Origin of the sequence: Acetatifactor muris (assembly GCF_024623325.1) — a bacterium.
Lineage (GTDB): Bacteria > Bacillota > Clostridia > Lachnospirales > Lachnospiraceae > Acetatifactor > Acetatifactor muris.
In genome coordinates this window covers 1-220,150 of the sequence record NZ_JANJZD010000007.1, presented here as the reverse complement: position 1 = coordinate 220,150, position 220,150 = coordinate 1, and the positions used below count along the sequence as shown (strand labels likewise).

General features: G+C 48.6%; 185 protein-coding genes and 1 pseudogene. 162 read left to right on the top strand and 24 right to left on the bottom strand.

From position 1 onward, the window contains the following. Positions 1 to 103: 103 nt before the first annotated feature. The 16 genes and pseudogenes from NSB25_RS29180 to NSB25_RS08865 all read left to right on the top strand — a co-directional run. A pseudogene (locus tag NSB25_RS29180) lies at positions 104 to 199 on the top strand (Maff2 family mobile element protein); the annotation flags it as partial. A 19-nt stretch (positions 200 to 218) separates the two neighbouring features. Continuing rightward, the gene (locus tag NSB25_RS08935; RefSeq protein WP_103239306.1) at positions 219 to 1,088 is read left to right on the top strand and encodes a VirB6/TrbL-like conjugal transfer protein, CD1112 family; all 870 of its coding nucleotides are present in this window, start codon (positions 219 to 221) and stop codon (positions 1,086 to 1,088) included. Between the two features lie 176 nt (positions 1,089 to 1,264). Then, the gene (locus tag NSB25_RS08930) at positions 1,265 to 1,801 is read left to right on the top strand and encodes an MT-A70 family methyltransferase (RefSeq protein ID WP_103239305.1); all 537 of its coding nucleotides are present in this window, start codon (positions 1,265 to 1,267) and stop codon (positions 1,799 to 1,801) included. Between the two features lie 19 nt (positions 1,802 to 1,820). Then, positions 1,821 to 2,225: a PrgI family protein gene (locus NSB25_RS08925; RefSeq protein ID WP_072853262.1), complete on the top strand. Its 405-nt coding sequence runs from the start codon at positions 1,821 to 1,823 to the stop codon at positions 2,223 to 2,225. Beyond that, entirely contained in the window at positions 2,173 to 4,596 is a 2,424-nt protein-coding gene (locus NSB25_RS08920) for a VirB4-like conjugal transfer ATPase, CD1110 family (protein ID WP_103239304.1), read from the top strand. The genes NSB25_RS08925 and NSB25_RS08920 overlap by 53 nt, the downstream gene beginning before the upstream one ends. A gap of 100 nt (positions 4,597 to 4,696) precedes the next feature. Next, the gene (locus NSB25_RS08915; RefSeq protein ID WP_103239333.1) at positions 4,697 to 6,775 is read left to right on the top strand and encodes a CHAP domain-containing protein; all 2,079 of its coding nucleotides are present in this window, start codon (positions 4,697 to 4,699) and stop codon (positions 6,773 to 6,775) included. 34 nt (positions 6,776 to 6,809) lie between these two features. Next, positions 6,810 to 7,079, top strand: a complete 270-nt coding sequence (locus NSB25_RS08910) for a DUF4315 family protein (protein ID WP_103239303.1) — start codon at positions 6,810 to 6,812, stop codon at positions 7,077 to 7,079. Next, the gene (locus NSB25_RS08905) at positions 7,069 to 7,782 is read left to right on the top strand and encodes a DUF4366 domain-containing protein (RefSeq protein WP_103239302.1); all 714 of its coding nucleotides are present in this window, start codon (positions 7,069 to 7,071) and stop codon (positions 7,780 to 7,782) included. Before NSB25_RS08910 ends, NSB25_RS08905 begins: the two co-directional genes overlap by 11 nt. Beyond that, entirely contained in the window at positions 7,779 to 7,964 is a 186-nt protein-coding gene (locus NSB25_RS08900) for a hypothetical protein (RefSeq protein WP_016220889.1), read from the top strand. The genes NSB25_RS08905 and NSB25_RS08900 overlap by 4 nt, the downstream gene beginning before the upstream one ends. Before the next feature lie 15 nt (positions 7,965 to 7,979). Next, a complete protein-coding gene (locus NSB25_RS08895; protein WP_103239301.1) occupies positions 7,980 to 10,067 on the top strand; it encodes a DNA topoisomerase 3 in 2,088 nt (695 codons plus the stop codon). A 208-nt stretch (positions 10,068 to 10,275) separates the two neighbouring features. Further along, entirely contained in the window at positions 10,276 to 15,666 is a 5,391-nt protein-coding gene (locus NSB25_RS08890) for a YodL domain-containing protein (RefSeq protein ID WP_103239300.1), read from the top strand. A gap of 4 nt (positions 15,667 to 15,670) precedes the next feature. Next, positions 15,671 to 16,624, top strand: a complete 954-nt coding sequence (locus NSB25_RS08885) for a hypothetical protein (RefSeq protein ID WP_103239299.1) — start codon at positions 15,671 to 15,673, stop codon at positions 16,622 to 16,624. A 2-nt stretch (positions 16,625 to 16,626) separates the two neighbouring features. Next, on the top strand, positions 16,627 to 16,842 hold the full coding sequence (locus NSB25_RS08880; protein WP_016292368.1) for a transposon-transfer assisting family protein: 216 nt from the start codon (positions 16,627 to 16,629) through the stop codon (positions 16,840 to 16,842). Next, a complete protein-coding gene (locus NSB25_RS08875) occupies positions 16,839 to 17,204 on the top strand; it encodes a cysteine-rich VLP domain-containing protein (RefSeq protein WP_103239298.1) in 366 nt (121 codons plus the stop codon). The genes NSB25_RS08880 and NSB25_RS08875 overlap by 4 nt, the downstream gene beginning before the upstream one ends. Positions 17,205 to 17,553: 349 nt before the next feature. Beyond that, positions 17,554 to 17,901 (top strand): helix-turn-helix domain-containing protein, encoded by a 348-nt coding sequence (locus NSB25_RS08870; protein ID WP_103239297.1) that lies wholly within the window; start codon positions 17,554 to 17,556, stop codon positions 17,899 to 17,901. A 15-nt stretch (positions 17,902 to 17,916) separates the two neighbouring features. After that, positions 17,917 to 18,165: a hypothetical protein gene (locus NSB25_RS08865; protein WP_242982378.1), complete on the top strand. Its 249-nt coding sequence runs from the start codon at positions 17,917 to 17,919 to the stop codon at positions 18,163 to 18,165. Positions 18,166 to 18,379: 214 nt separating this feature from the next. Here the strand turns inward: NSB25_RS08865 and NSB25_RS08860 are convergent, their stop codons facing one another. The 3 genes from NSB25_RS08860 to NSB25_RS08850 form a co-directional block, all read right to left on the bottom strand. Further along, positions 18,380 to 19,732: a relaxase/mobilization nuclease domain-containing protein gene (locus NSB25_RS08860; RefSeq protein WP_103239296.1), complete on the bottom strand. Its 1,353-nt coding sequence runs from the start codon at positions 19,730 to 19,732 to the stop codon at positions 18,380 to 18,382. After that, entirely contained in the window at positions 19,693 to 20,022 is a 330-nt protein-coding gene (locus NSB25_RS08855) for a plasmid mobilization protein (RefSeq protein ID WP_103239295.1), read from the bottom strand. Before NSB25_RS08855 ends, NSB25_RS08860 begins: the two co-directional genes overlap by 40 nt. Positions 20,023 to 20,267: 245 nt before the next feature. Next, positions 20,268 to 20,621, bottom strand: a complete 354-nt coding sequence (locus NSB25_RS08850; RefSeq protein ID WP_103239294.1) for a helix-turn-helix transcriptional regulator — start codon at positions 20,619 to 20,621, stop codon at positions 20,268 to 20,270. A 162-nt stretch (positions 20,622 to 20,783) separates the two neighbouring features. On the opposite strand from NSB25_RS08850, the gene NSB25_RS08845 reads away from it, so the two are divergent. The 32 genes from NSB25_RS08845 to NSB25_RS08690 all read left to right on the top strand — a co-directional run bounded on the left by NSB25_RS08845 (position 20,784) and on the right by NSB25_RS08690 (position 59,797). Further along, on the top strand, positions 20,784 to 20,972 hold the full coding sequence (locus NSB25_RS08845) for a helix-turn-helix domain-containing protein (protein ID WP_334293787.1): 189 nt from the start codon (positions 20,784 to 20,786) through the stop codon (positions 20,970 to 20,972). 44 nt (positions 20,973 to 21,016) lie between these two features. After that, a complete protein-coding gene (locus tag NSB25_RS08840) occupies positions 21,017 to 21,688 on the top strand; it encodes a response regulator transcription factor (RefSeq protein WP_103239292.1) in 672 nt (223 codons plus the stop codon). Beyond that, the gene (locus tag NSB25_RS08835) at positions 21,672 to 23,075 is read left to right on the top strand and encodes a sensor histidine kinase (RefSeq protein ID WP_103239291.1); all 1,404 of its coding nucleotides are present in this window, start codon (positions 21,672 to 21,674) and stop codon (positions 23,073 to 23,075) included. The genes NSB25_RS08840 and NSB25_RS08835 overlap by 17 nt, the downstream gene beginning before the upstream one ends. A gap of 146 nt (positions 23,076 to 23,221) precedes the next feature. Next, positions 23,222 to 24,568, top strand: a complete 1,347-nt coding sequence (locus tag NSB25_RS08830; protein ID WP_146040015.1) for a hypothetical protein — start codon at positions 23,222 to 23,224, stop codon at positions 24,566 to 24,568. Positions 24,569 to 25,082: 514 nt separating this feature from the next. Next, positions 25,083 to 25,532 (top strand): RNA polymerase sigma factor, encoded by a 450-nt coding sequence (locus tag NSB25_RS08825; protein WP_103239289.1) that lies wholly within the window; start codon positions 25,083 to 25,085, stop codon positions 25,530 to 25,532. Then, on the top strand, positions 25,507 to 25,758 hold the full coding sequence (locus NSB25_RS08820) for a helix-turn-helix domain-containing protein (protein ID WP_016289982.1): 252 nt from the start codon (positions 25,507 to 25,509) through the stop codon (positions 25,756 to 25,758). The genes NSB25_RS08825 and NSB25_RS08820 overlap by 26 nt, the downstream gene beginning before the upstream one ends. Positions 25,759 to 26,201: 443 nt before the next feature. Next, the gene (locus tag NSB25_RS08815) at positions 26,202 to 26,405 is read left to right on the top strand and encodes an excisionase (protein WP_016292356.1); all 204 of its coding nucleotides are present in this window, start codon (positions 26,202 to 26,204) and stop codon (positions 26,403 to 26,405) included. Between the two features lie 89 nt (positions 26,406 to 26,494). Further along, complete coding sequence (locus NSB25_RS08810; protein WP_103239288.1) at positions 26,495 to 27,691, top strand: tyrosine-type recombinase/integrase; 1,197 nt, start codon at positions 26,495 to 26,497, stop codon at positions 27,689 to 27,691. Between the two features lie 234 nt (positions 27,692 to 27,925). Then, positions 27,926 to 29,296, top strand: a complete 1,371-nt coding sequence (locus NSB25_RS08805; RefSeq protein ID WP_146040014.1) for a hypothetical protein — start codon at positions 27,926 to 27,928, stop codon at positions 29,294 to 29,296. A gap of 138 nt (positions 29,297 to 29,434) precedes the next feature. After that, on the top strand, positions 29,435 to 31,099 hold the full coding sequence (locus NSB25_RS08800) for a hypothetical protein (RefSeq protein ID WP_146040013.1): 1,665 nt from the start codon (positions 29,435 to 29,437) through the stop codon (positions 31,097 to 31,099). Between the two features lie 141 nt (positions 31,100 to 31,240). After that, positions 31,241 to 33,028 carry a hypothetical protein gene (locus NSB25_RS08795; protein ID WP_103239285.1) on the top strand — a complete coding sequence of 596 codons (1,788 nt, stop codon included), beginning with the start codon at positions 31,241 to 31,243 and terminating at the stop codon, positions 33,026 to 33,028. A 33-nt stretch (positions 33,029 to 33,061) separates the two neighbouring features. Then, on the top strand, positions 33,062 to 34,102 hold the full coding sequence (locus NSB25_RS08790; protein ID WP_103239284.1) for an acyltransferase: 1,041 nt from the start codon (positions 33,062 to 33,064) through the stop codon (positions 34,100 to 34,102). Between the two features lie 71 nt (positions 34,103 to 34,173). Further along, positions 34,174 to 36,471 carry a glycosyltransferase family protein gene (locus NSB25_RS08785; protein ID WP_146040012.1) on the top strand — a complete coding sequence of 766 codons (2,298 nt, stop codon included), beginning with the start codon at positions 34,174 to 34,176 and terminating at the stop codon, positions 36,469 to 36,471. Next, complete coding sequence (locus NSB25_RS08780) at positions 36,461 to 37,969, top strand: hypothetical protein (protein WP_103239282.1); 1,509 nt, start codon at positions 36,461 to 36,463, stop codon at positions 37,967 to 37,969. The genes NSB25_RS08785 and NSB25_RS08780 overlap by 11 nt, the downstream gene beginning before the upstream one ends. Further along, entirely contained in the window at positions 37,953 to 40,217 is a 2,265-nt protein-coding gene (locus tag NSB25_RS08775; protein WP_103239281.1) for a hypothetical protein, read from the top strand. The genes NSB25_RS08780 and NSB25_RS08775 overlap by 17 nt, the downstream gene beginning before the upstream one ends. A gap of 133 nt (positions 40,218 to 40,350) precedes the next feature. After that, positions 40,351 to 41,451 carry a glycosyltransferase family 52 gene (locus NSB25_RS08770; protein WP_103239280.1) on the top strand — a complete coding sequence of 367 codons (1,101 nt, stop codon included), beginning with the start codon at positions 40,351 to 40,353 and terminating at the stop codon, positions 41,449 to 41,451. Positions 41,452 to 41,476: 25 nt separating this feature from the next. Then, a complete protein-coding gene (locus NSB25_RS08765; protein WP_103239279.1) occupies positions 41,477 to 43,237 on the top strand; it encodes an ABC transporter ATP-binding protein in 1,761 nt (586 codons plus the stop codon). Next, positions 43,238 to 44,314, top strand: coding sequence for a glycosyltransferase family 2 protein (locus NSB25_RS08760; protein WP_242982377.1), 1,077 nt, complete (start codon positions 43,238 to 43,240; stop codon positions 44,312 to 44,314). 107 nt (positions 44,315 to 44,421) lie between these two features. After that, positions 44,422 to 45,126 carry a pseudaminic acid cytidylyltransferase gene (gene pseF / locus NSB25_RS08755; RefSeq protein WP_103239278.1) on the top strand — a complete coding sequence of 235 codons (705 nt, stop codon included), beginning with the start codon at positions 44,422 to 44,424 and terminating at the stop codon, positions 45,124 to 45,126. A gap of 85 nt (positions 45,127 to 45,211) precedes the next feature. Beyond that, entirely contained in the window at positions 45,212 to 46,888 is a 1,677-nt protein-coding gene (locus NSB25_RS08750) for an HAD-IIIC family phosphatase (RefSeq protein WP_103239277.1), read from the top strand. 63 nt (positions 46,889 to 46,951) lie between these two features. Further along, positions 46,952 to 47,227: an acyl carrier protein gene (locus NSB25_RS08745; RefSeq protein ID WP_207656150.1), complete on the top strand. Its 276-nt coding sequence runs from the start codon at positions 46,952 to 46,954 to the stop codon at positions 47,225 to 47,227. Between the two features lie 117 nt (positions 47,228 to 47,344). After that, positions 47,345 to 47,917: a GNAT family N-acetyltransferase gene (locus NSB25_RS08740; protein WP_103239276.1), complete on the top strand. Its 573-nt coding sequence runs from the start codon at positions 47,345 to 47,347 to the stop codon at positions 47,915 to 47,917. Next, positions 47,901 to 48,974 (top strand): pseudaminic acid synthase, encoded by a 1,074-nt coding sequence (gene pseI, locus NSB25_RS08735; protein WP_103239275.1) that lies wholly within the window; start codon positions 47,901 to 47,903, stop codon positions 48,972 to 48,974. The genes NSB25_RS08740 and pseI overlap by 17 nt, the downstream gene beginning before the upstream one ends. A gap of 59 nt (positions 48,975 to 49,033) precedes the next feature. Continuing rightward, entirely contained in the window at positions 49,034 to 50,185 is a 1,152-nt protein-coding gene (gene pseG / locus NSB25_RS08730) for a UDP-2,4-diacetamido-2,4,6-trideoxy-beta-L-altropyranose hydrolase (protein ID WP_103239274.1), read from the top strand. Continuing rightward, positions 50,158 to 51,009 (top strand): SGNH/GDSL hydrolase family protein, encoded by an 852-nt coding sequence (locus tag NSB25_RS08725; protein ID WP_103239273.1) that lies wholly within the window; start codon positions 50,158 to 50,160, stop codon positions 51,007 to 51,009. Before pseG ends, NSB25_RS08725 begins: the two co-directional genes overlap by 28 nt. 5 nt (positions 51,010 to 51,014) lie before the next feature. Then, the gene (locus NSB25_RS08720) at positions 51,015 to 52,577 is read left to right on the top strand and encodes a glucosyltransferase domain-containing protein (protein WP_172455049.1); all 1,563 of its coding nucleotides are present in this window, start codon (positions 51,015 to 51,017) and stop codon (positions 52,575 to 52,577) included. A 51-nt stretch (positions 52,578 to 52,628) separates the two neighbouring features. Further along, positions 52,629 to 53,552, top strand: coding sequence for a glycosyltransferase family 2 protein (locus NSB25_RS08715; RefSeq protein ID WP_103239271.1), 924 nt, complete (start codon positions 52,629 to 52,631; stop codon positions 53,550 to 53,552). 25 nt (positions 53,553 to 53,577) lie between these two features. After that, positions 53,578 to 54,714, top strand: coding sequence for a dTDP-4-amino-4,6-dideoxygalactose transaminase (gene rffA, locus NSB25_RS08710; RefSeq protein WP_103239270.1), 1,137 nt, complete (start codon positions 53,578 to 53,580; stop codon positions 54,712 to 54,714). Further along, on the top strand, positions 54,711 to 56,009 hold the full coding sequence (locus tag NSB25_RS08705) for a hypothetical protein (RefSeq protein WP_103239269.1): 1,299 nt from the start codon (positions 54,711 to 54,713) through the stop codon (positions 56,007 to 56,009). Before rffA ends, NSB25_RS08705 begins: the two co-directional genes overlap by 4 nt. Continuing rightward, on the top strand, positions 56,009 to 57,796 hold the full coding sequence (locus NSB25_RS08700) for a DUF6044 family protein (protein WP_103239268.1): 1,788 nt from the start codon (positions 56,009 to 56,011) through the stop codon (positions 57,794 to 57,796). The genes NSB25_RS08705 and NSB25_RS08700 overlap by 1 nt, the downstream gene beginning before the upstream one ends. Positions 57,797 to 57,852: 56 nt before the next feature. Beyond that, positions 57,853 to 58,917, top strand: a complete 1,065-nt coding sequence (locus tag NSB25_RS08695; RefSeq protein WP_103239267.1) for a DUF6077 domain-containing protein — start codon at positions 57,853 to 57,855, stop codon at positions 58,915 to 58,917. Between the two features lie 79 nt (positions 58,918 to 58,996). Then, a complete protein-coding gene (locus tag NSB25_RS08690; protein WP_103239266.1) occupies positions 58,997 to 59,797 on the top strand; it encodes a hypothetical protein in 801 nt (266 codons plus the stop codon). On the opposite strand, the gene NSB25_RS08685 is transcribed toward NSB25_RS08690, so the two are convergent. Further along, the gene (locus tag NSB25_RS08685; protein ID WP_146040011.1) at positions 59,755 to 60,930 is read right to left on the bottom strand and encodes an SGNH/GDSL hydrolase family protein; all 1,176 of its coding nucleotides are present in this window, start codon (positions 60,928 to 60,930) and stop codon (positions 59,755 to 59,757) included. The two genes, NSB25_RS08690 and NSB25_RS08685, sit on opposite strands and share 43 nt — an antisense overlap. Before the next feature lie 246 nt (positions 60,931 to 61,176). On the opposite strand from NSB25_RS08685, the gene NSB25_RS08680 reads away from it, so the two are divergent. The 27 genes from NSB25_RS08680 to NSB25_RS08550 all read left to right on the top strand — a co-directional run bounded on the left by NSB25_RS08680 (position 61,177) and on the right by NSB25_RS08550 (position 102,641). After that, complete coding sequence (locus tag NSB25_RS08680; protein ID WP_257479241.1) at positions 61,177 to 64,545, top strand: GH25 family lysozyme; 3,369 nt, start codon at positions 61,177 to 61,179, stop codon at positions 64,543 to 64,545. A 124-nt stretch (positions 64,546 to 64,669) separates the two neighbouring features. Next, a complete protein-coding gene (gene rfbB / locus NSB25_RS08675) occupies positions 64,670 to 65,752 on the top strand; it encodes a dTDP-glucose 4,6-dehydratase (RefSeq protein ID WP_103239263.1) in 1,083 nt (360 codons plus the stop codon). Between the two features lie 63 nt (positions 65,753 to 65,815). Then, positions 65,816 to 66,685, top strand: coding sequence for a glucose-1-phosphate thymidylyltransferase RfbA (rfbA, locus tag NSB25_RS08670; protein WP_103239262.1), 870 nt, complete (start codon positions 65,816 to 65,818; stop codon positions 66,683 to 66,685). After that, positions 66,675 to 67,952 carry a GH25 family lysozyme gene (locus NSB25_RS08665; protein WP_103239261.1) on the top strand — a complete coding sequence of 426 codons (1,278 nt, stop codon included), beginning with the start codon at positions 66,675 to 66,677 and terminating at the stop codon, positions 67,950 to 67,952. Before rfbA ends, NSB25_RS08665 begins: the two co-directional genes overlap by 11 nt. Before the next feature lie 65 nt (positions 67,953 to 68,017). Continuing rightward, positions 68,018 to 68,569 carry a dTDP-4-dehydrorhamnose 3,5-epimerase gene (gene rfbC, locus NSB25_RS08660; RefSeq protein WP_103239260.1) on the top strand — a complete coding sequence of 184 codons (552 nt, stop codon included), beginning with the start codon at positions 68,018 to 68,020 and terminating at the stop codon, positions 68,567 to 68,569. Between the two features lie 4 nt (positions 68,570 to 68,573). Continuing rightward, positions 68,574 to 69,557, top strand: a complete 984-nt coding sequence (locus tag NSB25_RS08655; RefSeq protein ID WP_103239259.1) for an ABC transporter permease — start codon at positions 68,574 to 68,576, stop codon at positions 69,555 to 69,557. A 12-nt stretch (positions 69,558 to 69,569) separates the two neighbouring features. Continuing rightward, positions 69,570 to 70,892: an ABC transporter ATP-binding protein gene (locus tag NSB25_RS08650; protein WP_103239258.1), complete on the top strand. Its 1,323-nt coding sequence runs from the start codon at positions 69,570 to 69,572 to the stop codon at positions 70,890 to 70,892. A 102-nt stretch (positions 70,893 to 70,994) separates the two neighbouring features. Next, complete coding sequence (locus tag NSB25_RS08645; RefSeq protein ID WP_146040010.1) at positions 70,995 to 73,061, top strand: class I SAM-dependent methyltransferase; 2,067 nt, start codon at positions 70,995 to 70,997, stop codon at positions 73,059 to 73,061. A gap of 60 nt (positions 73,062 to 73,121) precedes the next feature. After that, on the top strand, positions 73,122 to 75,179 hold the full coding sequence (locus NSB25_RS08640; RefSeq protein ID WP_146040009.1) for a glycosyltransferase family 2 protein: 2,058 nt from the start codon (positions 73,122 to 73,124) through the stop codon (positions 75,177 to 75,179). Next, positions 75,176 to 77,224, top strand: coding sequence for a glycosyltransferase family 2 protein (locus NSB25_RS08635; RefSeq protein ID WP_103239256.1), 2,049 nt, complete (start codon positions 75,176 to 75,178; stop codon positions 77,222 to 77,224). Before NSB25_RS08640 ends, NSB25_RS08635 begins: the two co-directional genes overlap by 4 nt. A gap of 66 nt (positions 77,225 to 77,290) precedes the next feature. Further along, positions 77,291 to 80,458 carry a hybrid sensor histidine kinase/response regulator gene (locus NSB25_RS08630; RefSeq protein WP_103239255.1) on the top strand — a complete coding sequence of 1,056 codons (3,168 nt, stop codon included), beginning with the start codon at positions 77,291 to 77,293 and terminating at the stop codon, positions 80,456 to 80,458. A gap of 187 nt (positions 80,459 to 80,645) precedes the next feature. Then, entirely contained in the window at positions 80,646 to 82,367 is a 1,722-nt protein-coding gene (locus NSB25_RS08625) for a phospho-sugar mutase (protein WP_103239254.1), read from the top strand. 124 nt (positions 82,368 to 82,491) lie between these two features. Beyond that, positions 82,492 to 83,868 (top strand): glycosyltransferase, encoded by a 1,377-nt coding sequence (locus NSB25_RS08620; RefSeq protein ID WP_172455048.1) that lies wholly within the window; start codon positions 82,492 to 82,494, stop codon positions 83,866 to 83,868. Then, positions 83,856 to 84,833 (top strand): glycosyltransferase family 2 protein, encoded by a 978-nt coding sequence (locus tag NSB25_RS08615; protein WP_103239252.1) that lies wholly within the window; start codon positions 83,856 to 83,858, stop codon positions 84,831 to 84,833. The genes NSB25_RS08620 and NSB25_RS08615 overlap by 13 nt, the downstream gene beginning before the upstream one ends. A 71-nt stretch (positions 84,834 to 84,904) precedes the next feature. Next, positions 84,905 to 86,311: an undecaprenyl-phosphate glucose phosphotransferase gene (locus NSB25_RS08610; RefSeq protein ID WP_103239251.1), complete on the top strand. Its 1,407-nt coding sequence runs from the start codon at positions 84,905 to 84,907 to the stop codon at positions 86,309 to 86,311. A 27-nt stretch (positions 86,312 to 86,338) separates the two neighbouring features. Continuing rightward, entirely contained in the window at positions 86,339 to 87,427 is a 1,089-nt protein-coding gene (locus NSB25_RS08605) for an LCP family protein (RefSeq protein ID WP_103239250.1), read from the top strand. Between the two features lie 66 nt (positions 87,428 to 87,493). Then, positions 87,494 to 88,426 carry a glycosyltransferase family 2 protein gene (locus NSB25_RS08600; RefSeq protein WP_103239249.1) on the top strand — a complete coding sequence of 311 codons (933 nt, stop codon included), beginning with the start codon at positions 87,494 to 87,496 and terminating at the stop codon, positions 88,424 to 88,426. A gap of 49 nt (positions 88,427 to 88,475) precedes the next feature. Continuing rightward, entirely contained in the window at positions 88,476 to 90,314 is a 1,839-nt protein-coding gene (gene glmS, locus NSB25_RS08595) for a glutamine--fructose-6-phosphate transaminase (isomerizing) (RefSeq protein ID WP_103239248.1), read from the top strand. A gap of 176 nt (positions 90,315 to 90,490) precedes the next feature. Continuing rightward, on the top strand, positions 90,491 to 91,831 hold the full coding sequence (locus NSB25_RS08590; protein WP_103239247.1) for a S1C family serine protease: 1,341 nt from the start codon (positions 90,491 to 90,493) through the stop codon (positions 91,829 to 91,831). Positions 91,832 to 91,856: 25 nt separating this feature from the next. Further along, entirely contained in the window at positions 91,857 to 92,552 is a 696-nt protein-coding gene (locus tag NSB25_RS08585) for a LytR/AlgR family response regulator transcription factor (protein WP_103239246.1), read from the top strand. A 93-nt stretch (positions 92,553 to 92,645) separates the two neighbouring features. Then, the gene (locus NSB25_RS08580; RefSeq protein ID WP_103239329.1) at positions 92,646 to 93,320 is read left to right on the top strand and encodes a sensor histidine kinase; all 675 of its coding nucleotides are present in this window, start codon (positions 92,646 to 92,648) and stop codon (positions 93,318 to 93,320) included. Positions 93,321 to 93,431: 111 nt separating this feature from the next. Next, on the top strand, positions 93,432 to 95,285 hold the full coding sequence (locus NSB25_RS08575; protein WP_103239245.1) for an ABC transporter ATP-binding protein: 1,854 nt from the start codon (positions 93,432 to 93,434) through the stop codon (positions 95,283 to 95,285). A 35-nt stretch (positions 95,286 to 95,320) separates the two neighbouring features. Further along, positions 95,321 to 97,315 carry an ABC transporter ATP-binding protein gene (locus tag NSB25_RS08570; RefSeq protein WP_103239244.1) on the top strand — a complete coding sequence of 665 codons (1,995 nt, stop codon included), beginning with the start codon at positions 95,321 to 95,323 and terminating at the stop codon, positions 97,313 to 97,315. 29 nt (positions 97,316 to 97,344) lie between these two features. Continuing rightward, positions 97,345 to 98,532: a carboxynorspermidine decarboxylase gene (nspC, locus tag NSB25_RS08565; protein WP_103239243.1), complete on the top strand. Its 1,188-nt coding sequence runs from the start codon at positions 97,345 to 97,347 to the stop codon at positions 98,530 to 98,532. A 457-nt stretch (positions 98,533 to 98,989) separates the two neighbouring features. Then, positions 98,990 to 100,099, top strand: a complete 1,110-nt coding sequence (gene aguA / locus NSB25_RS08560; RefSeq protein WP_103239328.1) for an agmatine deiminase — start codon at positions 98,990 to 98,992, stop codon at positions 100,097 to 100,099. Between the two features lie 13 nt (positions 100,100 to 100,112). Next, positions 100,113 to 101,027 carry an N-carbamoylputrescine amidase gene (aguB, locus tag NSB25_RS08555; RefSeq protein WP_103239327.1) on the top strand — a complete coding sequence of 305 codons (915 nt, stop codon included), beginning with the start codon at positions 100,113 to 100,115 and terminating at the stop codon, positions 101,025 to 101,027. 15 nt (positions 101,028 to 101,042) lie between these two features. Further along, positions 101,043 to 102,641, top strand: coding sequence for a glycosyltransferase family protein (locus tag NSB25_RS08550; RefSeq protein ID WP_103239242.1), 1,599 nt, complete (start codon positions 101,043 to 101,045; stop codon positions 102,639 to 102,641). Here the strand turns inward: NSB25_RS08550 and NSB25_RS08545 are convergent. Continuing rightward, positions 102,565 to 103,908, bottom strand: a complete 1,344-nt coding sequence (locus NSB25_RS08545; protein WP_103239241.1) for a putative ABC transporter permease — start codon at positions 103,906 to 103,908, stop codon at positions 102,565 to 102,567. The genes NSB25_RS08550 and NSB25_RS08545 overlap by 77 nt on opposite strands. Before the next feature lie 105 nt (positions 103,909 to 104,013). Between NSB25_RS08545 and NSB25_RS08540 the strand changes: the two genes are divergently transcribed. The 5 genes from NSB25_RS08540 (at position 104,014) to NSB25_RS08520 (ending at position 109,803) form a co-directional block, all read left to right on the top strand. Beyond that, the gene (locus tag NSB25_RS08540; protein ID WP_103239240.1) at positions 104,014 to 104,841 is read left to right on the top strand and encodes a radical SAM protein; all 828 of its coding nucleotides are present in this window, start codon (positions 104,014 to 104,016) and stop codon (positions 104,839 to 104,841) included. Between the two features lie 104 nt (positions 104,842 to 104,945). After that, positions 104,946 to 105,440: a MarR family winged helix-turn-helix transcriptional regulator gene (locus NSB25_RS08535; protein WP_103239239.1), complete on the top strand. Its 495-nt coding sequence runs from the start codon at positions 104,946 to 104,948 to the stop codon at positions 105,438 to 105,440. A gap of 2 nt (positions 105,441 to 105,442) precedes the next feature. Next, positions 105,443 to 107,332 (top strand): ABC transporter ATP-binding protein, encoded by a 1,890-nt coding sequence (locus tag NSB25_RS08530; RefSeq protein ID WP_146040008.1) that lies wholly within the window; start codon positions 105,443 to 105,445, stop codon positions 107,330 to 107,332. 46 nt (positions 107,333 to 107,378) lie between these two features. Then, positions 107,379 to 109,148: an ABC transporter ATP-binding protein gene (locus tag NSB25_RS08525; RefSeq protein ID WP_103239237.1), complete on the top strand. Its 1,770-nt coding sequence runs from the start codon at positions 107,379 to 107,381 to the stop codon at positions 109,146 to 109,148. Between the two features lie 31 nt (positions 109,149 to 109,179). Beyond that, complete coding sequence (locus NSB25_RS08520) at positions 109,180 to 109,803, top strand: non-canonical purine NTP pyrophosphatase (protein ID WP_242982376.1); 624 nt, start codon at positions 109,180 to 109,182, stop codon at positions 109,801 to 109,803. 175 nt (positions 109,804 to 109,978) lie between these two features. On the opposite strand, the gene NSB25_RS08515 is transcribed toward NSB25_RS08520, so the two are convergent. Beyond that, complete coding sequence (locus NSB25_RS08515) at positions 109,979 to 110,806, bottom strand: glycerophosphodiester phosphodiesterase family protein (protein WP_172455046.1); 828 nt, start codon at positions 110,804 to 110,806, stop codon at positions 109,979 to 109,981. A gap of 108 nt (positions 110,807 to 110,914) precedes the next feature. Then, positions 110,915 to 112,258 carry an MFS transporter gene (locus NSB25_RS08510; protein ID WP_103239235.1) on the bottom strand — a complete coding sequence of 448 codons (1,344 nt, stop codon included), beginning with the start codon at positions 112,256 to 112,258 and terminating at the stop codon, positions 110,915 to 110,917. Between the two features lie 324 nt (positions 112,259 to 112,582). On the opposite strand from NSB25_RS08510, the gene NSB25_RS08505 reads away from it, so the two are divergent. Beyond that, positions 112,583 to 113,596: a tyrosine-type recombinase/integrase gene (locus NSB25_RS08505; RefSeq protein ID WP_103239234.1), complete on the top strand. Its 1,014-nt coding sequence runs from the start codon at positions 112,583 to 112,585 to the stop codon at positions 113,594 to 113,596. Between the two features lie 182 nt (positions 113,597 to 113,778). Next, entirely contained in the window at positions 113,779 to 113,997 is a 219-nt protein-coding gene (locus NSB25_RS08500; RefSeq protein WP_103239325.1) for a helix-turn-helix domain-containing protein, read from the top strand. A 196-nt stretch (positions 113,998 to 114,193) separates the two neighbouring features. Here the strand turns inward: NSB25_RS08500 and NSB25_RS08495 are convergent, their stop codons facing one another. After that, entirely contained in the window at positions 114,194 to 115,216 is a 1,023-nt protein-coding gene (locus NSB25_RS08495; RefSeq protein WP_172455045.1) for an Rpn family recombination-promoting nuclease/putative transposase, read from the bottom strand. 659 nt (positions 115,217 to 115,875) lie between these two features. Next, positions 115,876 to 117,273: a family 4 glycosyl hydrolase gene (locus tag NSB25_RS08490; protein ID WP_103239232.1), complete on the bottom strand. Its 1,398-nt coding sequence runs from the start codon at positions 117,271 to 117,273 to the stop codon at positions 115,876 to 115,878. 125 nt (positions 117,274 to 117,398) lie between these two features. On the opposite strand from NSB25_RS08490, the gene NSB25_RS08485 reads away from it, so the two are divergent. The 8 genes from NSB25_RS08485 (at position 117,399) to NSB25_RS08450 (ending at position 123,381) form a co-directional block, all read left to right on the top strand. After that, positions 117,399 to 117,614, top strand: coding sequence for a hypothetical protein (locus NSB25_RS08485; protein WP_172455044.1), 216 nt, complete (start codon positions 117,399 to 117,401; stop codon positions 117,612 to 117,614). Continuing rightward, on the top strand, positions 117,544 to 118,401 hold the full coding sequence (locus NSB25_RS08480) for an AraC family transcriptional regulator (RefSeq protein WP_103239231.1): 858 nt from the start codon (positions 117,544 to 117,546) through the stop codon (positions 118,399 to 118,401). The genes NSB25_RS08485 and NSB25_RS08480 overlap by 71 nt, the downstream gene beginning before the upstream one ends. A 93-nt stretch (positions 118,402 to 118,494) precedes the next feature. Continuing rightward, on the top strand, positions 118,495 to 118,698 hold the full coding sequence (locus tag NSB25_RS08475; RefSeq protein ID WP_103239230.1) for a hypothetical protein: 204 nt from the start codon (positions 118,495 to 118,497) through the stop codon (positions 118,696 to 118,698). A gap of 35 nt (positions 118,699 to 118,733) precedes the next feature. Further along, positions 118,734 to 119,597 (top strand): SPL family radical SAM protein, encoded by an 864-nt coding sequence (locus tag NSB25_RS08470; RefSeq protein ID WP_103239229.1) that lies wholly within the window; start codon positions 118,734 to 118,736, stop codon positions 119,595 to 119,597. A gap of 138 nt (positions 119,598 to 119,735) precedes the next feature. Then, on the top strand, positions 119,736 to 120,446 hold the full coding sequence (locus NSB25_RS08465; RefSeq protein WP_172455043.1) for an adaptor protein MecA: 711 nt from the start codon (positions 119,736 to 119,738) through the stop codon (positions 120,444 to 120,446). A gap of 276 nt (positions 120,447 to 120,722) precedes the next feature. Then, positions 120,723 to 120,872 carry a hypothetical protein gene (locus NSB25_RS08460; protein ID WP_172455041.1) on the top strand — a complete coding sequence of 50 codons (150 nt, stop codon included), beginning with the start codon at positions 120,723 to 120,725 and terminating at the stop codon, positions 120,870 to 120,872. 2 nt (positions 120,873 to 120,874) lie between these two features. Then, complete coding sequence (gene proS / locus NSB25_RS08455) at positions 120,875 to 122,308, top strand: proline--tRNA ligase (protein ID WP_103239226.1); 1,434 nt, start codon at positions 120,875 to 120,877, stop codon at positions 122,306 to 122,308. 104 nt (positions 122,309 to 122,412) lie between these two features. Next, positions 122,413 to 123,381, top strand: coding sequence for a 3'-5' exonuclease (locus NSB25_RS08450; protein WP_103239225.1), 969 nt, complete (start codon positions 122,413 to 122,415; stop codon positions 123,379 to 123,381). Here the strand turns inward: NSB25_RS08450 and NSB25_RS08445 are convergent. Beyond that, positions 123,363 to 124,847, bottom strand: coding sequence for a D-alanyl-D-alanine carboxypeptidase family protein (locus tag NSB25_RS08445; RefSeq protein WP_103239224.1), 1,485 nt, complete (start codon positions 124,845 to 124,847; stop codon positions 123,363 to 123,365). The two genes, NSB25_RS08450 and NSB25_RS08445, sit on opposite strands and share 19 nt — an antisense overlap. Before the next feature lie 221 nt (positions 124,848 to 125,068). On the opposite strand from NSB25_RS08445, the gene trmB reads away from it, so the two are divergent. The 3 genes from trmB to NSB25_RS08430 are packed head-to-tail and all read left to right on the top strand — an operon-like array spanning position 125,069 to position 126,949. Next, positions 125,069 to 125,737, top strand: coding sequence for a tRNA (guanosine(46)-N7)-methyltransferase TrmB (trmB, locus tag NSB25_RS08440; RefSeq protein ID WP_103239324.1), 669 nt, complete (start codon positions 125,069 to 125,071; stop codon positions 125,735 to 125,737). 14 nt (positions 125,738 to 125,751) lie between these two features. Continuing rightward, the gene (gene trxA, locus NSB25_RS08435; protein WP_103239223.1) at positions 125,752 to 126,072 is read left to right on the top strand and encodes a thioredoxin; all 321 of its coding nucleotides are present in this window, start codon (positions 125,752 to 125,754) and stop codon (positions 126,070 to 126,072) included. 1 nt (position 126,073) lies between these two features. Further along, positions 126,074 to 126,949: a YitT family protein gene (locus NSB25_RS08430; RefSeq protein WP_103239222.1), complete on the top strand. Its 876-nt coding sequence runs from the start codon at positions 126,074 to 126,076 to the stop codon at positions 126,947 to 126,949. A 110-nt stretch (positions 126,950 to 127,059) separates the two neighbouring features. Here the strand turns inward: NSB25_RS08430 and NSB25_RS08425 are convergent, their stop codons facing one another. Further along, positions 127,060 to 128,127, bottom strand: coding sequence for an undecaprenyldiphospho-muramoylpentapeptide beta-N-acetylglucosaminyltransferase (locus NSB25_RS08425; protein WP_103239221.1), 1,068 nt, complete (start codon positions 128,125 to 128,127; stop codon positions 127,060 to 127,062). Between the two features lie 19 nt (positions 128,128 to 128,146). Further along, entirely contained in the window at positions 128,147 to 128,383 is a 237-nt protein-coding gene (locus tag NSB25_RS08420; protein ID WP_207656151.1) for a TIGR03905 family TSCPD domain-containing protein, read from the bottom strand. Positions 128,384 to 128,677: 294 nt separating this feature from the next. On the opposite strand from NSB25_RS08420, the gene NSB25_RS08415 reads away from it, so the two are divergent. The 3 genes from NSB25_RS08415 (at position 128,678) to NSB25_RS08405 (ending at position 131,206) form a co-directional block, all read left to right on the top strand. Beyond that, a complete protein-coding gene (locus NSB25_RS08415; RefSeq protein ID WP_103239219.1) occupies positions 128,678 to 129,562 on the top strand; it encodes a hypothetical protein in 885 nt (294 codons plus the stop codon). Between the two features lie 214 nt (positions 129,563 to 129,776). Continuing rightward, positions 129,777 to 130,775 carry a D-2-hydroxyacid dehydrogenase gene (locus tag NSB25_RS08410; RefSeq protein WP_103239323.1) on the top strand — a complete coding sequence of 333 codons (999 nt, stop codon included), beginning with the start codon at positions 129,777 to 129,779 and terminating at the stop codon, positions 130,773 to 130,775. Positions 130,776 to 130,780: 5 nt separating this feature from the next. Continuing rightward, positions 130,781 to 131,206 (top strand): GtrA family protein, encoded by a 426-nt coding sequence (locus NSB25_RS08405; protein WP_103239218.1) that lies wholly within the window; start codon positions 130,781 to 130,783, stop codon positions 131,204 to 131,206. Between the two features lie 29 nt (positions 131,207 to 131,235). Here NSB25_RS08405 and NSB25_RS08400 read toward each other — a convergent pair whose 3' ends face one another. Both NSB25_RS08400 and NSB25_RS08395 read right to left on the bottom strand, forming a co-directional pair. Continuing rightward, positions 131,236 to 131,934 (bottom strand): 5'-methylthioadenosine/adenosylhomocysteine nucleosidase, encoded by a 699-nt coding sequence (locus tag NSB25_RS08400; protein WP_103239217.1) that lies wholly within the window; start codon positions 131,932 to 131,934, stop codon positions 131,236 to 131,238. Between the two features lie 80 nt (positions 131,935 to 132,014). Further along, positions 132,015 to 132,494: an S-ribosylhomocysteine lyase gene (locus tag NSB25_RS08395; protein WP_103239216.1), complete on the bottom strand. Its 480-nt coding sequence runs from the start codon at positions 132,492 to 132,494 to the stop codon at positions 132,015 to 132,017. Between the two features lie 178 nt (positions 132,495 to 132,672). Between NSB25_RS08395 and NSB25_RS08390 the strand changes: the two genes are divergently transcribed. The 7 genes from NSB25_RS08390 (at position 132,673) to NSB25_RS08360 (ending at position 141,909) form a co-directional block, all read left to right on the top strand. Next, positions 132,673 to 134,589 carry a hypothetical protein gene (locus NSB25_RS08390; protein ID WP_172455040.1) on the top strand — a complete coding sequence of 639 codons (1,917 nt, stop codon included), beginning with the start codon at positions 132,673 to 132,675 and terminating at the stop codon, positions 134,587 to 134,589. 71 nt (positions 134,590 to 134,660) lie between these two features. Further along, entirely contained in the window at positions 134,661 to 135,059 is a 399-nt protein-coding gene (locus NSB25_RS08385; protein ID WP_146040006.1) for a hypothetical protein, read from the top strand. 149 nt (positions 135,060 to 135,208) lie between these two features. Next, on the top strand, positions 135,209 to 136,372 hold the full coding sequence (locus NSB25_RS08380; RefSeq protein WP_103239214.1) for a galactokinase: 1,164 nt from the start codon (positions 135,209 to 135,211) through the stop codon (positions 136,370 to 136,372). 173 nt (positions 136,373 to 136,545) lie between these two features. Further along, complete coding sequence (galT, locus tag NSB25_RS08375) at positions 136,546 to 138,048, top strand: UDP-glucose--hexose-1-phosphate uridylyltransferase (RefSeq protein WP_103239321.1); 1,503 nt, start codon at positions 136,546 to 136,548, stop codon at positions 138,046 to 138,048. Positions 138,049 to 138,075: 27 nt separating this feature from the next. Beyond that, complete coding sequence (locus NSB25_RS08370; protein ID WP_103239213.1) at positions 138,076 to 138,930, top strand: metallophosphoesterase family protein; 855 nt, start codon at positions 138,076 to 138,078, stop codon at positions 138,928 to 138,930. Continuing rightward, the gene (locus NSB25_RS08365) at positions 138,927 to 140,813 is read left to right on the top strand and encodes a B12-binding domain-containing radical SAM protein (protein WP_103239212.1); all 1,887 of its coding nucleotides are present in this window, start codon (positions 138,927 to 138,929) and stop codon (positions 140,811 to 140,813) included. Before NSB25_RS08370 ends, NSB25_RS08365 begins: the two co-directional genes overlap by 4 nt. Positions 140,814 to 140,847: 34 nt before the next feature. Beyond that, entirely contained in the window at positions 140,848 to 141,909 is a 1,062-nt protein-coding gene (locus tag NSB25_RS08360; RefSeq protein ID WP_172455039.1) for a PepSY domain-containing protein, read from the top strand. Between the two features lie 102 nt (positions 141,910 to 142,011). Here the strand turns inward: NSB25_RS08360 and NSB25_RS08355 are convergent, their stop codons facing one another. Further along, on the bottom strand, positions 142,012 to 142,641 hold the full coding sequence (locus tag NSB25_RS08355) for a hypothetical protein (protein WP_103239210.1): 630 nt from the start codon (positions 142,639 to 142,641) through the stop codon (positions 142,012 to 142,014). Between the two features lie 327 nt (positions 142,642 to 142,968). Here NSB25_RS08355 and NSB25_RS08350 point away from each other — a divergent pair, with 327 nt between their 5' ends. The 10 genes from NSB25_RS08350 to NSB25_RS08305 all read left to right on the top strand — a co-directional run bounded on the left by NSB25_RS08350 (position 142,969) and on the right by NSB25_RS08305 (position 152,998). Beyond that, positions 142,969 to 144,459 carry a VanW family protein gene (locus tag NSB25_RS08350; RefSeq protein WP_103239209.1) on the top strand — a complete coding sequence of 497 codons (1,491 nt, stop codon included), beginning with the start codon at positions 142,969 to 142,971 and terminating at the stop codon, positions 144,457 to 144,459. Between the two features lie 32 nt (positions 144,460 to 144,491). Further along, positions 144,492 to 145,529 carry an AIR synthase-related protein gene (locus NSB25_RS08345; protein ID WP_103239208.1) on the top strand — a complete coding sequence of 346 codons (1,038 nt, stop codon included), beginning with the start codon at positions 144,492 to 144,494 and terminating at the stop codon, positions 145,527 to 145,529. Between the two features lie 72 nt (positions 145,530 to 145,601). After that, on the top strand, positions 145,602 to 146,084 hold the full coding sequence (locus NSB25_RS08340; RefSeq protein ID WP_103239207.1) for an Lrp/AsnC family transcriptional regulator: 483 nt from the start codon (positions 145,602 to 145,604) through the stop codon (positions 146,082 to 146,084). Then, positions 146,081 to 147,259 (top strand): aminotransferase class I/II-fold pyridoxal phosphate-dependent enzyme, encoded by a 1,179-nt coding sequence (locus NSB25_RS08335; protein ID WP_103239206.1) that lies wholly within the window; start codon positions 146,081 to 146,083, stop codon positions 147,257 to 147,259. The genes NSB25_RS08340 and NSB25_RS08335 overlap by 4 nt, the downstream gene beginning before the upstream one ends. 36 nt (positions 147,260 to 147,295) lie before the next feature. Beyond that, entirely contained in the window at positions 147,296 to 148,015 is a 720-nt protein-coding gene (locus NSB25_RS08330; RefSeq protein ID WP_103239205.1) for a hypothetical protein, read from the top strand. Positions 148,016 to 148,026: 11 nt separating this feature from the next. Next, entirely contained in the window at positions 148,027 to 148,521 is a 495-nt protein-coding gene (locus NSB25_RS08325; protein WP_103239320.1) for a tRNA (cytidine(34)-2'-O)-methyltransferase, read from the top strand. Positions 148,522 to 148,675: 154 nt separating this feature from the next. After that, a complete protein-coding gene (clpX, locus tag NSB25_RS08320; RefSeq protein ID WP_416385567.1) occupies positions 148,676 to 150,289 on the top strand; it encodes an ATP-dependent Clp protease ATP-binding subunit ClpX in 1,614 nt (537 codons plus the stop codon). Positions 150,290 to 150,351: 62 nt separating this feature from the next. Next, positions 150,352 to 150,579: a hypothetical protein gene (locus NSB25_RS08315; protein ID WP_172455038.1), complete on the top strand. Its 228-nt coding sequence runs from the start codon at positions 150,352 to 150,354 to the stop codon at positions 150,577 to 150,579. After that, complete coding sequence (locus NSB25_RS08310; protein ID WP_103239204.1) at positions 150,576 to 152,147, top strand: glycosyltransferase family 39 protein; 1,572 nt, start codon at positions 150,576 to 150,578, stop codon at positions 152,145 to 152,147. Before NSB25_RS08315 ends, NSB25_RS08310 begins: the two co-directional genes overlap by 4 nt. After that, positions 152,114 to 152,998 carry an AAA family ATPase gene (locus tag NSB25_RS08305; RefSeq protein WP_330406089.1) on the top strand — a complete coding sequence of 295 codons (885 nt, stop codon included), beginning with the start codon at positions 152,114 to 152,116 and terminating at the stop codon, positions 152,996 to 152,998. Before NSB25_RS08310 ends, NSB25_RS08305 begins: the two co-directional genes overlap by 34 nt. Before the next feature lie 103 nt (positions 152,999 to 153,101). On the opposite strand, the gene rd is transcribed toward NSB25_RS08305, so the two are convergent. The 4 genes from rd to vanG all read right to left on the bottom strand — a co-directional run bounded on the left by rd (position 153,102) and on the right by vanG (position 158,241). After that, positions 153,102 to 153,275 (bottom strand): rubredoxin, encoded by a 174-nt coding sequence (gene rd / locus NSB25_RS08300; protein ID WP_103239203.1) that lies wholly within the window; start codon positions 153,273 to 153,275, stop codon positions 153,102 to 153,104. Between the two features lie 103 nt (positions 153,276 to 153,378). Next, on the bottom strand, positions 153,379 to 153,921 hold the full coding sequence (locus NSB25_RS08295) for an NADH peroxidase (RefSeq protein WP_103239202.1): 543 nt from the start codon (positions 153,919 to 153,921) through the stop codon (positions 153,379 to 153,381). Positions 153,922 to 154,098: 177 nt separating this feature from the next. Next, positions 154,099 to 157,107 (bottom strand): alanine racemase, encoded by a 3,009-nt coding sequence (gene alr, locus NSB25_RS08290; RefSeq protein WP_103239201.1) that lies wholly within the window; start codon positions 157,105 to 157,107, stop codon positions 154,099 to 154,101. Positions 157,108 to 157,176: 69 nt separating this feature from the next. After that, positions 157,177 to 158,241: a D-alanine--D-serine ligase VanG gene (gene vanG / locus NSB25_RS08285; RefSeq protein ID WP_103239200.1), complete on the bottom strand. Its 1,065-nt coding sequence runs from the start codon at positions 158,239 to 158,241 to the stop codon at positions 157,177 to 157,179. A 259-nt stretch (positions 158,242 to 158,500) separates the two neighbouring features. Between vanG and NSB25_RS08280 the strand changes: the two genes are divergently transcribed. From NSB25_RS08280 to NSB25_RS08220, 13 genes are all read left to right on the top strand, one after another. Next, positions 158,501 to 159,994, top strand: coding sequence for a sensor histidine kinase (locus NSB25_RS08280; protein ID WP_103239316.1), 1,494 nt, complete (start codon positions 158,501 to 158,503; stop codon positions 159,992 to 159,994). A gap of 95 nt (positions 159,995 to 160,089) precedes the next feature. After that, entirely contained in the window at positions 160,090 to 160,782 is a 693-nt protein-coding gene (locus NSB25_RS08275; RefSeq protein ID WP_103239199.1) for a response regulator transcription factor, read from the top strand. Positions 160,783 to 160,848: 66 nt separating this feature from the next. Continuing rightward, positions 160,849 to 162,498 (top strand): RsmB/NOP family class I SAM-dependent RNA methyltransferase, encoded by a 1,650-nt coding sequence (locus NSB25_RS08270; RefSeq protein WP_242982382.1) that lies wholly within the window; start codon positions 160,849 to 160,851, stop codon positions 162,496 to 162,498. Positions 162,499 to 162,524: 26 nt separating this feature from the next. Then, positions 162,525 to 162,743 carry a hypothetical protein gene (locus NSB25_RS08265; protein WP_103239198.1) on the top strand — a complete coding sequence of 73 codons (219 nt, stop codon included), beginning with the start codon at positions 162,525 to 162,527 and terminating at the stop codon, positions 162,741 to 162,743. A gap of 77 nt (positions 162,744 to 162,820) precedes the next feature. Next, the gene (locus tag NSB25_RS08260) at positions 162,821 to 163,690 is read left to right on the top strand and encodes a hypothetical protein (RefSeq protein WP_465220368.1); all 870 of its coding nucleotides are present in this window, start codon (positions 162,821 to 162,823) and stop codon (positions 163,688 to 163,690) included. Then, positions 163,684 to 164,553, top strand: a complete 870-nt coding sequence (locus NSB25_RS08255) for a hypothetical protein (protein ID WP_103239196.1) — start codon at positions 163,684 to 163,686, stop codon at positions 164,551 to 164,553. Before NSB25_RS08260 ends, NSB25_RS08255 begins: the two co-directional genes overlap by 7 nt. Before the next feature lie 14 nt (positions 164,554 to 164,567). After that, complete coding sequence (locus NSB25_RS08250) at positions 164,568 to 165,299, top strand: RluA family pseudouridine synthase (protein ID WP_172455037.1); 732 nt, start codon at positions 164,568 to 164,570, stop codon at positions 165,297 to 165,299. A gap of 57 nt (positions 165,300 to 165,356) precedes the next feature. Further along, on the top strand, positions 165,357 to 166,409 hold the full coding sequence (locus NSB25_RS08245) for an AI-2E family transporter (RefSeq protein ID WP_103239194.1): 1,053 nt from the start codon (positions 165,357 to 165,359) through the stop codon (positions 166,407 to 166,409). Positions 166,410 to 166,474: 65 nt separating this feature from the next. Next, complete coding sequence (locus NSB25_RS08240) at positions 166,475 to 168,079, top strand: glycosyltransferase family 39 protein (protein WP_103239193.1); 1,605 nt, start codon at positions 166,475 to 166,477, stop codon at positions 168,077 to 168,079. A gap of 139 nt (positions 168,080 to 168,218) precedes the next feature. Next, on the top strand, positions 168,219 to 168,830 hold the full coding sequence (locus NSB25_RS08235) for an RNA polymerase sigma factor (protein WP_103239192.1): 612 nt from the start codon (positions 168,219 to 168,221) through the stop codon (positions 168,828 to 168,830). Then, positions 168,827 to 169,609: a hypothetical protein gene (locus tag NSB25_RS08230; RefSeq protein ID WP_103239191.1), complete on the top strand. Its 783-nt coding sequence runs from the start codon at positions 168,827 to 168,829 to the stop codon at positions 169,607 to 169,609. Before NSB25_RS08235 ends, NSB25_RS08230 begins: the two co-directional genes overlap by 4 nt. Further along, entirely contained in the window at positions 169,600 to 170,475 is an 876-nt protein-coding gene (locus tag NSB25_RS08225; protein WP_103239315.1) for an ABC transporter ATP-binding protein, read from the top strand. Before NSB25_RS08230 ends, NSB25_RS08225 begins: the two co-directional genes overlap by 10 nt. Beyond that, positions 170,468 to 171,601, top strand: coding sequence for a hypothetical protein (locus NSB25_RS08220; protein WP_103239190.1), 1,134 nt, complete (start codon positions 170,468 to 170,470; stop codon positions 171,599 to 171,601). Before NSB25_RS08225 ends, NSB25_RS08220 begins: the two co-directional genes overlap by 8 nt. Here NSB25_RS08220 and NSB25_RS08215 read toward each other — a convergent pair. Next, on the bottom strand, positions 171,598 to 172,395 hold the full coding sequence (locus tag NSB25_RS08215; protein ID WP_103239189.1) for a helix-turn-helix transcriptional regulator: 798 nt from the start codon (positions 172,393 to 172,395) through the stop codon (positions 171,598 to 171,600). The two genes, NSB25_RS08220 and NSB25_RS08215, sit on opposite strands and share 4 nt — an antisense overlap. 232 nt (positions 172,396 to 172,627) lie before the next feature. Between NSB25_RS08215 and NSB25_RS08210 the strand changes: the two genes are divergently transcribed. The 3 genes from NSB25_RS08210 to NSB25_RS08200 all read left to right on the top strand — a co-directional run bounded on the left by NSB25_RS08210 (position 172,628) and on the right by NSB25_RS08200 (position 175,617). After that, positions 172,628 to 173,482 carry a sugar phosphate isomerase/epimerase family protein gene (locus NSB25_RS08210; protein ID WP_103239314.1) on the top strand — a complete coding sequence of 285 codons (855 nt, stop codon included), beginning with the start codon at positions 172,628 to 172,630 and terminating at the stop codon, positions 173,480 to 173,482. A 186-nt stretch (positions 173,483 to 173,668) separates the two neighbouring features. Beyond that, complete coding sequence (locus NSB25_RS08205) at positions 173,669 to 174,829, top strand: Gfo/Idh/MocA family protein (protein WP_103239313.1); 1,161 nt, start codon at positions 173,669 to 173,671, stop codon at positions 174,827 to 174,829. A 23-nt stretch (positions 174,830 to 174,852) separates the two neighbouring features. Further along, positions 174,853 to 175,617, top strand: a complete 765-nt coding sequence (locus tag NSB25_RS08200) for a sugar phosphate isomerase/epimerase family protein (RefSeq protein ID WP_103239188.1) — start codon at positions 174,853 to 174,855, stop codon at positions 175,615 to 175,617. Positions 175,618 to 175,704: 87 nt separating this feature from the next. On the opposite strand, the gene NSB25_RS08195 is transcribed toward NSB25_RS08200, so the two are convergent. Next, complete coding sequence (locus tag NSB25_RS08195) at positions 175,705 to 176,406, bottom strand: helix-turn-helix domain-containing protein (RefSeq protein WP_172455036.1); 702 nt, start codon at positions 176,404 to 176,406, stop codon at positions 175,705 to 175,707. A gap of 264 nt (positions 176,407 to 176,670) precedes the next feature. On the opposite strand from NSB25_RS08195, the gene NSB25_RS08190 reads away from it, so the two are divergent. The 8 genes from NSB25_RS08190 (at position 176,671) to NSB25_RS08155 (ending at position 185,751) form a co-directional block, all read left to right on the top strand. Continuing rightward, positions 176,671 to 176,892, top strand: coding sequence for a cation transporter (locus NSB25_RS08190; RefSeq protein ID WP_103239186.1), 222 nt, complete (start codon positions 176,671 to 176,673; stop codon positions 176,890 to 176,892). A 90-nt stretch (positions 176,893 to 176,982) separates the two neighbouring features. After that, on the top strand, positions 176,983 to 178,929 hold the full coding sequence (locus NSB25_RS08185; RefSeq protein WP_103239185.1) for a heavy metal translocating P-type ATPase: 1,947 nt from the start codon (positions 176,983 to 176,985) through the stop codon (positions 178,927 to 178,929). A gap of 188 nt (positions 178,930 to 179,117) precedes the next feature. Further along, positions 179,118 to 179,891: a ZIP family metal transporter gene (locus NSB25_RS08180; protein WP_103239184.1), complete on the top strand. Its 774-nt coding sequence runs from the start codon at positions 179,118 to 179,120 to the stop codon at positions 179,889 to 179,891. 108 nt (positions 179,892 to 179,999) lie between these two features. Beyond that, positions 180,000 to 180,734 carry a histidine phosphatase family protein gene (locus NSB25_RS08175; protein ID WP_103239312.1) on the top strand — a complete coding sequence of 245 codons (735 nt, stop codon included), beginning with the start codon at positions 180,000 to 180,002 and terminating at the stop codon, positions 180,732 to 180,734. A 543-nt stretch (positions 180,735 to 181,277) separates the two neighbouring features. Next, positions 181,278 to 182,942, top strand: coding sequence for a methyl-accepting chemotaxis protein (locus NSB25_RS08170; protein ID WP_103239311.1), 1,665 nt, complete (start codon positions 181,278 to 181,280; stop codon positions 182,940 to 182,942). Positions 182,943 to 183,130: 188 nt separating this feature from the next. Continuing rightward, positions 183,131 to 183,472, top strand: a complete 342-nt coding sequence (locus NSB25_RS08165) for a PadR family transcriptional regulator (RefSeq protein WP_242982374.1) — start codon at positions 183,131 to 183,133, stop codon at positions 183,470 to 183,472. A gap of 111 nt (positions 183,473 to 183,583) precedes the next feature. After that, positions 183,584 to 184,501 carry an ABC transporter ATP-binding protein gene (locus tag NSB25_RS08160; RefSeq protein ID WP_103239183.1) on the top strand — a complete coding sequence of 306 codons (918 nt, stop codon included), beginning with the start codon at positions 183,584 to 183,586 and terminating at the stop codon, positions 184,499 to 184,501. Beyond that, positions 184,498 to 185,751: an ABC transporter permease gene (locus tag NSB25_RS08155; protein ID WP_103239182.1), complete on the top strand. Its 1,254-nt coding sequence runs from the start codon at positions 184,498 to 184,500 to the stop codon at positions 185,749 to 185,751. The genes NSB25_RS08160 and NSB25_RS08155 overlap by 4 nt, the downstream gene beginning before the upstream one ends. Positions 185,752 to 185,847: 96 nt before the next feature. Here NSB25_RS08155 and NSB25_RS08150 read toward each other — a convergent pair whose 3' ends face one another. Continuing rightward, positions 185,848 to 187,443, bottom strand: a complete 1,596-nt coding sequence (locus NSB25_RS08150; protein WP_172455035.1) for a bifunctional diguanylate cyclase/phosphohydrolase — start codon at positions 187,441 to 187,443, stop codon at positions 185,848 to 185,850. A 236-nt stretch (positions 187,444 to 187,679) separates the two neighbouring features. On the opposite strand from NSB25_RS08150, the gene NSB25_RS08145 reads away from it, so the two are divergent. The 13 genes from NSB25_RS08145 (at position 187,680) to NSB25_RS08085 (ending at position 203,723) form a co-directional block, all read left to right on the top strand. Next, on the top strand, positions 187,680 to 188,771 hold the full coding sequence (locus NSB25_RS08145; RefSeq protein WP_103239180.1) for an HD-GYP domain-containing protein: 1,092 nt from the start codon (positions 187,680 to 187,682) through the stop codon (positions 188,769 to 188,771). Between the two features lie 81 nt (positions 188,772 to 188,852). Further along, positions 188,853 to 190,289, top strand: coding sequence for an ATP-binding protein (locus tag NSB25_RS08140; protein WP_103239179.1), 1,437 nt, complete (start codon positions 188,853 to 188,855; stop codon positions 190,287 to 190,289). A gap of 31 nt (positions 190,290 to 190,320) precedes the next feature. Beyond that, positions 190,321 to 191,373, top strand: a complete 1,053-nt coding sequence (locus tag NSB25_RS08135; protein WP_103239178.1) for a response regulator — start codon at positions 190,321 to 190,323, stop codon at positions 191,371 to 191,373. A gap of 38 nt (positions 191,374 to 191,411) precedes the next feature. Continuing rightward, positions 191,412 to 192,218 carry a CheR family methyltransferase gene (locus NSB25_RS08130; protein ID WP_306817576.1) on the top strand — a complete coding sequence of 269 codons (807 nt, stop codon included), beginning with the start codon at positions 191,412 to 191,414 and terminating at the stop codon, positions 192,216 to 192,218. Between the two features lie 18 nt (positions 192,219 to 192,236). Continuing rightward, positions 192,237 to 193,265: a protein-glutamate methylesterase/protein-glutamine glutaminase gene (locus NSB25_RS08125; protein ID WP_103239176.1), complete on the top strand. Its 1,029-nt coding sequence runs from the start codon at positions 192,237 to 192,239 to the stop codon at positions 193,263 to 193,265. Positions 193,266 to 193,277: 12 nt separating this feature from the next. Beyond that, complete coding sequence (locus tag NSB25_RS08120; protein ID WP_103239175.1) at positions 193,278 to 193,670, top strand: response regulator; 393 nt, start codon at positions 193,278 to 193,280, stop codon at positions 193,668 to 193,670. A gap of 28 nt (positions 193,671 to 193,698) precedes the next feature. After that, positions 193,699 to 195,855, top strand: a complete 2,157-nt coding sequence (locus NSB25_RS08115) for a chemotaxis protein CheA (protein WP_103239174.1) — start codon at positions 193,699 to 193,701, stop codon at positions 195,853 to 195,855. Positions 195,856 to 195,882: 27 nt separating this feature from the next. Then, positions 195,883 to 196,419: a chemotaxis protein CheW gene (locus NSB25_RS08110; RefSeq protein WP_103239173.1), complete on the top strand. Its 537-nt coding sequence runs from the start codon at positions 195,883 to 195,885 to the stop codon at positions 196,417 to 196,419. A gap of 12 nt (positions 196,420 to 196,431) precedes the next feature. After that, the gene (locus tag NSB25_RS08105) at positions 196,432 to 197,784 is read left to right on the top strand and encodes a methyl-accepting chemotaxis protein (RefSeq protein WP_103239172.1); all 1,353 of its coding nucleotides are present in this window, start codon (positions 196,432 to 196,434) and stop codon (positions 197,782 to 197,784) included. A 33-nt stretch (positions 197,785 to 197,817) separates the two neighbouring features. After that, complete coding sequence (locus tag NSB25_RS08100) at positions 197,818 to 198,171, top strand: hypothetical protein (RefSeq protein ID WP_103239171.1); 354 nt, start codon at positions 197,818 to 197,820, stop codon at positions 198,169 to 198,171. Between the two features lie 70 nt (positions 198,172 to 198,241). Next, positions 198,242 to 200,353, top strand: a complete 2,112-nt coding sequence (locus NSB25_RS08095; RefSeq protein ID WP_103239170.1) for a glycogen debranching protein — start codon at positions 198,242 to 198,244, stop codon at positions 200,351 to 200,353. Positions 200,354 to 200,461: 108 nt separating this feature from the next. Next, a complete protein-coding gene (locus NSB25_RS08090; protein ID WP_103239169.1) occupies positions 200,462 to 202,180 on the top strand; it encodes a S8 family peptidase in 1,719 nt (572 codons plus the stop codon). A 37-nt stretch (positions 202,181 to 202,217) separates the two neighbouring features. Then, positions 202,218 to 203,723, top strand: a complete 1,506-nt coding sequence (locus NSB25_RS08085; protein WP_103239168.1) for an alpha/beta hydrolase domain-containing protein — start codon at positions 202,218 to 202,220, stop codon at positions 203,721 to 203,723. Between the two features lie 73 nt (positions 203,724 to 203,796). On the opposite strand, the gene NSB25_RS08080 is transcribed toward NSB25_RS08085, so the two are convergent. Next, on the bottom strand, positions 203,797 to 205,476 hold the full coding sequence (locus tag NSB25_RS08080) for a CocE/NonD family hydrolase (protein ID WP_103239167.1): 1,680 nt from the start codon (positions 205,474 to 205,476) through the stop codon (positions 203,797 to 203,799). A gap of 318 nt (positions 205,477 to 205,794) precedes the next feature. Here NSB25_RS08080 and NSB25_RS08075 point away from each other — a divergent pair, with 318 nt between their 5' ends. Beyond that, positions 205,795 to 206,637: a polysaccharide deacetylase family protein gene (locus NSB25_RS08075; RefSeq protein ID WP_103239309.1), complete on the top strand. Its 843-nt coding sequence runs from the start codon at positions 205,795 to 205,797 to the stop codon at positions 206,635 to 206,637. A 115-nt stretch (positions 206,638 to 206,752) separates the two neighbouring features. Next, positions 206,753 to 208,297: a glutamine-hydrolyzing GMP synthase gene (gene guaA, locus NSB25_RS08070; RefSeq protein WP_103239308.1), complete on the top strand. Its 1,545-nt coding sequence runs from the start codon at positions 206,753 to 206,755 to the stop codon at positions 208,295 to 208,297. Between the two features lie 85 nt (positions 208,298 to 208,382). Here the strand turns inward: guaA and NSB25_RS08065 are convergent, their stop codons facing one another. After that, the gene (locus NSB25_RS08065) at positions 208,383 to 208,943 is read right to left on the bottom strand and encodes a helix-turn-helix domain-containing protein (RefSeq protein WP_103239166.1); all 561 of its coding nucleotides are present in this window, start codon (positions 208,941 to 208,943) and stop codon (positions 208,383 to 208,385) included. Positions 208,944 to 209,110: 167 nt separating this feature from the next. On the opposite strand from NSB25_RS08065, the gene NSB25_RS08060 reads away from it, so the two are divergent. From NSB25_RS08060 to NSB25_RS08015, 10 genes are all read left to right on the top strand, one after another. Then, positions 209,111 to 209,305, top strand: a complete 195-nt coding sequence (locus tag NSB25_RS08060; RefSeq protein ID WP_103239165.1) for an ICEBs1 excisionase — start codon at positions 209,111 to 209,113, stop codon at positions 209,303 to 209,305. Then, on the top strand, positions 209,302 to 209,961 hold the full coding sequence (locus NSB25_RS08055; RefSeq protein ID WP_172455034.1) for a tyrosine-type recombinase/integrase: 660 nt from the start codon (positions 209,302 to 209,304) through the stop codon (positions 209,959 to 209,961). The genes NSB25_RS08060 and NSB25_RS08055 overlap by 4 nt, the downstream gene beginning before the upstream one ends. Next, a complete protein-coding gene (locus NSB25_RS08050) occupies positions 209,933 to 211,183 on the top strand; it encodes a plasmid recombination protein (protein ID WP_172455033.1) in 1,251 nt (416 codons plus the stop codon). The genes NSB25_RS08055 and NSB25_RS08050 overlap by 29 nt, the downstream gene beginning before the upstream one ends. 170 nt (positions 211,184 to 211,353) lie before the next feature. After that, positions 211,354 to 211,557, top strand: coding sequence for a helix-turn-helix domain-containing protein (locus NSB25_RS08045; protein ID WP_103239159.1), 204 nt, complete (start codon positions 211,354 to 211,356; stop codon positions 211,555 to 211,557). A gap of 13 nt (positions 211,558 to 211,570) precedes the next feature. Continuing rightward, positions 211,571 to 213,142 (top strand): type I restriction-modification system subunit M, encoded by a 1,572-nt coding sequence (locus tag NSB25_RS08040; protein ID WP_330406084.1) that lies wholly within the window; start codon positions 211,571 to 211,573, stop codon positions 213,140 to 213,142. Continuing rightward, the gene (locus NSB25_RS08035; RefSeq protein ID WP_242982372.1) at positions 213,126 to 214,307 is read left to right on the top strand and encodes a restriction endonuclease subunit S; all 1,182 of its coding nucleotides are present in this window, start codon (positions 213,126 to 213,128) and stop codon (positions 214,305 to 214,307) included. Before NSB25_RS08040 ends, NSB25_RS08035 begins: the two co-directional genes overlap by 17 nt. Positions 214,308 to 214,338: 31 nt before the next feature. After that, positions 214,339 to 214,680, top strand: coding sequence for a hypothetical protein (locus NSB25_RS08030; RefSeq protein ID WP_103239157.1), 342 nt, complete (start codon positions 214,339 to 214,341; stop codon positions 214,678 to 214,680). Positions 214,681 to 214,700: 20 nt separating this feature from the next. After that, complete coding sequence (locus NSB25_RS08025; protein WP_306817575.1) at positions 214,701 to 217,841, top strand: type I restriction endonuclease subunit R; 3,141 nt, start codon at positions 214,701 to 214,703, stop codon at positions 217,839 to 217,841. Between the two features lie 179 nt (positions 217,842 to 218,020). Then, the gene (locus NSB25_RS08020) at positions 218,021 to 219,376 is read left to right on the top strand and encodes an ATP-binding protein (protein WP_103239153.1); all 1,356 of its coding nucleotides are present in this window, start codon (positions 218,021 to 218,023) and stop codon (positions 219,374 to 219,376) included. A 102-nt stretch (positions 219,377 to 219,478) separates the two neighbouring features. Continuing rightward, on the top strand, positions 219,479 to 219,709 hold the full coding sequence (locus NSB25_RS08015; RefSeq protein ID WP_103239152.1) for a hypothetical protein: 231 nt from the start codon (positions 219,479 to 219,481) through the stop codon (positions 219,707 to 219,709). Positions 219,710 to 220,150 lie beyond the last annotated feature (441 nt).

The following is a 220,150-nucleotide window of genomic DNA, read 5'->3' as shown; positions in this document are numbered from 1 at the left end:
GGCAAGGTAGAATTGCCCGACTAAAGCCCGACCCGTCCGGCAGTCAGCCGGACAGGGAACGGCAAAATTTTTTACACTTCTTTTACTTCTTTATCTCACATGAGCAAAATCACAGGGCATGAAACAGCTTATGGCGGGCGGCGGCGTTGCCCTTATCGGCATGACCCTTGTACCCCTGCTTTCCGGGCTGTTCGGCTAAAAAGCGCGGGTAAGAGCCTATGCAGAGCATACTTGACGCGATCACGGAATGGATAAAGGAAATCCTCATAGGAGCCATTAACGGGAACCTGTCAACTATGTTCGGGGACGTAAACGAGAAAGTCGGCACTATCGCCGCCGAGGTAGGGCAGACCCCGCAGGGGTGGAACGCGGGCATTTTCAGCATGATACGCTCATTATCGGAAAATGTCATTGTCCCCATAGCGGGGCTTGTCATTACTTACGTCCTATGCGTGGAGCTAATCAGCATGGTAACGGAAAAGAACAATATGCACGACGTTGACACATTTATGTTTTTCAAGTGGTTTTTCAAGGCGTGGGTGGCGGTGTACCTTGTCACCCACACCTTTGATATTACTATGGCAGTCTTTGACGTTGCGCAGCACGTCGTTTCCGGCGCGGCGGGGGTGATAAGCGGCAGCACAGAAATTGACGTTGCCGCCGCCCTTGCTTCCATGCAGGAGGGGCTTGACGCAATGGAAATCCCCGAACTTTTATTGCTGGTTATGGAAACAAGCCTTGTGAGCCTTTGCATGAAAATCATGTCCGTACTGATAACCGTTGTCCTCTACGGCAGAATGATAGAAATTTACCTTTACTGTTCCGTGTCGCCTATCCCATTTGCAACAATGACAAATAAAGAGTGGGGGCAGATCGGCAACAACTACTTAAAAGCCCTGTTCGCTATCGGCTTTCAAGGCTTCCTCATTATGGTGTGCGTCGGCATTTACGCGGTGCTGGTGAACAACATAACAGTGGCAGACAACCTACACAGCGCGATATTTTCCCTTGCTGCCTATACGGTGATCCTCTGCTTTTCCCTGTTCAAGTCCGGCGCACTTGCAAAGTCAATCTTTTCAGCGCACTAAAGGCGTGTCAAGGGCAGGGTGGAGATTTTCAGAGCGAAGCGGCGAAAATACGACCCGACCTTGACGCGGGAGGAACCCATAGAATAGGGACAGGCAAAGGGCATAACTTGACCTTTGCCTTGATTACCCTTTATGGGGCTTAAAAGGAAGCACACGGAAAGGAGGGACGAAACACCATTGAAAAGAAATACGGCATAATCTACGCCGATCCCCCGTGGAAGTACGCACAGAAGCGGCTTTCCGGCGCGGCAGAACACCACTACCCGACCATGAGCATAGAGGAACTTTGCGCGCTTCCCGTGGCTGACCTTGCGGCAGAGGACAGCGCACTTTTCTTGTGGGCGACATTCCCACAGCTTCCCGAAGCCCTGCGGCTTATCAAGGCTTGGGGCTTTTCCTTTAAGACCGCCGCCTTTGTATGGCTGAAACTCAATAAAAAGTCCTACACATGGTTTTACGGCTTGGGATTTTGGACGCGGGGAAACGCGGAACTCTGCCTGTTTGCCACACGGGGACACCCAAAGAGAAAATCGGCGGGTATTCATCAATTCATTATCTCCCCCATAGAGCAGCACAGCAAAAAGCCGGACATAACGCGGGAAAAAATCATTGCCCTTATGGGCGACATTCCCCGGATAGAGCTTTTCGCAAGGCAGGAAACGGCGGGCTGGGACACATGGGGGAATGAAACAAAAAACAGCATAGAGCTTTGACGGAAAGGAGGTTTTCGGTATGGCGTATGTACCCGTACCAAAGGATTTATCAAAGATAAAAACAAAAGTCGCTTTCAACCTCACGAAGCGGCAGATCGTTTGTTTCGCGGCAGCACTCATTACAGGCTTGCCGCTTTTTTTCTTGCTAAAGGACAGCGCGGGAACCAGCGCGGCGGCATTTGTGATGATTGTCGTCATGCTGCCCTGCTTCCTCATGGCAATGTACGAGAAACACGGACAGCCCCTTGAAACCGTGGTGAAAAACATCATACAGACAAAATTTGTCCGACCAAAGGAGCGACCCTATCAGACACAGAATTTATACGCTGTCTTGGAAAGGCAGCGGAAACTGGAAAAGGAGGTATCAGCGATTGTCAAAGGAACCAACCAAAGGCGGCGCACCGGGAAAAAGCCCCGGAACTAAGGCGAAGCGGAAACTGACCCGCAGCGAGAAGAAACAGATCGCCGCCGCAATCAGACAGGCAAAGGGGGACGGAAAGGCGCACACCGCCCAGCAGACAATCCCCTACATCAACCTGTACCCGGACGGGATATGCCGGATAACGGAAAAGAAATACAGCAAGAGCATTGTCTACGAGGATATAAACTACCAGCTTGCACAGGCAGACGACAAGACCGCCATTTTTGAAAACTGGTGCGACTTCCTCAACTACTTTGACGCTTCTGTATCGGTGCAGCTCTCTTTCATCAATCAAGGGACACAGCGGGAGGAAGCGGAAAAAGCAATCAACATTCCGGCGCAGGACGACGCTTTCAACTCTATCCGCACCGAATACGGGGATATGTTAAAAAGCCAGCTTTCCAAAGGGAACAACGGGCTTGTGAAGCACAAATATATCACGTTCAGTATTGAAGCGGACAACATGAGCGCGGCAAAATCCCGGCTTTCCCGTATTGAAACGGACATACTGAACAATTTCAAGGTGCTGGGAGTATCTGCCCGACCGCAGACAGGCTATGAACGGTTACAGACCATGCACGGGGTATTCCACCCGGAGGGGGAGCCGTTCAACTTTGATTTCTCATGGCTTGCCCCGTCCGGGCTTACCACAAAGGACTTTATCGCCCCGCCCTCATTCCGTTTTGGCGAGGGGCGGTATTTCCGCATGGGGCGCAAGATCGGCGCGGTATCGTTCTTACAGATACTTGCGCCGGAGTTAAACGACCGCATTTTAGCGGATATGTTAGACCTTGAAACAGGCGTGATTGTCAACCTGCATATCCACAGTATCGACCAGACAGAAGCCATTAAGACGGTCAAGCGCAAAATCACCGACCTTGACAAAATGAAAATCGAGGAACAGAAGAAAGCCGTCCGCGCAGGGTACGACATGGATATAATCCCGTCCGACCTTGCCACGTTTGGCGGCGAAGCGAAAAATCTCTTGCAGGACTTACAGAGCCGCAATGAAAGAATGTTCCTCTTGACTTTCCTTGTGGTGAACATGGCAGACACAAAAAGAAAGCTGGAAAATGACATTTTCGCGGCGGCGGGGATTGCACAGAAATATAACTGCGCCCTCACCCGGCTTGACTACCAGCAGGAAGCGGGGTTTATGTCAAGCGTCCCTATCGGTGAGAACCTTATCCCCATTCAAAGGGGACTGACAACCAGCAGCACGGCAATCTTTATTCCCTTTATCACGCAGGAGCTTTTTCAGAGGGGCGCAAGCCTTTACTATGGGCTGAACGCTCTTTCCAACAACATGATACTTTGCGACCGCAAGCAGCTTAAAAATCCCAATGGCTTAATCTTGGGAACGCCGGGAAGCGGAAAATCCTTTGCGGCAAAGCGGGAAATGACAAACGCTTTCCTCATTACGGACGACGACATTATTATCTGCGACCCGGAAGCCGAGTATTACCCCCTTGTGCAAAGATTACAGGGACAGGTGATAAGGCTTTCTCCCACCAGCCCGCACTACGTCAACCCTATGGATATAAACCTCAACTATTCCGAGGACGACAACCCGCTTGCGCTGAAAAGCGATTTTATCCTCTCCCTTTGTGAGCTGATCGTCGGCGGCAAGGAGGGCTTGCAGCCCGTGGATAAGACTGTCATTGACCGCGCTGTTAGGAACGTGTACCGTCCTTTCCTTGCTTCCCCCGACCCGGCAAAAATGCCGATTTTGGGCGACCTTTACGACGAGCTTTTGAAGCAGCCGGAGCCGGAAGCGGCGCGTATCGCGGCGGCGTTGGAGCTTTACGTTTCCGGGAGCCTTAACGTCTTTAACCACAGGACAAATGTAGAGCTTAACAACCGCCTTGTCTGCTTTGATATTAAACAGCTTGGGAAGCAGCTCAAAAAGCTGGGTATGCTGATTGTTCAAGATCAAGTGTGGAACCGCGTCACCGTGAACCGGGCGGCGAAGAAGTCCACGCGGTATTTCATGGACGAATTTCACCTGTTACTGAAAGACGAGCAGACCGCCGCTTACAGCGTCGAAATCTGGAAGCGTTTCAGAAAATGGGGCGGCATACCCACCGCGATCACGCAGAACGTGAAAGACCTCTTGGCAAGCCGGGAAGTGGAAAATATCTTTGAGAACAGCGATTTTGTCCTCATGCTCAATCAAGCGGCGGGCGACCGGGCTATCCTTGCGAAGCAGCTCAACATCTCCCCGCAGCAAATGAGCTACGTCACCCATTCCGAAGCGGGCGAGGGGCTTTTATTTTATGGAAATGTCATTCTGCCCTTTGTAGACCGTTTCCCCAAAGATACCGAGCTGTACCGTGTTATGACGACGAAGCCGGAGGAAGTGGGCGGCGCGTAACCCGCAGATTATTTTATCAGCCTTGCGCCCTCTTGGGGGCGCAGTTTGGAGGTGAACCACCATGAAGCAGTACAAAGCCCGCGACAAGATCACGCAGAAAATGACCCGTGACGGGGCTATCGAGGTAAACGCGGCGACCGGGAAACAAAAGCGTATCAGCAAACGGGCGCGGGAAGCTACCTTACTGAAAACGCCGGAGCAACAGGCAGCACAGGACGCACAGGCAGCGCAGCCCATACCGGGCAATCCCGCGCCGGACATATCCCCCAATGCGCCGCCCCTGCCCCATGCGCCGGGGACGGAAGCCGCACAGGACACGGGAACCGCCGAGCGCGTCTTAGAGCATATCGACGGGGCGCACACCCGCAGAGCCAGCAAAAAGGCAGCACGGAAAGCACAGGCAGAAGCCGAAAGCCGCGCCCGCACTTCCCGGCTGCAATTCACCGAGGAAGAACGGGCAACGCCGGAGCTGCAACCCTATATCAAGAAATCCGACAAAGCCGCTGACAGGCTGGACGAAGCAAGGGCGAAAATCCCAAAGGAAAAGAAACTTGTAAGGGAACGCACCTTTGACGAAGCCACCGGGAAAGGCAAGACCCGCCTACGTTTCGAGGAACGGGAAAAGCCGCAGAACTACGGCAGCCCCCACAAGAACCCGCTTTCCCGCCCCACGCAGGAAGCGGGTATTTTCGTCCATAACAAGATACATTCCGTGGAAAAGGACAATTCCGGCGTGGAGGGTGCGCACAAATCCGAGGAAACCGCCGAAAAAGCCGCGAAGTACGGGGCGCGGAAAGTCAAGGAGGGCTACCGCAGCCATAAGCTCAAACCCTACCGGGCGGCGGCAAAGGCTGAAAAGGCGGCGCAGAAAGCAAACGCCAACTATCTCTACCAAAAGGCACTCCATGACAACCCGCAGATCGCCGCGTCAAATCCATTCTCCCGGTATATGCAGAAGCAGCGCATTAAAAAGCAGTATGCAAAGACCGTCAAGGCACAGGGCGCAAAGTCTGTCAAGAACGCAGCGGAGAACACAAGAAAAGCCGCCAAAAAGACCGCCGAGGGAACCAAAAAGGCAATCGCATTTGTCGGGCGACACCCGGCGGGTGTCTGTATCGCCATAGGTGCGCTGCTGCTTTTCATTATGATTTCTTCCGCATTATCTTCTTGTGGGGCTATGTTTTCCGGCATGATTAACGGCATTGTCGGGACTTCCTACACGTCGGAGGACGCGGATTTAGTCGCCGTGGAAAACAACTATGCGGCACTGGAAACGGACTTGCAGCGCAGGATTGACAATATCGAGCGCGACAACCCCGGCTATGACGAGTACCGCTATGACCTTGACAGTATCGGGCATAACCCCCATGAATTAGCGTCCTATCTGACCGCGCTTTTACAGACCTACACCCCGGCGACGGCACAGGCAGAAATACAGCGTATCTTTGAACTTCAATATACCCTCACTCTGACGGAGGAAGTGGAAATACGTTACCGCACAGAAACAAGCACAGACCCGGACACCGGGGAAACCACCACCGAGGAAGTCCCCTATGAGTATTTTATCCTCAATATTAAGCTGGAGAACAAACCCATATCCGAGCTTGCGCCGGGACTGCTTACCCCGGAGCAGCTTGAAATGTTCCGTGTCTATCTGGAAACCAGCGGAAACAAGCCCCTTATTTTCGGCGGCGGTTCCCCGGACGGGAACCCGTCGGAGGATTTAAGCGGGGTGCAGCTTGTAAACGGCACACGCCCCGGAAATACCGCCGTGGTAGACCGGGCAAAGTCACAGGTAGGCAATGTAGGGGGACAGCCCTATTGGAGCTGGTACGGCTTCAACAGCCGCGTGGAATGGTGCGCCTGTTTCGTTTCATGGTGTTACAATCAAGCCGGGAAAAGCGAGCCGCGCTTTGCCGCGTGCCAGTCACAGGGCGTACCGTGGTTCCAGTCACGGGGGCAATGGGGCGCAAGGGGCTATGAGAATATCGCCCCCGGCGACGCGATCTTTTTCGATTGGGACGGGGACGGGAGCGCAGACCATGTGGGGCTTGTAATCGGCACGGACGGGCAGCGCGTTTACACCGTCGAGGGCAATTCCGGCGACGCTTGCAAGATAAAAAGCTATCCCCTTGACTATGGCTGTATCAAAGGGTACGGCTTGATGAATTGGAACTGAACACATTTTTTGACTATGAAAGGAGTTTTACACTATGGCAGCAAACAAGATTGACCGTATCAACCGGGAGATTGAAAAGACCCGCGAGAAGATCACCGAGTATCAGAACAAGCTCAAAGGGCTGGAAGCGCAGAAAACCGAAGCGGAGAATTTGCAGATCGTCCAGCTTGTGCGCTCTATGCGGCTTTCCCCGCAGGAGCTTACCGCCATGCTGCAAAACGGGGCAATCCCCGGCATGACCCCCGCGCCCGCTTCTTACGGCGCAGATAATGACGAACAGGAGGAAAACGAAAATGAAGAATAAGAAAACCCTTAAAATGCTTTTGACCCTTTGCGCCGCCCTTATCCTCATGGGCGGCTTTTCCGTCACCGCCTACGCGCAGACCCCGGAGGGGCAGGACGACGCGACCGACGACAGCGGCGTTGTCTACGAGGAACCCGAAAAGGAAGAACCCCTCACCCCGGACGGGAACGCGACGCTGGTTGACGATTTCGGCGGCAACAAGCAGCTTATCACCGTGACGACAAAAAACGGAAATTACTTTTATATCCTCATTGACCGGGACGACGAGGGCGAGAACACCGTGCATTTCCTCAATCAAGTGGACGAAGCCGACCTTATGGCACTTATGGAGGACGGGAACACGAAAACAGAGCCGCCCGCCGTTTGCATTTGTACCGATAAATGCGAAGCCGGGAAAGTAAATGTAAGCTGCCCCGTTTGTAAGGACAACATGACCGCTTGCAGCGGCAAGGCAGCGGAGCCGGAACAAGGCGAGCCGGAGGAACCAAAGGAGAAGAAAACAGGCACGGGCGGGCTGCTGCTCTTTCTGATCGTCGCCATTGCCGGGGGCGGGGGCGCGTTCTACTACTTTAAGATTATGAAGCCCAAACAGGACGTAAAGGGCGGCACAGACCTTGACGATTTCGATTTTGACGATTACGACGAGCCGGAACCCGACGACGAAGCCGGGGACGACGGGGAAACGGAGGACGAGGAAGCATGACCCTGTTCACCGACAACCCCTTAGAAAGAATGATGATACAGAAACCGGGCGACGGGCGGCGTGGAAAATCGCCGCCCGCTTCCATTCCCCCGCGCTGCAAGGGCTGTCCCTACAACCGGGAGCCGCCTTGTGTGGGGTATTGTATCAAGAAGCTGACAGAGAAGAAAACCACGGGAAAATGAAAGGAGGATTTTTAAGTGCAGTTAGTCATTGCAGAAAAGCCCAGCGTCGCGGCAAGTATCGCCGCCGCGCTTGGCGTTAAGGAAAAGAAAGACGGATATATCGAGGGCGGGGGCTACCTCATTTCTTGGTGTGTCGGTCATTTGGTGGAGCTTGCGGAAGCTGCCGCCTATGGTGAGCAGTATAAAAAGTGGAGCTATGAGAGCTTACCCATTCTGCCGGAGGAATGGCAGTACACCGTCGCCGCCGATAAGGGGAAACAATTCAAAACCTTAAAGGAGCTTATGCACCGCGCCGACGTTTCCGAAGTGGTGAACGCCTGCGACGCTGGACGCGAGGGGGAATTGATTTTCCGCTTTGTGTATGGCGTGGCACAGTGTAACAAGCCTATGCGCCGCTTGTGGATTTCCTCAATGGAGAACGCAGCGATCAAGGCGGGCTTTGCAGACCTTAAAGACGGGCGGGACTATGACGCGCTCTATGCTTCCGCATTGTGCAGGGCAAAGGCTGACTGGATCATTGGTATCAACGCGACGCGCCTTTTCTCCTGCCTGTATCACAAGACCTTGAACGTGGGGCGGGTACAGACCCCCACACTGAAAATGCTGGTTGACCGGGGCGAAGCGATCTCCCATTTCAAGAAAGAAAAATACTACCATGTGCGCCTTGACTTATCCGGCGCGGAAGCAGCCAGCGAAAGGATTTCGGATAAACCGGGAGCCGACACACTGAAAGCGGCTTGTGAAGCGGAAACGGCGGTTTGTGTTTCCCTCACTAAAGAGAAAAAGACCGCCGCCCCGCCGAAGCTCTTTGACCTCACTTCCTTACAGCGGGAAGCCAATAAAATCTACGGCTACACGGCGAAGCAGACCCTTGACCTTGCGCAGACCTTGTATGAAAAACGGCTGCTTACCTACCCCCGGACAGACAGCGCATTTCTGACCGACGACATGGGGGACACGGCGGCAAAGACTGTTACCATGTTATCCGGGAAACTGCCTTTTATGGAGGGTGCAGAAATTACCCCGGACGTTTCCCGGACGCTTGACAGCAGCAAAGTTTCAGACCACCACGCCATTATCCCCACTATGGAGCTTGCAAAGACCGACCCTGCCGCCCTGCCGGAAAGTGAAAGGAATATCCTCACCCTTGCCGGGGCGCGTCTTATTTTCGCTGCCGCCGAGCCGCATATCTTTGAAGCGGTCACGGCGGTTTTCTCATGCGCCGGTACGGAGTTTACGGCGCGGGGAAAGACAGTGCTTGCGGGCGGCTGGAAAGAGCTTGAACGCCGCTACCGGGCAACCCTCAAAGGCAAGCCCGACCCGGAGGATATGGAGGAAGAAAACACCCTGCCGGAGCTTTCCGAGGGACAGAGCTTTGAACACCCCACGGCAAAGGTAACGGAGCATTTCACAACGCCGCCGAAGCCCCACAACGAAGCAACTTTGCTTTCGGCAATGGAACGCGCCGGGAACGGGGACACCGACCCGGACGCGGAACGCCGGGGGCTTGGCACACCCGCCACCCGCGCCGCCGTCATTGAAAAACTGGTGAAGTCCGGCTTTGCAGAGCGCAAGGGAAAGCAGCTTATCCCCACACAGAACGGAGCCGCCCTTGTGTCTGTCCTGCCGGATATGCTGACTTCCCCGCAGCTTACCGCCCAATGGGAAAACAATCTGACGCAGATCGCAAAGGGAGCCGCCGACGCTGGGGAGTTTATGCAGCGCATTGAAGCTATGGCGCGGGAGCTGGTAAAGGAAAACACCGCCGCCGACAAAGGCAAGGCGGCTTTCACGGGCGGGGAGGAAAAGCCCTCTGTCGGGAAATGCCCCCGGTGCGGTTCTCCCGTCCATGAGGGCAAGAAGAATTTCTACTGCTCTAACCGGGATTGCGCCTTTACCATGTGGAAAAACGACCGTTTCTTTGAGGAAAGGAAAGTTACCTTTACCCCGAAGATTGCCGCCGCCCTCTTAAAATCCGGCAAGGCGAATGTCAAGGGCTTATATTCCCCGAAAACAGGCAAAACCTATGACGGAAGCATTGTTTTAGCTGATACGGGCGGGAAGTATGTCAACTACAAGATAGAGATACCGAAGAAAAAATAAGTTCCGTAGCAAGCATAGGAAAAGAGTACCCTTTTCCGTAAATCCCCTTTCGACGCTAACGCGCCGGACGGGGATTTTGCTTGTTGGGAAGTGTCCCAAACCCTCTAAAAAAGCATTAAAAATCTTGGCAGGACGCACCGCCCGCCGTAGTACGGGGCGAACCAAAAAAGCGCGGCGGTGCGCCGCCATTTCAGAAAGGAGCGAATGAATGGAGAAGAAAAAAGGCTATTCCATGTTTGTCAAGGACAAGTTAGACCCGGCTGACAGTATGCGGATAGAGCGAAAAATTTATTTTGAGGAACAGACCGCCGACCTTTCCGGGCTTACCGCTTTGCCCTTAGAACAGTTACAGGCATTGCGGGAGGAATACGCGGCGGCTGAAAAGTCGGCGTTTGAAGCCTTGCAGGAACAGGCGGCGGCATGGGACGAACAGGCGGGAAAGACGCTTGCCATTGACAAAGCCATTGAATATGTGAGGACACCCGAAGTCAAGCATACCGCGAACCAGTGGGAAGCTACGGACTACGGGAAGCACATCAGCAACCGCGTCTACCAAATGCGCTACCACATATCCGAGAATACCCGGTATGACAGGGAAAAAGAGAAATCCATTCCCTACTCATGGACGCTTTCTTGGAGCATTTACACCAACAGCCCCCACAATTACGGACAGGCAAAGATCGCCGGACAGGAAAGGAAAGTTTTTGCGGACAAGGCGGCTATGGAAAAGTATCTGAATGGACGTATCAAGGCATACGCCCATTTATTTACCGAAATATCGCCCTCTATCCCGAAAGAGTACGCCGAGCAGTTCAAAGTAAACGGGCAGCTTTTACCCGGTTATTCCATTGAGGGGGAGGAACGGACGCAGCCCGGACAGGAAGCCGGAAAGACAGACCCAGCCCCCGCAGAACAGGCGGCGGAGCAGACCACCGGGCAGAGAAAGGAGCGTGACCCAATGAATGAGCAGTTTTCAATCCTTATCGACAGCCGCACCCGTTTTGAAACCGGGAAACCGGGCGGCGCGTGGCTTTCCATGCCGACCACCACGGAGCAGCTTCACGCCGCTATGAGAAGCGTCGGCATTACCGCAGACAACCCGCAGGACTTTTTCATCAACGGTTTTGCAAACACCGAGAAGCAGCCTTTTGACGTGCCGCTTTCCGTGATACAGGGCAGCACCATTGACGAGCTGAATTATTTAGGCAAGCTTTTAGAAATGCAAAGCGACGAGGACAAGGACAAATTCACGGCGGCGGTAACGCTGGGGGAACACGCCGGGAGCGTGAAAGACCTTATCAACCTTGCACAGAACCTTGACTGCTACTGGATATACCCTGCTGTCCGAACCGAAGCCGACTACGGCTATTACCTCATTGACGAGCTGGACGAATTGGAGCTGCCCGAAGAAGCAAAGAAGTATTTCAAGTACGAGGAATACGGGCGGGATGCGGTTCAGAAAGATAAAGGGCAGTTTACCAATCAAGGCTATATCTACAACAACGGCAACACCTTTTCACAGTGGTACAACGGGCGGGACAATGACATACCGAAAGAATACAAGGTTATGAGCTTCCCGGAGCCGGAACGCCCTACCCCGGAGAAATCGGATTTTGAAGCGGCAGCGGAACCCGTTTTTGAGCCGCGCCCGGTTGCCCCGATTATCCTTACTTCCAAAAATTCCACCGACAAAATGAAAGAAATCACAGACCGTTTGGAGCATGGAATTATGGGGGTATTTGAAAATGGGCGGTACACCGATTATCTGCAAACCTTATCAAAGTTCCATAATTACAGCTTTAACAACACCGTACTGATTGCCATGCAGGGCGGTACGTTTGTCAAAGGCTACCAGCAATGGAAAAAGGAATTTGACCGCCATGTAAAGCCCGACGAGAAATCTATCAAGATACTTGCACCGTCCCCCTACATAGTCAAGCGGGAGGTTGAAAAGATTGACCCGCAAACCCAAAAGCCCATAATCGGCAAAGACGGGAAGCCCGTCACGGAAACAAAGGAAATCCAAATCCCCGCCTTTAAGATAGTGTCTGTTTTTGACGTATCACAGACCGAGGGGAAAGAGATACCGGGCATTACGGATAACGAATTGACGGGCGACGTGGAGCAATACCGGGACTTTTTTACCGCCCTTGAAAGGACTTCCCCCTTTGCTATGGGCTTTGAAGCGTTGGAGGGTACAGTAAAGGGACGCTGCTTTTATGACGGGCAGCGCATAGCGATCAACGAGGGAATGAGCGAGCTTCAGAACGTAAAGACCGCTATCCATGAGATCGCCCACGCGACGCTGCACAACATAGACCGGGACGCGCCGGAACGCCCCGACCGAAGCACAAGGGAGGTACAGGCGGAAAGTATCGCTTACACCGTATGCCAGCACTACGGGCTTGACACGTCCGACTACTCTTTCAATTACATTGCCACATGGAGCAGCGGGCGGGAGCTTGCAGAGCTGAAAAAATCCCTTGCCACAATCCGCAGCACCGCCGCCGAGCTGATTAACACCATTGACGGGCATTTAGCGGAAATCAGAAAAGAACGGGAAGCGGAGAAAGCACAGGAAGCTGAAAAAGAGCCGACACCCGACCTTTCGGCAGAGCCAACGGTCACAATCCTTTGGAGTGAAAGCAGCCAGCTACGGGAGGGCGAAACAATCCCCCTGTCCCGTGCCGATACCCTGTTTGCGGTGCTGGACGAAGCCAGCCTTGATACGCCCCGTTATTTCAAGACGAGATTTCAGATTGATTATGTAATGAACGGAAAGCCCGACCATTACGAGGGGCAACAGGATTTTGGCGACGGGGACGGTTCCCTTATGGAGCATATCGAACAGCACCATACCTTTTATCTGAACGATAAAGAGTGGGAAAACTACCTTTTACAGCATGAGGGCAAGGAAGCACTGGAAGCCGACAAGGAACAGCGGGCAATGCTGCTGAATGAGTTTATCCCCTATCTGAAACTGCATTGCAGTTTATCCGAAATGGAGCGTATCGCCGGAGGAGCCTTGTTAGCCGGGGAGAGCCTTACCCCAACGGAAACCGCCTACCATACCGCCATGCAAGCCTACGTTGCCGAGTGCCGGGGGCTTATCAATCAAGGCGAATACCATTTGCCGCCCGTCCCACAGCTCAAAGATTTTGACGTGGAGCTTGCCGCCTACAAGGAACACGTCAAGGCAGAAATCGCACAGGAAGCGGCAGACGCGGGAATGACCGTGGAGGAATACGCCGCTAATGGGTATGAGCCTTACACCACGCCGGAGCCGGAAGCAACGCAGACCGCCGAACCGCAGGAGCCGGGAGAACCCAAAGCACAGGAAAAGCCGCAGGAGCCGGAAAGCACCGCTTCCGAAAAGGCAGACACACCGGAACAGGCAGAGCCAACCACCAGCGAAGCGGCGCAGACTTCTACCCCGGAGCCGACGGAAACAACGGTTACATACTACCCGATCAATGAGAACGCCGCCCGTCATGCGAATACGGTAAATAGTTTTTATGATTACAAGCCCGGAAGCGCAACGGCAGAATACCGCCGCTATGTAGACGAAGCCGCCGAGATTGCCGCAAGGCAGAAAAAGCGTGTTGACCCCTCTTTCCATGAACGGATTGACGGGCTGCTTGACGCTTACGCCCGGAAACTGGCGGCAAACATGAATAAGGGCTATGAAATCGCAGGGCGCGTCCCCTCTATCCTTATTGCCGGGGGAAGCAATTTCCCTGTCCGTAAAAAGGAGAAGCAGAACGCCGCCGCAGATAAGAACATGGAGGAATACCGGGAGATACAGGGCTTGCTTGACAAAATCCGCAGTACGGGCATGGGTGGTATCAGTGCTGACGACCCCAACGCCGTTTCTAAGCTGGAAAGCAAACTTGCAAAGTTGGAAGCCTTGCAGGAAACCATGAAAGCGGTCAACGCCTACTACCGCAAGCATAAGACCCTTGACGGCTGCCCCCATTTATCCCCGGAGCAGATCGAAAAGCTGAAAGCGTCCATGTCCGGCAGCTACCGGGCGAACCCGAAACCTTTTGAGAGCTACCAGCTATCCAACAACAACGCGGAAATCCACAGGCTGAAAAACCGCATTACCGCCCTTACCCGGAGGAAAGAGCTTGGATATGTGGGCTGGGAGTTTGACGGGGGACGTGTGGAAGCCAACACAGCCGATAACCGCTTGCAGATTTTCTTTGATGAAAAGCCGGATAAGGAGATACGGGAGGAACTCAAAGGGAACGGCTTCCGCTATGCGCCCAGCGCGGAAGCATGGCAGCGGCAGCTAAACGACAATGCGATCTACGCCGCCGACTGTATCAAGTGCATACAGCCCCTTACCGGGGAACGCCCCACCGAGTTACAGAAGCGGGCAAGGCAGGAAGCCGCCGCACAGAAAGAAGCCGCACAGGAGCAGCCGCAGGAGGAAGCACAGGGCGCGGAGCCGGGAACCACGGACACGCCGGAGAAACCTTTTGAGCCGGAACGCATTTATAAGGTGCGGCAGAACCCATACAGCGACAGCCCGGAAAACAGCTCTATCTTGCAGGAGTATGTGACACAGGAAAACGGCATGGCAAAGCTGGGGGACATTCTCTACACAGGAACGCCGGAGAAATGCCGGGAGCTTTTGGGGAAGCTGGAAGCCGGGGAGCTGACACAGGGCGAGGTGAAAGAACTTTATGCAAAGGCACAGGAAGCACAGCCCGCAGCCGAGCCGGGACAGGAAACGCCGGAGCCAACCGCCGCAGAGAAAGAGCCGGACAAGGACACCTTTTCTATTTACCAGCTAAAGCGCGGCGACGAAACAAGGGACTACCGCTTTGAACCTTACGACCGCTTACAGGCGGCGGGGCTTTCCGTGGAAGCGGCAAATTATGACCTTATCTATACCGCGCCACTTGCGCCGGATATGACGCTTGAAGATATTTCCGTCCGTTTCAATATCGACCACCCGAAAGATTTTAAGGGACACAGCCTTTCAACCTCTGACGTGGTAGTGCTTCATCAGAACGGACAGGACACCGCCCACTACGCAGACAGTTACGGTTATCGGGAAGTGCCGGAGTTTTTACAGGAGCAGACACCACAGCTTACCCCCGACACCCGAATAACCGGGGAGCAGATCAGAACGCCACGGGGGAGCTTTTCTGTAACCGACATGACCGCCGAGCAAATGCGGGAAGCCGGGTACGGGCTTCACCACACGTCGGAGGACGGGAAGTATCTCATTATGGGGAACGGGACACAGGCGTTTGCGATTGCCGCAGAGCAGCCGGAAAAGGCAAACCCCTTAAAGCACGTCGAGGACGCTATCGAGCAGAACGACAACAATTTTGACGGTATCATCAACAACACGCCCACCCCTACCGCCGACGAGCTGGAAGCAAAGGCGAGAAGCGGCGAGCAGATCTCCCTTGCCGAGTATGCCGCCGCGCTGAAAGCGGATAAGGAACAGGGCAAGAAAGCGGAGCCGGGGAAAAAGCCGGAAAAGAAGCCCTCTATCCGGGCGCAGCTTAAAGCCGACAAGGAACGGGCGGCGCAGAAGAAACAGGCAAGAAGTAAGTCGCAGGACTTGGAAAGGAGCTGACCCTATGGGGAAACGGAATAAATTTGAAAATGTGGACGTGCTGGCTTCCCTTGAAGCCATTCTGAAACAGAACACGGGATTTTATCAGAGCGATTTTGACATTGATAAACAGATCATTGCGGAAAAGGCGGCAAGCCCCAGCAAGGAGGATAAAACCCTCTTGTGGCTTTCCCGCCCGTCCGGGACGTACTGTTTCCGGGAGCGTGACGTTTTCATCAGCGACACCGCCCCGCACAATACATGGCGTTATTACAAGGAGCAGAGCCGCGACCCTATTCTTGCGTATGCCGTGGAACTGACAGGGACAGAGGGCGGGAAGATCAAGGGCAACCTGTATGAGCTGGACTATGAAAAGCACTATGAGCGCGTCAAGGACAATACTCTTGCCGCCGGGACGGTAACACTTGTTTATGAGCATGGGACGCGGGAGCAGCCCGCAGACCGACGCTTTGACGGTTATCCCGACCCCCAGCTTGGGAAGTTTGAACGCTTCGAGGTACAGCCCAAAGACCCGGAAGCCCTGCAATTCCTGTTGTGGGAGGAAAAGGAAAGCCGGGATAAACTGAAACCGGGGGATTTTAAGGAGCATATCGCCGCATTGCATGAGGGCATGATCGAACGGGAAGCGCGGCGCATTGTGGCGGACATGAAAAAGCTGTCTGCCCCCAACAGCCCGGATAAATCTCATTTCATGGTGGAGCTGTCCCCGTCCTTTATGCGGCTTGCTTCCACAAAGGACACGGAACGCCTTTTCTCCATGCTGCCCTATAAGACCCTTGCTTTCTCACAAATCAAGAACAGCTACGGCACATACGCGCTGATCGGCAAGGACGAGAACCGGGACAGGCAGATAAGGAAGCCCCGCCCCTCTGTCCGGGCGCAGCTTGCACAGGACAAAAAGAGAACCGCCCCGAAGAAAGCGGCGGCGAAAACAAAAAATCACGGATTGGAGGTATGAGCATGAACACATATAATAATTTTACGGTTGAGGAAACCAACCTTTTGAGTATCTACATGACAGGCAGCAAGGAGGGGCTTTTGGTGGCTATGAACGCCGCGCTGCCCTTTATGGAGGGGGAAATGCGGGACTTTGCCGCCCGTACCCTTGCCAAAGTAGGGCGCATGACCGAAGCGGAATTTGCGGGGCTTGCCCTTTACCCCGCCGACGAGGTATGAACGACATTAAGCGGCTAACGCCGCCCCAAAGCCGGAAAGTCAACGCCCTTGTGCGCCGGACGTGTTGCAATTATGATAGTGGAAACTGTATCTTGCTGGACGACGGGGACGAGTGCGTATGTCCGCAGCTTATTTCCTATTCCCTGCTCTGTAAATGGTTCCGTATCGCCGTACTGCCCGCAGATAAGGAGCTGTACGCCGAGTTGTACCATGCGGAGGATATGCGGCGGTGTAGCGTGTGCGGCTCACCTTTTGCGTCCAGCTCTAACCGGGCTATTTACTGCCCGGACTGCCGGAAGCGTATCACCCGCAGACAGACCGCCGAGCGCATGAGGAAGCTACGGGCGAATGTGACGCGATAGGGGCGAAATGAGCCTTGATTTATGCGGCTTTCCGGGTGGGAAAATAAGGCGGCAAGGGATTTATACCTTTACCCCCGGAAACGCCGTTCTATTGCGTCACAAACCAATCTCTGCACCCATGAGAAAACCGGGGCGCGGTGGCTATCTGATAGCTGCCGCGTCCCGGCTTTTCTTTTTCTAACACAATACTAATTTTCTTCAAAATATGTTATTATAAGTGCATTAGTCCCTAAAAAACACAACGCAACCTAAATTTTCGCAACCGCAACGGCTGGTTGACACAGATTAAATATGTGTTGGTGGTACGCAACCAGCAATATGTTGTATCTTTTTATTGGAGGTGATAAACATGAATATAGCAGAAAGACTTCAAGAACTGCGTAAAAAAGCAGGCTATTCACAAGAACAAGTTGCTGAAATGCTTGGAATTTCAAGGCAAGCTATTTCAAAATGGGAAAGTGGGCAAGGAAATCCAGAAATTGATAATGTAATTAAACTAACAGAGATTTATCATGTAAGTGCTGATTACATTTTGTTGGGACAAGAAAGCAATGCTATTGTTTCAACTCCCGAAAAAAAGCCGTTAAGTAAAGAAGCCCGGAAAGCAATAGGTATAATATCAATTATAGCAGCAACAGCGATTATTACAGTGCTATTCATTATAGCACTGGGGCTTATGGCAAAGTATGTGTTGTAAAAAAGGAGAATAATTATGGGACTAATAAAAAAAATTATGCTTGTCACTTCATTAGGTATGATAATGCTTACAATGGGAGGTTGCGTTTATTCTAACAATAAAGGGTGGAATGACATGACTTCGGAAGAAAAGCAAGATGTTCGACAAAGTTTTGAAGATATAGAAAGTGATTTAAGACAAGACTTTGCAAGTGATGATATGGGAGATAAATTTGCTTCATTTATTCTTGATACTGTCGAGCAAGCTATTGATAGCGCAGATTAGGCTGAAACAGAGAATAGAATGTGACGCGATAGGGGCGAAATAAGCCTTGATTTATGCGGCTTTCCGGGCTGGAAAATAAGGTGGCAAGGGATTTATACCTTTACCCCCGGAAATGCCGTTCTATTGCGTAACAATACAATCTCTGCACCCATAAGAAAACCGGGGCGCGGTGGCTACTGAAAAGCTGCCGCGTCCCGGCTCTTTTTTTGCGCTTTTATCCGCGCTCTGTCTGCCGTTCCCGTTCCGGCTGCTTCTCTGTCTGTAAAATGCTGTCTATGTTCCGCTTGATAACGTCATACTCCTGTACCTGTTTTTTCAGTTTGCTATAATCGGCATAAAGACTTTCTTTCTGTCCTTGCAGCTTTTCATATTCCGCTTGCAGGGCGGGAACGCTGGGGAGTTTGCCGCCGCTTTGCGCCGCCTTTAGTGCCTTTGCCGCCGCTTCATGGAGGATAATGCTGCGCTCATGCTCTGCCCGGTACTTTTCCTTGTTCCGGGCTTTGCGGTAGGCTTCATAGAGGGGCTTTGTCTTTTGGTAAGTAGTGACGTTCTTAATGAGCAATGCCATATCAGAAAGACGCTTTTCCACTTCCTTTAGGCTGTCCCCTGCCTGTTCGCTTGCCGTGGTGATTTCCTCTATCCGGGTGAGCAGATCGGTGTACTGTTCAATCTTGTTTTCGGTAAGAAAGTTCATAGTCTTTGCCGCCTGTTTCAGATTGTGGATTTTCGCCCACTGTTCATAGCCCCGGCTCTGCTGCGCCTTGATACTATTCTCAATGTCAATGAGAAGATTAACGCCCCTGCGCTCTGTCTTTGGAGCTTTGGCGGCGCGGGTGCGCTTGCCCGCTATCCGTTCCCTTATGGCTTCCTCTGTATAGTCCGCGCCGAGAGTTTTAAGGCGGGTAAAGCGTTCCTGCCCCGGTGCGCGGCACGACACATATTTTCCGGGCTTGATCTCATAGCCCGCCGCCTGTAACCGCTGCAATAGTTCCTCAAAGCTGGAAACTTGGGGAATGAGCGCGTCCACGGCGATCTTTAGCTTGCCTTTCCAGCTTGTCCCCGTTTTCTCCGCTTGGTACTCCGCATAGCTCTTTCCCTTGTTGCCCTTTCCGGGGACGACCACAGAAAGCCCGTTGTCCCGACACAGCTTGTCACTCATGTTCCGTATGCCGTAATACGTCCGTTTGTTGGAAACGTACTTGTGATGATCTACGAAGTTGACCGCGCAGAAAATAATGTGGTTATGGATATGCCCCTTGTCAATGTGCGTCGTTAATACATACTCATGCTGCCCCTTTGTTACCGCGTCGGCAAGCTGCCGCCCGATTTCATGGGCTTTCTGATAGTCCACTTCTCCCGGAGCAAAAGACTGTATCAAGTGAAAAGCTAAATTGTTGCCCTTATCCCGTGCTTGTGAGAGGGTATAGCCAAACTCAATATCTGCCGTTTCATAGCTGCACCCGAAAGAGGACACCAGCATTTTTCCGTCCGTCTTGTCCGGGTTTTCGATATAGTCAAGGGCTTTACTTAGAGTGCTTTTAATAGGCTTAATCTTTGTAACCGCCATATTTCCGCAAGCACCCCCTTGATTTCCTCTATATCCTCTTTATAGGCGTTCCCCGTCGCGTTTACGCGGCGTGCAATCTGATTGACATTCACCCCGATTTTCTGTATCTCCGCTGTCATTGCCTTTATGTCCGTATGGTCTACTTGGATAATGTACCCGTCAATAGCGATCTTGCGCAGATATGCCGCCATGTTGTTTGTGGGGACGAGCTTCATTTTTTCCTCAATCAAGCTCCGTTCTTCCTCTGTCACATAGAATTTGACTTGTACCGTTCTTTTCCGTCCGTTCATGGTTTTTCGCTCCTTTCCGTTCTTATAGAGGGTTTGGGACACTTCCCAACAAGCAATTTCTGACCGACAGGGCGGGCAGAAATACGGAAAAGGGTACTCTTTTCCTATGCTTGCTACGAAAGTTCTTCCTACTACCTACAACACCGAAAAAACCTAAAATGACGGACTTTCACAAAAGAAAAACGCTGCAACCGAAAAGAATTGCAACGCTTCCTAAATCCCTATGTAATTTTGCCGGACAGCAGTTATTCTCCCTCACACTCAACCTCTGCAATCTCCCGCGCCGTGGCGGTGACTATCCGTATTCCCGTATCGCTCATATCGTCCAGCAGCGCGTCAAGCTGCCGCCGCTGGGTATTCTTCCCGGCGGGCTGCTTCAAAAGGAATTGGTCTACCGAGATATTGTAACGCAGCATAAGCTCAAAGAATATCTGTAAGCTGGGGTGCTGCCCCTTATTCTCAATATTCGCAAGGTAGCGCGGAGATATATACATTTCGTCGCATACCTTTTTACGGCTCTCCTTGCGTCCTGTCCTTGCCGCCTTGATCGCCGCCCCAAAAGCCTTGAAATCGTATTGTGGTACTGGTCTTTTTGCCATAGTTATTCACCCTCTTACATTTTACTGTTCACCTTTCTTTTTGGATATGTCTACACAGTTCCATTGATTAGCTTGAATAATTCCCTATTTCTGACGTGGCACTATTGAATTTATTCGGCTAACCGTATATAATTATAGCGATAGAACTTATAGAAAGGGTGAATGAAAATGTTAGAGTATATTTCTGCCCCGGAAGCGGCGAAGAAATGGGGCATTTCAGAAAGACGGGTACAAAAGCTATGCGAGGAAAACCGCATACCCGGCGTGGCAAAATTCAGCCGTATGTGGCTGATACCAAAGGACGCGGAGAAACCGACCGACAAAAGACGAAAAAATTTCAAATCTACATAATAGATTCAAATTACCCTGTTACAATTACGGTTAGGAGGTGCGCTATGAGTAAAATCTTAATTGTTGAGGACGATTTATCTATACAGGCTTTGCTGCATGACTTTATACAGGAAGCCGGGTATAGTGTTGTACTGGCGGCTGACGGTGTGGAAGCCCTTGCGAAGTATTCCGAACAGAGCTTTGATTTAATACTGCTTGATATTATGCTTCCCAAAATTGACGGTTTTGGTGTCTGCGAAGTTATCCGGCAAAAATCAGATGTGCCTATTATCATGCTTACAGCATTAGACGACGAGGGAAACCAGCTAAAAGGCTTGGACTTGCAAGCTGACGATTATATCACAAAGCCGTTTTCTATGCCTGTATTGTTGCGGAAGATTGCCGCTGTCCTACGCCGTTCATCAAAGCAGAATGATATTCCGCAAACTATGAGCTATAAGGATTTGACACTGGATTTAGAGGGGTATAAGGTTTATACAAAGGAAGAAAGCATTGATTTAACGCCCCGCGAGTTTGAAATACTACGGGAACTGATGATACACAAAGGCAGAATTTTAACGCGGCAAAACCTGTTACAGACACTTTGGAAGTATGAGTTTTTCGGGGAAGAACGGATTGTTGACACGCACATAAAGAACTTACGGAAAAAACTTGGTGCTGCTGACTACATAGAAACGATTAGAGGGGTGGGATATAGAATTGATAAGGAAGATTAAAAGTAAATTGTCGGTAAAAGTTTTTTTGATTACATCAATGCTTATGGTGGCTTGCTGCTCTGTAACATATTTGTGTATAGCCCACTTTGCCCCATATATTTATTCCCATGATTTAGCGGAAGTGGAAGAATTGGCTGATATGCTATCAGAGGAATTATCTCATATTCCTAAAGAGGAAGTGCAATATTTCATTCAAGGGTATAATGATATTCTTACAAAGCAGTATGATGATGAGTTTGCTTTTCACCTGTTTCAAAACTCTGGCAATGAAATAGCCTTATCAGACTTAAATGAATTTACTGGCAATAAAATTGATGATTATAAAAGCACAGATACGACAAGAGAATATGAAATATCATTTGCGGACAGCACAGAAGCATATATTTTATTGCTTGCCAAAAACACCAATAAAGAAAGTCAAGTTGTTTTAGCACTTCAAAAGACGCTTCCTATTTTGAGTGTTGCTATTTTATTGGTATCTGTAATTGCAGCTTTTTTCTATACTTGGTATATGACAAAGCCAATTAAAAAAATAAGCAAATTATCAAAGCAAATGGCTGATATGGATTTTAGCGGTTTATGCCCTACTAACCGTACAGACGAAATAGGGGTGCTTTCTCATAGCTTAAATGACCTATCAAAGAAACTGGCGGCTGCTCTTTCAGAGTTACAGGAAGCCAACCAAAAGTTACAAGCTGATATTGACATGGAAAGGCGGCTTGAAAAACAACGGGTAGAATTTTTTGCAGCAGCTTCCCATGAATTAAAAACGCCTATCACCATTATCAAAGGGCAGCTTCAAGGTATGCTCTATCAAGTGGGACGCTATAAAGACCGGGAAACATATCTTGCACAGTCTTTGGAAATTACGGACACTTTGGGAAAAATGGTACAAGAGCTTTTAACAATATCCCGATTAGATACTCCGGGTTATACTTGCAAAAAAAGTAATCTTAATCTTAGCAATTTCATAATTGACCGCATTACAGTGTTTGAAGATTTATTCATGCAAAAGGATTTGACGGTTGAACAATCCATATCCCCGGAGATTTATATTTTAGGCGATATGCAGCTACTTCAAAAAGCATTGGATAATCTTTTAGGAAATGCGGCGGCGTATTCGGGAGCCGGAAATCAAATATTGATAAAGTTATGGAAAGAAACTGAAACGACCACCCTTACGATTGAGAATACAGGCGCACATATCCCCGACGAAGCTATTTCCAAACTGTTTGAACCATTTTATAGGGTAGACCAGTCAAGAAATAGGCAAACAGGCGGCACAGGATTAGGATTATATATTGTAAAAACGATTCTTGATTTGCATGGTGCGAAAATTGAAATTACTAATACTATTCAGGGTGTTATCGTTTCCGTACAGTTTTAGCACTTATATCTCAAAGGCGGCGAGCTTTTTCAGCTTGCCGCCTTTTCTATCTCCACATAAAAAACATATTCAATTCAAAATAGATTCAAGTTAGGGAAGTATTCTTTAACTGTACCCGGAAAGGGCAACAGAAAGGAGCTTCTACTATGAAAAAATATTTAACAATCATTCTTGCAACCCTTTTAACCTTGAGTGTGTTTACAGGGTGTGCAGGGCGAAGTAGTTCGCCGGAACAAAGCAACGTATCAACCACCAATTCCCCTATTGCTACTTCTGAACCGGGGGAAATGCCGGACAATTCCTTTAGTAAAGAGGAATATCAAAAATTGTTGGCTCTGCAATTAGACGGTTATGAGGATATGACTATTTCAGATTATCGGAGCCATATTGCAAAATTGACAGATACAACAGAATACAGAGATTTGTTGGAAAGGTTTTGGAAAAGTCAAATCCTCTACGGGGCAAAAGATACCGACACAACAGCTTCATTCTTGTTTTATGTGCTGCCACTTGCAGGAGATGAATGGAAAACCCAAAATTTCAGTGAGGAAGTGAGGACTTCAAATTCAGCAGATAGCGCAAGGTTGGAATATTCATTTTCCTTAACTATTTTAGACGCTGACACGCTTACTATCCGGGAATATAATACCGCCCGCTTAAATGTGATAAAGGGTATGCAGGATATATTAGGGGATAAGACAGCCCCGGAATTGCAGAATACTAATTCCATATTGGTTGACATTCAAAGCGATACGGATAATCTGATTGAACAATTAAAAACAGAAGAAATTGAAATCTCCATTGAATACGCATATTTTCCGGCTTCCGTACAGGGCATAGATAAAGAAAACGGTCAATCGCAAGGAAACAGCGAACAGGAAACCCGCGTATATTCCAATGGTACGGAAGAAGATTATCGTTCTCTATTCACTTTGAAAACGCCCGATTATCAGAATACGTCAATCAAGGATTTTAACACTTCTTTGTTGGCGTGGGCGAATGAAAATCGTGAAAGAATGGAAAGAATTGATGAAGATACTAAATTCAATGACTTTTCCGTTACTTTAACCGCCGAGGAACTTTCTTTTGTGAGGTTGACAGTATTTTTATCCGGCATGGAGAATGGAAAAGCGATTCAGAGCAGCTACACCGAAACAGAATTGAATCCTTACTATGGTGAATATCTGCCGGAAAAAATCACCAGTGGGAGCCTTGATGTGGCAAGGTGTAATTTATACTATCAATTTTCTTACCGCATTTCAGAAACAGTCACAGTCGGTGAACGTGACCGCCAAATTGAAAATATGATAAATGCGGTACAAACATTTTGGGGCGATATGGACGTTGAAAGTGCATTGAAAATGAGTGAAAGCGATATAGTGAAAAAACTGGAAGATATTGCAGCCACATATACCACAGACCATATAACAATCACTATTAACAAAGAGCAAATCCATTTTGAACGCATGGACGAAAGGGCATATAGAAATTAACAGATACAGCCCCTTTTAAGGGTGACAAACAACTACACTTTTTATTATCTGCCGCACGACGGCAAAAGAAAAAAAGCCGTCGTACAGCAGAGGTATTTACACACGCCTATTCTTACGCGGCGGCTTTTGAGAAATCAAAGCCGCCGTTTCTTTTTATTATCTACAGAAGTGACAGCCTATCCCTAAAGATACGGCGGCTAAAGGAGGTAGCCGCCATGCAATACAAGAGATACCGACAAGGTATGACGGTCTTTGACTTGTCAAAAAAATCCCGTCCACCACCGAGGAAAATTCTACCCATGAATATGAACTGTCTAATCAACTGAATACAGCTTACAATTCCAATACGCCTGTCTGCGTTTTTTGCAGACGGGCGTATTGTTTTTCCCCGAAAAATATTTTCAAAAATCTTGTAAAATCTCAATCATTTTTGGCTTGCGTGGTTTTGAGGGTTTACGAAAGGGGACATCAGAAAAAATCACCCGCTTTCGCGGCTGCGAAAGGAGGTGAGAACATGAATGAACCAATTCGTACCCAATGGGAAATCCGTTGTGCTTTTAATGGCTTTTGCAAACAGGCATTGAAGCGTGAAGCAATGAACGCCCACAGGGACACAAAGCGGCAGCAATCACGGGAAGTAACATTCTCCGACCTGTCACCGCAGGAAGAAAACCAGCTTTATACCTACGACAAGTATTTTGCAGATGATGAAGCTGAACAGTCTTTCTTTATCGCAGGAAAAGAGATAACCGCTAAGCTGCTTGCCGAAGCCCTGCGGAGCTTGCCGGAAGAAAAACGGGAAGCTGTCCTGCTGTATTATTTTTTCGATATGAACGAGAGCGAGATCGCAAAGCTCTGCAAGATTTCACGATCAGCAGTACAGTACCGCCGGACAAGCTCTTTCGAGCTATTAAAACGCTATTTGGAGGAACACGCCTATGACTGCACCGATTGGGAACAATGAAAATGCTGAACGCGGCTTATTACCCTACCCGGTAATCATAGCCGCAACAAAAGGCGACCCGGAAGCTATGGCGATTGTCGTCAAGCACTACGAAAGCTACATAGCGTCCCTGTCTATGCGCAAGCTCTACGACGAGCGGGGAAATGTATATTGGGGCATAGACGAGGACATACGCGACCGTTTACGGTCACGGCTTATGCGGGCTGTCCTTTCATTCGAGGTTTAAGCTGATTTAGGACAGGCAGCGAACCCCTTTCCGCTGTTCTGTCCCCGGCAGAACCTTTCCAGCACCTTGACAAAGAAAGCGGCGCAAGATAACGGCGGCGCAGCATAGGGCAGATCGGATACGTCCCTTTTGCGCCGAGCCATACGGCGGGTGCGCCATGACACTATCCCGGCGGGGTTTTCTTTCCCTGCCGGGACAGCCGAGCGATCAACACCGCACCGGGGAGCAAGTTTAGCAGCTTGCGGGCGACGACAGCGCAGGATATATAATGATACTCCCTTACCGCCACAGTCCGAGCGTTCAAAGCGTCGCAGGCAATGGGTAGGGCTGCATGAGAACCATGCAGGGGTGAAACTCCCGTGAGGTTACGCTGATAACCGTCCGATCACAGCCCCTTTTTCACCATTAACCATTTACCCATTTTTGAAAGGGGGATTTATAGAATGAGCAATGCTGATGTGCCTATTTGGGAAAAGTACACGCTTACCATTGAGGAAGCGTCAAAATATTTCCGCATTGGGGAAAACAAGCTGCGGAAACTTGCAGAGGAAAACCCCACGGCGGGCTGGATATTCTTGAACGGCAACCGTATTCAGATCAAGAGGAAACAGTTTGAAAAGATCATTGACACACTGGACGCAATTTAGCGAAAAAGATAGTGAAAAGGAGCCTTGAATGTGCTATAATAGATGTAGGCATATCAAGGCTCTTTCCGACACGGAAAGGAGCAAAAACAATGTCGGAGAAAAGACGTGATAATAGAAACCGCATTTTGCGTTCGGGAGAGAGCCAGAGAAAAGACGGGAGATATGCTTACAAATATACCGATACTTTTGGTAAAGTGCAATTTGTCTATGCGTGGAAGTTAGTGCCTACGGACAAGACCCCTGCCGGGAAGCGTGACGACATATCCCTTAGAGAAAAGGAAAAAGAGATACAGAAAGACCTTGACGACGGGATAGACACAATCGGAAAGAAAATGACTGTCTGCGAGCTTTACGCGAAGCAGAACCGCCACCGTGGGAACGTAAGGCACAACACCACAAAGGGGCGCGAACGGCTGATGAAGCTGTTGGAAGCGGATAAACTTGGTTCCTACCCCATTGACAGTGTGAAGCTGTCCGACGCGAAAGAATGGGCGTTGCGCATGAAAGAAAAGGGACTATCCTACAAGACCATAAGCAACGACAAGCGTTCTCTGAAAGCTGCTTTTTACACAGCGATACAGGACGACTGTATAAGGAAAAACCCCTTTGACTTCCAGCTAAACACCGTGATCGAGGACGACACAGAGCCGAAAGTACCCCTCACAGGAGAACAGGAAGAAAGCCTTTTATCCTTTATGCAAAGTGATAGCGTCTATCAGAAATACCGTGACGAAGTTATCATACTGCTGGGGACAGGGCTTAGGATTTCCGAACTCTGCGGGCTGACTGAAACCGACCTTGACTTTGAAAACCGGGTAATCAATGTAGACCACCAGCTTTTACGGAGCGCGGAAACAGGCTACTACATAGAGAAGCCCAAAACACAAAGCGGTATCAGACAAATTCCAATGAGTGAAAAAGTGTATGAAGCGTTGGGGCGCGTGTTGGAGAACCGCAAGGGAGCGAAGAAAATCACCATTGACGGTTACAGCAATTTCCTTTTTCTCAACCGGGACGGCTGCCCGAAAACGAATGTGAACTATGCGACCATGTTCCGGGGGCTTGCGAAAAAGTACAACAAGTGCCATGAGGAAGCCTTACCCAAAGTAATGACACCCCACACCCTGCGCCATACGTTCTGCACCAACTTAGCTAATGCGGGCATGAACCCGAAAGCGTTACAGTATATCATGGGACATTCCAACATCACCATGACGCTGAACTATTACGCACACGCAACATTCGCTTCCGCAAGAGCTGAAATGGAAAGGCTGATCGCAGCATAGCAGCAGACGGATTTACTACTTCTTTTACTACCATTGAGAGGGAAAACCTAAGAAGTTTTAAGGGTATATAAGAACTTCTCCCCATATCTAAAATGCCGGGAAAGCCCGAAAATACGGGCTATACCGACATATAAGAACTTCTAAAGAGATAATCTAAATTCACCATAAATTTTGATAAATAGTATATCATGGTTTTTCATCTTTGAAAGTATTTTGAGTTGTTTTCAGGGGAGAGTGGAACTTTCAGTTGGAGCCGGACTATGCGGAGGACTTTTCCTGATCAGTTTGTACACCACTGGTCTGATGCAATTTACGTCCACGGCGGCTTTGATGGCAACGGCGGGTTATGTTTGCATTATATTGCGGCAGGATAAGAAAGGGTTTTGGAGATTTGTATGTCTGGAATTTTTATCATTTTTGCTGAGAAGCGAAGCGATGCTTATGATACAGCCATTTGGAATATTTATTTTAATTGGGTTTCTGGCAGATAGTGTTCAATGGAAAAGTCCTGAAAAAAGAAAGCTGTTATATGGAGTCGGAATTGCGATTGCAGGTATTCTGGTAATTGGGTTTGCAGGTACCTGGATGGGATACCACGATAGGGAATGGCGGGAATATGACAAATATAATAAGGCACGGATAGCCCTTTTTGATTACTATGGAACACCTGAATATGAAGAAGTCAGAGATATTTTAGACAAATATCAGGTTACGGAAACAGAATATGAAGCATATCGTTCCTATGTAATAACTGGTGGAACTATCAATTCGGAATGTGTGGAACAACTTGTTTCCTTTATGAAAAATAAGCAAGGCGGTAAAGTGGAGGCGGGAAGCCTGCTGAAAGGTACACTGACAATTTTGTCGCAGGAAGATTCACTGTCCTGCAGAGGGCTGGTTAAGATGATGTGGGTATGTGCACTGATCGGGATCGTGATTTCCCGGAGATTTCGTTTTTTATATCCGATGCTTGGCCTTGGGATTGCACGCACAGGTGTGTGGTGTTATCTGCTTTTTAAAGGAAGAATTCTTAATCGTGTATCATATCCGTTGTTTTTTTGTGAGATTGTTTGTCTGCTGTTAATTATACTTTGTTCTTATCGTGAAAGTCAGAGAACATTATGGCAGAAAACAGGAATTTTGGTTATCAGTGTTATATTTGTTTTTACCGGATATAAAACGGGTCAGAGACAATATAGATATGTTTGCTCGATAAATGAGGGACAGACTATTTATATAGAGGGATTAAGAGAAGTCAGAAATTATTGTATGGATAATCCGGAGAAACACTTTTTGCTGGATAATACCTCATTTAGTTTTTACAAGGGTAGTGTATTGGAAACAGAGATATATAAACCGACAAATGCAATATATACCGGAGGATGGAACGGCAACTCTCCTGTGAACAGAGAATACAGCAGAAATTATTGCGGAGCGGATTGGAAAGACATTTATGTAATTGTTTATGATGATGGAAACCCGATTGATGTTCAGGCGACATATATTACGGTTCGCTATTTTTCTGAAAAGACAGGCAGAGACGCAGTTTTAGAGGATCGCTTCAGTGTATCCCATGGAGGTTCCTATATTGTATGGCATTTTTAAGGGGGGCAGAGCTTATAATGCAGCCTGTAAATCAAGTAGATCATATGTGCATGTGCGTGATGTTATAGAGGATGAGGTAAAGAAAGTTTGCGAGAGGTGAAGAAGGGCATATTTCATGTTGGAAAAAGAAAAGCAGGCATGATTTTAACAGGGATTCTTTTTCTGTTTTTCATTTTAATCTGGAAAAGTGTGGGCATTTATTTTGAGACCAATGATGATAAGTTTATTGCAGAGATATTATCAGGTGCTGTCACAGGCGAACCAGATGGGCATGTAGTGTACATGAATTATCTGTTGTCTTATCTACTGTCTCTGCTTTATCAGATATGGCCGGGAGTATCGTGGTATGGAGTTTTCCTTGTGCTGTGTCATTTCCTGATGTATTTGGCGTTGCTGCAGACTATCTACAATAGAAGTGAATGCTTTATGGAACAAATTATTATGGTGGGCCTTGTGGGATGCTATGGGCTGACTCATATTTATATGTTGATAGCAATACAATACACTTCCACTGCAGCACTGATGGCGACAATGGGATATATATGCCTGTTATTGATGAAGAATGACCGGAGGAAGCAAGTCTTCTTTTTTGGTTTTGAGTTAATTGCTTTTTTATTACGGCCACAGGCCATGCTGATGGTTCAGCCCATAGGTGCAATGGCATGGATGGGAACGTGCCTGGCTGAAAAAACAGGGAATATAAAGAAGAAGGGGAAAAGGGCCACAAGGATACTTCCAGCTATCGGAGTAATTTTGATAGTCGGATATGCAGGGACTTTGGCAGGCTATCATGGAGAAGAATGGAAGGAATATAAGGAGTTTAAGAATGCGCGTACATCGCTTTTTGACTATTATGGAAATCCGGATTATAATGAGGTAAAAGTTCTTTTGGACCAGCATAATGTGACAGAGAACGAATATGCAGCATTTTGCAATCAGGCAATGATAGATGGTGATATAAATATAGAATGTATAAAAATGCTTGCTGAATTTGCCGAAGAAAGACAGCGTCGAAGTATCAATGTGAGAGCCTTGCTGGAACAGATAGCGGAGAATTATTCTCAGACAGATTATATGGGACTGAAGCAAGTGGCAGGAATAGCGTGGTGGGCCGCTTTACTTTGGACTGTTTTATTGAGAAGATGGTACCTGGCTTTGCCTTTGACAGGAATGGCTTTGGGAAGAACGGTCATCTGGGGATATTTGCTTTATGGAGGACGACTGCCATTTCGGGTAACATTGCCGCTTTATAGCTGTGAGATTTTTATATTAGTATCATTATTGATATTGGACTATACAGAGAGCAAAAAACAGGCGGGCATGGAAAAGCCACTGGGGTTTCTTTTCTGTTTTGTCTTTCTGCTTTTTTGTATTTGGACCGGAAAAAAGCAATACTATGGTGGAAAAGAAGCGAAATTGTGGCAGAGCGCATATATGGAAGGGCTTGTGGAGGTGCAGGAGTATTGTAACAGAAATTTTGAAAAGCGGTATTTATTAGATACAATGTCCTTTTACTATTATACCGGAAGTGCTTTCGAAACACGTATTTATAAGAAGAATAATTATATGTATTCCGGTGGGTGGTTTACAAATACGCCGATAAGGCGCCGCTATCTGCAGGAATATTTTTCAGGGTACGAGGATGATTTTTATCTGATAGTCTATGATGATGGCAGCAGGGAAGAGTACTATGCGGTGAAATATTTTTCCGAAAAAGCTGGCGTGCCTCCAACGCTTGTAGATGAAATTACCGTTTCTCACGGAGGGGTATATCTTGTGTGGCATTTTGACGGTCAGCAGTAACAGTTCAGTGGCCTGTCTGAACTGCTGCAGTCAGTAAAAATTGTAGAAGCATAGTAACCTCGATACACTTGACAATGTATGGGTGTTCATTTATGATAGCCGGAGAAGCAGATGGGTAATAAAGGAAGTCAGAGTTGTTATATGAAGAATACTGAAAAAGGAAAAAAGCATATTGGCCAGCTGGCGGTTTTATTGTGCGTTTTGATAGTACTCTGTTGCTTTACGGCACAGAAAGAGGGGTATCATATGGATGAACTTCTGTCCTTTGAGCTGTCAAACGCAGAATTTAATCCATGGATTGTGCCGACGCAGCCGACAGGAAGGCTGGCGAAATTCATGCGGGAGGAAATATACGGGGATAACCTTGGACAGACTCTGTCCAATCTGGCGGATACGGTCCGGGATGTGGCGGCGAACAGGGGGAACAGCAAGCTTCTGCAATATAAGGCGGATGTGTATCCGGAACCGGTATGGATATCCAGACAGCAGTTCCATGAGTATCTGACGGTAAATTCAAAGGACTGTTTTAACTATTTTTCAGTGTATTTCAATGTAAAGGATGATAATCATCCACCCCTGCATTTTATGCTTCTGCATACGATGTCTTCTATGTTTCAGGGGGTGCTTGCACCATTTATGGGCTGTTTCATTAACATTGTAGCAGTGCTGGGATGCTGCATCTGTTTTTTTCGACTGGGGGAGCTTCTGGAAGAGAAAGCGGTAATTTCGGAGGGGTGTGGCGGACCTCTGGGCATTTGCGCCGCTCTGTTATATGGGCTTTCCGCGGGGGCGATTGCCACTACATTATTGATTCGCATGTATGGCCTGCTGACCTTTTTCTGTGTGGCATTATTTTATCTGCATGTGAAAAAGTGGCTGGCAGAGGGATTTGGAAGAAAAAACAAAGGCCTGGCGGCAGCTACTGTTCTGGGATTTTTAACGCAGTATTTTTTTCTGTTTTACTGCTTTGCGCTGGCGGCTGTGACAGCAGGATTGCTATGCGCAAAGAAGAGATATAAAGAATTGAAGAGCTATCTGCGGACCATGATTCTGTCAGCGGTGGTTGGTGTGGTGGTATTTCCTTTTTCCATACAGGATGTGCTGTCCAGTGGAAGAGGGGAGGAGGCTCTGCAGAATCTGAGTCGGGGATTTTCCGGCTATGGTACCAGGCTGCGGGCATTTGGCACCATTCTAATCAAAGGAAGCTTTGGAAGTCTGTTGGCCGGGTTGGTCATATTGGGATGCCTGGCGATTGGCGGTGTGTGTCTGATGATCAGAAAAAGGAAGGCGCTAAAAGCAGCGGAGGAGCACAAAAGCGGGAGAAGCAGAAAACCGGAAGGAGAGAGGCGGTCCTTGTGGCTTATGCTGCTTATTCCGTCAGCATGCTATTTCCTGCTGGCGGCAAGAATGTCGCCTTATCTGGTAGACCGCTATATTATGCCTCTTTTTCCTTTTGCGGCAATGCTGCTGGCGTTGGTACTGGGGAAATTGTGCAGGGTATTCGGGAAGAAAGGGAAATATCTGCTGCTGGTTCCGACAGGGGCGCTGTGCATTCTCAATGTGTGCCTCTATGACGGAGAATATCTGTTTCGCGGGTATAACAGGCAGCTGGAGGTGGCGGAGCGGTATGGGGAGCTGCCTTGTATCTGCCTGTATGACGGAACCGGATATTATTATAATCTGGAGGAGTTTACCCGGTATGAGAAGACGCTGCTGCTGAAGCTTCCGGAGCTGGAGCAGAGACAGAATACTTCCGACCTCACCTCCGCTGAACAGATCGTGGTGCTGAGGAAGAGCAATGTGGAGGAGGCAGGTGTTCTGGAAGCATTGAAAAAGTATGGATGGGAGGTTGAGGTTGTTTTGCTGGGAGAAAATGACAGTGTATATGAGGATACGTTATATCTGTGCGTCAGAAAATCGGACAGGTAATATGGGTATGCCTTGAAGGGCAGGAGATACGGAATGAACAGAAAAGAACCAAAGACTGTATATTTTGAGATACTGCGTTTGATTGCTATTTTCGGCGTGCTTTTTTGCCACACGGGGAGAAGCGGTATTCATCATTATCTGGAGACAGATAACAGGTTTAATTATTGGTTTGGTATTTTTGCTGTTTCGGTGGCACAATACTGTATTCCGTTATTTTTTATGATTACAGGTGCGTTGCTGTTGAAGAGGCAGGAGAGTATAAGCTATGTACTTAGACATCGAGTGCTGAGAATAGTTTGTGTGATTGTTCTCGCAGCTTTATTTCAGTATTTATGGAGGCTGCGGGGGCAACCAGGGCTGGGATTTGACAGGAAGTTGTATTTTCAGATGGTTTATGAGGGAAGCGCGGCGGGGCAACATTGGTTTCTTTATGCGTATCTTTCTTTTTTGCTGATTCTTCCTTTTTTACAGAGACTGGTGAAGGTTATCCCGGCAAGAAGCTGGTTTATTTATCTTTTTATTATATGGGAAATCATTTATGGTCTGTTTCCAATTATTGCATACTATCAGGAGTGGGGGAGCACCCCGCTGGAGCTTTCCATGTTTGGTGATGCTGTGCTTTACAGTATGCTGGGATATTTTGTAGAATGTTGTACAGAGGACTTCTTTTATAAAGGGAAAAATGTATTTTGGACTTTTATCATAGTATCGCTGCTGGTGGCAGGAACTATGTATATGAATCATACCACCCTGGATGGACATTATGCTGCCTATGGTTCGGCGCTTGCTCCGGTTTTTTCCTTTTTGATATATATAACAGTTCGTTATATTTGCTGTCATTGGAGATGTCCTGTTATATTGGAAAAAGGCTTCCTGTTTGCCGGCAGTGGCGTGTTTGGAGTTTATCTGATGGAAGGACCATTGAGAGAAACATTTTATTTTATATATCTTGTGCTCAATACCAGAATATATTCCTATCCGGCCACTTTTGTGTGGATATTTACCTGCATTGTGACGGGGATACTGATAACCAATCTGTTAAAAAAAGTACCGGTGATTGGAAAGCTGCTCTGAATTTATCATTATAAAAAAGGAGAGAGTAGGGCGGAAAAATGAACAGTTATGCCAGGATAAAAGCATTACAGATGGGGAAGAAAAAAATTTTCCGTATTCTGCTGATAATAGAATGTATTGCTTTGCTCATGGGAATTGCAGGATTATTCGGAAAAGATGCTGTGTATGAGTATGGTGCCGACGACATGACTATAAATTTTGGCTCCTATTCGGAGGAACATGGGGGTGCTCATACAGAAAATTCAGGTGAGCGGGACAGTATGGTGGATTTCCGGGGGATTGCATTGCCCAGAGGAACGTATCGGGTACAGGTACACTACACGGTGGATACAGATATGTTGACCTGGTGCGAAGTTACGGACGACACCATTGGGAGGAAAAATCTGCGTACCAACGGGGCGCTGTTTTTTTCGGGATTGGATCATTCGGATTTTGAAATGTGGCTTCTGCGGGATACTTCCGAACTGGCAGTACATGCCTGGTATGCCGGGGAAGGTTCTTATACCGTACATGGCCTGACGATTTGCCAGACCAATGCGGCAAATCGTGTTATTCTTTTTCTTATGCTGTGTCTGTTTACCGGGGTAAATATGGTCTGTGTGTATTGGCAGTATGATAAGAAATATGGAATTTCAGTGAAGAAGAAAGCAGTCATTTTTTGCCTGGGACTGACAATTCTGGCAGCTTCCACACCGCTTATGGTGGACTATATGCGGGGAGGCGGAGATTTGTTCTATCATTTGATGCGGGTGGAGGGAATCAGGGATGCTTTTCTGACAGGACAGTTTCCTGTCCGCATTTCGCCGGAGTGGCAGCAGGGATATGGATATGCGTCTCCGATTTTCTATGGAGAGACTGTGCTGTATCCTGCAGGTTTGCTTAGAATGATCGGGTTTACTGTGACAGATGCCTATCGGATATTTATGTTCGGCATCACTATGGCAACGGTTTTGATTGCCTATTTCAGCTTTAAAAAGGTATTTGGAGATGCGTATATCGGCGTGTTTTGCAGTATGTTGTATTCCTTGTCGATTTACCGTTTTTACAAAACATACCTGAGCGGTTCCTGGGGGGAATGCTTTGGTGTGATGATTCTGCCGATTCTTCTTTATGGCTTCTGGCGGGTTTTTACGCAGGATGTTCACGAAGAAAGCTACGGTAGAAGCTGGTTCCCACTTACAGTTGGATTTAGCCTGCTGGTGCAGTCTCATCTGCTGACCGGCGAAATGGCGGGTATTTTTACGATAGTGTTGTGTCTTGTCTTATGGAAAAAGGTTTTTCGCTGGCAGACTTTTGTGGTTCTGGCCAAAACGGTTATATATAGTATCCTGCTCAGTGCCTGGTTTCTGGTGCCATTTGCCGATTATATGCTTACTGGAGATTTTGTCATTCACCATGTATCCGGGAGGACGATTCAGGCAAGAGGGTTGTTTCCGGCACATTTATTTTTTACGTATTTCTCAAACGGAACCGAGGTTATTTTTGATGACAACGGCATGGCGAACACCGCGCCTGTGGGAGTGGGAATTGCACCAATGGTGGCACTTTTGATTTTGGTGTATCTGAATTTTACAGGTCAGTTGGGAAAAATGGAAAAAAGAGAAAGGGTACTGGGAGGAATTGCGGGATGGTTTGCAGCGGCAGCAATGCTTATGAGTCTGAGTCTGTTTCCCTGGGATAGAATCCAGGCAATGAACGGTGTGACAGCCACCCTGATCTCCAGCATACAGCACCCCAATCGTTTTCTGACCATTGCAAATGTGTGTCTGACGGCAGTAGCCGGCCTGACAGCAAAATATGTGATGGACAGTAAGAAGGAAGTGCTGAAGATAAGTTATTTTTGCGGAATGATTTTTTTACTGATAATCAGCAGCGTTCATTTGATGGACAATACAATGTTTACCTCTAACGTGCTCAGAGCCTATAATGGCGAAGGCGTGTCAACAGGATATATAGCCGGCGGAGAATATCTGCCTCACGGTGCGGATGCTTCCCGGTTTATGTACCATGATCCTGTATGTTCGGAAGGAATTGGGACAGGCAATTATACAAAGCTTCCCCTGGGGGCGGATGCACATTTTGAGAATAACAGTGGGCAGGAAGGAAAAGCAGCGTTTTCACTCCTTTATTATAAGGGATATCGCGCGTGGGATGCAGACAGTGGAGAGCTGCTTAACTGTTATGCAGGTGATAATTTTGAGGTGACAGTGGACATTCCGGCAGGGTATACCGGGGATGTCAGAGTCCGGTTCGTCAGTCCATGGTACTGGCGGGCAGGAGAAGTGGTTACGGTATTAACGGCAGCAGCCATAGCATTATATTATCAATGGAAGAAACGCGGAAGGAATGTTTTACCGGATGGACAGTGAGGAAGCCTTTTCGCTGAAAGGCAGGAGAATGGAGAATAGATATCATGCAGTAGCAAGGAAACAGAATAAAACAGCAGTAAAATGGAATGCCTTTTGCCTGTTGTTGATTGTAGGAGTGGTGTCTGTGCCGCTTATGACGAATTATCTTCTGGGGGGCAATGATTTAATGGTTTCACTGGGGAGAATCGAGGCGGTGAAACAGGGAATTGGCAATACATTTCCTATTCGTACAGGAGTGTGGCCCACGGCAGATTACGGATATGGAGCGGCTTCTTTTCAGGCAGACGTATTTTATCTGATACCGGCGCTGCTGCGGTTTCTGGGTGTGGGATTAGGGACAGCCTATAAACTGTCTCTGTTTTTGGCGAATCTGCTGACCGCGTTGATTGCATTCAGTTGTTTTAGAAAATGCTTCAGAAGAACAGACGTTGCAATGGCGGGAAGTATGCTTTATACCTGGTGTCCCTGCAGACTGGATGAAATGTATGTAAACGGAAATCTGGGAGAAACCGCAGCATGGATTTTCCTGCCCATTATCATATCGGGGCTGATCAGGCTGTATACCATGGAGCAGAAAGAGGAGGAATACAGCAGGTTATGGATTCCGTTTACTGTGGGATTCAGCCTGCTGGCACTTTCCTCCACATCCATGTTGGCTGTTACCTTGGGAATGACGCTTTTTATTTTGCTTTTAATGGGAAAACGTTCCCTGGGGGAGCAGATATTTCTGGTTCTGGGCAGGACAGGGGTGACATTTATGCTGATCAATGCATGGTTTCTGCTCCCCATGCTGCTCAGACTGCGGAATGTGGAAAACGTACAGACACTTCTTGCCGGAGACTTTCAGGCCATGGGAACTTATCCGGTGCAGTATCTGAGCGTCTTTCAATGGGGAGGCAGAGGAACTTCCTATTTTGAAAATGGTCTGGCCGGAGCCCGGGCCATGGTTCCCGGAGCGGCTGTAATAGCGCTGGTTTTGATTCGAATCTGGGGGATATATGCAGGAAAGTACAGGGAAAAGAACGGGCAGACGGTTTTGGGAAATCGTTTGCTTCTGGTATGTCTGGCGCTGATAGTTTTAAGCAGCTGCAGTTTTCCCTGGGATTTTTTTCAGGATAGAAATATGATATGTTCCATATTGCTTTCTTTTCTGCAGAGTCCCACAAAATGGGCCATTCCGGTATGCCTCAGCCTGGTGATGACTGCCGGCATCACTCTGGGCCAGACGGCGGGACAGGAAGGGGAAAAAAGATGTCGAATTCTGATTCTGGCAGTAACTGTAGTTTCGGTGGGGACTACACAGTTTTTCATCGGGAATGTATTGAAAACGGCAGCCTGTATCTGGCCTCAGGCAGGGGACTTGAATCCGGTGCCGATGCCCTTTGTGACAGAGGAATCCATGGTGTGGAGATTAAGTGAACTTATTTCCGCTGTCGCTGTTTGCGGATGTGTGGTGATGAGCATTGTGAGGGGACGAAATCGTGTTAAAGAAGTCTGAGTTTTTACAGAATGGGAAAATCAGAATATTGTTATGCATAGAACTGCTGCTGATTTTGGCAGGTGTGGCAGGACTGTTCGGTACAAAAGGAATTGTTGTGGGAACAGAGGAGACAGCACTGCTGATGGGAGAGGGCGTGTCGTTGCCGGCAGGGGTCTACACTGCCAGGCTGTATTATGATACCGGAGAAGATCAGGTCAGTGCTTTTGGCGTTACCGTAAAGGAGGGGCATTATAAGACGCTGCTGTGCAATTATGCAGCACTTTTTAAGGGCATTCATGTGAGAGAGTGCCAGTTTTATCTGTTGGATGATGTGGAAAATCTCCGGGTGGAAGTAGAGGACAATGGTGCGGAGAGTCTGAAAATTCAGGGCGCGGAGATTGTGACCGGTACAGAGAGAAGCAGAGTGTATCTTTTTTGGGTGATTCTTATCAGTCTGCTTTTAGATGTTGTGCTGATGCTGGCAATGCTGAACAGGAGGCAGCCGGTTTCGACAGAGAGGCAGCTTGCGATATTTGGTGTTCCCGCACTGGCACTGATGTCTTCTCTCCCGATAATGGTGGATTATAATATGTTTGGCGCCGACTTGATTTTTCATTTAATGCGTATCGAGGCGTTGGCAGAACATATTTTACGGGGAGAATGGTGGAGTAGAATTGAGTCCGCATGGCTGGCCGGACACGGATATGCCAATTCTATTTTTTACGGGGATGCCTTTTTGCTTGTTCCGGCCTTGTACCGTATTCTGGGTTTCAGTCCGGATGAGACATACAGGCTGTTTGTATTGACGGTAAATCTGGCGACGGCGTATATAGCCTATTTGAGCTTTCACAGGTGCTTTCACCACAGGAGCATCGGAATGTTCGGATGTGCGTTATATACGTTGCTTCCTTATCGCATTTACAATATCTATAATCGTGCGGCGGTGGGAGAATACACTGCCATGATATTTCTGCCTTTGCTGGCATGGGGATTTTACCGGATTTACACAGAAGAACCGGAGAGGAAAGGATATCTGTGGAATTGGGTGATTCCTGCGCTGGGTTTTACCGGCATTATACAGTCTCATGTGCTTACCTGTGAAATGGCAGGAGGCCTTATTGTATTTTTGTGTCTGTTCCTCTGGAAGAAAACGTTCCGTCTACGAACATTTGCTGTGCTGGCGCTTACTGTGGGTATGACAACCTTGATGAATGCCTGGTTTGTGGTTCCCTTTTTGGATTTGATGACGGCGGATCAGTATTATTTTGGACATAATGCCAATGTTCTGATTCAAAGCAGAGGAATTCTTCCCGCTCACCTGTTTTATACGTTGCAGGCCGGAGGGGCGTCTTCCAGATTTGCAGAGACCGGAATGGTAGATACGGAACCTATTGGGATTGGAATGGCGCTGCTGTTGTGTGTGATAATCTGGATTGGATTCTGTCTGAAATATTCCGGGAAAGAGCTGACAGAAGCACAGAAAAAGGAAAGGAAAGCGATGAATATACTGCTTTTTCTGGGCTGTGTTGTATTGTTTATGAGTACCTGCTATTTCCCCTGGGATGCGCTGAGTTCTTTCAATCGCCTATTTGCTGTATTGAACGGATCGCTGCAATTTCCCACAAGACTTATGGGAATCGCAAGTGTCTGTATGGTGATGGCAGCCTGCCTTGCAGGAATATGGATGCTTCGGGAAAAGTGGGCGTATCTGTCAGGAAAAGGAGTACTGCTTCTGGTTGTGGCGGTTTCTGTTATCTTTACCACATATCAATTGAATGATCTTCTGTTGACCAGAACAGAGTTTATTAAATTATATTCTTCTCAGGGAATAGGACATTCCGCAGTGCTGGGGGCGGAATATCTCCCTGAAGGGGCCGGTCTGGAGCATATGACTTATCATGAGCCGGTGCTTTCGGAAGGTGTGTGGATGGATTCTTATGAAAAGAAGGGATTACAGGCGGATGCGTATGTGGAGGCTGATTCCGGCTACATTGATTTTCCCATGCTGTATTATAAGGGATATATGGCTTATGATAAGAGGACCGGAGAAAAGCTCCCTGTGGTAAAGGGAGAGAATTCGGATGTGAGGGTGCTGTTCGGACAGGGATTTGCCGGCGAAATCAGAGTGCGTTATGCAGGTATGTGGTATTGGCATGTAGCAGAGGCTGTCAGTGCAGCGACGGTGTTGGGACTGTTGGGGGCGGCGATGTACAGGCGGTACAGAATAAAAGGGAACATTGGCAAGCCACGGAAAGGTAATGTGTAATAAATCGGGTTCAAAAACCAGGTCCTTTGTGTTAGAATAGGTTATAATGTAGTTGAAGCGAATGGATACAATGTAAGCAGACTGGCGATATAGTGAATAGAAACAGAAGAAATCCGGGAAAAGGGCAGGATAGATGAAAAAGGGAAAAGTTTCAGATAATGAGTCAAGGATCTATGTATGTCATACTTATTATCATGTATATATTACGTTTCTGAAGGAGCTGAAGCTTCGCGGGGAAGGGAAAGCTGCTGTAAAGGCAGACCTGGTGCTCTCGAAGATGTCCAACAATTTTGAAGATCTGAAGAGCCGTGTGGAGAAGACAGGACTGTTCGGCCGGGTGATTGAATTTGACGAGAAGAGGGAGGATTTCTTCCCGGAGCTGGCCAGATGGAGAAAGGGTGGCCGGGGATTTCTGGGGAATCTGTATAATCGGATTCAGTTTACCAGAAGATATGCCCGGCTGGAGGCGCCTTATGTGCCGGTAGATTTTCGGAAATACAAGGATGTGTATGTCTATTGTGATTCCGACCCTATAGGCTATTATCTGAATCAGAACAGGATTTATTATCATGCGCTGGAAGACGGGCTGAATTGTCTGAAAAATTTTGACGCGGCCAGGTATGACAACAGAGGGAACTTCAGGCTGAAAGCATTTCTCTCCATGTATCTGAACCTGATTTTTGTGCAGAACGGATATGGCAGGTATTGTCTGGATATGGAAGTAAACGATATCTCAGCCATTCGATATCCCTGCCCCAGGTATATCCAGCAGCCCAGGCAGGAGCTGGTGGACAGGCTGACGGAAGCGGACAGGGAACTGATTCTGCAGGCATTCATCCGGGACAAGGCGGCTCTGGAGCGGCAGATTGCGGAAAGCGATAAGGTGGGGGATAAGATTCTGATTCTGACAGACCCTCTGTGTACGCTGGATGTGAGAGAGCAGATTTTCCGGGATATTATTGAGCGTTATCAGACGGAGGGAACGATTTTTCTGAAACCTCATCCCAGGGATGTGCTGGATTATCGAAAGCTTTTTCCGGAGTATCCCCAGTTTGATGCCACCATTCCCATGGAGATGCTGAACTTTTTCCCGGGGCTTCGATTTAAAAAGGTGGTTGCCGTGCTCACGGAGATCAGAGCCATACAGTTTGCGGACGAGGTGGTACGGCTGGGAGAGGACTTTATGGATGCCTATGAGGATCCGCTGATTCACAGGCAGAACGAGCAGATTTGAGATTTATGAGACAGGAGGGCGCCAGGTGCTGGAGATATTGAAAAAACTCCGTCTGTTGTTGGACGGAAAGCAAAAACGGGCCATGGGGGGTCTGGTGGTGATGATGATTATCGGTGCTTTTCTGCAGACTGCCGGCGTGGGCCTGCTGGTGCAGGTGGTCAGTGTGGTTATCGATCCTCAGGCCATGGAGAAAAGTGCTCTGGTGAGAGCTTTCTATGATTTTCTGGGGTGCCGGGATTTTCAGCAGTTTTCTGTAACGGTGATGGTGCTGCTGATTGTGGTTTTTGTGGTGAAGAATCTGTTTCTCTTTTTACAGCAGAAACTGATGCTGGCTTTTGTGTATACCAATCAGTTCAGGACTTCCGAGCGGATGATGCGCAATTATCTGCGCAGAGGATATGAATTTTTCCTGAATGCGGATACTGCAGTGGTGCAGAGGAGTATCACTTCCGATGTGAATAATATGTATGCATTGATTCTGGCGCTGCTTCAGCTGTTTTCGGACGGTGTGATGACTCTGTTTGTGGCGGGATACTGTCTGATGAGTAACGGCATTATGACGATACTGCTGGCGGTGGTTCTGCTGATTCTGATGGTGCTGATCAAGAAAGTTCTGGAACCGGTGGTGTACCGGGCCGGGGAGGACAACAGGAATTACTACAGCAGTCTGTTCAAATGGATTTCACAGACAGTGCAGGGAATCAAAGAAGTCAAGATTCACTGCAGGGAGCAGTATTTTGTGGACGAGTACTGTAAATGCGGCAGAGGGTATGTGAGCGCGGTACAGCGATACAGCCTCTATAATAATATGCCGAAGCTGTTCATTGAGACAGCCTGTATAGCGGTGATGGTGGGATACATGATTGCGTTGACCGCGGCGGGGACTTCGACGGAGAATATGCTGGAGATGCTTTCCACTCTGGGGGCGGCGGCTTTTGTGCTGCTTCCGGCGGTGAACCGCATCAATAATCAGATTCTTGCCATTACTTACTGTAAGCCGCCTTTTATGGGAGTCAGTGACAATCTGCAGGAGGAGATCCGGGATAATAAGGTGGACATGTCTTTTGCAGCCGATGTGGAGGAGAAGCTTCCGCTGGAGCGTGCCGTGGAACTGAGAGATATCGTGTATGCGTACCCGAACACAGACAGGTTAATTTTTGATCATGCCGATCTGACTATCCCCAAGGGTTCGTCTGTGGGAATCGTGGGCACTTCGGGAGCGGGAAAAAGTACTATAGTGGACATTCTGCTGGGGCTTCTGGAGGTGAAGAGCGGAAGGATTTATGCGGACGGCAGAGAAGTGAAGACGGAATATCGGCGATTTCTGAAAAATATCGGCTATATTCCCCAGATGATTTTTATGCTGGATGATACCATCCGCAGGAATGTGGCCTTTGGGGTACCTGAGGAGAAGATAGACGAGGCGAGAGTCTGGGAGGTTCTCAGGGAAGCCAGGCTGGACGAATTCGTCAGGACGCTGCCAGAGGGACTGGATACCGGCATCGGAGAGCGGGGCATCCGACTTTCGGGGGGCCAGAGACAGCGTATCGGTATTGCGAGAGCACTTTATCACGATCCGGAGATACTGATTCTGGATGAGGCTACATCCGCGCTGGACAATGACACGGAGGCGGCGATTATGGAGTCGATTAACAGGCTTCACGGCAGGAAGACGCTGGTCATAATTGCGCACAGACTGCAGACCATCGAAAAATGTGACCTGGTGTATCGGGTGGAGGATGGAAAGGCTGTCATAGAGCGAGGGCAGTTGAACAAGGAAGCATAGATGGGGGGGCGGGAAAGCAGAATGCGGCTCAGTATCATTGTGCCTGTCTACAATATGGCGGGGGAGGGAAAACTGAATTACTGTATGGATTCTCTGGTTGCACAGACGGTGACGGACTATGAAATTATCGCGGTGAATGACGCTTCCACAGACAATTCTCTGGAAATCCTGCGGGGATATGAGCGCAGCTATCCGGATAAGGTGAAGGTAATCACTTATGCGGTGAATAAACGCCAGGGGGGAGCCAAAAACGAAGGGCTGAAGGCTGCGTCGGGAGAGTGGATTGGCTTCATTGACAGCGACGACTGGGTGACGCCGGATTACTATGAAAAGCTGCTGAAAAGAGCGGCGGAGACAGGGGCGGACATGGTGGGCTGCGATTATTGTCTGGTGCGGGAGCATGTGCCTCTGGAAAAATGTATGGTGTCCCCGGCCTCTGTGGGGAAAGTGGTACAGAACAATTTCGTGGGACAGACAGGGGAGCTGGATGAGGAGAAGCATAAAAAGCTTTTTCTGCGGCCGGGAAGCATGGTAATCAAAGTGTATAAAGCCTGTGTGATTCGGGAGAACGGGCTTGATTTCCCGGAGGGGATTTTTTATGAGGATAATTGTGCCGGTTCTGTGTGGTCTCTGTATTTCAGACATTTTGAGAAGGTGGAAGAACCGCTTTATTTCTATTATCAGCACGAACAGTCTACCGTGCATTTTATTACGGAAGAGAAATGCAGAGACCGGATGAAGGCAATGGAAATTCTCTATGAGGAGTGCCTGAAGAGAGGATTTCTTGAGCGCTGTCACCAGGAGCTGGAGTATCGCTTTGCAGAGCTCTACTATGTGGTTACCCTTTTTTCCTATATGCAGGGAGTAAAACGGCCCCGGCTTTCCTTTGTCAGGGAACTGCGGGAGGGCGTGGAGGAGAAATTCCCGGAATTCAGGAAGAATGTATATTACAGACAGTATACAGGGCAGGAGGAGGAGCGGCTGATTGCCTTACAGGGGCAGTCTGACGGGAAATTTTATCGGCAGTATCGGCTGAAGCTTTGGGTGCGGCGGCTGAGAAAACGACTGGGGAAGTAGTGGAACTGACTGTGCGGTCAAGCGTCTGAACACTTCAGGGCATTGGCAGCCGAAAGCGGAAGATGTGTCAACTGCGGAGCGTGAAAGAGCGGAAAGGATACAGTAAAATGAAAAAAGCGGCGATTATTACGGCAAGAGGAGGCAGCAAGCGGATTCCCAGGAAGAATATAAAGGAATTCTGCGGGAAACCGATTCTGGCCTATTCCATAGAAGCGGCGGTGGAAGCGGGGATATTTGACAGAGTGATGGTGTCCACCGATGACGAAGAGATTGCACAGATTGCAGTACAGTATGGTGCGGAGGTTCCTTTTTACCGCAGTGAGAAGACGGCCAATGATTATGCAACCACCAATGATGTGCTGCTGGAAGTGCTGGATGAATATGAAAAACGGGGAGAGCATTTTGATGTGGGATGTTGTATCTATCCCACGGCACCTTTTGTGACTGCGGGAAAGCTGGAAAGTGCCGTAAATCAGTTTCTTGACAGCGATGCGGATACGCTGATTCCCGTGGTGGCTTTCTCCTATCCGCCCCAGCGGGCCATGATTGTGAAGGAGGGAAGGCTGGTATTCGAGTATCCGCAGTTCCTGGACAGCCGGTCTCAGGATCTGGAGCCCCATTACCATGATGCGGGGCAGTTTTACGTGTTCCGGACGAAAGCGTTCCGGGAGAACAAAAGGCTGATGGTGGGGAATATTCTGCCCATGGTGATTCCGGAGACAGAGGTGCAGGATATCGATGACTGGACGGACTGGGAGATTGCGCAGATCAAATACCGGCTGATGCGGGGGGAGCAGGGCTGCGATTCCTGACTGGGCGGGCTGTGAATGAAAAGCTGACGGTGAGCTGTATGGAAAAGGTGTGAATTTACGACAGCGCAGAGGAGAATTTCAGACTATGGACGGGAACAGGAAAAGGGGGCAGAAGCTTGCGCTTCTGTCCAATGTCAATATGAATCTGGTAATCCGAATGCTGCAGAAGCAGGTGGAGGTATATGAAACGGAAGGGTATGGGAATGAGCTGGGAATCCTGATGAACCCTTCCTCGTCCTATCATGCCTTTGGACCGGACATTACTTTTCTGGCGGAAGACTTAATGGAATTGCTGGAGCATGATCTGGACCCGGAGGCCGCAGGGGAGCGGATTGACGGATGGTTTGCCCGGCTGGAAGAAGCGCTGGTGTCGGCGCAGATATATTATATTGCGGATGCCTATCTCCAGGGGGCGGAGCTGGCGGCAGCTGACAGGGGAAGAAAGGCGGCGCTGGAAGGACTTTGGCAGAGACGGCTGGAAGAATTCTGTAAAATCCATGCCAATGTGCGGATTCTGCCCTATCACAGACTGGTGGAGACATTGGGAGAGGAGAATGCTTTTTCCCTTAAAATGTGGTACATGGGCAGAATCCTGCTGAGCAATGAAGCCCAGAAGCGGTTGTGTGCGCTGATTCTGGACAGGGTAAGAGTCGAGTCCGGAATTCCGAAGAAGGTGTTGCTGCTGGATCTGGATAACACTTTATGGGGAGGCCTGGCAGGGGAACATGACCGGACGCCGGTAGTGCTGTCGGAGGAACATGCCGGGCTGGCGTATAAGAATCTTCAGAGACTCCTTCTCGAGATGCAGAAGCAGGGGGTGCTGCTGGGGATTGTATCAAAAAATAATGAGCAGGATGCCATGGAGATCCTGAAGAAGCATCCGCATATGGTGCTGCGGCCGGAGGCCTTTGCGGCAAAGCGTATCAACTGGACGCCGAAGCATGAAAATATCAGAGAAATTGCCCGGGAGCTGAATCTGGGGCTGGATTCCTTTGTATTCTGGGACGACAGCCCGGCGGAACGACAGCTGGTGAAGGAGATGCTGCCCCAGGTGGAAGTGCCTGATTTCCCTGATAAGCCGGAGGAGCTTGCCCCGGCCATGGCGGAAATTTTCCGGGAATATTTTGAGAAAGCTTTTATTACGGAGGAAGACCGGAAAAAAACTGCACAATATACGGCGTTTTCCGAGAGAAACAGACTGAGGGAAGTGTCCGGAAGCTTCGAGGCGTATCTGAGAGACCTGGAGATTGCGGTCAGGAGAATGGACCCGAAGAGGCATGTGGAGCGGCTGCTGCAGCTGATGAACAAGACGAATCAGTTCAATCTGACAACCAGACGCTATACCCGGGCGCAGATAGCGGAGCTTCTGGAGGACGCGGACAGAGGTGTCTATCTGTATAATGTGGCAGACCGGTTTGGAGACAATGGGATAACGGCGGTTCTGATTGCGGACTGCAGCGGAGAAGTGCCCGTTTTGACGGATTTTGTCATGAGCTGCCGCATTATGGGAAGGAAGATAGAGGATGCCCTGGTGGAGGATGTTGAAAAGGATCTGCGGAGCCGGGGATGGGATCGCCTGAGAGGCATGTATCTTCCCACAGCGAAAAATGCGCCGGTGTCCGGACTGTATGAGCGGCTGGGCTATGTGGAGGTGGGAGCCGCGGGGGAAAAGGGGATCCTGTATGAGATAGGACTTGCGAAGACGCCTGAGAGAAGGTATGATGTAAGAATGGAGGAACAGGAGCCGGAGGCGGGAAAGTGAAGCCGGAAGCGGCAGATAAAATGCCTGTGCCATATAGTTGCGGAAGTGCGGAGAAAAGGGCGGATGCGGATCCGCCGGCAGGATAAAGGAGCAGATGGAAATATGGATGCCGGGAAGAAGAGAGAGATTATCGCGCTGATTGAAGAAGCGCTGAATGTGCCTACGGGTACTATAACGGAAGATACCATGATTGCGGATGTGGAGGAGTGGGATTCACTGGCTCACGTGATGATCATCGGGGAGCTGGAGGAGCGCCTGGGGATATCTGTGCCGCTGGAGGAAGCCGTAGAGCTGACTGGTGTGCGGGAGCTGTTGGAGAAATGTGTGGAGAATTTCTAAGGCGGCAGGAGGGACAGAGCTTCCTGATCCGAGAAAATCTAAAATCATTCCAGAAAGGGCGCCTGAGGTACCGGAGGAAGAAAAACGGCCGGAACAGGCAGCAGAGGGAGAGAAGAAATGAGCGTGACCTTGCGGAAAATCCGGGAAGAGGATCTGGAGAATATCATGCGCTGGCGGATGGACCGGGAAATCACCAGATACATGAATACCAATCCGAAGCTGACTCTGGAGGGCCAGCGGATATGGCTGGCGGGAATCCAGGCCAATCCGGATGTGGATTACTGGCTGATTTTGGTGGACGGGCAGCCGGCAGGGGTTATCAATCTCACAGGACTGGAGAATCCGGAAGGAAATCTGGGCTGGGCTTATTATGTGGGAGAGAAGCGGCTGCGGAGCCTGGGAACGGCACTTTCCCTGGAGATGAGCATGTATGATTATGCATTTGTGGTGCTGAAGAAGCAGGCAGTGTACAGCGATGTCTTCACGCTGAACAAAGGTGTCATTCAGCTGCATAAGTTCTGCGGATGCGAAGTGGTGGAGGAAAAGAAAAGTCATATATGTAAGGAAGGTATCTGGTACGATGTGACATTTATGCGGATGACTGCGGAGAACTGGTTTGAATTCCGACATGGGAAAAAATATGAAAAAATAGAATTTGCCGGGAGGAAAGAGGATGAACAGGGAAATTAAGATAGGAAATCATATCATCAGTGAAAATACCCCATGTTTTATTGTGGCGGAGATGTCCGCGAACCACAATATGGACTATGACAGAGCTGTGGCAATTATCCGGGCGGCGAAGGAGGCTGGAGCGGATGCCGTGAAGATTCAGACTTACACCGCGGATACCATTACGCTGAACTGTGACGACGACTGCTTTCAGATTACCCAGCAGACGCTCTGGGATGGGACTACCCTTCACAAGCTGTATGAGACTGCCTATACGCCCTGGGAATGGCAGGGAAAGCTGCGGGACGAGGCTCTGGACATGGGGCTGGAATTTTTCTCCTCCCCCTTTGACGGGAGCAGCGTGGATTTCCTGGAGGAACTGGGAATGCCGGCTTATAAGGTGGCCTCTTTTGAGATTACGGATATTCCTCTTATCAGAAAGATAGCAAAATTAGGGAAACCGATGATTCTTGCCACCGGTGTGGCCAGACTTTCGGATATTGATCTGGCGGTGCGCACCTGCAGAGAGGCGGGAAATGAGAATGTGATTCTGCTGAAATGTACTTCGGCTTATCCGACTCCTTACGAGGATGTGAACCTGAGGACAATTCCCTCCATGAGAGAAACCTTTGCCTGTCTGACGGGATTGTCGGACCACACCATGGGAAGTGCCGTGGCGGGGGCGGCTGTGGCGCTGGGGGCCAGAATGGTGGAGAAGCACCTCACGCTGAGCCGGGCGGATGGAGGCGCGGATTCCGCTTTTTCCATGGAACCTGCGGAATTTAAGGAAATGGTGGATAATATCCGTAAAATAGAGGCGGCGCTGGGAAGTGTTACCTATGAACTGACCCCGGGGCAGGAGCGTGAGAGAGAACATTCCCGGTCACTGTTCGTAGCCAGAGATATGAAGGCCGGAGAGGTGTTCACACCGGAGAATCTCCGAAGTGTGAGACCGGCAAACGGACTTCACACCATGTACTATGAGGAGGTACTGGGGAAAAGAATTACCAGAGATGCCGGACTGGGGACACCTTTGCGCTGGGAGCTGGTGGATTTCCGCTGTGAAAGCCCTGAATAAACCGGGGCGGCTGCAGGGGATGAGGAAGGCTGACGAAGCCGGACAAAAGGTGAGGAAACATGTTTTTGATACGTGCGGATGGGAACAGTAAAATTGGAGCCGGACATCTGATGCGTTGTCTGGCTGTGGCGGAAGCACTGGCATTGTCTGTGGGCAGGGAGCGCATCTGTTTTATCTGTGCCGACGAAGAATCCGGCGCATTGGCGGCAGAGCATGGCTTTGAAAGCAGGATTCTGGGAACCGATTACCAGGACATGGAGGCGGAATTGCCGGCCTGGGGGGCATTGGCAGAAGCTTTGGCAGAAAGGGAAGCCGGGCAGACGGAGTTCAACGTGATTCTGGCAGACAGCTATCAGGTGACGGATGCCTACCTGACGGCACTGGGGCGATACGGAAGGGTTGTATTGATGGAGGATTTCGGCACACACTGTTATCCTGTGGACTGTGTCATTAATTATAATGCCCCTGCGGAGCCGGAACAGTACAGGAAGCTGTATCAGGGAAAAAGGACCCGGCTGCTGATCGGAAGCCGTTATGTTCCCCTGAGAGGACAGTTTCTGAACCATCAGGTCTGTCAGGTCAGAGAAGCGGTCAGGAATGTGCTGATTACCACCGGAGGCGGGGACAGCGAGAACATAGCCGGCAGAATTCTGGAGAGGACATTGCGGGAGAATATATGCTTTCATGTGGTTACGGGACGGTTTCACCCTCATTTCCGAGAGCTGAAGGCATGGGAACAGCAATGTGACAATGTTCGAATTTACCATGATGTAAAGGATATGGCGGGGCTTATGGGGAAGTGCGATCTGGCGCTGACAGCGGGAGGCTCCACCATTTATGAGCTGTCGGCACTTGGCATTCCGTTCATCTGTTTTTCTTATGCGGAAAATCAGGAGGCGCTGACAGCTTATATAGGAGAGCAGAAGGTTGCCGGGTTCGCAGGGGCGTGGCATAAGGATGCCGCAGAGACACTGAACAGAATGGAAAAGCTGTTCGCAGAATTCGTGGGAAGCGCAGAACTACGCCGGGACTGCAGCACAAGGGAACGTGGGATGACCGACGGAGCGGGAAGCGGAAGAGTGGCACAGGCGCTGATGGAGCTGACCGGAAATGAGGGAGAAGCAATCTCCGGTTCCGGATGTCAGAGGAATAACTGCCATTTAAAATCAGCGGGAGAAGGCGTATGGATCGACTGCATAAAAAGAGGATAATCATATATGGAATAGCCGCCGCAGAGATATTCGCGGTACTTTTTTTCCTGACGTTTCGGGAGAGAAAGGCTGAACATATCTGGCATCCGGAGGTAGTCGCTTTTGGAGACAGCGTTTTCGGGGCGGTGAGGGATGAGACAGGTGTTCCGGAACAGCTGGCAGAGCTTCTGGGAACACCTGTGTACAATGCCGCTCTTGGGGGCACCTGTATGGCGAGACTTGAAAGCGGGCGCCGGAAGGATTACCCCAAAAATTCGCTGTCTCTGGCGGGACTGACAAAGTCGGTGGGGGCGGAAGATTTTGGCGTGCAGCAGACTGTGACAATGAGAACACGGGAGAATAATACGGAGTATTTTGCGGAGGTAGTCAACGGTCTGGAAGTGATTGACTTTTCCAGGGTGGAGATTGTGCTGCTGCAGCAGGGGGTCAATGACTATCACGCGGGAGTTCCCATTGAGAATCCGGAGGATCCCTATGATGAATATACTTTTCTGGGCGCCCTGCGCAGTTCTGTAGAGGCACTTCGGAGAGCGAATCCGGAGCTGAGGATTGTGCTGGTGACGCCTCTGTATACCTGGTATACCACAGGGCTGACCTGTGAGGAGGCGGACCAGGGGGGCGGTGTGCTGAAGGAATACGTGGAAGCGGAGCTGCGGGCGGCAGAGGAGCTGGATATTGAAGTCATTGATGTGTTCCATGATTTTTCACCCCATGAGAAATGGGAGGATAAGGATTTATATATGACGGACGGAATTCACCCCAATGAGGCAGGCAGAGAGAGATTGGCGCGGATAATTGCGGAAGAACTGAGCAGGGAGGGATGAAGGTCATGCAGTCACCCACACAGGCATTTCGAACGATATATGGTAAAATCAGAGGCGAGTGGAAGGTTGCTTTTCTGGCCTGCCTTATCACGGGACTTATAGTTCATATGCCTGTGCTTTTATCGGACATTCCCAATCATGACGGTTTGGACAGCATGTATTTTGATCAGAATATGATTACTTCGGGCAGATGGTTTCTCACGGTTGCCTGCGGGATTTCGTCTTATTATACGCTGCCCTGGGTTATCGGGCTCCTCGGTCTTCTGTATTTAAGCTGCGGGGCGGCTGTGATATGTGAGATCCTGGAGGTGCGGAAGAAATGGGCGGCAGGGGTCTGTGGCGGCCTGCTGGCGGCTTTTCCGGCGCTGGCATCCACTTTTGCCTATGTATTTACACTGGATGGCTATATGCTGGCATTGCTGCTGGCGGTATTGTCCGTACTTTTGACGAAAAAATATCGGACAGGGTTTCTGCCGGGGGCTCTCTGCCTGGCGTTCAGTATGGGCATCTATCAGGGGTATCTGTCTTTTGCCATGCTTTTGTCCATATTTGCTATTCTTATGCTGTTTGCTTCGAAGGAGGAAGCCGGAGGGGCGTTCGGGAAAATGAGGACTTCGCTGCGCTATCTCTGGATGGGGATTGTGGGGGCGGCTCTCTATTATGGGATTCTCCAGGTTCTGCTGAAGCTTCAGGGCAAGAAGCTGGCAGATTATCAGGGAATCGGGGAGATGACGTCGGGAGCGGCTTCTGTGGGGGGATTCTTTTCTACGATTAAGGAGATGTATCTGGATTTCTTTCGCTTTAGTTTGAAAGGAAATGTGTTGTTCCAGAACTTTTTCTCTGTGACAGCCTGCATTTTGCTGGCGATTACGGCGGGGCTGTCTGTGCTTTTTCTGTTCAGGAAGAGAAAGGACTGGAAGAATCCGTTATTTTTCGCTATAATAGGATTGGCGGTGGCTGTATTGCCTCTGCTGACCAATATTGTATTGTTGATTTCTCCGTCGGTCACGTACCATCTGCTGATGCGGTATCAGTGGATTCTGTATGTCATAGGAGCTGTGGCGCTGGTGAGCGGCAGCTGTGACGATTCGGACTTCTGTATCTGGATGGAATGGACTGCCTTTCTGGGTGCATTTGTACTGACTTTCTGCTATTGCATTACAGATAATATTGCCTATTCTAATCTTCAGAAGAGATATGAGAAGACATATGCCTACTGTATCAGGCTGCTGGACAGGATAGAGCAGACAGAAGGATATTATGCGGGCATTCCTGTGGCCATGGTGGGAGTGGTGGGAGACGAATCCTTTCCGGTCACAGATATTACTTTGCCTGTGACCTACAATATGATTGGGATGAATGGCGATGTTCTGCTGTATACTGGAAAGAATTATGAGATTTTTATCAGGAATTATCTGGGTGCGACGCTGAACATTCTGCCGCCGGAGGCGATGGAAGAGGTGTACTATTCTCAGGAATATATCGCCATGGACAGCTTCCCCGGGGAGAATTCCATACGTATCATTGATGATGTCATGTACGTCAAGACGGAAAATGTGAACCGCTGAATGGAAATCGGCGGAGCGGGAACAGCAATGGAACGGGAATAGGAGAGAGGTATGGCCCTTTTATCAATTGTTTTGCCGGCCTATAATGAAGAACAGAATATCGCCAACACATCTAAGGTACTGTCGGAATTGTTGGAAGAGCAGCATATAGAATATGAGCTGGTGTATGTCAGCGATGGCTCCAGGGATGGGACTTTTTCCGAGATACAGAAGGCGGCGGCCGGGAATCCCCGGATTCGCGGGGTTGAATTTTCCCGAAATTTCGGCAAGGAGGCAGCTATATTCGCGGGGCTGGAGCTGACAGTGGGAAATGCGGCGATTGTGATGGACTGTGACCTGCAGCATCCGCCCCAGGTGATTCCCCGGATGTGGGAATTGTGGAAAGACGGAGCCGAGGTAGTGGAGGGCATCAAGGAGAGCCGGGGGAAGGAAAGCCTGGCACACAGACTTTCAGCAGGCCTGTTCTATAAAGTCATGAGTGGCCTGATTAAGATGGATATGAATGCCTCCTCGGACTTTAAGCTTCTGGACAGGAAGGTAGTGGATGTGCTGCTGACGCTGCCGGAAAGGAATACTTTTTTCCGGGCGTTGAGCTTCTGGGTGGGATTCCGCACGGAGAAGGTGACTTATGAAGTACAGGAGCGGCAGTTCGGTGAGAGTAAGTGGTCTTTTTTCAGCCTGATGAAATACGCCGTCACGAATGCCACATCCTTCAGCACGCTTCCTCTGCAGCTGGTGACTGTGATGGGGATTGTGTCCATTCTGTTCAGTATTATACTGTTTATTCAGACATTGGTAAAATATCTGATGGGAACATCGGTGGAAGGATTCACCACGGTGATTCTTCTGATTCTGATTATCGGCGGGTTTCTGATGCTGAGTCTGGGAATCATCGGTCATTATATTGCCAGAATATATGAAGAAGTAAAAGGACGTCCCAAATATATTATCAGTAAACGGACGGACGAGCATTGAAAATGCGGAAAGGCACAGGGTTATTATGATTACTTTTAATGTACCGCCTTATGTGGATAAGGCAAAGGACTACATTCAGGAATGCGTTGCCAACCAGAAGATCTGTGGTGACGGCGTCTACACCGGAAAATGTAACGAATGGATTGAACAAAAGACCGGCACCGCCAAATGTCTGCTGACCACATCCTGTACACATGCCACCGAGCTGGCGGCGCTGCTTAGCGATATCAGGCCGGGGGACGAGGTGATTATGCCGTCGTATACTTTTGTGTCAACCGCCAATGCTTTTGTGCTCAGAGGAGCCGTGCCGGTGTTCGTGGATATCCGGCCGGATACTATGAACATTGATGAAAAACTGATAGAAAATGCAGTGACAGAGCGCACAAGGGCAATTGCGCCGGTTCATTATGCCGGCGTGGCCTGTGAGATGGACACAATCATGGCCATTGCGGAAAAGTATCATCTGGCAGTGATAGAGGATGCAGCACAGGGAATTATGTCCACCTACAAGGGCAGAGCCCTGGGGACCATCGGAAATTTCGGCTGTTTCAGCTTTCATGAGACGAAAAATTACAGTATGGGAGAGGGCGGCGCACTGTTGATCCGGGACAAGAAGGACGTGGAGGAAGCGGAGATTATCCGGGAAAAGGGAACAAACCGCAGTAAATATTACCGGGGACAGATTGACAAGTATACCTGGATGAATCATGGATCCTCCTACCTTCCCAGTGATATGAACGCAGCTTATCTGTACGCTCAGCTGGAGATTGCGGAAGAGATGAATGAAGCGAGGCTGGCGGTCTGGAGGCAATATTATGGGAATCTGAAGCCTCTGGCGGATGCCGGAAGAATTGAACTTCCTGTGGTTCCGGAAGGTTGTGTGCACAATGGCCATATGTTCTACATCAAGGCACAGGACATTCAGGAGAGGACGGAACTGATTGACTACCTGAAGGAAAATGGGATTCATTCGGTATTCCATTATATTCCGCTTCACTCTGCGCCTGCAGGGGAGAAGTTTGGCCGGTTCCACGGGGAGGACAGGTATACGACCAGAGAGAGTGAGCGGCTGACACGTTTGCCTATGTTTTATGGATTGAAGCCGGAGCAGGTGGATTATATCTGTGACAGAGTAAAAGCATTTTACGGGAAAAGGGATTGACGGCAGGAGATGTGAAGGGAGTGTTGAAAAAGGCGGTTTTGCACATAAGTGCAGTGATAAAGGGAATACTTTTTACAGGATTTTCCATCCAGATTCTTATGGGCATATACTGGATGGGCTGTCATTATCTGCAGGTGCAGGATTTTGCAGAGGCTGACTCCGTGTTGTACCTGTGGATATTCCGTCTGACCGGAGAGAATCCGCAGATAATGTTTCTGGTTCAGCTGCTTTTTGCCTTTTATGCGGCGTATCGCTTCGTGGATTTACTGTGTTTCCGGAGTGGCGGGAGCTGCCCCGGATATAGAAAGCTGTATGTCGTCTGGGGCAGTCTGGCGATTTTGACCTTTCCCTTTGCCATGCAGTGCCATCTGGCGCTTCAGCCTTTTTCGCTGATGGGTTCACTGTTTCTGCTGACGCTTTCTTTCTTTTATGAAATGATAGTCTGCCCCCAGGGCTTTCCCGGAGGAAAGAAAGGACTACGGCGGAAAGCCGGTTTTTTGACGGCGGCAGTTTTATGTGCGGGGTTTATGACAATACTGTCAGGTGTGGCGGACAGGCAGGAAGAGGAACCGGAGTGCAGTCTGGCATCAGCAATGGCAAGCCGCATGGCGTGGCCGGATTTATGGAGCGACTTCGAATACTGGCCGGAGGATCTGCGTGAAATTGCCGGAGATGTGGTCTGGCAGGCTTCGCTCAGCGCGGATAATATGAAGATATTGTTTGCCGCGCTGGAGGAGAGGGCAGGAAGGGAAGCGGCCGGGGAATACTGCAGGCAGATCGCGGAGATTGGCTGGAGGTACCATTCCTCTGACATTATTCACCGGATATGCTGGGATATGCTGGGATATACCATGACGCCGTTTGTGTTCCGACAGCAGATGGAGGGGGTGCTGTTTGACTCTTATACCGGCAGCAATTATGAAGCAATGCAGATGCATATGCCTGTGTATACGAAGCGCTATGTGGAGTATAGCTGCTGGTGGTTCGGCTGTTGTCTGGTTCTGGCTGTGGGTCTGGCAATCCTGCATATTTTCACGGTGAGAAGGCTGTCGGATAAGAGAAGTGTTCTGGCTGGCGGAGTCTGCATTCTGGCAGCGGGGGTTCTGGTGACGGCACTTGCCATGCGGGGAGCCGGCAGGATGGATTACAGATATACAATAGCTGTGAATGAACTGTGGCTGCTCTGGGCCTTGCGGCAGATGTGCGGTGGAGCCGGCATTTCCAGGGGGAAGGCGGAAAGTGCAGGTTCGGAACCGATTTGTGCGGCGGAAGCCGGCGGGCAGAGTGAGGTGTAATGACGAAGAAAAAGTTTCATTGGATAGGGTTCGGGATGGGGATTATGGCTGTGACATGTTCCATAATTCCCAATTTCATATTGGGGGAGGATTCCATTTTTACTGCACATGATCAGCTGGACGGGGAGATGATTGCCTATATTCTGCAGGCAGGGAATCTCTTCGGCGGGGAGTGGCTGCCGGAATTTATGGGAGGGATGTGGAAGACTGCTCTCACGCCGCCGGCGCCGGCCTGTGTGCTGCTGTTTTTAAGCGGAAATTATTTCGCCGCTTTGCTTATAATGCAGCTTATGGGCAGACTGGCAGGCTTTGCGGGAATGTACCTGCTGGTCAGGAAAAGCATGGGAACAGGGAACCGGTGGACAGCCGCAGCGGCAGGGCTGCTGTATGCTTTTTTGCCATTTTTGCCTGTGTATGGGCTTTCGCAGTACGGAATTCCGCTGCTGTTCTGGTGTGTGCTGGAGATCAGAGAGAAAAAGCATTTGCTGCTCTGCTATGGATATGTGGCGTTTTTTGCGCTGAACTCTTCACTGGTTCTGGCGGGCTTTGGGCTGCTGGGAATGGGGGGGCTGTACCTGGTGTGGGAGCTGCGGAGACAAGGACGGCTGAAAACGGAAGGAAAGCTGCGGCTGTTGGGGGCATGGCTGTTGCTGCTTGGCGTTTACCTTGTGGAAAATGTCCGGCTGCTGGCACAGATTCTGGGAATTGGGAGCGAAAGAGTTTCTCATAAGACGGAGTATGTGCTGAGAGCGGAAGCCTTCGGGAAAGCCTTTCTGCGGAATCTGCTGCAGGGAGGTCAGCACAGCGAAGGGTATCAGGAACTGCTGATACCAACGGTAGTGACACTGGTGTCAGTATGCCTGCTGCTGTTTCTGACAATCGGAAAGGCATATTCAGCTCCAGGGGAGGCAGTACGGTGGGAACAGATAGCGGGGAAGCTGCGGTGGATGGGAGTCTGCCTGGGGTGGAACATTTTTTTTGCACTGTTGGCTGCTTTCTGGACAGGCGCTGCAGGGGTGACGATCCGAGGCAGCCTGGGAATGCTGGGGGCATTTCAGCTGGACAGGGTGCTGTGGATATCACCCTGCCTGTGGTATCTGGCAGCCGCGGCCGGAGCAGAGATTCTGCTTGACCTTTGGAAGGAAAGCCGGGTGGGCGTGAGCAAAGCAGTATCAGGGATATGCCTGCTGCTTTTGGGGGCGATTACCGGTGTGACAGGAGTGAAGATTTTGCTGGCAGGCGATGTGAAATCCAATCTGCAGAAGCTGCGGAATCCCCAGTATGCTTTGCTCAGCTACAGCGACTATTACGCGCTGGGCGTGATGGAACAGGTGCGGGATTTTCTGACGGAACAGACAGGGAAGTCTCAGGAGGAATATCGTGTGGTAAGCCTGGGAATTGATCCGGCTGCGGCCCTGTACCATGGATTTTACTGTCTGGATGGATACTCTAACAATTATTCTCTGACATACAAGCATCGCTTCCGCAGAATCATCGCGCCGGAACTGGAAAAGAGTGAGTATCTTCAGACTTATTTTGATGACTGGGGAAATCGGTGCTATCTGTTCAGTGCGGAATGCCCGGGGTATTATACCATTGAAAAGGACGGTTTTTACTTTCAGAGCTATCAGCCGGACACGAAAGCGCTGCGGGAGATGGGGTGTGATTATCTGCTGTCCGCAGCCTATATTCAAAATGCTTCTGAAGAAGGGCTGAGACTGATGAATGAGGTTCCTTTTGAGACGGAGAACAGTTATTATCGCATTTATGTGTACGAAATAGACTGACAGTTCAGTGAATTGTGTGAACTGCTGTAAAATATGCGGCTGAGAGAGGAGAAGAGATGGTCGGTCAGTTGCTGATTTTATTACTGGTGCTGTTGCTGATTCCTTTTGTAATCGGCGGCTTGATCACAGAGGCAGAGGGGCATGACGGAAAGCTGCTGTTTCGCTGGGTGAGCGGCCAGTTCCTTTTGTGGGCAGGCTTTCAGCTGCTTTGTGTGCCGCTGATTCTGCGGGAAAGAAGCTTTGGAAGTCTGGTGGCGGCTTTCTGGGGATACATTGCAGCGCTGCTGCTTCTGGCGGCAGCAATGGAGATAAAGCGCTGGCCGAAGAAAAGAAAGTCTGCTGTCTGGTCCTTCCGAAACAGATTCAGAAAATTGCAGTTTATGGACCTGATACTCTGGGCGGCTTTCTGGAGCATTCTGCTTTTTCAGCTGGTGCAGGCTGTGCGTATGGCTTATGCGGATGGCGATGACGCATACTATGTGGCGGTTTCTTCCATAACCCAGAATTCCAATACGATGTACCGTATACTCGCCTATACCGGGGGAGGAACGGAACTGGACATCAGGCATGGGCTGGCGCCGTTTCCTGTGTGGATTTCCTTTTTGGGCAGAGCTTCCGGTATGTCGGCGGCGATGGTTGCCCATATAGCGCTGCCGCCTGTACTGATTGCCATGACATATGCCATTTTTTATCTGATTGGTCTGAGACTTTTTGAGGAAAAAGACGGACGTCTGCCTTTGTTTCTGCTTTTTACGGAGCTGCTGGTGCTGTTCGGAAACTATTCGATTTATACGCCGGAAAATTTTATGATTGCCAGAAGCAGACAGGGAAAAGCGGCTCTGGGGAGCATTGTCATTCCATTTGTGCTTCTGCTGTTCCTGATTTTGCTGAAAGAGCTTCGGGAGAAGAAGCGTATTTCACCGCCGCTGTATCTGCTTTTCTGTGCCGCCGCTGCCACGGGATGTCTGTGCAGTACATTGGGAGCGCTGCTGATCTGTATGACTGTGGGGATTACAGGGCTTCTGGGAAGCATCTGTTACAGACGGCCGGGGATACTTGTGCCGCTGGGAGTCTGCTGCATGCCCTGTGTGTTTTACGCGGTCATGTATCTGATTCTGTGATGACGGCGGGCCAGACCGGAAGAAACAGGAAGAATGCGTAAGCTGTGGGAATTTTGAAGGCTGTAGGAAAGGGAGCGCCATGTGGAAAGAGATTGTGGTATTGTTTCGGGAATATATGGGTACAGGGCTGATTGTCATCTGGTTTGTGATTTCTCTGCTTTACCTGTGGATAAATGAGAAGAGGAAAGAACTGAGAATCTTATTTCTGTATACGCCGGTGATTCTGCTGCTGCTGTATTTCAATCCTCTGTTTGCAAGACTGGTATACGGTGTGGTGGGAGAAGAAATTTATTATCGGATTCTATGGCTGCTTCCCGTCACGGTGGTGATTGCTTATACCTGTGTCAGCATTTACGGGCAGCTGGCTGCAAGACGTCAGATGCAGAAGAAAAAGGCGGGAGCGGCAGAGGTGCTCTGCGCCGTGTGTATGGCGGGAATACTTGCTGTATCCGGCAGCTATATTTATGCCAGCCCCACGTTTTCCCGGGCGGAAAATCTTTATCATGTGCCGGACAGCGTGATAAATATCTGCGATGCCATAAATGTACCGGGCAGAGAGGTTATGGCTTTATTTCCGCCGGAGCTGGTACAGTATGTGAGACAATATTCTCCCGTTACCTGTATGCCCTATGGAAGGGATGCAATAGTGGACAGGTGGAACTATTATCCTCCGATCTGTGCCGCAATGGATGCGGATGTGATTGACCTGGAACTGCTGGTTCCCCTGGCGCGGGAGGAAGGCTGTCACTACAGCATTCTGCCCACGGACAGGGAGATTCTGGGTAAGCCGGAAGATTACGGCTGGATATGGTTTGGAGAGACGGACGGCTATGTGATCTATCGGGATTCCTCTGTGGAGCTGGTGGCTCCGGAATCCTGAAAATAATTCAGCGCGTATACAAAACGCTCGGCTACTTTTTTCCGGCCCGCCACATTCAGATGGAGATGATCCACAAGATAATCGTCGGCGTTGTCCTCGTTGATGGTGCCATATAAATTGTCCACAAAAGTGACGCTTCTGGAGGCGCAGGAGGCGTACTGTTTGATGACATAGGTAGACAGTACATCCCAGCCATATCTCTGGATATCACTGCTGACATATTCTCCCTCTTCGTTGATTCCGTAAGCGTAAGTGGGAGAGAGAACAATAATCCGAATATCAGGGTAGTTCTGCTGGATCAATTCTATGCCCGCTTCCAGATTGCCGGTGAACTGTACAATGTCTGTGGCGTTCTGATCACTGTACATTTCGTGGCCGGCCAGATAGTCGCTGGCATCGTACATGATGGTGATGACATCTATTGTGTTCATATCCAGATTTTTTAAAGTATGATAGACTTCCATTGCTTCCGGAGGAGCATTGTCCCCCAGCACCTCCACACCGCGCCTGTAGGAGTCGTCCATATTCTCTCCTATGGCAAGGACGCAGAGCCAGTAGAAATTGAAAATATCCATGGGATATTCTTCCGGCTTCAGAGAAGGGGACAGAGCTGCCAGATAACTGCCGCTGACAGAGCAGTTATAGACAGTGCCGCCGGTCATCTCCTGAATCATATTGGCCAGATTGTCCTCGGAATCTCTGTCGTCGGCAAAAGGCGCATTGCCGAACATTAAGATGGAAGTATCTTCGCCATAATCCAGATAAACGGGTTGTCCCGCAGCATTTGTCAGGGGAAGGATGACGTCAAAGGTATCGTCATATTCTCCAGGTCCGTCCTTGAAAATTTCTTCCAGATCAACAAAAACTCCCCAGGTTTTGACTTTATAAACGATACCTACTATAAAAAGTACGGCCACAGCCAGAAGGACAATGTGAATATTGATGCGGGAAAGAATACCTTTTTTTGTTCCGCCTGCTTTTTTGGGAGAAGGGGACAAAAGTGCATCCTCCTTCTGAGGAGCATCAAAAGAAGAGTCGAGCTCATCGCTTTCCAGATCAATAATATCCAGATCCGGTATCTCGTGAATGTGTTCCTTTCTGGAACTGCTGTGGGAAGTATTTTTATCTTTCATCCGTGTCTCCATTTCCGGTTGACTGCTGGTTAAGGATTCCTGTCTCACTGTATGTAACTGTCCGAACAGGTATCTGAATGGTTCCTATTTTACTATTATGTGAGGGGAAAGTCCAGATTATTAATGCGAGTTTAAGAGATTTTAAGAAATTATGAAGAAATACAGTTCTCACTTGAAGAAGTGAAAAGGGGGTGTTATAATGTTACAAAATTGTTAAGGTTCTTGTTTTCAGAGAGGATAACCAGAATGGGTAAATTGTTTGGAAAAGCAAAAAAGGCACTGCGGCTTGAAGAAGAATACGATGAAAGAGAATATGATTGGGATAGTGATGAGGATTCCGGGGATGAAGGGTATGCTTCGGATGAAGATATGGCGATAGATGAGGACGATTTCCTGTATGGGGAGGAAGACGGCTTTGAGGAGGATACGGACAGAGATATTGAGTACTTTGAGCCGGCAGAGAGCGACAGTTATTATGAAGGGGAAGAAGACGGATACTATGAGTCCGGGGATACGTCGGAGGAAGGTATCGGTTATTATGAAGCGGAAGACGAGTTGACAGAAGAACCCGGCTGCCTCGAGGCGGACGAAGCGGAAGAAGACAGATACTTTGAGGCCGAAGAAGATACGGATGAGGCCTTCGGGTATTATGAGTCCGAAGACAGGGCGGAGGAAGCGGCGGAGTATTATGACCCGGAAGAAGAGACGGGAGAAGTCGGATATTATGAGACTGAGGAGAATATGGACGAAGCTCCCGGGTATTATGAGTCCGAAGGCGGCATGGAAGAACATGCCGAATATGTTGAGCCGGAAGAGATAGAGGGTATATATTACGGATCCGGTGAAGATGCGGAAGAGGCCGGATATACAGAGGATGCCGGATATACAGAAGAAGCCGGCTATATGGCTGAAGATGCCCTTTATTATGGAGAGGATTCCTCTGCGGAGAGCGAACCGGAAGACAGCGTGCGGCCGGCTTATGGGAGTACTTCCGCCCAGAGGGAGAGAGCGAAAGAAAGTCAGAAAAGGCAGCAGAGATCCGATAAGGAATCGGGAATTCTGGCCAGACTGAAGAGAAGCTTTTGCAAGATGGATATGATGGATAAAGTTATGCTTGTCACAGGAACAGGTGTGGTAATTCTGATGATAGTGACTGCAGGTGTCTTTATCAGTTCGCATATGGTGGAAAAGCAGGTGTCGGATTTTGCCAGCGTGGGAACGCAGCTGGAAGGGATCTCCACCATTGGGGAACAGGGACTGCTGGCTGTGGCAGATGCGGAGATGGCAAGACTTGCAGCCGCTTCCATTGTGAATGATGAGACTGAGGAACCGGAGAAGAAGGAGTATGACGAGACCGGTTTTGAAAAGGAAGTGACGGTAGCGCTTAACTTTACTTCCATACAGAAGGATCTGAAGATCAAGTTTATCAACAAAAAGACAGAAAAACTGGTGCCCAATGTGCCTTTTTCGGTGACGGTCGTAGGCCCTGACAATAAGTCTGTGATCTGGTCCGATGACGATATGGATGGGATTATCTATAAGAAAGACATTGCGCCCGGGACTTATAAGGTGACAATGGAAGCTCTGAGCGATGCCAGGTATTCCGATTATGTGATTCCCACGGAGACGCAGTCCGCGGAAGTACAGAAGGATATCGCATATAAAAAGGTAGATGTCACCAACGAAGTAAAGCAGGAAAAGGATGTAAATGTCAAAAAAGAAGACACCAAGAAAAATGAGACGGTTGTGGAGTCTACTCTGACAGATACGGTGACATGGGTGGAGAGTAAGGTGCTTACTTCCACGTATAATGAAGTGTCGAAAAGCGAGATTCCGGACCCGGCAACGCTGGTGAAAGCGGGAAATCTCTTACATATGGCAAATCTGTCTTTTGCCAGTGAAAGCAGTGAGCCGGGAGCCGGAGGGGAGAATCCGGGTGGAGAAGAGACGACGCCCGCGGAACCGGAAGGGACGGAGCCTGCTTCTCCGGAAAGCCCGGAACCATCGGAAACACCGGAGCCGCCTGCAACAGATAATCCACCGGAAACAACGCCATCGGAAAGCCCGGAACCGCCGGCGACAACGGAACCGCCGGCTACGACCCCGCCGGCAACGCCGACCCCGACCCCTACACCCAGCCCTACGCCGACTCCAACGCCCACCCCGACCCCTACACCCAGCCCGACCCCTACACCAACGCCCACCCCGACGCCCACCCCCACCCCTACGCCGCTGCCGGCAAAGGTGACAGTGGATAAGGCGGCGGTAAGTACAGCGGTGGGAGCTGCCGCAACGGTGACTGCCAGGACAGAAAATTTTACGGGAACCATAGCTTATTCCGTCGTGTCCAGCAACGCAGCGGTAGCAACGGCTTCTGTAGACGCCGCAGGTAAGGTCAGCATTCAGGGAGTGGCAGTGGGAACCGCCAGACTGACGGTTACGGCCACAGGAAGTTCTGCGCAGACGGCGACGGCAGTCATTGACGTGACTGTTACAGGAGCGAAGGCGCTGACTCTGAATAAGACTTCCATGAACATTCTGCCGAATACATCTTCAGCCATTACTGCCACACTCACCAATGTGACTGTGCAGGACCCGGCAGTTACCGCGGAGTCTTCCAATGCGGGTATTGTAAAGGTAAGTGTGGATAAACGCACTGTCACTGTCACTGGTGTGGCTGTGGGAGAAGCCACAGTCACTGTCAGATATGTGGAAAACGGTGAGGAAATCAAAGCGTCCTGCGTTGTCTATGTAAAGGACAGCACGGCGTCACTGCTGAAGGATAAGGAAGGCCGACAGGTTTATGTACAGGTTGACAATACCTATCGGGAAGCAACCTGGGCAGACTATTATACGGCAGGCAAATTTTTCATAAAAGGTGCGGAAAAATATACAGGCTGGCAGACCATTGACAATAAAGTATATTTCTTTACGGCAGACGGCAATAAGGTGACAGGAGAACAGGTGATTCAGGGGGCAAAATATAATTTTGCCAGCGATGGTTCTCTGGTTACAGGCAGCGGTGTCGTGGGAATTGACGTGTCCAAATGGAACGGCAGCATTGACTGGAAGGCCGTGAAGAATTCCGGAATCTCCTATGTAATTATCCGCTGCGGATACAGAGGTTCCGCGGAAGGGAAACTGATCGAGGATCCGAAATTTGCGGCGAATATAAAAGGAGCCACAGCGGCGGGCCTGAAAGTGGGAGTCTATTTCTTCTCTCAGGCTGTGGATGAGAGAGAAGCAGTGGAGGAAGCCTCCATGGTGCTGGATCTGATCAGAAACCATACGATTTCCTACCCGGTATTCCTGGATGTGGAAGCCAGCGGCGGACGGGGAGACAAGATTGACAAAGCCACCAGGACCGCGGTGTGCAAGGCATTCTGCCAGACAATTCAGAATGCAGGATATACGGCCGGCGTCTACTCCAATAAGGTATGGCTGGAGAACAAGATTGATGCGGGCAGCCTGAGCAGCTATAAAATCTGGCTGGCCCAGTATGCGGCAAACCCCACATACAAGGGAAAATACGAGATATGGCAGTACAGATCCACAGGCAGCGTCAGCGGTATCAGCGGAAATGTGGATATGAATATCAGTTACCTTGGCTATTGAGAGAAATGACGGAACGAAAACCTGTGAGATGTAAAGTTTTGTAACAGAATTGAATAAATTAAATGCATGTACACTGCTTTTTATGTTATACTAGGGGAAAACGCACGCATAGTTAGGAGAAAAAATGAGAACATATTTGGTAACGGGCGGTGCCGGCTTTATCGGCTCCAATTATATTCACTATATGTTTCGGAAATACGGAGATGAAATCCGTATTATCAACGTGGACCTGCTGACTTACGCCGGTAATCTGGAGAACCTGAAGGGCATCCAGGACAGAGCAAATTACACCTTTGTGAAGGCTGACATCTGCGATAAAGAGGCAATCTCCAGGATTTTTGCTGAAAATGATATCGACAGAGTCGTCCATTTTGCGGCTGAAAGTCATGTGGACAGAAGTATCCGCAACCCGGAAGTATTTGTGCAGACCAATGTGCTGGGGACTGCCGTGATGCTGAACTGTGCGAAGGAGGCCTGGGAGCTTTCGGATGGCAGCTTTAAGGAGGGGAAAAAATTCCTTCATGTGTCCACGGACGAAGTATATGGGTCGCTGCCGGATAACGGGGCCTCTTTCTTCTATGAGACCACGCCCTATGACCCTCACAGTCCCTATTCCGCCAGCAAGGCGGGAGCGGACATGCTGGTGAAGTCCTATATGGATACCTACCATTTCCCGGCCAACATCACCAACTGCTCCAACAATTACGGGCCTTATCAGTTCCCGGAGAAACTGATACCGCTGATTATCAACAATGCACTGCATGGCAGAAAGCTTCCGGTGTACGGAGACGGCAGAAATGTCAGAGACTGGCTTTTTGTGGAAGACCATGCGAAAGCCATTGATATGGTGCAGGAGCAGGGCAGGCTGTTTGAAACTTATAATATCGGCGGGCATAACGAGAAAAGGAATATTGAGATTATTCACATTATTCTGGAGACGCTTAAGGAGATGCTGCCGGATGATGATCCCAGAAAGGCGCTGGTTACTGCTGATCTGATTACCTATGTGGAGGACCGCAAGGGACATGACCGCAGATATGCCATCGCGCCGGATAAGATTAAGGCGGAGATCGGATGGTACCCGGAGACCATGTTCAAAGAAGGAATTCGGAAGACCATCCAGTGGTTCTTCGAAAACGAAGCATGGATGACGAATGTGACAAGTGGAGACTATCAGAAATATTACACGGAAATGTATGAAAAATGAGCATAAATGGGAACGGTTTTGGCCGTTCCCATTCGGCGTGAGGCAGGAAAGGATGGATGTTTTATGAAGGGAATTATATTGGCAGGCGGTTCCGGTACCAGGCTTTATCCTCTGACGAAGGCGATTTCGAAGCAGATTGTGCCGGTGTACGACAAACCGATGATTTATTACCCGCTGTCTACATTGATGCTGGCGGGTATCCGGGAGATTCTGATTATTTCCACACCCAGGGATTTATCCTTGTTTGAAGAGCTTCTGGGGGACGGCAGTCAGCTGGGGATGGAACTGTCCTATGCGGTGCAGGAGCATCCGGGTGGACTGGCGGAAGCTTTCCTGATTGGAGCGGATTTTGTGGGGAAGGACAGAGTGGCGCTGGTATTGGGAGATAATATTTTCTATGGGCAGAGCTTTTCCAGGGTGCTGAAAGAGGCTGCGGCAAGGGAAAAGGGAGCCACGATTTTCGGCTATTACGTGAGAGATCCCAGAGAGTACGGCGTGGTGGAATTTGACGGGAATGGCAAGGCGCTCTCCATCGAGGAGAAGCCGGCAAAGCCGAAGAGTAATTATGCGGTGCCCGGACTGTATTTTTATGACAATGATGTGCTGGAGATTGCGAAGACGATAAAACCTTCCGCCAGAGGAGAGCTGGAAATCACCAGTGTCAACAACGAATATCTGCGGAGAGGAACGCTTCATGTGGAGACGCTGGGCAGGGGATTTGCCTGGCTGGATACGGGCAATCATGATGCGCTGCTGGATGCCGCAGATTTTGTGGCTGCTTTCCAGAAGCGGCAGGGGCTGTACATTTCCTGTATAGAAGAGATTGCGTATAAGCGGGGATTTATCGATAAGGAGCAGCTGCTGAAACTGGCGGAGCCTCTGATGAAGACCAATTACGGAAAATATCTGGTAGAGGTAGCAAATGGACTCTAAACTGAGAAGAACAGCGATCCTTTCTTCCATGGCTTTGATTCTGCTGGTGTCTCTGTTTGTAGTATTCAGCAATCTGCCCCAACCCGGCCCGGGAAGGGAAGACAACACTCCGGCACAGACAACACCCCTGCCGGAACAGGAGGGCCAGACCGAAGCGCCGGAGGAGCAAAAAGAGGGCCAGATTGGAAATGACCTTTCCGCCTTTCTGCGTGATAATACTTTTTTTGACCAGGAGATCAGCCCCATATTGGAGGCGGCGAAAGAAAATGCCGCCAGACTGTCTCTGGTGGTAACTTCCGTGGAAAAGGACCTGCGTATTCAGATTGTGGATATGCAGGGGAATCCGGTTACCGGGGAAAGCTTTTATGTGAAGCTGGAAGGAGAGGGAGAATATAAGGATCTGGATAAGGACGGGATCATTTACATCGGCGATCTGGCTGCGGGAGAGTATTTCGTGGAGCTGCTGCCTGTGGAGGGGTACCGTGTGCCGAACAACGAGACAAAAGTACGGGTTAAGGATAAGGTGGAGTATGTGGCCATCAACGATATTTCGCTGTTGATTAAGACGGAAGAAGAGATTGTGGCCGAAGCGGAGGATACCGCCGTGGTGGATGCACTGGAAGATGCGGATAAGACCGAGATCAAAAAGTTCCAGAAGCCTACGGCCAATTCTCAGGTGGGAATTGATGTATCTAAATGGAACGGAGAGATTGACTGGGATAAGGTGAAGAACGCAGGAGTGGAATTTGCCATCATCCGTGCGGGGTATCGCGGTTCTGTGACGGGAAGTCTGGTAGTGGATCCGTATTTTACAGCGAATATGAGAGGAGCTGCCGTCAGCGGCGTTCCCGTGGGCGTGTATTTCTTCACCCAGGCGGTGAACGAGGTGGAGGCAGTGGAGGAAGCCTCGGCAGTGCTGGAGCTGATCAGAGAATATAATCTGGAATACCCTGTGTTTATTGACACGGAGGGAGCAGGAGGAAACGGAAGGGCGGACGGTCTTGACGTGGATACCAGAACGTTGGTGTGTGAAGCCTTCTGCCGAACCATAGCCAACGCAGGTTATACGGCAGGTGTCTATGGCAGTCGGAACTGGTATAACAATAATCTGCACGCGGAGCAGCTGGAGCAGTATTGCATCTGGCTGGCGGAATACCGCAGTGTTCCCCTTTACCAGGGATATTATCAGATGTGGCAGTATACTTCCAAAGGAAGTATTGACGGCATTGAGGGGAATGTGGATATGAATGTGAGCTATCTGAAATAACAGACAAAATTCAGCGCTGCAGATGCATATGGATTTATAGGAAAACGTAAAAGGAGAGGGGTACGATGGGTAAGATCAGTGTGGAGACATGCGGAATAGAAGGACTTAAGGTGATAACTCCCGCCGTGTTCGGCGACGAGAGAGGATATTTCTATGAGTCTTATCATTATGAGGCTTATAAGGAGGCGGGCATTCCGGAAATATTTGTGCAGGACAATCAGTCTTCCGGAAGGAGAGGTGTACTTCGAGGGCTTCATTTTCAGAAGCAGTTCCCGCAGGATAAGCTGGTGCGGGCTATCCGGGGAGAGGTATTTGACGTGGCGGTGGATCTGCGGGAAGGGTCTCCTACCTTCGGTCAGTGGTACGGTGTGGTACTTTCCGAGGAGAACAGAAAACAGTTTTTCATTCCGAAGAATTTTGCCCACGGGTATCTTGTTCTGTCTGAGTATGCGGAGTTTTGTTATAAATGCACGGATTTTTACCATCCCGGAGACGAGGGCGGGATTGCCTATGATGATCCTGCCATCGGCATTGAGTGGCCTGTTCCGGAGGATATGAAACTGATTATGATTGAGCGGGATCAGAACTGGGGCGGACTGGACAGCTATAAGAGGTAAGCGCATGAAGATTAGCAAAAAGGGCGGAGTCGCCATATTCTCGCTGCTGGGACTGCTGATGGCCGTGATCATTGTCGTGCACCAGAATCCCGGTCCCAGTGCGGATCCTCAGGAGGAGCTGCTGAAAAAGCTTCTCTCCTGCGCTATGATTCTGGTGGCCTGTGTGGTATTCGCAAAATGGTATGAGAAATTTACAACGCTTCCGGTGGAACTGTACCAGAGCAGGCATCTGATCTGGAAGCTGGCAAAAAACGATTTCAAAAAGCGTTATGCCGGCTCCTATCTGGGAGCGGTCTGGGCCATGATTCAGCCGGTGGTTACTGTAGCCATGTACTATATTGTATTTGACAAGATTATGGGAAACACAGGCAGGGGAACAGGAGATGTACCTTTTGTGCTGTTTCTCACGGCAGGGCTGGTTCCCTGGTTTTACTTTAATGAAGCGCTGAACAACGGGACCAATGCCATGCGGGAGTATGATTACCTGGTGAAAAAGGTGGTATTCAAAATCAGCATCCTGCCCATTATCAAAATCATAGCAGCCACCTTTATTCATGTGTTTTTTATAGGCGTGCTCCTGCTGGTGGCTGCACTTTACGGCTGTTATCCGACAATTTATACCATTCAGATTCTGTATTACAGCTTCTGCCTGTTTATCTTTGTGCTGGCACTTTGCTATACGACCTGTTCCATAGTGGTCTTTTTCAAGGATCTGGCCCAGATTATCAATATTGTTCTGCAGATTGGCCTGTGGGCGACGCCTATTCTGTGGGATATTCGCTCCATTCACGCAGACTGGGTTTTCGTGCTGAAGCTGAATCCGCTGGTGTATATTGTAAATGGTTATCGCAGTGCCATATATGAGAGGGAGTGGTTTTTCCAGGATTTTTTTTCCACAATGTACTTCTGGATTGTGACGGTGGTGCTTTTTGGTATCGGCGGAGCTGTGTTTAAGCGGCTGAAGGTGCATTTTGCAGATGTTTTGTAAAGGTGATGAGCGATGGTTGACGGGAAGAACAGTTCGCAGGAAACAGACGATATATCTGCGATAAAAATAAAAGATGTGGTGAAAATCTATAAGCTGTATGACAGGCCCAGAGACCGGGTGAAGGAAGCGCTGGGATTTGGCAGGAAGCAGACACATCAGCTGCATTATGCGCTGAACGGAGTCAGTCTGAATATCCGCAGAGGAGAGACAGTGGGCATCATCGGCACCAACGGTTCCGGTAAGTCTACAATATTGAAAATCATCACAGGGGTACTGAATCCCACGGCGGGTGAGGTCAGGGTGAACGGCCGGATATCTGCTCTGCTGGAGCTGGGAGCCGGCTTCAATATGGAATATAACGGCATTGAGAATGTGTATCTGAACGGTACGATGATGGGATTTTCAGATAAGGAAATCGGAGAAAAACTGCCGGGAATCCTGGAATTCGCGGATATCGGACCTTATGTGAACCAGCCGGTGAAGACCTACTCCAGCGGTATGTTTGTGCGGCTGGCTTTTGCGGTGGCTATCAACATAGAGCCGGAGATTCTCATTGTGGATGAGGCGCTCTCCGTGGGAGACGTATTTTTCCAGGCGAAATGTTATCATAAATTCGAAGAATTTAAGAAAAACGGGAAAACGATAGTATTCGTCAGTCATGACCTGAGCGCTGTCAGCAAATATTGTGACAGAGTATTTCTGCTGGACAGGGGAATCCTTCTGGGAGAGGGAACGCCGAAGGAAATGATTGACACCTACAAACGGGTGCTTGTGGGGCAGTACGAGCCTGCGGATAAGAGGGAGCATGCGGACTTTCTGGAGGATGTACGGCTGCGGCAGACGGAAAATGCACAGGGAGACGCTGCCGGGATCAATCCGGAAGCGCTGGAATACGGCACAGGGCAGGCGGAGATTCTGGAGTATTATCTGACGGATGACAGAGATGTCCGCACCACGGCTGTGATTAAGGGCAGTGTATTTACTCTGCACATGAAGGTGAAATTCCATGCCCATGTGCCCGGGCCGATTTTTGCCTTTACCATTAAAAATGCCATGGGGACGGAGATTACCGGCACCAATTCCATGATTGAGAAGGCCTGTCTGGAAAGCGGAGAGCCGGAACAGGTAAAAGAGATTACCTTTACCCAGAAAATGAGTCTCCAGGGCGGAGAGTATCTGCTGTCGCTGGGGGTTACCGGATACAATGTGGATACCTTTGAGGTCTATCACAGATTGTATGATGCATTGAATATTACCGTGGTTTCGGACAAGAATACAGTGGGATATTACGATATGAATTCAGAAGTGAAGGTGACGGATGTGACAGGACAATAATCCGTCGGGTTCAGAATGTGAGAGGATATTCTGGCCGCCGGAAGAATACTGATTGGACAGGATTGACGATAAGCCGTGTAAGGGACGGCGGAGAGGATATGGATGACAGAAGAAATCGGGAAAGTAAGGCTTGATTACAGCAAATATCCGGGAAAGGATTTCTACAGCGAAGGCGCGCTGGAGGATGAGCTGCTGGATATTGTGAAAAGTAAATCCGCGGCGGAGTACGGGGCTGTCATTGAGGAGCGGAAGAAATGGTCCATCCTGTATCATCTGTCCCCTTTGCGCGAGAATATTGTAGACTGGGTTCCCATGGATAAGGAGAGCAGGGTACTGGAGGTGGGCAGCGGGTGCGGCGCCATTACCGGTGCGCTTTCCAGAAAGGCAGGCACTGTGACTTGTGTGGAACTGTCAAAGAAGAGAAGCCTGATTAACGCACACAGGAACAGGGGCTGTGACAATGTCACTATTCATGTGGGAAATTTTAAGGATATTGAGCCGGATTTGCCGAAAGATTTCGATTATATCTGTCTGATTGGAGTCTTTGAATACGGGCAGAGCTATATCGGAGGAGATACGCCCTACGAGGATTTCCTGAAGCTTCTGCTGCCGCACCTGGCGGAGAACGGCAGAATTCTCATTGCCATAGAGAACAGGTACGGGCTGAAATATTTTGCGGGATGCAAGGAGGATCATCTGGGGACTTATTTCTCAGGCATTGAGCATTATGGAGCGGACTGCGGTGTGCGCACGTTTGGGCGAAATGGCCTGGAAGAGATTTTCAGAAAATGCGGTGTGGGGGAATACCGCTTTTATTATCCTTACCCGGACTATAAATTCATGACTATGCTGTATGGAGACGATTACCTTCCCGGAAAAGGAGAGCTTACAAACAACCTGCGGAATTTTGACAGAGACAGAATGCTGCTTTTTGACGAGAAAAGTGCTTTTGACGGGTTGACAGAGGAAGGCCTGTTTCCGCTGTTCTCCAATTCCTATATGGCAGTTATCGGGAAAACGTTCGATATAAAATATGTGAAGTACTCCAACGACCGGGCGCCGGAGTATGCGGTTCGAACGGAAATTGCACAGCATGACCGGGGACCTGTCTGTGTCCGCAAGTATCCCATGACTGGGGCGGCCCGGGAGCATGTGCGGGGGATGGCGGCTGCCTGTGAGAAGCTGGAGGAGAGATACAGAGGCGGGCGGCTGAAGATCAATCCGTGTCGGCTGGAGGAGGAAGGGGACAGAATCTGCGCGGAATTTGCATTTGAGCGGGGAACGGCCCTTTCAGAACTGATGGATCTCTGTCTGGAAAAGGATGACCTGGAAGGCTTTTACAGGTACTTTCAGGAGTACAGGGAGCGCATCGGCTATAACAGTGAGTATCCGGCGTCGGATTTTGATCCGATATTTTCCAATATTCTGGTGGACGGTGAGAAGTGGACGCTGATTGACTATGAATGGACCTTCGGAAAGCCTGTCGACACAAAGGAGCTGGCTTTCCGGGCGGTCTACTGCTATCTTCTGGAGGATGACAAACGGAAGAAGCTGGATCTGGAGCGGGCGATGAGAGAGCTTTCCGTGACGGAGAAGGAAGCGGAAACATTCCGGGAGGCAGAGAGGGAATTTCAGGATTTTGTGACGGGGAACAGGAAGGCCATGGCCACGCTGCGGGAAGAAATAGGCGGCAGAGTGATGCTTCCTCAGAACTGGATTGACAGATATGAAGATTCGGATAAAATCAACCGGGTTCAGATTTATGAAGACAGGGGGGAAGGCTGCTGCGAGGCGGAATCTTATTTTGTCAGAGATGCCTATCAGGGAGAGAATCTGATTGCATTTGATATAAAAGTGGAGGCAGGGGTGAAAAGGCTGCGGATTGACCCGGCGTTTGCCTCCTGTTCGGTGAAAATACAGGAGATGACACTGAATGGGGAAAGGGTGCCGCTGGAGAAGCGGAAAGTGCTTACTGCCAACGGACGGATTCTGAGTGCTGCCGGGAAGGGGGAGAATTATTGCCCCAGCATTGTGTTTCCGACCAGTGACCCCAATTTCTGCATTGGGTTGGACAGGCTGAAAATCGAGGCGGAAAACAGGCTGCATGTGCGGATGGAGATTGTGCGCCTGCCGATTTCCATGGCACAGGACATGGCAAATGGCCGCTGAGCGGGATACCGGAAGCAGTGGACTGGCCTTTGGCAAATCAGTTATGTCGGGAGAGGAGCAGTGGATTTGAAGATAAAGGAGCTGGCAAAGCGGATATTGACGGAGCGGGAAGACCGGCGTTACGAGGCTTTGCTGAGGAGCCGAAAAGGTACTTACGGGGATTGGCTGGCAGCCAGAGAGGTCCGGAGGGAGGATTCCGCAGAAATGACGGAGGAGCCGGGCAAGGAGGAAGCTTTCGTCATTGTCTGTACAGACACCGGGACCCCGGCTCCGGATGCCGAAGGCAGGATCAGGGAATATTTCAGGGCGCATCCGGAAGTGCAGCTGCTGTATGGAGATGAAGATATCAAAGGACAGTCTGCAGGCGGGGACTCCGGCGGTGCTTTTCCCTGGTTCAAGCCGGACTGGTCGCCGGACTTACTGGACAGCTTCTGCTATTTCGGCGGACTGGTGGCACTGCGGGAAGATCTGTTCCGACGGGCATGGGCGTGGATGCGGTCCTTTACAGAAGAGAATGGAAGCGCGACGGTACGATACAGGACAGGGGATATGGCCGTCTGGGAGAAATGGCTTCATGCATGTGCGGAGCTGGCCGGAGGATACCGGAAGGGAAGCTGCAGTATCGGCCATATTCCGGAGATTCTGTTTCATCAGGAGAGCCGGAAGGCGCAGAACGTATTTTTGCAGTATACTGATCTTCTGAAGCACTCCGAAGAAAGATTGCTGCAGGATTTCAGGGACAGCTGGATTATGCCGGGGAATCCGTCAGGAAGTAAGCCGGTGATATCGGTGGTGATTCCCTCAAAGGATCATCCGGAGGTGCTGGAGAACTGCCTGCGCGGATGTCTGTCAGGGAGAGAAGGCGCGTCCGCTTCGGAAGGGCGGAACCGGGAAGTGCCTGCATTGGAAATCATTGTGGTGGACAATGGGAGCAGCCATGAGAATCGAAGGATTGTGGAAGGGATGATCAGACGGCTGGCGGTACCGGAGGCCGGCCGGAATATCCGGTATCTTTATGAGCCCATGGAATTTCATTTCTCGAAAATGTGCAATCTGGGAGCAGCCGTGTCGGAGGGAGATTTTCTGCTCTTTTTGAACGATGATGTGGAGCTGAGCGGTGCGGACATTCTGACGCAGATGGCGGCGCTGGCCCACAGAGCATATACAGGTGCGGTGGGGCTGAAGCTGTATTATCCGGAATCAGCCCGGATTCAGCACGCCGGAATCACCAATCTGCCCATGGGACCCGTGCATAAGCTGCAGTTTATGGAGGACGACAGAGAATATTATTACGGCGCAAACCGGGGAAACCATAATGTGCTGGCAGTGACGGCGGCGTGTCTGATGGTGGAAAAGGAGAAATACCTGGAAGCCGGCGGCTTTTCGGAGGAATTGCCGGTGGCTTTTAATGATGTGGATTTCTGCTTCCGACTGTATGAGCTGGGGTACCGGAATGTGTGCATGAACAGCAGGTATGCCTGGCATTACGAGTCGCTGAGCAGGGGAGATGACGAAGCTCCGGAGAAGACGGAGCGTCTGCTTCGGGAGCGGGATAAGCTGTATGAGAGACATCCCGGACTGGCAGGGACAGATCCGTATTATTCTGTTCACCTGAATCGGAAAGGTCTGGATACGGGAATTCGTCCGGTTTATCTGTCCGCAGGGAATGAGACGCAGCGGAGCGGAGGAAATATCTTCAGATTCGACAGGAAAGGATACCGCAGTGACGCCTGCCTGATGGTGAGAGTGGAGGATTGCCGGGGAGGGAACGCACTGGGATACAGTATAGTGCTGGGAGACAATAACGCCTGCTGGGAGAAGCTGCTTTTGTTTGGAAAATGTGACAAAAAAATGACGGATGTGTCGGAATTGGAAACCATATATGCACTGAGAATAAAAGAGCAGTATCGCCCTGATCTGGAGGAAAACATGCCGGATCAGGTGAATGTGGCTCTCTGCGGATTTGATGTGGAGATAAAAGCAGAGGAGATTCCACCTGGAAAGTATCGGCTGGGAACGGCTGCCCGGAACAGAGTCAGCGGGCTGAAGCTGATGAACTGGAGCGGCCGGTTTATGCAGGTGGAAGGAGATACAGGGAAACAGGGAGACAGAATATGAAGGAAACGGATTACAGACAGGCTTATGAACAAGAACATCTGAAGTGTGCTGATCTGGCGGCCCGCATTGCCGATCTGGAGGCGAAAAACGAAGAGCTGGAGTGGAAGCTGGGACGGATCAAAAACAATCCGCTCTGGAAGGCGGCCAAACCTGTCCGAAACGGTATGCACTGGGCAATCCGCCAGAAGGACAGGATTCGGAATTGCGGAGGCCCCAGGGGCGTAATTCATAAAATAGGTTATAAAAAGAGAGAGCGGGAAGCCATGAAGCAGTTCGGCACTGCCAGCTTCCCTGCGCCGGAACAGGCGGCTGTGGAGCGCGGCACTGTCTTTCCCAGGATGGTGAAGATCAGTATTCTGGTGCCGCTGTGGAATAACCGGAGAGAATTTCAGATTGAAATGCTGGATTCTGTCATGAATCAAACCTATGGGAACTGGGAACTCTGTCTGGCTGACGGCTCCGATGAAGCACATTCCTATATAGGAGAAATCTGCAGGGAGTATGCGGCCAGAGCTGATGGCAGGATTGTCTACAGACATCTGGAGAAAAACGGCGGCATCGCAGGCAACACCAACGCCTGCCTGGAAATGGCCACCGGCGAATTCATCGGTCTGTTTGACCAGGATGACATTCTGCATCCCAGCGTTCTCTATGAATATGTGAAAGCGATCAACGAACAGAATGCAGACTATCTGTACTGCGATGAGACTACTTTCAGAAGCGGCAATATTGACCATATGCTGACCATGCATTTCAAGCCGGACTTTGCGCCGGACAATCTGCGGGCCAATAATTATATCTGTCATTTCAGTGTCTTTGCCAGAACGCTGCTGGACGGAAAGGAATTGTTCCGCACCAGATTCGACGGCAGTCAGGACCATGATATGATTTTACGGCTGACGGATAATGCACAGAAGATTGTTCATGTGCCCAGGCTGATGTATTACTGGAGAAGTCATCCGGGGTCAACGGCGTCTAATATCGAAGCGAAGCCTTATGCCATAGAGGCGGCAAAGGGGGCGGTGGCAGAGCACCTGCGCAAGCATGGATACGAGCATTTCAAGATTGAGTCCACCAGAGCTTTTGAAACCATTTTCCGCATTCGCTATCAGATTATCGGCACACCGAAGATTTCTGTCATCATTGCCAATAAGGACCATGCGGAAGACCTGTGTCGCTGTGTGACCTCTATTCTGGAGAAATCCACTTATGACAATTATGAGATTATCATTGTGGAGAACAACAGCAGCACAAAGGAAATTGAGGAATATTACAGCAGGGTTCTGGGATTCGAGTACAGACAGGCCCTGGAGAAATGCGGAAAGGAATCGGAACAGACCAGGGATACGGACCCGGTATTGCGCAGTGGGGACGGCAGAATCTCCATCGCAGTCTACCGGGGAGATTTCAATTATTCAGCGATAAATAATCTGGGGGTAAAGTATGCTTCCGGGGAGTATGTTCTGCTTCTGAACAACGATACGGAAGTGATCACTGTGAACTGGATGGAAGAGCTTCTGATGTATGCTCAGCGGGAGGACGTGGGTGCGGTAGGTGCAAAGCTTTATTATGGGGACAAGACCATTCAGCACGCAGGAGTGGTACTGGGGCTGGGAGCCCACAGAACGGCAGGGCATTCTCACTACAGACAGCATCGTCAGAATCTGGGGTATATGGGGCGTCTCTGCTATGCCCAGGATGTCAGTGCTGTGACGGGAGCCTGCCTGCTGGTCCGGAAGGAACGATACCTCTCTGTGGGCGGACTGGACAAAAGTTTCGCCGTGTCTCTGAATGATGTCGATTTCTGCCTGAAGCTCCGGGAAAAAGGGCTTCTCAATGTCTTTACTCCTTTTGCGGAGCTCTTCCACTATGAGTCCGCTTCCAGAGGGCTGGATGACAAAGGCGAGCGCGCACAGCGCTATAACAGGGAGTCAGAGAGATTTCGGGAGAAGTGGAAAAAGGTTCTGGAGGCGGGAGACCCTTATTACAATCTTAACTTTTCTCTGGACAGAAGTGATTTTTCGCTGAAAGTACAGAATTCTTGATTCCTGACTGTTTCCATGATAAAATAGAAGGAGTGTATCAAGGAATCGGAGCAGGGGAGAATCTTCATGGATATCAGAGATTACGAGAGAATTTTGGACGCCATACCGGCGACGGGAATCTATGTCGTCAGGGAGGATAATCACGAAATTCTGTATTTTAACAGTCAGGTACAGGAAATGGTGCCGGAAGTGCGCAGGGGGATGGTCTGTGACAAACTGTGGGTTAATTCCTGTGCTAACTGTCCTCTTCTGAATATTGGAGATAAAGCGGAAAACCGTTCGGTCAGCTGCGACAGTTCCATTGGCAGGGCAGTGGACATGGTGGCAAAAAGAATACTCTGGCAGGATGAAATCCCTGCCTTTGTGATTTCCGTGACCCCGCATATAGATGAGGTCAGCCATGTTTACCGCAAGATTCTGAGAGTTAATTTAAGCCGTAACAGTTACGATTTCGTAAAACCGGGCGCAGAAGACTGGGCGGCGGACAGGGAAGCGGATACTTTTTCCGGATGGCTCAGGCAGTTTACGGAGAACGGCATTATACATCCGGACGATGCGGACCGTTTTTTGAGCTTTACCCATCTGGAATATCTGAAAGGAGCACTGCGCACCGGAAGGAAGACTCTGACCTGCAGCTACCGGCGCAGTTCACCCAACGGTTTCCGCTGGAACCTGATGGAGGTAGTGCCGGATTCCGGATATACCGATCAGGAACAGATAGTGCTGATCTATATGAAGGATGTGCAGGACCTGCTGAAAGAGAGTCTGGAGCTGGATGAGGCCAGTGTCCGGCTCCAGGAGGTCACCCGCACGCTGGGAGAACAGAATTTCGGCGTGTATGCCATTGATTTAAATAACGGAAAGGTGAATCTGATCAGGGAGGAGGGCTATACCCAGGAGGGATGGACTTCTCAGACACTCATGTGGGATGTGGTGATGCATTCCCGTTTTGCCAGACAGATGCATCCTGAAAATCTGGAAAAATTCACACAGAAATTTTCTCTGGAGGGGCTGAGGCGTGCCAGAGATACAGGCATGCAGAAAACGGATATGCTCTGTCAGTGGAAGGGCGGGAGCGAGTACAGATATGTGGCGGTAATCGCCTATTTTGGAAGGAACCAGGGGACGAAGGATCACGCGGTGCTGGCGCTGCAGGATGTGGATAAGCGTGTGCGCCAGGAACAGGCGCTCTCTCAGAGAGATATGCAGATGGCGGCCATTCTGAAGTCCCGGTTTGACGTGATGACTACCATACATCTGGACACGGATCAGTGTGAACGAATCTGGTTTAATGAAAGTGCGGAGCCGCAGAACGCCGGTTCAGGAAGATATACCACCTATTACCGGAAGGCGCTGGAGCGTTCCGTGTGGCCGGAAGACATGGATAAATTCCGGGCGTGTATGAGCCCGGAACATGTGAGGGAACAGGCTGAAAACACGCAGGATTATTCCGAAGAGATCTGTCAGTATCGGCTGAACAGACCGGAAGAGCAGTGGCTGGAGCAGCACATTACTTATATACGCAGAGGCGGACAGGTACTGGTGAATATCCTGGGCCGGGATATTACCAGGGAAAAGCGTCAGGAAGAAATGCGATTGAAAAAGGCGCAGGAACAGGCCAATATTATCGGCAGCCTGAGCAGCATGTTTTTTGCTACTTATTATGGGGATCTGGAGCAGCAGCTGTTCCGCAGCGTGACGCAGCAGGGCGAAGTGGAAAAGCTTCTGGGCAACGAGGCGGATTATATGACAGCGCTGCGGACCTATGCGGAAAATTTCGTACACCCGGAGGACAGAGCGGACTATCTCTGTACCATGAGTATCCGGAATCTGAGACAGGTACTGGGACCGGAGCAGCCGTTTGTCACTTTTGCTTACCGCAAGCAGCCCGGAAAGGATGGCAGGGATTCGGAAAGCTACGGCTGGATACGGGCCACTGCGGTAATGACCCAGGCCGATAAGGAGGGGAGAGCCAGAGGAATTGTCTATGTGGCGCAGGATGTGACGGAGAGCAAGCAGAAGGAAATGCGGGAGCAGAGGGCAATCGAGGCGGCCTGCGCCGCGGCCAATCATGCCAATGCCTCCAAGAGCGAATTCCTGGCCCGGATGAGTCATAATATCCGCACTCCTATGAACGGGATCATCGGAATGACCAGAATTGCCTCGGAACATGTGGAAGACGGGGAACGAGTCAGAGACTGCCTTGGGAAGATTACGGCTTCCAGCAATAATCTGCTGTCCCAGGTCAACGAGATACTTGACCTGAGCGAAATTGAGTCGGGCAATGTGGACCTGGTGGCAGACGAGTGCTGCTTATCCGATCTGATACGGGATGTGGCTGACACAGTTCTTCCGGATGTTCAGGAAAAGGGGCTGCATCTGAGAATCAATCCCGTGCAGGTAAGGCATGAGCGTGTCGTTGGAGACCAGAGCCGGCTGAGACAGGTATTTCTGAATATACTGGGGAATTCTGTAAAGTATACCCCTGCAGGGGGAACACTGGAAGTATCTCTCATAGAACGGGATACCGCGAAATATGGCTGCAGTTCCTATGACTTTGTTTTTGAGGACAATGGCATCGGTATGGATGCGGCTTTTATACCGCATATTTTCGAGCCATTCAGCCGGGCGGAGAATTCGGAGGCAGAGCAAAACGCGGGCACCGGTCTGGGAATGACCATCGCGCAGAATATTGTGCGTATGATGGGCGGCGGTATCAGTGTGGAAAGTGCACCGGGCAAAGGCACGAGAGTTACGGTGACGCTGCTTTTGAAACGGCCGGGGGGCAAAGGGACAGAGGAAGAGCCGGAAGGACAGACGGAAAATGCTCCGTCAGGCGAACTTTTCCGGGGATATCGGATCCTGGTGGTGGAAGACAATGAGATCAATCGGGAAATTGCCATGGAAATCATCGGCGCTACCGGTGCCATGGTGGAATGTGCCTCGGACGGAATGGAAGGACTGCGGCGGTTTGAAATGATGCCGGAGGGATATTTCAATATGGTTTTCATGGATATTCAGATGCCGGTGATGAACGGTTACGAGGCAACCCGCGCCATTCGCAAGCTTCCCAGGAACGATGCGTTGTCCGTTCCCATTGTGGCTCTCTCCGCCAATACTTTTGCGGAGGATGTGGCTGCCAGCAGGGAGGCGGGCATGAACGGACATCTGAAGAAACCGCTGGATGTTTCGGAGCTGATTGCGGGCATGGGCCGCTGGCTGAGGCCTGTGTGACAGAGCAGACAGGTCACGGAGCCGCTGCAGGCCTGAGGTAACAGTTCAGACAGGGCGCTGAATGGTTACGGCCTGAGGTCGATTCTGCGCGGAAGACGAACTTTCTGTGGCATAATTAAGGGTTTTATGATAAAATGACTTCAAAAGACTGTCTGAAAACAGCGCGCGTAAAGAGAGGAGAAGGAAGATGAGTTTTATGGATGAATATCGTTTCTGGCTGGAAGACGATTACTTTGATCAGGGGACAAAGGATGAGCTGCAGGCCATTGGTGACAACCAGGGGGAAATCGAAGAAAGATTTTACAGGGAGCTGGAGTTCGGCACAGGGGGACTCAGAGGAATCATAGGAGCCGGCACCAACCGGATGAATATCTACACAGTCCGTAAGGCCACACAGGGGCTTGCCAATTTTATACTGAAGAAGGGAACGCAGGAAAAAGGCGTGGCAATTGCATATGATTCCAGACGCATGTCTCCTGAATTTGCGGATGTGGCGGCACTGTGTCTGGCGGCCAACGGCATCAGAGCATATGTGTTCGATGCGCTGAGACCCACACCGGAGCTTTCCTTTGCCCTGCGCACATTGGGCTGTACAGCGGGAATCGTTGTGACTGCAAGCCATAATCCGCCGGAGTACAACGGATACAAGGTGTACTGGGAGGATGGCGCTCAGGTCACCGCGCCCTTTGACAGAGAGATTATCGAGGAAGTAAAGAGTATCAGAGATTATCATACTGTGAAGACCATGGCGAAGGAGGAAGCGCTGGAGAAGGGACTTTACCAGGTTATCGGCAGAGAAATTGATGACGCCTATATGACAGAGCTGAAGAAGCAGATCATACATCCGGAAGTGATTGCGGAAGTGGCGGATGAGTTGAAGATTGTGTACACCCCTCTCTGCGGCACAGGCAATGTCCCTGCGAGACGGATTCTTTCGGAACTTGGTTTCAAACATGTCTATGTGGTTCCCGAGCAGGAGAATCCGGACCCCAACTTTACCACGCTGGATTATCCCAATCCCGAGGATCCGAAGGCATTTACCTATGCGCTTCGCCTTGCGAAGGAAAAGGATGCGGATATCGTTCTGGCAACGGACCCGGATGCAGACCGTCTGGGTGTGTACGCAAAGGACTCCAAAACCGGAGAATATGTTTCCTTTACCGGGAATATGTCCGGCATGCTGATAGCGGAATATATTCTGAGAGAGAGAACCGCCACAGGGACCATGCCTGAGAATCCCGCGCTGGTTACCACTATTGTCACCACCAATATGACCGGACCTATCACCAGTGCCTATGGGGTGAAAAAGATTGAGGTGCTCACGGGCTTTAAGTTTATCGGAGAGCAGATTAAGCTTTTTGAGCGCAGCGGAAGCAACCATTACGTGTTTGGTCTGGAGGAGAGCTATGGCTGTCTGGCCGGAACCCACGCCAGGGACAAGGACGCCATCGTCGCTGTGATGTGCCTATGTGAGGTTGCCGCTTTCTGTAAGAAGCAGGGCAAGACTCTGTGGGATATGATGCTGGATACTTATGAAAAGTACGGCTACTATAAGGAATCTCAGTATACCATCACGCTGAAGGGAATCGACGGTTCCAGGCAGATTGCGGAGATTATGGAGAGGCTGCGCCAGAATCCGCCGAAGGCTTTCGGAGACCGGAAAGTGCTGAAGTTCAGAGATTATGAGACAGACCGGGTGGTGGATATGGTTACAGGAGAGGAAGGCCAGACCGGCCTGCCGAAATCAAATGTGCTTTACTTCGAACTTCCGGACGATGCGTGGTGCTGTGCCCGTCCTTCCGGCACGGAGCCGAAGATTAAATTTTACATGGGCGTGAAGGGCACCAGCCTGGAGGACGCTCAGGCAAGGCTGGAGCAGCTTACCGAGGACCTGAAAGCGGAACTGTAAGTCACACTGTTGCCTGGCCAGCAGGAAAAGTGTCGTAAGAGATGATAAGAGAAGAAAAGGATTCCCTGCCTGATTTGCGTAAGGTGCAAGTTATGGCAGGGATTCGTGTGAAATGGAGGCGGCTTTGGGCAGAATCAATGCAGCTAACCTGAAGAAAACCATATATTATCTGAAGCGAAACGGGCTGCGGCAAACCTGGTACGCAGTCAGGGAGAGACTGGACGAAAGAAGGCAGCCTTCTTATTGCCGGACCCGGCTGTCAGAGGCGTCGCCGGAAGGGCAGAGAAGGACATGGGAACAGGGGGAATATCCTGTGAGCTTCAGCATTCTGGTACCCGCATACGGTACCAGAGAGAAGTATCTCAGGGAATTGCTGGAATCTCTGCGCCGCCAGACCTATCCTGGCTGGGAGCTGATTCTGGCGGATGCTACCGAAGATGACAGTGTGGAAAAGGTGGTCATGTCTGTAAAGGATTCCAGAATACGGTATATACGTCTGGAGGAGAACAGAGGAATTGCGGAGAACACCAACCAGGCCCTGAAGTATGTATCCGGGGAGTATGCAGGGCTGCTGGACCATGATGACATTCTGGAGGAAAATGCTCTGCATGAAATGGCTGTCCGGATTGAGGAAGGAAGACACCGGGGAATACAATTGGAAATGCTGTATTCCGACGAAGATAAATGTAACGGAGACAGAACGGAATATTATGAACCGAATCTGAAAGAAGACTTTAATCTGGATCTGTTGCTGAGCAATAATTATATCTGCCATTTTCTGGTGATGAAGCGGGAACTGATACAGGAGCTGAGATTCCGGCCGGAGTATGACGGCGCTCAGGACTATGATCTGGTGTTGCGGGCAGCGGCGAAAATCGGGCGGCAGGAAGACCGGATTGCCCATATAGCAAAAGTTTTATATCACTGGAGATGCCATACCGGTTCCACAGCGGAAAATCCTCAGAGCAAACGCTATGCCTATGAAGCGGGACGCAGAGCGGTGCAGGATTTTATCCGGGAAGCGGGATGGAAGGCAAGCGCGGAAGAGACTGCGCATGTGGGATTTTATGCACTTCACTATGAAGGCTCCATCTTCGACAGCAGGCAGGATGTGGCAGCTGTGGGCGGAGCTCTGGTGTATAAGAAGCGGATTGTCGGGGGAAGAATGACAGAAGAGGGAGAGGCGATTTATGCGGGCCTTCCTGTGGGGTACAGCGGTTATCTGCACCGTGCGGCACTGGCCCAGAATGCTTCCGCTGTGGATATCCGCAATGTCCGGGTGCGACAGGAATGCCGGGAGATTTTCCGGCAGGTGTTGGGGGTACATTATAAGGCAATTCCCGGTACGGAGGTGTTTGATGTGTCTCTGCTGCCGGAGGACAGTGACTGGACAGACCTGAGCCTGAGGCTGTGCAGAGCACTGAGGGAAGCCGGGTACAGGATTCTGTATCTGCCGGACTGCGCCATAAAGCTGAAGCGGGAGCGACTATGGAAAAAGTGACAGTGGTAATACCCAATTATAACGGGATGAAATTTATAGAAGGCTGCCTGAAGGCACTGCTGCGACAGGAGAAGGGGACGCCGGAATTCCGGGTGGTGATGGTAGATAATGGTTCCGTGGATGGAAGCCTGGAGCTTGTGAGGCAGCGTTTTCCGCAGGTGTCTGTAATTGCGTTGCCTTCCAACACGGGCTTCTGTCATGCGGTGAATGTGGGAATTCAGGCTTCGGAAGCTCCGTTTGTGATTCTGCTGAACAATGACACTGAAGTACGGCCGCACTTTGTCAAGTCGCTGACGGATGCCATGGAGGAAAAGCCGCATGCTTTTTCTGTCAGTGCGAAGATGCTTATGTGGGACGCCCCGGAGCGAATTGACGATGCCGGGGACCGATACTGTGTTCTGGGGTGGGCATATGCCCGGGGGAAGGGAAAATCTGCGAACGGATATCAGAGAGCGGCAGAGATATTTTCCTCCTGCGGAGGAGCGGCCATTTATCGCAGGAGCGTATTTGCGGAAATCGGCCTTTTTGACGAGGCACATTTTGCCTATCTGGAAGATCTGGATATGGGGTATCGAGCCAGAATCCACGGGTACAGGAATTACTATGAGCCATCGGCGGAGGTGATTCATTACGGCAGCGCTTCCAGCGGCTCCCGTTACAATAAATGGAAGACTTCACTGGCCGCTGCCAACAGTGTATATATCATTGCCAAAAACATGCCGCTTCTCCAGCGGATTATAAATTTTCCTTTTCTGATGATTGGTTTTTTGGTAAAATTCTTATTTTTTGTTAAAAAAAGGATGGGCTTCTTATATTTGAAGGGATTGGGAGAGGGACTTGAAAAATCGTTTTCAAAAGAGGGACGTTCCCGAAGAATCCCTTTTAAATGCCGTAATCTGAGGAATTATCTGTGTATTCAGTGGCAGCTGTATCTTAACACCATAAGAATTCTTAAGAAATATTAAGAAACGGCTTCATAAATTCCTAAGTTGTTCTTTTTATAATAATGTGGTAAGGTAACCTTCAGGTGGCGCTTATGATAAAAGATAATCAGAAAGTATTCAACCGGTTAATGGTAATTGCCGATGCTGCCATTACGGCGGCTTCGCTTATGCTGGCCTATTTCTTTAAATTTTACGTTTTAAATGACGGGCCGGGAATCGGGGTGCTTCCGGCCGGTGATTATTTTATGTTGTTGTTCTTTATTGTTCCCGCTTACATGTTCCTTTACTATTCCTGCAGTGTCTATGCACCGAAGCGGACAGTACGGCGGCGATTTGAAGTATTCGGAATTGTGAAGGCCAATACCATCGGAATTATGGCTCTGATCATTGTTCTGTACATGATTATCCGGGAGTTCAATTTTTCCCGTTCGGTGATGGCGCTTTTTTATTTTATTAATGTTTTTATCACTTCCTGCTTTCGGCTGACTCTGCGGAAGGGACTCCGAAAGATCCGCAGCAGAGGGTATAATCTGAAACACATTTTGCTGGTGGGATATTCCCGGGCGGCGGAAGCATATATTGACAGACTGACGGACAATCCCCAGTGGGGATATGTGGCCTGCGGGATTCTGGATGATCATATTCCTGCGGGAACCACGTACAAGGGCGTAAAGGTCCTGGGCAGGCTGGGGAATCTGGAAGTAATTCTGCCGGAGAACAGTCTGGATGAAATTGCCATTTCCCTCTCACTGCAGGATTACGATCATCTGGAGGATATCGTATCCATCTGTGAGAAATCGGGTGTCCATACGAAATTTATCCCGGATTACAACAGTCTGATTCCCAGCAAACCTTATACAGAGGATCTGATGGGGCTGCCGGTGATTAATATCAGGTATGTGCCCCTGACCAATACGGGAAATATCATGCTGAAGCGGATGATGGATATCTTCGGTGCGCTGGCAGGGATTGCACTGACTTCTCCGATTATGCTGCTTGTGATTCTGCTGATTAAACTTACCAGCCCCGGTCCTGTGATTTTCAGACAGGAGAGAGTGGGGCTTCACAATAAGTCATTTTATATGTATAAATTCCGCAGCATGGAGCAGCAGTCGCCCGCGGAGGAGAAGAAAGCATGGACGGTGCGGAATGACCCCAGGGTTACGCCGCTGGGCAGGTTCCTGCGTCGTACAAGCCTGGATGAACTGCCCCAGCTGTTCAATATCTTAAAAGGGGATATGAGTCTGGTAGGGCCCAGACCGGAACGCCCGCTTTTTGTGGTAAAGTTTAAGGAAGAAATCCCCAGGTATATGATTAAGCATCAGGTGCGGCCGGGTCTCACCGGATGGGCGCAGGTAAATGGACTTCGGGGGAATACTTCTATCCGAAAACGAATTGAATATGACATTTATTATATTGAGAACTGGACTATATGGTTTGACCTGAAAATAATCCTGATGACTTTTGTGACAGGATTTATTAATAAAAATGCTTATTAACAATTTTACTGACAAGGAGAAGGTTTTATGGCACCACAGGGAAAAATGAATGCAAGACAGCGGGCGGCAAGGCAGAAGAGGAAGATGGTCCTTTTTGCCGTGGAGATTCTGATTATTCTGATTATGATTGCGGTATTATATCTGGTTATGAATAAATCCGGGGAGGGTCCCAAAGTGACCTATCTGGATCCGGATAATCTGGCAATTCCCTCCCAGGTAATTGAGAGCAAGGAAGAGGGCGGGAAGATGCATGGATACATGAATATTGCGCTGTTTGGCGTGGACGCAACCTCGGATAAGCAGCTTTACAAGGGCAGCCGCAGCGACAGTATCATGATTGCCAATATCAATATGGATACGGGAGATATCAAGCTGGTCAGTATTTACCGGGATACTTATCTGAACATCGGCGACGAATTCAGAAAATGCAACGCGGCATATTCCTTCGGCGGTGCGGAGCAGGCAGTTAAGATGCTGAATATGAATCTGGACATGGATATCACCAATTTTGTGACTGTGGGCTACAGAGGGTTAAGCAAGGTAATCGACGGACTTGGCGGTATCTATATCGACGTGGACAGCGAAGAGCTGAAGCATATTAACAATTATCAGATTTCCATCTGTGAGGTGCTGAAGTGTGATTATACTCCGGTGACGGAGGCAGGATATCAGCTGCTGAACGGTCTGCAGGCCACAGCTTACTGCCGGATTCGCCATACAAAGGGGGATGATTTCCAGCGTGCAGCCCGTCAGAGAGAGGTGATTCAGGCCATTGAGGAGCAGGCGAAGAAGACAGACCTGGTGACACTGACCAATGTCTTTAACGACTGCATCGGGGATATTTATACCAGCCTGGATTCCAATGACATTCTGGAGCTGCTGGGAAATATTGCAAATTACAGAATTGTGGCGGAAGACGGATTTCCTCAGCCGGATATGCGTGGCAATGCCAATATGGGGGCCAAGGGGGCCTGTGTGATTCCCACAGACCTGGAGTCCAATGTGGTATGGCTGCATCAGTTCCTGTTCGGAGACGATGATTATACAGTCAGCGACAGTGTAATGGAATACAATGAGACGATTAAAGCGGATACCACACCGTTTCTGAAGGATTAACAGAGCAGACAAAAAGTTCCAAAGGAGGGCTTTCGGGCTCTCCTTTTGCGTGAAGGAGCAAAGAGCTTGAAGATAGATGTCATCATTCCCCTGTATAAGCCGGACAGCACACTTTTTCTCCTGTTGGACAGACTGGAAAATCAGACAGTGCCGGTGGGCCGGATTATTCTGATGAATACGGGGAAAAAATATTTTGAAGAACTGACGGCAGGAACGGACTTTCCGGAGAAATACGGGAATGTGCAGGTAGTTCATCTGGAAAAAGAAGAATTTGACCATGGAGGTACAAGACACAGAGGGGTGATGTACTCCCAGGCGGATATTTTTGTGGTATTAACACAGGACGCGATGCCTGCGGACGTTAGACTTCTGGAGAGGCTGACGGAGAATCTCTCGGGAAACGTGGCAGTGGCATATGCCAGGCAGCTTACCGGTCCCGCTTCGTCGATACTGGAAAAAGCATCAAGGCATTTTAACTATCCGGAAGTCTCCCGAATCAAAACGAAAGCTGATCTGGAGGAGCTGGGGATTAAGACCTATTTCTGCTCTAATGTATGTGCGGCTTATCGGAGGGATATTTATGAGGAATTGGGTGGTTTTATCCGACATACTATTTTTAATGAAGATATGATTTATGCGGCGGCAGCGATTGCGGCGGGATATGCCGTTTCCTATGAGGCTGAGGCTCAGGTGATTCATTCCCATAACTACACCAATTTTCAGCAGCTGAGGCGGAATTTTGACCTGGGTGTGTCGCAGGCTGATCATCCGGAGATCTTCGCGGAGGTGGCATCGGAATCCGAGGGGAAAAAGCTTGTGAAGGGGACCTGGAGATATCTGAAGCGGAGAAAACAGCTGTATCGTTTTCCGGGATTCTGCGTGCAATGCGGGTTCAAGTATGCGGGATATCTTCTGGGAAAACATTATAAAAAACTGCCCATGGGCTGGGTGCTGAAGCTGACCGCCAGCAGGGAATACTGGCGGCAGAAAGGAAATTGACGGGATAAAATCTGCCAATTTCTGAAAATAAACCGGAAGGAGAACAGTTATGTGCGGGATTGTAGGATATATCGGAAAGGAACAGGCGGCGCCCATTATTCTGGATGGTCTGGCCAGGCTGGAATACAGGGGATATGATTCGGCGGGGATGGCGGTGTATGAAGGGAATAAAATCAGCACACGGAAGGCTATCGGACGCCTGAAGGTACTGGAGAATATCACAAGAGGCGGAGAGAGTATGCCGGGACATTCAGGAATCGGTCATACCAGATGGGCCACACACGGGGCGCCCAGCGATAAAAACGCCCATCCCCACACCAATGAAGCCGGTACCATCGCGGTGGTACATAACGGCATTATTGAGAATTATATTCCGCTGAAAAAGAAGATGACAGACAGAGGGTGTCATTTTGTGTCGGAGACGGATACGGAAGTGCTGGCTCACATGCTGGACTATTATTATAAAGGAAATCCGCTGGAGACCATTATCAAGGTACTGCAGAGGGTGGAGGGCTCCTATGCGCTGGGGATCATGTTCGCAGACCATCCGGGTGAAATCTATGCCGCACGCAAGGACAGTCCTCTGATTGTAGGCCGGAATGAGTCGGGATGCTTTATAGCGTCGGATGTTCCTGCCATTCTGAAGTATACCAGGACGGTTTACTATCTGGATAATCAGGAGGTTGTGGTTCTTCGGGGAGATGACCTAAGCTTTTATTCCATGGATGAGGAGGAAGTGGAAAAGGAATCTGCCACCATAGACTGGGATGCAGATGCCGCGGAGAAAGCAGGATATGAACATTTCATGCTGAAAGAAATGTATGAGCAGCCGCGGACGATTGTGGATACCATTTCTCCCAGAGTCCGGGACAGGAACGGGGAGAGGGAGATTCACATCGAAGAGTTGAATATGACGGATGATGAACTCAGAGCCATTAAGAAGATTCACATTGTGGCCTGCGGTTCCGCCTATCATGCCGGTGTCACAGGCAAATATGTGCTGGAGGGACTGGCCAGAATTCCGGTGGAAGTGGACCTGGCCAGTGAGTTCCGCTATCGGAATCCCCTTCTGGAGGAGGGATGCATGGTGATTGTGATCAGCCAGTCCGGAGAGACCGCGGACACTCTGGCGGCGCTGCGGGAGTCCAGAGAAAAGGGATTTCAGGTGCTGGGCATTGTCAATGTAGTGGGAAGCTCCATCGCCAGAGAGGCGGATGCCTGTCTGTATACCTGGGCAGGGCCGGAGATTGCCGTTGCCACCACCAAAGCCTACAGCGCCCAGCTTGCCGCGCTGTATCTGCTGGCCATGAAGCTGGCGAAAGTCAGAGGGCTTATGTCTGACAGGGAATTCACGGCGCTTCTGGCGGATTTGAAATGTCTGCCGGACCAGATTGAACTTTTACTGGGACAGAAACAGAAGATACAGCGTTTCGCCAACCGTTACCTGGGTGCAAGAGATATCTTTTTCATCGGGCGGGGAATCGACTATGCCATTTCGCTGGAAGGTTCGCTGAAGCTGAAGGAGATTTCTTATGTACATTCGGAAGCCTATGCGGCGGGAGAATTGAAGCACGGAACCATCTCCCTGATAGAGGACGGGACGCTGGTGGTGGCGGTGTCCACCCAGCCTGAGCTCTACCAGAAGATGATAAGCAATATCGTGGAAGTAAAGGCCAGAGGGGCGTTTGTGATGGCCGTCACCAACGAGGAGAATAAGGCTGTGGAGAAGGCTTCCGATTATGTGGTCTACATTCCCCAGACCAATCCTTACTTCACGAATTCTCTGGCCATCATTCCTCTGCAGCTTTTCGCCTATTATGTGGCGGTGGGCAGAGGATGCGATGTGGATAAGCCCAGAAATCTGGCGAAATCTGTCACTGTGGAGTAGCTGATATTTTGCAGAATTTTTCACAATCACTTCATGAGGAAAACACACTTCCGTCACAATTGAAAGGTATACTTAAGTCCATAAAGTTAAGGACCACAAAATAAATTTTATAAAAAGGTGGCAGATGTGAATTGAAATTGTGATAAGTTCACATTTTGCAGAAAGGAAGGACTATTATGTACGAAAATGAAATTTATTCTGATTCCAATACGGGAAAGTATACCACTTATCAGACGGACGGGAACTTCTACACGGGAAATGCCGCCCCGGGCAGTGCAGGCGCTGCAGGACCTGCGGCAGAAGGAAAGAAGAAGAAAAAAGGTGTCTTCGGCAAATTCATGCTGAGTCTGAGTCTGGGGCTGGTGTTCGGGCTGTTTGCGGGGGCCGGGTTTTATGCGGTGCAGCTGGGGGCCGACAGGCTGATGCCACAGGAAAGCAGAAATGAAATATCTTCGGAGAACGGAACACAGACACCGGCGTCAGGCAATGCGATTTCCAATGTCAGCCAGGTTACCTATGTGAGCGATGACATTTCCGATGTGGTGGAAGAAGTGATGCCCGCCATGGTGTCCATCGTCAATACCTCCACCAGAACCGGATCCTTCTGGGGCTACACGTATACGGAGTCCGTACCGTCGGCCGGTTCGGGTATCATCGTGGAGGAGAGAGACAACGAGCTGCTGATCGTGACCAACAATCATGTGGTGGCAGGCGCGGACTCTCTGGAAGTTACCTTTATAGACGGCTCTGCCGCCCAGGCCAGCATTAAGGGACTGGATGCGGAGATGGACCTGGCTGTGATAGCGGTGGCTGTGGACAGCCTGTCTGCGGAGACCAGAAATGCCATTACCACGGCAACGCTGGGAGACAGCGACAGCTTAAAGCTGGGTATGCCTGTGATTGCCATCGGCAATGCGCTGGGCATCGGACAGTCTGTGACCAACGGCATTGTCAGTGCCCTGGACAGGGAAGTGACCAGTGAGGACGGCACCAAAGGTACTTTTATTCAGACCAATGCGGCCATCAACGGCGGGAATTCCGGCGGCGCGCTGCTGACCATTACCGGGGAAGTCATCGGCATCAACTCCGGCAAGATTAAGGAATACGGGGTGGAAGGCATGGGCTATGCCATTCCCATCAGTAAGGCCAGCCCTATTATTGCAGACCTGATGGAACGTCGGACCAGAACGGAGAAAGTAGCCGAAGAGGAAAAGGGTTATATGGGAATCTCTCCTCAGGAGGTTTCCGCGCAGATGGAACAGATCTATGGCATTCCTCAGGGCGTATATGTGGTCAGTGTGGAGGAAGGCTCACCGGCAGAGGCGGCGGGTATGAAGAATAAAGATGTCATCGTGAAATTCGACGGACAGAGGATCTCTTCCTATGCGGACCTGCAGGAGGCGCTGGAGTATTACAAAACAGGAGATACGGTGACTGTTACCGTAAAGCGCGCGGTGAACGGCGAATACGAGAGCTATGATCTGGAGCTTACGCTGGGCGTACGGACAGCAGAATAACTGAGAACAATAAGGAGATTGATTCATGTACAGACTGGCAATCTGTGACGACAATCAGACGGATGCCGCCTATCTGCAGACATTGCTGAAAAGGTGGGCGGCGTCCGCAGGAACTGCCCTGAATATAGAGAGCTTCCCTTCGGCGGAAGCTTTTCTTTTTCGTTATGAAGAGGACAGGTCTTTCGACCTTTTACTACTGGATATTGAGATGGGACAGATGAGCGGTGTGGATCTGGCAAGGAAAATCCGGCAGGAAAACCGCCTTGTACAGATTGTCTTTATCACGGGCTATATGGAATATATCTCGGAAGGATATGATGTGGAAGCGCTGCATTATCTGATCAAGCCGGTGACAGAAGAAAAATTACGGACGGTACTTGAGAGGGCTGTCCAAAGGCTTGACAGCAGGGAGAAGGCACTGTGCCTGTCGATGTCGGGAACCGTAATGCGGATTCCCCTCCGGGAGATCCATTATCTGGAGGTGCGGAGAAACTATGTGACGGTGTGCGGACAGGAAGCATGGACAGTGAAGAAGACGCTGAATGAGCTGGAGAAGGAACTGGACGGGAGCTTTTTCCGCACGGACCGGTCCCATATCGTAAATCTGCATTTTGTCAGGAAGATTACCAGGACACAGGTGATTCTGAAGGACGGAGGAGAGCTGCCTCTTTCGCGGAAGTTTTACGAGGAAATAAACCGGGCCATGATTCATTATTTTTGACGTGGCAGTCGGAACAATCGCAAAACGGTTACATTTAATGCAGCTTATATCGGGCGCTGCACTGTTGCCATATACAGAAAGAGAGAAATGAAAATGTCATTACTGAAACCGGCCTTCCGGGAAAAAAGAATCGACAGGCGGATTGCCGCTTATCAGAGTGATCTCCTTGCCACCCACTATGCCGAGGTGGAGAATATGTACCGGCAGATTCGAGGCTGGAGACATGACTACCGCAATCATATTCAGGTGCTGAAAAGCTATCTGGATATGGGGGATGTGCAGGCGGCCTCGTCGTATCTGGAGGCCCTCAGCGAGGATTTAAGCACAGTGGACCCGGCATTGAAGACAGGAAATAAAATGACGGATATCATTTTAAACAGCAAGATTTCCCTTGCCAGGTCCAAAAAGATTCAGGTGGAGGCGGACGCACATGTAGCGGTGGCTCTTTCCACAGCGGAGATTGACCTGTGTATCATTATCGGAAACCTTTTTGACAATGCCATTGAGGCCTGTATGGCGCTCCCGGAAGCGGAGCGGATGATCCGGGTGTATATGGTAATGAAAAATACTCAGCTTTATATGTCATTTACCAACACCACCGCCCTGAAGAAGCAGAAGAAAGTGAACGGCAGGTTCTTTTCCACCAAGGGAGCGGACCACGGTTACGGGCTGGTGCGCATTGATACCATCATTGACAGGTATCAGGGCTATATCAGCAGGAACAGCGAGGATGGTGCGTTTACCACGGAAGTTTTGCTGCCACAGTAAAAGATATTGCTTTTTATCCCCCTGACGATGCATTTCGTCCCTGAAATGTGCTGCCGGGGGGATTTTGTATTATAATATCCGAAAAGGGAAGAGCCAGACGGGCGAAGAAGGATGGAAAGGAGACTGTTCAGGAAGGTGAGACATGAGAAAACGAGGAACAATGTAAAATATGGGATGCTGAGTAACTCGCTTTTTATGGTGAAGGAGGCTCTGGGTACAAATTCTGTTGTGTTGGCAGTTACCCTGTTCCAGGCCCTGCTTGCAGTGGCGATATCGCTGATGGAGCTGTATGTGGCACCTACGATTCTGGGGAATCTGGAGCGGCACGATGCACTGGGAACGATGATTGGCAGTATCGGATTTTTTGCTTTGGGAATCATGGGGCTTCAGGGGCTTTCCGCTTATCTGGAAAACAATCAGATATTTATGAGAATACCCATACGGCTTTCCATCATTTCGAAAATGTGGCGAAAGGCGGGAACCTGTTCCTATCCGGTGCGGGAAAGCCAGGATTTCATCCGTTCCTTTACAAAGGCCACCGATGCATCCATAGGAAACGACTCGGCGGCGGAGTATATCTGGAGTACTTTTGCCGGGCTTCTCCAGAATCTTGTGGGATTTTGTATCTATTTATATCTGTTGACCCATGCTGACCCTGTGATCATCATCGTGACTCTGGCAGCGGCGGTTATAAGTTATCTGGCAAGTAGTTATTTCAATGGCTGGGGATACCGGCACAGGCAGGAGGAAGCGGAAATCAAAAACAGGTTCTTTTACTTCCGGGGCAGAGCAAGGGACCGACAGCTGGCAAAGGATGTGCGGATATTCGGAATCGGAGGCTGGCTTCGGGAGATGCAGGATAAAAACATGAGGATGCTGCAGGATTTCTATCTGAGAAGGGAGAGAGTCTGTCTGCTGGCCGACTTTACGGATGTGGCTCTTTCTTTTCTGAGAAACGGGATTGCCTATGCCTGGCTGCTCTATCTGGCTGTTCAGGGAAGTTTTAGCGCTTCGGAGTTTCTGTTTTATTTCACGGCTGTCAGTGGATTTACAGCCTGGATTACCGGGATTATGGACAGCGTTTCCAGACTGCGGAAGCAGAGCCTGGACTTATCCTGTATCAGGGAAATGCTGGATTACGAGGAACCTTTTTTATTTGAGAAGGGAAAGGCGCTTGAGGTGATGCCGGGAACAGAATATACCATTGAGCTGAAAGATGTGACATTCCGCTATCCGGGCGCGGAGAAGGAGACTTTCTTCCATCTGAATCTGACGCTTCATCCCGGGGAGAAGCTGGCGGTGGTAGGGGCAAACGGAGCCGGGAAGACCACACTGGTCAGGCTGCTCTGCGGCCTGTATGATCCGGATGAGGGAGAGGTGCTGCTGAACGGTGTGAATATAAAGGAATATAACCGCAGGGATTATTATCAGCTTTTTTCGGCTGTATTCCAGGAATTTTCCCTGTTGGCAGGTGAAATTGGAGAGAATGTGGCCTGCTTTGAACAGGAGACAGATTCGTACAGGATGCGGGATTGTATGGAAAAGGCAGGACTTGCCGGGAAGGTGGAAGCTCTTCCGGAGGGCTATGGCACCCATCTGGTAAAAGAGGTGTATGACGATGCGGTGGAGCTCTCCGGAGGAGAACAGCAGAGGCTGGTGATGGCCAGGCTTCTCTACAAAGACAGCCCTGTCATGATTCTGGATGAACCTACCGCGGCGCTGGATGCCATTGCGGAGAGCGATATTTACCGAAAATACCATGAACTGAGCCGGGGAAAGTCTTCTGTGTTCATCTCTCACAGACTGGCTTCCACCCGTTTCTGTGACCGTATCATTCTGCTGAGAGATGGGAAAGTGGCGGAAGAGGGAACCCATGAAGAGCTTATGACACTGGGAAAATCCTACGCGGAGCTTTTCAGGATTCAGAGCAGATATTATGTGGACAGACCGGGAGAAAATGAGTAAATACGCTGTAAAGCAGAGGGAGAGGGCATATTAAAATGAAGAGTAAAAAGAAGGAAAAAAAGAAAGAACTTTCCTGGAGGGAAGTATTTTCTCTGAATAAAAGGGCGGTTTTACTCTGGTGCAGGGAATGTCCCATGTTGTTTGTATCCGCCGCCTTACATTCAGTGCTTGAGGCTCTGGTTCCTTATCTGACGCTTTATTTTTCCGCCAGACTTCTGGATGAGCTGGCGGGTCTGAGGCGGCCGGAGCTGTTACAGAGATGGGTAATTGTATTGCTGACTGCGGATGCAGTGGCTTATCTGCTGAAGGCGCTGGTCGGCAGATGGAAGCAGGCGCTCGCTTCTGTCATGTATTATCAGGGAGAGGTACGGATTTCCCGGAAGCTGCTTACCATGGATTTCTGTGCGGCGGACGATGCGTCCACCCATGAGCTGCTGAGCCGAATTCATCAGCGGGAGATGTGGAGCGGCTGGGGGCTGGGTAAAATATATGAACATTTTGAATGTCTGATGAAGGAAATGTTCCGAATCGCCGGAGCAGCAGTTCTTACGGTTTCTCTGTTCAGACTGCCGGTGCCGGAACAGGCGGGATGGCTGACAGTACTGAACAGTCCTCTCTTTATCCTGTTGCTTGTGCTGGTAATGGCGGGGGTAACGATACTTTCACCGTGGCTGGCCACCATGGCGGAGATGCGTGTGATGAAGCATGATGAGACCCAGAAGCTCGGGAACCGGATTTATTTTTTCTGTATGGATTTGTTCCGGCAGGAGAGGCGGGCGTCGGATATGAGAATTTACAGACAGGATGTGTATGGGATTGAGAAAATTGAACAGGTGGCTGATTTCAAGAACGGAATAAACAGCGGTATGGCCCGGGATGCCAGGGGATGGATGGGATGCCTGTTTGCGCTGTCAGCGGCCGCATCCAGACTGTTCCTGGGGGTGGTATATCTGTTCGTGTGCCTGAAGGCCTGGGGCGGCGCCTTCGGGGTGGGCGCCGTGACGCAGTATATCGGCGGGATTACAGCTTTTTCCACAGGGTTTGCGGGTGTGCTGAAGGTAATCGGGGAGGCACGGGTCAACAGTGATACGTTAAAAATGATTTTTGAATTCCTGGATATTCCCAATGAGATGTACCAGGGTTCTCTGACGGTGGAAAAGCGCTCCGACAGAAAGTATGAGGTGGAATTTCGAAATGTGAGCTTTCGGTATCCGAATACAGAGAGCTGGGCCCTTAAGAATGTATCCCTGAAGTTCAAAGTGGGGGAGAGGCTGGCGGTGGTGGGACAGAACGGCTCGGGCAAGACTACCTTCATCAAGCTTCTGTGTCGTCTGTACGACCCCACGGAAGGAGAGATTCTTCTGAATGGAATCGATATCCGCAAGTACAATTATCAGGAATATCTCGGCGTGTTTTCCGTGGTCTTTCAGGATTTTCAGCTGCTTGCCGTAAGCCTTCTGGATAATGTGGCTGCCGGAAGCATTGCCGCAGACACAGGAGGAAGCGTCAGAAAAGGTGGAAGAGGCAGAAAAGCATCCTGGAACAGCCAGGATTATGACCGCGAGCGGGCTGTCCGGTGTGTGGAGAGAGCAGGGCTTTCTGACTGGCTTGCTGCCCGGCCGGAGGGGCTGGATACTATCCTTTTTAAGGAACTGGATGATAAGGGTGTACAGCTTTCCGGAGGCGAGGCCCAGAAAGTCGCCATTGCCAGGTCTCTGTACCATGACGCCCCTTTTATCATTCTGGATGAGCCCACAGCGGCTCTGGATCCGGTGGCAGAGTATGAGATTTACACGAAATTCAATGAGATTGTGGGAGACAGGACTGCTGTCTATATCAGCCACAGGCTGGCTTCCTGCCGGTTCTGCGATGAGATTGTGGTGTTCCATGAAGGGAGTATTCTGCAGAGAGGAAAACATGAGACACTTCTGGCTCAAGAGGGAGGAAAATACAGGGAGCTGTGGAATGCGCAGGCACAATATTATACGAAGGAGCAGCCGGACTTGCTTTTTCAGGGAAAGTGTGTATAGTAGAATTGAGTATAGATAAGGAGACTGTTATGAAATCAGCGCAATTACCCACACCCTGTTATGTGGTAGATGAGGCTTTGATTGAAAAGAATCTGGAGATTCTCGCAGGCGTGATGAATCGGACCGGAGCGAAGATTTTGCTGGCCCAGAAAGCCTTTTCTTTTTATACATTGTACCCGTTAATCGGGAGAGTTCTCTGCGGCGCCACGGCGAGCGGACTGTATGAAGCGAGACTGTGCGCGGAGGAGATGGCGGTGCCTCTGGCCCGGGAGGGAAAGAAAGTGGAAAATCACATCTTTTCTCCTGCCTATCGGGAAAAGGATTTCGAAGAGATCCTGCGGTATTGTGAGCACATTGTATTCAATTCCTGGAGGCAGGTGGAAAAGTTCGGCCTCCGGGCCAAAGGCGCCGGAAAAAGCATTGGGCTGCGCATCAATCCGGAGTGTTCCACCCAGGAGACCCATGCCATTTATGATCCCTGTGCACCCGGATCAAGGTTGGGGGTGACGGCGGAGAATTTCCGGGTCAGGCCGGATTCCGGGGAGGATGCTATATCTTCGGATATATTGTCTTGTCTGGATGGTCTGCATTTTCATACACTCTGTGAACAGAATTCCGACGACCTGGAGAAGACTCTGGATGCGGTGGAAGAGCAGTTCGGTGCATATCTGCCGGGGATGAAGTGGATAAACTTCGGTGGAGGACATCATATAACCAGAGCGGATTATGACATTCCCCGTCTTGAGCGGTGTATCAGAAGGATGCAGGAGAAGTACGGACTGACAGTATATCTGGAGCCCGGGGAGGCGGTGGCGCTGAACGCGGGCTTTTTGGTGACCACGGTATTGGAGACCCTGCACAATGGGACTGACATTGCCATACTGGACACATCCGCCGCCTGCCATATGCCGGATGTGCTGGAGATGCCTTACAGACCGCCGCTGGAGGGAAGCGGCGAACCGGGGGAGAAGGCGTATACATATCGGCTGAGCGGACCTACCTGTCTGGCAGGAGACATCATCGGGGAGTATTCCTTTGAGGAACCGCTGAAAGAGGGAGACAGACTGGTATTCGAAGATATGGCCATCTATTCCATGGTGAAGAATAATACTTTCAACGGAATGCCTCTGCCTGCCATCGTTTTGCGCAGGAAGGACGGCGAGTGCGTTATGGTGAAGGAATTCGGCTATGAGGACTTTAAGGGGAGGCTGTCGTGAAGGAATGCGGAGACTTTTGACAGGAATGCTGTGTGAGATCAGGAGATGAGCGGATGGGAGCCGGCTCGGATGAGCGGATAAAGTAAGAGCCCGGAAACCGGGCTCTTAAAAGGGAGTAATATAAAAGAAAACATGAAAGAGAAAGATATATAGTAAAACTGCCGAAGCAGTATTGTTGTTAGTCGAAGCTGACAGAACCCCAACCATATTGCTAAAATTCAACAGCTCCTTTGTTTATGTATCTATCATACCCTGAAAATGTGTCTAAAGTTTGACTGCGGACTTAAGGAATTATAAAATCTTTGTATAATAAATGTATCCTGGGGAAGACATTTGGGACATTTTATAGTATGATGAATAGCGGAAGGGTTTATGAATGAAGAAGACCGGTCTGGCCGTCGAAGGATGTCAGACAGGCAGGTATAGACGAGATGCATAAGGAGAATATTTGCAGGAAATGAAAATAATCAGAGATTCCACGCCGTCTGCGGACGGCTTTCGTATGCCGGCGGAGTATGAGCCCCATGATGGCTGCATCATGATATTCCCGGAGAGGGCGGATTCCTGGCAGTATGGCGGATATGCGGCCAGGAAGGCTTTCCTGCAGATTGCGGAGGCCATTGCCAGATCAGAGAAGGTGACTGTGTGCGCCGGCGGGGCACAGTATGACAATGCCAGAGCTCTGCTGCCGCCGCATATCCGTGTGGTGGAGATGTCGTGTAATGACGCCTGGGCCAGAGATTATGCTCCCACATTTGTAAAAAATGACGCAGGTGTCATAAGAGGGATTGACTGGGGATTCAATGCCTGGGGAGGGCTGTATGACGGCCTGTATTTTCCCTGGGACAAGGACAATCAGATGGCCCGGAAGCTCTGTGACATGCTGGAAAAGGATGTGTACTGCAAGCGGGATTTTATTCTGGAGGGCGGTTCGATTCATGTGGACGGGGAGGGAACCTGCATGGTAACGGAAAGCTGCCTGCTCAGCAGGGGAAGAAACCCGGACCTGTCAAGAGAGGAGATTGAAGAGAATCTGAAGAGCTATCTGAATGTGTCGAAGATTCTCTGGCTGCCCTGCGGGATTTATAACGATGAAACCAATGGCCATGTGGACAATATCTGTGCTTTTACTGCGCCGGGGGAAGTGGTGCTGGCCTGGACGGAGGACAGGTCAGATGTGCAGTATGCCATGTCGCAGGCCTGTCTTGACTATCTGGAAGGGGTGACAGATGCCGGGGGCAGGCGGCTGAAGGTACATAAGCTGCCTCTGCCGAAGCCTGTGACCATCACTTCCGGGGAATGTCAGGGGCTGGATATCTGCCAGGATGAACCGACCCGTATACCGGGAGAGCGGCTGGCGGCCTCTTATGTGAATTTCTACATCGCCAACGGCAGTATTGTGATGCCGGGGTTCGGGGATCCGGCGGACGAGGCGGCGAAGGCGATTTTGCAGGAACTGTTTCCAGACAGGGAAGTGATACAGATTTATACAAGGGATATCCTGATCGGGGGAGGGAATATCCACTGTATTACGCAGCAGATACCGGGGGAACACTATGACAGATAAAGGCAGGCATGACATGGGGTTATATACAGACAGATCAGGAAATAAAACAATAACAGCGGCCGCGGTACAGATGTACTGCAATCGCTCTGTGGAGGAGAACCTGGAGACGGCGGAGAAACTGGTCCGGGAAGCGGCGGAAAAAGGGGCGCAGGTGATTCTGCTGCCGGAGCTCTTCGAGAATCGGTATTTCTGTCAGGAGAGGAATTATGACTTCTATAAGCTTGCCATGACTCCGGAAGAGAATCCGGCGGTAAGGCGGTTTCGCAGGGTGGCCGCGGAGCTTCGAGTGGTGCTGCCGATAAGCTTTTTCGAGCGGGAGGGGAATGTGACCTACAATTCTGTGGCGATGATCGACGCGGACGGCAGTATTCTCGGCGTATATCGCAAAACTCACATTCCGGATGATCATTTCTACCAGGAGAAGTTCTACTTTACGCCGGGGAATACGGGATTCAAAGTCTGGAATACCGCTTATGGGAAAATCGGTGTGGGAATCTGCTGGGATCAATGGTTCCCGGAGGCTGCCAGGTGCATGGCGCTGTCGGGGGCGGAGCTTCTGCTGTACCCCACGGCCATCGGTTCCGAGCCCATTATTGACTGTGACAGCATGCCCCACTGGCGCCGCTGTATGCAGGGACATGCAGCTGCCAATGTGGTGCCGGTGATTGCCGCCAACCGGACAGGAGAGGAAAAGGTGCTCCCTTCCCCGGAGAATAACGGACAATCTTCCTCCCTGACTTTTTACGGCTCCTCTTTTATCACGGATGAGACAGGAGAGATTCAGGAGGATGCAGGCAGAACGGAGGAAACGGTAATCCTGCATGCTTTTGACTTGCGGGCCATAGAGGAAATGCGTTTCAGCTGGGGATTGTTTCGGGACAGAAGGCCTGAGATGTACCGGGAGATATGTGGTCTGACAGGGAGATGAACAGGAGGGAAAAGGGTGAGTGAACAGCGGGAAGCCCATTTTGCTTTTCGGCAGGTTTTGGTGACAGCATTTTGCCTTATTATGGCTTTTATTCTGATTCTACTGCTGTTTTTCGCAGGGAAAGCAGAGTATTCTTATAAACATTTCTTTCTGCTGGGGAACGGTACATTGCTTTGCACAGTGATGCTGGCAGCGGGTATCTTGGCGGCCGGATGCGGAAAATGCAGAAATCTGCGGAAAGTTTTGGAAGAGCATTCCGGTAAAGCGATTCGGATGCTGACGGTCCTGTTCGTTTTTGTTCAGATATACATTTGTTATAACGCGTATTTTTACACGGGGTGGGATGTGGCAGTATTGTTGTCCGAAGCCTTCCGGGTTGCGGAAGGCCAACCGCTGACGGCGCTGGAGTATTTTTCCTCTTACCCCAACAATATATTGCTGCTGCGGATTTTCTCGCTGATCAGGAAGATAGATTTGAGTGTGGGAATTCTGGATGTGCAGCAGGGGATTATGGGGATACTGTGTGTGCAGTGTCTCCTGTCCGGCCTGACCGGATATTTCCTGTTTCAGATCCTTCGCGGTTATACAATTGCAGGGGCGTGGGCAGGATGGTTCTGCTATCTTGTGTTGGTCGGTACCAGCGGATGGATATTGATCCCGTATTCGGATTCCTGGGGGCTCATTTTTCCAATGGCGATTTTATATCTATATGTAGAATTGCAGAATGGAAAGCATACCAAAATGAAATGGGGGCTTCTGGGGGCGCTTTCCTGTTTTGGATATCATGTAAAGCCCCAGATTTTCATCGTTTTCATTGCGATTACACTGGTGGAACTTTTTCGTCGGAAGTCCGGAAAACCGATATATCAATGGGGGCTTTTGTATGCGCTGGCCGGGATCCTTCTTTCCTCTGTTCTGTATAGTTGGCTTGTGAGTGATCTTACTGGGCAGCTGGACAGGGAGAAAGCATTTGGAATGTCTCATTATGCCATGATGGGACTGAATCAGCAGAATAACGGAGGGTATCTGGAATCAGATGTGGAATTTTCCAGGAGCTTTCCCACAAAGGAGGAACGTTCCCGGGCCAACAGGGAAGTCGTGGGACAACGGCTGGGAGAGATGGGAATCCAGGGGCTGGGCTCTCATCTCGTCCGGAAAATAATGACAAACTATGGAGACGGAACCTTTGCATGGAGGTGTGAGGGAACCTTTTTCTCCGGTATTTATGAACTGAAAAATGAACTTTTTTCACCTGCACTGCGCAATATCATGTGGGGCGACAGCCTGGCAAATGCTGTGAACGAAACCTTTAGACAGGGGATCTGGCTGTGGGTGACAGCATCATCTCTGGGATTGGTGGGATACCGGAAGAAAGCAGATCTTTCCCTGTCGGTGATTCTGCTGACAATCATCGGAACCATACTTTTCGGACTGCTGTTTGAAGCACGGGCCAGATATGTGTACATTTATGTTCCCTTTTTTATTGTCACAGCAGTTCTGGGATTTCGAAAAACAGTAGAATGGTTGTCCTCATCTTTCATTGGGTCAGTTTGGCGTTGGGGTAAATCCGCTCCATCCGCTCATCCGGAAAATGAGAATCCAGAAAGGCGCTGAGAGAATTTTCCGGCTCCGCAGCTGATATGGCAGCGGTCTGCCGTTCTGAATACCGTGCCAGGGCCAGGGAAGAGAGAAGCATGTTGAAAATCATGAACACAATCATACAGTTGCACAATATTCTGCCTGTCCGAACAGGAAGTTTTTCGATCAGGTCAGAGAACCTGGGATAAATCAGCTTTAGCCATACCACAGCGGCGATTCCCCAGAAGAAGCAGTACAGCAGATTGATGCGTCCGCCCAGGTTAAAGGCGAAATCACTGTAATCCCAGAACACAGTGCCGAACGCAAGCTCGGTGAACACGCTGCAGACATATTCATAAGCGCCGCCCAGCAGGGTGCCTGCCAGAAAGATATGCCGGTCACTTTTATCCCGATAGCGGTATAGGAAGAGGGTGAGCAGAGCGCAGCCCAGTCCCCACACAATACTGAAAGGACCGTACACCACACTGCTGCGGCTCATGAGGATACCCGTTGTCAGAAGGCAGAAGATGGTTTCGGTGATATCTCCCAGAAAGGCGCCGATGAAAAAGAGAGCCACCAGCTTATAGAAACTGCACCCCTGGGCAAATACCTTTGGCTCGCTTTTGGCCTTTCGGGATTTTTCCTGGAAATCTTCCGCAATGGCCTCTTTGTTGATGACGGGAAAGGCCTTCTGCATACGCCTCTGTACGCCGGTATTCAGCCGGTTTTCCAGCAGACGGGAAGTGTGCCGCATTTCCGCGGACAGTTGGGAGAGGCGCCTGGCGGTGATTTCCATGCCCAGGACGGCCATGGCGGTGGTGATAAAGTCAAGAATCAGCAATCCTGCGGCCACCCACTGAACCACAAGTGTGATGACGCCCGGGATAAGTCTGAGAGCGCCGCACAGCAGAGGATTGAGAAAAAGCATGGTAACTACTGCCAGCAGCCCCCACAGCAGGGAATAGCGGGCACAGACATAGCCGCCCAGGTTAAAACGAATATCAGAGTAATCCCAGAGCTTTTTCCGGAAGATTTTCTCCATTGCCATTCCGGTGGCATATTCCACCAGGCTGGCCAGCAGAAGGCCGCCTAAAAACAGAAAAAAAGGGCGGGATGTCAGCTCCGGAAGGAAGACCGCGAACAGTACGGCGCTGAAACCATAGACAGGACACAGCGGACTGTTGACGAAACCTCTGTTGACAAATTGCCTGCGGGTGAAGGCAGCGTAGCAGACCTCTATACACCAGCCCGCAAAGGAATAGATGAAGTACAGCCAGATTAAGTCTGTCAAAGTATAAGTCATGAAAAATCTCCTCTTTGGTATTTCCCGTAACAGTGCAGACAGCCCCTGCCGCAGATCGCTGAACTGTCACGCCGATGCACCTGTATCACAGAACACAGAAAAACTATGGTCAATATTATACATGGCCGGGATAGTGAACGCAAGAGAAAGACGGAAACAATATCCTGTGTCTGTTTTTGGGATATTCCATTTCACGGTTCAGGGGCCAAACTGTCTTCACGGATAAAGCGGCAACGCAAGGACTGCAATCTGCGCTGCCCCTGGTGTCACAATCCTGAAACGATTGCACCTGTTCCGCAGACCCTGTTGTTTCAGGATACCGGGAAACTCGTTTCATACGGAATGAACCTGACGGTAGAAGAGGCAGTGGAGAGCGTTATGCGGGATGTGGACTTTTATAAAGCAAGCCAGGGGGGCGTTGCCGTCAGCGGGGGAGAACCCATGCTCCAGCCGGAGGGTGTGGCGGAGCTTTGCCGTCGCCTGCGGCAACTGGGTGTAAGTACGCTGATCGATACAGCCGGAAACGTTCCGTGGGATCATTTTGAGAGAGTTCTGCCTTACACAGATTGTCTCTTCTATGATTTCAAGTCCCCTGACGAAAAAGTTTACCGTGAAATTGTCAGGGGAAATCAGAAGCTGATCTATGAAAATCTGAGAAAGATTTCGGACAGAGGGTTTGCTCTCCATGTCCGAATACCATTAATACCAGGCATAAATGATGATACCCATTCCCTGGAAAGAAGCGCCGCCCTGCTGGTGGAAATGGGGATTCGTAATGTCGATTTGCTGCTTTTCCACCGAATGGGTGATGCGAAGTACCGGGCGATGGGATTATCTTATGCCTTTCGCGATATGCGCCCTCTGTCAGAGGAGCGTATTCGTGAAGCGCAATCTGTTTTTGAGAGGCATTTTACCGTGACGGTAGAAACATAGAGGAAGGCTGCATTTTTCTCTTGACGAATCGGACGGGGTGATGTAGGATAATGTTAAGGCACCTAAAAAAGGCTTATAAAAGATAAGGAAACCATCCGGATAATTTGGAAGGGAAGACAGTGAGGGAAAAAGGAAGCGGAAGAGAGGATGCGATAATGGAACAGAAGCGGGAATGTCATCGTGGATGCGGATGCGGCAGAAAATTGTCCTATGAGCATGACAGTCTGTACAGTATGATGCGGGCATGCGGGTATCATCTGTATGTGCGTTCCGGCAGAGAGGCGGGCCAGGGAAGGATCCTGGCTATTTTGCTGGACAGAAAGAGCATGACGCAGAAAGCGTTACAGGATATCCTTCGGATACAGCCGGGATCCGTCAGTGAGATTCTCACGAAGATGGAGGAAAAGGGGCTTATCCGGCGCCAGAAGGACGAGGAAGACCGGCGCAGAAGTGTGATTGAGCTGACAGAAACAGGGCATGAAGCGGCGGTACGGCAGGAGCAGCAGGAGGACGGAACCCCGACTTTTGCGGCCCTCTCAGAACAGGAGCAGGAAGAAATGAAAAAAATGTTGGCAAAATTGCTTGAAAGTTGGAAGTAAAGATGAAATTTATATTTTCTTACCTAAAAAAATATCGCTTTATGATTGCACTTGGTATGTTTATTAAATTATCAGGTACCGTTGGTGAACTGCTGCTGCCTTATGTGCTGGAACATCTGGTGGATGATGTGGCGCCGGAACAAAATGTGAGGCTTGTTTTTGCCTGGGGAGCCGTTATGCTGCTTCTGGTGGTTTTCGTACGGCAGGCCAATGTAAAGGCAAACAGGATGGCTATCAGAGTGGCTAAGAGCAGTATCTATGAGATTCGCCGGGACTTGTTCTGGAAGTCGGTGAATCTGTCAGGAGAACAGCTGGACGAGTTCGGGCTGCCTTCGCTGAATTCCCGGATGACTTCGGATTCCTATAATCTCCAGAGCTTTATCCAGTCCAGTCAGACCATGGGAATCCGTGCGCCAATCATGCTTATCGGAGGTATCTTTATCACGCTGACCATGGACGTGGGACTGGCTTCTATTCTCTGCATTATGGCGCCGATTCTGATTGTGGCGGTGGTATGTGTGTCCATGAAGGGAATTCCGCTTTACGGCAGGGTGCAGAAATCGGTGGATGACATTGTGCGGATTATGCGGGAGAATATTACAGGTATCCGTGTGGTGAAGGCACTTTCCAAAGAGGATTATGAGATGCGCCGTTTTGAGGAGGCCAACAGCGAGATGGCCAGAAGGGATATCAAAGCGGGCATTGTCATGGCGCTGCCGGGCCCTATCATGACATTCATGCTGAATGTAGGACTGACTATCGTGGTGATTGTGGGTGCTTATCGCGTGAACGGCGGTGTGACTCAGCCGGGGGTCATCCTGGCTTTTCTGACATATTTCAACATGATTTTGATGGGTGTTATGGGACTGAACCGGATTTTCATGCTGATGTCAAAGGCCAATGCCTCTGCTCACCGCATCGCTGCTGTGGTTCAGACGGAAGATGAACTGACGCCTGTTCCCGCGAAGGAAGCAGCGGTCACGGACCGGGACGAATACATTATATTTGAACATGTGGGATTCAGCTATGGGAAAAGCGAACATTCCGGGATGGAGGAGGATGGAATTACCGGAGAAGAGAGCATCGGAGAGAAGAAAGATTCCTCCGGAGAAGAGAGAGCCGGGAAGGAGAAGAACGACGCTTCCGGAGGAAAGGATACCTCAGGGAAAGGATCGGGTTCCTCCAGAGACAGGTTCGACGGACTGGAGAGGCAGAAATGCCTGGAGGACATTGATTTTGCCATAAAGAGAGGCGGGACTCTGGGAATTATCGGAGCGACCGGCTGCGGTAAAACCACAATTATCAATCTGCTGATGCGCTTTTACGATGCCGACGCGGGGAATATCTTTATCGGCGGGAAAGATGTGCGGGCTTATGACAAGGATGAGCTCCATCAGCTTTTCGGTGTTGTATTCCAGAATGATGTTATCTTTGCGGATTCGCTGAAGGAGAATATTTCCTTTGGGCGTGATGTGACCGGGAAGGAACTGGAGGAAGCGGCTGAAGACGCCATGGCAAAGGAATTTATCGAAGATTATGAGGATACATATGATCACAGGGCGGTGGTCAGAGGTGCGAACTTAAGCGGCGGACAGAGGCAGCGGGTGCTGATTGCGAGAGCGCTGGCAGCAGCACCGCAGATTCTGGTACTGGACGATTCTTCCAGTGCTCTGGATTATAGGACAGATGCCGCACTGCGCAGAGCCATTCGGGAGCATCATGCGGATACCACCACAATCATCATCGCCCAGCGTGTCAGCTCCATTATGGGGCTGGACGACATTATCATGCTGGATGAGGGAAAAATTATAGGGCATGGCACTCATGAAGAGCTGCTGGAAAGCTGTGCCATGTACCAGGAAATTTACAGAACCCAGATGGGGAGTGTGTAGGAAACTGCCCTGATGTGCGGCAGTTTTCAGGCGGAAAGGAAAGGATATGGCAGCCAGAGATTCAATCAGGAAAAAACCGAAGGATACCCGGGGGACCTTCATACGGCTGATCGCCTATATCGGACGATATAAATGGATTCTCATGCTGGTATTTGCACTGTGCTTTACCAGCAATGTCCTGGCTCTGCTGGGACCCAGTCTGGCCGGTTCGGCCATCAATGAGGCTGCGGCAGGTGCGGGAAAAGTAAATTTTGACAGGGTATTTTATTTTGCATTCAGAATGCTTTTCTGTTATGTGGTTTCTTCCCTTATAACGATTTCCATCAATATTATAATGATGTGTGTCAGTAAGGGAATTGCAAAGGGGATGCGGAAGGATGTATTTGATAAACTGATGCGGATGCCGGTGGGATATTTTGACCGCAATCAGGCAGGGGATATTATCAGCCGGGTATCCTATGATATTGATGTGGTAAGTACCTGCCTGGCCACGGATGTGGTACAGATTCTCACAAGTCTTGTGACAGTCATCGGATCCTTCAGTATGATGCTTTACATTTCGCCGATTCTGGCGGTGGTGGTGGCGGTCACAATTCCGGCAGCTGTCATTTATGTGACGAATATACGAAAGATTACACAGCCCAGATATGTAAAGCGTTCTCAGAATTACGGTATTATGAATGGTTTTGTGGAAGAAATGTTTTCCGGACAGAAGACCATTATGGCGTATGCCTATGAGAACAGAGTGGCGGAGAATTTTGACAGAGTGAATCAGAATGCGGCTGACGCCTATTACAACGCAGATTATTACGGAATGACCATGGGGCCTACAGTTAATTCCATCAATAATCTGGGACTTACTTTGATTGCTGTATTCGGCTCTTTCCTGTATATGGGCGGGCGGATTTCTCTGGGGCAGATTTCTTCCTTTGTACTGTATTCCCGGAAGTTCTCCGGTCCCATCAACGAGATCGCCAATATAACAAACGAGCTGTATTCTGCACTGGCGGCAGCGGAGAGAGTATTTGGGTTGCTGGACGAGGAGGAAGAGCCGAAGGACCGGGAGAGAGCGGAAGAGCTGGATGATGTAAAAGGCAATGTGGCGCTGGAGAATGTGTCTTTCGGCTATGAGAAGGCGAAGATCATTATTCACAATCTGAATCTGAACGCGGACGCCGGGAAACTGGTGGCTATTGTGGGACCGACCGGTGCCGGCAAGACGACGATTATCAATCTGCTGATGCGGTTTTACGATGTGGATGAGGGAAGCATTCTGGTGGAGGGAAAGGACAGCAGGGACTATACCAGGAAGAGTCTGCGTGCCGCCTACGCCATGGTGCTTCAGGATACCTGGGTATTCAAGGGAACCATTTTCGACAATATTGCCTATGGCAAAGAAGGGGCCACCATGAAAGAGGTGGTGGCTGCGGCAAAAGCGGCGCATATTCACTCCTTTATCATGCGGCTGCCCCAGGGCTATGAGACTGTCATCAGTGAAGACGGGGGGAATATTTCCAAGGGGCAGAAGCAGCTGCTGACCATTGCCAGGGCTATGCTTTATGACGCGAAGATGCTGATTCTGGATGAGGCTACCTCCAATGTGGATACCAGTACGGAGAGAAGGATTCAGAAGGCTATGAGGGAGCTGATGAAGGATAAGACCTGCTTTGTGATTGCACATCGTCTATCTACTATTCAGCATGCGGACAATATTCTGGTGGTGGACCACGGAGATGTGGTGGAACAGGGAAATCATGAGAGCCTGATGGCGCAGAAGGGATTTTATTATAAACTGTATGCGTCGCAGTTTGAGTAATGTGCATTTTGACAGGGAGGAATTAAATATTGTGTTGAAATTACTGTACGGGACGGGGAACTCTGCAAAGCTGGATGCTATGCGGCACAGACTGGAAGGCCTGAATCTGGAAATTCTGGGACTGCGTGACATAGACAAAAGAATTCCGGAGGTGGAGGAGAACGGCGTCACACCCCTGGAAAATGCCAGGGTGAAGGCTCATGCCTATTATGAGACTTTTGGAATGCCGGTTTTCTCCTGTGACAGCGGATTGTATTTCGAGGGAGTGCCAGAAGAAATACAGCCCGGCGTCCATGTGAGAACGGTGAATGGGAAATATCTGACAGATGAGGAAATGCTGGAATATTATACCGGTCTGGCGAGGAAATACGGGGATCTGAAAGCCAGATACCGGAATGCCATCTGTCTGGTAATGGACAGAGATCATGTGTATGAATCCATGGCGGAAAGTCTGGCCAGTCAGCCCTTCCTGCTGACGGCGCGCCCCCATTCGAAAGTCCGGCACAAAGGATTTCCGCTGGACAGCTTGTCTGTGGATATTGAGACGGGAGAATACTTTTACGACTTGAAGGAAGAGCAGTTGGACGTGGTGGCAGTGGAGGACGGATTTCTGCAGTTTTTCCAGAATGTATTGCAGGAAAATGCCAGACTGTGAACCTTTGTATGCCGCAGAAGACTGCCGCTGCGCATTTGGATATTGTAGAGACACATGTCCTGAAAATATACAGGAAGGACTGGCGGAAACCAGTGAGAATTCCGCAGAATTTCGTCAGGGAAAGGGTCTGCCATACCGGGTAATTCGAATACAGGGTATGAGCAGACCCTGAGGTTTATGACGGAATAAAATTTTCAAATATGGGAAGTATGCCTTCCATTTCCAACAGGTTCATGGTTTCCGGATCTCGCACAGTCCAGCCGGCTTCATGAACTTGATAAAGCCGTTTCATCAGCCGCAGGCTTAAGCAGGAACGATCCTCATGATTGAAGGCGATAAAATCCGGACGGGTGAAGAAGGTGGTCAGCAGCATAGTCAGGATAATACGTACCGGCAGAGAGAGATTGCCCGCTTCGCTGCCCCGGAGAAAATTCTGACTGAGCTGTCCCCGGAGGACCGCAGGGTAATGTTTTTTCAGATGCAGGAGTACGGCAGGATGAAAGGATTCTATACAGTAAGTCCCGTGCCAGTTCTGCACAAGCGCCATCACAGCATCCGTCAGAGCGGCTGCGTTGCCCCGTTCTACTTTCAATTCTATAATCAGTGGTTTTTCTTTTTCAAATAATTCCAGAACATTTTGAAACAAAGGGATAGTTTCCTCTGCCCCCAGCAGGGGATATTTATCCAGATCGGCCGTTTGCAGATCTTCGATGATGGCATCTTTGCCGCAGACTCTCCGGAGGCTGCTGTCATGAATCACCGCCAGGTTGCCATCAGCCATCAGGTGGACATCTAACTCTGCACCAAAGCCATGTTCCACGGCCTTCCGAAAAGCGGCCATGGAATTCTCCGGGATGCCATGCTCTGCGTCATGAAGCCCCCGATGGGCATAGCGGACACCGGACAACTGCTCCCAGCCGGGCTGGTTCCGACGGGGAAGGAGCAGCAGACACCAGAGCAGGAACAGTGTCAATGCCATGACAAGTAAAATGATGAGTATCATGGGAAGGTCCTCCTTTGTAATTCGGCAGCAATTCAGCACTTTGCCGTCTGAATTGCTGCCTGTATAATGATTCATGAAAACAGAAGATTCACCAGGGGGATGCTGCTGTTAATCGTCCATGGCTTCAAAAGCTTCCAGCCCTTTTTTGGGTTCTGCTTTGCTGTCGCCATGCCGCACAAAACACATAGTGACAAAGCTGAGGAGAACGAAGAGGGCGGCGTAAGGGAAGAGAACAGGATATCCCAGAGCTTTCATCAGAGAGCCTGCCAGCACAGGGGTGATTACCTGAGCTATCATGGAAGCCGTATAGTAGAAACCGGTAAATGTTCCCACATCACTGCCGCGGCACATTTCTACTACCATGGGCAGAGAATTGACATTGATGGCTGCCCAGGCAAGTCCCACCAGGGCAAAGACCACGAACATGACGGCATTGATGGAGGAGAAACGGGTGGTCAGGAAGAAGCCGGCGATAAAGCAGGAAGCCAGCAGGATAATCCCGGACAGAATGGTTTTCTTACGGCCGAATTTCGAGGCAACGATACCAATGGGGATGAAGGAAACAATGGCACCGCCGGTGGCAATCAGCAGACAGTTTGAGGCACCGCCCAGACCTTCACCCATAACCTGGGAGACATAAGTGGTAAACCAGGTGGTTACGGCATTATAGCCGATAAACCACAGTGCGATGGAAGCCAGCAGGAAAACGAGACTGCGTTTTACGGGAGCGGGAAGCCTCTCACGGCCGTTACCGTTGTCTTCAGCCAGATTCCACTCCGGATGGGCCTGCTCCAGCTTCTTATTTTTCGCTGCCAGTTCCGGCTCCCGGATAGTAAAGAGCAGCGTGACTATGGCGATTACCATGATGGCGGAAACCACCAGAAACAGAGGCTGGTAATTGACATGGGTCAGATCTGCTACTTTGGAGGTGGGGTACAAAACTGCGGCAACGCCCAGATAAAGGACGCCTCCCACGGCACCCATCAGATTGATGATGGCATTGCCCTTACTGCGCAGAGGCTTTGCCGTTACATCGGGCATCAGTGCCACGGCGGGAGAACGATAGGTACCCATTGCAATCAGCAGCAGTCCCAGAACCACAATAAAAGCGGCCAGCTTAAATGGGGCGGCTTCCCTGGAATAACTGTTGTCCAGTACAGGCAGGACGTTCATCAGGATGACTGCCGCGGCCGTACCTGCGATGATATAAGGTGTACGGCGGCCCAGCTTTGTGCTGGTTCTGTCGGAGAGTCCCCCGAAGAAGGGCAGCAGGAACAGAGCCAGAATATTATCTGCCGCCATAATCATTCCGGTCAGAGATTCGTCCATACCAAAAGTCTCTCTCAATACCAGCGGAATGACATTGTCGTACATCTGCCAGAAGGAGCTGATGGACAGGAATGCAAGACCTACCAGAATGGTTCGTTTGTAGTTCAGCTTGAGTTCGCTCATGTTTTGTCCTCTTTCTTTCCTTTTATTTATGTTTTGTAAGGAACTTTGTTGCCGGACATGGAAGTGTTTTATTTATTATAACAGGAAATTTTGTCTGTTGTACAGAAAAAGTTCGCCTTAGTGACATATAAGGCGAACTTTTTTCATAACTTTTATTATTTTATACTTTTTATCACCATATTGCAAGTAAAATCTGCTTTTTTACTTTTCTGGCAGTTTTGTTAATTTTCTGGCGGATGTTATAACATATATATTGCAGGTTGCATTCTAAAAGCTTCACACTGCGGCCAGATTCACATCAGATCAAAGGAGAAATTCAGAAATATGAAAAACGAAAGAAAATTAATGGGACCAGGTAAAATAGTACTAGAAGAAACAGGCTTTCGGACAACACAGTTCAATCTATACAGCGAGAGCAGTTCCGTATATTGCAAAACGCTGAAAGAGTTATGTGTTAAATGGCTGCAAGGATGCTGCGCAACTGTGAAAAAAAGTACGTATTGCGGATATAGTTACTGTGTAAATTCTCATATCATTCCATTTTTCGGTGAAATTTTACTGGAAGAGATAGATGGGACAATAATCGCTGCCTTTATTGACAGAATGCAGAAAAAGAACCTGGCAGCCACAACAGTGCATTCTGTCCTTGCGGTTTTTAAACTGACTTTAAAATATGGTGCCCGCATAAAACTGCTGGATAGCAGATTGCTGGATTACTGCAACATCAATTGTCACAGACCCGAGTCAAAAGTGCTGACTTTGCAGGAAAGTAATCGGATGAAAGAATATCTGCTGGAAGAGAATAACATATTTGCCATTGCCATTTTGCTGTGTCGCGGTACAGGAATTCGACTGGGAGAACTTTGCGGCTTAAAATGGGAGGATATAGATTTTTCTACTGATACTTTTCGAATCAGGCGTACCATATCGCGCATAGCCAACCCTCATATTTCTGAAAATCAGCCCAAAACAGTGATTTATATTCGGCCTCCGAAATCCAACACGTCTGCAAGAGAAATTCCAATTCCCGGGTATTTGATAAAACCGTTGAAGCAGCTGAGAAAGGATGCGGAACTGTACTTGCTTACCGGCCGGCTTACCTGTACGGAACCGCGCAATGTGCAGAAGAAATTTAAGACCATTTTGAAACGCTGTGCCATGGAAGACTGTAATTTTCATGCCATGCGTCATGGTTTTGCCACAGCCTGTCTGGAAAAAGGAGTAGACTGCAAAACGGTATCTTCCATCCTGGGGCATGCCTCCACTCGTACTACTATGGAGTTCTATGTACATACATCTATGCGCCAGAAAGCGAACTGTATTAATTCTATCGAATAAAAAGTTCGCCTTATATGTCACTAAGGCGAACCATTTGAATGTATAAAGAACGGAAATTGCGCATATTTATGCAGTCAGGACCGTCAGACCCTGATTGTACCAGGGAAATAAGACAGAAAAAAGGACAGCCGAGGAACAGACGGGATGCTGTTCCGGCCGATGCATACGAAAGGAAAACGACGTTGATAGATTATCAGCCCTTCTGGAAGACATTGAAGAAATCCGGAGAATCCACCTATACTTTGATCACCAGGCACAGGATTTCCAGCGCCACAGTGGACAAGCTCAGGAAAAATAAGCCGATGAACACAACCACGCTGAACGACCTGTGCAGGATACTGGAATGTACTCTGGAGGATGTGGCGCGCTATGTGCCGGACGGAAGGGAGAAGGAGGGCTGACAGCGGAAGAAAGCTGTGGGGGATCTGAACCGCCAGGTATTTCAAATCAGATCACATATGGCAGATATCCGGGAAAACAGGCTTTACAGCAACGAGGATAACGGAGGATGCTGGCCGCGACAGTAAATACTTTAAGCCGGATGTGGGAAAGCAGCACAGCCGGCTTTGATACTGAACTTATCCTATATTTGACAAATCAGGATGAAGCTGATGATTGTTCAGCAGCAAGTCTTTTCTCCAGCCTTTCTTTTTCAGCTAACAGAGAAGCAATGAGGGCATCTTTTTCAGCAAGAGAGTCACCCCGCTCCTTTAAGGCAATCTCCTGCTCTTTTATAGTGTTCTCCTGTTCTTTTAAGACAGTTTCCTGTTCTTTTAAGGCAGTTTCCTGTTCTTTTAAGGCAGTTTCCTGTTCTTTTAAGGCAGTTTCCTGTTCTTTTAAGGCAGTTTCCTGTTCTTTTAAGGCAGTTTCCTGTTCTTTTAAGGTAGCTTCCTGTTCTTTTAAGGTAGCTTCCTGTTTACTTAAAGCAGCTATCTGCTCTTCCATAATCCGCTGTACACCACGCTGGCAGCGATAATAATCCTCCCGGGCTTCGCAGATCTGCCTGATCCGTTCTTCCCTGGTAAGTCTGTAGATGGCGTTTCCTGCTGCCAGGATGTCTTCGTTCTGCTGAGCGATCATTTTGATTTCCTCCCATGTGGTTGCCTTGAAGAGAGTGGCCCACTGATCAATTCGATATCGTTTATCCTCTTCGGTGGCCAGATCTATATGAGTTAAGTCTATCACAGATAGGCGTAGTTTGTCACTGTAAACCATATAATTTTTAACGTTCATCATCATATAAGTGGCATAAAATTCCGGATAATCCTCGAACAGAGTGAAATCCAGAAGCCCTATATGTATGGCAGGCTTTACCTGTTGATAATCATCTCCCGAGTTCAGATTGTCGAAAGAACGGCACAGATAGCTCAGGGAACGTTCGGGCCAGTTGTGCTGATTGATTACCTGAAGTTCCAGGTTGAGGATAATTCTGTTGTTGAGAAAGACCTTGATATCCAGAATAAAATCTTTCTCATCTACACTGGTACCCAGAATGATGGGATTTGTGATTTCTGCAGAAAGAATTTCATCGGGACGCAGATGAAGCAGGGAACCGATAAGGCCTTTCAGGGCTTTGTTGCTGGATTGAAGCAGGGCACGGAAAAGGTAATCGTTGGTCATACGGACTGTCACCGGGCCTGTGGCGGAGCTGAGAAAGTCAGGAAGCTCAGGAGATAAGGGAAATTCGGAAGATTCAGGATATTTGGAAAGTCCCGGAAGTAAAGATGGAGCGAAGGTGTTTTCAGACATGATAGAATTCCTTTCCTATATAGATTTGCCGGAAGTTGACAGAAACAGTATAATAGAAATATCTGTTGAATGAATTAGAGTATAGCATACAGGGAATTGCCTGTAAAGCAGATGGAAAGAATGTCAGTGTAGAAAAAGAATTAACGATAAGGCGATAAAACGGATTGCATATACAACATGTGGTATGCAAAGAGAATAAATGGGACATAATTTCCCATATTTTGTATGTGCAGAATTGCGTATGATTAAAGGAAGACAGACTTTGCCGGCTGTGTATGTATAGAATGGCTTTCAGAGAGTTCGTGTAGAATATATTTGCCTGGGCATGTATATGTTAAGAACAGAACACAGGTTAAGAACAGGACACAGACAGAAACCTGTCTGTTGCATAAGCGGGTGTTTTATGAATGTGAAAAGCGACGGTTCCCGTCAAAGAAACCGCCGCATCTTTGATATCCGGATATAAAAATCAAACCGTAAATTTTAACTCCGGAATATGAATTCCAGATAACTCCGGACCAAACGTTATATTACTTCCATCCCTCCGGAAGGTAAGCAGCAGTATTGGCAATCATATCGTCTGCCAGCCTGTGAATTTCTTCTTTGGTGATGCGCCCTTTCACCAGAGGATCTGATGCAAATGCTTCATAAACCAGCTCTCTGTCACAGGTAAGAGCAGCATTCAGAATGCGCTCATGGTTCTCAATATGAGGCATCAGAAGTGCTTTCACATTCTCCGGCACCCGGCCGGCCATAAGGGGCTTGATAGAGTCGCGGCTGAACACGGCGTTGGTTTCCACCACTGCATCGGCGGGCAGATTGGGAATCTGCAGACAGGTGTTAGGGATATTGACATTGCTGATAATCCGGTCCAGTCCGCAGATGGCCTTGATCAGCTGGATTCCTTCTTCCCCGGTGGGTTTCAGTTCAATTTCTTCTTCCCCCGAAGCCAGACGGTGACTGCGATCCAGACGTTTCTGCAGATCTTCTTTTCTCCAGTCCACGGTGGTCAGCCCGAATTTCCAGCCGGTTACAGTCTCAGGATCCTTCAGATATTCGTCTCCGGGCATGAATTCCGCCAGGTGACGGTCACCGGCTGCGGCGATGAGGCCATACCGTCTGAACAGATCGAACTTTACCCGATGAGCACAGTTAAAAGTGCTGTTTGCCCAGTTTTCGTGACTTGCGGCAAGCCCTTCTTCATAATGTTCATCAATGTATTTCTCATAGACAGGAAAGAGGTCGATGCCTTTATATGAAGCCTGATCAAACCAGGTAAAATGGTTGATGCCCAGGACATTGACGAGTATGTCATTTCTCCTGATGTCTTTTAAACCGAAGGTTTCTTCACAGATGTTTTTCAGCACCATCTGAGTGCCAAACACTTCGTGGCAGCAGCCAAAAGCCTTGATCTCAGGATATACATGATACAGGGTCTTCACGCAGAGTGTCATGGGATTGGTATAATTGATGACCCATGCGTCAGGGGCATAATTTTTGATTGCGGAGGCAATATCGGCGAACATGGGAATGGTGCGGAGGGCACGGATCATGCCGCCCGGTCCTGCTGTATCTCCCACAGACTGATAAATGCCATGTCGCTCCGGAAGATGGACATCAGATGCCATTTCGTCAAATGTGCCCGGCAGAATGGAAATTACGACGAAGTCACAGCCTGTCAGCGCCTTTTCGATGGTTTTGCAGGTAACATAATCCCATTTTCCCACTGCATCAGGACGACTGCTCAGACGTTTTCCAATCTGTTCATTGTTTTTTGCCGCAGCCTCGTCGATATCGAACAGACGGATGGTGCCGCTGATGGAGGCATCCATTGACAGATCTGTCATAAATGTCCAGGCCCATCCGCGGGAGCCGCCGCCGATGTAGGCAATCTGAATATCAGATACTTTGTTTTCTGCATATTTCATGATAAGTACTCCTCCTTTAAAAAATTTCGTACTCAGATATTGCCATTATACAATAAAATAGTATAATAATCTCATATAATCTTGTCTGAATTCAGCATTTTCGTACTATCGGACACAAGACAGCTTTGGATACGGTACAGGGACATAATTTTGGAGATGTGGACAAAAGGCAGCAGATCAGACAGAGCATCGAAAGTAAAAGCTGTGGGCGGAAGGAAAGCGGAATCGTAGGCCAGGATGGCCTGAGAGGAGTACCGGGAAGGGACGACTATGGAGCAGGTGATATTCAGACAGCGGGTGGAGGGGCTGATAGAGGCGGAACAGGTGATTCGGGAGAATGAATTTTCCATGGCAAACCGGCATTTTCATGATACCTATGAACTGTATTATCTTCTGGAAGGAGAGAGGTATTACTTTATTGATAAAGAGACTTATCTGGTAGGAGCAGGGGATGTGGTCCTTGTGAAGCCCAATCAGATTCATAAGACCAGTATGGCGAAGGCTTCTTACCATAATCGGATCCTGCTTCAGATTAAAGGAGAAGCATTTGACACCTTCCTGAAGAGTAATGGTTTTCTGACTCTGGGAGAACTGTATGACAGGAATATGCAGATCATCCGTCTGAGAAAAAGGGATGCTGACATGGTGAAAACCATGATACTGCAGATTACGGAGGAGATTCGGGAGAGGCGGAAAGAATATGAGCTGATGGTGAAGGTGAAGCTGCTGGAACTGTTGGTTTTGCTGGCCCGGTATCGGAAGAATGTACTGCCGGACAGGAAAGAACAGACAGCACAGACAGCAAAGCATCAGAAAGTCCACGAGGTGGCGGACTATCTGCAGACCCATCCTGATACAAGGGAGTGCCTGGAGGAGCTGGCAGGGAGATTTTATATCAGCAAGTCTTATCTGAGCCGGATCTTCAAGGAGGTCACGGGATTTGGCGTCAATGAATATACGAATATTGTACGGGTCAAAAAGGCTCAGAATCTGCTGATATACGGGGACTATTCTGTCACGGAAATCTCGGAACTCCTGGGATTTGAAAGTATTACTTATTTTGAGAGAGTATTTAAAAAATACACACTTTATACACCGCTGAGATATCGGCGGGAGAAGCGGGCCTGACATCAGCCGGGCAGAGGTATGTACGGCGGACATTGACGGAATTAGAATGTGGTGCGGCAGCAAATTGCGGTGAAAAGATAATGAGGAGTTTATATGAGCGGAGACAATAAGGAAGACAAACGGGATGTGGATGCGCTGATTGCGCTTCTGGACGGCTGTACACAGGCCGGGGAAAGCAGAATCAGGGTGGATGTAGTGGAAGGAGAAGGGAAAGTAGTGGATCGCCGGTACCATCATGGACGCTGCGACATAGGGAGTCCCTGGGCCTGCGGAACGGCGTTTGATGTGCTGGAATAGCTGATAATGCGGAATCAATACGAGAGGAAAACAAAGTGCATTTTGTAGAAGCGAAGGGGATTCTGTCTGCGCAGAATGGAATGAATCTATACAGAGGCTGTACACATGGCTGCATTTACTGCGACAGCAGGAGTAAATGTTATCAGTTTACTCATGATTTTGAAGATATTGAAGTAAAGCAGAATGCGCCTGAACTGTTGGAGAAGGCATTGCGATCCAAAAGGAAAAAATGCATGATAGGAACAGGCGCCATGTGCGATCCCTATATGCATTGTGAAGAGCAGCTGCAGCTGACCAGGAGATGCCTTGAAATCATAGACAGGTATGGATTCGGCGTTGCCATTCAGACCAAATCCGACAGAATTCTCAGGGATTTGCCATTGTTGAAAAGTATCAATGAAAAAGCCAGATGTGTGGTGCAGATGACACTGACCACATATGACGAAGAGTTGTGCAGAATTCTGGAACCAAATGTGTGCACAACCCGGGAGCGTGTGAAAGCCCTTCAGATTTTTCATGAAAACAGTATTCCCACTGTAGTCTGGCTGTCACCGATTCTGCCTTTCATCAATGATACAAGGGAAAATGTGGAGGGCATCTTAAATTACTGTATTCAGACAGGTGTGAGCGGGATTATCTGCTTTGGAATGGGGATGACTCTGCAGGAGGGCGACAGAGAATATTTTTATGCCGCGCTGGACAGGCATTTCCCCGGCATGAAGGAACGATACCATAAGAGATATGGGTATGCTTACGAAGTGCCCAGCGACCGGAGCAGGGAACTGATGCAGCTGTTTTACAGAAAATGCAGAGAGAATAATATTATCTGTGAGGTGGAAAAATGTTTTGAATATCTGCGGGAGCTTCCGGAACGATATGAACAGCTGACACTGTTCTGAGGGAAAAGGGAGGAAAAGTGTTATGCAGCCGCAAATATTATGAAGAATGGAAAACTTATATAATTGAAAAAATCAGAATATCATGGTATCATAATATATGTCAAAAGTTGGCTTGTATACTTTATGGGGATGATAAGAATGAAGATAGAACGTGTGGATGAAAAAACAGTAAAATGTTTTCTGTCTAATGAAGATCTGGAAGAGTATGACATTGATTATAAAGACTTTATTATGCGCAGTGATAAGGCCCGGGAAGTAGTGCAGGATATCATCGAACAGGCCCGGGAAGAGGTCGGGTATAAGCCGCCTCAGTTTGCCTTTGATCTGCAGATTATGCTGTTGCCTGACCAGGGGCTGATACTGACTTTTTCGGACAGAGATCCCGAGGGCAAGGAGAGCGATCAGTTTATTGAATGCCTGAAAGAGATGAAGAGAATTCTTCAAAGGACCCGTGAAAAGCTCAGCATAAACGGGAATTCCGCTTCCGGGGAACAGGAGGGAAATGCTGCGCAGGAGATTCCGGAAGAAGGAAAAGCGCCAGGGCAGAATCAGCAGGCGGAGCGCCCGGGCTTTGCGGTGTTCGTCTTCTCCGGAATCGGCAGAATTATGGAATATGCGGCTGTGCTGCCGACAAAGCTGATGGTGGACAGCAGGCTGTATGAGATGGACGGACTTTATTATCTGTATCTGCTGAAAGGGCGCGCCTCTTATGAACGCTACAGCAGGGCCTGTGTTCAGGCCATGGAATTCGGCAGTCTGTATGCCGCAGACGAGTCCCAGGTGGCGGGCCTGGAGGAACACGGCCAGTGCCTGATTTCAGAGAAGGCCCTGAAGAAGCTGAGAGGGTGATTTGGTCATTTTTGGTCTTGACAATTTCAGCTGCCATGCACTATAATCCCATACATACAGACGGTGAAGAGGATCAGTACGGAGTTGGAAGCATCCCAGAGAGAGGACCGGCCTATCTGACACTGCGGGCAGCGGTGGGAATGGCAGCTGAGAGGTTCTTATGTGGAAAGTCCGGAACCTGCCTTGGAGTTCCCTGCGAGGCCGGCTGACAGCAAATAATGCTGTATCAGTGGGCTGAAGTATGGCGCAGGCCGGCGTTATCGGCACAGGAGATGGATGCAATGGCATCAATTAGGGTGGTACCGCCGGTTTTCCGGTCCCTTCGGGACGGAAGACCGGCGTTTTGTCGTACACAGGGAATATTGCGGAACTAATAACAGTTATGAGGCCAGCTTCATGACGAAACGAAAAGAGGAGGACGAGTGAAAATGGCAGACAAAAAAATGGTGGAAGAAATTACCTCCATGAATGTGGACTTTGCCCAATGGTACACAGACGTGGTGAAAAAGGCGGAACTGATTGATTACACTTCTGTAAAAGGATGTATGGTAATCAAGCCTGCGGGTTATGCGCTCTGGGAGCTGATTCAAAGACAGCTGGATGAGCGGTTCAAAAATGCGGGGGTGGAAAATGTATATCTCCCCATGTTTATTCCCGAATCTCTGCTGGAGAAGGAGAAGGACCATGTGGAGGGATTTGCGCCTGAGGTGGCCTGGGTGACACATGGCGGACTGCAGCCTCTGCAGGAAAGACTGTGTGTACGTCCTACTTCAGAGACATTGTTCTGTGACTTTTATAAAAATGATGTGCATTCCTACAGAGACCTTCCCAGAGTTTATAATCAGTGGTGTTCCGTGGTACGTTGGGAGAAGGAGACCAGACCTTTTCTGCGCTCCAGAGAGTTCCTGTGGCAGGAGGGGCATACAGCGCATGCCACGGAAGAAGAGGCCCAGGAGCGGACGATTCAGATGCTGAATCTGTATGCAGATTTCTGTGAGGAAGTATTGGCGATTCCTGTTATCAGAGGGCAGAAGACAGATAAGGAGAAATTCGCAGGAGCAGTAGCCACATATACCATCGAGGCGTTGATGCATGACGGCAAAGCACTGCAGTCCGGTACCAGTCATAATTTTGGAGACGGATTTGCGAAAGCCTTCGGGATTCAGTTTGCAGATAAGGATAATACGCTCAAATATGTGCATCAGACTTCCTGGGGAATGAGTACCCGCATTATCGGCGCCATTATCATGGTGCACGGAGACAATGAGGGGCTGGTGCTGCCTCCCAGAGTAGCACCTGTGCAGATCTGTATCGTACCGATCCAGCAGAAGAAGGAAGGGGTACTGGAGAAGGCATCTGAACTTCGGGACAGACTCCACAGACATTTCCGGGTGAAGGTAGATGATTCGGATAAGAGTCCCGGATGGAAATTCGCAGAAGCAGAGATGAGAGGATATCCCCTCCGGGTGGAAATCGGCCCTAAAGACATAGAAGCCGGAAAATGTGTGATTTGTCGTCGGGATACCAGAGAAAAGCTGGAAGTGCCGCTGGAAGAGCTGGAGGTTAAGGCAGGAGAACTGCTGGAGATTATGCAGCGGGAGATGCTGGAAAGAGCCAGGGTGCACCGGGACGAGAATACCTGGACAGCGGTGAATATGGATGAATTTGTCAATATATTCAATGAAAAAAGCGGCTTTGTAAAGGCAATGTGGTGCGGCGATGAGGAATGCGAAATTCAGATTAAAGAACGTCTGAGTGTAACCAGCCGGTGTATGCCTTTTGCTCAGGAACACATTGGGGAGAATTGCGTATGCTGCGGCAGACCCGCGAAGAAGATGGTATACTGGGGCCGGGCGTATTGAGTCCTGCAGGAAATATGAAACCTGGTACACACCCGGACGGATACCTGTATGAGCAGCAGTAGCCGGCGGCGGGACATATACTGCCGCTGGAAAAGGAATATTGTATGAACTATATTGTAATGGATTTGGAATGGAATCAGAGCAATACCGGTACAGAAGAGGAAATAGCCGTTCTTCCCTTTGAGATTATTGAAATCGGCGCTGTAAAATTGGATCATTCCGGGTTCGCATTGGGAGAGTTCAGTGAGCTTATCAGGCCTGTGGTATATCCTGAAATGCACAAAATTACAAGCAGGCTGATTCATTTGCAGACACAGGAACTGGAGAAAGGGGCAACCTTTACGGCGGCGGCGGAACGCTTTCTGGAATGGTGCGGAGAAGGGGAATATATGTTCTGTACCTGGGGAAGTGCAGATCTCACAGAGCTTCAGCGCAATATGAAATTCTACCATCTGACGCCGCTGGCCGGGGGGCCGATTGCGTTCCTGGATGTGCAGAAGCTGTTCAGCCTGGCCTTTGAGGACGGTAAATCCAGAAAATCTCTGGAACATGCCATTGACTTTCTGGAGCTGGAAAAGGACATTCCCTTTCACCGGGCACTCAGCGACGCCAGCTATACCGCCAGAATTTTCACCGGGATTCTGAAGAAGAAACCGGAAGTACTGGAGAATGTCTCCTATGATGTATTCTGGCCGCCGGCAGACAAAGCGTCGGAAATTAAGGTTCGATTTGATTCTTATATGAAATATATTTCCAGAGAATTCGACAGCAAGGAAGAGGCCCTGGGGGACAGGGAAGTGGCTTCCAGCAAATGCTATCTGTGCTGCCGGAATCTCCGGAAAAAGATCCGCTGGTTTACGCCTAACGGGCGAAACTATTATTGCCTTGCCAGATGTGAGAAACACGGATATCTGAAAGGAAAGATCAGAATCCGCAGGGCTGACAGCGGAAGGCTGTATATTGTAAAAACTACCAGGCTGATCTCTGATCAGGAGGCGGACAAAATCAGAGAGCGCAGCGGTCACGCAAAAGAAATGAACAAACAGCGCCGGATTCAGAAAAAATCCAGATGATCGCGGCCCCGCCTTCTGCCGCGTCCTCTGTGCCGGCCCCGCTTCTTACGTCTTCCACGGCGGGGCCGGCCGGATATCACATAATTTTTCAAAATAATGCGAGTGACCAGTACGATAAACAGAATGAGCGCCAACGAGGAAATCCCGATGAGAATTACTGTCATATTAATGAAAATGAAAGGTTTTTCCTTTTCGGCCTCCTCCGGTATGACATCAAAGACGTATCCTTCTTCATTTCTTATGTTGAAATCCACTCTTACCGTTCCGATATCCACACCATGATAAGAATAGGTAATGACAGCAGCCTGATTTTCGTTACCGGACTCATAGGAAATAACCGATTCTGTGTCCGCGAAAGAGATCGTTTTGGGCAGAATAATGTAGTCATCCCGGTTCAGAGACAGAATTGGCTGCGAACTTCCGAAGATGTCGTTTCCGCTGTAAAACAGACCGGTATTGTCGATATTATATTTGGTCTCGGCCTGGGAGACATTTATTTTCTCAAAATTGGAAAATCCGTATTCGAACAAAGCAATGGTGTCTTCATACTGATAAGGAGATTCATCATGCATTACCACGCAGATCAGTTTCATACCGTTTCTCTCCGCACAGGAGACCAGGCAGCTCCTGGCATCGTCTGTATAGCCGGTTTTACATCCGACCAGATATTTGTAGGCATACTGACCGCCGGGAATAATCTGCATATGATTATTCTCCAGTTTTCCCTGAGGAAGCTTATCGGTGGCCGGAAATTCCATGCGCCTGGTCAATGTAATTTTGCACAGCATTTCATTGGCAAAAAAAGCTCTGCCGATCATGGCCAGGTCATAGGCCGTAGTATAATGATTTTCATCCGGCAGCCCGTTAGGATTGACAAAATTGGAGTTCAGACAGCCCAGCTCTGCCGCTCTGGTATTCATCATGCCGGCGAAGACAGCCCAGTCTGTGGTTCCCGATATATGCTCGGCCACGGCGTAAGACACTTCATTGGCGGAACGAATCAGGATGGCGTTGAGACACTGTTCCATGGTGAGCTCCTGTCCCACATCCATGGCGATATGACTGCTGTCCCAGGGAGTATCGAAGACTGCGTCATGGGAAAAGGTGACAATTTCATCCATCTGGCATTGCTCGGAAGCAATCAGGGTAGTCAGAATTTTGGTGGTGCTGGCAGGATATTGCTGCTGATGAATATTCTTGGCATAAAGCAGCGTGCCCGTTTCCGCGTCGATCAAAATGGCGGATTCGGCGCCTACTGTCGGACCCACCGGCCAGTTTGGGACTTCGTTGGACTGAATTTCCATGGCGCGCTGGGTTTCCAGACGCAGCTGGGCTTCGGCGGATGTGGCGTGAACCGTGAGGGTGCCGGCGGACAGACATATGGCGCAGGCAGCTGTTATGACCGAAAAATTAAAAAATGTATGGATGACGGATTTGCTCCGGATATATTTTTTGAAAGAAATCATATTGTAACCTCGCAAGTTATGTGGGTATCAAATTCTCACTTCAGATGATTCTTATTATATACTATTTTTCTCCAAAACCAAAGCAGGAATATGACGAAATTTGTGATTCAAAATTTTTCATTGACAAGCATTTGAATTTAAAGTACAGTGAGTAAGGAAACTTGTGCAACAGCCCGGACAGGGCGTTGAACTGCCATAAACTTACAAATATGGGAGCAGGTATGAGACTGCGTAATATTACAGGTTCGCGGGAGGTGATTGCGGAGAGTCCTTATGTTATCCGGGAGGAACTGCAGGCCGGCTGTGCGGGCAGATGGAAAGAAATTTTTGACAATGTAAATCCCATTCATATTGAAATCGGAATGGGAAAGGGAAAATTCATACATACTATGGCTAAGGAGAATCCCGATATTAATTATGTGGGTATCGAGAAATATTCCAGCGTACTCCTTCGGGCAGTTCAGAAAATGGAGAAGGAAGAGCTCCCCAATCTGAAATTTCTGCGGATGGATGCGGAAGAGATTACCAGGGTGTTCGGCCCCCGGGAAGTGAGCCGGATTTACCTGAATTTCTCTGATCCATGGCCCAAGGACAGACATGCCAGACGCCGGTTGCCCTCGCGGGAATTTCTGGCCAGGTATGACGTGATTCTGGAGCAGAATGGCCGCTTGGAATTCAAGACAGACAACAGAGCATTATTCGACTTTGCCGTGGACGAACTGGTACCGGCGGGATGGACTGCCAGCGTGCTTACCTATGATCTTCACCATGACGAGGTGCTGATGCAGGGGAACGTGATGACGGAGTACGAAGAGAAATTTTCGAGCCTGGGAAATCCTATCTGCAAGTATGTGATTATCAGAGAAAATAACAAAACAGCGGAACTATAACAGGAGGTAAACTTATGGAATACAAATTCACAGAGGACAATTTTGAGGCGGAAGTGCTGCAGGCGGCCACTCCGGTATTGGTGGATTTTTACGCGGACTGGTGTAATCCCTGCCGGATGATGGGACCTGTGGTGGAGAAAATCGCGGAGGAGTATGAAGGAAGGGTAAAAGTCGGCAAATGCAATATTGACGAGAATATGACGCTGGCGGCGAGATATCGCATTTCCAGTATCCCGGCTTTTGTTATATTTAAAAACGGCAGTCCGGAAGCAACCTTTGTGGGAGCCATGTCTGCGGCGGAATTAAAGGAAAAGGTTGAGCAGGCATTGAGGTGAGATGAAAAAAGAGGTTGTTCTGTACGAAGGAAAAAGGCTGCTGCTCTGTGGACTGGGAGCGTTTCTTTACGCTGCGGGCACCAATCTTTTTGTGGTGCCTGCCGGCCTGTACACAGGCGGACTGATGGGATTCTGTCAGGTAATCAGAACCTTGCTGGCAAGATATTTTCATATGAATTTCAGCAATTTTGACATTGCCGGTATCATTTACTACCTGATTAATATCCCTATTTTTGTGATTGCATTCAGACGGATGGGGAGAATGTTTTTCGTGAAGACATTGCTCACTGTTACGGTGATGACTCTCTTCCTGTCGCTGATTCCCACCAGAATGATTGTGAAGGATTCTATGGCCGCCTGCATGGTGGGGGGAATTATAACCGGTGCGGGAATCGGACTGACGCTGAGAATGGCTTCTTCCGGCGGCGGAATGGATGTAGTAGGTGTGCTGCTGATTCGGTGGAAGAGAGATTTCAGCGTGGGCAAGGCGAATCTGTTTGTCAATCTGGCTTTGTATGCCGTCTGCCTCTTTCTGTTTGATGTGGAAATTGTGGTGTACTCGGTTATCTATGCTGCGGTGCATTCTGTGGCAATGGATAAAGTTCACACACAGAACATCAATGTGGAGGCTAAAATCATCACAAAGGCTGATACTGCGGCACTGGAGAAGGTGATTTTTGAGGAGATTTACAGAGGAATTACCAAGTGGTCAACGATGGGGGCTTATACCCATGAAGATTCGCACATACTGTATATTACATTGTCAAAATATGAAGTGAGCCGTCTGAAGGCAGCGGTACACAGATACGATCCCAACGCCTTTATCGTGATTAACGAAGGTGTAAGCGTGGATGGAAACTTTATCAAGAAACTGTAACAAATCCCGGCAGAAATCAGCGCCTTGTGTAACTGATTCCTGCCGGGATATTTTTGCGTTGTCCGACTGATGCAATATGCCGCCAAAGCCTGAATGGATGCAGGCGGATTTCAAGGCAGAGCCACCTCTTCGATAAGACGCAGGATCGTCCGGATGGAATCCATCTGTCCGCTGTCGTTCATGGCATTGCGGAAGGTCTGCCTGGAGAAATAAAGCTCGTGCACCTTATCCAGCAGAAGGTCTGTGGTCAGGTCGTCTTCATTGATGACAATGGAAAACCCCTGGGCTTCAAAGGATTTTGCATTGAGCAGCTGATCTCCACGGCTGCTGGAGGCAGGAAGCGGTATCAGGATATTTGGCTTCTTTAATGCCAGCAGTTCACAGATGGCGTTGGCGCCGGCCCGGGAAATAACCAGGTCTGCCATGGCAAATAAATCTTTCAGTTCCGCTTTTACATATTCGAACTGTTTATATCCTGCGGTATTCAGGAGCAGATTGTCTATTTTGTCCTTTCCGCAGATGTGGACCACCTGAAAATCTGTGAGCAGTCTGGGAAGTGCGGAGCGGATTGCCTTATTGACATTGGCGGCGCCCAGACTTCCGCCGATTACCATAATGACAGGTTTGTTGGCGCTGAATCCGCACATGTCCAGGCCGGCAAGTTTATTCCCCTGGGCCAGTTCCGCCCGGATGGGAGAACCGGTGAGCACGGCTTTCTCCCCAGGAAGATTCTGAATCGTTTCCGGGAAATTACAGCAGACTTTTCTGGCGGCAGAAATGCACATTCTGTTGGCAAGGCCCGGTGTCATGTCGGACTCGTGAATAATACACGGAATATCCAGAGAAGCAGCGGCACGGACTACCGGAACGGAGACAAAACCGCCCTTTGAGAAAACGACATTTGGCCTGTAAGACTTCAGGAATTTCCTGGCTTCCGAGAAGCCTTTTATGACACGAAAAGGGTCTGTAAAATTCTTCAAGTCCAGATATCGGCGGAACTTGCCGGTGGAAATGCCAACATAGGGCAGATCAAAATCGCCGATCAGCCTTTTTTCCATACCGTCATAAGAACCCATATAAGTAATTTCGTAGCCGGCGTCCTTCAGAGAGGGAAGCAGAGCTATATTGGGGGTAACATGTCCCGCGCTGCCCCCGCCTGTCAAAACGATTTTTTTCATATGCCAAGCCTTTCGGAAGTTATATCATTTTTTCAAGAGCCAATGCCAGCTGATCCGGACAGGAAGTAGATTTTGTGCCGCACCGGATGCCCTTTAATCTGGAAATGGCCTCTTCCGGCTTCATCCCCTTTACCAGGGCACTGACGCCCTGCAGGTTGCCGTGACAGCCACCGGTAAACATAACGGAATCGATGACACCGTCCTTTAATTTAATATCAATTTCTCTCGAACATGTGCCTTGTGTTGTGTATTTCAGTGAATCCATGGAACTCATCTCCTTTAATTTTATACGTTACGATATATTCTATCAGATTTTTCGTCATTCTGCAATCGAGGGATATAAATTTTTGTGAGGGGGCGGAAAAAAGATGCATATACTGAAATTTTTTGTCGGAAAAAGAGAGAAAAATGCGACGAAAAATTCTGTAAACATGAATATTGATACGTTATACTGGATTTACAGGATGGAATGCGGCAGTTCAGATTTTGTGTGAACTGTTAAGGTGATCCTGCCTGGTCCATGCGTTGCAACAGTGAGAGGAGGCGCAATATGTTTCGTATATTTCAGGAGGAAAAACTGATATCGGTTTTTATGTTTCTTTTTCTGGGGAGCAGTATTATCCTTCGGATATTCCTGGGACTGCTTTACCGGAATATGATAAAGGAGGCAGATAATATGGCTTCCACGAAGAACAGACTGTTAAAACAATGTAAGACGAAATTTGCCAGCTGTTATCAGCTGAGCAACGGCGTTGCCAACATACCCGTTTTTGTGGACAAGTTCCTGAATCGAATGTCATTGGGACATCTGTCTTTTGAGACGCTTTATCATCTTTCCGGCCAGCTGATGCTGTTGTCTGTGGTCTGTTCCGGAATCGGAGTCTGTAAAAGCATTGTGGAGGGACGTACAGTAGGAGACGTTCTGCCGTTTTACATTGTAAGCTTTTTCGGGCTGTATGTGTATTTCAGTGTATCGACGGTTGTGGATGTGCGGGGGAAGAAGCGGATTCTGAAAATAAATCTGGTGGATTATCTGGAGAATCACCTTTCGCCGCGTATTGAGGTAACCAGGCAGGATATCGAAATGCTGTACGGAGAATCCGCTTTTGAGGAAAAAACGGAAAACTACGGGCGTGTGCAGGGCGGCAGAAGCGGCAGAGGAAGAAACCGCAGAGGAAACAGGGGCCTGGTGCGTCCCCAGGGAAGACGGACAGTGGAACTGATGCCTATCGGAAACCGGCTGGCGGCTGGCGGGGAAGAGCTGAATGCCGCACCGGAAGTGGAGGAGACGGCAGAACAGATATATACTGCCATGCCGGCTGATGCGCAGGCACCTGCCATACAGATGCCCCAGAACGAAAATGATTCGCCTGAGGATTCCGCGGCGGTGACGGCGGAGGAACTGGAGGCATTGCTGAAGGAGTTCCTTACATAAAATACTTGAATTTGTCATATAACTTTGCTACACTTAGGAAAAGCTGTATGGCGCTTAATCCGGAGTGCAGGGAGTGACCTGTCAGATGCATTACGGATTGCAATGTGAGCATGTTTGATTTTACGTGTCAGTATGGGAGCCTGCGGAGAAAAGTTCGCAGGCTTTTGGCTGTGTAACCGGGTGGGACATCAGTGAAAGGAACCAGGGAGTATACATGAAAATCGTTATTCTGGAGAGAAACAGTGTGGGCACGGATGTGTCAGTGGAAGAGGTACGTGCGTTTGGAGAAGTTGTAATTTACGAGAATACAGTGACGGAAGAGGAAGTGCGGGAGAGAGTCCGGGATGCGGATATTGTGATTGCCAATAAGTCACCGTTGTGTGAGAAGACTCTCAGCGGGGCGGAGAAGGTAAAACTGATCTGCGAATTTGCCACCGGTTATGACAACTGTGATCTGGAATACTGCAGTTCCAGAGGCATTAAGGTCACCAATGTGCGGGATTATTGCACCGGCATGGTGGCACAGCATACTTTTGCTATGGCGCTTGCGCTGAGTCAGAAGCTGTTTTATTATGATCAGTATGTGAAATCAGGCGCGTACAGTGCTCAGACGCGCTTTTCCAATTTTGATCTGCCGTTTTATGAGCTGGAAGGGAAGACCTGGGGCATAGTGGGGATGGGAAACATCGGCAGAAGAGTGGCGAAGATTGCGGAGGCATTCGGATGCAAAGTGATCTGCTGTTCTGTCACTGGAAGCGGCAGCAGGACGGAATATCGCAGGGTGGATAAGGATACACTGCTTGGAGAGAGCGATTTTCTGTCGCTGCACTGTCCGCTGAGTCCGCTGTCACGCAATTATATTGATGCGTCCGCGCTGAAAAGGATGAAGAAGACGGCGGTACTTCTGAATGTGGCCAGGGGCCCTGTGGTGAATAACACAGATTTGTATGAGGCGCTGGTTAACGGGGAGATTGCTGCTGCGGGTCTGGACGTGGTGGAAAAGGAGCCGCTGGAGCAGGACAATCCGCTTAGCCTTCTGAAGGACAGTAACAGACTGATTATCACGCCGCATCTGGCCTGGGCCAGTGTGGAGGCCCGTACCCGATGCGTGCAGGAGGCGTGTAAAAATATCGCCGCGTTTCTGAGGGGCCAGGAGAGAAATGTGGTGAATGCAGGGAGACAGACTGCCGGAACAAACGGAGGAACGAAATAAAACCAATGATAGAAAAACTGAGACTACTTTACAGAAAATATGAGGAAATTATTGTATATCTGATTGTGGGGGTATTGACGACCATAGTGGCCTGGACGGCAAAGTTTGCCGCCAACGCGGTACTGTTCGGCAATACCATGCATCCGGACCACTTTCAGAACGGGGTACTCAGCATAATCAACTGGGTGGCGGGTGTGATCTTCGCCTATTTTACCAACAGGAGATTTGTCTTTAAAAGCGAGAAGCCCATGGCAAAGGAGGCGCCTAAGTTCGTGCTCTCCAGGGTGTCCACTTTGATTCTGGACGTGGTGGTGATGCAGATATTCACTGTCCTGAATGTGAATCTGGTGGTGGGAAGCGTGGTTTCCGCAGTGCTGGTAACCATTGCAAATTATGTGTTCAGCAAGCTTTTTGTGTTTAACAGGAAATGAACTTCCCGTTAAACACCATGTGGTCAGGGTTAAATTTCCCTGACCATTTCTCTGACCAGAGCGGCAGAGTGCTTTGCCGCGGCTTTCTCAAAGGTGGGATAATCCATTTCCGCACTGTCATCCGCCTTGTCCGATATGGCCCGGATAATGACAAAAGGAATGCCGTTGAGATAAGCGCCGTGCGCGATGGAAGCGCCTTCCATCTCCGCGCAGTCACCCTGGAATGCGGAAATCAGATGCTCTTTCATATCTTTGCTGGAAATAAACTGGTCTCCGCTGACCACCCGGCCCAGGACTACGCTTACATCCGGATTTGCCTTTCGGCAGGCGGCTTCCGCCAGGGAAATGAGCGATTCGTCCGCCTTGAATTCCCGGAATCCCATCTGAGGAACCTCTCCCGGCTGATACCCGAAAATTGTCACATCCATGTCATGGTGCAGAGCATCCTTTGAAATCAGAATGTCTCCAATGTCCAGTTCTGCATTCAGGGAACCGGCCACACCGGTATTGATGACATGGGTCACATGGAAGATATCTGCCAGAATCTGTACACAGAGCGCCGCGTTTACTTTCCCGATGCCGCAGCGGACAATGATAACAGAAGCGCCGTTGAGAAGCCCTTCATGGAAATCCATTCCTGCCTTTTTGATAATCTTATCGTTTTCCAGTTCTGCAATCAGCTGTTCCACTTCCAGCTCCATTGCGCCTATAATTCCTGTCCTGCTCATATTTTATGTTCTCCTGTTTATCGTTCTGCAACGCTTACTCCGGTTCCCCTTTCCGGAAGCATTTTCGGTTTCCGTCCTTTTTACTGCGGGTAAACCAGGCGGCTGTCATCAATATTGTACAACACATTTTCCAGATATCTCTTTGCCAGATAATTTGTCATGGGAAGGTTCATATCCAGGTAATTTCCGCAGTCCTTCGCGGAAGCGCCGGGGACTTCGTCCCTGTAGTCCCGGATGAACTCATACATCTGTGTAATCAGCGGTACGATATCCTGTGATGAAAGATCTCCGGCCAGCAGCAGATAAAAGCCGGTGCGGCATCCCATGGGGCCAAAGTAGATGGTTTTCTTCCCATATACCGGATGGTTTCTCAAAAAGGTAGCACCCAGGTGTTCAATGGTATGTACCTCTGCGGTGTTCATGACCGGCTCTTCGTTGGGGCTGGTCATGCGCAGGTCAAAAGTGGTAATGATTTCGGCGCCTATGTTATCTTTACGCGATACATATACACCGGGCTGTAATTTAATGTGGTCTATGGTGAAGCTTGCTATTTTTTCCATAATGGGAATCCTTTCTTTTATTCTGGCGGCAGTTCCGCCTTTTTATTGTATTTATAATAACAGGAAAAGTCAATGTTTTTAAGCGAATAAACCCACGAAATTGACATGGGCAGAGGATTATGGTAGATTGAATTCGGTGATTGCTTTTGCACAAAAGCGTTGGAGGAGAAGGACGTATATGGGACAATATGAGGAAAGATTAAAGCTGCTGGAAAAGTACTATACCGGGATTCAGTCATCATACGGATTTGAAATGAAGGGAAACATTGCCGCCAGGAAGATGGAGAATGCAATAAAAAAGTTTGCTCCGGATCTGGACAGAGAAAGTGTACTCGGATTTTATGATACAACGGTTACAGGGAACGGAAAAAACGGGTATATTTTTACGGACACAATGGTATATTACCTTGAGATTCTGGATACTCCCAGGAAGCTTCGGTATGAGGACATAGAGGATGTTGAACTGATTGACATGGGGAAGAAGGACGGGGACAATAAACTTCGGTTTCAGATGCGTGATGGAAGCGAAGTGATCTGGACAAACTGTGGACTTAACAAGACCCCGCTATATCACTTTTTTAAAGATTTGCTGGATTGCGGGGATGCAGCTTCCGCAGGAACCAAAGAGCAGGTGTCTCATGAGGAGAGCAGAAAATATGAAGGAGCCGTGGCAGGCGGGATAGCAGTGGCGGCACATGGCCAGGTCAATAAATCTTATGAGGAAGAGAAATTTCATGGCAGACAGGGGCATGGTTTTGCCGCGGAACGTGCCAACACTCTGTATGACAGGCTCACAGGGCACGACGCGAAGATAGTAGGAGACGACAATATCAAGAACGGCGCAGACAGGATTGTTGACGGGGTTGCCATCCAGTCCAAATACTGTAAAAGTGGTTCTGCGTGTGTGAATGAATGCTTTGACAAAGAGGGAAACTTCAGATACTGGGTGGATGGAAAGCCCATGCAGATAGAGGTTCCGTCGGATAAGTATGACGCAGCCGTAAAAGCGATGGAGGAGAAGATCCGGGAGGGAAAAATGCCGGGTATCACAGACCCGGAAGAAGCAAAGAATATTGTCCGGAAAGGACATTTTACATATGAACAGGCGAAGAATATTGCTAAGGCAGGGACAGTAGAGTCTCTGACATATGATGCTGTCAACGGCGCAATTATTGCCACATCGGCATTTGGAGTGACAGCGGTAATTACTCTTGCTGTAAATTTGTGGAGCGGAGAAGATTTTAATTCTTCTATTAAGGCGGCTACTTATTCGGGACTCAAGGTAGGCGGTACCGCATTTGTCACAACAATTATTGCCAGTCAGCTTTCAAAGGCAGGATTGAACAGTGCGCTTGTGGGAAGTTCAGAGGTAATTGTGGCTTTTATGGGCCCAAAGGCATCCGCTGTGCTGATTAATGCCTTCAGAAGCGGGAGCAAGATTTATGGCGCTGCGGCAATGAAAAGTGCGGCGAAGCTGCTGAGAGGAAATGTGATTACGGCAGGTGTGACAGTGGTGGTTTTATCATCTTTTGATATTGCCAACATTTTCAGAGGCAGAATATCCGGAAAACAGTTGTTTAAGAATCTGGCGAACACAGCGTCAACTGTGGCAGGAGGAACCGGCGGGTGGCTGGGAGGGGCCGCCGTCGGCTCAGCGATTCTTCCGGGAGTGGGCACTATCGTGGGAGGCCTGATTGGCTCCATTGCAGGCGGAGCCGCTGCCGGAAAAGCCACAGGTGCGGTTCTGAATAATTTCATTGAAGATGATGCAGATGAGATGGTGGGAATCATTCAGAAAGAATTCGAAGAACTTGCACAGGATTACCTTTTGAATCAAAAGGAAGCTGAGAAAATTGTAGAAGAACTGAGCAGGAAGCTGGACGGGAAAATGCTGAAAGATATGTTTGCAAGCTCTCACAGAAAAAAATTTGCGCGTCAATTGCTGGAACCCCTCATTGAAAAAGAAATCAAAAAACGAAAACGCATCAGGGCGGTATCGGATAAACAGATGGCAAAGGGGTTAAAGGAGGTTCTGGAAGAGATATCAGACAGCATCGACAGGGCGCCAACAGGTGACAGTACCATGCCAGTGTGAAGGCAGGCAACCGTTCAGTGACCTGCCCGAACTGTTATGAGAACAGAGGGAAAATCATTGGGAAAGAGAAAATGAGAACAGAAGCATACAGGAGTTTGTCGGAAAAGGTGATAATGTACACCGGGGGAAAGGAAAAAGGAATAATCTTCAGACATACGACGGTGACGAAGCAGACATTTGCGCAGTTAAGAGATTCCCTGCTGGGCCAGGGGAAGATCCTGGAAGAAGATTTCAGGAAGAAAATATATGTCATTTCGATAATGGCAGGTGCGGCGGATATGAATGAAGCAGTAGTGGCGGTGAGACTGTCAGGGGACAGTCTGGATTTCGCAGGATATGCGAGGGAGGGCCTGATAAAACAGCATACGGCGGAAAAAGCGATAGAGAAAATCTGTTCTGTCATTCACGCAGGGGTGTGTTCACCCGACATTTCGGAGGGCAGAGCGACGGGACCAGGTTCTGAACAGTAACATGTTAACATTTTGACAGGTTCAAAAAACAAATGGATGTGGCAATCCTCCGGTTTATCCGTGTATAATAAAGGCAGGAAGAAAGCATATGCACCATAAGGGCTGCATGCAGATACCGGTACAGGTTACAGAAAGGCAGGGTTATCAGAATGAAAGAGACAATTTTGAAGAAATTTCAGGAAGTATTTGGGGATGCGGAAGGTGTGAAATGCTATTTTGCACCAGGCAGGGTCAACCTCATCGGAGAACATACCGACTATAACGGCGGGCATGTATTTCCCTGTGCGCTGACCATTGGAACATACGGGGCAGCCAGACGGAGAGAGGATAACAGGCTGCGCTTTTACTCCATGAATTTTGAAAAGCTGGGTGTCATCGAATCTTCTCTGGAGGAACTGGTGCCCGCCAAAGAAGCAGGCTGGACAAATTATCCCAAGGGCGTAATGTGGGCTTTCGGAGAGAAAGGGATGAAAGTACCCTTTGGAATGGACCTGCTGCTGTATGGAAACATTCCCAACGGCTCGGGGCTGTCTTCCTCCGCGTCCGTAGAGATTCTGACAGGTTATATTCTGAGAGATTTCTTCGGGTTCGAGGTGAGCAATCAGGAACTGGCTCTGATCGGTCAGTATGCGGAGAATAACTTTAATAAAGTAAATTGCGGCATTATGGACCAGTTTGCCATTGCCATGGGAAAGAAGGACAATGCCATTTTCCTGGACACAGCGGACCTGTCATTTGAATATGCACCTATCGCGCTGAAAGGGGCGAAGATTGTCATTGCCAGCAGCAACAAGAAGCGTGGCCTGGGCGATTCCAAATATAATGAGCGCCGCAGCGAATGTGAGACTGCGCTGGCAGAACTGCAGAAGGTTGTGGAAATCAAGGGCCTGGGTGACCTGGACGAAGAAACCTTTGAAAAGTATGCATCTGCCATTGAGAGCGATGTGCGCAGAAGGCGCGCAAAGCATGCGGTTTATGAGAATCAGCGCACCATCCGTGCGGTGGAAGCACTGAAAGCGGATAACGTGGCGCTTTTCGGAAAGCTCATGAATGAATCCCATGTATCGCTGAGGGATGATTATGAAGTGACAGGCATTGAGCTGGATACGTTGGTGGAAGAAGCCTGGAAGATTGAAGGCGTTATCGGCTCCAGGATGACGGGCGCAGGTTTCGGCGGCTGTACGGTGAGTATTGTGAAGGACGAAGCCATCGACGGATTTATTGATAAAGTGGGTAAGGCTTATGAAGCCAAAATCGGTTATGCTGCGGACTTCTATGTGGTGGAAGTAGGGAACGGGCCTGTGACACTGTAAGGTTCCATGCGTGTATCCATAGAGACAGCAGCCGGGGGGCTGCCAGCTGCCCGGTGTCAGCACAGAGAAGCTGTGAGCGTGAGGCCGCAGTGTGGAAAAGGATTGCAGATGGCCGGCAGATGACATAAATGGCATGGAGAATGTGGCGGAGAAGGGAAAGCGAGGAGAGCAAAATGATTCAGTCAGATATCAGGAAACTGGTTTCTTACGGCGTACAGACAGGACTGGTTCCCACAGAGGATGTGGTCTTTACCACCAACAGGCTGCTGGAGCTGTTCGGGTTGGACGAGACGGAAGAGTCACTGGAACCGGAAGGGGTGAAGACGGAGGACCTGGAGGCGGTTTTGAACCGTATGTGCGATTATGCATATGAAAATGGATTTATTGCCGGGAACGGGGTGGTGTATCGGGATTTGTTTGACACTAAAGTGATGAGTCTGCTGATGCCCAGGCCCAGCGAGGTAATCATAAGATTCCGGGAACTGTATGAGACAGAATCGCCCAGAGCGGCGACGGATTATTATTATAAGCTCAGCAGGGATTCCGATTATATCAGAAGGTACCGCATCGCCAGGGACAGAAAATGGATTGTGCCTACCAAATACGGTGACCTGGACATTACCATCAATCTGTCCAAGCCGGAGAAGGATCCGAAGGCCATTGCTGCCGCCAGAAATGCGAAGCAGTCCGGGTATCCGAAATGTCTGCTGTGCAGAGAGAACGAAGGGTATGCGGGCAGGCTGAACCATCCGGCCAGGCAGAATCACAGGATTATTCCGGTGACCATCAACGGCAGCCAGTGGGGCTTTCAGTATTCTCCCTATGTCTACTATAATGAGCACTGTATCGTGTTTAATTTTCAGCATGTGCCTATGAAAATCGACCATGACACGTTTGTCAAGCTGTTTGATTTTGTCAAGCAGTTTCCCCATTATTTTGTGGGGTCCAATGCGGACCTGCCGATTGTGGGCGGTTCCATTTTAAGCCATGATCATTTTCAGGGGGGCCATTACGAATTTGCCATGGCGAAGGCGCCTGTGGAGAGAAGCTTCACAGTGGAAGGGTTTGAGGATGTGAACGCGGGCGTGGTCAGATGGCCCATGTCGGTGATACGGCTGAACGGTCCGGATACAGCCCGCATCATTGCCCTGGCGGACAGAATTCTGGACAAGTGGCGCAGGTATACGGATGAGCAGGCTTTTGTCTACGCCTGTACAGACGGGGAACCTCACAACACCATCACTCCCATCGCAAGGAGGCGGGGAGAGAACTTTGAACTGGACCTGGTGCTGAGAAACAATATCACAACGGAGGAACATCCTCTGGGGGTATACCATCCCCATGCAAAGCTGCATCATATCAAAAAGGAGAATATAGGTCTCATAGAGGTCATGGGACTGGCGGTGCTGCCAGCCCGTCTGAAGGATGAAATGGCGCAGCTGAAAGCGGCTATTGTGTCCGGGGCAGACCTGCGCTCCGACCAGGTGCTGGCCAAACATGCGGACTGGGTGGAGGAATTCAGCTCAGGATATGATCATATGGATGCGTCAAATATTGATGATGTCATTGAGAAAGAAATCGGCCTGGTGTTCATGGAGGTGTTGGAGGATGCCGGGGTGTATAAGAGAACACCCGAGGGCCAGCAGGCATTTGACAGATTTATACAGAGCCTGTAAACGACAGAAGAATTACAGGAGAGAGCCATGGCAAAATATGCGTTAATCAGTGACATACATGGAAATTATAAGGCTCTGGAGGCTTTCCTGGCATATATCAGGGAGAATCCGGTAGACGGTGTAATTGCGCTGGGAGATTATGTGACGGACGGTCCCTATCCGGAGAGGACTGTAAAATATCTGCGGGAGATAAGTGAAAAATATACCTGCTATATCATCCGGGGCAACAGGGAGGACTATCTGCTGAATAATACAGACAACAGGGAGGGATGGAAACCGTCATCTGCCAACGGCACGCTGTATTATACACTCAGGCGTCTGACACAGGAAGATATGGCTTTTCTGGCTTCTTTCCCCACAGAGCGGGAAGTGGCAATCGAAGGCTGTCCTTCGCTGTATATTTGTCATGGGGTGCCCGGAAAAGTGCGGGGGAATGTTCATGAGGAACCGGGGCTTATGGAGGAGGTGCTGAAGGAGCTGGCTTATGGCTGTCTGCTGGGCGGACACAGTCATCACCAGGAGAAAGCGGTGCTCTATGGGAAAACGTATATCAATCCCGGTTCACTGGGATTTGCCGTTGACAATGTGGGCAGGCGGGCGCAGTTCGCCATACTGACAGGGAGCCGGAATGGCTGGGAGGCAGAATTTAAGTCCATTTCTTATGACGTGGAGGGATATCTGGGGGCTTTTGCGGAGAGCGGTGTGGATGAACTGGGAATGACCCTGAATAAGGCGGTGAAGAAAAGCCTGGTCACAGGGGTAAACTATTTCTTTAAATGCATTGTCGCCATGGATGAAGAGGCAAAAAGGACAGAGGTGCGGTCCATTGCGGAAATGCCGGAAGAAGTGTGGAACAGGCTGGAGGAAAGATTCGGATTATGAAATTTTTACTGGTGGCAGTGAATGCAAAATATATTCATTCCAACCCTGCCATATACAGCCTGCGGGCTTATGCGGGAGCGAAGCTGCAACAGTATGTGGAACTGGCAGAATATACGATCAATCAGCCCATGGAGGAAATTCTCGCGGATATTTATGAGAGGAAACCTGATGTGGCTGGTTTTTCCTGCTACATCTGGAACTGGAGATTGATTCAGGAGCTTCTGACGGAACTGGCAAAGCTGCTGCCGGAGACGGATATCTGGCTGGGCGGTCCGGAGGTATCCTGGGATGCAGAGAATATTCTGCAGAAATATCTGCAGGTTACCGGGATTATGGTGGGTGAAGGGGAGGCGACATTCAAAGAGCTGCTGGAGACTTATGTGCGCTGTGGCGGCGCCGGAGAGGAATGCGGTGAAGCGGCGGAAAAGCAGCGGCCCGGAGGGATACAGGGACTATCGGCCCGGGCGGAAGCCGGATACTGGAATGTGGAGGCACAGTGGAAGAAAATTCCGGGGCTGTATCTGAGGTCGGGGGCAACGCCACCCCGGGCACAGGTGAAACTGGATGACATTCCTTTTCTTTATCAGGACCTGTCCCTTTTTGAGAACAGAATTATTTATTATGAGAGCAGCAGAGGCTGCCCTTTTCTCTGCAGTTATTGTCTGTCTTCTCTGGAAAAGCAGCTGCGTTTTCGTGACATAAATGTCATAAAAAAGGAACTGCAGTTTTTCCTGGATAACAGAGTAAAGCAGGTAAAATTTATAGACAGGACTTTCAATTGCAATTATGAGCATGCAATGGCCATCTGGAGCTATCTGGAAGAACATGACAATGGTGTCACAAATTTTCATTTTGAAATTTCGGCTGATATTCTGAGGGAAGACGAAATAGAACTGCTGGGGCGTCTGCGGCCGGGGCTGGTACAGCTGGAAATCGGTGTTCAGTCAACGAATCCCGGGACACTGAAGGCCATCCGGCGGGTGACAGAGCCGGAGAAGCTGGAAAAAATTGTGGCGTCCATTGGCAGAGGCGGAAATGTCCATCAACACCTGGATCTGATAGCAGGTCTTCCCTATGAGAACTACGAGAGCTTTGGAAGATCTTTTGACCGGGTTTACCGTATGAGACCTGAACAGCTGCAGCTGGGATTCCTGAAGGTACTTAAAGGCTCGGAGATGTGGGAGAGGGCTGAGGAGTATGGGATTGTCTACCGGGCTCAGCCGCCCTATGAAGTGTTGTATACCAGATGGCTTTCCTTTGAGGACGTGCTGAAACTGAAGCGGATTGAAGAGATGGTGGAGATTTATTACAACAGCGGACAGTTTACGCATACGCTGCCGTTTCTGGAGAAAGCATTTTCGAATCCTTTTGTAATGTATGAGAAAATGGCTGAGTTTTACGGGGAAAACGGATATTTTAAAGCAAGTCCTGCGCGGAGTTACCGTTATCAGGTGCTGTTTGCATTTGCATTAAAATATGATGAGAAAAGAGAAGCCGTATACAGGGAATTTCTGACATATGACATGTATCTGCGGGAGAAAGTGAAGAGCAGGCCGGTATTTGCGGTGGATTTGTCCGGGTATCGGGAAAGCATCCGTGATTTTTATCAGGAAGAGGAGAGGACACGGAGGTATCTGCCGGATTATGCAGGGTATGACGGAAAGCAGCTGAGTAAGATGACGCATTTGGAGCCTTTTTTCTGGCCGGTATGGGACAGGGAGCAGGTGGCTGAATTATATGAGAGCACCGGGACGGAAAATACCAGGAATGACAGGGAGCGTAAGGCAGAATTTGTTTTGTTCGACTACCGGAGAAGGAATCCGCTGAATTCTGAAGCGGAGACATGTCATGTGGTTTGCAGACAGACAGAAAATGAGGTATAATCTATATAATCTTTGTTGCGGAGGAGTATTTACCATGAAAGAGATTAGAAGTATAGTTTCATCTTTTCGGAAGACAGCCATAAAAGCGGTATGTATGCTTCTGGTTCTGACTGTTGCGGGAACATCTACTGCCTGTGCCGTAGGTAATCATAAGGAAGAAACCATGGACAGAAATGCGGCTCTGGAGTACGCTCTGGCAGATGCGGGACTGAAAATGGAGGACATTGTCCTTATGAAGCAGGAGCTGAAGAAGGATGGCGGAGAAAATTATTACGAAATTGCGTTCAACGGTTCCGACCATTCTTACCAATATGAGATTGATGCTGTTACCGGAACCGTGGAAGGAGTGAAAATTCAGGCGCTCTCCATGCAGACCCCAGAGGGAACTGAGCAGTCGACAGCGCAGATCCCAGAGGGAACTGAACAGTCAGCAACGCAGAGCCCGGCAGAGTCAGGGCAATCCGAACAGCAGGAACGGGGAGGCCGGGAAGGGGCGTCTGCTGCTCAGGGAGACCAGAACTCCGATGCCAGTCAGGCGCCTGTGGATGTCCAGCCTTCGGAAGAGCAGAATCAGACCGGGAATCAGGCGGAGCAAATCGATTTGGAGACTGCGAAGGCGACAGCTTTGGCCGATGCCGGTCTGAAGGAGACGGATGTGACTTTCACCAAACAGGAAACGGACCGGGACTACAGAGGGACGGAATATGACATTGAATTTTACACAGCCGAGGCGGAATATGAATATGAGATTAGTGCTGAGACCGGCATGATAATCGATAAGAGTGTGGAGCAGTTTCAGGTTCCCGGGGCTGTATCAGGCGGAGGGGCCGACAATGCGGATGGATATATAGGTTTGGAAAGAGCGAAAGAAATAGCGGTGGGGGACGCCGGATTTGGGCTGGAGGAAGTGGTGTTGACCAAAGCGGAGCTGGACTGGGATGACGGTCGTGCGGAATATGAAATCGAATTTCAGAAAGAATGTGAAGAGTTTGAATACTGTATAAATGCTCTGGACGGAAGCATCCTGGAATTTGATTATGACCATGACGACCACTGCAGCCGGAATCATACGCATCATGGATACCGCGGGTATTGAGGATGCGAATAAAAAAGTGAAACAGAAACGGAACCGGGCTGATTGTCCGGTTCTGTTCTTACGATTTGGCACATAAAATATACTCATACTTATTGGTTGTAGTCAGGGGAACTGCTTTTCGCTCTGCTTCAGTTTTTGCCTCAGGTGTCGTATGATAGAATCCTTGCTGGCAGATCTGAGACCTTCGGCAATACGTATCAGGCGCTCAATCCGAAAGCTTTCGCCCTGAGAAATCCAGTAATCTGCCAGCTGATAATACGTACGGCTGATATCTGTGTTGGTGCTGACGGCAAATTCCAGGAGGACAGAGGCTTCCTTATCATAACCGGATTCCAGCAGCAAATCGGACCATTTCTGCAGAGTACGAACCAGCAGGGTATAATTCTGGTCATATTCGGAGAGTACAGTGATGTTGGCTGTGCCGTACTCCAGCTTCAGGTCAGTGTTGGACCAGCCGGTGAGATTCACGGTCTTCCGGGAAGCGAGGGACTCCACAATGCCGATACACTCCATGACATCGGCATTCTCATTCATCAGATGGGTGGGAAATTTTTCAAGGGGGATGGTAACATAATTCAGATTATCCAGGGGTTTGCGGCGGACGGAATTGGCCTGAGATTCCCGGGTCCAGAAGTCTTTTTCGCTGCTGCGGTTCTTTCTTGCCTGCTTTTTCACATTGTAGGAAATCAGTACGGAAAAGGTAATAAAGCTTGCCAAAAATCCTAAATTCATATATAATTCCTTTCATAAGCTAAAGTTGTTATTGTCCATTGGGTGAACAGTAATTTCCAATTGACAGTGCCTGCCGCTGCTCCGGGAGTGAACTGCGGCAGAAGAGGGAAACAGGAGTATGCCATGTTTAACATGAATAATAAAAAAACAAAACAGAGGGTGTCTGCAGTTATTGTGATTTTGCTGGTGCTTGCCATGCTCATTCCCACTCTATCATATTTAGTTTATTAATTCAATACTTTGAGCGGCAGGAGAGATACTTAAAGAGTTAAAAGAGTATAAAAGTGACAGGCAGCCGGCCGGTCACGGAATGGGAAGTGACGGATAATGAGAAATAAAATCAAAAAATGGATGAGGAAAGTCTGTTTTCCAATATCAGTGACTGTATGTTTGCTTATGATTGGGATGACTGTGAAGGCACAGGAGAGCACTTCTGTCAAGAAGGGAATCTTTGCAGGCGATATTGATTTGTCCGGTATGAGCGAGGCAGAAGCAAGGCAGGCGGTTACAGATTATGTGGAAGGGCTGAAAGAGACGGAGATTACCCTGCTGGCCTCCGGGGACACGGAAGTGGCGGTGACGGCGGGCGATCTGGGTATTACCTGGGCGAATCCGGAGCTGGTATCCGAAGCGCTGGAAGTGGGAACCAGGGGAAATGTGATTGAACGATATAAGGTCCTGAAGGATCTGGAGCATGATAACCTGGTTTATCCGATTCAGATTTCGTTTAATTTGCAGATGATCAGTGATATTCTCCTGGAAAAATGCGTTCAGTACGACGTACAGGCGGTGGACGCCACGCTGACCAGGGAGAATGGAGAATTCCAGGTAGTGGAGGGCAAGACCGGCTATACCCTGGATGTGGAGACTTCCATTGACAAGGTAAATAAATTTCTGACGGAGGAGTGGGATCATACTGCATGCACGATAGCGTTGGATGTGGATGTGACGGAGCCCAGGGGAAAGGCGGAAGAACTGGCGCAGGTGAAGGATGTTCTGGGGACATTTACTACGTCCTATGCTTCTTCCGGATCCAACAGAAGCCAGAATGTGTCTAACGGCGCGAATCTGATCAACGGTACTTTGCTGTATCCCGGAGACGAGTTTTCCGCATATGAGAGTGTGGCCCCTTTTACCAAGGCTAACGGCTATTACATGGCAGGTTCCTATATGAACGGCAAGGTGGTGGACAGTCTGGGCGGAGGTATCTGCCAGGTATCCACAACGCTTTACAATGCGGTACTGCTGGCTGAGCTGGAAGTGACGGAACGCTTTAATCATTCCATGATTGTGACTTATGTGGATCCTTCCGCGGATGCGGCCATAGCAGAAGGGTCAAAGGACTTCAAATTTGTCAATAATCTGGAGTATCCTGTATATATTGAAGGTTCTACTTCCAACAAACATATCACATTTACCATTTATGGTAAGGAGACGAGGGCTTCCGACCGGGAGGTGCGCTATGAGAGCAAAGTCCTGGAAGTGAATCAGCCGCCTGCGGATATTATTTATCCGGATCCCGGGCAACCTATCGGATATATCGTGTATGACAGCGCTCACGTGGGCTATAAGGCACAGTTGTGGAAAGTTGTGCTGGAAGGCGGAAAGGAAGTCAGCCGCACACAGGTGAACAGCAGCAGTTATAAAATGGTGCCCAGGAGTGCCACTGTGGGAACGGCTACTGCGGACCCGGCGGCATACGAAGAAATCATGGCGGCAATCGGTACAGGCAGTGTGGATCATGTGAAGAATGTGATTGCCATTCTGACCGCTCAGGCCCAGGCTCCTGTGGAAAGCCCGGAAATAGGAGATGAATAATTGAAAAATGTGTTTCGGCGCGGAGGGATGCGATGAAGACAGGAAAAGTGCCGGAAAATGTCCTGAAACGTTCTGTTTTACGACAGATAAAAACGAAGAGAAGAGAAGTGTTGTGTGGCGCGGGGATAGGGGTGGACTGCGCCACTTTCTCATTTCCCGGGGAGGGTGAAATTGTATCCTGTGTGCAGGAAGCGGCTCTTGTTCCGGCAGGAATGCCGGGCTGTGCAGGGGGCTTTCCGGGGACTTTTATGACAATGGCTGCATTGATACAGAAATGTGTTAATAATCTTGCGGCGGGAGGCGGGAGGACGGCCGCTGTGCTGATCAGCCTGATGATGCCGGAATCTTCGGAGGAATCCGAGCTGAGAATGCTGATGGCAGAGGCGGAGGAAAAGTGCAGGGAACTGTCACTGCAGATAGCCGGCGGCCAGACCAGAATTGCAGAGGCAGTAAGCCTGCCTGTGGCAACGGTGACGGGGATTGGCAGAAAGTGGGAAGTATCCGCAGTTCCCGGAGATGCCAGGCCGGGGCAGGATATTGTAATCAGCAAATGGGTTGGACTGGAAGGAACGGCATATCTGGCAGGCAGACACCGGGAGAAGCTTCTGCGGCGGTATCCTGCGTGGTTTGTGGAAGAAGCAGAACACTTCGGGCGATATTTATCCATTGTGACCGAGGCGCAGGTTGCCGTAAAGCAGGGAGCAACGCTCATGCACGACGCCTCGGAAGGGGGTATATTCGGGGCACTCTGGGAGCTGGCCGAGAGAGCCGGTGTGGGACTGACAGTGGATATGCGGGGGCTGCCGCTTCGTCAGGAGACCGTGGAGGTGTGTGAATGCTGTGGTGCGAATCCCTATGAACTTCTGTCAGGCGGCTGTCTGATTATGATATCATCTGACGGGCCGGGGCTGACAGCAGCGCTGGAGATGGCTGGTGTTCCGGCGGTGACAGTGGGAAAAATTACGGACAGCAATGACAGAATTCTGCTGAACGGAGAAGAAATCCGATATCTGGACAGACCGAAGAGTGACAGTATGCTGCCGCTTTTCAGGCAGGATACAGAATTGTGACAGCATTTTTAAGCCTGACAGATTTGTTCGGTCCAGGAGAAATCAGAAATACAAAAAAGAGAGGAGAATAAAATGAGAGAGGCATTATTGGCGATAATTGAAAGGAACAGTCGGATTGACATCAAAGAACTGGCAATCCTTCTCGGAGTGGAAGAGGCGGCGGTGGCAAACGAACTGGCCGATATGGAGGCGGAGGGGATTATCTGCGGATATCATACTCTGATAGACTGGGAAAAAACTTCAAAGGAAAAAGTAACTGCGCTGATTGAGGTGCGGGTGACGCCCCAGAGAGGGCAGGGATTTGACAGTATAGCAGAACGCATTTATCAGTATCCCGAGGTTCAGAGCGTGTATCTGATTTCAGGTGGTTATGATTTGATGGTGATACTGGAAGGAAAGACGTTGCGGGAAGTATCTGCTTTCGTGTCGGATAAGCTCTCCACTCTGGATTCCGTACTCAGCGCCGCGACCCATTTCATCCTGAAGAAATATAAGGACCACGGTACTGTGCTGGCCAGAAAAAAAGAAGATGAAAGGGAGATGATTACCCCATGAGGAATCCATTAGCAGAAAAGATTGTGGAAATCAGACCATCGGGAATTCGTAAATTTTTTGACATTGCTCAGGAGATGAAGGATACCATCTCCCTGGGAGTGGGTGAGCCTGATTTCGATACCCCCTGGCATATCAGAGATGAGGGCATTTATTCTCTGGAGAAGGGAAGGACGTTTTATACCTCTAATGCGGGTCTCAAGGAACTGCGTGAGGAAATCGGCAATTATATTTACAGAAAACAGGGGATTCGCTATGAACACCCGCTTAAGGAAATCCTGGTCACGGTGGGCGGTTCGGAGGCTATTGACATAGGATTTCGTGCCATGATTAATCCTGGAGATGAGGTGCTGATTCCCCAGCCAAGTTTTGTCTCTTATGAACCCTGCGCGGTGATGGCAGGGGCGAAACCGGTGATTATCAATCTGAAAGCGGAAAATGAATTTCGTCTGACAGCCAGGGAACTGGAGGAAGCCATTACAGACAGGACGAAGATTCTGGTGCTGCCTTTTCCCAACAATCCTACCGGAGCCATAATGGAGAGAAAAGATCTGGAGGCCATTGCGGAAGTGATATTAAAACATGACATTTATGTCATGTCAGATGAAATTTACGCTGAGCTCAGTTATAAGGAGAAGCATGTGTCCATTGCACAACTGCCAGGGATGCAGGAACGCACTATATTGATTAACGGTTTTTCCAAAGCCTTTGCCATGACCGGCTGGCGGCTGGGATATGCGTGTGGTCCGGAGCTCATCATTGAACAGATGATTAAGATTCATCAGTTTGCCATCATGTGTGCGCCTACCACCAGCCAGTATGCGGCTATCGAGGCCCTGAAAAACGGTGACGAGGATGTGACGGAGATGTGTACTGCCTATAACCAGAGAAGGCGGTATCTGCTGCATGCATTCAGAGAGATGGGACTGGAGTGTTTTGAACCGTACGGGGCATTTTACATATTTCCCTGTATTAAGGAATTTGGTCTGACCAGTGATGATTTTGCCATGCGGTTTCTGAAGGAAGAGAGAGTTGCGGTAGTACCCGGAACGGCATTCGGCGACTGTGGAGAGGGGTATCTCAGGATATCATACGCCTCTTCGCTGGAGAATCTCAGGACTGCAATGCAGCGGATGAAACGATTTGTGTCAAAGCTGAGAGAAGAGAAGAAAGGATAAAAGACAGCGGCCAGACGGCTGAGGGAGAGGAGAAAAATGAGGAAAAAAATTCTGGCGGCGATGATTGCTGCAACGACATTACTGTGTGCATGCTCTTATGATTTTGGAGCAGGCAATTTGGGAGGCGGACAGAAGGAAGAGAGCGGGCAGGAGCAACAGGGACAGGAAGAAGGCTCCGGGCAGGACAGCGGAGCCGATGAAAAGGAAGAGACAGATGATTATATCAGAGGAACCAATACGGATGCCGGCTGGGAAAGCGAATTCTGGGGATTGCATTTTACAGCGCCGGAAGGCCTTTACATGCTGAATGAGGAAGGCCTGAACACCGCGATGGGACTGGGAAAAGAACTGGTTTCGAAGAACTATTCTGAGCTTCAGGCAACGTATGCGGAAATGGTGTCTCTATATGAGATGATGTGTATGAGTCCCGGGGGAGAAACGAATGTGGTTGTGACCGTGGAAAAACTGTATATGAAAAACATGTCATCTGCGGACTATATGAAGGCTGCCATGACGCAGCTTGAGGCTCTGAAGGAGCCGGTATATACAATCCTGGAGAATGATGGCAATGAGACGGAGATTGGAGGAGAAAATTTCTGCGTTGCAAAAGTTAAGGGAGAGAGCGGCGCTGCTTCTCTTTATCAGGATTATTATGTGCGGGTTAAGAATAACCGGGCGCTTATCATTATCATCACTTACGGAGACGGTGACGAGGAAGGTGCTCAGACAATTCTGAACAGCTTTGAGGCGTATTGACGGAGGAAGATGTGCATATCATTTTACATCAACCGGAGATTCCGGGGAATACGGGAAATATCGGGCGTACCTGTGTGGCTACAGGCACGCCCCTGCATTTGATTGAACCTTTGGGATTTCGGCTGGATGAGAAGGCCATCAGGCGTGCGGGAATGGATTATTGGCATCAGCTGGACGTGCATAGATATATGAACTTTGAAGAATTTCAGAAGCTGCATCCGGGAGCGAAAATCTGGATGGCGACGACAAAAGCGAGACATGTTTATACGGAAGTTGCGTATGGACCTGATGATTATCTCATGTTTGGCAGAGAGAGTGCCGGAATTCCGGAGGAAATTCTGGTGGAACATCAGGAGAACTGTATCCGAATTCCCATGCTCCCGGCCATTCGTTCTCTGAATCTGTCCAATTCCGTGGCTGTTGTATTGTATGAGGCGCTGCGTCAGAACGGTTTTGGAGGGATGCAGCAGGAGGGGGAGCTGCACCGGCTGCAGTGGAAGCGCTGAGTGGACAATAACAGGACTGAAGGCCTTGCTTTATAAAAAGTTCACTTGTATTGGCAGGTACTTTCAAGTATACTAAGGAAGATATGGAATACCTGAAAGTTTAATTGCTGAGTCCGGCAGCTTACTGTCGGATACAGGGAAATGAGGAAACGAAATCGTGTCAGAGATATATGATGAAAAGGAAGAGGCAGAAGTAAAGGAGCAGACAGCGGCAGAGGACGGAACAGAAGTAACTGCGGGGAAGAAGTCAGGAGAGGAGACACCGGAGGCTGAAGGGAAGAAGGCTGACCTGACAGAGAATCATTCGGATGCTTCCACAACAAAAAATGCAGGAAAAAGCGACAACAGCGAGTACGAAGATGTCTGCTTTATCTGCCGCAGGCCGGAAAGTAAGGCAGGTAAGATGTTTAAGCTGCCCAACAATATCTGTATCTGCAATGACTGTATGCACAAGACTATGGAGACAGTCAGTCAGTTTGACTATCAGGGAATGCTGAACAACCCTCAGCTTCAGAATGAGCTGGATCAGCTGACAAAGCAGGGTGGGTTTCCCAATATCAGCTTTGTCAATCTGGCAGATCTGCGGGGGGACGGCGGGATTCCCAACAAGCAGAAACTTAAGAAGAAAAAGAAGCAGGAGAATGAACAGCCGGCGCTGAATATCCGGAATATTCCCGCGCCGCATAAGATTAAAGCCAGTCTGGACGAGTATGTGGTAGGGCAGGACCATGCCAAAAAGGTGATTTCTGTGGCGGTATACAACCATTATAAACGGGTGGCCACCGGCACCATGGACAACATTGAGATAGAAAAGTCCAATATATTGATGATAGGGCCCACCGGCTGCGGTAAAACCTATCTGGTTAAGACACTTGCCAGACTCCTGGATGTGCCCCTTGCCATTGCGGATGCCACTTCTCTGACAGAGGCGGGATATATTGGCGACGACATCGAGTCAGTAGTGTCCAAACTGCTGGCCGCTGCAGACAATGATGTGGAAAAGGCTGAAAGAGGCATTATTTTTATAGATGAAATTGACAAGATTGCGAAGAAGAAGACTACCAATACCCGGGATGTCAGCGGGGAGAGTGTACAGCAGGGGATGCTGAAACTCCTGGAGGGAGCGGAGGTGGAGGTACCTGTAGGTGCCAACAGTAAAAATGCCATGGTTCCGCTGGCCACGGTGAACACAAGGAATATTCTGTTTATCTGCGGAGGTGCTTTCCCGGATTTGGATGTAATTATCAAAGAGCGACTGAGCAAAACAGCTTCTATGGGATTTAACTCCGAGCTGAAGGATAAATATGACAAGGATAAAAATATCCTGTCAAAAGTGACGGTGGAGGATATCCGGAAGTTCGGGATGATACCTGAATTTATTGGCCGTTTGCCCATTATCTGTACACTGGAGGGGCTGAATGCGGAGATGATGGTGAAGATTCTGAAAGAGCCGAGAAACGCGATTCTGAAGCAATATCAGAAACTGCTGGAGCTGGATGAAGTAAAGTTGGAATTTGCAGACGAAGCCCTGGAAGCCATTGCGGACAAGGCTATGAAGAGAGAGACCGGTGCCAGAGCGCTGCGATCTATTATCGAGGAATTTATGCTGGATATCATGTATGAGATTCCGAAGGATGATAACATCGGCAGGGTTACTATTACCAGGGAATATATCGAGGGGACCGGAGGTCCGGTTATTGAGATTCGGGGAAATCTGTTGCTGGAATCTTCTTCGGAGCTTAACCCGCCGACTCAGGGGAATACCTGAGAATATTGTGCCTGCCGCCGAAAGCGAACAGCCACAGATAATGCCATAAAAGGGAGAGGGAAATGAACGCTGCGTCTATTATGAAGCTGATGAGTGCTAAAAACCAATTCAGTAATAATCACCCGAAGTTTGAAGCGTTTTTAAATTCGGTATTCTCAAAGAAGATGGAAGAAGGTACTGTGATTGAGATGACGGTGACCCGGCCGGGGGAGAAACCGCTTACTGCGAATCTTAAGGTACAGCAGTCGGATCTGGAGCTGCTGGAGGAATTGAAAGGCCTGATGAAATGATACGGAAGAACCTGGCCCGTTGGCTGAGTCTGCTTGGTATTATGATTTTTGGTATTCTGACAGTGATCTTTTTCTTTTCTACCAGGAGAATGTATACAGGATCGGAAAGCGTGTACCGGGAGTGGGATAATGTGCTGATAAAAATGCTGTATCTGGGAGTGATTCTGGCAATCTGCGGGCTGCTTATCAGAGCGCAGAAGCTGTTAACGCTGAAAAGGGTGCATATAGCGGCAGTTGTGATTTCTGTGCTGGCAACAATTATCTGTATCATTCTGACAAATGGAGCCAAAAGTATACCGGATGCGGATCAATGGTATGTCTATGTGGCGGCAGAAGGACTGTTTTATAAGGATTATACAAATCTGCAGAATTATATTTACTATATGGTGTATCCCTTTTTGTTGTGTTTATCAGAATTATATGCTGTGATTGCAAGGATTGCAGGGACAATGAGCTATGAGGTCCTGCGATATGCCCAGGCTGCATTTGTTGGAATCAGTGTCTATTTTTCATACCGCATTGCCAGAGAACTTTTCAGACATGTGGCTGCGGAATGTCTCTGCCTGTTGTTTACATTGCTTTTTGTTCCAATGTGGTTGTATTCCCAGTTCCTTTACGGGGAAACCTTTGGCGTCTGTATGTGCCTGATCAGTATTTATTTCTTTTTGCTGGGGAATCGTCCCGGACGGGGGAAGACAGGAAGGGAAATTTTATATTGGAGTATAGCAGTTATTGCGTTTGGAATTACATATATTGTGCGTCCTGCTTTACTGGTTGTATTTGTCGCCATGGCGATAATCCAGGTATGCCTCTGTATTAAAAATAAAATTATTTTCCGATTGTTTCCTTTGGGGCTTATGCTTATAGCAGGCATTTTCGGACAAAAGCTTATGTCGGTACAAATTGGCAGGGCTGTGGGAGTCGATGTAGATAACGGAATGCCGGTTATATCATTATTGATTGCCATGGGAATGCAGGATAATGATCCAAACAATACAGGTGCCGGAAGCTATAATGGATATAATTATAACCTTTTTGCGGAAACGGGATATGACCAGGCCGAGGCTCAAAAGCTTGCGTTGCAAGATATAAAAAGGTCTCTGTACAGGTGGTATCGCAATCCTGTAAGTATGATGGAGCATAATACAGAGAAGATTTTGAATCAATGGACAGAACCCGCTTATGATGCTTTTACTTTGACCTGTAAGATGGAAGAGCCGGACAAGTGGGTGGACAATCTGTATTATAACGGCCTGCATAATTTTGTCTACAGCCTGCTGGATTGCTTTCAGAGCCTCTGTTACTTTATGCTTACTTTCTGGTTCCTGCATCTGTATAAGGAAGAAAGAACTGCAGCGGAAAAGCCGGATCCAAGGGATTATCTGATTGGATTGATTCTGATTGGAGAGGTATTTTTCAGCATTCTGTGGGAGGCAAAAAGCAGATACATTTTCCCGTATATGGTTATAGTGATTCCCTGCGTTGCAGGAAGTTTTGTGCATTTCTATAATTGGCTTACAGGAAAAAGCGCTGCATGGATGAGAGGGAAGCAGAGGGAAACAATATGATTTATCTGTCACATTTTTCTTTTCCGGATATCGAGCAGGAATACAGCTTTATTATGGCATTGAAGAGGACATGCTATGATACGGTCTATCCCTTCCAGATATTGTCCAGACATGGCCTGCGGATGCTGGATTTTGAACCCATCACTATTTTGTATGGGGGGAACGGTTCCGGCAAGACTACGGCGCTCAATGTAATTGCCGAGAAGCTGAAGCTGGAGAGGGATACTGCCTGTAATCGATCTAACTTTTTTGAGGATTATACCAGAATGTGTGACTTTGAGGTGCAGGAGAAGATTCCGAAGATAAGCAGAATCGTTACAAGCGATGATGTCTTTGACTTTATATTGAATCTGAGAGAACTCAACGAAGGAATAGATCGGAAACGGGAAGATTTGTTTGAAGAATACCTGGAGAACAAATATTCTCATTTCCAGATGAAGTCACTGGATGACTATGAACAGCTGAAGAAGATATGCATGGCACGCAGTAAAACGCAGTCAAAGTATGTCAGAAATAATCTGGCGGATAATGTGCGGGAACATTCCAATGGAGAAAGCGCTTTTTTGTATTTTACAGAGAAAATCCGGGAAAACGGATTGTACCTTCTGGACGAGCCGGAGAATAGTCTGTCACCCCAACGTCAGCAGGAGCTGATGAAGTTTCTGGAGGATTCCGCCCGTTTTTTCGGGTGCCAGTTTATCATATCCACACATTCGCCGTTTTTGCTTGCCATGCGGGGAGCAAAAATATATGATATGGATGAGGAAGTGGTTGACGTAAAGCGATGGACAGAGCTGGGTGGTATCCGTGCCTATTATGAATTTTTTAAGAAAAATGAAGCTCAGTTTTAAGAGAAAGAGGACAGACATTTTACATGCCCGTCCTCTTTTTATTCGATATGGCACAGCAATTGGCCTTCAACCTAGCGCTGCGCAGCTGTTCCGTTTCTGCCAATTAGTTATAATTGTCGATGCAGGGCTGGAACATGCTCTTATTCACGCCGCAAAGCGGGCAGCACCAGTCATCCGGCAGATCCTCAAAAGCAGTACCGGGAGCGATGCCATGCTCAGGATCACCTTTTTCAGGATCATAGGTATAGCCGCAGGGATTGCAAAAATATTTCTTCATAGTGAATTCTCTCCTTTCTTAAAGCTTAAACTCAAACGCCAAAGCGTTTGCCATTAACCAAAATATCTCTTTAACAGACCTTCAAACGCTGAAGCGTTTGCTATTAGCTGAAATATCTCTTTAACAGACCTTCAAACGCTTTTCCGTGTCTGGCCTCATCTCTTGCCATCTCATGAACAGTATCATGAATCGCATCCAGATTTGCAGCTTTCGCGCGTTTTGCAAGGTCAAATTTACCGGCGGTAGCTCCATTCTCGGCGTCCACTCTCATCTCCAGATTCTTCTTGGTGGAATCAGTCACAACTTCACCCAGAAGTTCGGCGAATTTAGCAGCGTGCTCTGCCTCTTCGTAAGCAGCCTTCTCCCAGTACAGACCGATTTCAGGATATCCTTCTCTGTGGGCAACTCTTGCCATAGCCAGATACATACCAACCTCTGAGCACTCACCTTCAAAGTTTGCACGCAGATCCTTGATAATATCTTCAGGAACACCCTGAGCAACCCCTACCACATGTTCTGCAGCCCAGGTTCTGTCAGCGGACTGAGCAGTGAACTTTTCAGCGGGTGCATGGCAGATAGGGCATTCGGAAGGAGCGGCATCGCCTTCATGAACATAACCACATACTTGACATACATACTTCATAATTTTATCTCCTTTTCTTTCTATATTGATTTTTTGCTATGTAAGCTGTCGGATCATGCAAATCTCCGGTCGCTTTTGCGAGAGGTATATGCATTTATTCCCGACACCTATTATATAGGTTTTTGATTGAAAGTCAACCATGCATTAAGAAAAAATTTTCTGAAAAATATGAAAAAAATATTATTTCAAAATTCTGTTCAGTCTGGAACCAAGACGACTTAATATTTCGTTTGTGATGGTTCCGCACTGTTCGGCCACATGATCAGCTGTAATTTCCAGTGCACCGGATTTTCCGATGATAACGGCGACATTTCCAGCCTGGACCCGCGGAATATTGCTCACATCTACAATGGTCTGATCCATGCAGATTCTGCCGATAATGGGGGCCATACAGCCGTTGATCAGGACTCCGCCGATTCCGTAAGACAATTCTCTGGGCAGTCCGTCCGCATAACCGATGGAAAGAGTGGCGATACGCATATCGTATTTGGCTGTAAATGCGGTTCCGTATCCGGCAGCTTCCCCTGTATAAAGTGTTCTGACAGAAATTACACGTGCTTTCAGAGACAGAACCGGGCGCAGAGCACCGCGCCAGAGGTTGGTATCGTCTTCTGTGCTTAAAAGGCCGTACAGCGCAATGCCGGGCCGCACATAATCTGCGGCAAGCGCCGCTTTGCTCCAGGTATTTCTGCTGGCGGAACGATGTGCGCGTCTGGACTGTTTTTCCTTATTTTGCAGCAGATTTAAAATGCCATAGCTGGCCAGGAGATGGAGACCACGGCAGGGATATTCCTTTTCTTTTAAGTAATTTACTACCTGATAAAAAGCTGTGATCTGACTTTCTGTAAATGCTCTGTCCTCCGGCCGGAGGGAATCACTGACTGACAGGTGAGTAAACATTCCGTCGATAACCAGATTTTCCATTTTATAGACCGACGCAATTTCTTCCAGATTTTCACATCGAATTCCCAGCCTGTGCATGCCGGTATCGACAGCCACATGGACATGCAGAAGCTTTCCGAAGCTGCTCAGCAGACGGGCATAGTGATAGTCGATGACAGCCTGAGTCAGCAGATAGCGGCTGAGCAGAGGGAAATCATCCGGGGGTGTATACCCTAATATCAGGATTCTGCCCTTGACTCCGGCTTTCCGCAGTGTGATTCCTTCTGACAGACAGGCGACACAAAATGATGTCACATTCAGCTTGTTCAGCTGACGCGCGATGAGCACGGCACCGTGGCCGTAGGCATCGGCTTTTATTGCCGGCATCAACCTGCAACTATCGGGAAGCCGTGAGCGAAGGAATGATACGTTGTGCTCCAGCGCATTGCTGTCCACCTCTATCCAGGCGCGGAAGTCTCCTCCGCCTTCATAGGGATCGGCGGCTTTGGGCTTTGAAAATGTGCGTGGTGCTGCGGCCTTTCTTGGGTGTGCCTTCTGGGCCATTACCCGTGATGTACCGCGGATATTCGGCAACTTTATACTCCGCAGATCAACAGCTTTTCTGCGCTCTGCTTCCTGGTCCTGTGTATCTGTCTGATTTCCCGGTTCCTGCCAGGAATATTGCTCGTCATTTTCTACATCAGACAATTCAAAAGTAGCTTCTTTTTCTGATAATGCATATTCTTCGGACAAATTCTCTTCCGGTAAGGCCTCTTCAATTGAAGGTTCTGATTCCTGAAAAGCACTATCGTCCGTTTCTCTGAGTCTGGCAAGTTCACCGTCGTCAGGCTCTCTGAGGCTGGCGATTTCATCGTCGTCGAATTCCGGCAGGCAATCAGATTCGTCGGCAAAGGAGTTGATTCCGTTGGCTGTTTCAGCCGCTGCTTTCGGCAAAGGACTGATGTCTCCCATGTCTGAGACTGTCAGTTCACTGTCTTCGCCGTCCTGATTTTCCTGTGATACAGGCGTTTCTGTTTGTACTTTTTCCTGTGAAAATCTGTGCAAATCTGAATTTCCTTTCTTATTTAAATCCGTATCAGAAAGCAGGGATACATCTGTGGGCCCCTTTTCCTGAAGTCCGGAAGTACTTGCTGTTTTTGCCGTGCCTTTTCGTTTCTGCAGGAAAGAATTCCGGGCCTGCTCGAACATTGGAAGAAGACGGGGCAGAACACATCTCTGTAAATAGAGAATCAGAAGACTGGCAACAACCGACAGCTGTGCCACCACAAGATAGTGGACAATGCTGTTACCAACAAGCTGAGGAGTCCAGTGTAATAATTTGGCCAATCCGCGGACTGCTACAATAATTGCCGGGTGAAGGATATAGATCCAGGCAGAGGCAATGCGGAACTCTCCGGCAGATGCTTTGGGCACACTGCTGAGACACAGATATAGAAATATCATGACCGGAACCAGGGCCAGATACATACTGTCGTGACGCTGCAGCTGAAAATGGCGTAAGGTAAAGGCTTCGGCTGTCATCAGGATAAAGGAAGCCGAAAGACCGATATAATAGAGACGAATCATCTGGCTGTCCGTGGGCAGGGAAGGTTTGTCTGTCTGCTCTGAATTTTCTTCCGGCTTTGCTGGATTTCGTAGGGCGGAAATTTTCTCCTCCCACAGGGACATCCATACCCCCAGCAGCAGGAACAGCGGGGCAAGAAACAGTCCGTTGCGCGTATGAGACCACAGACGGAAGCCAAATTCGTATACTGCATTCAGCGCGGGAACTTTCTCGATAAGGCCAAAGTAACTGTCACCCAACAGACCGATGATATACAGGATCGCAGATACCACGGTGGCCCACCGCAGATTCAGGAAAAGGCTCATCACATAAACGATGACCATGCCCAGTATGCAGGCCGGAAAATACCATAAATGGTAAAACGTGCCGTCAAAAATAAGCATACGGAACAAACCGCCGAAGGTGAGTTCCGCATAATGACCTGCGTATATACCGATCGGCAGATACAACAAAATACAGAAAACATACAGCAGAAGCGTTTTCTTTAAATATTTTATCAGACCGCTCAGATTTTTATCAGCTGCCGACATAAAACCGGCAGCTGTAAAATGACCGGTTACCATGAAGAAAAAGGGAACGGCGGTTCTGGCAAGGATTCGTGTCAGAAAGAAATCCATTCCCTCGTTCATAGAGGCCAGAGGAGAGGTGTGAATTGCAATGACAAGCAGAGCAGCCACTACCCGAAATCTGTCAAGACCGCCGTAATTCTGTCTGGTATGCATATTTATACCCTCCTGTCCGCTTTAGCGGACATTTATTTTGCATTTGTGATTGTTGTCTGCCCTTCTATATTACACGTTTTCACTCTTTTGCTCAAGTGCCAATTCCAAAATTCGGTCAAGAACCTGTCGGAAAGAATATCCGGCGGCTTTCATCATGCCGGGATAACGGCTGTGCTCTGTAAAACCGGGAATGGTATTTACTTCATTGAACAATACCTGACCTTCAGGGGTGAGAAACATATCCACTCTGGCAAAACCGGTGCATCCGAGAATGCGGTAAATGGATTTTGCCGCTTCCTTGATTTCGGCTGCCTTGGTGCCGGTGATCCTGGCAGGCACGTGAATACTGGAGGTTTTCAGAGTATATTTTTCTGTAAAATCAAAGAAACCGCCGGAAAGTTCGATTTCATCCACTTCGCCGGTTACCAGTTCTCTGTTGCCCAGAACAGCACACCCTACTTCAAACCCTTCAATATTTTTCTCCAGAAGCACCTGACTGTCATACTGAAATGCCAGAGTGACTGCGGCGGACAGATGCTCTTTCCCGGGAACCTTGGTGACTCCGTAAGAGGAACCGGCCTTCACAGGTTTCACATAAAGGGGATAGCCAATCTCCTCCGCAAAGGCTGATGCCTGCTCAAAAGGGGTATCGGGTTCCAGCACCATATGTCTGGGCACGGGGATTCCGGCAAGGCTGACCAGCCTGTGGGCCCTGTCCTTGTCCATGCTGAGTGCGGAAGCCAGTGTGCCGCATCCTGCCAGAGGAATACCGCACAGCTCCAGCATTCCCTGAAGGGTGCCATCCTCTCCGTTGCAGCCGTGAAGAACCGGGAAGGCGATATCCACCGGGAGACGTGAAATGTTCCCATCCTCCAGTAAAAGCAGACAGTTTTCCCCGCGATTGGGGGATAAGACAGTCGGTGTGCAATCCTGATCGTTGTGCCAGGTGTCATTGAGCAGTTTTTGTATCGGACCGGTGTAATAATACCAGCTTCCGTTTTTGGTAATACCAATCATCAGGGGATTGTATTTTTCCGTGTCAAGGTTGAGTATGACACCGGAAGCGGAAGAAAGTGATACACTATATTCGGGGGAACAGCCTCCAAAGAAAACGGCAACATTTAATTTTTTCATTACAAAATCCTTTCTTTATAGAAATTCTATTCGTTCTTATCCTACAACTAAACCATGGAAAAGTAAATAGTTGGAAGTTTAAGATTTTTTAATGGTAAAATTTTTTTTATTTTACAAATTGGAAAGAAGAATGTGGTATAATATTCGCAGTGAGCAGAGTCAGTCAGGCCAAAACGGATGTGACGCCTTCCCGAGTCCCTGTTTCCGGGGGGCGGGGCTCTGCCCGGATGTTTGTGGATATGATCCAGGGAGTAAGAGCATGAAATTCAGAACACGGCTTCGGGTTACATTTGTGACAATTATTGTTTTGCCTTTGGTGCTGACGGCATTGGCATTCAGCGGAATCGGTTTGTATCTGATGAATGTTCATCAGGGCTTTCCTGCTGTGGATTTGGATTACACTGCCATGACGGAAAATATGCGGGAGGTGGTGGATGCCACGGACCAGGTATTTTCATGTCTGAAGGAGCAGGCGGAAGCAGATGCTTCCAGACTGGCAGATATGCAGTATCTGGAGGAACTGAATTCCGGGATAGCCCGCAGAACCACTTATATCATAGTGAGAAAAGGGGATGGGCTTTATTACGCGGGAAACGAAGAGGCGGCAGAGGTGATATTTTCCAGGCTGCCCGGATATGGAGAGCGGGATCTGTCGGAGGATCCGGGCATTTACTATGATGACCTGGACAAATTTGTCAAGCAGCTGGATTTCCTGTTCCCTGACGGCAGCAGGGGAAGTGCTTTCGTGGTCACAAAGGTGAATTCGCTGATCTCCAGGAAACTGCTGGTGGATATGTTTGTGGCAATTCTTCTGATTTTGAGTTTTACCGGTTTCATGCTGACCAGATGGATTCGCAGAGGTGTATTTAATCCCATCAATGAACTGAACGCAGCCATGCGTAAGATAAAGGAAGGCAATTTTGAGTATGCCCTGGAGACGGACGCAAAAGGTGAGATTGGGGACTTATATCGCAATTATGAGGATATGCGTCTGCGGCTGAAGGAAAATGACGAAGAAAACAGGGAGAGTGAAAAGCAGAACAGGGAGCTGGTCAGTAATATATCGCATGATCTGAAAACGCCCATCACAGCAATCAAGGGATATGTGGAGGGAATCATGGACGGAGTGGCAGACACGCCGGAGAAGATGGATAAATACATTAAAACCATCTATAATAAGGCAAATGATATGGAACGGCTGATCAACGAGCTGACCTATTATTCCGGAATTGACAACAACCGAATTCCCTATAATTTCCATCGAATCAATGTGGCGGATTATTTTGGAGACTGCGTGGAGGAAGTGGGACTGGATCTGGAACAGAAGAATATAGAGCTGAACTACTCGAACCTCACGCAGCCTGACACGATTGTCATTGCTGATCCGGAGCAGATGAAGAAAGTCATTAATAATATTATCAGCAACAGTGTAAAATATCTGGATAAGTCGCGTGGGATAATTGACATTCGAATTCTGGACGAGACGGATTCCATACGCATTGAAATCGAGGACAACGGAAAAGGCATCGCACAGAAAGACCTGCCGAAAATTTTTGAGCGGTTTTACCGCACGGATGCTTCCCGAAATTCGGCTCAGGGAGGCAGTGGCATCGGTCTGTCCATTGTACGTAAGATTATAGAAGACCATGGCGGCTACATCTGGGCAACCAGCAGGGAAGGGGAAGGAACCTGTATGCATTTTGTGTTGAGAAAATATGTTGAGCTGCAGGATGAAAAACAGGTGACAATTTAGCAGAAAATAAAACAGTAAGTAATCGTTCAGCCGATGGCAGAATGGTTACCACAATTATAAAACAGAGAGGGATACGGGAAAGGCGGGTTATTGAAATGAGCAGGATTTTGATTATCGAAGATGAAGTTGCAATTGCGGATTTGGAAAAGGATTATCTGGAATTAAGTGATTTTCAGGTGGATATCTGCAATACCGGAGATGAAGGGCTGACTATGGCGCTGAACGGAGAATATAATCTGGTGATTCTGGACCTGATGCTTCCGGGGATGGACGGATTCGAGGTCTGCAGGAAGATTCGTGAGGACAAAAATATCCCCATTTTGATGGTTTCCGCCAAAAAGGATGACATTGACAAAATCAGAGGTCTGGGACTGGGAGCGGATGACTATATGACAAAGCCTTTCAGCCCAAGTGAGCTGGTGGCGAGAGTGAAGGCACATATGGCCAGGTATGAACGTCTGGTGGGGACCAATCAGAAACCTCAGAACGACATTGTGGAGATCAGAGGTATCCGGATTGACAAGACGGCCAGACGCGTTTATGTAAACGGCGAAGAGAGGACTTTTACCACAAAGGAATTTGATCTGCTTACATTTCTCGCGGAGAATCCCAATCATGTCTATACGAAAGAGGAGCTCTTCCGGGAAATCTGGGATATGGATTCTATCGGAGATATAGCAACTGTTACCGTCCATATCAAAAAAATTCGGGAAAAGATAGAGAAGGATACCGCAAAGCCACAGTATATAGAGACAATCTGGGGAGTTGGGTATCGGTTTAAAGTATAATGTGAATTAAGGATATCGGAGGGACTCTCAGAAGTGATAAACAGAGATGCGGAATCGGGGCATGAGATGCTTCCGGAGGCGTTTCAGGAGAGAATGCGGCAAATGCTGGGTGAGGAGTATCCGGCCTTTCTTGAAACCTTTCAGAGAGCGCACTGTCATGGGCTGCGCCTGAATCCGCTTAAGACAGGACTGGACGGACGAAGCGCTGCGGAAAAGTATGGCGGAGCTTATGGGGAAGACACAGGTTTTGCGCATCTGACGCCAGTGTCATGGGCGGAGAATGGCTATTATTACCCTTCCTGGGACCAACCCGGGAAACATCCTCTTCATGAGGCCGGGGTATACTATATACAGGAGCCCAGCGCCATGGTGGCTGCAGAACTGCTGGATGCGCAGCCCGGAGAGCTGATACTGGATCTGTGCGCAGCGCCGGGAGGGAAGAGCACGCAGATTGCGGCGAAAATGGGGGGAAGCGGATTTCTGCTGTGTAATGAAATTCATCCTGCAAGAGCAAAGATTCTTTCGGAAAATATAGAACGGATGGGAATCTGTAATGCCTGTGTCACCAATGAGACACCGGAGCATCTGGCGGAGGTATTCCCGGAATATTTTGACAGGATACTGGTGGACGCCCCCTGCTCCGGTGAGGGAATGTTCCGTAAAAATGAAGAGGCCTGCGGGGAATGGAGTCAGGAAAATGTGGAATTGTGTGCGCGCAGACAGGATGGAATCCTGGATTGTGCCGCACGGATGCTCCGGCCCGGAGGTATTCTTGTGTATTCTACCTGTACCTTTGCTCCGGAAGAAAACGAGGGCAGTGTCAGCAGATTTATGGGGAGGCATGGGGAATTTGTACTTTTACCGGTGCAGAAGAATCGGCTGGGACTGGCGGGGGCCAACGGTATACCGGAATGGGCGGAGAAGCCGGTGCCGGGGATGGAGAATACGCTGCGGCTGTGGCCACAGAGAATAAGAGGAGAGGGACATTTTGCCGCCATTATGAAGAAGGAGGCTGTCCCCGGGGAAATATATCATGTGGCGGACTGTTGTAAGGAAGAGTACCGCATAAGGAAGCAGTCGGAAGAAAAATACAGTCTGGCGGATTTCGTGAGGGAACAGCGCAGTATGCGGGACACACCGGGAAAGGCACGGGATCTGATTTCATTTTGCAGAGAGAATCTGCAGAGCTTGACATGTGAAGACGCCGATTCCCTGACCTTTTCCGCAGAAGAACACGGACGGGAAGCCCGGAAAGAGAAGAGAGGCCGGCAGGTCGGGGAAACGAAGGAAGAGAAAAACAGCCGGCAGAATCTGGAAGGTATGGACATTGTGGAAGCACTGGGCAGGGCTGCCGGAATGAAAGGAGAATTTCAGGTTATCCGGTTCGGAGATAATCTCTATCTGGCTCCGATGGAAATGCCGCCGCTGAAAGGATTGAAGGTGCTGCGTCCCGGTCTGCATCTGGGCGAGCTGAAGAAGAATCGTTTTGAGCCTTCTCATGCGCTGGCACTGGCGCTGGCACCGAAAGCGGCAGTACACAGGTGGGAGATGAAAGCGGACTGTGCAGAAGCGATGAATTATCTGAAAGGACAGGCTTTTCACGCAGAGGGGGAAAAGGGATGGTACCTGATCTGTGTGGATGATTTCGGTATGGGATGGGGTAAGCTGTCCGGAGGGATGATGAAAAATCATTATCCAAGAGGACTGAGAAAATAATTTGAAGATAAAAGAAGGAAAGCGGCATGACAAAAATAAACCGCAAAACATTTTGGGCTCTGATTGGGATAATCTCAGCGTTAGGTATGGCTTTGCGCTGGGCGGGAATCTGGTATGTGGGACCGGATTACGAAAATTGTCTTCAGACATGGTTCACGCAGCTGAAAAGCGGAGGAAACCTTTCAGCACTGGCTGACTATGAAGGAGATTATAATCTTTTTTATGCTACCATTTATATTTCCTGACATTTTTGCCGGTGGAACCCATTATCAGTATCAAGATGGTTTCCATATTGTTCGATTACCTGGAAGCCTTTGTGATAATGTGGATGGCCATGGAAGCGGGGGAGGAGAAAGGAAATAAATACTTCTATGGCATTTGTGCGTTTTCACTGGTGATCTGCAATCCACTGGCAATTGTAAACAGCGGGTATCTTGCTCAGAGTGAAAGCATCTGGGCCGGCCTGGCAATGTTGGGCTTCTGGTATATTTACCAGGAAAAGCCGGTGCGGGGGATGTGGGCACTGGGATTTGCCATAGCAATGAAGTTGCAGGCTGTGTTTATTCTGCCGATTGTATTAATTTACTATTTTTATAAAAAGAAATTCTCCATTCTGCATCTGCTGTGGATACCGGTGGTCATTCAGGTAGTGTGTATACCGGCAATAATCGGTGGCTGCGATTTTGATGTGGCTTACAGGTCATATACTCATCTGATGGGGGAATACCCTTTTATGTATTACTATTATCCTAATATCTGGACTTTTTTTCAGGGGGCACCGTATTATATTTTCGGGAAATGGGCCATGGCTCTTACCTTTGCTGTCCTGCTCATGTTTGCTGTACTTTTTGTGCATTCAGACAGAAAATATACGATAAAGGACTATATGGAGTATATTGTCTGGACTACGATGACCTGTGCCATGTTCCTGCCCTGTATGCATGAGCGTTATAATTACATTGCAGAAATGGTGCTTCCTGTGTGTGCTGTCTTTCACCGAAAGCTTCGTCTTCCGGCGCTTGCGCTGGTTTTGATTTCACTTCAGTGTTATGGCCAGGGCTTCCTGGTGTGGAATCGTGTGTCTCCTTATGCACTTGCGGCCGGAAATCTGCTTTTATACTTTTACCTGACCTGGAGATGTTTTTATGGCTTATATGACAGGGGAGAAGCGGTGAAGGAGGAAATATGCTGAAGATAGAGAAAAAGCTGCTTTTGTGGACAGAAAAGCATATGTTTTTGCTGATGGCTGTGCTGGGGGCTGCCGTTGCACTTTATCTGAGAAGAACTGCGATTTGGTGGAGCAGCCCGGAAGTGGTATATTATTTTGACGGACATGGGAATAACATACAGTCGTCATTTTACTTTCTGGTGATTCAGTTGTTTCAGCACCTGCCCATATTACCTCTGCATGGAATAAAGTGGCTGGCCGGATTGGCGGACTATGTGGCGGCAGTGTTGTGCTTTGTGGCTGTGAGGGGGTACAAAGAACAGTGTAAATTAAAAAGTACCTTTTATTTTATAGGATGTCTGCTTTCGCCCGTGGTATTTTTGCGCGGCATCTGTTGGGCACAGATAGATTCTGTGGCTTTTTCCCTTTTGCTGGGAGCATATCTTCTGTGGAAAAAAGAAAAGTATATGGGGGCGGTACTTCTGGCAATTCCCGGAGCTGTGCTATATCCCTGTTTTTTTCCTGTGGTATTGTTTCTGATGTGGCATCACAGCAGAGGAATGGAAGGAAAAGTCTGGATTTATGCCGGGGTATTTGCGGCAGGATGTTATATACTGTCAGGTGCTTCCTCGGTTTTGACAGGACAACCGTGGGGAGATGGTATTTTATCCTGTATTCGCTGGACATCTTATGACCCATATACAGGTGAACTTTACAGAGACCCCCTGCTCTGGGTAAAGCAGATGGTAAACCTGTTCGGTTATGGAGCGGCTATGGTCAGCGGAATTGCTGCATATCGCCATAAGCTGTCTTATAAGAATGCTCTGCTGATCCAGCTGGCAGTGTCACTGGTTTACGGAAGTCTGCTTTTTCCTCTGGCAGAATAAGGGGATATATCAGGATGAAAACAGAAATTCTTTATGAAGACAAGGCAATTGCAGTAATATACAAACCGGCGGGCCTGGCAACGCAGACTGCACGGACGGGAGAACCGGATGCGGTCAGTGAGCTGAAAAATCATCTGTATCGCGCCAATCAATCTGCAGTCGGGAGCTGCGGCCTGTCCGCCCCGTATCTGGGGGTGATTCATCGGCTGGATCAGCCTGTGGAAGGGCTGCTGGTTTTTGCAAAGAACGGGAAGGCTGCGGCTGCTCTCAGCGGACAGCTGCAAAAGCAGAAAGAGGGTTCCTTCTCAAAACGGTATTATGCTGTGCTTTGCGGACAGCCGGCAGAACGGACAGGGAAACTGATACATAAATTATACAGGGATAATGCAGGCAGAGCAGTAATTCTGGAGGAGACTTCGGAGGCAGGGGACTGTTTCGGGGCCCGCAGGGCGGTACTGCGCTATGAAATTCTGGAGACCTGTGAAGAGTTGGCATTGGCGGATATCAGGATTGAGACAGGACGTTTTCACCAGATTCGTGCACAGATGGCGTATGCGGGGACTCCGATTTTGGGAGACAGAAAATATGGGAATGAAGAGTCTGAAGAGACGGCCCGGAGATACCATATTTGGAGTACGGCACTTTGCGCTTATCGTCTGGAATTTGTGCATCCCGTTACGGGAGAAAAGATGAGCTTTCGAATCAAACCCAGAGGAGGGGCATTTTCCTTTTTTTCACAGTTATGAACTAAGATAAAATCTACCATACTAATAAAAGAAAGAAAAGGATGGCAGGCATTGGTTATGGTAGAGAAAATCAAAGACAACAGATTGATTGTACTGCTCCTGACGTCGGGGGCAGTTTATTTTTTCCTGAAATTTATTGCGCCTCTCACGGCACCGGTTCTTACAGCCATGTTATTTGTGACAATTTTTGGACCTTTACTCCAGAAAATGCAGAAGAAACTGAAGATTCATCGACAGATAGGCGCTATCTTTCTGCTGTTGCTGGCCTGCGGAATCCTGGCGGTGCTGATTTGGGTTCTTTTTTCCTGGATTGTGGGAAGCCTGCCCGAACTGGTGAGCAGACTGGATTCGCTGGAAACGGAACTGTCCGGCTTCGTTCATGACATCTGTAATGTGGTGGGCAGGACTTTGGGAATAGACAATCTGTATCTGGAAGAGCTTCTTCTCACGGGGATTCAGGAAGCAATGGATTATTTTCAGCTGGAACTCCTGCCGGGGATGCTTTCCCAGTCTCTGACTTATGTGAAGACAGTCGCCGCAGTGGGAGGATTTCTGGTTACATTTCTGATTGCCACAGTGCTGCTTGCAAAGGACTATGACGATATAATGAATCGGCTGCTGGACAGGGAGGAATGCTATGTCTATCTGGAAATTATCTGCGGAATTATACGGTATATTGCTACTTATATAAAGGCACAGATTATTATTATGAGTATCATTGCCGCGCTGGCAGCTGTGGTATTGGGACTCAGCGGGATACAGTATGGCGTATTATGGGGGCTTTTGGCGGGAATTCTCGATGCACTGCCTTTTATCGGAACAGGAGTCGTGCTGGTTCCGCTTGGCATACAGCAGTTTTTTTACGGGAATTATATGACGGGGATTATCTGCATACTGGTATATGTGGCGTGCATTTTTATCAGGGAAATTTTGGAACCTAAATTGATCGGCAGGAAGCTGGGCGTATCTCCCATTGCGATTTTGCTGTCTATATATGCGGGAATCAAACTTTTCGGACTCTGGGGAATTATCGGCGGTCCGCTGGGCTTTGTCATTATTTATCAGACCTGGCTGAGCATAGAAGGGAAAGGTCATTTGCGGAATTGTTGACGGGCAATCGGAAGTCTGGTAAAATATTCCTGTTTTCAAAAGAAAAATAAAAATGAGGGTAAAAAATGAACAGGATAAAACAATTCCTGAAAAATCCGAAAACGGAGTTATTTTTTGCAGCAGTTCTTTTGTTTACTGGGATTTTTATCAGGGCGTATCATTTCGGCATGATACCTGTGGGGGTACATCAGGATGAGGCAATGGCGGCAGTAGATGCCAGAGCTCTGGCAGAATACGGAACGGACCGGTTCGGAATGCGGTATCCCGTCCACTTTACTGCCTGGATAGGGGGGCAGATGAGCGTGCTGCTTTCTTATTGCATGATGCCTTTTATCAAATTGCTTGGGTTTTCCACGTTTTCCATACGTCTTCCCATGCTGATTGTCAGCTGTCTGGGATTGCTGGCATTGTATCTTTTGGGGAGACAGACCGGCGGAAAGGAACTGGCGGTGGCAGCGACTGTTCTGGGAATTATATGTCCCTGGCATTATATGCAGAGCAGGTGGGCTTTTGACTGCAATATGTTTCCACATGTTTTCCTGTTTGGTGTATGTTTTCTGATTGCAGGAATGAAGAAAAAGTTGTTTTTGATGATTTCCATGGTTTTTTTCGGGCTGTGCTCCTATTGCTATGGTGTGGCAAATTATTCCGTGCCGCTGTTTCTGGTGATTATGGCAGTGTGCCTGTTTCGGTTACATCAGGTAAACTGGAAAGAGCTGTCTGTCTGCATTCTGGTTTACTTTATTACGGCATTACCGGAATTCCTGACTATGTTCATTAATATGTTCGGTATGGAGTCCATAGAGACGCCATTTTTTACGATTCCCTATTTCCCACAAAGTATGCGCTCAAAGGATATCCTGCTGTTAAACTTTTCATGGGAACAGTTAGGTAAAAATCTTCTGCGAACCTTTTCTGTGGTATGGGGAAACGGAGACAAAAGCGCCACCAATACAATAGTTAAATTCGGGCCTGTATACTATCTGACAGTAGGCTTCTTTGTCCCGGGGTTTCTGGTTGTTCTGGGAAAAATCAGGGAGGAAGAGGAAGCGAAAAAGCGGATTCCCTATATTGTGCTTCTGGTATGGCTGTTTATGGGTATCTGGGTTGGGATTGTCACCAGGGAGGTAACAATTAACCGAATTAATATTATATTTTATCCAGTGCTGCTGATCGCGGGTGTGGGAATTGTGTGGTGCATTCGAAAATGGAAGCTTCTGGTGATTCCTGTTGGCGGTGCCTATGCTGTTCTGGCTATGCTGTTTGCCCGGAATTACTTCGGAGAGTGGGCGGATGTGAGCCGTATTTATTATTATGAACCCTATATAAATGCACTGAACTATGCAAAAACAATTTCCTGTGATTATTATTATATTACACCGGACCCCCAGGGAGAGGGAGTGACGATGGTGGGAGAGATTCTCACCATGTACTGTCATGAAATTGATGCTGCTTATTATCAGGGAATCAGCAATATACAGAATGGTGCAGAAGTGCTTCCCTTTCAGGAAAGGTACCGTTTTCAGGATGTGACCAAAGAAATAGTGGAGGAAAATCAGGGCAGATCGGTGGTATATCTGATCCGGGCGCCGGAAATAGGACTGTTTCCCTCTGAGGAATATGAGATTAGTTCTTTTTATGATGCGTATTTTGTGGTGAGGGGCAGGTAGAGAAAAAAGAATATTTGTGGATAAGAGAACCCTGTAAGCAATTTTTTGCAGAACAGGGTTCTTTTTTAAAACTTTTTTCAGCTTGAAACGGTTATATTTTTTGTGGGGTTACTGTGAAAACGGATGCAAAGGAGGAGCTGTGGACGAACGTCATTGGATACATGCCATTCAGAAAGGGGATAAGAAATATCTTCAGGATATCGCCGGAAAATATTATGACGATATCTTTCGTTTCTGCGCTTTTCAGACAGGCAGCCGGGAGGATGCATATGATCTGGCTCAGGAGACATTTCTGCGGTTTATTCGATATGTAGAAGGATACCGTGACAGAAATCTGAAGGGGTATCTGCTGACTATTGCCATGAATGTGTGCAGAAATTACCTGAAGGAAAAGGGACGGGAAGCCGAAAGGTTCTTCTGCGGACACGTGCCGGGGGATGACGACTTCGGAAGAGAAGGAGAACGGAGGCCGGCAACGGATGCTCTGTGTGAGTGGAGTCAGGATCTGCCGGAACAATCCTGCCCCGAACGACAGGTGATAGAAGCGGATGTTCACCACAGACTGATGCGGGCTTTGGCGCAACTGCCTGAAATACAGAGAGAAGCCATTCTGCTGCATTATCTGTATGAGCTGAAATACAGGGAAATAGGACATCTGACGGGAGTGTCAGTTTCAACGGTGAAGTCCCGGGTGAAACAGGGAATGGAGAAACTGCAGAATTTACTGAGAAAGGAGGATTTTCTGGATTGAAAAAAGAGAGAGAGGAACTCAAAAGGATGGAGAAAGTCTGCGGGCAGCTGCGTCGGATGCAGCCGGATGCCGAAGCGAAAAAGCAGGCCATGGAGGAGATTGAAGGATGGATTCGGCGAAAAAGGATTTGCCATACTCCTTCCTGGGGGGAACTTGCATTGATCGAGCTGCAGTATATTTCTTCCGGGTTCTGGGTAATGCAGGCAAGTGTAGTAATGATACTGCTGATATGGCTGGGGAGAACCGCCGCACTGCATGGGGCACTGAAGGATTATCTGCAGTGGATTTCCGTAATGGCCGCATGGATGGGAGTAATTGCCTGCGGAGATCTGGGGAGACATTTTTCCAGGGGTATGGCGGAGCTGGAACAGAGCTGCTATCTGAATCTGCCTCAGATGTGGACCATTCGGATGATTTTATCCGGTACTGCGGACATTCTGGTTCTGCTGCTGTGCGGGCTCAGAATCTCGGAGAATACTTCTGTTCCTTTTGTGCAGGTATGTCTGTATATACTGGTACCTTTTGTGCTGTCGAACGGATGCTGCCTTCTGTATGTCACAGTGTTTCGGAGTGCCAGGGGAAGATATGGGCAGCTGGTATTGTTTTTGCTGACTGGAAGCGTGGTGTGTGTACTTGTGATGACACCGTCCCGGCTTTACACGGAGGCATATCTATGGCTGTGGGTGACTTTCCTGGCTGCGGGAACGGCATTTTTTCTGTGGCAGCTGCGGCGAATATACGGAAAAATCAGGAGAGGAGAAACGTTATGCTGGAACTGACTTTGGAGGGAGTGACGAAGAAATACGGCAGCAGGGCAGCTGTAAACGGAATTTCCATGAAGCTTACCAGGGGCGTATATGGGCTGCTGGGGGCCAACGGCTCCGGAAAAACCACTCTTTTGCGAATAATCTGCGGAATTCTGGAGGCGACGGAGGGCAGGATACTGTACGATGGAACAGAGGTGGGAAAGCTGGGACCGGAATACAGGAGGATTTTGGGATATCTGCCGCAGGATTTCGGCTATTATCCTGAGTTTACGGCAAAAAGATTTCTGCTGTATCTGGCGGCATTGAAGGCCATACCCAGAAGACAGGCAGAGGAAAAGGCGGAAGAACTGCTGAAAAAGGTGGGGCTGGAGTCGGATAAGGGGCGGAAGATAAAAACTTTTTCAGGAGGTATGATTCGAAGACTGGGAATTGCACAGGCACTTTTGAATGATCCGGAAATTCTGATTCTGGACGAACCCACGGCAGGGCTGGATCCGAAGGAGCGCATTCGGTTCCGCAATATCATCAGCTCCCTGTCCAGAGACAGGATCATTATCCTGTCCACACATATTGTATCGGATGTGGAATATATAGCGGATGAAATTCTCCTGATGAAGGCCGGAGAGCTGCTGACCACGGGAGACATTGATCACATGCTGGAGAGGGCCCGGGGGAAAGTGTGGGAATGTTACGTGTGTCCGGAGGATACGGAAAAATATCAGGCACGGTTCTCCGTGAGCAACCTGAGGAATACGGAGCAGGGGGTCAGACTGCGGATTGTGTCGGACATGCGGCCGCTGGAGACAGCAGTGCCGGCGGACCCGGATCTGGAAGACGTGTATCTGTATTATTTCAGGGAGGAGGGGGAGCATGATTAAGACGGAGATATACCGCATTATTTCAAGGAAAACCGCTTTGGCTGCCATGCTGGTGACAACTCTGACAGTGATATATTTCAGTCTGGGTAATACCCTCTGGGGAGAGGGTGTAATAGATGGGGGTATCATTTATCACGGGGAAGCGGCGGTGGCCAGAGATAAGGAGATAACAGCCGCTTTTACAGGTCCGCTGACTGAGGACACGGTGCGTGCAATCTGGGAAAAGTACGGACCGCCAGTTAATTACGATAACCGTTCCACGACCCTGGAAGGAATGACCGCGGCGGCTGCGGATGGAGGAAATGATAATTACTGCAACAGATTTGTGGCCAAATGGTTCTGCAGAGCGATTCAGGGAGAAGATGGGGAGACTGTGTATGTGCTGCCGGAGGACTTGACCGGGAACCAGTATCTGCAGGGAAATGTCTGGTTTGGGTACGCCGGAAATGGAGGGAACGGATATTGGGATATATTTTTGATTGCCTATATACTGGCATGTGTGACTATATCCATAGCATTGTGCCCGATGTTCTCTGAGGATTATGCGTTTCGCACAGCGGATATTATTCTGGCCACAGAGAAAGGACGTATCAGGCTCTGGTGGATACGTATACTTACGGGGGCAGGCTTTGCGTCATTGTTTTACTGGATGCTTTGTGCCATTATTTTCCTGGAACAGCTGACCATTTACGGAAGTGAAAGTCTGAAGGTGGGCAGTACCCTGGCAGGAAGAACCATGCATGTTGAGGAGGGGCTTATGTCGTTGGGGAGAGCAATATTGCTTTTATATCTCAGCGGATGGTTCTCTGTAGTGGTATTGAGCATATTGGTACTTGCCGTGTCCGCAGGGTGCAGGAAGACATTTTCCGCGCTGATTATTTCGCTGCTGGTGTATATGGGGCCATTTGCGTGTATGAGGGTGGTCCTGGATATGCTTCCCATGGGAAGAGTGAATGCGTTTTTCCATTATATCTGTTATGCTATGCCCTTCTCTTTCCCGGGAATATTTCTGGAAGCGCCGTCTAATGCAAAGGGGCTGCTGGCAGGTATCGCTCTGACGGCGGCTGTCCTGGGGCTGGTACTGGGAGGGATGCGTTACTGCAGGCATCAGGTGAGCAGGAATTAAGCCAAATCCTTTTTGGGCGGTGTTCCATATTCTTTCCGGAAGGCTCTGTAAAAAGAAGAATAATCCCGGAAGCCTGCCTCCACGGCAGCATCGCCGATACGCAGTCCCTGGGAACGGAGCTCGTGTACTTTTGTGAGACGTTTCCGACGGACATATTCGTGGACAGTGAGTCCGGTGGCTTTGCGGAATTCCCTGCAAAGGTGATATTTGGAGATAAAAAATTTCTCCTGAAGGGCATCCAGGGTGATTTCACCAGTGTAATTACCGTTCAGGTACAGGATAATGGATTTCACCGGATTGGTTGTAAAATCGGAGGAGGAGAAATGACTGACCTGATTAATCAGGTACAGAATTTCTGTAATGATGGATTTCAGGACAGGAATATCGAAAGGTAATTTATAATCTTCAGAGTATTTTTTATACCTCAGGAAAGCATCATATAAGCCGCTGGAACGGACTGTGTCTGCGGTGATTTTGTGGCCTGTGCCGGCAGGAACAGTCAGAAACTGTGCCTCATATTCGGCACAGGCATTTTCCTGGAAAAAAAGCGGAGAAACCATCAGGACCACACGTTTATAAGGAGAAGAACTGTTGTGGTAGATGCGGTGGAATTCATGCTTGCGGATCAGGATCAGGTCGCCCGGCTCCAGAGAGTATATATTATCTTCGACGATATATCTGGCATCCCCCTCCAGAAACAGGAGCATTTCGTAATCACTGTGATTATGGAGCTGAAAATATGCATTAGTAGGAGCAGAATGAAAGGATTCGCCGATTGTGTAGCAGGATTCCATGAGGTACCTCCATCCGAAAAATTCAACAGGAATTGTCTGCCGGAGCAGAATAGTCAGGCCATAGTTATATTGTAAGATAACAGGGCAAGAAATGCAATCTTTTGCGCAAGAAACAATATATTATTTGAAAAAAAGATGTACTAAGATAGGATTATGAAAGCAGATAGTCCAGACAGGACAGTGAACTGTCACAGGAAAAGGATACAAGATGCAGGAAAGGCGGGATATTGACATGAACTATGAAAAAATAAGCGGTTTTTCGGATGAAATCGCAGAGGACATTGACACTCAGTTTCGAGTGCTGAAGAAACTGAATATCAAGTATTTTGAGCCCAGAGGAATTGACGGCAAAAGCATTGCCGACCTTTCTGATGCCGAAGTTACTGCGTTGAAGGAGAAAATGGCGGCCAACGAAATCAGGGTTTCTTCCATAGGCTCTCCTATTGGCAAGGTGAATCTTGAGGGGGATTTCGAGGAGCATTTTGCCCAGTTCAGAAGGGTGGTGGAGATTGCCGGGATGCTGGATGTCAGGTATATTCGGATGTTCAGTTTCTATCATCAGGGCGGAGAAGAATGGAGTGAACAGGAGCGGGAAGAGGTGCTGACCCGCCTTCGCAGAATGATTGCCTGTGCAAAAGAGCACGGAGTGGTTCTGCTGCATGAAAACGAGAAGGACATTTATGGCGATACGGTGGAAAGGTGTGCGGATCTGATGACAGAATTGGGTTGTGCTCATTTTCGTGCGGTGTTTGACCCGGCAAATTTTGTACAGTGCGGTCAGGATACCAGAAAGGCTTACCAGGCGCTGAAAGAGCACATTGCCTATGTGCATATTAAAGATGCGTTTCTGGCGGACGGCAGGGTGGTGCCCGCAGGGGCGGGAGACGGCAATGTGGAGTATGTGCTGGAGAAGCTTTTTGCCGGCGGATATGACGGTTTTCTGAGCATTGAACCTCATCTGGGCAGCTTTGCAGGGCTTGAAAATCTGGAGCTGGATGATAAAATGGCTGATTTGCCCCAGGGAGGAGAGGGAACCTTTACTCTGGCATATCGTGCATTGGAAAGTGTTCTGGAACGGGTGCTCTGAAATGCGGTTTGGTCCACGGCTGTCAAAGTGATCCTTCTGATTACTTAGGATTTTGTGCAAGAGAGCACGAAAAGCTTCGTGGTTTCTGCAAGGCAAATTGGAAGGCTTTCACAGTAACAGGAAAAATGAAAAGCGGTGTTCCTGTCCGGAGGAAAAGGGCGGGAGGGGTTGCGGAAAGGAAAAGAAATGGAAAAACTGAAATTAGGTGTGATTGGCTTTGGCAACATGGGTACAGGCCATGTAAAAAATGTAATGGAAGGCAAGGTGCCGGAGATGGAAATAGGAGCCATCTGCGACAGCTCTCCGGCCAGGCAGGAGACTGCCAGGCAGCTGTATCCGCAGGTGCCGGTATTCGCGTCAGCCGAAGAATTGTATGAGAGCGGACTTTGTGATGTGGTGATTGTTGCAACTCCGCATTATGATCATCCGACGCTGGTAATAAAAGCGCTGAATCATGGACTGCATGTAATTACGGAGAAGCCTGCAGGGGTATATACCGGACAGGTGAAAGAGATGAATGCCGCGGCCGCAAAAAGCGATAAAGTGTTCGGCATTATGTACAACCAGAGAACCAACCCGGTATATCAGAAGCTGCGGGAAATGATACGCAGAGGGGACCTTGGACATATCAAGAGGATTACCTGGATTATTACCGACTGGTACAGACCGCAGGCTTATCATGACAGCAGCACCTGGCGCTCTGCCTGGAAGACAGAGGGAGGCGGAGCTTTGATTAACCAGAATCCCCATCAGCTGGACCTGTGGCAGTGGATGTTCGGCATGCCGGACAGGATATTTGCCAAGGCCAGCTTCGGAAAATATTACAATATTGAAGTAGAAGATGATGTGTTGGCCTACTTTGAGTATGATAACGGCACTACGGGAGAGTACATCACTTCCACCGGCGAAGCGCCGGGAACCAACCGGCTGGAAATCGCCTGTGATATGGGTAAGGTGGTAGTGGAAAATAACCGGCTTGTGTTTCACAGAAATGTGGTATCAGAGAGGGAGCACAACAGAACGAACACGGCGCCATTTGGCAGCCCCGAGTGCTGGGAATGCAATATTCCGGCGGATTTTTCCGGGGGCCCGCAGCATGTGGGGATTCTGAATAATTTTGCTTCCGCGGTACTGCGGGGCACGGAGCTCCTGGCCAGAGGCGAGGAGGGCCTGCTGGGTCTGACTATTTCCAACGCCATTCACCTGAGCGCATGGACCGGAGAAACAGTGGATGTGAAAAATTTCCCCGACGAGAGATTCTATGAACTTCTGCAGGAGAAGATCCGTACCTCTACCATCGTGAAAAAGGAATCGCAGGTGGTTGTGGATAACAGTAAGACCTATTAAAATTGGCAGAGAAAGGGGCCGCTATGGATAAGAGAATCGGTGCACAGTATTATACTCTGAGAGAGTATACGAAAACCATATCGGATTTTGAGAGAACCTGTGAAAAGGTGAAGGAAATTGGCTACCAGATTGTCCAGATTTCCGGCACACCTCTGGGCGCAGCCCAGATGCGAAAAGTGCTGGACCAATATGGGCTGCAGGTGGTGACTTCTCACAGAAGCTTTGAAGACTTTCAGAAAAATTCGGATGAGATTATGGAATATAACAGGACACTGGGCTGCGATCTCTGTGGTGTGGGTTCCATGCCAGGCTGGGCCAGAGAGAGCAGCGATAATCTGAGCCGCTTTATTGAGGAATCGAACAAAATTGCGGAAAAGTTCCGTCAGGCAGATATGTACTTTGGCTATCACAATCATGCATTTGAATTTGCGAAGCTGGACGGCAAATATATCATGGAACGTCTGATAGAAGAAACAGATGAGGATGCCTTTCGCTTTATTGCAGATACCTATTGGCTTCAGGTGGGGGGAATGGACCCGGTTTCCTTCCTGAAAAAGCTGGGACACAGGGCAATGGCAGTTCACTTTAAGGATTTGAAGGTGAATGTGGATAATACCACAGAGATGGCGGAAGTGGGCGAGGGGAACCTTGACTGGGACGGTATTATCGCAGCATGTGAAGAGGCCGGAACAAAATGGGCGCTGGTGGAACAGGATGTCTGCCGGAATGATCCCTTTGCGTCCATGAAAATGAGTTATGAATATCTGTGCGGAAAGGGATTCTGCTGATGCTTTGGAGCTGATGCATATTCTCATTTAACCGGAGAGAGGAGGATATCGATTTGAAAGGTATCCTCCTTCTGATTTGATATCATTTCATTTTATAAGGTGTTTTGCCATTTCCTGAAGATCTTCCTGGGGAAGGAAGGGATAAAGGCCGACAATTTCAGGATTCCCTGTCTCCGCGAATCTGCCGACCAGCCAACGCAGGCTGTCATCCGCCAGAAAGGGAGCCAGAGCAAGAATGCCGGACATGTCAGATGCCGCATCGGCTCTTCGGATTAAAGTATCCAGACTTTTATCGCTTATAAAAGGAGCCAGGGAGGCCAGCTCCTTCAGGCTGCGTACAGGTATTTCCTGAATAAGTTCGTCAAGATAACTTTCGTCAAGAAACGGAGCCAGTCTGGCCAATGCGGCAAAATCAATCTGGTGCTCTTCCTGCTGCCGGAGATTATCATGTATCAGCTGCCGCATATCGTCGGGTGGAAGCAGGGGAGCGATTTCCTGAATATCATTCATGGCAATTGGCTCATTCCCTGCATCCGAAGACTTCTCCTTATTGAGTACTCTGATTATGGTGTCTGCGGCGGTGCCGGTTCCCAGCAGCTCATCTACACTGAGCTGAAGGATCTGACACAGTTGTTCCAGCTTGGCGATATCCGGCATGGAATTGCCACGCTCCCAGTTGGAGACAGCCTGATAACTGACTTCCATGGCGTCTGCCAGATTCATTTGTGTCATATTCTGAGAGATTCTGGCTTCTCTGATTTTCTGTGCTACTTTCATGGTATTGAACATTTTTTCCCTCCTGACATTATACGGTTTCTGTGCCGCCGGTTGTTGGGCACAATGACAGTATAAATGATTTAGGTGAAACAGGGAATAAATTGTTGCTTGAGCAGACTGCTTTTTACTAAAGTGATGGTTGAGCATACTGGATAAGGCCGGACAGTAGTCAAGGCTCCAATTTTATTTTGGGTATTGACAACAACTAAAAATGTGGTAATATAAACATATGAACAATGGTTCATATGAAAAAATAAAAGTTAAAGGAGGAGCATCATGAAGAAAACATATAAGATCGAGGTGGATTGCGCAAACTGTGCGCTGAAAATGGAGGAGGCAGCCCGAAAGGTAGAGGGTGTGCAGGAAGTAACTGTCAGCTTTATGACACAGAAGATGAAGGTGGAATTTGCAGAAGGTGCGGACGACAGCGCGGTTATGCAGACAGTGCGGAAGGCCTGTAAGAAGGTGGAAGACGACTGCGAAATTTTTCTGGACTGATACATTGTAAAACGGTGTCTGCTCTGACAAAGGTCAAAGTAAATTTGGGGCTGGCAGAAGGTGAATCTGTTTTAAACGGAGAACAATAACATGACAAAAAAGCAGAAAAAAGTATTATATCGGATTATTATTGCCGCAGCGCTCATGACAGCGCTGCAGTTTGTTCCTGTACAGGGATATGTGAGGTTTGCACTGTATTTGATTCCCTATCTTGTCATTGGCTATGACATTCTCCGCAAGGCGGTGCTGGGCATTGCACATGGAGAAGTGTTTGACGAGAATTTTCTCATGGCAGTGGCCACGGTGGGGGCCATGCTTCTGGGAGTCTATAATGAAGCAAATGGTATGGAAGGAGAATTTGCCGAGGGCGTGGCGGTAATGCTGTTCTACCAGATCGGAGAACTGTTTCAGGCGGTGGCTGTGGGAAAGAGCCGCAGGAATATCAGTGCACTTATGGACATTCGGCCGGATTATGCCAACGTGGAGGATGAAAACGGCAGGCTGACACAGATGGATCCGGAGGATGTGGCAGTGGGGACAGTGATTGTAGTACAGCCGGGAGAGAAGATTCCCATTGACGGCGTGATTGTGGAGGGGAGTTCCACCCTGAATACAAGTGCGCTTACTGGGGAAAGTCTGCCGAGAGATACGTCTGCGGGAGAGGAAGTCATCAGCGGATGTGTCAATCTGTCCGGGCTGCTGCGCATCAGAACCACGAAGGAGTTCGGGGAATCCACGGTGTCGAAAATACTGGATCTGGTGGAGAACTCCAGCATGAAGAAGGCACGAACGGAGAATTTTATCACGAAATTTGCCAGATACTATACGCCTGCAGTATGCTACAGTGCGTTGGCGCTGGCAGTGATTCCATCCGTGGTCAACCTTCTTATGGGGAACCCGGCCAACTGGAATACCTGGGTGATCCGTGCGCTGACCTTTCTTGTAATCAGCTGTCCCTGTGCCCTTGTGATTTCCATTCCGCTCAGCTTCTTCGGCGGAATCGGAGGGGCTTCCTCCTGCGGTATTCTGGTGAAGGGTTCCAATTACCTGGAAGCGCTGGCACGGACGAAATACGTGGTCTTCGATAAGACAGGAACCCTGACTAAAGGGGTATTCCAGGTGACGGAAGTGCATGTGGATGAGGAATTCACAGCTTTAGAGGGAGAGAAAGCACAGGAAGTGCTCCTGGAGCTGGCTGCCTGTGCGGAAAGCTATTCTGTCCATCCCATCAGTAAGAGCCTGAGAGAAGCTTACGGAGGCGAAATCAAACCTTCCAGAACGGCAGAGGTGGAAGAAATCGGCGGCCATGGTGTCATTGCTGCAGTGGATGGGAAAAAAGTGGCGGCAGGGAATGCCAGACTGATGGAAAAGCTGGGATTAGGCGATGTGCTCAGATCGAATTCCCCGGAACAGAAGAACGGGGGCACCGTTGTGCATGTGGCGGTAGATGGAAAATATGCCGGATGCATTCTGATTTCCGACGTGGTGAAGCCGCAGTCTGCGGAGGCCATTGCAGCGCTGAAGGCAGAGGGCGTGAAGGAGACGGTGATGCTCACCGGAGACAGCAATGCAGCGGCACAGCGGGTGGCGAAGGAGCTGAAGCTGGACCAGGTGAAGAGCGAATTGCTGCCAGGTGACAAAGTAAACGCAGTGGAAGAATTGCTGGCGGCGAAAGCTCCGAAAGAGGTGCTTGCTTTTGTGGGAGACGGCATCAATGATGCACCTGTACTGTCCAGAGCGGATATCGGCGTGGCCATGGGGGCGTTGGGATCCGATGCCGCCATCGAGGCTGCGGATATTGTACTGATGGATGATAACCCAATGAAACTTGCACTTGCCGTGAAGATTTCCCGAAAGTGTCTGCGTATTGTATATGAAAATATTGTGTTTGCACTTGCGGTGAAAGCAATTTGTCTGGCGTTGGGGGCTGTGGGCATTGCCAATATGTGGATTGCCATTTTTGCCGATGTGGGTGTCATGGTGCTGGCAGTGCTGAATGCCATCAGGTGCCTGCAGGTGAAAAAGGGGCTTGCCTGAACAGGAAAGAACATTTATAATGACCATATAAGTCACGTGGCGGTTCGGTGAGCTGACGGAACCGCCACGTAAAATCACTTCCTGAATCTGCATTATAAACATGCAATGGCGCATACTATAATTCATGAAAATGATTTGCGTGAAGGAAAACGGGAGAAAGGGGCCTTTCTGCTGTAAAAGGGAGTGATATGGAAGAATTTGGAGTATTGGCGCTGCCTTTTCTGGGGACATCCCTGGGAGCGGCTATGGTATTTTGCCTGAGAGAGAAAATGAATTTCCGGCTGGAAAAATTCCTGCTGGGTTTTGCCTCCGGAGTCATGATTGCGGCGTCAGTGTGGTCGCTTTTGATTCCGGCTCTTGAGATGGCGGAAGAACAGGGAGGAAATGCCTGGTTTCCTGCGGCGGCAGGATTTCTTCTGGGAGTTGGCTTTCTGCTGTTGCTGGATATGGTTGTTCCCCATCTGGACAGAGAAAATGCCAGGCCGGAGGGGATGAAAACAGGCTTTCAGAAGACTACCATGCTGATGCTGGCGGTAACGCTTCATAATCTGCCGGAAGGTATGGCTGTGGGAGTGACCCTGGCGGGAGCCATGCTGGAGAATACAGGTATGACCATGACAGGAGCCCTGGCGCTGGCTCTGGGAATTGCCATTCAGAATTTCCCGGAAGGGGCGATTATATCCATGCCGCTTCGAAGTACAGGCGTCTCGCGGATAAAGGCGTTCTGGTACGGCGTGCTGTCAGGGGCGGTGGAACCGGTGGGCGCTCTGGTGACGCTGCTGCTGGCTGAGCAGGTGGTCCGGATACTTCCGGGTCTGCTGGCCTTTGCGGCAGGGGCAATGATTTATGTGGTGGTGGATGAACTGATTCCGGAAGCCCAGGCCGGAGACCATACAAATATCGGAACCATTGGTGCAGCGGTGGGCTTTGTGCTGATGATGGTGCTGGATGTGGCGACGTGATGACGGAAACAGCCGGACGGCATACTAAATAAAATGGCTGTGCAGAACATAAAATGCGGCTTGGGTCAGATAGAAGCAGGTTGCTGTGCAGAATACGGAGGAAGAGAAATGAGGCTTATAATAATACGACACGGAGATCCGGACTATGAGAGAGATTCTCTGACGGAGAGAGGATGGCGGGAGGCGGAACTGCTGGCCGGGAGAATTGCAAAGCTGGATGTGGCGAAATTTTATGTATCTCCGCTGGGACGGGCGAAGGATACAGCCTCTCTGACTCTGAAGAAGATGAACAGGACAGCGGAGGAATGTGAATGGCTGCAGGAATTCTGGCCCAGAATCAACCGGCCTGATGCGGCGGGCAGGAGAATGACTTTGGCCTGGGACTGGCTGCCGGAAGACTGGATGGCGGAGGAGGCGTATTTTCTGCAGGATACCTGGGTGGATACTGAGATTATGCGGGAAGGCAGAGTGGGTGAGATTTATAAGGATGTGATCAGCCATTTTGATGCTCTGCTGGCGGAGCATGGATATGTCCGGGATGGGAAGCTTTACAGAGCAGAGAGGCCGAACAGGGACACAATAGTATTCTTTTGCCATTTTGGACTGGAATGTGTGTTGCTGAGCCGCCTGATGAATGTCTCGCCCATGATTCTCTGGCATCATTTCTGTGCGGCGCCCACTTCTGTTACCACAGTCTATACGGAGGAGCGCAGAGCCGGCAGAGCCGTTTTCAGAGTGAGCGCTTTCGGAGATATTTCACATCTGTATGTGGCGGGGGAGGAGCCGTCCTTTGCCGCAAGGTTCTGCGAGACTTTTGACTGCGAGGAGGAACGACACGACTGAAGGGCGCTGACGGGCAGTGACGAAGCAGCCGGAAGATTTTCTGCCATGGAAATGCGGCAGTGGGTGATAAAATCCCTGCTATGATCTTATAATCTTTCTGTGCTGGAGGTCTGGTTCAGGAGAGACGGGAAAGCGTATTCCGCTGTAAAAAGAACTTTTTTTTCAGATTAGTATATGTTATAATATTTGTGTTTCGGACAGAAAGTGGCCGAATGGCCGGCTATGCCGTAAAACTACCACACAACAAAAGCGCAGAAGTGATTCCGGATTCTGCAGGAAAATGTGTGGGTTTTTGTTGTGTCCGGAAATATCAGTCTGAAAAAAGGAGAGTTATGAGAAGATGGCAGAAAGTCAAATGTCAGAAAATCAAGGTTTCGGCATGTTGAAGAAAGCGCTTCCGCAAGTTGGTGAAGGTAATGCCGGAAGAAATTTTGAAAGCAGCAATCCTTAAAAGCAATGCCCGGAAGAATTTTGTATTTTACATAAATTGGGTCATTTAACATTTAAATAAGAAAACATAACAGAATATCGGAGTTAATGGATATGAAAACGAAAAACATAATAAACGGACAAAAAAGTAAAAGAATCGGCCGCAAAGTGGGAACTCTGGTGGCAGTCATGCTGGGGATTAGTATTATTATAGTCGTGACAATATGCCTGCTGATGTTCTATCGCCTCACACTGTCCATGATGGAAGATGTATGTGTAAGCGGAACCAACATACTTGCCTATGAGCTGGATAATTACAGCGGACCGGAGGATAAGACAGCTCTTCTGGATGCGCTCAGTCGGCAGATGGGATGTGAATTTACAATTTTTCGTGGAAATGAGAGGGCTTATACCACCATTCAGCAGGACGGAAAACGTGTTGTGGGTACCCGGCTTTCCGATGAGCTGTCTGAAATAGTGCTGGAACAGGGCAGGACCTATGTGGGGCAGGCGACCATTCTGGGTGAAGAACATCTGTGTTCCTATGTTCCCACGTTGGATGAGGAAGGCAGGGTTGATGGCCTTATTTTTGCGGGAATTTCCATGGCGGAAGCGACGGAACAGATCAATCTAACTATGAAGCTGTCCGTCCTGACCGGTGCAGTGCTGATCATTATCGGCATTCTGCTTGTCGGTGCTTATATCAAGAGAGCTGTCTCCAATCCGCTTTCTCGTCTGACTGTATTGGCTCAGAACCTGGAAAAGGGAAACCTGGGATTGGAAGGACACCAGACTATGACGGCAGACATTATATCTAATGACGAAATAGGGATACTGGCACATAGCTTTGACAATACAATCAGCCGGTTAAAAAATTATATCGGAGAAATCTCCAGTATGCTGGAGGGCATTGCGGAAGGAGATCTGACCGCCCGGATCACACAGGAATATGTGGGGGACTTTGCTGCAATCCGCAGTTCTCTGAACGACATTCTGCACAAATTTAACAATACCATGGGGCAGATTGTCCGCAGCTCGGAAAGCGTGTCCGGAGGAGCGGATCAGATGTCTGCGGCAGCCGGGGGACTCAGCCGTGGAGCCGTGGAACAGACTTCTGCCGTAGAGGAGCTGGAGGCTGCCGTACAGGAAATCACCGGACGGGTCAGACAGACTGCAGATAATGCAAAACAGGCCATGGAACAGGCTGGAAATATGGAGATCCAGCTTACCGAAAGTGACCGGAAAATGCAGGAAATGATTGTTGCCATGCAGGAAATCAGCAACAGTTCCAATGAGATAGGGAAAATTATTAAAACCATTGAAGATATCGCTTTCCAGACCAATATTCTGGCGTTGAATGCCGCTGTGGAAGCAGCCAGGGCCGGGGAAGCAGGAAAGGGATTTGCTGTGGTTGCCGAGGAGGTACGCAGTCTGGCAGGCAAGAGTGCGGAAGCATCCAAGTCCACCGCAAAGCTGATTACACACTCAATTTCAGCAGTAGAACAGGGGACTCATATCGCTGATGTCACAGCAGGACAGCTGCAATGTGTGGTGGAAGGGGCCAGAGATATTGTGGAGACCTTCAACGGTATTGCCTCGGATGCACATACACAGGCAAATGCAGTAGAGCAGGTACGTGCCCGGATCACGCAAATTTCCGAAGTGGTACAGACAAATTCCGCCACTGCTCAGGAAAGTGCGGCTACCAGCGAAGAACTGAGCTCACAGGCGGGGTTACTTAAGCAGCTTGTCAGAACATTCAGGCTCCGGGAAGAATAGTCATTTCTGCAGGAGGAATAAGTCTGTTGACAGAAAGTCTGTATTGTGCTAAGATGACTCTGACAACGACGTGTCGATACTCGACATGTCGTGAGCCAATATGGTTGGCACAGTCGGCAGAGCCGGTACCCTGCTGTTGTGTGGGAGGGGCCGGATGACTGCGAAGTCAACGGAAAGGAGTGAAGGATTTGAAGGATGCCCTGCGGAAGAAATATATTCCCATGACCGAGACCATTTATTATACGCTTCTGGCTCTTACCATTCCCAGGCATGGATATGCCATCATGCAGTATGTCAGTACTCTGACGAAAGGCAGAATTATACTGGGTACAGGAACTCTTTATACGATGGTGGGCAGGCTGACGGCAGATGGAATTATCGTGACGTTGCCCGGCCATGAACGGAAGACCTATGGGCTCACAGATGTCGGCATGGAACTGCTGAAGGAAGAAACCGGGCGGCTGGAAAAGCAGCTTGCGGACGGCAGAAAAGTGCTGATAGGGGGGGTGGAAACGGTACAGAATATATAAAACATGGAAAAAGAATGAAAATGAGCCTGATCCAAAAACGATTTCTAATATTATCGGCCGCTGCCGCAGGGAGATAAAACGGCGGTGCAGAGATTGGGCGGGAGGAAGGAAATGAGACTGGAAGTAAAGGAAATCCGCAAAAGCTTCGGAGAAAAAGAAGTACTTCACGGCGTAAGTTTTCAGGTGGACAGCGGAAGCGCGCTGGGACTGCTGGGCCGAAACGGCGCGGGTAAGACTACTACAATCCGCATTCTGATGGATGTGTTTCATGCGGATAGCGGTGAGATTTGTCTGGACGGCAGGAAATTTGTCCCCTCAAAGCAGCAGATTGGCTATCTGCCAGAGGAGAGAGGACTGTATCCCAAAAGGACGGTGATGGACCAGATGCTGTATCTGGCTGCACTGCGGGGGATGAGATCCCCGGATGCAAAAAAGAGCGCCGAAAAATGGCTTGCCAGACTGGAAGTGTCCGAATATGCTTCGAGAAAGCTGGAAACTCTCAGTAAGGGAAATCAGCAGAAAGTGCAGCTGGCGGCTACACTGGTATGTGACCCGGAGATTGTCATTCTGGATGAGCCTTTCAGCGGGCTGGACCCGGTGAATTCCCAGATACTGAAGGATGTGGTAAACGAACTGATAGCAGGGGGGAAGCTGGTGATTTTCTCCAGCCACCAGATGAGCTATGTGGAGGAGTTCTGTGACAATATTGCAGTCATTGATCACGGTCAGGTGGTTCTGGCAGGAGAACTGAAGGAAATCAAGAAGGAATATGGAAAAAATCGTCTGATGCTGGCTGCGGAAAATTATTCTCTGGAACAGCTGGCGGAGAAGACAGAGCGGGAATGGTCGAATCTGGTAAGCGTCTCAGGGAGGAAGAAGGAATTCCTGATTCTGGAACTGAAGGAGGGGGCAGACAGACGCGGATTTATGGAGAAGCTGGTTGAATCCGATGTGACGGTGGAGAAATTCGGCAGATATGAGCCTTCTCTGAATGATATCTTTGTGAGCAAGGTGGGTGAGGAAGAATGAGAAAATTTATAACAGTACTTAAGTTTGAGCTGAAGGAATATCTGGGCAACAAAACCTTTATGGTTCTGACTGCTATTCTGGCCATTCTGGGAGTGGCGCTGCTGTTCCTGCCCCGCTTTGTAGATATGTCAGGGATGACCGGTGTGACTGTAGTTGGCGGGGGAAGCGCGGAGACGGAAACGGCTCCGGAGGAAGAGCAGGAGTTATTCCTGTATCTGGATAAGGCCGGGGTTGTACAGGCAGATATACTGGAGCAGATATTCCCGGAGGTGAACTGGCAGACGGCGGCGGATGAGGCGGAAATCAGAACTGCCGTGGAGGCTCAGGAAGCGAAAGCCGGTTTTGTGGTAACTGCGCCTGCGGAATATGAGTATTACGTGTTTAATAAGACCATGTCGGACCAGAATACAGCAAGATTTGATCAGGCAATGAAGGTTTTCTACCGGATGGACTACTGTGCGAAATCCGGCTGGAACCTGGAGGAAATCACTGCTATGTATGATGTACCTGTCACAGTCACGGAAAATGTGCTGAACAAAGATACGGAGAGCAATTACTGGTACTCCTATTTCCTCATTATCTTAGTGTTTATGCTGATTGTATATTACGGACAGATGATTGCCGTATCAGTCACCAATGAAAAAAGCAACCGTGCCATAGAAGTGCTGGTGACCAGTACCTCTCCCAATAGTCTGTTGTTCGGGAAGGTCATTGCAGGAGCCATAGCAGGCGTCTTTCAGATGGGAGTATTGTTGGGGGCCGTGCTGATTGCCTATCAGGTAAACAGAGAACAGTGGGGCGGCATGCTGGACAGGATTCTGCATATTCCCGGGGATGTGCTGCTGGCATTTGCCTTCTTCGGACTGGGCGGTTATCTGTTCTATGCCTTTCTTTACGGGGCAATGGGAGCGCTGGTCAGCAAGACCGAGGATATCAGCAAGAGCGTTTCCGGGCTGATGGTTGTGATTATGGCAGTATACTTTTTCTCGCTGCTGCAGCTGACAAATATTGACGGCAGTGTGATCAAAATATTATCCTTTCTGCCGATCAGCTCCTACAGTACCATGTTTGCCAGGATTGCCATGGGAACCGTGGCGGCCTGGGAGATCATCGTGTCTTTCCTGATACTGGTGGTGTCTATCGGAGCGGCTGGAATTGTGGGAGCCAAAATTTATCGGATGGGAACATTGAGATACGGTAATCCCATTAAGATTACAACTGCACTGAAATCGCTGAAGAAGAATTCTTAGAACAGGAATATCTGAAAATAAGACAGTTTTCAGGGGAGCCAGTGACTGATACAAGTCACTGACTCCCCTGTTTTAGACTGTGTTTCGAAGCTGTCTTCAATGCAATTCCCGGGTCTGCAGAAATTCCAGAAACCGGGAGACCAGGTTCGGGTCATAGACGGAACCGCTTTCTCTTGCCAGCCGATCCTTCATTGCTTCTTCACTGTAATAGCCGCCTGTCACTGTAGGATGGGTACGGCGGGCATAGTCGCTGACCAGGTGAATGATTCTGGATTCGATGGGCACATGGTCGCCCTTCAGAGAGCTGGGATAACCGCTGCCGTCCCAGTTCTCATGTGAACAGTGAATAATATCTGCCAGCTTGTAAAGTTCGTCAAACTGTCTTGCCATTGTGTAGCTGTGTGTGACATGCATCTGAATCTGCGTGGTTTCTTCTTCCGTTCTTGACTGGCCGCGGATAGCGGCTGATTCCGGCAGCTTGGCCATGCCGATATCCTGAAAATGTGCGGCCAGGCTGGCTTCCTTCGCGTGCTCCCCGGTAAAATTCAGATACAGGGCAAAATCCAGCGTGAGACTGGCGGTAAACTCCACCACTTCCTTGCTTAGAACCTGCCTGTCATATAAACGTTCCATAATATAATTGGGAATGCGCAGCTCATGCTTCAGCGCGGTTTTATTCTGATACATCTTGGCATCCGCTCTGGAGAAACAATCCTGGAGAGTCTCCTTTTCGCTGTTCCATTCAGCGGCGCCAAGGGCCACAGAAAGCGGCAGTGCCAGACTCTTGTCACGGCGGCAGTTGCGGGCTACCCGTCGGCAGTAATCAAGTGCTGTCTCCAGGGTTGTATCAGGCAATACAACGCGGAATTCATCTCCGCCGCATCGTGCCACCAGCCAGTCGCTTTTGGCCAGGTCGTTCATGATTTTGGCGATGGCCTGCAGCAGATGGTCGCCGGACTCATGTCCGAAGATATCGTTGGTGAGCTTCAGAAAATTGGCATCTGCCGAAATCATACAGATTTTCCGGGTCTTCAGCCGTGCATACAGAGCAACCACTTCTTCAAATTTCCTGCGATTGTAAAGGCCGGTCATGGAATCTTTTTCTGCCAGATTGGCCAGAACATTCTTTTCCTGCTGATGGAGAAATTCCTGACTTTCCAGGGAGCTGATCACGGATTTCAGATACATGTTTTTATGACCAAGCTGGGAGAAATGCTCCATTATAAGAGAAACTGCATTTAATATATTGTCAAAATGTGTCCGGGTGAGGAGAGGAACGGCGTGAACACTCTCCAGAAACTGCTCTTCGTCCAGCTGGAGTGCACGGGCAATGGTGAGATACTCGGCATCGTCAATTTCCTGTTCCGACAGGCGAACCCATCCGACCTGAATAACCGCGGCCAGAACAGTGTCATTCATAACAGGAATGACAGCATCTGTCAGCCCGGCGGCCTGACAGTAACGGACACAGGGAGTAAATGCCTGGTAAACTGTTTCGGGAGCCTGCTCGTCGGAACCGACAGGTGCTTCCTCCAGCAGATCACAGCACACGCCGCATTCTCTGCTTCGAAACAGATATTTTCCGTGCTGATCACGGATACAGATACCCACGCCCAGAGCGGCAGACAGAGATTCCAGCAGTCCCTGCAGAGCACTGATATCAAATATGTCGGAAAAGTTGTATGTTCCCATGGGCATTTACCTCTTTTAACACAGAGCGTACTCTGTTTATATCGTTTTCATTATACTGCGTCCAAGTCCAAAAATCAATCCTTTCTGCCGACGAAGTGGAATGTGCGTGAAGCCTGAATGGACAGGCCTCTTTTGGCATAAATAGGGACTAATTTCTAATCGAAGTGAATTGACAATTTATACGGAAGGTGGTATCATAACTGAGGGATTAAATCACGAAGATTAATGGTGGTGAAATGGATAAACAGCAGATATTAATTGTCGATGACGAAGAAATCAATCGCGCGATTTTGATGGAGATGTTCGCTGACAGCCGGGATGAGTATGAGCTGCTGGAGGCAGATAATGGCCGTGATGCGATAAAACAGATTGAGGATAACAGTAATATTGTTCTGATATTACTGGATGTTGTAATGCCGATCCTGAACGGATTCAAGGTGTTGGAGTATATGCAGGAACAGGGGTTGCTGAAGGAAATCCCGGTAATCATGATTACCGGAGAGACCATCGAGGACAGCGAGGGAAAGGCGTATGCTTTCGGTGTGGCGGATGTTATACATAAACCTTTTTATTCTCATATTGTCAAGCGCAGAAGCAAGAATATCATAGAGCTGTATCAGAATAAGCGCAATATGGAAGCCCGCCTGAAAGAGCAGGAGATGGAAATCAGGGCGCAGGAGAAGGAAATTCGGGAAACCAACGAATTCATGATTGATGCGCTCAGCTCTGTGGTGGAATCCAGAAGTGCCGAAACCGGGGAACATACCAAACGAATCAAGTATTATACACGGATTATGGCGAAATGCCTTATGGAACACTTCCCCAGGTATGAGCTGACAAGTGCGAGAGTGGATGCGATATCCAGAGCCTCCGTAATGCATGATATCGGTAAAATCGGCATTTCGGATGCTATTTTGCTGAAGCCCGGACGGCTGACGAATGAAGAATTTGAAGTGATGAAGACACATACTACTATCGGGTGCGATCTTCTGGAGAAGCTTTACAGAGACCGAACCAGTGAGTTTTACGGTTATTGTTATGATATTTGTCGTCATCATCATGAACGGTGGGATGGCAGAGGATATCCGGACCATCTGGTGGGAGACGATATTCCGATCAGTGCACAGATTGTTGCCGTTGCGGATGTGTATGACGTGCTGGTAAGTCCGAGGGTCTATAAAGATCCGTTCAGTAAGGAAAAAGCTTTTGAAATGATAATGAACGGTGAGTGCGGTCAGTTCTCGTCAGACATTTTAAAATGCTTTGAACTTGCCAGGGAAGACTTCTTTAATATTATGGAAGTAATCGAGAGTTTTGAGTTTTCATGATATGAGCAGGCAGCAAAGGAGTAAAAATAGTTTGCTGCCTTTTCTTATTCTGAGGCAGCATGTTATCTGCGGAGGATTGGTATGAGTGAAATGTGTGAATTTCCCGTGGAAGATGCGCTGGAGATGATTTTTATATTTGGCGCAGCGGGAATCATCTCATATGCGAACGGCGCCGCACGAAAAAAGCTGGGGTATGAAGCGCAGACCGGGGAAAACGGTCTGGCCGGCAGGCATATGGAGGAGATATTTCCCAATACTTTCAGAGCCTCCGGAGCCGGTTTTGAGACGCGCTGCCTTTTTGGGGAAGAGACGCAGCACCTTGTGGCATACCGGCGGAATCTCACCTGCTTTCCGGTGGAAGCAAAGTTGATAAGTACCCGTTCCGGGGACTATATCTGTATGGCAAATGATATACTGGAAAGAGAGCATCTGGGCAGGGAGATAGAGCAGGTTCGCGAGGAGGCACAGCAGGCCGCAAAAGTCAAAGCAGAGTTTGTGGCAAATGTGACACATGAGCTGAGGACGCCGGTAAACGGCATTTTGGGCAATGTGCGGGAACTGCTGGGGGATGTGAAAGAGCCGCGCACAATGAAGTCTTTGCGTCTGATAGAACGATGCTGCGGAGACATGAATAAGATTATTGACAATGTTCTGGACTTCTCAAAGCTGGATGCGGGAAAATTTACGCTGGAACCCCGCAGATTTCATTTTCGGAATATGCTGGATTATGTAAAAGAACAGCATATCGGCAGAATTACCGAGAAGGGACTTGACTTTTTTATGACAGTTTCTCCGCAGGCCCCGGAATATATTGTGGGGGATGAACTGCGGATTGTTCAGATTCTGAATAACCTTCTGTCCAATGCACTGAAGTTCACTTCAGTGGGTAAAATTACGCTTCAGGCCTTAAAGACTGCAAGGGTGGACGACAAGACGGAACTGTTCTTTATCGTGTCAGATACGGGAATTGGAATCGCCGAGGAGGACAGAGATAAATTGTTCCGCAGCTTTTCTCAGGTGGATGCTTCCATATCCCGAAAGTATGGAGGTACGGGCCTTGGGTTGAACATCTGCAGGCAGCTGGTGGAGCTGATGGGCGGCAGCATTGAGGTGGAGAGCCGCAGGGGCAGAGGAAGTGTCTTCTCTTTTTCCATATGGGTCGGCGCCTGTGAGGAAGCAGAGGATTCCAGGATTTCAGACGACAGGGTGACAGCTGATCTCTTTGCCGTCGGACAGGGGGAAGACAGCGGGAACGAACCCGATGACACGAAGAATTACGGGTCGGAGAAGAATCGGGAGGCGCTGGGGAGAAATCTGTCGAAGCTGATTCTCTGTGTGGAGATGGAGAACTGGGAGAAGGCGGAGATGTTCATGGAGACTGTGAGGCAGCTGACAGAAGAAGTGCCGCCGGAGATAAAGCGTATGGCCCTGAAGCTGAAGATGGCCATTCAAAAGGAAAATTATGACAGAGTAATCATGGAATATGATAAGCTGATAACCGGCCTCGGACTGAGCTGAAGGCAGTTCGCGGCAGGAGAGAGGGGCATAAATGAGTTACGGAGAAAGGACGGCAGAAATACTCATTGTGGATGACTGGGAGACCAACAGACAGGTCCTGGAACAGATTATCCTCGGTATAGGTGCCCGTCCCGTTCTGGCAGAAAGCGGAGAGGCAGCCTTGAGAAAGATCAGAGAATCCCGTCCGCAGCTGATTCTGACAGATATCTCCATGCCGGGAATGGACGGCTATGAGCTATGCAGAATTCTGAAGGCAGACAAAAAGACAAAAAACATTCCGGTTATCTTTATTTCGGCGTACGACAATCCGAAAGATGTAATAGAAGGACTTACGCTGGGAGGGACGGATTATATCACGAAGCCCTTTATCCCGGAGGTGGTGCAGGCGCGTGTGGGAATCCAGCTTCGACTGTACGCGGCACATCGGGAGCTGCAGGAGATGAACCGACGTCTTCAGACTTCTGTGACCGAGCTGCTGAAGCAGATCGAGCAGGAGAAAAAGGATGTGCTGTATGCCCTGGCCGGAATTGCGGCAGGGAATTCCTGCTACAGAAAGGAACATATTGAGAGACTCAGTCAGAACTGCAGGATACTGGCACAGGGGATGCAGCTTTCTCCCCTGTTTGAAGATAAGATTTCAGATGCTTATATTGATACCATAGAGCTGGCGGCGCCTTTGTGCGACATTGGAAATATCGGGATTCCGCTGGAACTGCTTCGCAGGCAGACCGCCCTCAGCGAAGAGGAAATGTCCATTGTGCAGACTCATACGACAATAGGCGCGAAGCTTCTGGAAGACTTGCATGTAGGGAAAGATTATAATGACTTTATCAATACGGCTGCGGACATTGCCCGTTATCATCATGAGAACTGGGATGGAAGCGGGTATCCGGAGGGACTGAAGAAAGAGGAGATTCCTCTTGCGGCACAGATTGTGTCCATCGTGGAAGTATATTGCGCACTGACAGATAAGAAAAATTACGGCAGAGAGGAAGCCTTTGAGATTATGGGCGGGGAAGCAGGTGTGAAATTCAACCCCGAAGTCTATAAAATATGCCGGAAAATTTCACGTCGGCTGCTTTAAAGAATACGGATTTACCGTACTGAAATGGAGGTATGGTTATGATTAAAGAGGATGAGTTTATCAGAATTGCTTCTTATATGAAAAAGCGCTATGGAATAGACCTGTATCAGAAAAAGGTCATTGTGAACGGGCGACTGGAAAATTATATCAAGAGAGGCGGCTGGCAGAATTTCAATGAATTCATGAATGCGGTGGAGAATGACAAGTCAGGGAATCAGGAGAAGATGCTTGTAAATTTCCTGACCACCAATTATACGTATTTTATGCGTGAATTTGAACATTTTGATTTCTTCAAGGGGCAGGTGCTCCCCTGGCTGAAGCAGAAGGAGGCGGCGAGAAAGGATCTGCGGATCTGGTGCGGTGCGGCGTCTTCGGGAGAGGAACCTTACATGATAGCCATGGTGCTGGCAGATTTCTTCGGCATGGAGAAGAATGGATGGGATACAAAAGTTCTGGCCACAGATATCTCCACAAAAGAGCTGCAGAAAGCGCTGGCGGGAATCTACAGTGAGGAACAGCTGAAAAGTGTTCCGCCACAGTGGAAAAAACGTTTTTTCAAGGCTGTTGCAGGCGGAACTAAGTATCAGGTGGTACCGGAACTGAAGCAGGAAGTGATCTTCCGTCAGTTTAATCTGATGGACCCGTTTCCATTTAAAAAGAAAATGCATACTATATTTTTGCGCAATGTTATGATATATTTTGATGAGAAGACAAAACGGGAACTGGTGCAGAAGGTGTATGACGCGCTGGAGCCGGGAGGTTATCTGTTCATTGGAACGACGGAGACTCTTGACAGGAACAGCACGCCGTTTCAGATTATACAGCCGTCAATATTCAGAAAATAAGGAAGGGACTGGTGAGTTATGCTGCCGATTAAGGTTTTAATCGTAGAGGATTCTATTGTGTTCAGAGAACTGTTGCTTCAGAATCTGAACAGAGATCCTGCAATACATGTTGTGGGAACGGCGAAAGACCCCTACGAGGCAAGGGATGCGATTCTGGCGCTGAAGCCGGATGTAATGACCCTGGATGTGGAACTTCCGAGAATGAACGGAATCGAATTCCTGCGGAAGCTGATCCCGCAATACCCCCTTCCGGTGGTGGTGATCAGTTCTCTGAGCGATAAGGTTTTTGATGCAATGAATGCCGGGGCAGTGGATTTTGTGGCGAAGCCGACGGTATCCAACAGGAAACAGCTGGAGGATTTTATCAAAAATGAGTTGCTGGTGAAAATAAAAATAGCTTCCAGTGCCAGAATCGGCAATGTCAAAAGGTCGATGGTGCAGGCGCAGCAGCAATATCAGCCGGTGGCAAAGGGCAACCTGATCGTGGCCATCGGGGCATCCACAGGCGGTACGGAAGCGACTTCCACTGTGGTCAGACAGTTTGGTACGGATATTCCCGGAATTGTCTGTGTACAGCATATGCCGCCCGGTTTCACACAGATGTATGCAAAAAGGCTGAACGACGAATGCAGGATTCAGGTGAAGGAAGCGGAGACAGGTGACAGGGTTCTGCCGGGACATATGTTGATTGCTCCCGGAGGCGACAGGCATATGCACCTGGTCAAAGTAGGCAGCAATTATCAGGTGGAAGTCAAGCCGGGACCAAAAGTGAACGGACACTGTCCTTCGGTGGATGTATTGTTTGATTCTGTTGCCAGGACAGCAGGTTCCGATGCGCTGGGAATCATTCTCACCGGGATGGGCGGGGACGGCGCCAAAGGATTGCTGGCTATGCGCAAGGCCGGCGCCAGGACCATCGGTCAGGACGAATCCACTTGTGTGGTTTATGGAATGCCCAAGGTTGCTTATGAGCTGGGGGCGGTACAATATCAGGAAAAATTGACTGATATCGCCGGAAGGACATATGCTTTATTAAATAAAATGTAAAGGAGAAGGAGAATGAAAATTCTATTGGCGGAGGATGATTTCGCGACAAGAAAATTTATGGCCAGCTTTCTCTCAAAGTACGGTGAGTGTGACATTACTGTGGACGGGATGGAAGCGGTGGACGCATTCATGATGGCTTTGGAAGACGGAGAACCGTATGATCTGGTATGTCTTGATATCATGATGCCGGTTATGGACGGTTATCAGGCACTGATGGGAATCCGCAATCTGGAAAAGCAGAGGAATGTTCCGGAAGATAAAGCGGTAAAGGTGATTATGACCACGGCACTGAATGAAGAAAAGAATGTAAAGATGGCGTTTGACCTGGGCTGCACCATATATTCCGGTAAGCCCATAGATCAGGAAAGATTTGAGCAGGCAATGAAAAAGCTCAATCTGATTTAACTGGAATAAATGCGGAAAGGAGAACTATATGGCTGAAGATTTTAACACAGAAAGCATGCTCGATATGTACCTGTTCGAGAACGGTCAGCTGCTGGAGCAGCTCCAGGAAACGGTTTTGGAACAGAAGGATGCGGATTGTTTTGATGAAGACAGCATAAACGAAATATTCAGAACCATGCATACCATCAAGGGATCTTCGGGTATCATGATGTTCGACAATATTACGGCCGTATCCCACAAGCTTGAGGACATTTTCTTCTATCTGAGAGAATCTCATCCTGACAATGTTCCCCACGTGGAGCTGGTGGAGCATGTGCTGGAGGTAGAAGATTTCATTTCAAATGAAATGGAAAAAATCCGCAACGGGGATCCGGTGGACGGTGACGCCAGCAATATTATTGCGGACCTTGACAAATTCCTGAACATGATTAAAAACGGAGGAGAGGCAGAAGCAGCAGCGGAGAATGTGCATGAAGAGCCGAAGCATTTTTACATAGCGCCGGTTGCTACCAGTGCCAGCCGTTTTTACAAGATATTTATTACATTTTTCCCGGAAACGGAAATGTCCAACGTCCATGCTTACAAGGCTGTATATGCATTGAAGGAGATAGCAGAGGACATTCTGTATTCCCCGGAAGATATTCTCACGGATGAGAAGAGCAGTGAGAAGATTCTGAAGGATGGTTTCCGCATTCTTCTTCAGGCTCAGTGCAGTGAAGAAGAAGTACGTGAAATCATTGGTGTGGGGTATGACATTGAAAAAGTTGAGGTCTATGAGTGCGATGCCAATCAGTTCCTCCTGGGATTTGATTTCGGCGATCAGGCACCGGCACCGCAGATTGATCTGGAATCCAGCGTGGAAGTGATAGAAGCCAGGCAGGAGGAAGCAGAGAAGGGGAAGGCCGAAGCAGATGCAAAGAGCCCGGAGAAGCCTAAAATCATACCGGGTGATTTTGTGATTCAGTCAAAGGAGCCGGGCAAGCAGAAGAAGCTGGCGAAGGATAAGCCGAAGGGAGAAAAGGCTTCCTTTATCAGCGTGAATGTAAGCAAGATGGATCAGTTGATGGATTTGATCGGAGAGCTTGTAATCTCCGAGTCTGTGGTACTGCAGAGCTCTGATTTGAAGGTTCCGGGGCTGAATCTGGATAACTTCAATAAGGCGGCGGCACAGCTGGCGTCCATTTCCACTGATTTGCAGAATGTTATCATGTCCATGAGAATGGTGCCTCTGACCAATACCTTCCAGAAGATGAACCGTATTGTGTTCGATGTGTCCAGGAAGCTGGGAAAGGACATTGAGTTTGTCATGGTGGGAGAAACCACGGAAGTGGATAAGAACATCATCGAGCATATCTCTGATCCGCTGATGCATCTGGTCAGGAACGCTGTGGACCATGGAATTGAGACCAACGAGGAACGCGCGGAGAGCGGCAAGCCGGATAAAGGCAAAGTGACTCTGTCCGCAAGGACCGAAGCAGGTAAGGTATGGATCAGCGTGGAAGATAACGGTACGGGACTTGACAGGGAGAAGATTCTTGCCAAGGCGAGGAAGCAGGGAATTCTGGATGACAGCAAACCGGATTCCGCTTATACGGATAAGGAAGTATATCAGTTTATTACTCTGCCCGGCTTCTCCACCAATGAGCAGGTGACGGAATATTCCGGACGCGGTGTGGGTATGGATGTTGTGGTACAGAACATTCAGGCCATCGGCGGCGCTCTGGAAATTGAGAGCACACCCGGCAGTGGCAGTGTCATGAGTCTGAAGATTCCGCTGACTCTGGCGATTATAGACGGTATTGTGATGGAGGTGGGAAATTCTTCCTTCGTTATGGAGACCGGTGTAATCAAGCAGTTTATCCGGGTGAAAGAGGATATGATGATTCATGAGCCCAACGGAGACGAATTTGTCATGATCCGTGGGGATTGCTTCCCGGTAATTCGGCTGGGAAGATGGTATGGACTGGAAGAGTATCAGGAGTCCGTGGAAGATGGCGTTATGCTGATTCTGGAAGTGGAAGACAGAAAGATCTGCCTTCTGGTGGATAAGCTGATTGGTGAACAGGAGATCGTGGTAAAGCCGATTCCTTCTTATATTAAGAAGGTCAGGGGGCTGTCCGGCTGTACACAGCTTGGCGATGGCAGTATTGCTTTGATCCTGGATGCCCCTGGGCTTGTAGAATAAATATTATGGAAAGGAACGGTAGTGTCTATGGACGAAACGAGCAGATTGCTGGGACAGATGGAAGAGACGAACGATGAGGCCGACAGCCATGATACTCAAAAAGGCAAGTATATGACTTTTAAGTCCGGTTCCGAATATTTCGGACTGGGGATACAGTATGTACAGCAGATTATTCAGTATCAGACAGTCACCAAGATACCTGAAACAGAAGATTATATCAAAGGGCTGATTAATCTCCGCGGCAGGATAATACCTGTTGTTGATGTCCGGCTGCGGTTTAAGCAGGGAGTATGTGAGTATAATGACAAAACCTGTATTCTTGTCATTAATGTAAAGTCCACAACAGTGGGACTGATTGTAGAGCAGATTGCGGAGGTGGCGGAGATTCAGGAAGAAAATATCCTGCCGCCGCCCAGCATTGGTCGCGCTGACAAAGCCCATCACAAATATGTTTACGGTATTGGAAAAGTGGGGAATACTGTAAAATTGCTGTTGGATCCGGAGAAACTGTTGTATGACGATGATCCTGCAGACGGGGAGCCTGCAAAGAAGAATGAAGAATGAGAGGTGTGACTTATGAAAAACCTGAAAATGAAAACAAAGTTAATCCTGGGATTTGGAATTCCCATGCTGATAATCCTGATCAATGTTGTGTTCAGTGATCTGACCACGAAATCTGCGATTGGGCTTACGGATGCGGCAGAGCAGGAGACTTTCCTGGTGGGGTCAGCTATCTTTACACTGGCTTTGGCTGTGGTATCCATAGCAATAACAGCAGCCATCGCGCTGTTCCTGATCAAGACCATCGAGAAATCTGTCAGCCAGCTTTCTGATGCGGCTAAGGAAATCGCAAAGGGACATGTTGATATCAACATGGTAAAATACAACAATGATGAATTTGGTGAGTTGGTTGACGAATATACGAAGGTTATTGACAATATCAAGTATCAGGCGAAAATAGCAGAAGAAGTGGCTGGCGGTAACCTGACGGTAGCTGTAAATCCGGCTTCCCCGGAGGATGTGCTGGGCAATTCCCTGAAGAAGCTGGTAGAGGATAATCATAATGCATTGAGCAATATCAGTGATGCGGGTTCTCAGGTGACTATCAGTTCTTCTCAGGTGGCCAGCGCAAGCCAGGCACTGGCACAGGGGTCCACGGAACAGGCCAGTGCAATTCAGCAGATTACGGCGTCAATTGATGAGATTGCAGAGAAGACAAAGCAGAATGCGGAACAGGCGAACTCTGCTGCGCATCTGGTGGTCAGAGCTATCAGCGACGTAAAACAGGGAAATGTACAGATGCAGAACATGGTATCTGCCATGGAGGATATTAATAAGGCATCCGAGAGCATTTCCAAGATTATCAAGACCATAGAGGACATTGCTTTCCAGACCAATATTCTCGCATTGAATGCGGCAGTGGAGGCGGCAAGGGCCGGAGAAGCCGGAAAAGGCTTTGCCGTTGTGGCGGAGGAGGTGCGGAGTCTTGCCGCCAAGAGTGCGGAAGCCGCCAGTGAAACTTCTGCTCTGATAGAGGACTCCATTGAGAAAGTGAATGCGGGTTCCAAGATTGCAGGCGAGACGGCAAAGGCAATGGAGGAGATTACGAAGGTCGTTCAGGACAGCGAAGTAATTATTAATGGTATCGCAGAGTCCTCCAATTATCAGGCCACTGCAGTATCACAGATCGAGCAGGCAATTTCGCAGGTATCTCAGGTGGTACAGACGAACTCAGCAACCAGTGAGGAATGTGCGGCGGCAAGCGAGGAACTCTCCAATCAGGCTTCCAGAATGCGTGAGATGCTTTCCATTTATAATCTGGGCAACAGTCAGAGTACTTCAAGCAGAGGAACTTCAAACTATTCCTCTTCGCTGTCAAATGCAAATGAGCAGGTGATTTCTCTGGGAGATGGCTTCGGGAAATATTAATACGGATGTTTTTTCCGGAAAGAGGTGTATTTTATGAATTTACTTGATGAGTTAAGGACGCTGGGAGTGGATGTGGATGACGGACTCAAGCGCATTATGGGAAATGAAAAATTATATACAAAGTTACTGGGATCTTTTGTCAAGATGGCCAGAACAAATGAAGTGCGGATTGAGGACGGCTGTACCGACTACACGGAAGCAATAGAAAAAGCACATGCGCTGAAGGGAACGGCGGGAAATCTGTCACTTACGCCCATCTATGAGGGATACACTGAAATTCTGAATTTGCTGCGCGGCGGTCAGCCTGCGGAGGCGAAGGTGGTTCTGGAACGGATACTGCCGGTTCAGCAGGAGATTCTTCGCTGTATAGAAAGCTCTGTACAGTAAGGATGGGACTCCGGGAGAACTGTGAAAATAATTGCCGGGGAATCAGAGAGACGGAGGAACAGGAAGGAAAATGGATTCTGTACAGCACAAACCACAGAGAGGTGTAAAGCTACAGCCTCTGGACATCATAGAGGGCTATAAAGTGAGGCCCGGTTATTACAATAGAGATGGTGCGGCCGCAGCATCCAACGGAGTCAGCTTTACCATTCATTCTCATGGAGCTACAAGCTGTACTCTGCTGTTATTCCATCCACAGGAAAAGGAACCCTATGCCAGACTGAAATTTCCTGAGTCCTATCACATTGGAAATACTTATTCCATGTTGGTATTCGGATTAAACATTGAGGAATTTGAGTATGCATTTCAGCTGGATGGCCCTTATGACAGGAAGAAAGGGTTGCTTTTTGACAGGGAAAATATTTTGCTGGATCCCTATGCAAAAGCTGTAACCGGACAGAGAAACTGGGGAGAGCGGCCGGAAGAAGGTGAGAACTTCGTATATCATGCAAGAGTCGTCGAGAACAATTTCGACTGGGGCAATATACGGCAGCTGGAGCTTCCCCTGGAAGATCTGATTATTTATGAGATGCATGTCCGGGGATTTACGAAGGATAAATCTTCCGGAGTGGATGCAAAAGGGACTTATGAAGGACTGCGTCAGAAGATCCCCTATCTGAAAGATCTGGGAATCAACGCGGTTGAGCTAATGCCGATTTTTGAGTTCGATGAAATGGAAAATGCCAGGATTGTAGACGGAGAACAGCTGTACAATTACTGGGGATATAACACGGTATGCTTTTTTGCACCGAATACGGGCTATTCCTCCGTGGTAGAACACAATCATGAAGGAGATGAGCTGAAACAGCTTATTTATGAGCTGAAGGAAAACGGAATCGAGGTTATTCTGGATGTGGTGTTTAACCATACCGCAGAAGGGAATGATGACGGTCCCTGCTTTTCCTTTAAAGGTATTGACAACAATATTTACTATATATTGACACCGGATGGACAGTACTATAATTTCAGTGGCTGTGGAAACGCCCTGAACTGTAATCATCCCATGACGCGCCGGTTTATCATTGACTGTCTGCGTTATTGGGTGACTGAATACAGAGTAGACGGTTTCCGATTTGACCTGGCTTCCATTCTTTCCAGAGATCAGAATGGGGAGCCCATGGCTGAACCTCCCATTCTGCAGGGAATTGCCTGTGATTCCATTCTGGGAAAGGTCAAACTGATTGCGGAAGCCTGGGATGCGGCAGGACTCTATCAGGTGGGGAATTTTCCGGCCTATAACAGATGGTCGGAATGGAATGGAAGATATCGTGACGACATGCGCCGTTTCCTGAAAGGGGACGAAGGCATGGCAGGAGTGGCTATCACAAGAATTACGGGTTCCAGGGACTTATATGACACATTGAAACGCGGACAGAGCGCATCGGTTAATTTTCTCACATGCCATGACGGGTTCACTTTGTATGACCTTTATTCCTACAATATGAAACATAATGAGAAAAACGGCTGGAACAATACCGATGGGGATAACAACGGCAACAGCTGGAACTGCGGTGTGGAAGGGGAGACGGATGACCCGGAAGTGGAGAAACTGCGCCGGCGGATGGTGAAGAATGCTTTTGTGACACTGATGTGCAGCCGGGGACCTGCAATGTTTTATGCCGGAGATGAGTTCTGCAATACACAGTATGGGAATAACAATCCATACTGTCAGGATAACATAGTCTCCTGGCTGGACTGGACAAGGCTTGAGAAATATCAGGAAATACATGATTTCTTCCGCTATATGATTGCCTTTCGCAAGAGACATCCCGTCGTCAGGAAAACCATGAAGGAAGCTGCCTGCGGATTTCCTGATATCAGTATCCATAACGGATATCCCTGGAATGGAGGGACAAATCATACAAGCCGACTGATTGGCATCATGTATGCTGGCAGAAATGATACGGATACCAGGGATGATATTGTCTTTTATGGTATGAATGCATACTGGGATGCTCTGGATATGCAGCTGCCGGGGCTGCCTGCAGACTTGCACTGGAAGGTATGTGTGAATACTTTTGTGGAATATGAAGACGGAAAGGACATTGAGGCGGAGACAGAATTTCAATACGGAAGTAAGATAAAAATACCGCCGCGCTCTGCGGTTGTACTGATTGCAGAATAGACTGTGACAGGCACGAAAAATCAGGAACCTGCATATAATGCGATGATTGCATCAGACTCTTATATGGCTTTACGGCCGTGAACAGGGGATCAAAAAGGGGATGACCGTATGGATTGCAGGGATAAGATACTTTCGGAGCGCTATTTTGATGTCATTACAAATTTTCCGCTGGAGATATTGGAAGACGGCATTTACGATTTATGCTATATCAATATTGACAACCTTTATTATGTGGTATATGTCAGTGAAAACAATATACGAAATGTCAGCGAGTATGTTTTCGATTATAAAGCTGTGCCAAAGCTGTACGGACTGATGCAGGAGGATGTAATCAATCAGGGTTATGATCCCAACAATCTGATCGTAAGCGGAATTACACAGGTTCAGCGAGAGCCCTTGAATCTGACCGGGCGGGGTGTAGTCATCTGCATTATTGATACGGGGATTGACTATATGGACGAAGTGTTCCGGGACAGTGAGGGAAACAGCCGTATTCTGGCGATCTGGGATCAGACGATTCAGAGCGGAACTCCTCCCCGGGGCTTTTATTATGGTACAGAATTTACGAGAGACGAAATCAATGGTGCATTGCAGGCGGAGGACCCATACAGCGTTGTACCCAGCAGAGATGAGAACGGACATGGCAGTGCCATGGCGGGAGTAGCAGCCGGAAGCAGAGTGGCAAACGGTATCAGTTACCTGGGAGCAGCGCCGGACGCTGATATTGTGGTAGTAAAATTAAAACAGGCAAAGCAGTTTCTCAGAGAGTTTTATATGATACCGCCCGGTGTCCCGGCATATGAAGAGACAGATATCATGCTGGGAGTGCAGTATGCAGACAGCTTTGCAGAGCAATTCAGGCGGCCGGTAGTAATCTGTCTTGGCCTGGGCACTAATTATGGTGATCATGCGGGCAGTGCTCCGCTGCCCAGTTATCTGGATTACATTGCTTCCAAGCGCAGCCGGGCAGTGGTAGTCTGCGGAGGAAATGAAGGAAACGCAGGCCATCATTTTCAGGGGTATCTGGAACCGAAGAGAAGTGGAGGGACATCTGAAAATGTGCCGGTGGAGATTCGTGTTGCAGATAATGTAGAGGGATTTCTTCTGGAACTCTGGGGAAATGTGCCGGATCTGTTCACAATTTCTGTGCGTTCTCCCGGAGGCGAGACGATTCCGCCGGTCCGGCTGGGGATTCAGAACAGCATTACGTACGGATTTGTATATGAGAGAACGAAAATTACCATAGCGGGAAATCTGGTGGAACCTGCTTCAGGAGAAGAGGTTGTGGTAGTGCGTGTGGTGAGGCCTACCCCCGGCATCTGGACTTTTCAGGTGGAAGCTGTGGGAGATTCTCACAATGGAACATTTCATATGTGGCTTCCCATCACGCAGTTCATGAATGCGCCGGTGCAGTTTCTGGAGGCTTCCCCCTATATTACTCTAACAGAACCTGCCATGGCAAAGGATGTTGTCAGTGTCTCCACATATAACGCGGCTAACAACAGCTTTTATATTGACTCCGGCAGAGGATTTACCAGAATCGGTACCATTAATCCGGATTTTGCCGCACCGGGGGTCAATGTATCTACAATTCGAGGAAGGGAATCAGGGAGTTCTCTGGCGTCTGCCATTACAGCCGGTGCTGTTGCACAGTTTATGCAATGGGCTGTAGTGGAAGGAAACAACAGCATAGTGGCCAGCCGGGAAATTAAGAATTATTTTATCAGAGGAGCTTCCAGGAATTATGACACTACTTACCCCAACAGAGAGTGGGGGTACGGCCGCCTGAACGTGGCGGGGACTTTTGATGCCCTGATTGGGGTGTGAAAAAGGATAGAGGCAGCTTTATAGGAAGGAAAAGTCTATGAGAAATCCTGTTTATCATGAAGAGCTGAAAAAAATGAATATAATTCCCGTGCCTCTTCCGGAAGTGAGGGGGCCTCTGCCAAATTCTGAAGCTTCTTATCCTTTCAACGCGGCGGACCGGCAGCAAAGGCCCTTTAATCTGGCGGAATGCGGCTATGTGGAAGAGGAATATATTGTCAGCGGATACGCCAATGTGTATGAATATCATGATGTGGGCCTGTATCCCGGGATCCGATGCAGCGACGGGAGATACTGCACCCGGATTCTGGTCCGGCGTCCCATTGATCCATGCAGGCAAAGTGACTTTGCGGTGCTGGAGATTTTTAACTATGCAGGTGCGGAGAGGGCCTTTGCGGGATGGGGATACTGCGGAGAATACATGTGTGCCAGAGGAGATGTGTGGGTGGGCATCACAATCAAGCAGAGTGCCGTTGATAAACTGAAGAATTTCGACGCAAAACGGTATGAAGCCCTTGGCTTTCCCAATCCTGTGCCTGTGGAGAAGCGGCGGCATGGAAGCACCATGGTGGGAGCGGCGGATACAGAAAAAGCAGGGGAATTTGAAAACGGCCTGGCTTATGACGCTATGAGTCAGGTGGCGGCGCTTTTAAAGTCCAAGGTGCCCCAGAATCCATTGTACAGAGACGGGAGGTTCGGAAAGGCGGCCAGATATGTGATCGGTATGGGAGCGTCGGGCTGTGATTTGTCTCTTTACGCGGCGGCCCTTCAGCCTTTTGCCACAATGGATGGAAAATGCCCCTGTTTTGACGGTTTCCATATTCATATGACCGGTTATCCCGGCTTTATCAGCAATGGAGAGACCCGCTTTGAAGCTGATGATGACAGATGTAAGATCATGACAAATGTTCCGCTGGTGTGGACACAGACTATGGGAGATATGAGGGGCGGAGGTATACATCCCAGCTATTCATATATGTACCGCTGGCCTGACAGCGACCTTCCGGGACGGCAGCACAGGCAGTATGAAATAGCGGGGGCAGCGCTGGGGATGGATTGGGATATGGCGGTCTGTCCCTGTGCGGAGGATCTTGAGAAGTATGGTGTGGAAGGGAAAGTTTATTCCCTTGAACGCCAGGAAGGGGAGGTCCCTTTCCATTATGTGATCCGTGCAGTGCTGGATCATCTGAAGAAATGGATAAAAGACGGTATTCCCGCTCCTAAGTCGGCTTATCTGGAAATGAAAGGCGAGTATCCGGATGCGGATTTTGTGCTGGACGAGCATGGAAATCCCCTGGGAGGTGTCCGTTCTCCATATGTGGATGTCCCTGTCTGTACTTATACCTGGCGGGATGACCCCGGAGCCGTGCGGAATATCATAACGCCTTTTTCAGAGGAGAAGCTGAAGGAGCTTTATGCCACTCATGAAGACTATGTACGCAAAGTAGTCCTGGCGACGATGAAGATGGTAGAAAGAGGCTTTCTTCTGCCGGAGGATGCGGCTACGGTTATTTTGGAAGCTATGGAAGCCAGAATTCCAGAATAAAATAAGAGAACAGAAGCAAAACCCGCCTGCAGCGTCATGCAGGCGGGTTTCGTGATGGGGCTGACTGCGGTTCTTATTGCAGGACGGGAAGCACCAGACAGGACGCATGGCCTTCGCCGAAAAAGATTCGGTCATGTGCAATGGCGCAATCCTTGCCGAGAGAGGGAGGTTCCACTGTATTCAAATTCCGGTTGATTCCGGGGAACATACTGCCGGTCAGCTGAATGCCAACAGCGTGCCCGGCAGGCACACGATAAGCAGTATGGCCGATTCCGAACTGATACAGTACAGTCTCGCCCGGCGTGAGAAAATCATTGGTAAACAATCCGTTTCTGTGGCGGGCGCGTACATAGCCTGCCGCAATCTGACGTTGATAGCCATCCGGCGCAATGTCAGTTAAGCGGCAGACGAAATCGGTGTCAGGCACATCTGTCGCCGCGTAGAGCTCCATGCAGATACTGCCTGCAAGAAATAAATCTTTATCCAATGAATCCGAATGAAATTCCAGAACATCCTCTCTGCCGGAGATTTCCGACCAGTCGGCCATTGCTCTGCGTCCTTTCTGGTCCACAATGTCAGAAGGGGCAGGATTCATGGGATCATAGACAAGAGAGGCCTCGCCGGCAGCGGGAATCTCTGTCTTCAGACCGGCGCCGGGAGTAAGATAAAGATTCATCTGCCTGCTTTGCGGGGGCGGCCAGTCTGCGGCGGTGTGCCAGTCGTTGCTGCCCTGCATGAAATAGTACACGCGCTCAGGCAGGAATGTTTCGTCCTTTTGCTTTAAGTAGTGATTAAACCAATGCAGCATAATGTCGGAAACACCCTGCGCCTCGCCTGAATTTTCTGCGCCGAAATCCACATCCTCCACCTTGTGGGGGAGAACACCTCCGTGGGTCCAGGGACCGATCATAAGAAATGCGTTATCCCGGGTGAAGGCGTCTTCTGAACGGCGTGCCGCCAGAAAATTGTCGATGGTGCTGTTGCAGGCTCCGTCCATCCATCCGGTGCCGCAGAGCATGGCGGTATGGATATTGTCATAGCAAATCGGACTGTGGATGCTGTCCCAGAATTCTTTTTTCTCTACGCCTTCCACCAGATCCAGATAGTCTCTGAGCATGGGAACCCCTTCCAGAAGAGCGGCAGGATTTTCATTCATCGGCAGGGTTTTGGCGAATTCTCCCAGCTTGTCCCTGTTTTCCTTTAATATCGGAAGCATTCTGTTCCGGAAAGCTTCATCGGGCATATATTGTTCGGGATGCTCCAGCAGCTGGTTATATGCCCAGCCCAAATGAAAGCTTGCAACTGTCTGCATCGCGCTGGTGCCGAAGGAGGAAAGAGAACAGCACATAAAAGGGCAGATTGCCTTTAAATGTGCGGGAGCGCCCGACGCTGCGGCAATCTGGGTAAAGCCGAAATAAGACAGACCGAACATCCCCACATTCCCGTCACAAAAAGGCTGTGCAGCAAGAAATTCTACTGCGTCATAGCCGTCAGTGTGTTCGTTCGCGCCGTTTAAATTCATTTCTCCCTCCGAGGCACATGTACCCCGACAGTCCTGAACAGCCACAATATAGCCTGCCTCAATGAATTCAGGATAGTGTTCATAGAGTGGTTCCCGTACGATTCCTTCTTTGTCATAGGGAGTACGCATAAGGATAACGGGATATGCACCGTCCTGATCCGGCATATACAGATCTGTGGCAAGTCTGACCTGGTCCCGCGCCATGCATGGAAAATTTTTCACGATTTTCATAAAATTTGTGCCTCCTTTTTCAGATATTGTTATGTATTTGTATCCTTTTTTATTTTATCAGAATTGTCAGGAATGTGATACAAAAAAATGACCATTTATGATAGATGATGATTTTTGTGCACGTCCCTTCGGAATCTGGCAAAGCCTTCCCTTCATATATTGTTATAGAACATATCCCTGTCTTCTGACAGAAAACAGGGTAAAAATGGGGAGAGGGAAATGAAAACAATTTATGTGAAAGCTGTTGTGCAGCGTGTTGCCCATCCGCAGGGGTGGGACTGGCAGAAGGTGATTCCTACATTTGTCTTCTTGTGCGCCATGTTTTTCCTGGGCAGGGCCGCGGCTGAAGTGGTGGGAGAAATGCAGATGACTTCGGCTACGGCGGTGGCAGAGAGTGAGAACTGGGGGCTGGGTTTCAGCGGAGAAGGACAGAAACCCACAGGAAATGCTTCTGCGGCGGAGCTGAAAAAATATGATACCTATTTCTGCGGTGAAGGGGAGGAGAAAGTGATTTATCTGACCTTTGACTGCGGCTATGAAAACGGCAACACCGAACCTATTCTGGATGCTCTGAAAAAACATAATGCCCCGGCCGCCTTTTTTGTAGTGGGCCATTTTCTGGAGTCTGCGCCGGATATTGTAAAGCGCATGGTGGAAGACGGCCACAGTGTGGGGAATCATACATATCATCATCCGGACATGTCGAAGATCTCCGACAAAGCATCTTTTCAAAAGGAGATGGATGACGTGGTCTCCCTTTTTAGAGAGATAACAGGAACTGAATTGGCTATGTATTACAGGCCGCCACAGGGTAAGTACAGTACTGTTAATCTGCAGATGGCAAAGGAACTGGGGTATTCCACTTTCTTCTGGAGCCTGGCCTATGTGGACTGGAATCAGGACGATCAGCCCAGTCATGAGGAGGCTTTTGAAAAGCTGACGAAGCGCATTCACCCAGGAGCGATTGTATTGCTCCACAGTACTTCAAAGACAAACGGTGAAATCATGGATGAGCTGCTGACAAAATGGGAAGAGATGGGCTATACATTCAGGCCTCTTTCGGACCTGGCGGAAAACAAAAGTGAAAACAAAAGTGAAAACAGCAGTGAAAACAGCAGCTTGGAAGGAAACGGCGGCGGAATTCTTCAGGATGAAAATTGACATGAATCATACTTGCCTTGCAGCTTCCTCTGTTTTATAATGGTAACAGTTCAGAAAATGCATCAGGTCGGGTAAAAGGACTGAAAATCATAAGGAATTGGACAGAGGCGGAGAGATGGAGAAAGAACTGGTAATCGTCATTGATTTTGGCGGACAATATAATCAACTGGTAGCCAGACGTGTCAGAGAGTGTAATGTATACTGTGAAATATACTCTTACAGGACAGAGCTGGAAAAAATTAAGGCTATGAATCCCAGGGGGATTATTCTGACAGGAGGCCCCAGCAGCTGCTATGAAGAAGGGGCGGCCTCCTGCTCTCCGGAATTGTTTGACCTTGGCATTCCCGTGCTGGGATTGTGTTATGGCGCCCAGCTGATGATGCATACGCTGGGCGGGGAAGTGGCCAGAGCAGCCATGCAGGAATACGGCAAGACAGAAGTGGATGTGGATACGACTTCAGAGCTGTTCGCAGATGTAGCACCCCATACTATTTGCTGGATGAGCCATTTTGACTATATTGCCAGAATGGCCCCGGACTTTCGGAGGGTTGCCGTCACAGCCAACTGCCCTGTGGCAGCGGCGGAATGCCCTGAGCGCAAACTATATGCAATCCAGTTTCATCCGGAGGTGCTTCATACGGCAGAGGGTTCCAAAATGCTGTATAATTTTGTGCGGAATATCTGCGGCTGCGGAGGCGACTGGCGGATGGATGCCTTTGTGGAAGAGAGTGTCAGAGCGATTCGGACCAAAGTGGGGGATGGCAAAGTGCTTTGTGCCCTCAGCGGCGGGGTGGATTCCAGCGTGGCGGCAGTTCTACTTTCCAGGGCTGTGGGCAGGCAGCTGACCTGCGTGTTCGTAGATCATGGTCTCCTGCGCAAAAATGAAGGCGATGAAGTGGAGGCTGTGTTCGGACCGGAGGGTGAGTATGATTTGAATTTCATTCGGGTGAATGCACAGGAACGCTTTTACGATAAACTTGCAGGTGTGTCCGAACCGGAGAAAAAGCGGAAGATTATTGGAGAAGAATTTATCCGGGTGTTCGAAGAAGAGGCTGAGAAAATTGGCGCTGTGGATTTCCTGGTCCAGGGAACTATCTATCCGGATGTGGTGGAGAGCGGACTGGGAGGAGAATCGGCGGTCATAAAGTCTCATCATAATGTGGGAGGTCTGCCGGATTATGTGGATTTCAAAGAGATTATCGAGCCCCTGAAGAGTCTTTTTAAAGACGAGGTCCGCAAGGTTGGTCTGGAGCTGGGAATTCCTGAGCATCTGGTATTCCGGCAGCCTTTCCCGGGGCCGGGGCTGGGCGTCCGCATTGTGGGAGAGGTCACGGCCGAGAAGGTGAAGATGGTGCAGGATGCGGACGCAATTTACAGGGAAGAAATCGCGGAAGCCGGTCTGGACAGAGAGCTGAACCAGTATTTTGCGGCGCTGACAAATATGCGTTCCGTGGGTGTCATGGGGGATGAGCGGACTTATGATTATGCGGTGGCTTTGCGGGCAGTAAATACGGTGGATTTCATGACGGCAGAAGCGGCGGAGATTCCCTGGGATGTGCTGAAAAAGGTGATGAGCAGAATTATCAACGAGGTGAATGGGGTTAACCGGGTGCTTTACGATGTGAGCTCGAAACCGCCGGGGACGATAGAGTTTGAGTGAGAGGTAAAATCCTCGCAGGTCTTGAAAAATCAAGGCTTGCGGGGATTTTTAAATTGGCGGTGGGTACGATTTGGGTACAGATTTTTTAATCCAGCTTATCGTTTATTAAACGGTGTTCTGTATCCTCCATAACTTGGTCGTGGAGCTGCTGGATGCTCAGGTCGAAAAAGGCATCTCCATGCTGTTCAGGGTAAGTGTCCATCCAGCGGTCATAATCCGTTTCGGCTTTAATGAGAGCTTCCCCACGTTTTTTTGCATCTTTGATTTCATTGCATTTTTCTACATCTTCTAAAAATTTCTCGTAACGCTGGCACCATGCGTTCATCAGCGTCAGGGTTTCAAAACGTATTCCAACTGTATCATTGCCTTCCTCGTCTTTGCACGCAAAAAGATGTCCGTTGTATTGTCGGGCAATCTGGAATAAGCGGTGCATGGCTTTAATCATGTCAAAATCGGAATTTTCCAGTACCTCTGGATTAACGGCAAGGGCGTTTGCTATTTTTTCAAGGGATGATGGTTTGGGATTGCGTCTGCCGTTTTCGTAGGCACGAATATAGGCTTCGCTTGCACCAACCAATTCACCTAACTGTTTCTGGGTAAGACCACGCTCTTTGCGGATGCGGCGTATATTTTCTCCAACGGTCATAAGTTTGCCTCCTAAAGTTTTAGCTGTGTATTTGCACTAAATCAATCATACCACATAAAAAAAATAAAGCAAAAAAGATATTGACAAGAAACAAAAGTTACGATATGACAAAAACGAAACATAAAGATACTATACAGAAACAAAAAATAAGAAGGAGAAGACATAACATGAATGAAAAGACTTACTACAATGCAGAGGATATTTCTAAGATGCGTGGTGTGAGCATGGGAAAATCCTACAAGATTCTCAGAGAGATGAACAGGGATTTGGCAGGCAGGGGATTTCTTACGATTGCAGGGAAAATTCCTGTGGAATATTTCAGGGAGAAATGGTATGGGGCAGCAGAGGAGGTGGTTGTATGAGCTGTAATGCAAAGAAAGACCCAAACGGCACTTGGCGGATACAATACCGCTGGACGGATTGGACAGGAGCGAAAAAGAAGTCGCAGAAAAGAGGGTTTAAAACAAAGAAAGAAGCGGAAGAATGGTATGCGCATTTCTTATTGCAGCAATCTTCTGACCCAACAATGACGCTGGCTGATTTTTGGGAAATTTACAAAGCGGATATGGAAAAGCGCCTGCGGAAAACGACCATGAAACAGAAAGAGTATGTGATGAATGATAAAGTCCTGCCTTACTTTGGAAGTACGCCAATCAATGAAATCACTGCACCTATGATAAGAAAGTGGCAGGGTGAGATGATGGAGAAAGGTTTCAAGCCTGCTTATCTGAAAACCATACATAACCAGCTCAGCGCCATTCTGAATTATGCAGTCAATTTTTATGATTTGTGTTCCAATCCATGCCGGAAAGCAGGAAGTATGGGAAAGAGCAGGGCGGACGAAAGACCATACTGGACATTGGAGGAATTTCAGAGATTTTCAGATGCAATTATGGATAAGCAGGATTCGTGGGTCGCATTTCAGATTTTGTTCTGGACGGGGATGCGTCTGGGAGGTGACAGAAAGGACAGCTTGGAACCGGATTTACATGCAGGAATCGTTAAAAGATGCTTATGAGAAATGCTTTGGGCAGGCGCTAAGAGATTATAATGCAATGCAGAAGCGTAAGGACAGGCAGAAAAACGATTATCTGAAAGAGATAGAGAACTTCGGCAACAAGGAAAAGACATTTTATGAAAATATTGTACAGATAGGAAAAAAGACAGATACTCCGGTTGCAGACGAAAATGGGGTAATGACAGAGGCGGCAAAAGCGGCGATAGAGGTCTTAGACCGCTATGCAAGGACCTTTCAAGAGCGTAATCCAAATTTGTATTTATTCAACTGTGTGATGCACTTGGATGAGGCAACGCCGCATCTGCATATAGACTATATCCTGGTGGCGCATGGATATAAAAATGGCATGAAAACACGCAACAGTCTAACGAAGGCATTTCAGCAGATGGGGTTTGCAAAGGCGGTCAGCAGAGAACAGAATGAAACCGTTGCATGGCAGGAACGGGAGAGGGGATATCTAACAGAACTGTGTAGGGAAAAGGGGATTGAGATAGAAGTTCTCGGTGTACAGAGGGATAATCTGTCACTGCCGGAATATAAGGCGGCTATGCACAAGGTGGAGGAACTGGAACAACAGGCGGTGGCGCTGGATAGGCAAAATGAAATTCTTGAACAGCAGAATGATAATCTTGAACAACAATCATCAGAACTTTGTGGACAAGTTCAGGCGTTGGAGGCACAAAACAATGAATTGGTTTTGCAGGCACAGAAACTCACAGAGCAGATTGAGGAAGCGGAGGCAAAAGAGAAAGCAGCGAAGGAAGTGCTTGAAAAACATGATTTAAGGGCGGAAACCTTTAAAATGATTTCAAAGGAAGTGACAATGGAAACAAAAAGTATGAAAAGTGTTGCTGTACCAGTGACAAATTTTTTCGGCAGTGAGGAATATGTTAAAGTAAAGAAAAGCGACTGGAATAAAATACTGGATGCTTTCAGCAAGGCGGTATCAAGAAATCATCTCTTGGAAAAGTATGAGAAGAAGATATCGAATTTGGAGCAGAAGATAGCTGCGCTTACTGAGCAAGTCGAAAAATTAAAAGGGTTTGTAGCATCAAGGGGACTTGGAGAAGTATTTGTGGAATTTGTAAAATCGCTTGCGCCAAAAACAATGAAGCAGAAGTTAGAGGAAGCCAAAACGGATGCTTCAGAATACAACCAACAGCGAAAGAACAATCAGCAGGCAGTTACAAGAGAGAATAAACAGAGGAAGCAGGAACTGTAGATTTTATAAAGAAAGATTTGATTTTTTTGCAGAACAAATGGTAAAAAGGAAAGAGCATGTGTTGGTCATGCTCTTTTATTACAAGAAAAATGTGATAAATAACATAAAAACATTGGAAAACACAACGATATAGTGATATAATGTAAAATATATTTGGAGGGAAACGGCGAATGAAAGTAAGTTATAATCGTTTGTGGAAATTGATGATTGATAAGAAAATGAAAAATTCAGAACTTCAAAAGAAAGCACAGATAAGCGGAAATATCATTACAAGACTTAATAAAGACGAGTTTGTTTCCATGGAAACGATTGCAAAAATTTGTGATGTGCTTGAGTGTGGTGTTGACGATATTTTAGAATTTTCAAAAGACTGAGGAGGATATAGGAGTGGCAGCAAAAGCAAAGGCGAAAGAAGTTTCTATGGAGGAGGCTCTATGGAAGTCTGCGGATAAATTGAGAGGTTCGGTAGAACCATCTGAATATAAGCATGTCGTTTTAAGTTTATTTTTCCTAAAGTTTGCAAGTGATAAATTTGAGGCTCAGAGAGCGAGGATCATTGCAGATGGTATGGAGAAATTTGTGGATAATATTGCGTTCTATACAAAAGATAATGTGTTCTATTTGCCGCAAGAAAGTAGATGGACTTATATTATGGAGAATGCCAAGCAGGATGATATTGCTTTAAAGATAGATACAGCGCTTTTTACAATTGAGAAAACAAATCCCATACTGAAAGGTGCTTTGCCGGATAACTATTATTCCCGCTTACAGATTGATACGGTTAAATTGGCATCTTTGTTAGATGAAATCAATAAGATTGACACTACAAAGGATAAAGAAAACGATATTATTGGGCGTATGTATGAATATTTTCTAAGTAAGTTTGCGATTGCAGAGGGAAAAGGGAAAGGCGAATTTTATACGCCGAAAACGATTGTAAATTTAATTGCAGAGTTGATAGAGCCTTATGATGGAACATTATATGACCCATGTTGCGGTTCGGGAGGTATGTTTGTACAGTCCATAAAGTTTATTGAAGCGCATCATGGGAATAAAAAGAAAGTGTCCATATATGGGCAGGAATATACAAATACAACGTATAAGCTGGCAAAAATGAATCTGGCAATTCGGGGAATATCGGCGAATCTTGGAGAGATGGCGGCAAATACGTTTACAAATGACCAGCATAAAGATTTGAAGGCGGACTATATCATGGCAAATCCGCCGTTTAATCAAAAAGAATGGCGTGCCGCAGATGAACTGACAGATGATGCAAGATGGAATGGATATGAAGTACCACCGACAAGTAATGCAAATTATGGGTGGATATTAAACATTGTGTCAAAAATGTCACAAAACGGAGTGGCAGGTTTTTTGCTTGCCAATGGTGCATTGTCGGATGATGGAACGGAGTTAAAAATCAGACAGAGATTGATTGAAAATGATTTGGTGGAAGCAATTCTGATATTGCCAAGGAATCTTTTTTATACGACCGATATCAGTGTAACACTTTGGATACTGAATAAGAATAAAAAAGAGCGTACAGTAGATATGAATGGGACGGAGAAACATTATCGCAATCGGGAAAAGGAAATACTCTTTATGGATTTGCGGCAGATAGGAAGTCCATATGAAAAGAAATACATAGAGATGACAGAGGCGGACAGGACAAAAGTGGTTGAAACGTACCATAACTGGCAGCAGATAGGGTATGAATATACCTATAAGAATATACCGGAATTTTGTTATTCTGCGGAATATGATGAAGTGGCAGAAAAGGGATTTACGCTTGTGCCAAGTAGATATATAGAGTTTGTGAATCGGGATGAGAATATTGATTTTGATATAAAGATGAAAACTCTGCAAAGTGAATTACGAGAATTATTGGTGCAAGAGGAAAAGGCTAAAGCAGACCTTTTGGAAGTGTTTAAGGAGTTGGGGTATGAAATCAGGTTATAAGACGATAGAAGAACTGGTTGTTAGGGTTGATGAACGAAACTTCAACAACGAAACAAATGTTTTGTTGGGAGTAAGTATCGATAAATGTTTTATTCCTTCTGTTGCCAATACAATAGGGACAGATTTGACAAAATATAAATTGATAAGAAAAAATGATTTTGCGGTTAGTTTGATGCAGGTTAGCAGAGATTCTAGGATACCTATAGCAAGACAGAAAGAGTATGACGTTGCGATAATGTCACCTGCATATCCAATATTCAGAGTAAAAAATCCTGATGAGATTTTACCAGAATATTTGGAAATGTGGTTTAAAAGAGATGAATTTGATAGAGAGGCAGCATTTATTGCAGTTGGTGGTGTTAGAGGTAGTATGCCATGGAATGAATTTGCACAAATGCAAGTATATGCTCCTGATATAGAACAACAGAAGAAAATTGTTGAAGCATATAAGATTGTGGAGGATAGAATTGAGCTTAAACAGAAGATAAATGATAATTTAGCAGAACAATGTTCTTGTATTTTATATAATCAATATACTGCTGACATATCAAATGGTAAGACTTGGACAAAGTATCGTGTTCAAGACTTGATAGATATGGAGTATATTGAAGCTCCTATGGACGGTAATCACGGAGAAATACATCCAAAAGTGAGTGATTATGTATCTTCAGGAGTACCATTTATTATGGCAAATAATCTCGCAGATGGTTTTGTTGACTTTTCTCAATGTGCTTTCGTTACAGAAAAACAAGCTAAGACTCTTAGAAAAGGGTTTGCAAAACCTGATGATGTATTGTTGACGCATAAAGCTACACTTGGTCGTGTTGCTATTGTCCCAATGAACTATAAATACATTATCTTAACTCCACAGGTTACTTATTATCGTATAAAGAAGTGGTTGAGCAATATATATTTGCGTTATTATTTTGCTTCAAGCTACTTTCAGTCGGTTTTAGAATCGTTTGCTGGTGGTGGTAGTACAAGGGCATACATTGGAATTACCAAACAATATGAATTACCAATTTACTTACCTTGCAAATCTTCTATGGAATCAATTACTAAAGTACTTTCTTCATTGGAAAGAGTACGCACCTTAAATCAAGCTGAAATAATTGGGCTTAAAACTGTGCGTGATACAATGGTATCACAACTATCAAGCCGCTAAATTATTATTTTTTGTAAAGGAGACGGAAGAAATGGCGTTTTATGATGCATTTAAAGATGTTATAAATATTGCACAAAAAGCGGATAATATTGATTTGTACCGTAAACTATTAGATTTGAGTCGTGATGCTTTAGATTTACAGAATGATGTGTATAAGCTGTCAGAAGAAAATGAACGGCTAAAGAAAGAAATATCCAAAGAACAAGAAATTATCAGGCATAAAGAAGAAAACTATGTTACGCTTAAAGACGATGAACAACAGATACCATATTGCTCAAATTGTTGGGGGAGTGATCATAAGTTAATTCAATTGGTAAATAATAAGTGTTTTGTTTGTGAAAAACGCTGGTTGGAAGCACATAATAGAACTTAGGAAAAAGGGAGATAAAAATAATGTCATTCAACGAACGCGCATTAGAACTATCTATCATAGAACTTTTACGAAACAAAGACTACATACATCAGACAGGCAGTGAACTGTTACGTGAAAAATCAGAAGTTCTGATAGTAGACGATTTAAAAGAATATTTGCACACCCGATATGCTTCGGCTGAACTGACAGACAGCGAAATTGACAGCATCCTTCTCTCTTTACGCACAGTAGGCGGAACTTTGTATGAATCCAACAAAGCAGTTCTCTCCATGATAATAGACGGATTTGTGTTTAATCGTGAGGATAGGAATAAGAAAGATATATTTATTGAGTTAATAAACTACGGAGAACCCAAAAAGAATATCTTTAAGATTGTAAATCAATTAGAAATAGAGGGATATAATTATCAGATTCGTATTCCCGATGGCATTATTTATGTGAATGGACTTCCTCTTGTGGTATTGGAATTTAAGACTGCAATACAGGAAAACACAACCATAATGGATGCATACACGCAGTTGACAGTCAGATATCAAAGAGATATTCCAGAAATTTTCAAATACAATGCATTCGTGGTTATCAGTGACGGTGCAAACAGTAAGTATGGTTCTTTATTCACGCCATATGAATTTTTTTACGCTTGGAGAAAGGTTCATGATGATGACAAGGAAATGGATGGCATCAATTCTTTGTTTACAATGATAGATGGCTTGTTTGCACAGGACAGACTTCTTGCGGTAATAAAGAACTTTATCTATTTTCCTGACGCTACAGACAAAAATACAAAAGTAGTGTGTCGTTATCCACAGTTTTTTGCAGCCAACAATCTGTATGAAAATGTGAAAGCACACATGAAACCGAACGGCGATGGCAAGGGCGGTACATATTTTGGAACGACCGGCTGTGGAAAAAGCTATACAATGCTTTTCCTTACCCGCATGATTATGAAAAGCAGTTATTTTAAAAGTCCAACTATTTTAATTATTACGGATAGAACCGATTTAGATGACCAGCTTTCCAAACAATTTGTTGCATCAAAACAGTTTATTGGCGACAATAATGTAATCAGCATAGAGTCAAGAGAGAAGCTGCGAGAAGAATTACAGGGCAAACCAAGCGGTGGGGTGTATTTGACTACAATACAGAAGTTTACGGAAGATACACAGCTTTTAACAGACAGGTATAATGTGATTTGCATTTCAGATGAGGCGCACCGTTCACAGATTAACCTTGATATGAAGGTAAAAGTTACGGAAAAAGGCGTAAATAAAACGTTTGGTTTTGCCAAGTATCTGCATGATTCCTTACCAAATGCAACTTATATTGGCTTTACAGGAACGCCGATTGATGCCACGGTGGAAGTATTTGGAGACATTGTCGGGCATCCATATACCATGACAGAGGCAGTGAAGGATGAAATAACAGTAAATCTTGTTTATGATGGACGGGCGGCAAAGGTAACATTGCGTGAGGATAAGCTGCAGGAGATTGAAGAATATTATGATAAGTGTACCAGTCTTGGAACATCTGAAGAACAGATTGAAGAAAGCCAAAAAGCAGTAGCGCACTTGGATGCGATTATTGGCGATCCGGACAGGCTCAAAGCAGTAGCAAAGGACTTTGTATTACATTATGAGAAAAGGGTAGAAGAAGGTTCGACAGTTGCTGGCAAGGCAATGGTTGTATGTGCAAACAGGCTGATAGCCTATGAATTTTACCTGAATTTGATGGAACTTCGTCCGGAATGGAAAGAAAAGAGGAAAGCACCGGAGGGTGTGGAATTAACGGAGAGAGAGGAAAAGGAATTAAAACCCATAGAGAAAGTATGCCTTGTCATGACAAGAAATAAAGATGATGAAAAAGATCTTTATGAGATGCTGGGTACAAAAGAAGACAGGAAGGAATTGGACAGGCAATTTAAGAGTGTAAAATCCAATTTTAAAATTGCGATTGTGGTTGATATGTGGCTGACGGGATTTGATGTGCCATGTCTTGATACAATTTATATTGATAAGCCAATTCAGCAACATACATTGATACAGACGATTTCCAGAGTGAACCGTGTCTATGAGGGCAAAGATAGAGGTTTGATTGTCGATTACATTGGTATCAAGAAAAATATGAATGTTGCACTTCGCAAATATACAAATTTTGAGAAAGAGGAACTGGATGACGTTAGTCAGGCGGTGACAATTGTTTTAGATCAGCTTGAAGTATTAGACCAGATGTTTCACAAATTTAACGCAAAGGATTACTATGTGGGAAGTCCAGTTGAACAGTTAAATTGTCTGAACAGAGCAGTAGAGTATGTTCAGTTGACACAGGATTTGGAACTTCGTTTTATGACGGTAGTCAGAAAAATGAAACAGGCATTTAATTTGTGCAGTTCTAGTGAACAGTTTACTAATGCAGATATTGAAAAAGTGCATTTTTATCAGGCGGTACGTTCGGTATTGTTTAAACTGACAAAAGGAGAAGCACCAGATACTTCTCAGATGAATGCCAAAGTTCGTGAATTGCTGGATAGTGCTATACAGTCTAATGGTATAGAGGAATTATTTGAAACGGGGAAACATATAGATGTTGATATTTTCAGCGATGCGTATATGGCAAGGATTGAAAAGATTGCTATGCCCAATACGAAGATTAAAGCATTGCAGAGATTGCTGTCTTATGCGATTGAGGAGTTTAAACGGGTAAATAAAATCAAAAGTATTGAATTTTCTGAGCGAATGAAAGCAGTTGTAGAAACCTATAATAATCGAAGGAAAGACGAAGCATTTGCAAATGAGGTTCTTGATGATGTGGCAAATCAGCTTGCGGACTTAATACAGGAATTGAAAGTGGAAAGAAATTCGTTTCAAGATATAGGGATTGATTATGAGGAAAAAGCTTTCTATGATATTTTGCTTGCGGTATCGAAGAAGTATGAATTTGAATATCCAGATGATAAAATGATTGCATTATCGAAAGAAATTCGGACAGTTGTAGATGATAAGGCAAAATATACGGATTGGTCTACCAGAGAAGATATTAAGGCAACTTTGCAGGTGGATTTAATTATTCTGCTTGATAAATATGGTTATCCGCCAGTTACAATAGATGATGTCTATAAAGAAGTGCTGGAACAGGCGGAGAATTTTAAGAAGTATGCAAAATAGTGCGGAAATTCATATAGTTTCCAAGGTATAAGTGGATTCGCTGCACATGTGTAATGAATTAGGGGAAGTTTATTTGCTGAAGAACTATAACATGTCACAATTTTTCGGAGATAGATTCTACAAAAGGTACAATAATATTACATATGCAAGAGTATTTTGATAGAAAGTAGGTGACAAGTATGCCGGAACATCAGACAATAGAATGGAAAGAATCATGGCATGATGACTTTTTAGAGTGGATTTGCGGATATGCGAATGCTTATGGAGGAACACTTTATATTGGCAAGAATGACAATGGAGAGGTTGTTGGACTTAGCGATAAAGATAGGAAAAAACTATTGGAGTCTATTCCAAATAAGATTACAGATACAATGGGCATTGTAGCAGATGTCAATTTGCTATATGAAAATGACTTGCAATACATTGAGATTATTGTAGACAAGTACCCGTCCCTCATTAGCTATCATGGTAAATATTTTTATCGTTCTGGTAGCACGATGAGAACGATAACAGGAAAAGAATTGGACAAAGCAATTCTGAAATCACAGGGTAGAACATGGGATGGTATGCCAATACCGAAGCTGAAAGTGACAGATTTAAGGAGAGAAGCAATTGATTTACTGAAAGAAAAGGCGATAAGAAGAGGAAGGCTGACAGAGGAAGAAACAAAGGTTGATGATACAATATTGATGGAAAATCTTCACCTAATTGATGAAGATGGTTATCTGATAAGAGCAGCAATGTTGGCATTCTATAAAGATCCAGAGAAATGGGTTACAGGTTCTTATATTAAGATTGGCTATTTTGGCGATTCCGATTCTGATTTGAGATATCAGGATGAAGTACATGGTTCTCTCATTGAACAGGTGGATAAGACAGTTGATTTAGTCTATACGAAATATCTGAAAGCATTGATTTTTTATGATGGCATTCAAAGAGTTGAGCAGTTTATGTTTCATCAGGATGCCTTTCGTGAGATTTTGCTGAATGCAATTGTGCATAAGGATTACAGTAGCTGCAATCCTATCCAAATCAGCGTGTATGAAGATAAAATATATGTTTGGAATGATGGAGAAATGCCGTCAGGGTTAGATTCAGCAGATAAATTATTCATGAAGCATTCTTCTAAGCCGTATAATCCCAAACTGGCGGGTGTTTTCTTTAAGAGTGGAATGATTGAGGCATGGGGAAGGGGATTTGACAAAATCAGAGAGGCTTGTGCAAAGTATGATGCGCCATTGCCGGAATATAATATAAGCGCATCAGGGATCATGGTGTTTTGTAAGGCGTGTGATAAATATTTGAAATTGTTGTGTGATGATGGTCATCATGACCAAGATGGTTATGATGCGGTCATGATGATTTTGGATTTCTGTAAAGAAGCAAGATCCATATCGGAAATTATGGGAAAATTTGGATTTGATAGTCGGACGAGCTTTAGAAGAAAGTATTTAAACGCATTGGTAAAAGAGGGAAAATTAAAGATGACATTGCCAGATAAGCCAAAAAGTAAAAATCAAAAATATTATTCATAATGGATTTCATGATCATATCATGACCAAAATGGTTATGATGCGGTCATGATGAAAGCAGTTGTTAAATAGATAGAACTTTATTGTTATGAAAGAGGTGCTAAAATGTTCAATCAAAATCAAATATACAATATTTTTAACCAGCAACAAATACAGGCTCAACTGCAGCAAATGCAACAGCAGTATCATAGTCAGCAAATGTGGAAAGTGTCCGATTGCGCAAAGAAGCTAGATGATTTTCTTAAAAGCGCGGAGGAGATAGATGCTCAGTATCAGCAGCTTGCCTTTGCCGAATGTTGTGCAGTATTGGGTAAACATATGCAAAGACAAATGTGAATTGGCTACACAGTGTGTAACCAATTGTGGCAACGTAGTTTTGCTTTAAAAAGTTGTGACGTGTCACAACTTTTGGCAAAATTTCATCTTGGGTACAATTTGGGTACACCAGCTTTGAAACCATATAAACGAGAGATAAAAACGCATCAAAATGATACGATTTTGTAAGAAAAAGCAATGTAAAACAGGACTTGCAACGAACTGGAAAAAGAGTTCGAATAGTACAAAAGTATATTATTTATTTTATATGGCAGGTAGTCCATGAGATTGCCTGCTATATTTGCAATCTATAATTTCAGAAAAATTGAGGCAGTGTAAACGGTAGATAGTGCGTACCTCGACTATGGAGGCAAAATATGTGACAATAGACTATATTTCTATCACAGGTATTAAAAGTTGAACCTTAACTTTTGATACCGCTATACGGAGGTAAGTCTATGA

Coding starts and splice junctions, on each gene's coding strand:
- NSB25_RS08935 (WP_103239306.1), top strand. CDS start 219: ATGCAGAGCATACTTGACGCGATCACGGAATGGATAAAGGAAATCCTC.
- NSB25_RS08925 (WP_072853262.1), top strand. CDS start 1,821: ATGGCGTATGTACCCGTACCAAAGGATTTATCAAAGATAAAAACAAAA.
- NSB25_RS08915 (WP_103239333.1), top strand. CDS start 4,697: ATGACCCGTGACGGGGCTATCGAGGTAAACGCGGCGACCGGGAAACAA.
- NSB25_RS08910 (WP_103239303.1), top strand. CDS start 6,810: ATGGCAGCAAACAAGATTGACCGTATCAACCGGGAGATTGAAAAGACC.
- NSB25_RS08905 (WP_103239302.1), top strand. CDS start 7,069: ATGAAGAATAAGAAAACCCTTAAAATGCTTTTGACCCTTTGCGCCGCC.
- NSB25_RS08900 (WP_016220889.1), top strand. CDS start 7,779: ATGACCCTGTTCACCGACAACCCCTTAGAAAGAATGATGATACAGAAA.
- NSB25_RS08890 (WP_103239300.1), top strand. CDS start 10,276: ATGGAGAAGAAAAAAGGCTATTCCATGTTTGTCAAGGACAAGTTAGAC.
- NSB25_RS08885 (WP_103239299.1), top strand. CDS start 15,671: ATGGGGAAACGGAATAAATTTGAAAATGTGGACGTGCTGGCTTCCCTT.
- NSB25_RS08880 (WP_016292368.1), top strand. CDS start 16,627: ATGAACACATATAATAATTTTACGGTTGAGGAAACCAACCTTTTGAGT.
- NSB25_RS08875 (WP_103239298.1), top strand. CDS start 16,839: ATGAACGACATTAAGCGGCTAACGCCGCCCCAAAGCCGGAAAGTCAAC.
- NSB25_RS08870 (WP_103239297.1), top strand. CDS start 17,554: ATGAATATAGCAGAAAGACTTCAAGAACTGCGTAAAAAAGCAGGCTAT.
- NSB25_RS08865 (WP_242982378.1), top strand. CDS start 17,917: ATGGGACTAATAAAAAAAATTATGCTTGTCACTTCATTAGGTATGATA.
- NSB25_RS08860 (WP_103239296.1), bottom strand. CDS start 19,732: ATGGCGGTTACAAAGATTAAGCCTATTAAAAGCACTCTAAGTAAAGCC.
- NSB25_RS08855 (WP_103239295.1), bottom strand. CDS start 20,022: ATGAACGGACGGAAAAGAACGGTACAAGTCAAATTCTATGTGACAGAG.
- NSB25_RS08850 (WP_103239294.1), bottom strand. CDS start 20,621: ATGGCAAAAAGACCAGTACCACAATACGATTTCAAGGCTTTTGGGGCG.
- NSB25_RS08845 (WP_334293787.1), top strand. CDS start 20,784: ATGAAAATGTTAGAGTATATTTCTGCCCCGGAAGCGGCGAAGAAATGG.
- NSB25_RS08840 (WP_103239292.1), top strand. CDS start 21,017: ATGAGTAAAATCTTAATTGTTGAGGACGATTTATCTATACAGGCTTTG.
- NSB25_RS08830 (WP_146040015.1), top strand. CDS start 23,222: ATGAAAAAATATTTAACAATCATTCTTGCAACCCTTTTAACCTTGAGT.
- NSB25_RS08825 (WP_103239289.1), top strand. CDS start 25,083: ATGAATGAACCAATTCGTACCCAATGGGAAATCCGTTGTGCTTTTAAT.
- NSB25_RS08820 (WP_016289982.1), top strand. CDS start 25,507: ATGACTGCACCGATTGGGAACAATGAAAATGCTGAACGCGGCTTATTA.
- NSB25_RS08815 (WP_016292356.1), top strand. CDS start 26,202: ATGAGCAATGCTGATGTGCCTATTTGGGAAAAGTACACGCTTACCATT.
- NSB25_RS08810 (WP_103239288.1), top strand. CDS start 26,495: ATGTCGGAGAAAAGACGTGATAATAGAAACCGCATTTTGCGTTCGGGA.
- NSB25_RS08800 (WP_146040013.1), top strand. CDS start 29,435: ATGATTTTAACAGGGATTCTTTTTCTGTTTTTCATTTTAATCTGGAAA.
- NSB25_RS08795 (WP_103239285.1), top strand. CDS start 31,241: ATGAAGAATACTGAAAAAGGAAAAAAGCATATTGGCCAGCTGGCGGTT.
- NSB25_RS08790 (WP_103239284.1), top strand. CDS start 33,062: ATGAACAGAAAAGAACCAAAGACTGTATATTTTGAGATACTGCGTTTG.
- NSB25_RS08785 (WP_146040012.1), top strand. CDS start 34,174: ATGGGGAAGAAAAAAATTTTCCGTATTCTGCTGATAATAGAATGTATT.
- NSB25_RS08780 (WP_103239282.1), top strand. CDS start 36,461: ATGGACAGTGAGGAAGCCTTTTCGCTGAAAGGCAGGAGAATGGAGAAT.
- NSB25_RS08770 (WP_103239280.1), top strand. CDS start 40,351: ATGAAAAAGGGAAAAGTTTCAGATAATGAGTCAAGGATCTATGTATGT.
- NSB25_RS08760 (WP_242982377.1), top strand. CDS start 43,238: ATGGGGGGGCGGGAAAGCAGAATGCGGCTCAGTATCATTGTGCCTGTC.
- pseF (WP_103239278.1), top strand. CDS start 44,422: ATGAAAAAAGCGGCGATTATTACGGCAAGAGGAGGCAGCAAGCGGATT.
- NSB25_RS08750 (WP_103239277.1), top strand. CDS start 45,212: ATGGACGGGAACAGGAAAAGGGGGCAGAAGCTTGCGCTTCTGTCCAAT.
- NSB25_RS08745 (WP_207656150.1), top strand. CDS start 46,952: ATGCGGATCCGCCGGCAGGATAAAGGAGCAGATGGAAATATGGATGCC.
- NSB25_RS08740 (WP_103239276.1), top strand. CDS start 47,345: ATGAGCGTGACCTTGCGGAAAATCCGGGAAGAGGATCTGGAGAATATC.
- pseI (WP_103239275.1), top strand. CDS start 47,901: ATGAACAGGGAAATTAAGATAGGAAATCATATCATCAGTGAAAATACC.
- pseG (WP_103239274.1), top strand. CDS start 49,034: ATGTTTTTGATACGTGCGGATGGGAACAGTAAAATTGGAGCCGGACAT.
- NSB25_RS08725 (WP_103239273.1), top strand. CDS start 50,158: ATGGATCGACTGCATAAAAAGAGGATAATCATATATGGAATAGCCGCC.
- NSB25_RS08720 (WP_172455049.1), top strand. CDS start 51,015: ATGCAGTCACCCACACAGGCATTTCGAACGATATATGGTAAAATCAGA.
- NSB25_RS08715 (WP_103239271.1), top strand. CDS start 52,629: ATGGCCCTTTTATCAATTGTTTTGCCGGCCTATAATGAAGAACAGAAT.
- rffA (WP_103239270.1), top strand. CDS start 53,578: ATGATTACTTTTAATGTACCGCCTTATGTGGATAAGGCAAAGGACTAC.
- NSB25_RS08700 (WP_103239268.1), top strand. CDS start 56,009: ATGACGAAGAAAAAGTTTCATTGGATAGGGTTCGGGATGGGGATTATG.
- NSB25_RS08695 (WP_103239267.1), top strand. CDS start 57,853: ATGGTCGGTCAGTTGCTGATTTTATTACTGGTGCTGTTGCTGATTCCT.
- NSB25_RS08690 (WP_103239266.1), top strand. CDS start 58,997: ATGTGGAAAGAGATTGTGGTATTGTTTCGGGAATATATGGGTACAGGG.
- NSB25_RS08685 (WP_146040011.1), bottom strand. CDS start 60,930: ATGAAAGATAAAAATACTTCCCACAGCAGTTCCAGAAAGGAACACATT.
- NSB25_RS08680 (WP_257479241.1), top strand. CDS start 61,177: ATGGGTAAATTGTTTGGAAAAGCAAAAAAGGCACTGCGGCTTGAAGAA.
- rfbB (WP_103239263.1), top strand. CDS start 64,670: ATGAGAACATATTTGGTAACGGGCGGTGCCGGCTTTATCGGCTCCAAT.
- rfbA (WP_103239262.1), top strand. CDS start 65,816: ATGAAGGGAATTATATTGGCAGGCGGTTCCGGTACCAGGCTTTATCCT.
- NSB25_RS08665 (WP_103239261.1), top strand. CDS start 66,675: ATGGACTCTAAACTGAGAAGAACAGCGATCCTTTCTTCCATGGCTTTG.
- rfbC (WP_103239260.1), top strand. CDS start 68,018: ATGGGTAAGATCAGTGTGGAGACATGCGGAATAGAAGGACTTAAGGTG.
- NSB25_RS08655 (WP_103239259.1), top strand. CDS start 68,574: ATGAAGATTAGCAAAAAGGGCGGAGTCGCCATATTCTCGCTGCTGGGA.
- NSB25_RS08650 (WP_103239258.1), top strand. CDS start 69,570: ATGGTTGACGGGAAGAACAGTTCGCAGGAAACAGACGATATATCTGCG.
- NSB25_RS08645 (WP_146040010.1), top strand. CDS start 70,995: ATGACAGAAGAAATCGGGAAAGTAAGGCTTGATTACAGCAAATATCCG.
- NSB25_RS08635 (WP_103239256.1), top strand. CDS start 75,176: ATGAAGGAAACGGATTACAGACAGGCTTATGAACAAGAACATCTGAAG.
- NSB25_RS08630 (WP_103239255.1), top strand. CDS start 77,291: ATGGATATCAGAGATTACGAGAGAATTTTGGACGCCATACCGGCGACG.
- NSB25_RS08625 (WP_103239254.1), top strand. CDS start 80,646: ATGAGTTTTATGGATGAATATCGTTTCTGGCTGGAAGACGATTACTTT.
- NSB25_RS08615 (WP_103239252.1), top strand. CDS start 83,856: ATGGAAAAAGTGACAGTGGTAATACCCAATTATAACGGGATGAAATTT.
- NSB25_RS08610 (WP_103239251.1), top strand. CDS start 84,905: ATGATAAAAGATAATCAGAAAGTATTCAACCGGTTAATGGTAATTGCC.
- NSB25_RS08605 (WP_103239250.1), top strand. CDS start 86,339: ATGGCACCACAGGGAAAAATGAATGCAAGACAGCGGGCGGCAAGGCAG.
- glmS (WP_103239248.1), top strand. CDS start 88,476: ATGTGCGGGATTGTAGGATATATCGGAAAGGAACAGGCGGCGCCCATT.
- NSB25_RS08590 (WP_103239247.1), top strand. CDS start 90,491: ATGTACGAAAATGAAATTTATTCTGATTCCAATACGGGAAAGTATACC.
- NSB25_RS08585 (WP_103239246.1), top strand. CDS start 91,857: ATGTACAGACTGGCAATCTGTGACGACAATCAGACGGATGCCGCCTAT.
- NSB25_RS08580 (WP_103239329.1), top strand. CDS start 92,646: ATGTCATTACTGAAACCGGCCTTCCGGGAAAAAAGAATCGACAGGCGG.
- NSB25_RS08575 (WP_103239245.1), top strand. CDS start 93,432: ATGGAAAGGAGACTGTTCAGGAAGGTGAGACATGAGAAAACGAGGAAC.
- NSB25_RS08570 (WP_103239244.1), top strand. CDS start 95,321: ATGAAGAGTAAAAAGAAGGAAAAAAAGAAAGAACTTTCCTGGAGGGAA.
- nspC (WP_103239243.1), top strand. CDS start 97,345: ATGAAATCAGCGCAATTACCCACACCCTGTTATGTGGTAGATGAGGCT.
- aguA (WP_103239328.1), top strand. CDS start 98,990: ATGAAAATAATCAGAGATTCCACGCCGTCTGCGGACGGCTTTCGTATG.
- aguB (WP_103239327.1), top strand. CDS start 100,113: ATGGGGTTATATACAGACAGATCAGGAAATAAAACAATAACAGCGGCC.
- NSB25_RS08545 (WP_103239241.1), bottom strand. CDS start 103,908: ATGACTTATACTTTGACAGACTTAATCTGGCTGTACTTCATCTATTCC.
- NSB25_RS08540 (WP_103239240.1), top strand. CDS start 104,014: ATGGTCAATATTATACATGGCCGGGATAGTGAACGCAAGAGAAAGACG.
- NSB25_RS08530 (WP_146040008.1), top strand. CDS start 105,443: ATGAAATTTATATTTTCTTACCTAAAAAAATATCGCTTTATGATTGCA.
- NSB25_RS08525 (WP_103239237.1), top strand. CDS start 107,379: ATGGCAGCCAGAGATTCAATCAGGAAAAAACCGAAGGATACCCGGGGG.
- NSB25_RS08515 (WP_172455046.1), bottom strand. CDS start 110,806: ATGATACTCATCATTTTACTTGTCATGGCATTGACACTGTTCCTGCTC.
- NSB25_RS08510 (WP_103239235.1), bottom strand. CDS start 112,258: ATGAGCGAACTCAAGCTGAACTACAAACGAACCATTCTGGTAGGTCTT.
- NSB25_RS08505 (WP_103239234.1), top strand. CDS start 112,583: ATGAAAAACGAAAGAAAATTAATGGGACCAGGTAAAATAGTACTAGAA.
- NSB25_RS08495 (WP_172455045.1), bottom strand. CDS start 115,216: ATGACCAACGATTACCTTTTCCGTGCCCTGCTTCAATCCAGCAACAAA.
- NSB25_RS08490 (WP_103239232.1), bottom strand. CDS start 117,273: ATGAAATATGCAGAAAACAAAGTATCTGATATTCAGATTGCCTACATC.
- NSB25_RS08480 (WP_103239231.1), top strand. CDS start 117,544: ATGGAGCAGGTGATATTCAGACAGCGGGTGGAGGGGCTGATAGAGGCG.
- NSB25_RS08475 (WP_103239230.1), top strand. CDS start 118,495: ATGAGCGGAGACAATAAGGAAGACAAACGGGATGTGGATGCGCTGATT.
- NSB25_RS08465 (WP_172455043.1), top strand. CDS start 119,736: ATGAAGATAGAACGTGTGGATGAAAAAACAGTAAAATGTTTTCTGTCT.
- NSB25_RS08460 (WP_172455041.1), top strand. CDS start 120,723: ATGCAATGGCATCAATTAGGGTGGTACCGCCGGTTTTCCGGTCCCTTC.
- proS (WP_103239226.1), top strand. CDS start 120,875: ATGGCAGACAAAAAAATGGTGGAAGAAATTACCTCCATGAATGTGGAC.
- NSB25_RS08450 (WP_103239225.1), top strand. CDS start 122,413: ATGAACTATATTGTAATGGATTTGGAATGGAATCAGAGCAATACCGGT.
- NSB25_RS08445 (WP_103239224.1), bottom strand. CDS start 124,847: ATGATTTCTTTCAAAAAATATATCCGGAGCAAATCCGTCATCCATACA.
- trmB (WP_103239324.1), top strand. CDS start 125,069: ATGAGACTGCGTAATATTACAGGTTCGCGGGAGGTGATTGCGGAGAGT.
- trxA (WP_103239223.1), top strand. CDS start 125,752: ATGGAATACAAATTCACAGAGGACAATTTTGAGGCGGAAGTGCTGCAG.
- NSB25_RS08430 (WP_103239222.1), top strand. CDS start 126,074: ATGAAAAAAGAGGTTGTTCTGTACGAAGGAAAAAGGCTGCTGCTCTGT.
- NSB25_RS08425 (WP_103239221.1), bottom strand. CDS start 128,127: ATGAAAAAAATCGTTTTGACAGGCGGGGGCAGCGCGGGACATGTTACC.
- NSB25_RS08415 (WP_103239219.1), top strand. CDS start 128,678: ATGTTTCGTATATTTCAGGAGGAAAAACTGATATCGGTTTTTATGTTT.
- NSB25_RS08410 (WP_103239323.1), top strand. CDS start 129,777: ATGAAAATCGTTATTCTGGAGAGAAACAGTGTGGGCACGGATGTGTCA.
- NSB25_RS08405 (WP_103239218.1), top strand. CDS start 130,781: ATGATAGAAAAACTGAGACTACTTTACAGAAAATATGAGGAAATTATT.
- NSB25_RS08400 (WP_103239217.1), bottom strand. CDS start 131,934: ATGAGCAGGACAGGAATTATAGGCGCAATGGAGCTGGAAGTGGAACAG.
- NSB25_RS08395 (WP_103239216.1), bottom strand. CDS start 132,494: ATGGAAAAAATAGCAAGCTTCACCATAGACCACATTAAATTACAGCCC.
- NSB25_RS08390 (WP_172455040.1), top strand. CDS start 132,673: ATGGGACAATATGAGGAAAGATTAAAGCTGCTGGAAAAGTACTATACC.
- NSB25_RS08385 (WP_146040006.1), top strand. CDS start 134,661: ATGAGAACAGAAGCATACAGGAGTTTGTCGGAAAAGGTGATAATGTAC.
- NSB25_RS08380 (WP_103239214.1), top strand. CDS start 135,209: ATGAAAGAGACAATTTTGAAGAAATTTCAGGAAGTATTTGGGGATGCG.
- galT (WP_103239321.1), top strand. CDS start 136,546: ATGATTCAGTCAGATATCAGGAAACTGGTTTCTTACGGCGTACAGACA.
- NSB25_RS08370 (WP_103239213.1), top strand. CDS start 138,076: ATGGCAAAATATGCGTTAATCAGTGACATACATGGAAATTATAAGGCT.
- NSB25_RS08365 (WP_103239212.1), top strand. CDS start 138,927: ATGAAATTTTTACTGGTGGCAGTGAATGCAAAATATATTCATTCCAAC.
- NSB25_RS08360 (WP_172455039.1), top strand. CDS start 140,848: ATGAAAGAGATTAGAAGTATAGTTTCATCTTTTCGGAAGACAGCCATA.
- NSB25_RS08355 (WP_103239210.1), bottom strand. CDS start 142,641: ATGAATTTAGGATTTTTGGCAAGCTTTATTACCTTTTCCGTACTGATT.
- NSB25_RS08350 (WP_103239209.1), top strand. CDS start 142,969: ATGAGAAATAAAATCAAAAAATGGATGAGGAAAGTCTGTTTTCCAATA.
- NSB25_RS08345 (WP_103239208.1), top strand. CDS start 144,492: ATGAAGACAGGAAAAGTGCCGGAAAATGTCCTGAAACGTTCTGTTTTA.
- NSB25_RS08340 (WP_103239207.1), top strand. CDS start 145,602: ATGAGAGAGGCATTATTGGCGATAATTGAAAGGAACAGTCGGATTGAC.
- NSB25_RS08335 (WP_103239206.1), top strand. CDS start 146,081: ATGAGGAATCCATTAGCAGAAAAGATTGTGGAAATCAGACCATCGGGA.
- NSB25_RS08330 (WP_103239205.1), top strand. CDS start 147,296: ATGAGGAAAAAAATTCTGGCGGCGATGATTGCTGCAACGACATTACTG.
- NSB25_RS08315 (WP_172455038.1), top strand. CDS start 150,352: ATGAACGCTGCGTCTATTATGAAGCTGATGAGTGCTAAAAACCAATTC.
- NSB25_RS08310 (WP_103239204.1), top strand. CDS start 150,576: ATGATACGGAAGAACCTGGCCCGTTGGCTGAGTCTGCTTGGTATTATG.
- NSB25_RS08305 (WP_330406089.1), top strand. CDS start 152,114: ATGGATGAGAGGGAAGCAGAGGGAAACAATATGATTTATCTGTCACAT.
- rd (WP_103239203.1), bottom strand. CDS start 153,275: ATGAAGAAATATTTTTGCAATCCCTGCGGCTATACCTATGATCCTGAA.
- alr (WP_103239201.1), bottom strand. CDS start 157,107: ATGCATACCAGACAGAATTACGGCGGTCTTGACAGATTTCGGGTAGTG.
- vanG (WP_103239200.1), bottom strand. CDS start 158,241: ATGAAAAAATTAAATGTTGCCGTTTTCTTTGGAGGCTGTTCCCCCGAA.
- NSB25_RS08280 (WP_103239316.1), top strand. CDS start 158,501: ATGAAATTCAGAACACGGCTTCGGGTTACATTTGTGACAATTATTGTT.
- NSB25_RS08275 (WP_103239199.1), top strand. CDS start 160,090: ATGAGCAGGATTTTGATTATCGAAGATGAAGTTGCAATTGCGGATTTG.
- NSB25_RS08270 (WP_242982382.1), top strand. CDS start 160,849: ATGCTTCCGGAGGCGTTTCAGGAGAGAATGCGGCAAATGCTGGGTGAG.
- NSB25_RS08265 (WP_103239198.1), top strand. CDS start 162,525: ATGACAAAAATAAACCGCAAAACATTTTGGGCTCTGATTGGGATAATC.
- NSB25_RS08260 (WP_465220368.1), top strand. CDS start 162,821: ATGTGGATGGCCATGGAAGCGGGGGAGGAGAAAGGAAATAAATACTTC.
- NSB25_RS08255 (WP_103239196.1), top strand. CDS start 163,684: ATGCTGAAGATAGAGAAAAAGCTGCTTTTGTGGACAGAAAAGCATATG.
- NSB25_RS08250 (WP_172455037.1), top strand. CDS start 164,568: ATGAAAACAGAAATTCTTTATGAAGACAAGGCAATTGCAGTAATATAC.
- NSB25_RS08245 (WP_103239194.1), top strand. CDS start 165,357: ATGGTAGAGAAAATCAAAGACAACAGATTGATTGTACTGCTCCTGACG.
- NSB25_RS08240 (WP_103239193.1), top strand. CDS start 166,475: ATGAACAGGATAAAACAATTCCTGAAAAATCCGAAAACGGAGTTATTT.
- NSB25_RS08220 (WP_103239190.1), top strand. CDS start 170,468: ATGATTAAGACGGAGATATACCGCATTATTTCAAGGAAAACCGCTTTG.
- NSB25_RS08215 (WP_103239189.1), bottom strand. CDS start 172,395: ATGGAATCCTGCTACACAATCGGCGAATCCTTTCATTCTGCTCCTACT.
- NSB25_RS08210 (WP_103239314.1), top strand. CDS start 172,628: ATGAACTATGAAAAAATAAGCGGTTTTTCGGATGAAATCGCAGAGGAC.
- NSB25_RS08205 (WP_103239313.1), top strand. CDS start 173,669: ATGGAAAAACTGAAATTAGGTGTGATTGGCTTTGGCAACATGGGTACA.
- NSB25_RS08200 (WP_103239188.1), top strand. CDS start 174,853: ATGGATAAGAGAATCGGTGCACAGTATTATACTCTGAGAGAGTATACG.
- NSB25_RS08195 (WP_172455036.1), bottom strand. CDS start 176,406: ATGTTCAATACCATGAAAGTAGCACAGAAAATCAGAGAAGCCAGAATC.
- NSB25_RS08190 (WP_103239186.1), top strand. CDS start 176,671: ATGAAGAAAACATATAAGATCGAGGTGGATTGCGCAAACTGTGCGCTG.
- NSB25_RS08185 (WP_103239185.1), top strand. CDS start 176,983: ATGACAAAAAAGCAGAAAAAAGTATTATATCGGATTATTATTGCCGCA.
- NSB25_RS08180 (WP_103239184.1), top strand. CDS start 179,118: ATGGAAGAATTTGGAGTATTGGCGCTGCCTTTTCTGGGGACATCCCTG.
- NSB25_RS08175 (WP_103239312.1), top strand. CDS start 180,000: ATGAGGCTTATAATAATACGACACGGAGATCCGGACTATGAGAGAGAT.
- NSB25_RS08170 (WP_103239311.1), top strand. CDS start 181,278: ATGAAAACGAAAAACATAATAAACGGACAAAAAAGTAAAAGAATCGGC.
- NSB25_RS08160 (WP_103239183.1), top strand. CDS start 183,584: ATGAGACTGGAAGTAAAGGAAATCCGCAAAAGCTTCGGAGAAAAAGAA.
- NSB25_RS08155 (WP_103239182.1), top strand. CDS start 184,498: ATGAGAAAATTTATAACAGTACTTAAGTTTGAGCTGAAGGAATATCTG.
- NSB25_RS08150 (WP_172455035.1), bottom strand. CDS start 187,443: ATGGGAACATACAACTTTTCCGACATATTTGATATCAGTGCTCTGCAG.
- NSB25_RS08145 (WP_103239180.1), top strand. CDS start 187,680: ATGGATAAACAGCAGATATTAATTGTCGATGACGAAGAAATCAATCGC.
- NSB25_RS08140 (WP_103239179.1), top strand. CDS start 188,853: ATGAGTGAAATGTGTGAATTTCCCGTGGAAGATGCGCTGGAGATGATT.
- NSB25_RS08135 (WP_103239178.1), top strand. CDS start 190,321: ATGAGTTACGGAGAAAGGACGGCAGAAATACTCATTGTGGATGACTGG.
- NSB25_RS08130 (WP_306817576.1), top strand. CDS start 191,412: ATGATTAAAGAGGATGAGTTTATCAGAATTGCTTCTTATATGAAAAAG.
- NSB25_RS08125 (WP_103239176.1), top strand. CDS start 192,237: ATGCTGCCGATTAAGGTTTTAATCGTAGAGGATTCTATTGTGTTCAGA.
- NSB25_RS08120 (WP_103239175.1), top strand. CDS start 193,278: ATGAAAATTCTATTGGCGGAGGATGATTTCGCGACAAGAAAATTTATG.
- NSB25_RS08115 (WP_103239174.1), top strand. CDS start 193,699: ATGGCTGAAGATTTTAACACAGAAAGCATGCTCGATATGTACCTGTTC.
- NSB25_RS08110 (WP_103239173.1), top strand. CDS start 195,883: ATGGACGAAACGAGCAGATTGCTGGGACAGATGGAAGAGACGAACGAT.
- NSB25_RS08105 (WP_103239172.1), top strand. CDS start 196,432: ATGAAAAACCTGAAAATGAAAACAAAGTTAATCCTGGGATTTGGAATT.
- NSB25_RS08100 (WP_103239171.1), top strand. CDS start 197,818: ATGAATTTACTTGATGAGTTAAGGACGCTGGGAGTGGATGTGGATGAC.
- NSB25_RS08095 (WP_103239170.1), top strand. CDS start 198,242: ATGGATTCTGTACAGCACAAACCACAGAGAGGTGTAAAGCTACAGCCT.
- NSB25_RS08090 (WP_103239169.1), top strand. CDS start 200,462: ATGGATTGCAGGGATAAGATACTTTCGGAGCGCTATTTTGATGTCATT.
- NSB25_RS08085 (WP_103239168.1), top strand. CDS start 202,218: ATGAGAAATCCTGTTTATCATGAAGAGCTGAAAAAAATGAATATAATT.
- NSB25_RS08080 (WP_103239167.1), bottom strand. CDS start 205,476: ATGAAAATCGTGAAAAATTTTCCATGCATGGCGCGGGACCAGGTCAGA.
- NSB25_RS08075 (WP_103239309.1), top strand. CDS start 205,795: ATGTTTTTCCTGGGCAGGGCCGCGGCTGAAGTGGTGGGAGAAATGCAG.
- guaA (WP_103239308.1), top strand. CDS start 206,753: ATGGAGAAAGAACTGGTAATCGTCATTGATTTTGGCGGACAATATAAT.
- NSB25_RS08065 (WP_103239166.1), bottom strand. CDS start 208,943: ATGACCGTTGGAGAAAATATACGCCGCATCCGCAAAGAGCGTGGTCTT.
- NSB25_RS08060 (WP_103239165.1), top strand. CDS start 209,111: ATGAATGAAAAGACTTACTACAATGCAGAGGATATTTCTAAGATGCGT.
- NSB25_RS08055 (WP_172455034.1), top strand. CDS start 209,302: ATGAGCTGTAATGCAAAGAAAGACCCAAACGGCACTTGGCGGATACAA.
- NSB25_RS08050 (WP_172455033.1), top strand. CDS start 209,933: ATGCAGGAATCGTTAAAAGATGCTTATGAGAAATGCTTTGGGCAGGCG.
- NSB25_RS08045 (WP_103239159.1), top strand. CDS start 211,354: ATGAAAGTAAGTTATAATCGTTTGTGGAAATTGATGATTGATAAGAAA.
- NSB25_RS08035 (WP_242982372.1), top strand. CDS start 213,126: ATGAAATCAGGTTATAAGACGATAGAAGAACTGGTTGTTAGGGTTGAT.
- NSB25_RS08030 (WP_103239157.1), top strand. CDS start 214,339: ATGGCGTTTTATGATGCATTTAAAGATGTTATAAATATTGCACAAAAA.
- NSB25_RS08025 (WP_306817575.1), top strand. CDS start 214,701: ATGTCATTCAACGAACGCGCATTAGAACTATCTATCATAGAACTTTTA.
- NSB25_RS08020 (WP_103239153.1), top strand. CDS start 218,021: ATGCCGGAACATCAGACAATAGAATGGAAAGAATCATGGCATGATGAC.
- NSB25_RS08015 (WP_103239152.1), top strand. CDS start 219,479: ATGTTCAATCAAAATCAAATATACAATATTTTTAACCAGCAACAAATA.